Origin of the sequence: Pseudomonas sp. H9 (assembly GCF_004353925.1) — a bacterium.
GTDB lineage: Bacteria > Pseudomonadota > Gammaproteobacteria > Pseudomonadales > Pseudomonadaceae > Aquipseudomonas.
On sequence record NZ_SMOK01000003.1, the window covers coordinates 1 to 227,391 of the forward strand.

The window sequence follows — 227,391 nt, forward strand, 5'->3', positions numbered from 1 at the left end:
GCAGGCGCCGATGCTTTTTTCGACGCGCGCGGCTTTGCGGCTGTTGATGAACACATTGGGAGAGGCAGTGGTAATCGTCCCTGAGGGGGATGAGAACAGACTGCCTAGCGCCTCCCCTGCGGCGGTCAGCAAGCTGCCTCCGATGCCGGCCGCGAGACCGGCCAGCAAGGCCACGCCGAACCCGCAGGTGAACGTGGCGATGGCCACTGTAGCCACCAGCGCGATACCCAAGGCGGCTCCGATCAGGAAGCCGCCCAGCGCGCTGGTGTGCGATATGTCGTCGCCAAACCTGGCCGCTTCGAACATGAGGGATTACTCCTGTTCGCCAGGCTCGGCGTGGGTGTTGACCGGGGTGCGCGGGGTGAAGCTGGCCAGCAGGTTGTCCCAGTCCTGGTTCTGCTGGGGGCTGAAGTCGGCTTGTGCGGTGGTAGAGAAGATCAGCGCTCGTCCGGGGCTGATGATGAAAGCGGCCTGGCGTTGGTACAGCGGGCGGCCCTGGTTCATGTAGTACGCGTCGATCTGAACGCCAGCGATGGGCGCGCTGGCCGAGAGCGAGACCGCTTTGTTGCCCATTCGGGTATAGCCGCGCAACTTGGAGGCGAGCATTTTGACCTGGCGATCGACATAGGCTGGCAATGCTTCGTCAGGCAGCAAAACATCACGTGAGATGGTGATGCTCAACGGCGCAGGAACACTGGCACCCAAGACGAACATGTTGACCGTGCGATCCTCGAAACCTGGCGGCAGCGCAATTCCGCCTTCCTGCAACTCGTAGTCCATACGATGAAAATTCCTGATAGTAAAAATGTAAGGTGTCAGCGCAGCGCGAGGCCATCGAGCATGCGGTCAAATTCGGCGAGCCAGAGGCTCAAGCCTGGAATGGTCGGATCGATCACGCAGGAAATGTCCAGCCATTGCGGTGCATCGCAGCCTTCGACGGGCACCAGCGCTCCGACCAGGCGTCCGTGTCGGGGCTCATGACCGGCATTGAAGTGAAAATCCAGCGCCTTGGCCGCGCTGCCTGCCAGGTGGCAGTCACGCAGGCGAATCAGCCGCAGCTCAGGGTTCAATTCGCGCAACGCCTGAATCGCGGCTTCGAACAAATGCTCCAAGGGCTGCCGGGAGCGCACATCGCGCCGACGGACAGTGAGCGTAACGGGCTCCCCTTCGTGCTCGAGGGTGGTCTGGATATCGCGAAACCGAAAGCCAACCGGAAACTGCAGATTGAAGCCGCCGAAGGTAAAACCACTGGCAACGTCCTGTAGGGCGGCAGGCTCCGGCTCCGGCTCGGGCAGTGGGACAGGGACGCTAGCGGCTACTTCCAGCGTGGCCAAACGAGCGGCTTGCTGCTGGGCTTCGCGTTTGGCGGAGATGCGGTCGTAGATTGAGGGCCTGCTCATTGTCACCGGACTCAGTCGTTGATCCGCACGGCGGCGCCGGTGATCTGTGTCGTGTCAGTGCTGGTGGTGGTTATGACCTTGCTTTTGATCTCGATGCCTTCCGGGGTCAGTGTGATACTGCTCCCCCCCACCTGAAGGATGATGTGCTGCTTGGCGCTCACCTGAATGAACTGGTTGTCCACCTGCAAGGTGTACGAGCCTTCCTGCACATTGACCAGCGTGTCTTTCTTGATGATTTCCTGGTGTGCGCCACCGACCGTAATCGTCCGGTTGTTGCCCACGTCATGGGTCTCATCCAGCTCGATCTCGGTATCCATGTTGCGCTCGGCGTGCATGATGATCTGCTCGGCGCCGGACTTGTCTTCGAAGCGGAAAAAATTCGCGGTACCGCCGTCGCCTTTCATCGAGCGCGTCAAAAACCCACTCTGCGTCTTGTTCGCCGGCAGTGACCACGGCGGGGTGTTGCTGCTGTTGTACAGGCTGCCCATGATCAGAGGGCGGTCCGGGTTACCGTCGAGAAACACCACCACCACTTCATCGCCAACCCGCGGGATTTGGATGCTACCGAAGCCACCGCTGGCGCCGGACTGGGCCACGCGCACCCAGCATGAGCTGTGGTCGTTGAACTCGCCGTTGCGGTCCCAGTGGAACTGGATCTTCACTCGACCGAGTTCGTCGGTGTAGATCTCTTCGCCAGGTGGGCCGACGATGATGGCTGTTTGCGGGCCTGTGATGCCCGAGCGTGGCGTTCGTAGCGAAGGCCTGAACGGGATTTTTCGGCGAATGCAGGTAAAGCCGTTGCGGTAACCTGCTTCACCTTCGTTGCTGTAATTGTTCCGGCCCCAGTGGGTGACGGAGAGCAACAAAAACTGGCGATCATCCGCAGCGTCATTGTCGTGATCGTAGTGCTGGCTCAGTTCGAAGTAATGCCCCGGCTCCATGGCCCGGCAGTTACTCTCGCCGTTGAACGTCTTGCCGTTCACTTCCATTGCCTCTAGGCGATGGCGTGCTTTACGCATGCCTTCATCGGCGTCGGCATAACCGTACAAACCTTCGTACTCGAACACTTCGTACTGGCCGACCTCGCCCTGCTGGTTGACCGAATTAAGTTGCACCAGGTGCGGGTTGCTTGGCTGCTTGTAGTCGAACGATTTGAGCGTCAGGCGGGTTGGCTGAAAACGACGTACCGACGACCAGGCAGTAATCGAGTCAGCCGTTTCGGTGACTGAGGCGCTGTGGTAACGGATCAACGGCTGACGCTCTAGCTGGGGAAGCACGCTGCTGTCATCACTGATGATCATGCAATGGCCTTCCTGGCTGTGCTGGAACGTAAAAAACAGCCCTTCCTGCTCGAGCAGGCGCAACACGAAGTTCAAGTCCGACTCCTGGTACTGCGTGCAATAGCTGATCGGCTTGAGTGGCTTGCTCAGCCGGAACTCATGGTCGGCCAACGTCAGGTAGTAGGCGAAAACCTCCTTGACGATCTGCTCGGTGGTTTTGTCCTGGAAGACACGCGAATCGTTGCGGCGGCTGAGGATCCAGATCCACGGCACAAGCTCGGCGCTGTAGTTGGCAATACCGCCATCAGCTCCGGTGTGGACGAAATCCGAGACATGCGCGCTGATGTATTTGGTGCTGCCATCGGCCAGCGCGATTCCCATCGTGACCTTCTTGCCGATGAGCTTTTTGAGCTCGATGCGTGCATCCTGGGAGATGAGTTCTACCTGGAAACTGAACAGCTCCGACAGAGCCTCGCGGCCAGTGAAACTGAGCAACTGCAACTCTTGTTCGGGAGGTAGTGGGGAGTCGAAGGTGATCAGGCGTTGGTTCTGGGCCAACATCGAGCCGAGAGCGTCCATAAACATGTCAATGCATCCTGCATCAAGCTGAAATTTTTCCAATGAAAACGTGCTTGGCTGAGGCTGTCAAATGATGGCGATAAGCCAGATTCCATCACCACAAGACCAAGATGCCACTGCAACCTGCACCTATAGGGTTGTGAAGCAGTATGAATTTTTTTCAATTAATCACGTCGGAATATGTCCATCGGTTTGATCTGCTCAAGGTCTGAGGTGTAGGCTCCCTGCGCCAAGCCATGAGGCAGTGCACAGCGAATTTCAGGGAGAATCGCCATGAGCGTGAGTGAAAGCCAACTCAGCCAACTGGATCGAGAAATGGACCAGAATCACCGGGAAATGGTGATCATGTCGCTAGAGGATTTCCACGCCCAGGCCCAATACGGCCAGCAAACACAGGGCGCCACCCAGTCCCCCCAGGTGTGTGCACGCACTCAGGCCGACATGCTCACCGGCACCTGGCAGAACGTGAAGTCCACTTACAACGGTTTACCCCATACTTTCGTCAACACGACGTGGGGCGTACCCACGGCTATGGCTGCCTGGGATACGAGAAACACCGTCAGATTCATTCGCGACATGAACGGATTGGGTACGAAAGTGCGCCACATGGTGCGCAACGGTAAGCAGTACGTGATCCTGACTGGCTATCCCGGCCTGCGTAAAACACTCAATGCGCCGCGCTATGGCATTCAGAACGCCAAGCTAGTCAGCATGGGCATCGGCAAATACGGTGTGCGCGGCTCGTCAATCAAGGGTTTCAAGCTTTCCTGCTATGTGGCGGTCGCCATCGAAGTCGCAGAATGGGTGTTTGGCGACGAGCACATCATGAGCGACCTGTTTGGTGGTGTTGGCGTGGAATTGATCAAGGCCGGTATCGCTTCGGCGCTTGGCTACGCTGCGGCGCTGGCGGTCGGCTCACTGTTCACGGCAGCGGCCGCGCCGGTCATTGCCGGGGCACTGGTGGTATTTGCCGTAGGGCTGGGGCTCAATGCACTGGACAATCACTTCGGCATCAAGAACGCGGTGAAGGCCGGCCTGCGCTATGCCGTGGACCATATCGAAGCGATCCACAAAACGATCACCGAAATCAAGCCCGGCGACCTGCGCCGCTACGCGGAAGAAACCGCTGCCAACATCGCTGGCAGAATTGCCGACGAGCTTTACGATGAAACCAAGTCCTGGATCATTCGCAAACTGCGCCCTGACGGCATCGACTTGCCAAACTGGCCGAGCGCACCGCGGCTGCCATCGATGCCTTCATTGCCTTCGCTCCCCTCGTTCAACCTGCCTAAGTTCTGACCATGAATACACGCACTTCACAGCGTTCACCCGCGCTTTCGCCACTGAAGATCAGGCTGTTAGCTGTCAGCATGATCGTCACATTCCTGCTGGTAGGCGCTATCTCGGTTTACGCGTACATCCACTACCTGTTCCCGCTGTACGGCAGGTTGCTGCGCGGCGCCCCCGTCGTGGAAACCCCGTATCTCGCGTTCGGCCTGCTCATGGCACCGCCGGCACTGGCCATCCTGCTCGTTGGCAGTACGATTTGCGCCTGGACCGGAGAAAAATTCGACCCGCCCTCTGGCTCACGGCTGCACCGTTTCCAGACACTGATGTTTGGGGTTTCGTTGAAGATGCTGCTCTATGTAGTCCCTGCGGTGATGGTTTTAACTACTGTGGCATTGCTGGCCAGGGGATATTCGCCCTGCTCGAAACTGTTAATATCAGGTTCAGCCTGGCAGCTGTTCTGGGTCAACGATGAGCGGGTATGTTTCAAGCCGGACCATTACATCAACGACAACTGGCCATGCAAGGTAATCGATGGCAAGGACGTCTGCATTCAGGTCGACGGTCGTTGACAGCATCCGTGGTTGAAAAGCTAATGGACGTGCCTGTTAGACCAATGCCAGGTATGCCATGAAACCCACAACGCCCCTCGGCTATGTGCAGAAGGCTATCGATCTCACCGCAGATTTCAATTTGCCAAGGGTCTAACAATGACCACACAGCAACCCTATGAATTTCACGAGCGATCTCCACTTCTATTTCGCCTCGCGGCTCTCTTTACCTGCCTGTTCACCGCTACCCTAGGCTTACTTTCAGCCTACTGGCTCAAGAACGACGTACTGCCATTATTTAGCAGTCTTTTTAGAAATGTGCCCATCGTGATTACGCCCTATTTGGGTTTCATGCTTATCGCTATGTGCACAGTTAGCCCAATACTTGTCATTACCTCGGCATACGCATGCTGGCACGCCAAAAAATTTGATCCACCTTCCAACACCCGATTATATCGATTTCAGTACAACTCGTATAAATTGACACTATGGTCAATGATCTGCATAGCGCCGGTACTGGCGATACTAGTGACACTAGCCTTATGGGCCAAGGGATACACACCCTGTCAAAAGTTACTAATTTCCGGTTCAGCCTGGAAAGTGTATTGGGTCAACGATGAGCGGGTATGCTTCAAGCCAGACCATTACATCAACGACAACTGGCCATGCAAGGTGATCGATGGCAAGGACGTCTGCGTTCAGGTCGATGGCCGTTGACAACGTCGGTGGTTGAAAAACAAATAGTCGCGCCTGTTCGACAAATGCCAGGTAAGCCATGAAACCCACAACGCCCCTCGCCTATGTGCAGAAAGCTATCGATCTCAGCGCAGATCGGAACAGGGCTTGCCCTCGCAATCCACTCTACGGAATGCTGCTCAATCAACTCAACTATGTAAAAGCCGTATTCGAAGGGCGCGAGTCAGATAAATCCAATCTCCACCAACTCAGCATAGGCGCCATCGCATCGAAGGAGTTCGAGGAAAGTGATCCCGAACTTGCCCGAGCCTTGAAGGACGCCTACTACGTGGCCGTTCAGTCTGCTCGTGGCCTCAAGATCCAGCTCCCCGATTGATTGCCAACGCACAGATCCGGCCGCCCTATGAACACTGAACGCTTGAAACTCAAATCGCTGGCACTGCGGGCCATCCTCGATAACCTCAAGCTGCACATCCCAGCTGTCAGGCGGTTGGATGTCGAATTGGAACAACTTCTGGACCTGGCAGAACAGCAGATGATCCTGGCTCCCATGGAATGGCATGACATACCGGGCCCCTACCTATTCACCGAAGAAGGGCTGCAGCAGTACGCCGAGCTTGAACACGCTTTTGCGGAGTTTCGTATCGAGTTGACGGGCGGCGAGTCTCCTACCCTGCGCCGGCTAAAGGCGAGCATGGGTGAAAAGCCAACGGAGGGGTAACGGGCTACAGGTGAGAACCTTGTGTTGAAGCCTGGGCTAATGCCACGGGCCTGGATGAACTTGCTGCGACTCAGCGGCGCAACCTGCTAAAGCGCCACCCGCACCAGCGTTTGCTGGTAATCCGTGAGCCAAAAAGTAATTTCAAAATGAACAAAGTTAAAGCCGCAGAATTCCTGAAAGAACTAAAAGAAATATATAACCGAGAAGGCTGCTACAGTTTCGATAAAGGTATCGATTCCACTATCAAAGAGCTTTCAGATAGCATCATTCAAAACGATGCTCCTTGGCAGCGTGCAGCCTCCCTATACAGAACCATGGCCGGATCTAAGTCGGGCTTTTCAGATGTTTACGTTGACGCTGGCACTTCGCAGGAACGGGTTCAACCAACATCAAGCTGGACAGTATTCGGCAATACCTCTGGGATGCTTTCAAGAGGGTTTGATTGATAGTACTTTTGGCGGGAGCTGAAAATTCGACTACCCGCTAGTTAACAAGGCTTCAACCAAAGTGCTTAATAAATATGCAGACACTGAAAGCCACAGCTAAAGCGCTTAGAGAATACCTTGAGGCTCTTGAAGATAAAAACCCCGATGCCAAGGCCATGCTCAATATCCTTCGCGATCTCCTATTGAAAGCTGAAGGAGATGAAATTCAAACACCTATGGAGCCAAAAGGCATACCTGGTTATCGTTACCTACCGGAAACCAACTTACAGGATGATCGTGAGTTGAGTGAACTATTTGCCAGTTTTTACATGGCACTGATTGACGGGCAGGAGTGGAGTTTTTTTAAAAAATTCCAAGCCAAATACAAAAAATGCGAAACCCCGAATTTTGATAAATAGCATGACCTTCAGCGACACCTTTACCAGCCTCGAATTCCGCTTCTCCCTGGGCAACGAGACAAGCACCAACCGCCGTTATCTTTCCATCCCCGTCAGCAACGGCCTGGTCGATTACGAGGAGCACTATGCCATCGAGGATGCACATTTCGATGCCTGGATGCTTGAGCCTTCAGCGGCGCTGCCAATGGTCATCCGCTGCCGCCGCCGGCAGATGGATCATGCGTTGATGATTGCGCCGGGTGCCAACCGAGGGGCTTCGGGTGAGCGCGGTTTCAGCGTGGCGGAAATCGCGACGATCATGGAGCGAATTGCCGCATTGCTGCGTGATGGACATTGCCCCAGTTGGGCCGATGGCATCGAGGCGCAACGCGCACGGTTGTCGCACAGCAGTGATGAGGTACGCCGGAATATCTTGGGGATGTATGGCGGCATGGGTTCGATCTGCGACCTGGTTCTGTACAGCGACGGCGTGCTGTTGCGACAAGCCACCGATGAGCTTCACGAGCTGCTGGGCTGGCTGCATGAGTGGGGCTCAAGCCGCTGTAGGAGCGGGCTTGCCCCGCGATAGCGGTTTGTCTGATGCAGCGCAATCGCGGGGCAAGCCCGCCCCTACAGCGCGACGTATTTCGTCGCATTGCCATCACTGATTTGCCATTTGTCAATCCCCATTCCTAGCCTGCCACAGGACTAAAAATGAGACCCGCGTCACCTTTTGAAAAATAATTTCACAGCGTTTCTATCGGTCAATTTTCCCGCCCAAGCCCCCTGCCTTACGGGGCCTTCCTCTGATTTTTCGCGCCCTCAGCGACCATGCGATATCAATGCGACACCATTGCGTCGCTTCACAAAACAGGGAAAAAATCGCCGCCCTCGCCGGAACTAATTCCAGGGCGAGCTGCCCTACTCGGCATTGCTGGCAACACGATACTTATGTGCCAGTACCGTGCCTAAGGCTAACGCTGGCGGCGTTTCAGGACGAACACCACGCTTCATGGATGATGTACCGATGACACAGACGTTTGATGTCGAAGCACTGATCAGGCTGCGCGGCCAGACGCGAGCTATTTCCGATGCGCTCAAGGCGCAGGCGTCGGATTACCTCGCCACCGTGGCCCCACTGATCCGTCCGCAAACGCTGTTCGGCGAATACCTGCAGGGCGCGCAACGCAGCAGCGGGCGCGAAACCCAAGGCCATTTTCAGTCGCTCATCGAACTCTACGAACGCATCGGCTCAGCCGCACCGTTCCAACTGGTGAACGAGTTGGACGTGCCGCTCAACCTGATCAACACCACCCCCGAACTGTTCCCGCTGGAATACGACAAAGTGTTGGCCCAGAGCGCTCAGGTCATCCGCATCACCAGCCCGGTGCGTTGGGTGGTCGGCTTCCAGGGCTTCGAGCTGGCGCGCTTTCGCGCCGTCATCAACGACCCCAATCGCAGCAGCGCCGAGCTGTATCGCTTCGTGGTGCACTACCTGGTGCTGTTCTACTGCCTGAGCAAGTCGCCTGGTCTTGGCCGTCTGTTCGAAGGCCTGCGCTACGGCCTGAGCTTCGAGCGCCTCAAGGGCCTGGGCGACTTGCCTTTCTGCATCATCAGCGCACCGGTGCGTTCGGACCTGCCCGACGACTCGGTCATCCGCAGCAGCACGCAAATTGCCGGCAACACCAGCTTCGAAGAGCTGGTAGGCCGCGACAACATTCTGGAAATGAACGACGACATCCGTCAGCGCCTGCTGCTGACGATCGAAGGACTGTAACGCGCAGGGCCCTTCACTGGGCCGCGCAATGATTTCGTAGCGAATCGCTCGCACTGGAGAACACGATGGCGAAGAAGGAAAGCACCCAGCACAAACTCGACCGCGTTCGCGCGCCGCGGGTCCATATCACTTACGACGTGGACATCGGCGATGCCATCGAGAAAAAAGAGCTGCCCTTCGTTGTTGGCGTGCTGGGCGACTTCTCCGGCAACCCGCTGGAGCCGCTGCCCAAGCTCAAAGACCGCAAGTTCGTGTTCATCGACCGCGACAATTTCAACGGCGTACTCAAGGGCATCAAGCCGCGCCTGACCTACCGCGTCGACAACACCCTGGCCAAGAACGGCACACAGTTGGGCGTCGAGCTGAACTTCAACAGCATGGAAGACTTCGAGCCGCAGAACGTGGTCAAGCAGGTCGAGCCGCTGCGCAAGCTGCTGGAGGTGCGCAACAAGCTGGCCGACCTACGCAACAAGATGGGCGGCAACGACAAACTCGAAGAGCTGCTGATGGACGTGCTGCAGAACACCGAGAAGTTGAAAACCCTGGGCAAGGAATTCGGTCGCGAGGCCGCCGTCCCCGCCACCGGCGGCAACGAGTAAGCAGGAGCCAGACGATGACCGACAAACAAACACTGCCTCAACAGGCCGCCGAGCTGGTCGAAGTGGAAAACTTCGCGCCGCAGTCCTCGCTGCTCGACAGCATCATCTCGCAAAGCCGGGTGGCCCGCTCCGACACCGAGCGCAGCCGCACCCGTGACCTGATCGGCGAGCTGGTCAACCAGGTGCTCGAAGGCGAAATGACCCCGAGCAAAGACCTGATCGCCGTGCTCGACGCACGCATCGCTGAGATCGATTCGATGCTCTCCGAGCAGATGAACGAGATCATGCACGCCCGTGAATTCCAGCAACTGGAAGCGTCCTGGCGCGGCCTGAAGTACCAGGTCGACCAGACTGAGACCAGCACTACGCTGAAGATCCACCTACTCAACGCGTCGAAGAAAGACCTGGTGCGCGACCTCAAGGCCGCCAGCGAATTCGACCAGAGTGCGCTGTTCAAGAAAGTCTACGAAGAAGAATACGGCACCTTCGGTGGCGCGCCGTTCGGCATGCTGATCGGTGACTACGAGTTCAACCGCAATCCCGAAGACATGTACCTGCTCGAAGAGATCTCGCACGTGGCCGCTGCGGCCCATGCACCGTTCATTTCGGCCGCCTCGCCCGAGCTGTTCGGCTGGGATTCGTTTACCGATATGTCCGGCCCACGCGACCTGGCGAAAATCTTCGACACCGTCGAGTACGCAAAGTGGAAGTCGTTCCGCGCCTCGGAAGACTCGCGCTATGTCGGCCTGACCCTGCCGCACGTGCTCGGCCGCCTGCCCTATGGGCCAGATACCACGCCGGTGGAAGAATTCAACTTCGTCGAAAGCGTCGACGGCCGCGACCACAACAAGTACCTGTGGATGAACGCCGCCTACGCCCTGGGCACCCGCGTCACCGACGCCTTCTCGCGTTACGGCTGGTGCGTGGCGATCCGTGGCGTGGAAGGCGGTGGCCTGGTCGAAGGCCTGCCGACCCACACCTTCAAGACCGACGACGGCGAAATCGCGCTCAAGTGCCCGACCGAAATCGCCATCACCGACCGCCGTGAAAAAGAACTGTCAGACCTGGGCTTTATCCCACTGGTGCATTGCAAGGGCACCGACTACGCGGCGTTCTTCGGCACCCAGTCGGCGCAGAAACAGAAGCAGTACAACACCGACATCGCTAACGCCAACGCACGCCTGTCGGCGCAGCTGCAGTACATCTTTGCCACCTCGCGCATCGCTCACTACATGAAGGCGATCATGCGCGACAAGATCGGCAGCTTTGCCTCGCGCATGGATGTCGAGCGCTTCCTCAACCAATGGCTGGCCAGCTACGTGCTGCTCGACGACACCGCCAGCCAGGAGGCCAAAGCCAAGTTCCCGCTGCGTGAAGCGCGCGCCGAGGTGTTCGAGGTACCAGGCAAGCCCGGCGTGTACAAAGCCGTGACCTACCTGCGCCCGCACTACCAGCTCGACGAGCTGACTGCGTCGCTGCGCCTGGTTGCCGAGTTGCCGCAAGGCGCTCGCGGCTGATCAGACGCTGTGTACAGGGATGACACATGACTAACCAGGCCCGCCTGCTGCCCTCGCTGCTCGACCGACTGCTGGACGACCGTCCGTACCAGTTGGCAGAGCCGGCCATACAGCGCACCTGTTCGCTGGCCGACTACAAGGCGAGCATCGTCCGCGACCTGGAAGTGCTGGTGAACACCCGCCAGTCGCTGATCGCCGAGGAACTTGAAGGGTTCAGCCAGCTGGGCGGTTCCATCCTTGAATACGGCATGCCTGACTTCATCAGCCGCAGCGTACTCGACCCGCAAGATCGCCGGCTCATCCAGCAACAGCTGGAGCGGGCGATCAGCACTGGCGACCGGCGATTTCGCCGGGTTCGCGTACAGCTGTTGGCCCAGCAAAACGGCCACCGCATGTTGACCTTCCGTGTGGACGCGGTGCTGCGTCTGCAAGACATCAGCCGCCAGGTGTCATTCGACGCCGTGCTGCAGGTCAACACCCAGCAATACAAAGTGCAGAACCTCAACTGATGCTCGACGAACTGCTGCCCTACTACGAAAAGGAACTGTCGCACCTGCGCTTCCTCGGCCAGGAGTTTGCCGCGCAGTACCCGAAGATCGCTTCGCGGCTGCTGATCGAGGGCGACAACTGCGAAGACCCACACACCGAGCGTCTGATCGAGGCGTTCTCGTTCCTGTCGGCGCGGGTGCACAAAAAACTCGATGACGAGTTCCCGGAAATCGTCGAAGCGTTCCTTGAGGTGCTGTACCCGCACTACCTACGCCCTACCCCGTCAATGTCGATCGCTGAGCTGAGCCTAGGTAAGCACGAGAAGGTCACCGAGGCCTACCACGTGGCCCGTCATACCGAAATGCACGCCAACGCGGTCGAAGGCGTCGTGTGTAAATTCCGCACCTGCTACCCGGTACAGTTGTGGCCGATTGCCGTGCAACAGGCATCGTTCACCGAAATGGAGCGCTCGGCTTTCAACGGCCATAGCGCCGACCTGGTAGCACGCCTGCGGATTCGCCTGGAAGCCACCGGTGACGCCCTGTTCGGCCAGATGCAAATCGATCAACTGCGCTTCTTCCTCGACGGCGAAGCGACCCTGATGCTGCAACTGTACGAGCTCCTGTTCAACAACCTGGCCAAGGCCACCCTGAGCTTCCAGGACCAAGGCCGCCAGCGTGAAGTTGCGCTGCCGCGCGATGCCTTGAAGACCGTCGGTTATGCCCGCGACGAAGGCCTGGTTGACTATTCCGAGCGCTCGTTCCTGGGCTATCGCCTGCTGCACGAGTACTTCATCTTCCCCGACAAATTCATGTTCTTCGACCTCACAGGTTTTGCCCGCATCCTGCAAGGCAAGGCCGTTGAGCAGGTCGAGGTCAACTTCTACTTCAACGACTACGACCTCAGCGAGCGCCTGGCGCGGTTGACCCAAAATATCGGGCGCAACAATTTCAAGCTCAACTGCACACCGATCATCAACCTGTTCCGCCAGCAGGCCGAGCCGATCAAGCTCACTCACACCCAGCACGAATACCCGGTGACCCCGGATATCCGCCTGCACAACGCTGCCGAAGTGGTATCGATTGACCGCGTGCGGCGCGTACGCAAGCTCGGCGGCATCGACCAGGTCGGCACCTGCCAACCGTTCTTCGAGCCGCGCGGCGAGCACGACCCGCACAGCAGCTTCTGGATCGCCCGCCGACGCAACCAGGGCGATGCCACCGCCATGAGTATCCGCGTGGTCGACCGCGACCTGGAACTGATCGACGGCAACAGCGACACCCTGAGCATCAACCTCACCTGCAGTAACCGCGATGTGCCTCTGATGCTGCCATTCGGTGGCGAGCGCGGCGACTTCAACATCCCGGCCAATTCGGTGATCAAGGATATCCGCTGCCTGCGCAAGCCCACCGCTACAGTGCGTGTGCCACTGGGCAAGGGCTTGATCTGGCGGCTGATCGCCCACCTGTCGCTCAACCACCTGTCGTTGGTGAGCCAGGGCCGAGAAGTGCTGCTCGAACTGTTGTCGCTGTACAACTACCGCAATGCCTCCGCCACGCGCAAACAAATCAACGGCATTACGGCCATCAGCAGTGAACCGGTGGTCGCCCGTATCGGCCATCCACGACCGAGCTTCGTGCGTGGAGTGGGCATCACCCTGACTGTCGACGAAAACCAGTTCACCGGCAGCGGTGTGTTCCTGTTCGGCATGGTGCTGGATCACTTCTTTGGCCACTACTGCTCGATGAACAGCTTCACCCAACTGACCTTGCGCACCCAACAACGAGAAAAGAGAGTCGTCCAATGGCCAGCACGTACTGGCGATCAGCCCCTGGTCTGATCGATCAGGCCCGAGCCGAGCCGCACCGATTCGAATTCTTTCAATTGGTGCGCCTGCTCCGCCTGCACTACAGCCGCACCGGGCGCATGGATCTGGCGACCCGGCCGCACGAAGACCCACTGCGCTTTCGTACCCAGCTATCGTTGGCGTTCCCGGCCAGCGAGGTCAGCGACCTGCATTTCGAGCGTGAAGGCAAAGTATCACCAGCCGGGCTGCCCTTGTCGCAAGTGCAGGTCACCTTCATGGGCCTGGTCGGCCCCTCGGGCGTGCTGCCACGGCCATACACCGAGCTGTTGCTCGAACGCCACGTGCAGTACCGCGATGATGCCGCCCATGCATTCCTCGACATCTTTTCGCACCGCATGACCACGCTGTTCTACGAGGCCTGGCAGAAGTACAAATTCCATATCGAACACGAGCGTAACGGTACCTCGGCGTTCGATGCCTACCTGCTCAACCTGGTGGGCCTGGGCCCGCGTGCGCAAAGGCTCAAGTTCGAACAGCAACCGCCGGTGCTGCGCCGCGAGTTGTTCAGCTACTTTGCCGGGCTGCTCAGCCAGAAACCGCGCAACGCGCTCAACCTCGAACGCATGCTTGGCTTCTACTTCTCGTTGCCAATCAAGGTCAAGCAGTTCGCTGGGCGCTGGCTCAAGCTGCAAGCTGAGCAATGCACCCAGCTGGGGCGCAGAAACGCCCAGCTTGGCCACAGCGCCGTGGCCGGCAACCGAGTGTGGGACTACCAGTCGTGCATTCGCATCGAGCTGGGCCCGCTGACGCTGGCCGATTACCAGCGCTTCCAGCCGGGCACCGAAGACTACCGCAAGCTGGTTGAGCTGGTGCGCTTCTATATAGGCGCCGAGCTGGACTTCGAAATCGCTCCGCGCCTCAAGCGCGAAGCGGTGCCTCGCGCCCAACTGGGCCGCAGTGGCAACGTCGCCCTGGGCTGGCTGGGCTGGCTCAAACGCCCTGAGCGTGACGCAGAACCTTCGCGTTGCGCCGTCTTCCACATTCCTTACGATGGGGTCGCCTTGTGAACCTGAAGTCTCTGTTCGCCAAGCTCAACGAAACCAGCCGCACGGCCACTGAAAGCGCGGCGGCCCTGTGCCTGTCGGAGCAGCACTACGACGTTGAGGTGGAGCACCTGCTGCTGCAACTGCTCGACAACAGCGATAGCGACCTGACGCCGATCCTGCGCCACTACGACGTGCTCGCCGAACGCCTGCAGGCACAATTGCTCACCGCCCTGGGAAGCTTCAAGAAAGGCAACACCCGCACCCCGGCGCTGTCGCCGCACATCACCCGCATGATCGAGCAGGCCTGGTTACTCGCCTCGATCGAGTACGGTGTCGGCCAGGTGCGCAGCGGCCATCTGCTACAGGCCCTGCTCGACGACGCCGAGCTGCGCCGCGTGGTAATCGCTTCAGCTGCGGAACTGGAGAAGATCAACGCCGACGACCTGCGCCTGAACCTCGCCGCCCTGGTCGAAGGCAGCGCCGAGTCGAAGCTCGCCAGCCCCCTGGCCAGCCCTGCGGCACCCATCGTCAGCGCGGGCAAGGCCGGCGGCAAGACCCCGGCGCTGGATCAGTACACCGTCAACCTGACCCAGAGCGCCCGCGAAGGCCGCATTGACCCGGTGCTTGGGCGCGAATTCGAAGTGCGGCAGATGGTCGACATCCTCACCCGCCGCCGCCAGAACAATCCAATCCTCACCGGTGAGGCCGGCGTCGGCAAAACGGCCGTGGTCGAAGGCCTGGCCTTGCGCATTGCCCAAGGCGACGTGCCGGCGGTGCTCAAGGACGTGGCGCTGCACACCCTCGACCTGGGCCTGCTGCAGGCCGGAGCCGGGGTCAAGGGCGAGTTCGAAAACCGCCTCAAGGCCGTGATTGAAGAGGTCAAACGCAGCCTGCACCCGATCATCCTGTTCATCGACGAAGCTCATACCTTGATCGGCTCCGGTGGCCAGGCCGGGCAAAACGATGCCGCCAACCTGCTCAAGCCAGCCTTGGCCCGCGGCGAGCTGCGCACCATTGCCGCCACCACCTGGGCTGAATACAAGAAGTATTTCGAGAAAGACGCGGCCCTCGCCCGCCGCTTCCAAGTGGTCAAGGTCGAAGAACCCGACGAAGACAAGGCCATCTACATGCTGCGTGGCTTGCTCGGCAAGATGCGCGAACACCATAAAGTCGCAGTGATGGACGAAGCCCTGGTGCAAGCCGTGCGCCTGTCCAACCGCTACATCACCGGCCGCCAGTTGCCCGATAAAGCCGTCAGCGTGCTCGACACCGCTTGCGCGCGCATTGCTCTGGCGCAGTCGTCGCAACCTGGGGCGTTGGAAGACTGCCGTCGGCAAATCGACAACCTGCAAGCAGAAGTCGCCGTACTTGGCCACGAAGCCGGCAAAGGCCACGATCATACCCGCCGCCTCGCTGAACTGCAGTCAGCCCTGCGAGCCGCGCAGCAGCAGGAACAACACCTGAACGAGCAATGGCAACAAGAGCTGGCGTTGGTCGAGCAGCTCAAAGCCCTGGATGCCGCCAGTGACGCTGATGCCGCACAACTCAACGCGCTGCGTGCCGAGCTGGGCCGCGTACAAGGCGACCAGCCATTGGTCCACGCGCTGGTCGATGCCGGTGCCATCGCCCAGGTGATCAGCGGCTGGACAGGCATCCCACTAGGCAAGATGCTGCGTGACGAAATCGACACCGTGCAGCGTCTGCCGACCCTGCTCGGTGAGCGCGTGCTGGGCCAGGACCACGCCCTGCACGAGATTGGCAAGCGCATCAAGATTTCCCGTGCGCGCATGGAAGACCCAAACAAACCAATCGGCGTGTTCCTGCTGCTCGGCCCCAGCGGCGTCGGCAAGACCGAAACCGCCCTGGCCCTGGCCGACACTTTATATGGCGGCGAGCGCAACCTGATCACCATCAACATGTCCGAGTACCAGGAGGCCCACACCGTGTCGAGCCTCAAGGGCTCACCACCCGGTTACGTCGGCTATGGTGAAGGCGGCGTGCTGACCGAAGCGGTGCGTCGCAAGCCGTACAGCGTGGTATTGCTCGACGAAGTGGAAAAAGCCCACCCCGATGTGCTCGAACTGTTCTTCCAGGTGTTCGACAAGGGTGTACTGGACGACGGCGAAGGCCGCGAGATCAATTTCCGCAACACGGTGATCATCCTCACCTCCAACACCGGCACCGAGCGGATCATGCAACGCTGCCTGAACGCCGGGACACTGCCCAGCCCCGAGGCCATCGTCGAAGACCTGCGCGATGAGCTGAACCGAGTGTTCAAGCCAGCCTTCCTCGGGCGCCTGAACATCGTGCCGTTCTACCCGGTACAAGACCAGGTGCTCGAACGCATCGTCGCCCTCAAGCTCGAGCGCATTGCCAAGCGTTTCGCGCACAACCACCAAGCGGAGCTCAGTTACGACCCGGCGCTGATCAAGGCCATTGCCACACGTTGCACCGAAGTCGACAGCGGTGCGCGCAACATCGACAACATCCTGTCCCAAACCCTGATGCCCGAGCTTGCCCAGCATGTGCTCGAGCGCATGGCTCAAGACGCGCCGATCCAGCGTTTGACGATCGAACTGGGCAGCGATGGCGACTTCGCCTATCGCCTGACCTGACCCGTACCCGGAGGTTTAGCCGTCATGCAACACCAGCACACCGCCCTCAAGCACCTGACTGCCGCTGCCCTGCTGCTGGCGCTGGTCGGCTGCGGGGTCACCGACCGCATCGGCAAGCGCATGCAAGACAGTTGGGCAGCCGACATGCTCGCCGACAGCGAAAAGGTGATTCTCACCTCCGATGGTGGCAACCAGCTCAACCCTGATGCCGACGGCAAGCCATTGTCGGTGGTGATGCGCGTGTACCAGTTGAGCGACCTCGAACGGTTCGTCGCGGCTGACGCTGACACTCTCTGGGAGGCACCGGAAAAAGCCTTGGGCAACACCCTGGTGGAAGCCCGCGAGATCACCGTGCTGCCGGGTATCGGCCAGATCGACCAGTGGCCGCTGGCCAAAAGCGCCCGCTACGTCGGCGTGGCGGCTTTTTTCCGCGATGAACAGGATGCCCGCTGGAAGGTCGCCTTCGACGCCAACTCGCTGCGCAAGGACGGCATCTGGTTCTCCTCCGACGGCCTGCGGATTCTGGTGGACAACACCGAGATCACCGCAATGCGCGGTGTGGATGTGCTGAACAAACCGCCCACTGCCGAGCAATTGGCCGCCACGCAGCAAAAAACTGCACCGCTACCCCTCGTCGACAAGGTTCAGGACGCGGTGATCGACAAGGCCAGCGACGCCACCACCCAGTCGGCGCGCAACGCGATGGATTCAACCTTCAACTCTTTAGTGGATAGCGTCAAATGAGCAAGCAGAGCCGGGTGATGTGGTCGGAAGGCATGTTCTTGCTGCCCCAGCACTTTCAGTATCAGGATGAGTTCCACCAGCACCAGTTGGCCGAGGCGACCCTGCGCACTACGCCGTTCCACTGGGGTGTGCAAGCACTCCAGGTGGACGAGGACGCCCTGAGCAATGGGTCGCTGCAGCTCAAACGCCTGAAGCTGGTGTTCCCCGATGGCAGCCTGTACGACGCGCCGCAGCACGACCCTCTGCCCGCCGCGCGCGACCTCAAAGACCTGCTCAAGGCCAACGACCTGAAGGTTTATGCTGCGCTGAAACTGCCCGAAGCCTTCGGCCTCAACTACGTCGAAGACGGCCAGGAGCACAAGGCCGCGCGACGCTTTCGCAAGCAATTCGACACCCTGCCCGACCTCAACGAAGGTGAGCTGGAAAACGAAATCACCAGCCTGCGCCTGAATGTGGTGCTGCTGGTCGACGGTGACAGCCTCGATGGCTACAGCCACTGCCCGCTGGCCAAGTTGACGCGCAACAGCATGGGCGGTTTCAACCTCGACCCGCATTTCGTTCACCCGACCCTGCACCTGGGCAATCACGAAACCCTGGCGAGCATCGGCAAGCGCCTGCTCGGTGCCCTGCAGGCCAAGAGCAAGGCCCTGTCGGGGCGGCGCCGTGAGCGAGCCGATCAGATCGCCGAGTTCGGCGCCAGCGACGTCACCCTGTTCTGGTTGCTCAACACGGTCAACCGCGCCCACCCGCAGTTGGCTCATCTGCTGGCGCATCCGCGCCTGCACCCTGAGCGCCTGTACCTGTTCCTTGCCGACCTGGCCGGCGGCCTGCTGACCTTCACCCTGGACACCCAGCTCAGCGACATCCCCGAGTACGACCACCACGACCCGGCAGCCTCACTGGCCAAGCTCGACGAGATGATTCGGGTAATGCTCGACAACGTCGTGCCTAACCAGTGCATCGTCATCAACCTGACCCAGACCAAGCCGTCCTACTGGCAAGGCCAGTTGCGTGATCCGCGCCTGACCGAGGCAGATTTCTATATTTCGGTGCATGCCGACATGCCCGGCGCCAGCCTGCTGGAACTGGTGCCCAGAGCATTCAAGGTCGGCTCGCCGGAAGACATCGAAGTGGTGGTCAACAGCGCCATGCCTGGCGTCACCCTCAATCATGCCGCACGCCTGCCCAATGCAATCCCGGTGCGCCTGGACAACCAGTACTTCGCCATCGAGCCCCATGGCTCGGTCTATGAGCGGATGATGAACGCCCAGGCCATCAGCTTCTATGCGCCCAGCGCCTTTACCAACCTCAAGCTCGAACTGATGGCGGTGCTCAAATGACCGAAGCCGTACTGCAACAGGACGCCGTCGCGGCCGCCAACGACAGACCAACCCTCAAAGGCTTGGTCCAAGACTTCATCAGCATGGCACTGATTGTGCGCCGTGGGCGCCAGGTGACGTCGGTAGCGGCCTTTGAAAACAGCGTCGAGCGTTTTTTTGCCGACCTTGAGCGCAGTGCCCGTGCCGCCAATTACAGTGTCGAGCAGGTCAAAGATACCCAGTACGCGCTGTGCGCCTTCCTTGACGAAAGCGTGCTGCGCGCCGGAGACAGCGAACTGCGCCGGCACTTCGAATTGCAGCCGCTGCAGTTCCGCTACTTCGGCGTGCACCTGGCCGGTGAAGGTTTCTTCGAGAAGATCGAGGCGCTACGCGCCGACGTCAAACAGAACATCGACGTGCTCGAGGTCTACCACCTGTGCCTGGCGCTGGGTTTCGAAGGCAAATTCAGCCTCGGCCAGAAAGACCAACTGCGCTACCTGGCCAACACCCTGGGCCAGGACATCGCCCGCTACCGCAAGCCACCAAAGGCACTGTCGCCAGACTGGGCCCTGCCAGACCAGGTGTCGCAGATGCTGCGCCACGAGGTGCCGCTGTGGGTGTACCTGGCGTTGATCGCGCTGGTCTGCGCAGCGGTGTACCTGACGCTCGACTGGTTGCTGGACAAGGACGTCACCGCCCTTTCCGAACTCATCCACCAGTTGTTCAGTGCCTGAGCACCGTTCAGGTAATCGAGTCAGGAAGACATGAAAACACTATTGCGTCTGTTGAAGAGTTTCTGGATTCTCGTGCCACTGTTGTGGCTGGCGAGCCTGCTGATCTGTTGGTTGTTCGCGCCGCTGGTGCCGTGGCTGAACCAGCATGTGCCGGAGGCGCTGGCCATTGTCAGCGCCTGCTTCCTGTTGTTGATCGTGCTGCGCCAGTACCAGCGTATCCGCGCCGAGCACAACCTGGAGAACCTGCTGCAGATCGAGGTCGACCGCTCCTGGAACGCCACCGGCGAGTTCCGTGACCAACAGGTACTGCGCGAGCGCCTCAAGCATGCCATCGCCATGCTACGCACCGACCGCTCCGCCGGAGGCGGCGGCAAGGCGGCGCTATCTGACCTGCCCTGGTACCTGGTGGTCGGCATGTCGGCGGCAGGCAAAACGTCGCTGCTGACTCACTCAGGTCTGTCGGCCAGCATTGCCACAGCCCATGACAGTGAAAGCGGCACACAGCACTGTGATTGGTACTTCAGCCGCGATGCAGTAATGATCGACACCGCTGGCCGCTACCTGCGCGATGACCAGTCGGCCAGCGAGTTCTCGGCCTTTTTGCGGATGCTGCGCAAGCAACGCGGCAAGGCGGCGATCAATGGCCTGGTGCTGGTGGTCAGCCTGCCCGAGTTGCTGGCCGCCAACAGCGATGAGCGCGAAGCGCTGGCTGCGCAGCTGGTGGCGCGGGTAGAAGAATACGCCGAGTGCCTGGACGCCAACCCGCCGGTCTACCTGATGCTGAGCAAGACGGACCAACTGCCAGGCTTCAATCAGGCATTCGAAGGCCTCAACCTGCACGAGCGCCAACAACCACTGGGCATGACCTTCGGCCTGGCCGAAATCCGTGACCATGGCTTGCACACGGTACTCGAAACCCGTTTGAACAGCCTGCAGCGCCATATTCGTCAGCATGTAGACGCACAGATGATCGCCCTCGGCGCCGAGGCCGACAGCACCCTGCTGAACTTCCCGCAGTATTTCGCCGAACTCAGCGGCGTACTTGAGCCGTTCCTGAAGCACTTCACCCAAGGCAACCACACCACCTCCCCGTTGCTGCGCGGTCTGTACTTCACCAGTGCGCTGCAGACCGGCCAGCACCTGAGCCAAGTCTACGAAGACGCCATCGCCGAAGACTTCGCCTTGCAGGCCGCCTACGACGACGGTGCACAGGCTTCGGGCACGCCTCAGGGCAACCGCAGCTACTTCATCACCGATACCTTTCGCCAGGTGATTTTCCCCGATCGCGATCTCACGCTGTACCAGTCGGGCAAAGGCCGCCACAGCGCATTCAGCCCACTGCTGCTGGGCCTGGCCGTGGCAGCCGGGGGGCTGTTTATCGCCTGGCAGGGTCTGTCGTTTGCCAATAACCGCCAATGGCTGCAGGGCTTGCGCGAGCAATTGGTGCAGATCGAACAATCGAGTGATCGCGAGCAACTGCTGGCCGCTGGCAAAGGCCTGGAAGTGCTGCGCCAGCAAATGACGAACGTAGAGGCTCATCGCTTGCAAGGTGTGCCGCTGCGACTGGGGGCTGGTCTGTACCAGGGCGAGGTGATTCATCAGCTCACCGGTACGGCCTACCTGGCACAACTTCGCAGCCAGGCGCTGGAACCGATCACGCGTGACCTGCAGGTGCAGTTGCGCGCGTTCAATACCCTGACCAATCAGGTCAACCAGACGCTGGAGTTCACCCCGGCACCTACGCCAAAGCTGCGCAACGGCAAGGCCCTGCCACCGGCAGTGGCAACCAAGGTCAACCTGGCCACTGCCAGCGATGCCGCTGAGCTGTCAGCCACCACCGGCGGCCTGTCGCTCTCCGAAGAAATGCTCGGGCGCCTGGATGAGCAACAGGTGGCATCCATCATCGATGCCTACAACATCCTCAAGCTGTACCTGCTGTTGACTGAGCCGCAGGCACACCCGGACCCGGCCTTCATCACCGCCAGCCTGCCCCAGGCATGGGCCAGTGCAGGTGTTTCGGCGGAAAAAGGCGTGATCGACGAGAATGCCCCGCGGTATGTGCAACTGCTTGAACAAGGCCTGGCACCATCGCTGCCCCGCAACGAGCCATTGATCAGCGAAACCCGGCAGAACCTCAAGTCATTCATGATCGCCAGTTCGCTGGTAGATCGCGAATACCTGCGCCTGCAGCTCGAAGCCAGCCGCCAGTTTCCGGCCCTGAGCCTCAACGACCTGGTACCGCAGCCCGGTCGCGCACTGCTGTACGGCTCCGCCGGCGTACCGGCGATCTACACCCGCCAGGGCTGGGAGACCTTCGTCAAACCCGAGCTGATCAAGCTGGTGTCGGGCAACCTGCGCAACGAATCGGACTGGGTACTGGACGGTGAAGGCGGTGATGCCATCGTGCAGAAAGCCAATTTCGTGCGCGAGTTCATGGCCCGCTACAAACGTGATTACGCCCAAGCCTGGTACAAGATGGTCAGCAGTGTTGGCGTGCGCCACTTCGCCGACCTGGCTTCAGCAACACAACAGCTGGGGCTGCTCAGCGACGTACAAAACTCGCCGGTTAAAAACCTGCTGGCAGCGGTCAACGACAATACCCAGTGGGACCTGCCGGTCAAACGAGAAATCCCGAGCCCCGGCACAGCCCGCGATGACGGTTTCTGGAGCAAGGTCAGCGGCCTGTTCGAGCACAACGACACCTTGCCCGCCACCAGCGTCCCAGTGCTGCCGATGATCGACGATGGCAGCCTGGCCAAGCGCTTCGAACCGGTAGCGCGGGTATTCGCCGCAAACAATGCCGAAGGCGCCGATAGCACCATCATGGACCGCTACCTGGCGGCCCTGCGCAAACTCAAGGTGCGCATGAACAACATCCAGCGCTCGCAGGATGTGGGCAAAAGCAGCAAGCAGTTGATCAGCGAAACCCTGGAAGGCCAGCCGAGCGAAGTGACCACCGTGCGCAATTACGTGGAAACCAGCGTCGACACCAGCCAGGACGGCCTGTCGCGCTCACTTCAAGGGTTGTTCAGCCTGCCTGTTCAGTACGCCTGGGAAACCTTGCGCGACCCGGCAGGACAACAAATCGCCAAGGCCTGGGCGCAGCAGATCGCCAAGCCATGGGAACAGGTCATGGCACATCGTTACCCGATTGCCAGCGGTAGTCGCAACGAAGCCTCGGTCAAAGACCTGCAACGCTTTGTAGACCCCGACAATGGTCTGTTGCCGACCTTCAAGCGCAACGAAATCGGCAACCTCTCCGGTGGTGAAGGTCTCGGTCTGAGCGACGGCAAGGCAACGGCGCTGGTCAATCCAGCCATGCTCAGAAGCATCGACAAGGCTAGCTCCCTGGGCCAGGTGATCGCCAGCCTGTCGGACCGCGACAACGGCTTCGAGGTCATGCTCGAACCATCAGCCAACTTCACCGACATCGTGTTTACCCTCGATGGCCAGGAGCAGCACTACCGCAACGGCCGCAGCAGCTGGAACCGCTTCGCCTGGCCGGGAACCAGCAACGCACCAGGTGCACGCCTGGACGTGGTCACCCTGAGTGGCGCGCGGCTGACCGTCTTCGACTTCCCAGGGCGCTGGGGCCTGCTACGTATGAACGAAAGCGCTCGGGTCGACGACCTCGATGGCATCCAGCAACGCTTCAGCTGGAACACCGCCAACGGCCGGGTCAGCCTGGTGGTCCGTAATTTCGGTGGCGTCAAACTGACCGATCTGGGTGACGTAAAGGCCCTCAGCGCGCTCAACGATACCGGCAGGGGCGCACAATGATCGGTTGTTTCGGCAAGCTTCCGTCGAGCGCGGACTTCGTCAGCCTGCAGGGTGCGGCGCAAGAAGTCCGGGAGTTCGACGCCTGGCTGCAATCTTCGCTGGCGGCCATGCGCCACCAGGACGACTGGCAGGCGTTGTTCGACTCATTGCCGATGTGTTTTTTCAGTTACCGGGCGTGCAATGGCAACTGGCTGCTGGGCGGCCTTCTCAGCTCGCGCGATAGCAGCGAACGGCGCTACCCCTTTTTCATCTTCCAGCTACTCAAGGGCCAGGAAGGTGAAACGCTGCTCAACCCGTTCACCCTTGGCGAACTGTTCAGCGCCCAGATCAAGCCCCTGCTCCACCAGGCGGTGCATGGCAGCGAGCCCGCCACTTTGTTCGAGCAGATCAAGGCGCTGCGCCTGCTGCAAACCCAGGACCTGGACTTGTTCCGTCGTGTACATGCCAAGTTCCTGCATGATTTCAGCTTCAGCGACATCGCCCGTGCACTTCACGGCTCGTGGCCGACCTTTGACAGCGCCACGGCGCTGGCACGCCTGCAAATGATCAGAGCGTCGCTGCACAGCGACTTCGCAGGCGGCATTGAACTGCCCCTGCCGGCCGAGCGCGGCCTGAAAAACCCCACCGCCGACCTCTGGCTGACCTGGCTGACGCGAATGAGCGGGTGCCACCACGTGCCGGCAGTGAGCCTGTTGGCCGATGATTTCATGCTCCCACGGCTGTACTGCTTCCCATCGCGTCACACCAGCAGCGCCTATCGCCTGCTCAGTGGCAGCAGCGAAACACACCTGCATCTGGAGCTGCTCAGCCCAATGGCGCTGCCGCCCTGTGCACCGGATTACGACCGACCTCTTGAACACGTCATCGGCCAGTTCGTCGAGACGCTGGATGTGACGCCTGTATGAACAAGATCAAGTACTACTGCCTGCGCTACCAACCCTACCTGCTGGGTGTGGTATTCTTTCTGGCGATTTTTCTGGTCTGGGCTGCAGGCCGCGCCCTGGGCTTCGCCTCGCTGCATAGCCTACTGGCAGGTATCGGCGTATTCCTGCTGCTGTCGGCGGGCTATGTACTGTTGCTGTACCGCGGTGTCGGCCAGCACCACAACCTCGAAGGGTTACTGCGCGACGATGCCGATCAGGCGGTGCTCAACGCCACCCCGGCCGACCGTGAAGAGATCAGCCTGCTGCGTGAGCGACTGCTGCAGAGCCTCGAGCGCCTGCAGGGCAATAAACCACGCGGCACCCCGGCTAAAGACGCGTTGTATTCCCTGCCCTGGTACCTGGTGATCGGCCAGCCCGCCGCCGGTAAAAGCACCATGATCCTGCAGTCGGGGCTCAACTTTCCCTATGCCGAGCGCGAAGGCGTCCGAGTCGCAGGGCTGGGCGGTACGCGCAACTGCGACTGGTTCTTCAGCTCCGAAGCCGTGTTGCTTGACACTGCCGGCCGCTACATGAACAGCCCGGAAGAAGCCGGCAAATGGCGCGGGTTTCTGCAACTGTTACGTCAGCACCGACAACGCCGTCCGCTCAACGGCTTGATCGTCAGCGTCAGCATCGCCGACATCCTGCAGGGTTCAACCGAAGACCGGGAGCGTGTGGCCAAACGTCTGCGCGAACGCATCCAGGAAAGCGCAGCACTGCTCGAAGTGCGCCTGCCGATCTATCTGGTATTCACCAAATGCGATCTGATTCCCGGGTTCACCTCGTTCTACCGTCAGCTGGACGATGCCGCGCGCGGCGAGGTGATGGGCAAGACCTTTTCGCACAAGCATTACCAACAGGCAGATTGGGGCCAACGCTTCGGCGAAGCCATGGACGAGCTCACCGGCTACTGGCAGCAGGTAGCGAGCCAACAACTGGTCCAGCAAGACATCCAGGTTACCCGGCAAAACAACGCTACCTACCGCTTCCCCCTGGAGTTGGCCGCGCTCAAACCACGCCTGCAACAGTTCGCCGACAGCCTGCTGCGCGCCAATCCGTACCAGCACGCCGAATTGCTGCGCGGTTTCTACTTCACCGCGGCACTGGAAACCGACGAGGCCCTGTGGGGCAGCCATACCCAGCATGTTGCCGAGCGCTTCGCCCTTGAGCACGGCCAGGGGGGTGCCAATGCTGCCAGCCATCCGGCACCGCTGTTCATCAATAGCCTGTTCCGCAAGGTGATCATCCCCGACCAGCATTTGGTGGCGCTGTACACCAGCAACCAACGCGAACGCCGGCGCAAGGCCGCCTGGGTAGGTGCCGCCAGCCTCGCGGGCCTGATGCTCTGCAGCCTGTGGGGCTGGTCATACCTCAACAATCGCAACACCCTGGCCGCCATCACCGCCGAACTGACTCAGGCGAAGGCAGAGGACAGCAACGCCACCGACCAGTACACCGCCTGGCACAGCCTCGATCGCCTGCGCAGCTGGGCCGAGCACTACTATCAGCAGCACCAGCAGGGCGTGCCGCTGAGTATGCGTCTGGGGCTGTACCAGGGGTATGCCGTCGAGCCACTGCTGCGTAGCCGCTACTTCGCCACGCTGCAGAATGTGATGCTCAAGCCCACAGCAGACAACCTCACGCGTACCCTGTACCTGCTGACTACGCTCAAGGTCTACCAGCGCACTACCCACACCCTGCAGCCGGTGAGCGGTGTCGACAGCGTCGAGGCAGAAGCCCTGCCGCATGACAACCGCGCGCAGTCGATTGCCGATTTCGGCAAGGCAACCCTGGACACCTACGTGATGCTCTCGCCGGCCCAGCGCAAAACGGCCGACCCGGCGTTCCTCAAGGCACATCTGCCGGATTACTGGTACCCGGCCATTGCCCGCGATACCGGCAAGCGCATGGCCGTTGCCGCCAGTGCTGATGACAGCCACGAGGACTACCTGTACGCCAGCCGCCAGATCACCTTCTACAGCGATCAGATCCACGAAACAGACGTGCCGCGCATCCTCGACAACGCCTTCCTGATATCCAGTTCGCGCAACTACATCAACAGCCTGCAGGCCCAGTCACTGCGCGCCATCGAGACCATCACGCTGGAGTCCGACACCCTCTTCGCCTTTGGCCGCGCCGACTTCCAGAGCCTGCGCAACGAAGGGCAAAACCCGCTCAGTGCTATCGCCAGCAAACTGCTGAATACCCCCAATGTCGGCAAGATCATCATTACCGGCCACGCCGACCAGCTCGGCGACCCACAAGGCAACCTGCAGGTCTCGAAGCAACGGGCACAGACCATCCGCACCTACCTGGTCGGCAAGGGCGTGCCCGCCGACCTGCTGGTTGCGCGTGGCGAGGGCAGTCGAAAACCACTGGTCAACTGCGACATGCAGCAACCGCGGACGCAACTGATCAAGTGCCTGGAGCCCAACCGGCGGGTGGAAATCGAAGTGCGTGGCCTCAACTGAGGCCTACGCAAGAACCGGTCACCCGGGCCTCACAGGAGGAGGCCGGGGTAACGGCAAGCTACCTCTGCTGAAGCGTTCAGAGAGGTCAAACCAAGGGACGCATGAGCGACCCTACATGTGATGTTAATGGAGAGTTTCACAATGGCATTTGACGCGTACATCCAAATCGACGGCATCCCAGGCGAAGTACTGGATGAAAAACACAAGGACTGGATCGAAGTGCTGGGCTACGAGTACGGCGCCACCCAGGCCACCTCGGCAACCGCCAGCTCCTCGGGCGGCGCGTCTTCCGAGCGCGTGGCACTGAGCGATTTCAAAATCCGCAAAGCTGTCGACAAGGCCTCGGCCAAGCTGTTCGAGCACTGCTGCACCGGCAAGCACATTGCCAAGCTGAAGCTGAACGTCAACCGCGCCGGTGGCGACAAGGTCACCTACCTGACTATCGACATGGAAGAAGTCGTGGTGTCGTCGGTCAACTTCATCGCTGGTGGCAACCAGGGTGGTGAAGACAAGGCCGTCAGCGACCTGCCGATCGAAGAAATCAGCTTCAACTTCGCCCGCATCAAAACCACCTACACCCAACAGAACCGTACCGACGGCCAAGCTGGCGGCAACATCGTTGGCGGCTGGGATCGCACCGCAAACAAAGTCTTCGCTTAAGCATTGGCTTGTCATGGGCCGTGCAAACGGCCCGTAACCCGCAGCGTGCCGGCCTGGCCGGCGCGCTTCCCTTCCCCTGACCAGAGTGATTTATGCCTGAATTCCTCAACGGCCTTTCGCTGACTGAGCTGACCGCGCCGATCGATGGTGGCAGCGGAGAAGACTTGAGCTTCTCCGCCTTGTTCGACCAGATCAAGGAGGCACGCCGGGCAGACCCTGAATACCTGACCCAAGGCGACTGGCAAACCGACCTGAAGACTGCCGACTGGGAAAAAGCCATCAACCTCTCGGCCCAAGGGCTTACACAACAAAGCAAAGACCTGATGCTGGTGGCCTGGCTCAGCGAAGGCCTGGCCCAACGCGAACATTTTCAGGGAATCACGTTCGGTCTCGATCTGACCGAACAGATACTGGAAGCCTACTGGGATACCGCCTACCCCTCGCTTGAAGACGGTCTGGACGAACGCGCGGCGCGATTGTCCTGGCTGAAAACCACCCTCACTGACATTGCCGGTACCTTGCCGATTACCCAAGGGCAGCATTTTGGCGTGCTGCGTTATGACGAATCACGCCATGTCGAGAACCTTGCCTTGCAAAATGCCAAAGCGATGCAAACGGCATTGGACGAAGGCAAGATCAACGCCGAAATCTTCCAGCGTTCGGTGGCTCTGAGCGACACAGAACACCTGCGCAGCAAGGCCCTGCAGGTTGCCGACAGCCTTCAGGCCTGCCATCGTCTGCAAGCCACCTGCGAGCGCCTGTTCGGCAACGAAGCACCGAGCTTCTCTGGCCTTGCCGATATGCTGTTGCGGGCCAACCAACTGGCGGAAAAACTGCTCAAGGACCGCGGAGTGGAACTGCACCCCGTCGCAGCGCCTGTGTCTGAGCCCAGTGCCGCGAATACCCCTGCCACCGAACCTGGTGATCCGATGACGACACCTGCTCAACCCGCTGCACCTGCGGCCATGCGTACCACACCCCTGACCCGTGACGAAGCTTTCACCATGCTTGCGGGTATTGCTCAGTTCTTCAAACAGAGCGAGCCACAAAGCCCGGTCCCCTACCTGATCGAACGCGCCATCAAATGGGGCAACATGCCACTGGAAGGCTGGCTGAGTGATGTGATCAAAGACAGCAACGTGGTGGACAACATTCGCGATGTGTTGGGCACACGCGAGCAGCGATGAAGGCTGAAGCTACAAGCTTCAAGCTTCAAGCTTCAAGCTTCAAGCTTCAAGCTTCAAGCTTCAAGCTTCAAGCTTCAAGCTTCAAGCTTTGGTATCAATAATGGGGCTGCGCCCTGCCAGCGGACGCCAAGAAGCTGCACGCGTTGCCGATCTCACCGACAGCGAACGACATGCAGATTCGAACTGAGCGATCAAAGCCCGGGGAAGGACGCACGCAGGATTGCCTCGCGCGCCTGCAAAGCACGCTCTGCAATCACATCCCTGGATGCCGGAAAGGCAATCGCATCCATCAACGAAGACCACTTCAAGTAAGCATGGCTGACGGTAAGGTACCCTGCGGGCGGTTTCTTGCTTGAGGTGTAGTAGTTGTCGAAGTAGTAACTGTCTACGATGGATGTCGACTGTTTGCTACAGCCAATTGCAGACGTGTCGGCACGCTTATCCAGACACCGTTCCAGCGACTTCGACATCAGCTGCACCACATTCTGCTCTACTGAGCGATTGGGGCTGATCTGACCGCTGAGCCATTCTTCATAGCTGGGATGCTTGGCCCGGTCTTTGGCCCATAGCGCTTCGGCAAACGCTCGCTGCTGTTCAGCTTCCTCCTCTGTCATCGGTTTCCATTTTGGCTGGCAAGCCGAGATCGCCATTGCCAAGAGCACAAGCACAGCAGAACGTTTGAGCATTTGAACTTCCATGAACAAGAGAACGCCGCATAGCGTAATGCTGAAAGGTCAAAGCATCGAGAGCGATTGTCCGGAAACACAGTGCTTAATGCGTAAAGTTTGCATTGGCGTAAGGCGGCAAGCGCATCTGCGTGTAGAGCACGTCGCCTGAAGCGAATGAATGATCACTGATGCCGATGGTCGGATGGACGAATGACTCACCCGACTTTTCCCGAGTTGCTTAGGCGTAGATTGCCGTTAAGTCGGTGATCATGGGAATCGGACGCGTCACCCTGCTGGCTTCCAGCCACCCCCTGGTCCGAACTACATCAAGCCTCTGCTGATTGACGGACAGCAGCCGCTCTAGCGTTCCAGAAAGTCGGTAGTGCCCGCAGCCATCGCTACACCGGAGCTCAGTCCAGTCTCCAAGTATTGGAAGTTTTTCTGATTCAGCACTGCATACGAAGCATTCCATCATCAGCCCTCCTTTTGTAGGTCAAATGACTTTAGCCGCAATTTGCCGAGCTATCCCCATGCCCCCAGCAAATCGATCAGCCACACCGAACGACTGAGCATTGTGCTGGAAATGAATGGCGTGAAAAAAAGGCTGGATACAGCGCCATTGCAAATGCTGTCAAAGGCTGAAGTTTTGGAACTTCATCCTAAAAGTTTCGGAACTGCTGCCTTTTCCAGCCCCAAACGAAAAACCCCGCAGACGTTAATCTGCGGGGCTTTCAATAATGGAGGCCGAGGTCGGAATCGAACCGGCGTAGACGGATTTGCAATCCGGAGCATAACCACTTTGCTACTCGGCCTCAAATGCCCAAGACCCTCAAAAACAGCGATCTCAAACATATACAACTCTTTAAGGAAACAACTCGATAACGCTGCTATCTCCTTGAAAACGCTGGGCTTTTCAGCTGCCTCGTTTTCGATGGACGCAATTATGGACTCATTCGTTTGAGCTGGCAACCCCTTGAATTCAAAAAGTTTATTTTTTTCTTCAAGGACAGCGTAGGCCCCTTTATTACGGGGTTCGAACGCAAGGTTCGGGATGCCCCACCCAGCGTAAAGCGCCTTATCATACAGGCCATCACACTTACCCGCACTGCAACCTGCCGCCGATGATGCAAACCGAGCTGGATCTGTTCGCTCCCCACGACCCTCCCCAACCGTATCGGGTCGGCACGCAAGCAATGGTTTTGCCAGGCTTCGCTTTGCCCCAAGTGCAAGCGCTGCTGCCGATGCTGCGCGAAGTGATTGCCCAGGCGCCGTTTCGACACATGTACACACCCGGTGGTCTGAAGATGGCCGTGGCGCTGACCAACTGCGGTGCCTTGGGTTGGGTCAGTGATCGTCAGGGTTACCGCTACAGCGGCATCGATCCGTTGACTCAGCGGCCATGGCCCGTGATTCCCGAGGCGCTTGTGCTGCTTGCCAATCACGCTGCAAGCCTGGCCGGGTTCAGCGATTTTCAGCCCGATGCCTGTCTGGTCAACTGTTATCGGCCCGGCACTCGCCTGAGCCTGCATCAGGATCGCGACGAACGCGATTTCTCCCAACCGATCGTGTCGGTGTCGCTGGGGCTGCCTGCGGTATTTCTGTTCGGCGGGCATACCCGCAATGCGTCGACTCAACGTATCCCCCTGCACCATGGTGATGTACTGGTCTGGGGAGGCGAGGACCGGTTGCGCTTCCACGGCGTGCTGCCGCTCAAGCCAGGTGTTCATCCGCAGATGGGCGAGTTGCGTATCAACCTGACGCTGCGCAAGGCCGGTTAGCCTTTGCCCTTGACCACCACGGAGGCGCCACTCCATGCTCTAGCCCCTCCCCCGTGTCTCAAGGAACGATTGCATGAAGCTGGAAACCCTGGCCATCCACGCGGGCTTTAGCCCCGACCCGACCACCAAGGCTGTCGCGGTCCCCATCTACCAGACCACGTCGTTCGCCTTCGACGACACCCAGCACGGTGCCGACCTGTTCGACCTGAAAGTCGCCGGCAACATCTACAGCCGAATCATGAACCCGACCAACGATGTGCTGGAGCAGCGCATGGCTGCGCTTGAGGGCGGCGTGGGCGCGCTGGCGGTGGCTTCAGGAATGGCCGCCATTACCTATGCGATTCAGACCGTGGCCGAAGCGGGCGATAATATTGTCTCGGTGGCCAAATTGTACGGCGGTACCTACAACCTGCTCGCACACACCTTGCCGCGTTTCGGCATTCAAACCCGCTTCGCCGCACACGATGACATCCCAGCCCTGGAAGCGTTGATCGACAGCCGCACCAAGGCGGTGTTCTGCGAGTCGATCGGCAACCCGGCCGGTAATATTGTCGACCTTCAGGCGTTGGCCGACGCCGCTCACCGCCACGGTGTGCCACTGATCGTCGACAACACGGTGGCCACGCCGATCCTCTGCCGCCCGTTCGAACACGGTGCCGACATCGTCGTGCACTCGCTGACCAAGTACATCGGTGGCCACGGCACCAGCATAGGCGGCATCGTCATCGATTCCGGCAAGTTCCCCTGGGCTGAGCACAAGGAACGCTTCTCGCTGCTCAACACCCCCGACCCGTCTTACCACGGTGTGACTTACACCGAAGCCTTCGGACCGGCAGCCTTTATCGGACGCTGCCGAGTGGTGCCGCTGCGCAACACCGGTGCTGCGTTATCACCCTTTAACGCCTTCCTGATCCTGCAGGGTCTGGAAACGCTGGCCCTGCGTATGGAGCGTCATACCGAAAACGCCTTGAAGGTTGCCCATTACCTGCAAAATCACGAGCAGGTTGCCTGGGTCGCTTATGCCGGCCTGCCCGATCACCCGGAACATGCGTTGGCCCTGCGTTACACCGAAGGCAAGCCGGCATCGATTCTGTCGTTCGGGATCAAAGGTGGCCAAGAGGCCGGTGCACGTTTTATCGACGCCCTGCAGTTAGTGGTACGCCTGGTCAACATTGGCGACGCCAAGTCTCTCGCCTGCCATCCAGCCTCCACCACCCACCGCCAGCTCAATGATGAAGAACTGCAGCGTGCGGGTGTGCCGCGGGACATGGTGCGCCTGTCGATCGGTATCGAGCACAGCGATGACATCATTGCCGACCTGAGCCAGGCGCTGGAGGCCAGCCGCCTGTAAGGGGTGCAGTTTAGTTGCACCAACGCGGAGCAGGCCGGCAACATAAAGCTGTACATCCATACAGATAAAACTTGCCAGGCCTGCCCCGTATGCGCATCCTATGGCCATTTCCAGCCAAAGATTGTTCGGCATGCGCCTGTTCCTCTGCGAAAAGCCTTCCCAGGCCAAAGACATCGCCAAAGTCCTCGGCGCCAACCGTCGTGGCGATGGTTGCTGGGTGGGTACTGACGTGACCGTCACCTGGTGCATCGGCCACCTGCTCGAAACCGCACCGCCCGACAGCTACGACGCCCGCTATAAACGTTGGGTGCTGGCCGACCTGCCGATCATCCCCGCGCAATGGAAAATGCTGGTCAAGCCGAAAACCGCCAGCCAGTTCAAGGCGGTCAAGCGCCTGCTGGGCGAAGCCCGGGAACTGGTGATCGCCACCGACGCCGACCGCGAAGGCGAAATGATCGCCCGCGAACTGGTCGAACATTGCCGCTACCGTGGGCCGATCCGTCGCCTGTGGTTATCCGCCCTGGATGACGCCTCCATCCGCAAGGCCCTGGCCGCACTCAAACCCGGCAGCGAAACCTTCAGCCTGTACCATTCCGCCCTCGGCCGCTCACGCGCCGACTGGCTGATCGGCATGAACATGAGCCGCCTGTTTACGCTGCTCGGGCGCCAGTCTGGCTATCAGGGCGTGCTGCCGGTCGGCCGGGTGCAAACGCCGACCCTGCGCCTGGTGGTGGATCGCGACCGTAGCATTGCCAACTTCGTGCCGGTGCCGTTCTGGGCCATCGATGTGCTGCTGGAAAGTGCGGGCACACGTTTCAATGCACAATGGCGTGCCCCTGAAGACACCTGCGACGAACAGGGCCGCTGCCTCAACCAGGCCCTGGCCCAACAGGCGGCCGCCGCCATCAGTCAGGCCAGCAGCGCACAGGTGGTCAAGGTAAAAACCGAGCGCGTTCGTGAAGCGGCGCCGCTGCCCTTCGACCTCGGCACCCTGCAGGAACTGTGTTCGAAGAAGCTCGGGCTCGGCGCCCAGGAAACCCTCGATATCGCGCAGGCGCTGTACGAAACCAACAAGCTCATTACCTACCCACGCAGTGACTGTGGCTACCTGCCGCTGAGCCAACACACTGAGGCCCCGGCCATCCTTGCAGCATTGCTGCGCGCCGACGCCAGCCTGGCCCCGTTGCAGCCGCACCTGCAGGCCCAACGCCGCTCGCGGGCCTGGAACGATGCCAAGGTCAGTGCCCACCACGGCATCATCCCCACCGCCGCGGCCAGCGACCCGTCGCGCCTGCCGCCCAAGCACAAAGCGGTGTACACCTTGATACGCGCCCGTTATCTGGCGCAGTTTCTCCCAGAGCATGAATACGACCGTACCCAGGCAGACTTCGACTGCGCCGGCCAGGCCTTGCGCGCCGTCGGCAAACAGATCGTCGAGCCAGGCTGGCGCCGGGCCCTGCCAGAAGCGCTGACGCCGGCCAAAGGCCGTGAGGCGCCTGTCGCCCAGGTGCTGCCCGCCCTGCAGCAAGGCCAGGCGTGCGCGGTGGCCGAGGTCAACCTCAAAGACCTGTGGACCCAACCCCCCAAGCCGTTCACCGAAGGCGACCTGATCAAGGCCATGAAGAACGTCGCCAAACTGGTGGACGACCCGCGCCTCAAGCAGAAACTCAAGGACACCACCGGCATCGGCACCGAAGCAACCCGCGCCGGGATCATCCAGGGCCTGCTCGACCGTGGCTACCTGGTCAAAAATGGCAAAGCACTGAGCGCCACACCTGCGGCTTTCAGCCTGATCGACGCCGTACCCCGCGCCATCGCTGACCCCGGCACCACCGCAATTTGGGAGCAGGCGCTGGACATGGTGCAAAGCGGTGAAATGAGCCTGGAAGACTTTGTCGCCAAGCAATCGGCGTGGATGAGCAAGCAAGTTGAACGTTGCGCGGGGCTGAGCTTGAGCATCAGCGGGCCGCCAATCGCCAAGGCGCCATGGAAAAACAAACGTAAACGTTCGGCAGCGGGTAAGCCGGCACGCAAACCGCGGGCGAAGACACAGCAAGGCTGAACCGGCGCACCGCGATTTGTCGTTAGCGCTGCTTCACCGCTTGCAAGGTGTAACTCAGGGGCAGCCGCCAACGGTCCTTGTCCAACGACCACTCGCCGTCTTCGTTCAAAACCATCTGCCCGGGCAAGGCCTCCCAGGGAATGCTGTCGTGCTCCACCAGCGCAGTGATTTGCAAACCATGCTCAAGCAAGGCGCTGATCACCTCACCCAGGCCATGATTCCACTCATGGGTGACGGTTTCGGTCAGCGACACCGGGGTCTCGACATAGGTCTGGTCACTGTCCCATACCGTGGGCGCCTCACGCTCAAAATAGGGGTACTCGATCACCAGTTTGTCTTGATGGTCTTCGTTGACTGCCAGCAACATCGGGTGGCCTTCACGCAGGAACAGGCGCCCGCCCGGTTTAAGCAACGCGGCCACTGTGCGTGCCCAACGCTCGATGCTGGGCAGCCAGATCAACGCCCCGATTCCGGTATACACCAGATCGAAACTGCCCGGCGTCAGCACCTTGTCAGCCGCGTAGACATCCGCTTCGACATAGTCGATTGACTCACCGCCCTTTTGCGCCAACGCACGGGCTTGAACCAGCGACTGCGAAGAAAAATCCAGGCCGCTCATCTGCGCGCCCAGGCGGGCCAGTGACAGCGTGTCGGTACCGATGTGGCACTGCAGATGAACCGCGCGCAAACCGCGGATATTCCCCAGTCGCGGCAGGTCGAAACGAACCACTTCGGACAGGTGCGCGGGGTCGGCGATAAACCTGTCCACTTCATAATCACTGGACGCCGCATGCAGCGGCGCCCGTTCATCCCAGTTGCGGCGATTGAGCTCAATCGAGTCGTTCATTATCCGGCCCTCCTATGGCCAACGCAGAAGCGCTGGACTATAGCCGGTTCACAGCGCCATTCTCAATCGGGCCACCTGCTAAGCATGGGCGCGCAGCCCTGTTCCGAGTCACGATAAAATACGAATTCAATCGCAAGGAGTGGAGTGTCTTTACCTTAAGCGAGCAGTAATCTGCCTGAGCACCAAAAGGCCGTTGCAGCAGAACCTCCACAAACCGCACTTTTCCTGGGCTTTGCAGACAATTGAAATGACTATCCTTGCCGACACGTCGCCTGAAGCCTATGTACGCGCTGAACGTTTTTTGCAGTCACTGGACGATGACTGGGCACGCCACGTTTCAGCCACTGGCACTTGCCGGCATGAAACCAAACCCGGCCGGGAGCCTTATGAGGCGCTTATTCGGGCAATTGCGTATCAACAGCTGCACACCAAAGCTGGCGATGCGATCCTGTCTCGTCTTCTCGCGCTGTATCCCGAGCAGGCGTTTCCGGGCCCACAACAACTATTGGATACCGCTCCTGAACTGCAGAGAGCGTGTGGATTTTCCGCGACGAAGCTGGCGACTCTGCGCGGTATTGCCCAGGCTCGCCTGGATGACGTGGTACCGACCCTGGTCGAGGCGAAGTCGATGAGCGACGCGGCGCTTATCGAGCGGCTGGTTTCGTTGCGCGGTGTGGGGCGCTGGACAGTTGAGATGTTTCTGATCTACAGCCTGGAGCGTTCGGACATCTTGCCAGTGGATGACTTTGGTGTGCGGGAAGGCTACCGCCGCTTGAAGGGATTGGAGAAGGCACCGACGCCACGGCAAATGCGCGACATCGGTGAACAATGGAAACCGTACCGCACCATCGCCGCTTGGTATCTGTGGCGCGTTCCCACCCGTTGAGTGTGCGCATGGCTTGCCCTTCGCATTGAGAGTTGAATATGGTCAACGCACGCGTCTGGATGCTGATGGGGAGTGACGCAAAGCGTTTCCCCAGCGCACAACCCGGCAAATTCGGTGGTCACTGCCGCAGCAAGGTATATGGAACGCTTGATTGCCGCGCGGCACTTAAGGCCATCGCACGCGGCGGTTATGTAAAACACCGCGTGTTCTTTCTCGACGAGCCATCCGCTATCGCAGCGGGGTATCGGCCTTGTGCCGTGTGCATGCCTGACGCGTATCGGCAGTGGAAGATGAAAGCTTCAAGCTGTTACTGCGGCTTACCCCGGTAGGAGCGGGCTTGCCCCGCGATTGCGGTCATTCAGTCACATCGCATCGCGGGGCAAGCCCGCTCCCACAGCAAGTTCCATCAAGAACCGACACAGGCGCTGCTCAAACCACCCCTCAGGCATGCACCCAACGCCGATGCAGGCCGCGCGCCAGAGCGTCGAGCATGTAGCCCAGCACGCCGATCAACAACACCATGGCCATCAACTCCGAATAGGCCAGGCGGTCACGGGTGTCGAGAATGAAATACCCCAGCCCGGCGCTGACCCCGAGCATTTCGCACGGCACCAGCACGATCCACAAGATGCCGATTGCCAGGCGCACCCCGGTCAGCACATGGCCGATCACACCTGGGAGGATCACCTTGCACAGTGTCTCCCAGCGGGTGGCACTGAGGCTGCGGCTCAGCTGCAACCAGCGTGGGTCGAGCTGGCGTACACCGGCCGCCGTGTTGAGCAAAATCGGCCACAGTGCAGCGAAGGCCAACAGGAAATAGATCGGCTGGTCACCTACGCCCATCAGCATCACGACCACCGGCATCCATGACAACGGCGAGATCATGCGCAAGAACTGGAAGGCCGGCGTGGTCGCCGACTCCAGATGGCGATAGCTACCCACCAACAACCCCAGCGGCACACCGATCACCAACGCCAGCAGCAGGCCGACCAGGATGCGCTTGAGGCTAACCCACACATGCTCATACACCTCGCCCTGCCCCAGCAGCTCGACCAGGCTGGCCAGTGTGGCCTGCGGCGAGAATCGCGCCGACAAGCCCTCTGCCTCACCGAACAGGTGCACACCTACCCACCACAGCAACAACAAACCGAGCAGCCCGGCGGCACCGAGTGCGCCATGCACTACATGTTTACCCATCAGATCGCGAACTCCTCACTGCGCTCAAAGCTGTCTGGCAGCCCAAAGGCCTTGAGCCCTCCTACCGCTTCAATGCTCTTGCGTACGAAACGATCATCCACCAAGTCTCGGGCCGTCTGTTGCGGATCGAGGCTGGCGAGGAAACCCTGTTCACCTTCAATCAAGGTGTTTTGTAAGCGCCGCACCAATTCCTCGGTGTAACTGGGGAATGGATAGGGCTGGAAGTCGATGCGCTTTTCATCCCACTGCGCATGTTGGATGGCACCACTGGCGATGTAGGCTGCGCGGGCGTCGGCAGTCGGCGCCAGCACCTGACTGAGCACCTGTGGCGTGTGCGGGGTATAGCGGTTAGGGCCGGACTTGGACAGCAACGCGGCGGCTTCGGCGCGGTGCTCGCGGGTCCATAGCTGGGCTTTGACAATGGCGTTGACCACCTTCTGCGACCACTCCGGGCGGTTGTTCAGGTCGTGCTCATGCATGAACACCACACAGCAGGCATGGTTGCGCCAGACATCACCGGTAAAGCGCTGCACCCGGCCAACCTTGAGGTCTTCGGCCAGGGCATTGAACGGCTCGGCGACGATGTAGCCGGCAATCCGCTTGCTGGCCAGGGCCGGTGGCATGTCAGACGGCGGCAACACCACCAGGTTGACTTCATTGGCCGCTAACTGGGCAGTGGTCGCCTTGGACACGGGCGTCAGGCCATGGTCACGGAACAACTGTTGCACCACCACGTTGTGAATCGAGTACCAGAACGGGATCGCAACACTCTGCCCACCCAACTGTTTGACCTCGGTGATACCCGGGGCCACGGTCAGGCCGGAGCCACCCACATGGTTCCAGGCCACCACTTTGGCCGGCACCTTGCTGCCATAACGTGCCCAGACCGTCATCGGCGACAGCAAGTGAATGACGTTGACCTGACCGGAGATGAACGCCTCGATCACCTGCGCCCAACTGCGCAGCAGCACTGGTCGTTCGGCCTTGATGCCTTCAGCCTCGAACAGGCCATTGTTGTGCGCAACAAGCAAGGGGGTGGCATCGGTGATCGGCAAGTAGCCTATGCGTACCGGTGCATCCGGATCGCTGGCAGCACGCGCCTGCAGGCTGCTCAGCAGCGGCATGGCGCCACCGGCAGTCAGCAAAGCGCTGAGTTTGATGAAGTCACGACGCGTGTGAGTGAAGTCGTCCAGGCACATGGGCAGTCTCCGGCGGCAAAGGTTCAGACATAGATTCAGGGGTGCGGCTGGCCCGCCGAAGGGTTTTGAGAATGTCGATACGCAGGGCGCCCAGTTCCTCGACCCGTTGCCCGCGAGGGTGCGGCAGGTCGATATGCCATTGACCAAGGGTGCGCGCCGGGTGGTTGCCCAGTAGCAGCACGCGATCAGACAACAGCAGCGCTTCGTCGATATCGTGGGTGATCAGGATCGCCGCCGTGTTGTGCTGGGCGATCAGTTGCAACAGCAGCTGCTGCATGTCGGCGCGGGTGACTTCGTCCAGCGCACCGAACGGTTCATCAAGCAACAGTACTTGTGGCTGGCGCGCCAGGCAGCGAGCGAGCGCGGTACGCTGCGCCATGCCACCAGACAGCTGGGCCGGATACTGCTCACGCGCATGCTGCAGGCCGACGGCCTCGATGGCATGGTCGATCCGGACGCGGCGTTCGCTGGCGGCAAGTTTCGGTTGCCGGGCAAAGTCCAGGCCGAAAGCGACGTTGCTTTCCAGGCTCAGCCACGGCAACAGGCTGGGATCCTGAAACGCGACAGCCAGGCGCGGATGCGGCCCCTGCAACGGCTCACCCCGCAGGCTGACACTACCGCTGCGAGCCTGTTGCAGCCCGGCCAGCACCCTCAGCAAGCTTGACTTACCAACACCACTGGGCCCGAGAAGGGTGATGACCTCCCCTGGCGCCAGTTGCAGATCAAAGTCTTCCAGCACACTGTGCCAGCCTTGCTCACGCGGATAGCCAAGGCAGACCCCACGGGCTTCAAGCAACACGTCGCTCATACGGCCGACGCCTGCCGTTGCAACTCGGCGCGTAACTGCACCAGGCTTGGGGTGACAATCGGAACGAAGGCCGACTCGCGCCAGCGCCGGGCAAAGCCTGCGCCATGGGCACTGAGGTAGGCTTTACCACCACTGGCCTGCAACTCCAGTTGCACAGCTTCGGCAGCAGTCTCGGCCAAGGTGATGCGCAGCTTGAACAAGGCGGCAGGCTGGCTGAGAAAACGCCCGTCCAATAGGCCCGCTTTCAATTCGTCGACGGTGTTTTCCAGGCGTTCGCGCAAAACACTCAACGTCTCGCCGAGGAAGGTCCGCATGCCTTGCAGATGGCCCTCTACCTCACGCAACGAGCGCCGCGCAAGGCCGATGGCCATGCCGCACTGCAAGCCAAGGAACGAAGGCCGTACCGCCGGCAAGAACTGCTTGGCGTTGTCATGCAGCAACCAGTCGCGGCTGATTGCGACCTGCGCCAGGTTCAAGGCCGCGGTGTTGCTCGATTGCAGGCCCATCAGTTGCAGATCGTCCGAGCGGGTAAGCCCATTGGCATGGTCAGGAATCGCCAGCACAAACGGCGAAGCGCCCTCTTCCTCAATCGCTGCGGCCACGACGAAACCGCCTTTGCGCAGGTTGGTAACCCAGTGCAAGCGCCCGTCGAGGGTCCAGCCCTGGGCATCGGCCAGGCCTCGGACCTGCAGCGTTTCAATACCCGACAGGTATTTCATGGCGTTGGACAGTCCGGTAGCACCAGCCAGCTCACCGTTGAGCAATTTCGGCAACAAGCGCTCGCGCAGGCCTGCGTTAGGGCTGTGCAACAAGTACTCAATAAAGGCACGCTGGCCCCAGAACACAAAGGCTGCCGCCAGTGAATGGCTGGCGACATTGGCAACCGTTTCCACTGCGTCAGCAACGCTACCACCGCTGCCGCCCTGGGCTGCATCGATGCCAACGCGCAACACCTGCGCCGCCGCCAACTGCCCCAGCACCGCCTGTGGGTCGCAATGGCCCAGATCGAGGGCTTCGGCCTCGCTATCGAGCCACGTGACCAATGCGGGATCGAGCATGTCGTTTACTCCTTTAAAAAAGCGCCAGCCTGCGCCGGCGCCAGGGGATCATTAAACCGAAGGCTGCCAGCGGTACTTGCTCAGCTCGTCATTGAGCGGGGTCTGGGCAAATACGTTAGCAAAGTTGCACAGGGTCGCGAGGCTGACGCCGAGGATCACTTCCAGCGCATGGCCTTCGCTGTATCCGGCTTCGCGGAAGGCGCCGTAGCCGGTTTCACTGACGTTGCCACGGGTGGCGATCACTTCACGGGTGAAGGCGGCCAGGGCTTCGAGCTTTTCCTGCGGCAATTCACCGCGGGCACGCAATGCATCGACCACCTCTTGCGGCAGTTTGGCTTTGTTCAATGCCACGGCGGTATGGCCGGCCACGCAGAAGTCGCAGCCATGGTTGGTAGCAGCCACCAGTTGCACCACCTCGCGCTCGGCCAGGCTCAGGTCGGCTTTGCCGTTGAGGGCAGAAACAGTGACGTAGGTTTCCAGCGCTGCCGGGGCGTTGGCCAGAACGCCAAGCAGGTTAGGAATGAAGCCCGAGTTTTTCTGGGCGTTTTCCAGGAAAGGACGAGCGGCCTCAGGGGCGCTTTGCAGAGTGTGTAAGGTAACGCGCGACATGGAGTGGACTCCTGCATACTAGGGTGTCACACAAGTCTGTTGGTTATAAGAAATACCTTCCATATTCTAGAGTCGTTATTACTTGCTCCTGAGTCTTTCCCTTAGATGATTTCCTCCAGCCCCCTTGTCGATTGGTTATTAGAAGGCCTTGAACTGGACGCCAGCCTGTTCCATGTCGGGCGTTATTGCGGTGGTTGGCATGCCAGTACCCAAGGCCTGGCACGGGCCAGTTTTCACCTGGTGGTACAGGGCCATTGCTGGTTGCACATTGCCGGTCAGCCCCAGGCCATTGTGTTGGAAGCAGGTGACGCGGTGTTCCTGTTGCGTGACCTTGAGTACCGATTATCGGGCACTGCCGATAGTGAACTTGCCCAGCAACAACCGCGCATGAGCATGTTGCCGCTCGACAGTGAGGCCAGCGACGGCGTCGGCCTGGTCTGTGGGTTCTTCCACTTTCAGCCGGGACTGTCGTCACTGGTCATCGACAGCCTGCCCGACTGGTTGATTCTGCGTGCCGGTGACCCGGCCCTGAGTGCTGCGACTGCACTGTTCGACCTGATCCTTGCCGAATGCCAGCGTCTGCCCGCGCCCTCCTCAGCGTTGCTTGAGCGCCTCAGCCATTTGCTGTTTCTGTATGTTCTGCGTCAGCAGGTACAAGTCGACCTGCCCATGACCGGCCTGGTGTGCCTGGCACGCCATCCGCAATTCGCCACGCTGGTCGAACAGTTGATCGAACACCCCGAGCAACCCTGGCCCCTGGAAACCATGGCCGCCTGCACCGGGCTGTCGCGTTCGGCCTTCTTCAAGCGTTTCAGCGAACTGGCCGGGCAATCACCCGGGCAAGTGTTACTGGCCTTGCGCATGCGCCACGCCTGCCAGTTGCTCAAAGCCCATAACACAGTCGAACAAGTGGGCGCCGCCGTCGGCTACCAGTCCGTGGCAGCCTTTACCCGTGCCTTCAGCAAGGCCATGGGTGTGCAGCCCGGCGCCTATCGACGGCAACATGAAGGGCGTTGAGGCAAACAACGTTCGGTAATCGAACACAAGCGTGATTCGCCCCTCAAGTCCAACTGAGCAAGCTCCGATAGCAGTCCACCCGCTGCCGATTCTTCGGTGGAGCGTGGTGCTTATAACAATTAAAAGGAGTCTTGCCCGCATGTTCGCCGACCTGAAGATTCGCACCGGGATGTTCTGGGTGTTGATGCTGTTCAGCCTGACCCTGCTGTTCTCCACTGTCAGCGCCTGGCGCGCAGCGGTGGGCAGCAATCAGCAGATCACTGAGTTGGATTTCACCGCGCGCCAATCGGATCGTTTGAACAACGCCTTGCTGATGTCTATCCGTGCCAGTGCCAATGTCTCCTCAGGTTTCGTCGAGCAGAGTGGTGGCTTTCAGGACAGCTCGAACAAACGCATGGCACTGTCAGCGCAATTGATCGACAACAGTCGCGTGCTGTTCGATGAGTTGGTTAACAACAGCCAGGAACCGGCCCTCAAAGCATTGTCTGCGCAGCTGCAGAACACCTTCACCACCTACGCCAATGCCGTGACCGCGCAACGCGAAGCCACCCGGCAGAATGACCTGCAGCGCTATTTCGTTGCCAACACCGATGCCGGCAATGCTATGGCCAAGATGCAGACCCTGCGTCAGCAATTAGTGGCTGCGTTGAACGAGCGCAGTGAGCAGATCATGCGCGAATCCGGGCAACGCTTGAACTCGGCCACCACCCTGAGCTTGGCGCTGGGCCTGTTTACCCTAGTGTTGGCGGTGCTGTGCTGGGGCTTTATCGTTCGTCGCGTCCTGCGCCCGTTGCTCGAAGCCAGCCAGCACTTCAAGCGGTTTGGCCAGGACGACTTGAGCGTCACCGTGCAGGTGCACAGCCGCGACGAAATCGGCCAGCTGTTTGCCGATCTCGCCCACATGCAGAAAAGTCAGCGCGCTACCCTGGCCCAGTTCACCGCCTATGCCACGCAAGTGGCGCAAGCCGCCGAGGTACTGCACGGCGTCACCGAACACAGCGCCAACAGCCTGCGCCAGCAAGACCAGGAGCTGGAGCAGGCCGCCACCGCCGTAACGGAAATGACCACCGCTGTAGAAGAAGTCGCACGCAACGCCGTGAGCACTTCGCAAGCGGCCCATGACTCCAACCAATTGGCAGAGCAAAGCCGCCAACAGGTCAGCGATAACCTCGATGGCACTCAGGCAATGGCCAGCGAAGTGCAAACCAGCAGTGAGCGTTTGCAACAACTGGCCGGGCAGATTCGCGACATCGGCCAGGTGCTGGATGTGATCCGTTCGGTGTCGGAGCAAACCAACCTGCTCGCGCTCAATGCCGCCATTGAGGCGGCCCGTGCTGGTGAGGCCGGTCGTGGTTTTGCCGTGGTTGCCGATGAAGTGCGCACCCTCGCCTACCGCACCCAGCAATCGACTCAGGAGATCGAGCAGATGATCGCCGGCGTGCAGCAAGGTACTGAGGCCGCAGTCGCCTCGATGCAGGCCAGCACTCAACGCGCGCAGTCGACCCTGGGCATCACCCAGGCCACCGGCCAGGTACTTGAAGGGATCTACGCGGCGATCAGTCAGATCAACGAACGTAACCTGGTGATCGCCAGTGCGGCCGAAGAGCAGGCTCAGGTGGCCCGCGAGGTTGACCGCAATCTGCTGAACATCCGCGAGCTGTCGACACGCTCGGCAGAAGGCGCGCAGCAAACGCGCTCGGCCAGTCAGGGGTTGTCGGCATTGGCGGAGGAACTGACTGCGTTAGTTGGGCGGTTCAAGGTGTAAAGCGTCGCGGGGCAAGCCCGCTCCCACAGGTTCACTGCGGTGGGAGCGGGCTTGCCCCGCGATCAATCTACCTACACATCCACCAGAATATTGAACCCACCAAAAATCAACCGTTGCCCATCAAACGGCATGGGGTTCTGGTCGGGCTGTAACCGCGGATCTTCCATCATCTTTTTCATCCCGGCATCCCGCACCTCGCGCGAAGGCCAAAGGATCCAGGAAAACACCACCGTTTCGTCCGGCTTGCATTTCACCGCCATGGGAAACGAGGTCACTTTGCCGTCCGGCACATCATCGCCCCAGCACTCAATGACCCGCTGGGCACCACACTCCTTGAACACCACCGCGGCCTCCTCGGCATGCTGCTTGAACTTCTCACGGTTGGCGGTAGGTACGGCAAGCACAAAACCATCGACATAAGACATGACGTTGACTCCTGCACAGTGATTGAAGCGATCAGGTCGATCTGTGCATTAGTCGATTTCAGCAGTGTGGGATTCGACACAGCACAACAGCGTCCGACAAACGGTCGGCCACGGCAGCATGCACTCCGCCCAAGCCCGCTCTTCCCGAGTCGGTGCTACGCTTGGATGCGGGGTAAACCACAGATTGGGCGTTCCCTGCAAAAAGAGGGCGCAAGATGCGAAACAGGCCTTTGCCCATTAACTTGCGCGGGTTGATCTTCTTCGTCGTTCTACTGTCTGTGCTGGCTACCCTTGCCAACGGTTTGATCGTTGCGTATCGCGTTCAGCGAGACGCGTTGATCCACTCGGCATTGGAAGCCAATGGCGCTTATGCGGCCAAGGTGGCTTCCAGCATCAATGACTTTCTGACGGCAGCGCAAAGCCGCTTGAAGTACAGCGCAGATGTATTGGCCGCGCGCTGGAACGATCCCTCAACCCTGCGCGCCGAGGCCATGCGTTTGCAAGGTCAGGACGCCGACTTCAATTCCATCGTAATTGTCGATGCCCAAGGAACGCTGCTTCAGGCATACCCGGACACCCTGCAAATCGTCGGAGCCACGGTACGTCCCGATGACATCAAACTCATCCTTGCTCAACGTCGCCCGTTAATCAGCGCTGCCTACCCGTCGGTCGCCGGCAATCTGGTGGTGGCAATTTCTCAACCGATTTTCAATGCATCCGGACAGTTCCTGGGGGCGATTGGTGGTTCGGTGTACTTGCTCAAGCGAAGCGCGCTCAACAGCGTCATCAGCAACCACTTTCATCAAGAGGGCACGCTGGCGTTGGTGACCGACAGCAACCGACTCCTGCTGTATCACCCAGACCAGAACCGAATTGGCGCCGTGCTGGAGCACAATCAAGCCGTAGACGCAGCATTGAGTGGCCAGAGTGATTCAATGCAGTTGCGCAGCCCCGCGAACGATTTGATGTTGGCTGGCTACGCCCCGGTTCGGGCAACCCGTTGGGCCGTGGTGGTGCAGTCGCCCGCTGATCGCGCGCTTTCCACACTGCGCCAACTGCTCAAAGAAGTGCTCCAGGGCATGATTCCGGCAGGCATTATCGGTCTCGGTTTGATATTCGCAGCCACAGCACAGATCGCACGCCCCTTGCGTCAGCTGTCGTCGATTGCACACCAACTGGCAGGCGCGGAAACCGCTACACAGCTCCAGCGGGTTCATGCCTGGTACCGTGAGGCGTCAGCCATTCGCCAGGCAATGTTGACCGGCGTGCGCTTATTGCAGCAAAAACTAGGGCAATTGACTCAAGAGGCCCACAGCGACCCACTCACCAGCCTGGCCAATCGCCGGGCGATGACCGACCTCCTGGATTTGCTCGATCAAGCCGAGTCGCCATTTTCAGTGCTTGCGCTGGATATCGATCACTTCAAACAGATTAATGACGCCTTCGGGCATGACGTCGGCGACGCCGCCCTCATCTACATCGCAAACATACTCAAGCGCAACTCCAGAACCGGTGATCTGGCGTGCCGTAGTGGCGGTGAAGAATTTGCCCTGGTGTTGCCGGATACCACGCTGAAGGTGGCAATCACCATAGCCGAACGGATTCGAGAGAACGTGGCCAGCAGCGAGATTCCAGGTATAGGAACGCTTACGCTCTCCGTCGGTGTGGCCTGTCGTGATGTCGACGCCGCGACACCTGAAGCCGTGCTGAAGCTGGCCGACGAGCGCCTCTATCAAGCCAAGGCTGAAGGCCGAAATCGGGTGGTTGCTTGAACGATCAGGCACAGCCGCTGCCCTGGTGAAACACTGGATCGCAATCGGTGTCAGGCAGCAAGTCGAGTGATACCGAGAAAAGCGCGGTCAGTATCCTGGCTCCATGATATTGAAACGATATCATTGTAATAGTATGTTTCTAAAACCTTTCTGATTGCCCCACCCCCACAAGGAAGACTGCATGTCGCTCAAAGGAACGCTGATTTCGGGCTACCTCGTCATAGGCTTGATTTACACCTTGTATTCCTGGTTGTTCAGCGCCTACTCCCACGCCAGTTTCGCCTACAACCTTGGTCGAGGCCTGATCTGGCCGGCCGCCATGTTTCCTGCATTTGGCGCGTTTCTCGGCGTCATTGTCTTACTCGTGGTCATCGGCGCGATTCATTTGAATCGCCGTTAAGCCACCTGCACCCGCACACTGATCAAGGACAAAAGCTCATGAGTATGAAAAAGCTGACACTGGCTGCGTTGTTCGCTGCGGCACTGGCAGGCTGTGGCGGTAGCAAAGACAAGGCTGAGGAGCTGATTGAAGTCAGCGACCTGGGCAAGCATTACGGCACCATCGTGGAAATCGCATCGGCCGGTTACGCTCGCCAGTACCCGATGCTGGATCGCGAGCAGATTCGCAATGTCATTCGCGACAAGGTCGATCAAGACGATTTGAAAAACCAGATGGCCGAGATCTACGCCGATCACTTCGACGACGATGAACTCGACCTAATGATCCAGGCCAACAAGCACCCCGAACAAACCATGGCCATCATTCTCGGTTCAAAAGAAGGTCGCGCCCTGGCTGAGAAAGTGATGGAAGTGCAGACCACTGTTGCCCAAGACATGCAAGAGGCGATGGCGGACAGTGAAGCCGACATTATCGACGCCCTGGATGACCTGAAGGACGAACTCAAAGGTTAATCACCTTGCCCCGCGATGCGATGTGATCGGCAAATCGCTATCGCGGGGCAAGCCCGCTCCTACCATAGTTTCGGGTTTTGAGCGTTGCACGCAAGAATGCCAGTGCCCGAGAAAACACCGGGTGACAATCAGCATCCGGCAACGGGTCGAGCGCAGCCCAGAAAAATTCGAACGTGTGACCATGATCATCGAGCGTTTGATGCACCCAGTGTTCAGGCAACGGCTCGCTCACCTGACACAGGTGAAATGACCAGACCTGACCGAGATAGCCCGCGTCCCAGCACCCCAGGTCATCGACAACAGTGGCGGTTGCAATGCCAGACTCTTCCTTCAGTTCTCGCAGCGCCGCTTGCGCGGGTGTTTCGCCGTGCTCTATCGAGCCCTTGACCAATTGCACCCCGGCAAGTGGATGACGAAACAAGAGAATAGTGGGAGCTCGTGCAGGTGAGAGCACAACGGCACAAGCCTTGTTTGGGTGCATGGCGATGTCCTTATCGGTAGTGAAGGCTTAACATCATACGCTGCCGAACGGGCCGGTACCTTCTGCTCCCACTGACCACGGACCTCCAGGATGGAGCTAGCCGCGAGGCTCGATGAGCTGACCGCTTACGTCACCTTGGAGGCCTGATCATTTGCAGGCCGCACGCCATCATGTGCCTTGGCCCTGGTGAGCGCGGGTATAATGCTCGATCGCGATCCACACAACGCCGGAGCAGGCATCGAGATCCTGCGCCAGGCCGGGATTGAAGTCACCGTCGGCCTGCTCGAAGCACAGGCCCGCCAGGACCTTCACCCCCACCTGAGGGAGCGGGCTTGCCCCGCGACAGGTTACTAGGCAAAAAAGGGCAGACGGGTTAACCCGGCCACCCTACCCGCAGCGTATTACTACGCGCTGTTGTTCTGCTTCGCCTTCAGGCGGGCCAGAACATCACTACCGGTATTGGGCTTTGCAGCCGCCGTAAAACAGTTGTTCTCAGGGCAACTGACACACCGAGGCAGTTGGATTTGCTGTCGCTTCGCGTCAGATCGCAGGGCAAGCCAGCTCCCACCGGGGCTGGCTGCTTGGACAAGGGTCGCTGCGGGCAAAGCCCTACAAGACGGTACCTCCCACAATTCAGAATCGCGCGCGCAGCGCCAAATTGAAATTGCGCGGTTCGCCGTAGAAGTTCCAATAGTTGGGGTTACCCAACGTCTGGTAGTACTTCTTGTTGAACACGTTATCCAGGTTGTACTGGAGGTCGAGGTGCTTGTTGATCTCGTAGATCGCGTGCAGATTGGTCAGGTGGTAAGCATCCTGGCTGATTTTGTAGTCCTCGCCGACCTCAGTCTGGGTCATCTTGCTCTGGGCATAGAAACTGCCCCCCACGCGTAGGTTATTGAGTGCGCCCGGCAGGCGGTAATCGGTGGCAACCTTGAACAGGTGACGCGGTGATGCGCCGTTGAAGTCATCGCCCTTCTGCTGGCCACCAATGTACTTGGACTGCGTGTAGGTGTAGCCCGCCGACAGGTTCCAGTCCGGCAGGATCTCGCCATTGAGCTCCAGCTCAATACCCTTGTTGCGGACCTTGTCGGAGGCACGGTAGCAACCGTCGGGGCAGCCATCCGAGGTAATCAGCTCTGCGCGCCCGGTCTGATCGGCCTGGAAGATGGCCATCGACGTCTGCAAGCGCTTGTCGAAGAACTCGCCTTTAAGGCCGATTTCATAGTTGCTGCCGGTCATCGGCTTGAGAATACCGGTGTCGGGGTTGCGCACGTCCTGCGGTTTGAAGATCTCGGTGTAGCTGACGTACGCCGACCAGTGTTCATCCAGATCCTGCACCAGCCCGGCATATGGGGTTATCTCGCCACTCTTGGAGTAATGAAAGCGATCAGCCGGTGTACGAATGCCGTTGGTGTCGTCCAGCGTGTCGTAATTGACCCAACTCACACGGCTGCCGAGGATGAAGCGGGTGCTGTCGGTCAGGCTGAAACGGCTGGCCACATACACGCCCTTCTGCTCCTGCGAGCGGTTGTACTGCCACTGGTTGACGTTCAGGCCGGTGGGCTTGGGTGGATCGAATGCATCCAGGTTGTTCATGTCGACGATGTAGCGGTAACCGGCATCCCGGCCGCCATGGTAATCGAAGTCGTCCTTGCGCCAGTTACCGCCGACAATCAAGTCATGCTGACGGCCCAACAACTGAAACGGGCCAGTCAGGTAGCCATCGATGCTGGTCTGGGTGTCGTCATAGCGGAACAGGCGTGGGTTCAGGGTGAACAGGTCCGTGCCACCACCGGGAAAGGTGTAGTTGCCAAGGAAGTCCGACTTGGCCCAGATCTGGTTGACCGCTACCACTGCTTTCCAGTCGTTGCCGAAGCTGTGCTGAATATCGGCGAATACCGTAGTGTTGCGTTTGTCGAGGTGGTTCCAGTCACCGGTCAATGAAGTGCTGCGCGACACTGGGTAGAACGCGCCGCTTTCCTGGGTTGGCAGGCCCGACCAGTCGTAGCCTGAGTTACGCTCCTTCTGATAACTGAAGCCGAAGGTAACCATGGTCGCGTCGCTCAGGTCCGCTTCGAGGATGCCGTAAAACAGTTGGTTTTCTTTCTGCGCAGTGTCCAGGTAGCTATTGGCATTGTTGTACGAAATTACCGAACGGCCACGCAGGGTACCGGCTTCGTTCAAGGGCGATGACAGATCGACCATGGTTTTGTAGTCGTCCCAGGAACCCACCGAGGTCTCGACCAAGGCCTGTGGTTCAACGGTGGGGCGCTTGCGAATCAGGTTGATCGAGGCCGACGGGTTGCCCGCGCCTTCCATCAACCCGGTAGCGCCACGGACAATTTCGACGCGGTCGTAGATGTCGGTGTTGGGCTTGGAGATGGCGTCCATCGAGTAGGCGTTGCTGATGTTGGTCGGCACACCGTCGATCTGCAGGTTGTCCACCAGCTGGCCGCGCGCCTGGTACAGGGAGCGTTCGCCACCGTTCTTGACGATGGTGATACCCGTGGCGTTGTGCATCACGTCGTCGAGAGTCTTCATGTTCTGGTCGTCCATGCGCTGACGCGTGACCACCGTCACCGACTGTGGCGTTTCGCGCAGCGACATCGGCATCTTGAGCGCGGTGGTCGAGCGACCGGTGGCGTACGACCCGGTGCCTTCGGTCACTTCACCCAGGCCTTGGCCGCTGATGGTGGTGCTGCCCAGGGTCAGCGCGTTCGCCGCGTCATCAGCCTGACGGACCAACTGGAACTCACGCTCGCCAGTGCGCACGGCCTCAATACCACTGCCCGCCAGCATCTGTGCCAGTGCCTGCTCCGCGCTCGTGGCGTGCACCGCCCGGCTCTGTTTGTTGGCCGTCAGGGTGGCATCACCGCCGATCAGCAGGCCTGCCTGACTCGCCAACAGGTTCAACTGACGGGCCAGCGGGCCAGCTGGGATGTTGAAGGTCTGGCTCTGTGCTGCAGCAGGGGGGCCGTCGGTCTCGGCAATGGCAGCAGGGCTGGCAAGGGCCATGAGGACGGCCAGGGCAAGCGGATGACGGCGCGAGAAAGCGGTGTCGCAAGCAAGCATGAGTGAATCCTTACCGGGGTCGGATGAAGTAGCGTCATCCCACCAAGCGAGCGAGCGTCGCAAAACCAGAAAAAGAAATTCAGTTTTTTTCAACGCGCCTCGACGGCGACCCACCAAGGCAGGGTGCGCACCACGCGGATGGGCAGCGCGCGTTCAAGCATCGCCAGCGCCCGGTCAGTGTCGAGCAGCGGGTAGGTACCGACGACACGCAGGTTGTTAAGCGCAGGATCGATACCCAGATGGCCGCGACGATAGTCCCGCAGGATCTCCAACACCTGCCCCAACGGCATGTCCTCAGCCACCAGCACGCCGCGGCTCCAGTCCTGCCGCTGGGCATGCGCCGCTAGCAGCGCCCTGCCCTGCTGCGCATCGAACACCGTCATCTGCCCTGCCCCCACGGTGATCTGCCGACCGGTGTCGGCGCAGGTTGCCTGGACTGCGCCGGCAAATACGCTCAAGTTCGTCTGCAACCCTTGGTCTCGTACGCTGAAGCGTGTGCCTAACGGTTGCATCCGGCCTGCCCGCGTCATCACGTGCAGCGGGCGGGCATCGCTTGCTGTCTCAATCAGGACTTCACCGCGATACAGGCGCAACTGCCGCAGTTGCTCATCGAACGTCACGTCCAGCGCTGTCTCGCTGTTCAGCCACACCTGACTGCCATCGGCAAGCGTCAACGACTGCACCTCGCCCAGGCCGGTGCGGTAAGTGGCAAACAACGCCCGGGGCGAATCGACCCAGCCCTGCCGCCAGCTGCCCCACCCCAATAGCCCACCAGCGCCCGCCACACACAGGCTGCCGAGCAGCGCCCGGCGCGAATGGCGATCACGGCGCACCGTACTCAACACCTGATGCGCCTGCTCCGCGCTGCCGTTGTGGTAGAGGTTGCCGAAGCGCTGATTGATCCCTTCGACATACCCCCAAGCCAGGCGGTGCCGGGCATCCTCTGCCAGCCAGGCGCTCCACTTCGCCTGAATGAGCGTGTCGTCCGGCGCAGCATGCAGGCGTGCGAACCAGGCCGCTGCCGCTTGCAGCACGGCGTGGTCAAGGGCCGCCTTACTCATTTCAGCGCCCCGTCCAGCTCGACTTCCAGCAGCAGGCACTGGTACATCGCCTGCGCCAGATAGCTGTTCACGCTGCGCTCACTGACCTTCAGGTGCTCGGCAATCTCCCGCTGCTTCATGCCCTGCAATTGCGCCAGACAGAACGCCTCGGCTACCCGCTTCGGCATGCGCTCAAGCATCGCCTGCAACTGCCCTAGCGTCTCCAGGATGATTGCCTGGTGCTCCAGTGACGGCACCTGATGTTCTGGCTGGGCTGCCAGCACATCCAGATAAGCCTGTTCGAGCTGTCGTCGCCGCCAGAAATCCACGCAGGCATTGCGCGACATCCGCCCCAGGTACGCGCGGGCATGCTCGGCATCGTTGAACACACGGGGTTTGCTCAGCAAGCGGACAAATACGTCCTGGGCCAGGTCGGCCGCATCGCTGGCATTACCCAGCTTGCGTTGTAGCCACTGGCGGATCCAACCGTGGTGGGCACGGTAGAGATTCTCCAAGTCCGAGCCAAGGGCAGGCGCATCGTGCGGAACATTCATGGGGAACGAGTCTTGTATGCTAATACGAATGATTAGCAACTATACCGTTGATACTTATCGCCGGGCAATTGCACGCTCACAGGATTGGCCTATGGAGCAGGCACAAAAAAGCCGATACCCGCAACGGGTATCGGCTTTGGGGATTAGCCGTCAGGAAGCGGCGTTCAGCTCAGCTTGTTGCGCCTTGGCAGCGGAACGGCTGCGCAGCCAGCTGAAGGCAATGGCGAGAATCAGCGCAAAGCCGACGTAGCCCAGCAGCGGGTATACAGTGCCGACCAGCTTGCTGAAACCACCCAGGCTCAGGCCCAGACCGACGCATACCGTCACCGCGCTGACCAGCTTGAAGCGGCGCGTGTCCGGCTTGGCAAAGCGGGCGCTGAAGGCGAAGAACATGCCTACTGCGGTGCTGTAGATCATGCATACCAGGGCAACCGACATCACCACCGTCAGCAGTGGCGAGATACGCCCGGCAAGCGCCAGCGACGGCATTTCGATGCCTTGCAGTTGGTTGATGTTGGCGAACAAGCCGATGTTCAGCAGCAGGATCAACGCGCCCAGGCCCAAGCCACCGAGGATACCGCCGACGGCAGCAGCCTTGGGTTGTTTGGTCAAACCACCGATAACAGCCAGCATCGGGAAACCGACAGCAATGTTGAACGATGCGTACAGCAAGGCGCCGACAAACCAGTTGCCGGTGACTGTTTCGTTGTTTTCGCGAGCAACGGCGTCGAGGGTCTCAACCGAGGCGTTGTAGTTGAAGATCGAGTAAGTGGTAATGATCAGGACCATGGCCAGCAGGAACGGCATCACCGCGCTGATCAGGTTGATGATGCGGGTAACGTTCAGGCAGAGGGTGGCAACCACCAGCACGGTCATCAGAATGCCGCCAAACAACGGAGGCAGGTTGTACTCCTGGGAGAAGATCGAACCGCTGCCGGCCAGCATCACCACACCGACGCCGTACAGGAAGAACGACAGCACCACGTCGACGACCAAGCCGACACGAGTGCCGAACAATCGGTAGAGAACTTCCTTGTGTGAGTTCGCTTGCATCTGCGAACTCATCCGAGCGATCTGCATGCCGAGGAAGGCAAACAACACACCGCTCACCAGAGTGCCAACAATGCCGATAAGCCCATAGCCGGTGAAGAATTGCAGCACCTCCTGTCCTGAGGCAAAGCCGCCGCCGATAACTACAGACATGTAAGCAAGCGCAATCTGGATAGATTGTTTATTCATTACACTTCATCTCGTTCTTAGACTTATTAGTTGCATGGAAAAGAGAGGCAAATCCTGTCCTCTTTTTCCGCATCGCGAACGTCTGCCTGGCTACACGGCAAGGCTCTGGCCTGCGGGTTCGTGCAGGTAGGCAGACGCAAGGCGCAGTATAGGAAGAGTGCGCCAGTTGTTTTGACTGAATATGCAGCAAAAACCGGCGGAAAATACCGCAGAAAGAAACTTTGCACTACAAGTTTCTCGAAACAAGTAAAAGTAACCGCAAATTTTTCTACATTTTGTTACAACTTAATTGCGTAAACGCCAGGTAATAGCCATTGCAATCGCGAATACCAAACTCTCTTGAGCCGTAGGGCATGTCTTGCAGCGGCCAGGCAATAACGGCTTTTTCTTTGACAGACTCAAAGTAGCGATCGACCTGTGGGATCGCACAATAAATGGTGCCCGTACACCCGACAGCGCTGCCCCACAGGTCATCCCGGGTGAAGATCAGGCGGCAATCCTCCAGTTGCACCGTCAGCGTTGCATCCTGTGAGTCGCTGACCGTGAAGCCGAGCGTGTCACGGTAGTAGACGCGGGTGCTTTGCAGGTCTGTGCTGCGCAGCAGCAAGGTGATTGGCATGTTGATCTCCGGCGGTGCTAAGTTTGCTCGACCCTGGTGAGTAGGAGCGGGCTTGCCCCGCGATACAGGGTATCTGACAAATCGCTATCGCGGGGCAAGCCCGCTCCTACTGCAAGGTGGCAGTGACTGTGGATAGATTTCAGGAAATGAAAGTGCTGCTGGCCGTGGCCGAAGCCGAAAGCTTTGCTGGTGGTGCAAAGCTGCTGGGCATGTCGCCCCCCAGTGTGACCCGGGTCATTGCCGGCCTGGAAAATCGCCTCGGCACCCTGTTGCTGGCACGAACCACACGCAGCCTGCGCATGACGGAGGCCGGCCGACGGTATGTGGAGGACTGCAAGCGCATCCTGCTGGACCTGCAAGAAGCCGAGGAGTTGGCCAGCGGCAGCAGCGTTCGCGCACGAGGCAACCTGACGGTCACCGCCCCGGTGATGTTCGGCGAGCTGTACATGATTCCCTTGATCACCGAGTACCTGGCCGACCACCCGCAGGTGTCGATCAACGCCATGCTGGTGGACCGCCTGGTGAGTATGGTCGATGAAGGCCTGGACGTTGCCATCCGCATTGGCCCCTTGGCCGATACCGGCCTGCACGCGGTGAAGGTCGGGCAGATCCGTCCAGTCATTTGCGCTGCTCCGAGCTTTCTCGATCGGGTCGGCAGGCCGCAAACACCCAAGGACGTGATGGCCGCCCCGGTGGTGATGTCTTCGGCCAGCAGCCTGCTGACCGACTGGCAGTTTCAGGTGAACGGCGACACGCTGACGCTGCACCCCGAACCGCGCTTGCTGGTCAGTTCCAATCAAGCCGCGATCAATGCCGCACGCATGGGCTGGGGGTTCACCCGCGTACTGTCGTATCAAGCTGCCGATGCGGTGACCAAAGGCGAGCTGGAAATCGTCCTTGAGACCTACGAGACCCGCGCAATACCCGTGCACATCTTGTATCAAGGCGGCAAACGCGTTCCTGCCAAGGTACGCACCTTCGTCGACCATTGCGCCAGGCACTTCTTGCAAGACCCGGCGCTGCAAGCGCCCACAGCATGAATCGCTTCCGTGAACTGCAAACCTTTGCAGCCGTGGTACAAACCGGTAGCCTGGCCGCCGCCGCGCGGCAGCTTGAAGTGTCACCCGCGACCGTTATGCGCACCCTGGCGTCTCTGGAGGCGCGGCTGAACAATCGGCTGTTGATACGCGGGCCTCGTGGTGTTGAGCTGAGCCCCGCCGGCGAGCAGTTTGCCCAGAGCTGTCGCTACATTCTGGAGCAAACCGAAGTGGCCGAACGCTCGGCTGCCGGGGTACATGCCTGCCCCGGCGGGAAGCTGACTGTCTCGTTACCCTTGCTGATGGAGCATCAGATACTCACGCCCATCGCCGTTGCTTACCTGGCCGCTTACCCCGACGTATACCTCGCCACCCAGGCAGGTGAAGGTGTGCCCAAGCTGCTGGAGGAAGGCATTGATGTCGCATTGGTCGTCGGCCAACTGCCAAGTTCCTCTGAATTCGCCCTGCCGCTGGGGGTGGTCCGGCCGATGGTCTGCGCCGCCCCCGACTACTTGGCCCGCTGGGGACGACCGGCCACACCCGACGCCCTCAAGCACCACCGCACGGTGCTGACAACTTCGCCAGGCTATGAAGCGCACTGGCGCTTTACCTGCGACGGCACCCCTCGCCTGGTCAAACCTGTACCGACACTGACCTGCACAACCCAAGGCGCAGCGATCAAAGCCGCCACCCTTGGGCTTGGCCTGATTCGCTGCATGAACTATGAAGCTCATGATGAACTGCAGCGTGGCCTGCTTGAGCCGGTGCTGCAGGACGTTGCCGGCCCGGCCCTCCCCGTGCAGTTGATTTACCGCCATGGCCGCCGGGCCGAGGCGCGCGTGCGAAGCTTCATCGACTTCGCCACCCCCAGGCTGCGTGCCCACCCGGCTTTTAGCGCCTGATACCACTGTTTCAGAAAACGAAATTATGGATTGCTCGGCATGGTGATTCTGCTGGGTTGCGCATAGGCGCAACATGGCGCTACCCGCACAGCGTTGCGCGGGCCACCCACTCTGTTACGGAGCATGACCATGCCACAGCCGATCAAACTGTATCGTCACCCGTTGTCCGGCCACGCCCATCGCGTCGAGCTCATGCTTTCACTGCTGCAACTGCCTGGCGAGCTGGTGTTTGTCGACCTGGCCAATGCCGCGCATAAATCGCCTGAGTTCCTCGCCATCAACGCCTTCGGCCAGATACCGGTGATCGACGACAACGGCACCCTGATCAGCGACTCCAACGCGATCCTGGTCTACCTGGCGAAGCAGTATGGCAATGGCCGTTGGTATGCCGACGATGCGCTGAGCGCCGCACACATTCAGCGCTGGCTGTCGGTGGCTGCAGGCCAGGTGGCTTTCGGCCCGGCAGCAGCCCGGCTGATCACGGTGTTCGGTGCAACGTTCAATGCCGAAGAAGTCATCAACCGCGCCCACGCCCTGCTCAAGGTGATGGACAGCGAACTGGCCATGCGCCCTTTCCTCGTTGGCACTGAGCCCAGCATTGCCGATGTTGCCAACTACAGCTACATCGCCCACGCCCCGGAAGGCAACGTGTCGCTGGAGGCCTACCCGAATGTGCGTGCCTGGTTGCAGCGGGTCGAAGCGCTGCCTGGCTTCGTACCCATGCAGCGCACAGCAGCCGGGCTACAGGCCAGCTAAGTCCAGGCTGCCGGATGCCCCGGCAGCCCTCTCGAGGAGCACACCCCTTGAACGCTCTTCCCAAGCACCGTCACTCGCCTTGGCATGCCGGTGAAAAAACACTGCAAGCTGCCTTTAATGTCGCGGAGCAAATGGAGGTCATCGGCCAGAAGGTCATCCGCAATTACATGCCCGATCAGCATCGTGAGTTCTATCAGCAGTTGCCGTTTATGGTGGTCGGCGCGGTAGATGCCCAACAGCGACCGTGGGCCACGATACTCGAGGGGCCCGAAGGTTTTGTCAGCTCCCCGGACCCACAGCACCTGCTGGTAGCTACTCAGGCCACTGCACAAGACCCGGCTGCGACGGGGCTTCGCACCGGCCAGGCCATCGGCATGCTGGGTATCGAGCTGCACACCCGTCGGCGCAACCGCATCAACGGTGTGATCCGCAACGCCTGCGGGCAAGGTTTCGAAGTTGAGGTCGAGCACTCCTACGGTAACTGCCCCAAGTACATTCAGACGCGCAGTTTCACCCGCTCCCTGCAACCGGAACCTGCTAGCGCACCTCGGCAGGATTTCACCGAACTGGATGAGCGCAGCACGGCGCTGATCCGCACAGCCGACACTTTTTTTGTCGCCAGCTACGTCGATCATGACCCGCACCATCGCGCTGTGGACGTCTCCCATCGCGGAGGACGCGCGGGCTTCGTTAACGTGCAAGGCAATCGCCTGACCATTCCAGACTATGCCGGCAACCTGTTCTTCAATACCTTGGGTAATCTGTTGTCCAATCCGGTTGCCGGGCTGCTCTTCATCGACTTCAACAGCGGCGACTTACTGCAACTGACCGGGCGCACCGAACTGATTCTGGACGACCCGTTGATCAAGGCCTTTGAAGGCGCCCAAAGGCTGTGGGCATTCGAGGTCGAACAGGCGGTCTTGCGCCCCGCCGCCTTCTCCCTGCGCTGGCAGTTTCACGACTATGCACCCACCAGCCTGGAGACCGGCACTTGGGCACAAGCCGAAGAACGTCTGCGTCAGAGCGAGCAGCGTCGGCAGTGGCACGCATGGCGAGTGACGCGCGTTCAGCAGGAAAGTAGCGATATCCGCTCGTTTTACCTGGAGCCGCAAGACAACAGCGAGATCACATTCATTGCTGGCCAACATCTGCCGATCCGCATTCTGACCGCCGATGCAGAAACCCTGATTCGCACCTACAGCGTCTCCAGCGCGCCCTCCGACGGGCATGTGCGCATCAGCGTCAAACAGCAAGGCAAGGCCTCACAGCACCTGCACACCCAGGTGCAAGTGGGCGATGTGCTGCAAGTGCGACCACCGTTGGGCAATTTCATGCTCACCGATGACACCGAACGTCCGGTGGTACTGATTGGCGCGGGCGTCGGTATCACGCCGATGATGTCGATGGTCAGAGCGCTGGTCGCGCAAATCCAGCAACAGCAAAGAACATGTCCGATTCATATGTTCCAAAGCGCCAGAACCCTGGGCGACCTGCCCTTTCAAGCAGAACTTCAAGCGTTACTGCAACACGCTGCCGGGCTGCTGCACATTCATCGCACCTTGAGTCGCCCCGACGCAGACGCGGTACTTGAGCGCGACTACCAACTGGCCGGTCGTTTGAGTTTTGCCCAGGTCAAAGCCCGACTCCCGCTGGATGACTACGACTTCTACCTCTGTGGCCCGGCGGGCTTTCTTCAGGACATGTATGACGGCCTGCGTGGCGTGAACATCCCCGACGCGCGCATCCACGCCGAGACCTTCGGCCCCTCGGCGTTGCACCGCGTGGAAACAACACCGTCAACGACACAAGCGGCCACGGCGCCGGTACCGGTTTACTTCGCCAACTCAGCGACCGAGGCACGCTGGAAGCCCGACAGCGGTAGCCTGCTGGAGCTCGCCGAGAGCCGCGGCCTGAACCCCGAATTCAGCTGTCGTGGTGGCTCCTGCGGAACCTGCGCCACGCGCTTGATCAGTGGCAACGTGCACTACAGCAACCCACCGGCTGAGCTGCCTGCGGCTGGCAACGTGTTGATCTGCTGTGCAGTCCCTGCGCAACCGCAAGATACTACTGAGCCGCTGGTCCTCGATCTTTAGTCTTGTAAGCTGCAAGCTGCAAGCTGCAAGCTGCAAGCTGCAAACTTTGGCGCGCTAGTGCAGGCAACGCGGTTTGCGATTTCAGTAGGTCGGGCCTGTTCCATCATTACGGGCGCCAAGACGCGATACTTACATCGCATCGCGGGGCAAGCCCGCTCCTACCGACGCGTTCAAGCGGCAATAGCCCCAGAGCGTCACCAGCAGCACGGCGACACCAGCGCACAGCGCAACGTTGAAAGCGGCCTTGGTGCCGAGAACATCAAGCACTTGGCCCGACACCGCAGCACCGCCGGCAACACCAACATTCAAGCCTGCCAGCAACCAGGTCACCCCTTCGGTCAGCCGGTTTTCCGGGATCACACGCTCCACCAGCGACATCGCCACAATCATCGTCGGCGCGAAAAACAGCCCCGCCACCAACACCGCCACTGACAGGCTGAGGATGTTGCCGGCAAATGCCAGTGGCAAAGTAGTCGCTGCCGTTGCCAGCCCGCCCAGCAACAGCAAGACGTGTAGCGGTGTACGCAGCTTCAACGCGCCGAACAGCAATCCGGCAACGCAGGAGCCAAGGGCGTAACACGACAGTACGAGGCTGGCCGCTGCCGGTACCCCTCTTTGCTCGGCGAAAGCCACGCTGACGATTTCTACCGTGCCAACGATGATGCCCATGGCCACCATCAGTACCGTCAGCAGGCGCATCTCGGCAAGCCGCAACAACGACACACTTTGGCGCGCAGCCTCAGCGTCACGCTGTAATGGTGGTTCGCTGCCTACCTGAGCAACCAGCGCACACACGCCCATGGCCAGTAACACCGCAGCAGTCAGCGGGCCCGCCTGTGGCATCACAGCCACACACAGCCCTATGGCCAGAGGTGGGCCAGCAATAAAGGTGACTTCGTCGAGCACGGTTTCCAGCGAATAGGCTGTCTGCAATAGCGGTGTACCACGGTAGATCGCGCTCCAGCGGGCACGCACCATTGCCGACATACTGGGCATGAATCCAGCTAATACAGCGCTGATAAACAGCAACCAGTCAGGGCCTTGCCAATAGCTGCACAGCAACAGCAAGCAACTGCCCGACACACTCAGCGCAGTGAACACCGGCAGCACCCGGCGCTGGCCAAAGCGATCTACCAGCCGAGAAATCTGGGGTGACATCAACGCATAGGTGAGCACGAACGTCGCCGACACGGCCCCGGCCAGGGCGAAACCACCGCGCAGCTGCGAAAGCATGGTGATGATGCCGATCCCGGTCATGGGCAACGGCAAACGGGCCAGCAACCCGGCAAAGGCAAACCCCAGGGTTCCTGGGGCCTGAAACAACGCTCGGTATGGATTGTTCATGCTGCACGCTCCTTGTCAAAAAATACATACGCTGCGTATGTTTAAAATCTTTTATCATACGAACTGAATGTAAATCCACCTCTGCACAGGAGAGCCCGATGGCCAGACGCACCCGCGCCGACATGGAACAGACACGCGCCACCTTGCTCGAAACTGCACGTTTGGTCTTTAGCGAGCGCGGCTATGCCGACACTTCAATGGACGATCTGACCGCCCAGGCCAACCTCACCCGAGGTGCGCTTTATCACCATTTTGGTGACAAAAAAGGGTTGCTCGCCGCAGTGGTGGCCCAGATCGACAGCGAGATGGATGCGCGCCTGCAAGCTCTCTCCGATGCCCACTGCGACCCGTGGCTCGGCTTCACCAGCCGCTGTCGTGCTTACCTGGAAATGGCCCGTGAGCCAGAAATTCAACGCATTGTCTTACGTGATGCACGCGCGGTACTGGGAACGCCTTCACCCCAAGCGCAAATGCATTGCGTGCAATCGCTGAAACAACTACTGGAACAGCTGATGGCGCTGGGCCTGGTGATTCAGGTGGATCCCCAGGCGCTGGCGTCGATGATTTCCGGAGGCCTGACAGAGACAGCGTTCTGGATCGCCGAGGGCGACAAGGCCAACGACCGGCTACCTCAGGCCTTGATTGCCATGGAGCGATTGCTCAACGGCATTCGGCTGTGAGCGGGCTCGCCCCGCGACTGCGATTGAGCTGTCACATCGCATCGCGGGGCAAGCCCGCTTCTACCGCAGGGCAATCACTCAATGGCTCACCGGCTTGTTCAGCCAGCTTCAACCGGTCCGCTTTACTGATGTATTTAGGCTTGCTCTTCGGTGCCCGTTTGGCATTGGCCTTCTTGGCGTGGGCTTCTAACAACTGCTTGATTTTTTTACGACGATTCATAAGTTTTCACACGTTCTGTCAAAGCTGAAGACGCACTTCAGCGTGCCCTACAGGGTGGAGGCTTGCAGGCTGGATGTCTACAGAACGTTGAATGAAATCCCGCTCTCCCCCGACCCGCAGGGAGAGCAGAATCAGGGGCTTCAGGCGACCTGCATCAAACGACTGAAGGCATTCAGATGATGGTCATCATCACCGAACTGGCGGGCAACCATCAGCAGGTGCTTGGCGTGGTGCGACAGCACGTACTCCCAGGTCAGGCCGATACCGCCATGCAACTGAATGCCGTTGTCGGCGATGAAGCGGGCGGCGCGGCAGGTCACGACTTTGGCAGCAGCGATGGCACGGCTGCGTTCGTCACTGTCTGGGTCGTCGGCCACGCAGGCGGCCAGCACCGCCATGGACGTGGCTTGGTCCAGCTCCATGCGCATCTCCACCATACGGTGTTGCAATGCCTGGAACGTGCCGATCGCCACGCCGAACTGCTTGCGGGTTTTCAGGTAATCGAGGGTCAGCTCGCAGGCCGCTTCCATGCTGCCAACCGCTTCTGCGCACTGTGCAGCGAGGGCGCGACCTTGCTGGTAGCGCAGTGCGCCCAACGCCTTGCCCGGCTCGCCGAGCAGTACGCCCACGGCATTCTCCAGAAACAGGTCACACGCCTTGCGCCCATCGATAGTGTGGTAGCTGCTGCGGGTTGCACCCACGCCTTGCGGATCGACCAGGAACAGGCTGATACCTTCCTCGTCACGCTCGGCACCGCTGGTGCGGGCAGACACCAGGATCAAGCCGGCACTCTGCCCGCCCACCACCACTGATTTACGACCGCGCAGCGTCCAGCCCCCTTCGCAAGCGGTTGCGCAGGTCTGTACGTCGTTGAGCGCGTAATGGCTTTGTGGCTCGTCTACCGCCACCGCCAGTTGCAACTGAGCACTGGCCACCTGCGGCAGCAGCTCAGCCTTTTGCTGAGCGCTGCCGAGTTGCTCGATGAGGCCGCCAGCAAAAATTACCGAGTGCAGGTAGGGCTCCAGACACAGGCCTCGGCCCAGCTCCTTCATGACCAGCAAGGTTTCCACGCCACTGCCGCCGAAGCCGCCGAACGCCTCGTTGAACGGCACGGCAGTCAGGCCAAGCTCACCGAACTGCTGCCAGTGTTCCGAACTGAAGCCCTGGGTGCTCTGGCGGAAGTGCTCGCGCTGCTCAAAGCCATAGGTGTCACGCACCAGACGGGCAACGGTCTGCTGGAGCATCTGCTGCTCTTCATTAAGAGTGAAGTTCATGGTTCTGGCCCCTTACAGTTCGAGAACGGTCTTGGCGATGATGTTTTTCTGGATTTCGTTAGAGCCGCCGAACACCGACGATTTGCGCATATCCAAGTACTGGGTGGTGGCCGTGCTGGTGTAGTCGGTGTGAAGCAACGCCTCGACGCTGTCATAACCCAGCTCATCTTCGAGGAACGCCATGCTGTAAGGGCCTACCGCCTTGCTCATCAAATAAGTGATGGCCTGGCGAATTTCCGTACCGCGGATCTTCAGCATCGAGCTTTCTCCACCCGACGCGGCACCGCCGACTGCCGCCGACAAGGCGCGCAGATTGCACATTTCCAACGCCATCAGCTGGATCTCGACATCGGCGATCTGTGCACGGAACTGCGCGTCTTCAAGCAGCGGTTTACCTTCACGCAGTTCCTGGCTGGCAATCTGCTTGAGCCGCGTCAACTTCGCCTTGCACTCGCCGATGCCAGCAAGCGCGGTTCGTTCGTGGGTCAGCAAATACTTGGCACACGTCCAGCCTTCGTTCTCGCCGCCTACCAGGTTTTCCACCGGCACCCGCACGTTGTCGAAGAACACTTCATTGACCGAATGTTGACCATCGAGGGTAATGATCGGGCGCACGGTGATGCCCGGCGTGTTCATGTCGATCAGCAGGAAGCTGATGCCACGTTGCGGCTTGGCTTGAGGATCGGTACGTACCAGGCAGAAGATCCAGTTGGCATACTGCACGTAGGAGGTCCAGGTCTTCTGACCATTGACCACATAGTGATCCCCCTCGCGTACCGCCCGTGTTTTAACGGCAGCCAAGTCGGAACCCGCACCCGGTTCAGAGTAACCCTGGGCCCACCAGTCTTCGCAGTTGAGGATACGCGGTAGAAAACGTGCTTTCTGCACCTCGGTCCCGAACTTGATCAACACCGGCGCCAGCATCTTCACCCCGAACGCAACCACCCTTGGAGCACCTGCGATCGCGCACTCATCCTCGAAAATGAGCTTCTGCACCGGCGACCAGCCCGCACCACCGTACTCGACCGGCCAACTGGGTGCCAGCCAGCCCCGCTCGCTGAGCAGGCGCATCCACACGTTATAGTCTTCGTTGTTGAAGTACTTGCCATTGCGTCCGCGCTCAACGATTGCCGGCGGGAGCTTGTCGCGCAGGAAGCCCCGCACTTCCTCGCGAAAGGCCAGATCTTCAGGGGTGAAATGAATGTTCATCGAAGCAATCCCTGTGGTTTCTTATTGATTCGGCGTGTTCAACTTTCCCCGCCGAAACTATCAACCCAGGACGCTCGAATGACATCCCCCGAGACGGGGGGTGAGTTGGTTTTCTGCCGCAGGTAGGAGCGGGCTTGACCCGCGATGCGATATGACAGACAGACCGCAGTCGCGGGGCAAGCCCGCTCCTACCGGGCCACTTTGCTGGTGTACCTAGGTTTGTTCTTCGGTGCCAAATTGGCTTGAGCCTCTAACAGCACCGCGCTCATTGAACTCACTGCAGCGCCCGAGGTGTCAGTGCCTTTGGCCAGTTTCTATCTGAAAACCCCTCCAGGCAAAGGGTAAAGTCGTGTTCAATCCAACACACATAACACCCACCCGTTGCCAGTAAGGGATCGCTGATTTTCTTGCTGATTTCCCTTGAGCTGCCAACCGTTCCACTCGGCAATTTGCAGTTAATGATTGAATAAAAACCTACCGTGGTGAGCTCACGCGCTTGCACCACGAAGTTTTCGATATCAACGCATAGCTTCGCCAGACCAGGCTCATCATCAAACAAGTATTTCAACGCTTGAAGTTCGACCTCTTCAAGCCGCACCCCCACTTCAACACTCACGGATTACCCGAGATATCATACTGAAAATATTTCTTCCGAATCGCGTCATAAGTGCCGTCGTCATGAATGGCTTGCAATGCCTGATTCAACTCACTGGCCAGGGGATCTTTCTTGCGTACAGCAATACCCGCACCGGTGCCAAAATATTTCTCTTCGGTAAAAGGTTCGCCTACAAAGTGATAGTCTGAACCGCCTGCGACTTTAAACAGCCCCTCTTCAATGGCAACCGAGCCCGCCAATGCTGCATCGAGTCGCCCGGACAGGAGATCCAGAAAGACTTCGTTCTGGCTGCCGTACTTGACGATCTGCGCGCCCGAAGAGGCGAAGCGCTCCGTGGCGTAACGGTCGAAATTGGTGGCGCGCTGCACACCGATGCGCTTTCCTGCCAAATCGCCAGGTACGTTGCCGATGCCACTGTCTTTACGGGTAACAACCCGAGCAGGCAGACGGTAATAGCTGGAGGTGAAATCGACCGATTTCAAACGCTCTTCGGTAATGGAAACCGACGAGATGGCGGCATCTATTTTTCGAACTTTCAGTGATGGAATCAAACCATCAAACTCGATTTCGATCCACTTGCACTTCGCCTGAAGCTTGGCGCACAACGCTTCGCCAATATCATAATCAAAGCCCACCAACTGGTTGTCAGGGGTTTTATAGGCAAACGGCGGATACGCGGCTTCAACACCAATACGAAGCGTACGTTCACTGGCCTGCACATGACTGAACAGTGCAACCGCAGACATCAATGCCAGCGCTGAAAATCCAGACTTCAATTTCATACATTGCTCCAGAAGTAGTTATTGTTAGCAGCAAGATTAAAAATTGGAATGCATTGACTCTGTTTACTGAGCCGCAACGGCGACAAGTTCGATGCGGATGTTCTCGTCATCAAACGAAACGCCAGCCGTTGCACGCGCGGGTTCGGCTTCAGGAGCAACCCACTGGCTCCACTCGCTGTTCATCCCGTCGAAATCGCCAACCATGTCTTTCAGCCAGATTTGTACATTCAGCAGTCGGGATTTCGACGTCCCGGCTTTTTCCAGAAGCTCGTCCAGGCGTGCCAACACTTGCCGGGTCTGCCCTGCAATGTCTTCATTGAAATCCGTCGCGACAATCCCGCTCAGCCACACCAGGCCATTGTGAGTGACAGCCCTGCTCAGGCGCGGGGTTCTTTCCAGACGTTCGATTTTGCTCATGACAACTCCTGATCAGCCAAGGGTGGTTTCACTGGCCAGTTGACCGAGGGTCACTGGCTTGATCGGCGGCCGAATGCGGTAGTAGCCGACACTCGCCACCGGCACATTGCGTTGCTCGGCAATCACTTGCGTCACCGTCAGGCCACAGAGCCGACCTTGACAGGGCCCCATGCCGCAGCGGCCAAATGCTTTGGTTTGATTCGGTCCCTGACACCCCAGGTCGACATAGCGGCGCACGTCGCCAGCCGTCACTTCCTCGCAGCGACAGACAATGACCTCGTCGGCAGGAATGCGTGTTTGCGCAAGGGGTCGGTACATCGCATCAATCAATGGCCGCGCAGCCAGATGACGTTTCAAGGCTTTCATCAACGGACGTGCCTGGCGCTTGAATTGATCGCCATCGATGCGCTGCAACTGATGCACGACGGCGAGTGCAGCCAGTCGCCCCTGCACCGACGCCGCCCCAGCACCTGCAATGGCACCGCCATCACCGGCGATGAACACACCGGGCAGGCTGGTTTCGCCCCACGCATCGCGCGTGGCCTGCCAACACAATTGTGCGTCGTTCCACTGGTGGTCCAAACGCAAAGACCAACTGATCTGTGTGTTAGGCACCACGCCTTGGTGAAGCAGAATCAGCGGCGCAGCAATGCGCTGCTCGCCTTCGGCACTCACAAACGACAACGCTTCAGCCTGTGCTTGCCCTTCAACCCGCAGTGAGTGTGCGCCGCGATAATGTTTGACGCCGGCACGACGCAGGGTGTTGAGCAGCGCCAGCCCTTTGCCCAAGTCGCGCCAGCCTTTTAGTGCACGCGGCACGTGAGCCCAGGCGCGCAGCATATCGGCGGTTGTCGAGGTGTCGACCAACGCTGCCACCTTGGCGCCGGCATTGAGGTACTGAACCGCAAGCAGATACAGCAGAGGCCCACAGCCGGCCAACAGCACCGGTTGAGCCGGCACCAGCGCAGCGTTTTTAATCAGGATCTGCCCCGCCCCGGCCGTCATCACGCCGGGCAATGTCCAGCCCGGAACAGGCATAGGTCGCTCATAAGCCCCGGTAGCAATCAGCAAGCGGCGAGGTTTGATCACGTAGGCCTGGCCATCGCGCAAATAGTGGGTTTGCTTTTCCTCATCAATCAACCAGACCGAGGTGCCACAGAGGTAGCGTGCGCCCGATGCCAGAAACGCATCGACCAGGCGCAAGCCGCTCTGATAGTCAGGCCCAAGCACCGCGCGCTGTGCCGCATCGGCGTGCTGCACGTTGCGGTAGATCTGACCACCCGGTGCAGGTTGCTCATCGAGCACCGTCACCGACAGCCCCTTGCCCGTCGCTTCCACGGCCGCACTCATCCCGGCAGGACCGGCGCCAATGATCAACAGGTCGACGGTTTCAACACGCATCAAAGCGGCCTCCACTCGTTGCACAGGGCGCCACAGCACGCGCACCGTGCTGGCTCATGACACGCATGCCGTTGCGAACGGTGATCAGGCAGGCCTGACAATTTGGCACCCCATCCACCTCGACCAGGCATTCGAAACACACCCCCATCAGGCAATACGGCGCACGCGAGCTGCCACTGACCGGCGTGCGCCGGCAACTTCTGACACCACTGTGCAGCAGTGCAGCCGCCAACGAGACGCCAACAGGTACCGACAAACGCTGCCCATCAAACTCGATGACACTCATCCCCTGCTCGCATGGCAGCTGGGTAAAAAGGCTTTCAGCTGACATGCACGACGTCCTCTGCAGGGGAAAAGCGACTGAGCGAGAACGCATTGACTTGCGCAAGGTGCTCGCTCCCGGCAATCCAGTGAGCTAGTTTCAAGGCATGGGCTGCCGCCAGCGTCACGCCACTGTGGCAGGCGACCACGAAGCAACCCGGCGCATTGCTCAGCGCTTCGTAGATCGGCGCGCCATCAGGACTGAGCACGCGCAACGCACCCCAGGCGCGGACCAGCCGCACATGCTCGAGCAACGGAAAACATGTCACTGCCCGCGCGGCAATCTGGGCCATGACCGAGGCGCTGGTGCGATCATCGAGCCCCACACGCTCGGCCGAGTCCCCCAATTGCACGGTGCCCTCATCCGTCTGACGGACATAGGTGGTCGGGTAATGAAGAAAGGGTTGCAGCCGTTCGGTAATCAAGATCTGACCACGGCTCGACTCAACCGGCACGTGGTGCCCAAGCATGGCGCCGAGCGACTTGTTGCCCAGCCCGGCCGCCAGCACTAAACGTGCGCTCATGACATGGCCCTGATTCGTGACAAGCGTGTAGCCAGTCGCGCTCTGGCGTATGTCTGTGACCGTGCGCCCATTGAGGATTTGTACGCCCCGGCGCTTGCACGCTGCGTGCAAGGCATGGAGAAGTTTCAGGGGGTTAACGTGGCCATCCATTGGCGAATAGCACGCACCGACCACGCCTGCCCCAACCCCCGGCAGGCGCTTTCTCAGCGCATCGCCCTCAAGCACTTCGAAGGGGTAGTCGCCATCCTGGGCGTCCTTGATCACGCGCAGCATATGCACTTCATCCGCCAGTTCCGAAGCGGACAGGCACAATTGGAAACCGCCCGGTTGCTTGAGATGAACCTCGATACCCGTGTCGGCCAGCAACAGGGCCGCCAGTTCCGGCCACAACGCCACGGACGCACGGGTCCAGCGGGTGTAAGGCGCCATTTTGTAGCCTTTGCCCTGAACCCAGAGCAACCCGAAGTTGCCCCGCGACGCCCTGAACGCCGTGTCGCCTTCATCCAGTACCTGAACGCTCAGGCCCTGCCTGGAAAGGCCGTAGGCGATGGCCATACCTACAAGGCCAGCGCCGACAACAGTGAAATCACATTTCTGCATAATGCCTGTTTCCTCAGTTTTCGAGCGCACATGGGCTTGCAGTGGCTGAAAAGCGGGACCGAAGATTGTTTTTCAGATGCTAGGGCGCTTATGCTTCGCTGAAAAATGCTTTATTTTTGGTGGGCCATGTCTTTTTGTTATGGAGTCGATGAGTGAACCTTCGCCAGCTGGAAGCCTTTCGTGCGGTGATGCAGGGCCAGACCGTGACACGGGCGGCAGAGATGCTGCACATCTCGCAGCCCGCCGCCACGCGACTGATCCTGTCACTGGAAGAAAACATTGGCTTCGCCCTGTTCGAACGCAGCAAAGGCCGCTTGCAACCCACGCCAGAAGCCTTGGTGCTGTATGAGGAAGTACAGCGTTCGCTGCTCGGTGTTGAGCGCATCGCACGCACCGCGCGCGAGATCGGCAACCTCACCCGTGGCTCACTGCAGATTGCATGCGTGCCGGCCTTGGGCCTGTCGTTCATGCCACGCGCCATCAATGCGTTTTTGCAAACCCATGAACAGGCGCAAGTCAGCCTGGTGGTGCAGTCTTCACGCGAAGTCGTAGATGCCATCGTCGGCGAGCGCTGCGATGTGGGCTTCATCGCCCAGCCAAATGCCTACGCCAGCCCGTGGGGTGAAAAGCTCATCACCTCTTACTTGCTGTGCGCGCTGCCGGCATCGCATCGACTGGCTGGCAAAGCGCTGATCGTGCCAGAGGACCTGCAAGGCGAAGCGTTCATCTCATTCCCGCAAACCGTGGCGTCCCGGCAACACATCGACGCCATCTTTGCCGCTCATGGCGTAGAGCGGCAGTTGAATGTGGAAACGCAGCTGTCCATGGCAATGTGCAAGTTTGTCGAGCAAGGTGCAGGGGTTGCCTTGGTGGATGTCATCAGTGCTCAGGAATACCAAGGTCAAGGCATCGCCTTCCGGCGCTTTGAACCCGCCATTGAAATGGACTTCGCCCTGTTGCTGCCGCCGCAGAAGAAAATCTCGAAATTCCATGAAAGTTTTGTGCAGCACATCAGGGCATTCGCGGCAGACGAAACCCGCATCCACTGGTGAGCAGCGCAGGATTGAAGGCCCAGTGGGAGCGGGCTTGCCCCGCGATTAGCTGCCGCTTCGCGCCAGATCGCGGGGCAAGTCCCGCTCCCACCGAGGGGTGGCCTCATGGCCAGCGCTCATGTCGGGGCTGAGCCGAGCGGCTACTGCGACAAGCAGCTAACCAACTGACGTCCATGCGTGCTCAGGGATTCCCACCCTTTGATACACAGCCGCAGCTCAAGCGTCGCCCAAGGCTCTTCCAGCAACACCATTCGCACGGGCAGTTCCTGCTCCATGCGCAACGCCGTGGTTTCCGGCAGCATGGCGATGCCGGCACGTTGGGCCACCAGTTGCGCGATGGCTTCGAAGCTCGGTGCGCGCACGCGTATCTGCAAGGGCATGGCCAGTTTCATCGCTCGCTCTTCCACAAAGCGTTGCATGGCCCGTTCAGCTGGCATGCCAATGAAAGGGAAACCCAAGGCATCGCGCAGGCGCGTGTGCTCCTGTTCTGCCAACGGATGCCCGGTCGGCACCAGCATCACCAGGCGTTCACTGCGAAACGGTAGCGACAACACACCGTCGCTGATGACGCTACCGTCATACACGCCAATTTCGCATTCGCCGGTGAGCACCGCGCGCATGACACCTGTGCTGCGGTACTCCGTGAGTTGCAAGTCCACTTCTGGATAATCGGCCAGAAACGCGCCAAGCACAGCCGGCAACAAGCTGCTGGAGGTTACCGTGGTAGCGGCCAGACGCAGGGTGATCCGCCGTTGGCCCGTCAATTCTTTGAGGGTGTCTTGCATCTTCTGTGCTTCACCCAGCACGTTACTGGCCGCTTCCAGCACCAGGCGGCCAGCGGGTGTCAGTTGCATGCCGCCAGCGTTGCGGGTGAACACCGCGACGCCGCAGCGTTCCTCGAACAAGCGCAGGCGCGTGCTGGCGGCGGAGACGGCCACCGGGATGCTGGCGGCCGCTTTGCTCAGGCTGCCGGAGGTGGCAATGGCGACCAGCAGACGTAAATCGGAGAGGTCGAAGTGCACAGGGCTTTCTCTTTTGGCGAAGGCTACGTTCTGATAAATGCGATTCTGCGCCATTGGCCTTCACTTTAGAATAATGCTCACCTGTTCTTCTCTGTTGAGCCGCTGATGAATACATTCCGTGGGTTGCTCCAGCGCTGCGTGCAAAACGGCAGCCTGTTTGCGGTGCTGTCGGCACTGGGTTTCAGCTTCAAGGCGATTTTCGTCAAGCTGTCGTACCAGGCCAGTCAGGTGGATGCAATTACGCTGCTGGCCATGCGTATGGGCCTGGCCTTGCCGTTGTTTGCCTGGCTGGTATGGGCCAGCCGCGGGCCGAGCAATAGCCCGTTGGGCTTCGGGGATGGCCTGCGGGTCATGCTGTTGGGGTTGTTCGGTTACTACCTGGCGAGCCTGTTCGATTTCTATGGGCTGCAGTACATCAGCGCCGGGCTTGAACGGTTGATTCTGTTCACCTACCCAACCCTGGTGCTGGTGTTCCAGGCGATTGCCCTGCGTGAACGTCCGACCCTGCGCACCCTGGCGGCCATGGGCTTGTGCTACCTGGGCCTGGGCATCGCCTTTGTGCATGACGTCAGCGTCGCCGGGCTGGGCGGGCAAGTGATGTTGGGCGCCGCCTGGGTGTTCGCCAGTGCGGTCACCTACGCGCTGTATTACTCAGGCACTGGCGTGATGCTCAAGCGCATGAGTTCCATGCGCCTGGCCGGGCTGGCAGGTGGTGCTTCGTCGCTGATGGTGCTGACGCACTATGGGCTGGTGGCCGACACCGCGCAGGTCTGGCAATTGCCTGCCGTCGTCTGGTGGTATGCCGCGCTGATGGCAGTGTTCTCGACCGTGCTGCCCATCTACTGGGTGGCGCTGGCGATTCAACGCATGGGCGCAACCCATACTGCAGCGGTCGGTAACCTTGGGCCGGTGCTCACGGTGCTGGCGTCATGGGCGATTCTTAGCGAGGAGGTTTCGGTCTACCAGATGATCGGCCTGGCGCTGGTGTTGTTCGGGGTTTCACGCTTGAAACCTGCGCAGGCAAAGGCCAAGGCACAAGCGCCTGAGCAACCGGTCAGCGCGGCGCAAAAAACATAGCGATACAGGTCTACTAGACTTCAAGGTCCCGGTGCTGCGAGCTGATCAAAGCACCGGTTTCCCAACAGCAGTTACGCCAACCGAGTTGACCTGAGTACACACCATCATGTGTAAATCATGTGATTCAACTTCCTCTTCAAACACAACCAATCGTCGTCGTTTTCTGCAGATAGCCGGGCTGAGTGCCAGTGCCCTGCTAGTGGCCGGTGCGCTGCCTGACAAGCTAGCCCTGGCCGAGGAGAAAACTTCAGCGCCCCCTAAACCTCAAAATGCAATCAACCCCGACCAGGCGTTGCAACGCTTGCTTGCAGGCAATGAGCGGTACGTGAGCGGTAATTCCGATACTCACGATTTCAAGGATGAGCGCGAAGCATTGGTCTCCGGCCAGAACCCGTTCGTGGCGGTGCTCAGCTGCTCTGACTCTCGGATCGCCCCGGAGTATGCGTTCGACACCGCGCGCGGTGATCTTTTTGCCGTTCGCGTCGCGGGTAACTTCGTCACCGACGAAGGCCTGGCCAGTCTTGAATATGCCGTTGCTGTGCTCGGCGCACCGTTGATTCTGGTACTGGGCCATGAAAGCTGTGGCGCGCTCGATGCCGGGATCAAAGCGCTGAAAGATCAAACCGTGTTCCCCGGGCACATCCCAAAACTGACTGAGGCGCTTAAATCTTCTATCCAGAAGGTGATCGAGCAACCCGGCAATCTGCTGGAAAATGCCACCGCACAAAATGTCAAAGACTCGGTGCAACGCCTTAAAGGAGCCACACCGCTCATCACCGATGCACTCGACAAAGGCAAACTGAAAATAGTCGGCGGTGTCTATCGTCTGGCTACCGGCAAAGTCGATATGGTTGTCTGAACCTGAACACGGGCAAGGAAGCCCGCCTGCCGGTGCGACTACACTGATGGGCCAAGCCCGCTTCAGGAGACCGAGTATGACCAGCAAGAACACCATTTGCCTGTGGTTTGAAGGCGACGCGCTGGACGCCGCAACCTTCTACGCCCAAACCTTCCCGGACAGCGCCGTGGTGGCCGTCCATCACGCCCCTGGCGATTACCCTTCCGGCAAGCAAGGCGACGTCCTGACCGTGGAGTTCACGGTTATGGGCATTCCCTGCCTGGGCCTCAACGGCGGCCCCGTATTCAAGCACAGCGAAGCCTTCTCCTTTCAGGTTGCAACGGACGATCAAGCCGAAACGGATCGCTTATGGAACGCGATTGTCGGCAACGGCGGCGAGGAAAGTGTCTGTGGTTGGTGCAAGGACAAGTGGGGCCTATCATGGCAGATCACCCCACGGGCACTGACGGCAGCGATCACCCATCCTGATACAGCAGCAGCCAAGCGCGCATTCGAAGCGATGATGGACATGGGCAAGATCGACATCGCCGGGATTGAAGCTGCATTAAAGGGGTGAGGGTTGTATTGGGTAGCCACCACAGGAGAGATTTCACATGGACGTACCGCTGACCGCTGAAGAACTGCTCAGCATTGCCATGACGAACCCGGTAAACGCTGAAATTACGGCCCGCCTACCCGAATTGCGGGTGGATCAGTGCATGCTTACGGCTGGCTGTCTGTTCCAGGCTGTGTGGAATCATCAGGCACAATTGCCTGCAGCGTGGGGCATCAAGGATTACGACGTTTTCTACTTTGACCCTGAACTGTCCTGGGAGGCCGAGAACGAGGTGATCCAGGCCGCTCAACACCTGTTTCAAGACCTCGAAGTGAATGTCGAGGTGAAGAATCAGGCGCGCGTTCACCTGTGGTACGAAGAACGCTTTGGCCGACACTACCCTCAATTGCGGTGTGCCAAAGACGGCGTCGATCGTTACCTGGTTGCCGGTACCTGTATCGGGCTGGAAATTGAAAGTGGCGAGTTATACGCACCCTATGGCCTGGGCGACATTGAACAGGGGCTGCTACGAATCAACCCGAAAAACGCCCAACCTGATTTGTTTGAGCAGAAAGCGAAAAGCTACCAAGCGCGTTGGCCGTGGCTGAGGGTGATATGAAACCTGTAGGAGCGGGCTTGCCCCGCGATTGAGGGGGTACCTGACAGATCGCTATCGCGGGGCAAGCCCGCTCCTACCGGTGTTATGTTTCAGGCAAGCTGTAACGCTCGGCAAAGTACTGCCGGAAGAACTCCACCGCCACCCGCACCTTGGCCGAACTGGCCAGGGGTGAGGTATACACCGCCCAGATATCGGCCGGTTGATGGTAGTCGCTCAGCACTTGCACCAGCCGCCCATCGGCCAGGCTGTCATGCACATCCCACCACGATCGCAGCAAAATCCCGCGTCCGTCCAGGCACCACTGGTGCGCCACTTCACCATGGTTGCTCGACAGGCTGCCGGTGACGCGCACGCTCTCCTCGCCATTGGGCCCCTCCAGTTCCCAAATACCAAAGGGATGGTCGCGCTCTTTGATCACCAGGCAATCATGGCTGGCAAGCTCAGCCAGTGCTTTAGGCATACCGCGCCGCGCCAGGTACGCCGGCGAGGCACACAGCACCCGGCGGTTCCTGGCCAGCGGCTTGGCAATCAGGTTGGAGGCAATCACGTTACCCACGCGGATGTCGAGGTCGACGCCCTCCTCGATCAGGTCAACCAATCGGTCATGCACATCCAAGCGAATGTCCAGGCGCGGGTAACGCTCGGCCAATTCCGACAAGGCCGGCGCTACGAAGCGCCGGCCCAGGCCCAGGCTGCTGGCAATACGCAGTTGCCCCGCCGGCTCCCGATGCTGGGCACTGATGTCATCGCCCATGCGCTGCACCGCGTCGAAGATCTGCTGCGCCCACTGATACACGCGCTCGCCCTCTTCGCTGACGGTCACCCGTCGGGTGGTGCGGTGCAGCAAGCGCACTTCCAGGGTCTGCTCCAGCACGCGAATGCGTTTACTGATAAACGCTGCCGACATGCCCAGTTCCTCGGCCACAGCCGCAAAGCTGGCGCGCTTGGCCACCTGTAGAAAAATATTGAGGTCGTCGAGGCTCGGAAAATTATTCACGTTTCGTGCACTAAGAATCTATGAATGGCGAGATTATCTCTGAATGAAGCCCTTATAGCATGAGCCGCATCTGTTCCCTAGACAACGAGTGCGCCCCTCATGAGCAAGACATTCAAAATCGCTGCGATCCCTGGCGACGGCATCGGCATCGAAGTTCTCCCTGAAGGTATCCGCGTAGTCGAGGCCGCTGCCCGCAAGCATGGCTTGGACATCAGCTTTGAATTCTTCGAATGGGCCAGCTGCGACTACTACCTGGCCCACGGCAAAATGATGCCAGACGACTGGTTCGAGCAGCTCAAAGACTTCGACGCCCTGTACTTCGGCGCTGTCGGCTGGCCAGACAAAGTCCCGGACCACATCTCCCTGTGGGGTTCGCTGCTCAAGTTCCGCCGCGACTTCGACCAGTACGTCAACATCCGCCCCGTGCGCCTGTTCCCTGGCGTACCGTGCCCGCTGGCAGGCCGTGAGCCGGGCGATATCGATTTCGTGGTGATCCGTGAGAACACCGAAGGCGAGTATTCGTCGCTGGGCGGCCGCATGTTCGAAGGCACCGAGAACGAATTCGTCTTGCAGGAATCGGTGTTCACCCGCCGCGGTGTCGACCGCATCCTCAAGTACGCCTTCGACGTGGCGCAAACCCGCGAACGCAAGCACGTTACCTCGGCCACCAAGTCCAACGGCATGGCCGTGAGCATGCCCTACTGGGACGAGCGCACCGCAGCCATGGCCGCCAATTATCCGGACATCAGCTGGGACAAGCAGCACATCGATATTCTCTGCGCCCGCTTCGTGCTGCAACCAGACCGTTTCGACGTGGTGGTCGCGTCGAACCTGTTCGGCGACATCCTGTCTGACCTCGGCCCGGCCTGCGCAGGCACTATCGGTATTGCGCCTTCGGCCAACCTCAACCCTGAGCGTAAGTTCCCGTCGCTGTTCGAACCGGTACACGGTTCGGCCCCGGACATCTTCGGCAAGAACATCGCCAACCCGATTGCGATGATCTGGTCCGGCGCGCTGATGCTCGACTTCCTCGGTAACGACGGCAGCGACCCACGCTACCGCGCCGCCCACGACGACATCCTCAAGGCCATCGAGCAGGTCATTGCTGCCGGTGATACCACCCGCGACATGGGCGGCAGCAAATCGACCCAGGACGTGGGCAAGGCCATCACCGCACTGATCGAAGCGTGATGAACAGGGGCCGATTGTCAGAATTGTCTGACAAATCGGCCCCTTCCCTCTTGCGAGCGGCACTGATTGAATGCAGAATCTGTTAACCAAAAGATGCATGTTAACTATTAGTTAACGAACCATGGAAGGAGCCACACCGCAACACCCCGGAATGCCTGCCGGGTATAGATAAGTACGCCAACGTCCAGGAGACGATGATGTCGCACAAAAATAAAAAGATTGATGTGTTCCTGATTACTGTGAGTTTGATAGCCGTGCTGCTCACTGTAATTGGCCTTGCTGCATTCCCGAGCGAAGCTGAAAGCGCCGCAAACCAGCTGTTCGAACTGTCCACCCGTACCTTTGGTACCAGTGTTCAGGTGCTGGTGTTCGGCAGTTCTCTGGCCGTGCTGTACCTGGCCTTCAGCAAATACGGCAATATCCGCCTGGGCAGTGGTAAACCCGAGTACGCGACAGCGACTTGGGTATTCATGTTCATTTGCGCCGGTATGGGTTCCTCGACCCTCTACTGGGGTGTAATGGAATGGGCTTACTACTACCAGACCCCCGGCCTGAACATCGCCGCGGCCACACCCAAAGCGCTTGAGTACAGCATCAGCTACTCGTTCTTCCACTGGGGTGTCAGCGCCTGGTCGATCTACGCCCTGGCGTCGCTGGCCATGGCCTATCACTTCCACGTTCGCAAGAAGAGCGGCCTGAACCTGGCGTCGATCGTTGAAGCGGTGACCGGTTTCAAGGCCACCGGCCCGGTCGGCCGTAGCGTCGACCTGATCTTCCTGCTGACCATGATGGGTGCCCTGACCGTCTCGCTGGCCCTCACCGCCTCGACCCTGACCCGTGGCTTGCATGACCTGGCCGGTACCCCCGACACCTTCACCGTACAACTGATGGTGATCGGCGCGGTGGCGATCCTGTTCTCGCTCAGCTCCTATATCGGTATCGATGGCGGCCTGCAACGCTTGAGCAAAATGGTGTGCATCGGCGCCCTGGTGTTTGCAGCGGTGGTGCTGCTGGTCGGCCCGACCCAGTTCACCATCAACAACACCGCCAACGCCGTAGGCCTGATGATTCAGAACTACGTGCACATGAGCCTGTTCACCGACCCGGCTGGCGACGGCGCCTTTACCCGCAACTGGACCGTGTTCTACTGGCTCTGGTGGGTGTCCTACGCCCCAGGCGTGGCCATGTTCGTGACCCGCGTATCGCGCGGCCGCCAGATCAAGGAAGTGGTCTTTGCCCTGCTGCTTGGTGGTAGCTTCGGTTGCTGGTTCTTCTTCGGCGCCCTGGAAAGCTACAGCATGCACCAGTTCATCAGCGGTGCTGTGGACGTGCCGAAAATGCTCAGCGAACAAGGCGGTGAGTCGGCTGTGACCCACCTGCTGCTCGCCCTGCCATGGGGCCAAGTGTTCCTCGGCGTGTACCTGTTCATCATGGCGATCTTCTGCGCCTCGCACATGGACGCTGCTGCCTATGCCGTTGCGGCCACCAGCACCCGTAACCTGTCTGAAGGTGACGACCCGACGCCGACCCACCGCCTGTTCTGGTGTGTTGTGCTGACCCTGGTGCCACTGGCCATGCTGTTCGCCAAGGCCTCGTTGTCGACCATGAAAACCGCCGTGGTGCTGACCGCGATCCCGTTCATGGTGATCCTGCTGGTGAAGATCTACGGCTTCTTCAAATGGATGATCCACGACTACGGCCAGGTACCGGCTTACCGCATCGAGGAAGAAGCGGCCCGCATGGCTGGTGAAGAACCGCAACACCAGGCCCCACGCAGCGCTGCTGCCGTGCACTGACAAAACCCTGTAGGAGCGGCGGTGCGGCGATCCGACTTGCCCCGCGATCGCGGTGTGTCAACCATGACGCATCGCGGGGCAAGCCCGCTCCCACAGTGATCGCACCAAATTTTTTTGCCCTGATTGTTAACTGATAGATACGCGTTAACTGATAACTAAAATACCGAGCTTGTGAGGCCCCATCATGAATGACTTCAAACGCCTGCCCGCCGATTTCTGCGCCAACGCCGACGAGGCGTTCACCATCCCTGCCAGCTTCTACACCCAGGCGGCAGTGTTCGAGCACGAAAAAGAAGCCATCTTCGCCCGCAGCTGGATCTGCGTCGGCCACCGCAGTGAAGTCGCGGAAAACAACGCCTATATCACCCGTGAAGTGATCGGCGAAAGCATCATCGTCGTACGCGGTCGCGACAGCGTGTTGCGCGCCTTCTACAACGTCTGCCCGCACCGTGGCCACCAACTGCTGAGCGGCAGCGGCAAGGCCAAGAACGTCATCACCTGCCCTTACCACGCCTGGACCTTCAAGCTCGACGGCGACCTAGCCCACGCGCGTAACTGCGACAACGTAGTGAACTTCGACAAAGAGAACTCGTCGCTGGTGCAGCTGCGCGTCGAAGAGTACGCAGGCTTCATCTTCATCAATATGGACATGGACGCAGGCTCAGTCGAAGACCAACTGCCAGGCTTGCAAAAACGCATGCGTGAAGCCTGTGCTGTGATCGACGACCTGCACCTGGCCGCGCGCTTTGTCAGCGACACCCCAGCCAACTGGAAATCGATCGTCGACAACTACCTCGAGTGCTACCACTGCGCCCCGGCCCACCCAGGCTTCTCCGACTCGGTTGACGTTGGCCAGTACAGCCACACCACCTATGGCAACTGGACCTTGCAGTACGGCCTGGCCAAGCCATCGGAGCAGTCGTTCAAGTTCGACGAAGACGTCAAGGATCCTTCCTTCGCCGGTTTCTGGGCCTGGCCGTGCACCATGTTCAACGTGCCGCCAGGAGCGAACTTCATGACCGTGATCTACGAGTTCCCGGTTGACGCTGAAACCACCCTGCAGCACTACGACATCTACTTCCTCAACAAGGACATCACCGAAGAGCAGCAGAAGCTGATCGACTGGTACCGCGAAGTGTTCCGTCCAGAAGACCTGCGCCTGGTTGAAAGCGTGCAGAAGGGCCTCAAGTCCCGCGGCTACCGTGGCCAGGGCCGGATCATGGCCGACCGCGAGCGCAGCGGCATGAGCGAGCACGGCATCGCCCACTTCCACAACCTGATCGCTGTTGCCCATCTCGACGACTGATAACCACCGCCGCAGGCTTCACCGCCTGCGGCGGCTTTCGGAGTGCCTTGCGTGAAACTCAATGACAATAAGCTGTTCCGCCAGCAAGCCTATATCAACGGGCGCTGGTGCGACGCCGATGATGGCCGCAGCCTGCCGGTCACCGACCCCGCCAACGGCGAACTGCTCGGCAGCGTGCCACTGATGGCAGGCAACGAAGCCGTGCGCGCCATCGAAGCCGCTGAAGCTGCCTTGGGCGACTGGCGTGCCCGCACCGCCAAAGAGCGTGCGCAGATCCTGCGCCGCTGGTTCGAATTGCTGCTGGAACACGAGCAAGACCTGGCCCGCCTGATGACCTTCGAACAGGGCAAACCCCTGCATGAAGCCCTGGGCGAAATTCGCTATGCCGCCTCGTTCGTCGAATGGTTCGCCGAAGAAGGCAAACGTATCTACGGCGACGTGATCCCGAGCCCGGCCAACGACAAGCGCCTGCTGGTAATCAAGCAAGGCATCGGCGTGTGTGCGGCCATCACCCCGTGGAACTTCCCGGCGGCGATGATCACCCGCAAAGTCGCCCCTGCCCTGGCAGCCGGCTGCACCATCGTGGTCAAACCGGCCAACGAAACCCCGTACTGCGCCCTGGCCCTGGCTGAGCTGGCCGAGCGCGCCGGCATTCCCGCTGGCGTGTTCAGCGTCGTCACCGGTGATGCACCGGCGATTGGCGCGCAGTTCACCGGTCACCCATCGGTGCGCAAGCTGAGCTTCACGGGTTCCACCCCAGTGGGCCGTTTGCTAATGGGCCAATGCGCCGAAACCATCAAGAAAGTCAGCCTGGAGCTGGGCGGCAACGCACCGTTCATTGTCTTTGAAGACGCCGACATCGACGCCGCCGTCGAAGGTGCCTTGATTGCCAAGTACCGCAACGCCGGGCAGACCTGCGTTTGCGTCAACCGCTTCTATATCCATGACAGCGTCTACGCCCAGTTCAGCCAACGCTTCATCGAGCGCGTGCAGCAACTGGGAGTCGGCCACGGCAGCGCCGAAGGTACGCAGATCGGCCCGCTGATCAGCGACAAGGCCGTGGCCAAGGTCCGCAGCCTGATCGACGACGCCGTCGGCAAAGGCGCCGAACTGGTGCTGGGTGGCAAGGCCCACGCCCTGGGTGGCAACTTCTTCGAACCCACCGTGCTGAGCAATGTCGGTCCGGGCATGGAGCTGCTGGAAGAAGAAATCTTCGGCCCGGTGGCAGCGCTGGTGCGCTTTACCAGCGACGCCGAAGTCATCGCCTTGGCCAACGCTACGCAATACGGCCTGGCCGCTTACTTCTACAGCCGCGATATCGCCCGGGTGTTCAATGTGGCCGAGCAGCTGGAGTACGGCATGGTCGGCGTCAACACCGGACTGATCTCCAACGAGGTCGCGCCGTTCGGTGGCATCAAACAATCGGGCCTGGGCCGCGAAGGCTCCAAGTACGGCATCGAAGATTATCTGGAAATCAAATACCTGTGCCTCGCCGTCTGAGCGAGCGCGGGTTCCGGGACGCGGCAGGGCCTGCCGCGCGCCCTTGCAGTCGAGGTGAATCATGGCCAACAAATACGAAATGTTCAGCGTACACGTGACCGAAGTCGAACAGGCCACCCCGCAGATCAAGCGCTTCACCCTGGCCCGCGAAGACGGCGCGCCGATGCCCGCTTTCACCGGTGGCAGCCATGTCATCGTACAGATGCAGGGCGCTGACGGTAGCCAGTTCAGCAATGCTTACTCGTTGATGAGCGACCCGCGCGACACCCGCAGCTACCAGATTGGCGTGCGCCTGGAAGAGCAATCCAAAGGCGGCTCGGCGTTCATGCACCAGCAGGTGCAGGTCGGTACCCGCCTGACCATCTCCTCGCCCAACAACCTGTTCGCCCTCGACCCAAGCGCCGGTCGCCATGTGTTGATCGCAGGCGGTATCGGCATCACCCCGTTTCTGGCGCAACTGCATGAACTCGAAGGCAGCAGCACCGGCTACGAACTGCATTACGCCTTCCGCGCGCCGGAACACGGTGCCTTCCAGGAACAACTGGCCAGCGGCCCGCATGCCGACAACACCCACTTCTACATCGACAGCCTGGATCGCAAGCTCGACCTGAACGCACTGTGCGCAGGCCTGAGCGAAGAAGCGCACCTGTATGTGTGCGGCCCGAAGCCGTTGATCGATGCGGTCATTGCCACAGCGGCCAAGGCCGGAATTGCCGAACACCGCGTACATTGGGAACAGTTCGCCGCCGCACCGGTGACTGGCGCCGCCTTCACCGTGGTACTGGCGCAATCGGGCGTCGAGCTGCAGGTCGAAGAAGGCATGACCATTCTGCAAGCCATCGAAAAATCCAAGGCCGCCAAAGTTGAGTGCCTGTGCCGTGAAGGCGTGTGTGGCACCTGCGAGACCGCCATTCTCGAAGGCGAAGCCGAGCACTTCGACCAGTACCTGAGCGATGACGAAAAAGCCGCGCAGCAAAGCATCATGCTCTGCGTCTCGCGGGCCCGCTCGGCGCGTCTGGTGCTGGACCTTTAACCCTTGGTAGGAGCGGGCTTGCCCCGCGAAGCAATGCCACTGAAAAACCGCCATCGCGGGACAAGCCCGCTCCCACAGCCCACGCCCGTAGGAGCGGGCTCGCCCCGCGATACGATGGGACTGAAAAACCGCAATCGCGGGACAAGCCTGCTCCCACAGCGCACACCCGTAGGAGCGGGCTTGCCCCGCGATACGATGGGACTGAAAAACCGCCATCGCGGGGCAAGCCCGCTCCTACCTGGATGAAAGCCGTCAACCCAAAGTTGACAGCTTAGGTATACTTGCAGGCTCTTGGCTCACGATCAGGACACCCTGCCCATGATGGAAAACAGTTTCGCCTTTCGGCTCAAGGAGTTGCTTGAGCATCAGAAGTTGACCCTGCAAGCCGTGGGCACGGCCCTGGGAATCTCGCGCACTGCGGTACACAAATGGACCCGTGGCGGCGAAATCGACTACGACAACCTGCGCAAGCTGGCGGACTTTCTCAAGGTCAACTGGATCTGGCTGCGCTACGGCGAAGAAGCTCTGCAGAACATTCAGCAGCCGCAAGTTGTAGAGCTGCCAATGACCGACCTGCGCCGACGCTACACCGCCGAGATCATGGAAAGCGAAACGCGCATGAAGCTGGCCCAGGAAGGTGCGCGCATCGTCACTTGGGAATGGAACCTGATCAGCGACGAGGTCACCTACTCCCCCAACGTCGAGCAGGTGTATGGCTGGCCGGTTAACCGCAACGAAGACTTCTGGATTCACCTGCCCGCCGAAGACGTCACGCGTATGCAGGCCATGTACGCCCAGGCGGTGGCCGACGGCAGCGGCTGCGAATGCGATTTCCGCATTACCCGACCTGATGGCGAACTGCGCTGGATTTCATCCCGGGCCACGGTAGTGCGCGACAGCGCCGGTCGTTCGGTGAAGATGGTCGGCATCAGCATGGACAACACCGAGCGCCAAGTCGCCGAACAGGCACTGCGCAAAAGTGAAGAACGTTTTCGCGCGATCTTCGAACTGGCCTGGGGTGCCCTCGCCTACATTGCCCCCGATGGCACCTGGCAGCGGGTCAACAGCAGCCTGTGCGAACTGCTCGGTTACCGCGCTGAAGAGCTCTACAGCATGACCTTCCAACAGATCACCCACCCAGACGATCTGGACGCTAATCTGCAATTACTGCAGCGCATGCTGGCCGGTGAAACCGAGCGTTACGAGGTAGAAAAGCGCGTCCGCCACAAGAGCGGTGACTACATCTGGGTACGCGCCCGCACCTCGTTGCAGCGCCGCGACGACGGTGAACCGGAACACCTGATCAGCGTGTTCGAAGACATCGGTGCCAAGCGTCGCGAATACGAACGGCTGCACGCCCACATCGCTGGGCTTGAAGCGAGGCTGGCGCAGCGCGCCTGAATCTCACCACCTTTGGGAGCGCAAGGGATGCTGCCAGGTTATTCATACGCATCAGCGCGGTCATTGCGCATTGCCAGGCTGCGCGGCAAGGTCGGCCTGTATTTTGTTGCCGCCCTGTCAGTGTTGGCCGGCATGACTGATGCCATCGGCTTTATGGCCACTGGCGATTTCGTCTCGTTCATGAGCGGCAACACCACGCGCCTGGCGGTGTCACTGGGCACTGGCGAAATGGGCCTGGCACTGCGCATCGGCGCGCTGCTGCTGGCCTTCGTACTGGGCAATGCCCTGGGCGTGATCATTGCCCGCATCACCGGTCGCAGGCCCTTGCCCCTGTTATCCATCATTGCCGCGCTGCTCGCCCTGGCGGGGTTGCTACCCGCGAGCTGGCAGTTGCCTGCATTGGTCGCGGCGGTCATCGCCATGGGCATGATCAATGCCGTGGTCGAAGAAGTGAACGGGATGCCAGTGGGCCTGACCTACGTCACCGGTGCGCTGTCGCGCTTTGGCCGCGGGCTGGGGCGCAGGCTGCTGGGCGAACGCCGGCAAGGCTGGCGAGTGCAACTGATTCCCTGGGGCGGGATGTTTGTGGGCGCCGTTATCGGCGTGTTGCTGGAACAGGCCTTCGACCTGGCGGCGCTGCTGTTCAGCGCAGTGCTGGCTGCCGCGCTCGGGCTGATTTCGCTGAAAATCCCCCGGCGCTGGCAGCTCGGCTATATGCCCCGCTAGCGGCTTACAGGCAGGTGGCCAATGCGGCCATACGGCGCAAGGCGACGCTGTCGTCCTTCTTGGCGTAATAGCTGACCGCCGTATTGCCACCTTGCACCAGGATGTCGGCAAACGACTCCGCCTCACGGGTGTACACGGTAAAGCCGCCTTGCTTGTTCGGCTCCAGGTAACCGCTGGCATCGACACCAAACACGTCTTCGTCCTGCCAGCCAAACTGGATGCACTGAGCCACACGGTCAGCCGGCTTGGTCGAGGTGAAGCTTTTGGTAGGCGCCTGGTTGCGCGCGGCCTCCATGGCCGAAGAGGCACAACCGGCCAACAATGCTGCAGCCACCACCGCCAATACTCCCCGCATGACACACCCTCGTCGAAAAAAAGCCGACTGTACCATTGCCTGCGCGCCAACACCCGCACCGCTTAACGTCACGGCGCGACTATAGTTAGATGTTGATCGCCTCACAGCGCCACCCTCTTCAACGCAGGCTACGCGAATGTGTGGAAGACTCAGTCAATACCGTGGCATTCATGACTTCGTTGACGCCCTGAGCATGCCCGACGCCTTGACCAATGACGTCGGTGACCAGCCCCTGGCGCACTACAACGTCGCGCCCAGTACGTCAGTGGCCGTCTTCACCCCTGGTTACGCCCGCTGGCTGCGTTGGGGCTGGCGCCCGCACTGGGCCCAAGACCGCGCACCGCCGATCAATGCGCGGCTGGAAAAAGTCGCACACTCACCCTTCTATCGAGCGATCTGGGGGCAGCGCTTGCTCGTGCCGATCGATGGCTGGTTCGAATGGGTCGATGAAGGTGAGGCGAAAAAGCAGCCTTACTACATCCACCGCCGGGATGGCCTGCCAACCTTTTGCGCCGGTATTGGCCAATGGCGCGGTGCCGAGGACGACGGTTTTGTCATCATCACCGCAGACAGCGTGGGCGGCATGGTCGATATCCACGACCGCCGCCCTGTCGCACTGGCACCCGAGCTGGCCCGCGCCTGGCTGAACCCCGACGCCGACAAGACCCAAGCCGAGCAGATGCTGCTCAACCTTGGTGAGCCGGCCGAGGCGTTCCACTGGTACCGGGTCGATAAAGCCGTCGGCAATGTGCGTAACCAGGGTGCCGCCTTGCTGCGGCCGATTGAGCCAATGAGCTAAACCGCTACACATCAACAAACCCCACACAATTTTCTGCCAAACTTCCACCCCTCACGGATCAGGAAGATTGCATGAACGACGAATTGCTCTGGGTGCTTGGCTTGCTGTTGACCAGCGTAGTCTTGTTCATCGCCAACCGGCCACGGATGGATGTGGTTGCACTGCTGGTGATTGTGGCCCTGCCCCTGACCGGCATTCTCACGGTTCAGGAGGCCCTGGCCGGGTTCAGTGACCCCAACGTGGTGTTGATCGCCGCGCTGTTTGTGATCGGCGAGGGCTTGGTGCGTACCGGTATCGCCTATCGCATTGGCGAATGGATGGCCAATCGTGCCGGCAACAGTGAGGTACGCCTGCTGGTATTGTTGATGCTCTGCGTGGCCGGGCTGGGTTCGGTGATGAGCTCGACCGGGGTGGTGGCCATCTTCATTCCGGTGGTGTTGAGCATTGCCGCGCGCATGAAAGTGTCGCCCAGCCGGCTGATGATGCCGTTGAGCTTTGCCGGTTTGATCAGCGGCATGCTCAGCCTGGTGGCCACACCACCGAACGTGGTGGTGCACAGTGAACTGGTGCGCCACGGTGAAAGCGGTTTTCACTTTTTCAGCTTTACCCCGTTCGGTCTGGTGATTCTGGTACTGGGCATCGGCTACATGCTGCTGACCCGGAACTGGCTCAGCGGTGAGGTACGCAAAGACGGTACGCCGCAAACCCGCCGCACCCTGCTCGACCTGATCATCGACTACAAGCTGGCCGGCCGCGAACGGCGCCTGCGGGTGCGCCCCGACTCGCCGCTGATTGGCCACAGCCTCAGTGAGTTGAAACTGCGCACGGTGCACGGCGCCAACGTCGTCGGTATCGAACGCCAGCACAAGTTCACTACCCGGGTCATCAGCCCCGACTCCAGCACCACGGTGCATGAGGGCGATGTATTGCTGCTCGATCTGTTTGCACCACGTGATGATTTGCGCAGCCTGTGCCAGACCATGAAGCTCGAACCGCTGCACTTCAAGGGCGCCTACTTTATCGACCAGTCCCATGCCGTGGGCATGGCTGAAGTAGCAGTGGTGCCCGGTTCGCAATTGATCGGTAAAAGCGTGCTGGACCTGAATTTCCGGACGCGCTGGGACCTCAACGTGGTGGGGCTTCGACGTGGTCAGAGCGCCATTGAAGAACAACTGGTGGAAGAAAAACTCAAGCTGGGCGACACCCTGTTGGTGATCGGCCCGTGGAAGTCGGTGCGCCAGCTGCAGGCCCAACCCAGGGACTTTCTGGTGTTGAGCCTGCCCGCCGAAATCGACAATGTCGCCCCGGCGCTGAACCAGGCGCCCTATGCCCTGATCAGCCTGATGGTGATGGTCGGCCTGATGATCAGTGGCGTAGTGCCGAACGTTATCGCTGCGCTGATCGCCTGCCTGCTGATGGGTGCCGGGCGCTGCATCGACATGAACAGCGCTTATCGCGCGATCCACTGGCAGAGCCTGATTCTGATTGTCGGCATGCTGCCGTTCGCCCTGGCGTTGCAGAAAACCGGCGGCATCGCCATGGCGGTGAACCTGCTGGTGCAGGTGCTGGGCGAGGCCGGGCCGTACATGATCCTCGCCTGCTTGTTCACCATCACGGCATTGATCGGCTTGTTCATTTCCAACACGGCCACCGCGGTACTGATGGCGCCCGTGGCGATCAGCACCGCCGAACAGTTAGGCGCTTCGCCCTACCCGTTTGCGATGATTGTCGCCCTGGCGGCGTCGGCAGCGTTCATGACGCCGGTGTCATCACCGGTCAACACCTTGGTGCTCGGGCCTGGCCAGTACCGCTTTGCCGACTTCGTCAAAGTCGGCGTGCCGTTCACCGTGCTGGTGATGATCGTCAGCGTGTTTATGGTGCCGTGGATTTTTGCCCTGTGAAGGCCGCGACGTTCTGCTGTTTGAGGGTAACGGCAGCATCGCGCCAGTCCTGGGCCCAGCCATCCAGCACCACCTTGAGGTTGTCGGCGGTCATCACCTGATCGTCGTTCTCCAGCGGCAGGCCGGTGCCCTTGCGCACCACTTCGGCGACCACGGCGCGCGTGCCACCATCGAGGAACGCAGCTTCGGTGGCGATCACACTGTCCAGGTCGCGAATACCGACGGCGCTGCTGACCCCAGCCGCCACCAGGGTGACCGGCAGGTATTCATAAAAATGCAGTGACTGGGTATGAGCGCCCACCGAAGTGATCGCCGGGCGCACGATCAAGGTATTGGGCCCAGGTTGGTCGACCAGGCTCAGCACCTTGCCCAGTTCCCGCTTGAGCGCCACATCGTAGTACGCGGTGACCGCCTTTAACGTCGAATCGGGGATCTGCGCGCTGGCTTGCGGTTGCGGGTAGAACTGGCTCGGCGCGATGTACACCTGGGTGTAGCGCTCCACCCGCAGCGTCGGGCTGATCCAGCGCAGCACCGACTCGCCCGAGGCGGTCTTGTGTTCGCTCAACTGGTCGTAATTACGCAAGAAGCCGGAATACTCTTTAGGCGACACCCGGGTCTGGCTGCAACCGACCATCAGCAGTGACAAGCACAGCGCCGGGGCAAACAATTGCTTACGCATGGCATGCGCTCCCGCTTTGCTGGCTGGTTGCCCGGGGCGCCGTACCGGAGCGGTCTACCTGCAACTGCCCATTGGCCATGATCCAGTGCACCAGTTCCGTCAGCGGCACTTTGTAGCTGTACTCCATCCATTGGTTGCTGCTGGGGCTGTAGCGCTCAAAGTAATGGCTGAGGATCGCGTGTGTGCCTTCACTGCACAGGCCCAGGCGCGAATCCTGATAGCTGAGCAGTGCGTTGCGCCACAAATCCTGGGTACGCAGGTCGAGGGTCAGCGATTGGCTACAGTCAAGGCCGTCGATCGGGGGTTGTGCCTGCATGAAAAATTCCCTTGGTTTGAACTGCCGACAGCATCGCCCAGGGCCTTTGCTGGCAGATGTCTGCTTTGTGTCTGGGCTGCATTTTTATTGCACGATTGAAATATATGACCGACGCCGCAGAATGGTTTTAGATACACACTTTTTACGCCCCACTGGACCTGAACGTGAGCAGACTGCTGATCGTCGATGACGATGTGGAAATTTGTGCCCTGCTGAAGAAGTTCTTTGTCATGCATGGCTACGAAGTCGACCTGGCCGCCAATGGCACAGCAATGTGGGCGGCCATTGAACAACAGCGCCCGGACACCATCATTCTCGACCTGATGCTGCCCGGTGAAAGTGGCCTGAACCTGTGCCAGAAACTGCGCACCAGCACCGGCATCCCGATCATCATGCTCACGGCCATGGACGAGCTGAGCGACCGTATTGTCGGCCTGGAACTGGGCGCCGATGATTACCTGGGCAAACCCTTCGACGCCCGTGAACTGCTGGCACGTTTGCGCGCCGTGCAGCGCCGCGCGGGCGAGCAACTGCGCCCCAGTGGCGAAGAAACCCGGCCAGTGATCCGCTTCGACGACTGGCAGCTGGATGTCACCCGCCGGGAATTGCGCACCCCGCAAGGGGTAATGGTGCCGCTGTCGGCTGGCGAGTTCGACTTGCTGCTGGTGTTTCTCGAACACCCGCAGCGCATCCTCACCCGCGAGCAGTTGATCGACCTCGCCCGCGGCCAGGGCCACGAGGCATATGACCGCAGCATCGATGTGCAGGTCAGCCGCCTGCGCCGCAAGATCGAACCCGACAGCAAGCGCCCGGCACTGATTCGCACAGTACGTAACGGCGGTTACTTGTTCGACGCCAAGGTCAGCCGCACATGATCCGCCTTGGCCTGCAGCACGACGGCATCAGCCGCCGCATTGCCTTGACCATCATCGCCGCCATGCTGATTTCCGTGGCGCTGAACATCCTGTTCGTGCAGGTGGCCGGTGTCTGGGCGCGACCGCCGCTGGAGAAAACCGGGCTGCTTGAACAGATCAACGTCGCCGCCCGCGTACTGGAAGCGGCGCCGGTCAGCCAGCGTGCGCAACTGGCGGAAGCGGCGAGCAGCCCGATGCTGCACGTGCAATGGAGTGCGCAACGTGATGCGCTCGGCTTACCCGGCCCCGGTGAGGAGATCAATCCGCAGACGGTGCCAATGTTGTCTCAGCTGCCGGCCAACACGCCGCTGAGGATTGAAACTTTCCAGCCCGACCACTGGCCAGCGGGCGATCCCAACGCCCACTACAAGTTGGTCATGCAACTGGCCGACCACAGCTGGCTGGCGTTTACCCCGCCCTACCGCAGTTGGGGCCTGAGCTCAGGCATGCGCTTTACCATCATCGGCTTGCTGGCCTTGGTTGCCGCATTGTTGGTTGCCTGGATCGGCACCCGCCAATTGGCTGGCCCACTGCAGCGTTTCGCCCGCGCCGCCCGGCGTTTTGGCAGCGACCTGCGCGCACCGCCCATCCGCGTCGAAGGCCCGCATGAGCTGCGTCAGGCGATTACCGCGTTCAACACCATGCAGGCGCAGATCCAGCACTTCGTCGCAGAGCGCACGCAAATGCTCGCGGCCATTTCCCATGACCTGCGCGCACCGCTGACACGCATGCGCCTGCGCGGTGAGTTCATTGAAGACGCCGAACAACAGCGCAAGCTGTTTCGCGATGTAGATGAAATGCAGAGCATGATCAACGCGGCACTGAGCTTCTTTCGCGACGAAACCCGCTTGGAGACCACCACGCCGTTCGACCTGGCCGAACTGTTGCACACCCTGGTCGACGATTACCGCGACCAGCAGATTGCCGTGGGCTTCGAAGGCCCGGCGAACCTGGTCTACCTCGGTCGCCCCCTGGGTTTGAAACGCGCGGTAACAAACCTGATCGACAACGCGGTCAAATATGCTCAGCCGCCGACGATTCGCTTGAGCAGCAACGCCCACAGCCTGTTCATCGAAGTGCGTGATCACGGCCCGGGTATTCCGGAGGCTGCGCTGGAAGAGGTGTTTGTTCCTTTCTTTCGCCTGGAAAGCTCGCGCAATCGCAACACCGGTGGCGTTGGCCTGGGCTTGCCGTCGGCACGCACGGCAATTCGTGAACAAGGGGGTGAGTTGACCCTGCGCAATGCACCGGGTGGTGGATTGCTGGCGTGTATCGAGTTGCCACGGGTCAGCAAATGAGTGCTTACAGCGTTAACGTCCACTTAACGGCAGAGCCCTAGATTAGGGTTTCTTCCCTTCAGAACGTCGTTTTTGGCTCACCTTGTGTGAGCCTTTTTTTTGCGCAACATCCGGTAGGAGCGGGCTTGCCCCGCGATAGCGGTCTTTCAGTCACATCGCATCGCGGGGCAAGCCCGCTCCTACACGGAAACCAAAATCCGAATAGAAGGTCTGAGCCTGTACCTCCCAACCGCTGTGCGGATCAAGGAACCACAGTGCTGAAACATCTGACCCGCTTCGCCGTGATCACCACGATCCTGGCCACGTCCGGCTGCTACTACCACGACTACGACCGTGATGATCATCGCTGGGATCGCGACCATCGCTATTCCCGTGACTGGGACGACGACCGCGATGATCGCGATCACCGCCAGTACAACAAACGCTATCGCGACGACGACCGCTACCGTTACTACGACAACGACCGCCGCCGCGACCGGGATGATGACGACGACGATGATGATTGATCATCGGTAGGAGCGGGCTTGCCCCGCGATGGCGGTGTTTCAGACAGTCCGCCATCGCGGGGCAAGCCCGCTCCTACTGGTGGGGTTAGATTTCCCAGATCACGTTGACGGCTGCGTAGCGCCCAGGCTGGGTCAAACGGCCCAAACTGGCGGCGTCTTCATCGCGACCCTGTACGTCACCCCAGTTCCAGTACTTCTTGTCAGTGACGTTGAACAAGCCGCCATTGATCGCCACCTGATCGGTGACCTGCCACCAGGCATTGAGGTCAAGCACGCCATAACCCGGGGTTTCGAACTGGCGGTCAATGAGCAGTTCAGCATCGCCGGTGTGGTCGACACGGTCTTTGGCCTGCACCAGGGTCCAGGTCAGCTGTCCACCATAAACCCCGCTCGGCGCATCGTAACCCAGGCCGATCACAGCCTTGAGCGGATCGATGGTGTTGAGCGCCTGGCCGGTCTCTTCATCCTTGCCACGGGCATAGGCAATCGAACCCAGCGCACGGGTACCGGCAGGCATGAACGCGTCCAGTTTGATGTCACCCTTGGCTTCAGCACCACGGATGGTGACTTTGCTGACGTTGAGTGGCTGGAAGGTCAGCAAGCCGGTGCCGTTTGGATCAGGCACGGTTTCGGTAGAGATGAAGTCTTTGTACTTGTTGTAGAACAGCGCGACACCAAAACTGCCCAGGTCGTAGCGACCGCGCAAGCCGATTTCGTAGCTGTCGCTGGTTTCCGGCTTCAGGTCCGGGTTACCAATTTGCTGATAGCCAAATTGCGGGTTGCTGAACGCGCCGTACATGTTCACCGGGCTCGGTGCACGGAAGCCTGCGGCGTATTGCCCGTACACACTTTCATGCTCGGTCAGCTGATAAGTGACGGCGAACTTGGGCGAGAAGTGGTCATCAGTGATCCGCGACGGGTCGGTCTCAGTTGGCAAGCCGTTGAGGAATTCGTCGGTGACGTGTGGAGTCTGGCGGTAGTAGTCGTAACGCAGGCCTGGCAGTAAGGTCCAGCGGCCAATCTCGATACTGTCCTGCACGAACAGGCCCAGCGATTCGCTGGTCGGATCCGGGAAATCACTGACCGGGAAGTTCTCGGTCGCTGGTACGGTCGCACCGGTGTCCAGACGCACTTCACTGCCCTTGCGCAGGTTGCTGGCTTCGATGCGTTTGACTTCGCCGCCGTAGATCATGTGGTGACGGGTATCACCGACGGCGAACTGTTTGTCCAGTTGGGTGTTCAGGCTCCACAGGCGCTCATCGTACTGCGAATCGCGGGAGCGAATGCGGTTGACCCCGGTAGCGGTCTGACGCTGTTGCAAGGTCTTTTGATTGTTGCTGCTTTCTTGATAGTTGAGCTGCCACTTCAGCTGGTCGGCCAGCAGGCTGTCCAGGCTCAGGGTGTGCTCAAGGCTGTAGCGGTCACGGTCGATGCTGTCTTTGGCTTGCGAGCCGAGAATCGCCGGGGTAGTGAAGGTCGCCCGGGTGTTGATGTCGCTGAGCAGGTTGCTGTTGGCGTCGTCTTGATAGCGCTCGTAGGTGAACTGCAGGCGGTCGCCGTCAGCGTAGTTCCAACCCAGTTTGGCCAGCAGGTTTTCGGTGGTGTAGTCGAGCGGGTTGGCTTCTTCACGCGAACTGCCGACACCCCCATTGCCACCCCAGGTATCCGTGGACTGGCCATCGCGACGCCCCAGGTGCAACAAGCCATCCACCGTTCCCGTCCGGCCAGCGAAGGTGGCGCTGCGCTGCCAGCTGTCATCACTGCCGTCGTAACCGGTCTTGAAGCGAGCGTAGACGTCATCGCCCTCTTCGAGGTAATCCGCAGCGTCCTTGGTCAGGAAGCTGACGGCACCGCCAATTGCGTCGCTACCGTACAGCGAAGACGCCGGGCCACGAATGATCTCAACCTGTTTGATCGTATCGAGGTCAACGTAATTGCTGCGCACGTCCTGGAACGGGCTGAAGAAGTTGCTTTGTGGTACCCGCACACCATCGACCTGGGTCAGCACGCGGTTGCTATCGATACCGCGGATGTTGGCACCGGCATAGCCAAAGCGGCTGCCGGTACCACTGACCGAAACCCCCGGCTCGTAGCGCACCAGGTCCTTGAGGTCCTTGTCGTTGTGCTGATCGATTTCACGTTCGGTGTGTACCGACACTGTGCTGGGCACCTGCAGCAGTGTCTGCTCAGTACGCGTTGCCGTCACGCTGACCGTATCGAACTGGGTAACGGGCTCGGCAGCCAGGGCCAGCGATGGCGACAGCAGCAGCAAGGCAAGCCAGGAACGCTGGGGAAATGGCGGGCGGATCGACATCTAACTTAACTCCTGAGGGTCAGGCCCGGCGCGATAACCGTCGGGCTTGGCGGGATGTGTTGGATTTGTTCTGGGTTCAGCAATGGCCCCTTTCTGTGAAGGGTTTCTGATAACAATTCTCAATATCAGCGGCGGCGACAATAGCCAGCTTGACTTACAAATGCAAATTATTACCATGTGCATTCTTATTTCCTGCGGCGTGAGCATGCATGAAGCATCCCTGGGGCTACCTGCTACTGTCTGTAGCGCTGCATGTCAGCGCCGGCTGGCTGCTGCATGCGTTACGGCCTGCGCCCGAGCCGTTGGCCTTTCAGCCGCCGATGGCGATTCAGTTGGTGAGCCTGGCGCCCGCTGCACAACCGCTGCCGGCAGCACCTGCACGCCCGCAGCCGATGCCGCGTCCGGTGCAAGCCCCTGCTCAACCCAAAGCGGCAACGCCTGCCAAGCCTGCCCCCACCTTGGCCAAGGCCGTGCCCATCAAATCACCAGCAGTACCGGTCAAATCAGCGCCGCCGCGCAGCGAAACGCGCCCGAGCCCGAGCCCAAGCGCTGTGGCCGCCGCTGCCGCTCAACCCACGCCAAGCCCATCGGCCCCCGCACGCATCGCCAGCGCACCCGCACCTGTTGCAGCGCCAGCTACACCGGTAGTCAGCCTGCGCCCGAGCTTCATCAGCCCGCCCCCGCCACCTCGCTACCCGTCGCAGGCCCGTCGCCGCAACCAGCAAGGCATCGTTCGCGTCGAGGTGTGCCTGGATGAGCGCGGCCAGCAACTCAAACTCACCCTGGTCCGCTCCTCGGGCGTGGCCAGCCTTGATCAGGCGGCACTTGAAGCCGTGACCACGTGGCGTTTTCGCCCCGAAATCGTCGATGGCCGGGCCGTGCCCAGCCGCGTTGAAATACCAATAGAATTCGCCCTGACGGCGAACCGATGACCCTGAAGGAGTTCACCATGACTGCCCCGACTCGCGCCCTGACCACTGGCCCTGCGCTGTATCAGCAGTGGCAACAACTGCGCGCCGAACAAACCGGCCTGCGCGCCCGCGACGCTGCGGCCAAACTGGGCGTCAGCGAAGCCGAGCTGACCGCCAGCCGCCTGGGCGTCGATACCGTGCGCCTGCGCCCAGAGTGGGCGACGCTGCTGCCTGCGCTCGGCGAGCTGGGCTACATCATGGCGCTGACCCGTAACGAGCATTGCGTCCACGAGCGCAAAGGCGTCTATCACGAAGTAACCATCATGGGCAGCGGCCAGATGGGCATGGTGCTGTCGCCGGACATCGACCTGCGCCTGTTCCTCAGCGGTTGGGCCAGCGTGTTTGCCGTCGATGAAAGCACCACTCGCGGGCCGCAGCGCAGCATCCAGATCTTCGACCGCCAGGGCACTGCGGTGCACAAGGTGTTCCTCACCGCCACCAGCGAAGAATCCGCCTGGGCGCCGCTGGTTGAGCGCTTCCGTGCCGAGGCGCAAAGCGCTGAGCTCGACCTGCAACCGATGCCGGCCGCCAAGGTTGCGCGCCCGGATGCCGAGGTCGATGCCCAGACCCTGCGCACCCAGTGGTCGCAGCTGCAAGACACCCATGACTTCTTCGCCCTGCTCAAGCGCAATGACGTGGTGCGTACCCAGGCCCTGCGCCTGGCCGGCCCGCAGTGGGCCGAGCCGCTGGCTACGGTCGAGCTGACTAACCTGATCGAAGAAGCCGGCAAGCGCGAAGTACCGATCATGGTCTTCGTCGGCAACCAGCACTGCATTCAGATCCACTCAGGCCCAGTCAGCAACCTGCGCTGGATGGACACCTGGTTCAACGTGCTCGACCCGGCCTTCAACCTGCACCTGAAGACCACCGGCGTCACCGAACTGTGGCGTGTACGCAAGCCGAGCGTCGATGGTATCGTCACCAGCTACGAGGGCTTCGACGCCGACGGCGAACTGGTCATCCAGCTGTTCGGCGTGCGCAAACCGGGCGTGCCGGAGCGTGACGACTGGCGTGCACTGGCCGAATCCGCGACCGCGATGACCGCCTGAGGGAACCCCTAGATGCGTAAAAAAATCCTCCTGGCCTGCGCTGGCTTGCTGTTCAGCCAGCTGGCCAGCGCCAGCGACACCCTGCCCCAGCGCTGGGTCAGCGCCGGTGGTGCCTTCAGTGAATGGGTGGTCGCCCTGGGTGGCGAGAGCAAGCTGGTCGGTGTCGACAGCACCAGCCAGCACCCAAGCTCGTTGCATGGTCTGCCCAGCATCGGTTATCAGCGCCAGCTGGCAGCCGAGGGCATTCTCGCCCTGCGCCCGGACATTCTGGTCGGCAGCAATGAAATGGGGCCGCCACCGGTGCTGGAACAACTCAAGGCGGCCGGTGTGCGCATTGAGTTGTTGTCGGCCAAAGCCGAAGTGCCCGCACTGCAGCACAACCTGACCACCCTGGGCCGCTTGCTCGGCCAACAAGCCCAGGCGCAAGCGTTGATCAACGACTATCAGCAACGCCTGCAACAGCAAGCCGCAGCGGTCAAACAAGCTCAGCAGCAGTCTCCCGCGCCTCGGGTGCTGATGCTGCTCAGCCACTCTGGTGGCAACCTGCAGGTCGCCGGCAAAGACACCCTGGCCGCGTGGATGATCAACCAGGCCGGTGGTAACAGCCTGGGCGATCACATTGGCTACAAGCCAGTGTCCAGCGAAGCCATGCTGGCGCTTAACCCGCAAGTGATCGTCTTCGCCAGCAGCCGTCTGCAAGGCGATGCCGCACGTGCCACGTTGCTTGAGCAGAACCCGGTACTGGCGCAAACCCAAGCCGGTCGTGACGGTCGCATCCTGGTGATTGACCCGACTCTGCTGGTTGGTGGCCTGGGGCCGCGGGTGCCGCAAGCGCTGGAAACGCTGACAGCCGCGTTCTATCCAAAAGCCACGGCACTGAGCGCTGAGGCTGGCCAATGACGGCGATTGTCCGACCGCGGCCAATGCTCATGGTGCTGGGGCTGTCGCTGGTGTTGATCGTCTGGTTGTCGCTGGCCCTCGGGCCAGTCAGCCTGCCGCTGGGCGAGACGCTCAAGGCCGGCCTGCGCCTGCTTGGCGTGACGCTGGACGGCGAAACCACACAACAGGCCGACCTGATTCTCGGGCAAATCCGCATGCCGCGGACCCTGCTCGGGATTACCGTCGGTGCGGTGCTGGCGTTGTCTGGGGTGGCGATGCAGGGCTTGTTTCGCAACCCCTTGGCCGACCCGGGCCTGGTCGGTGTTTCCGGCGGCGCGGCGCTGGGCGCAGCGATTGCCATTGTCGGCGGCAGCCTGATGGGTGGGCTGCCCCCGGCCATCGAGCCGTATGTGCTGTCTGTCTGCGCGTTCACTGGTGGCCTGATCGTCACCGCCGTTGTCTATCGCTTTGGCCGCAGCAACGGGCAAACCAACGTCGCCACCATGCTGCTGGCGGGCGTGGCGATGACTGCCATGGCCGGGGCCGGTGTTGGCCTGTTCACTTACCTCGCCGATGACGCCACCCTGCGCACCCTGACGTTCTGGAACCTGGGCAGCCTCAACGGAGCCAGCTACGAGCGCTTGTGGCCGCTGTTGATTGTCGCCGTGGGCGTCGCCTTGTGGTTGCCGCGCCGCGCCGCAGCGCTCAATGCCCTGTTGCTCGGCGAGTCGGAAGCACGTCACCTGGGCTTCGATGTCGAGCGGATCAAGCTGGAGCTGGTGGTGTGTACCGCCTTGGGCGTGGGTGCCGCTGTTGCAGCGGCGGGCCTGATCGGCTTTATCGGCCTGGTGGTACCGCACCTGATGCGCCTGCTGGTCGGCCCTGATCATCGCGTGTTGCTGCCTGCATCATTGCTGGCCGGTGCCGGGCTGTTGCTGTTGGCCGACCTGATCGCCCGCTTGCTGTTGGCACCGGCGGAATTGCCGATCGGCATCGTCACCGCCTTGATCGGTGCGCCATTCTTCCTGTTCTTGCTGGTTAAGGGGCGCGCCTGATGCTCGAAGCTGACAACCTGCTGGTACGTCGCGGCCAACGCACGGTACTGGCCAATATCAGTGTGCAGTTACGCCCCGGTGAAGTGCTCGGTGTGCTCGGGCCTAACGGCGCGGGCAAAAGCACCTTGCTGGCGGCCTTGTGCGGCGAGCTGGCGCTCAGCGAAGGCACGGTCAGCCTGGAGCAGCGCCCGCTGGCCGACTGGCCTGGCCAGGCGCGGGCCAAGCGTCTGGCGGTGCTGCCGCAAAGCTCCAGCCTGAACTTCGCGTTTTCGGTCAATGAAGTGGTCAGCATGGGGCGCCTGCCCCACGCCAGTGGCCGCGTGCGTGATGCCGAAATCGTCAGCGAAGCACTCAAGGCGGCCGATGCCCTGCACCTGGCCGAGCGCAGTTACCTGGCGCTGTCGGGTGGTGAGCGGCAACGGGTGCACCTGGCCCGGGTTCTGGCCCAGCTGTGGCCAGGCGCCGATGGACAAACACTGCTGCTCGACGAGCCAACCTCGATGCTCGACCCGCTGCACCAGCACACTATTCTGCAAGCGGTGCGCGACTTCGCCGAACGCGGCGCGGCTGTGATGGTGATTCTCCACGACCTCAACCTCGCCGCGCGTTACTGCGATCATCTAATGTTGTTGCAAGACGGCCTGCCCCACGCTTATGGCCCACCGGCCGAGGTGCTGACCGCCGAGGCACTGGCGTCGGTGTATGGGCTGCAAGTGCTGATTCACCAGCACCCGGAACGCGGCCACCCGTTGATCATCGCGCGCTGAAACCGCCCCCTCGGCACACCGTGATCGAGGGGCAATTACTTAGCAAGGAACTCCGATGCGCCTTCTGATGCTCTGCCTGGTCAGCCTGCTGGCGGCCTGCCAATCCCACAGCGTAATGCCGCCGCCGGCACCGATTGCACCCGAGGGGCGTGACCATGCCGAACTGGGCGTGATCCGCGAACTGGCCACAGGCCAGACCCTGACCCCGCAACAATTGGTCGAACGCCTGGCCAAGGCGCCACGCGTGCTGGTCGGTGAGCAGCACGACAATCCCGACCACCACGCCGTGCAACTGTGGCTGCTGCGCGCATTGGCCAGCCAACGCCCACAGGGCAGCCTGCTGATGGAAATGCTCAACCCGGACCAACAAGCCAAAGTCGATGCCGCGCAAGCGGCCAGCCGTGCTGGCAATCCACCCAGCGATGCGTTCCAGGCCCTGGCCTGGCAAGCCAACTGGGACTGGAGCGTTTACGGGGCAATCGTGACCTATGCCCTGCGCCAGCCCTACCCGTTGCTGTCGGCCAACCTGAACCGCGCGCAGATCATGCAGATCTACAAACAGCGCCCAGTGCTGGAAGGTGCGGCGTCAACCCGCCCTGAAGTACAAGCCACCCTGCTGGACGACATCCGCGAGTCGCATTGTGGCTTGTTACCGGAATCGCAGATGCCGGCCATGCTGGCGGTGCAACAGCAACGTGACCGGCGCATGGCCGAAAGCCTGCTCGCCGCCCCGACCCCTGCTGTGTTGCTGGCCGGAGCCTTCCATGTGCGCAAGGATCTGGGCGTGCCGCTGCACTTGAACGACCTGGGTGCTGCTGAAGGTAACCAGGTGTTGATTCTGGCCGAGGTGGGCAAAGCGGTGAGCGCCGAAAGCGCTGACTATGTGTGGTACACCGCCGCACAACCGACGCAGGATCACTGCGCCAAACTGCGTCGCTAAAACACCCCTGGTAGGAGCGGGCTTGCCCCGCGATAGCGATTTGTCAGTTACATCGCATCGCGGGGCAAGCCCGCTCCCACAGAAGCCCGCTCCTACCGTTTCAACCCAGCAGTGTCCGCGGCCAGCCCAGTACTTGTTTGGGCCGTGGTGGCGCGTAGGTGCGCACTTTCGAGGTACTCAACTTCAAGCGCACCAGCGACTCGGCCAACGCCACCGCCGCCGTCACACCATCGACCACCGGCACACCAGTACGCGCCTGAATCCGTTCATCCAACCCGACCATGCCGCCGCAACCCAGGCAGATCACCTCGGCCTTGTCATGGCGTACGGCTTCCTCCGCCTGCCCCACCACCGCTTCAATGGCGCGCTCGGGATCTTCCTCAAGCTCCAGTACCGCCAGGCCACTGGCGCGCACCGAGGCACAACGACTATCCAGCCCGGCCAACTTCAGCCGGTCTTCGATCAGCGGCACGGTGCGATCCAGCGTGGTCACCACCGAGTAACGGTGCCCCAGCAACATGGCGACACTGGCCGCCGCTTCAGTGATGTCCACCACCGGCACGTTGAGCAGCTCCTGCAAGCCTTCGCGACCATGTTCGCCGTAGCCCGCCTGAATTACCGCGTCGTACGGCTGGTCGTAGCTGAGCACCCGCTCCATCACCGCAATGGCCGCCAGGTAACTCTCAAAGTTGCCCTCTACAGACTCGGCACCAAAGCGTGGCGTCAGGCCGACGATTTCAGTGCCCGGCGACGCGACGCTACGCGCCTGGCGGGCAATCGCCTCGGTGATCGACTCAGTGGTGTTGACGTTGACTACCAGAATTCTCATGCGTCAGTTCCTTGTACCTAGTGCTCAGTGCTGGGCGCTGTCGACGGCAAAGTGCTCGCCGGAACAGTCCACATAGTGTTTTTTACGGTCCGAAATCAGGTAGTACACGCCACCAGCAATGGTCGCGCCGAACAGCCAGGAGAACGGCGTCAGGTCGCTGAACGCCGGCACCAGCGCCAGCACCACCGCAGCAATGGCCGAGGGCACCAGGGCGGCGATGGCCTTGAAGTTGACTCCACGGGTGTAGTGATAGGTACCGCTGACCGCCTCGCTGTAGAGGTCGGGCACATGCACCTGGGCTTTGCGGATCAGCCAGTAGTCAACCATGATGATCCCGTACAGCGGGCCCAGCAGCGCGCCGAGGCCAGAGAGGAAGTACACGATCACCAACGGGCTGTTGTAGAGGTTCCAGGGCAGGATCAACACGGCCAAGGTGGCACTGATCAGGCCGGCACGGCGAAAGTTCAGACGGCTCGGCGCCAGGCTTGAGAGCACAAAGGCCGGGGCAACAAAGTTAGCCATGATGTTCACCGCCACGGTGACGATCAGAAACGCAAGGCAACCCAGCACCAGGAAGGTCTTGTCGGGAATCGCCGCGATGATCTGGGTCGGGCTGTCGATGACCGTGCCATCGATGCTGAACTGCGCGCCGGACAGCACAAAGCTGATCACCGCAAACACCAGGATGTTCACTGGCAGGCCCCAGAAGTTACCGACGCGGATGGTCTTGCGGCACGGCGAAGAGCGGGCGAAGTCGCAGAAGTTGAGGATCAACGTGCCGTAGATGGCCAACCACAGCGCGCCACCGGCAAACACCTGGGTCCACATCTTCGCACCCGTCAAAGGCTCACCCACCGACCAGGCCAGGTTGCCATCGACCCGCAGGTACATCCACACCGCCAGCACCAGCACAGTCGAGAGAATCACCGGGCCGGCAAACGATTCGTACTTGCGCACCATCTCCATGCCGAAAGTGAGAATCACCAGCTGCACAAACCAGATCGCCACAAAACTGGCCCAGCCCAGGCTGGACAGCCCGAGGATGGCGTTGTGGTCGTAGCTTGCCAACTGCGGCCAGATCGCCACCAGCAACACCCGCAGCACCACCGAAGCGAGGTACGTCTGAATGCCGAACCAGGCAATGGCGATGACCGCACGAATGACGGCGGGTATCTGTGCGCCGTAGATGCCAAAGCTCATGCGGCTGATCACCGGGAACGGCACCCCGGTTTTTTGCCCCATGTAGCCCGACAGGTTCATGAAGAAGTACACCAGCACCGCACCGACGGCCAGGGCCGCGAGCATCTGCCAGCCTGACAGCCCGAGCGCGAACAGGCCCATGGCAAAGGAATAGTTGGCGATGTTGTGCACATCGTTGGTCCACAAGGCAAAGATGCTGTAGCCGCCCCAACGTCGACCGGCCGCTTTGGTCGGTGCCAGGTCGGCGTTGTGCAGTTTCGGGCTTAAGCTGGCATGCCCCGACAGCGGCGCAGACAGCGCAGGGTCGGGAGACAGGTACGCGCTATCCAGAGGTTTGGAAGTATCCAATTGCATGTTCCCCGGGCTCTTGCTGCAGCGCCTGAGGCGCTGCAACACATTATTGTTGGACTTGAAGAGTTGGGACCGCTGTCGGCGCCTGGACGCCATCGCATACAAAAATTGTATGCAATCTTTGTATTACGATTTTCGAGGAACAATTTGTGTGCCAAAGAGGGATGAAATGTAGGAAACGCACACGCTACGTTTAGAGTTAAATTATTGATTTATATAATTTTAATTTTTAAGCAAGGCTCAGCCTTGAACCGATTAATCTGATCGAATGGTCAATAGTGTAAACAAAGTGTTTGGGCATAGAAGTAACAACAACGGGTAACATGCATACAGTTATCGGTACAAATGTACACACTTACACCTTCTGGTAGGAGCGGGCTTGCCCCGCGATCACATTTGCCTGACAGACCGCAATCGCGGGGCAAGCCCGCTCCTACTCACTGTCAATTTCACCCTGAAACTTTTGGTTGGCGCACATTTGCGGCATGCTTGTCCGGTCAAGGAACATCGGAGCTGGCAATGACGGAAAAACTCCCCGCATCGACCGTAGAACGCGTCTACCAGGGGGTCCATGAGGCCATTAGAAAGCGCACCCTGCGCCCCGGCATGAAACTGGGTGAGTCATCGCTTGCGGAGCTGTTCAAGGTCAGTCGCACCTCGGTGCGCGCCGCACTCAAGCAACTGGAAGGCGACGGCCTGGTCTCCACCGAACTGAACAAGGGTGCCTGGGTGTCGCTGCCCAGCGATGAAGACATCCGCTCGGTGTTCGAAACCCGGCGCCTGATTGAAATCGGCATTGTCACCGAGCTGTGCCGCCGCGCCGATAAAAGCCTGCTGCAACCCCTGCGCCTGCACGTGGCCGAAGAAGAAGCCGCCGCCGATGCTGGCGATCATGCGCGCTACGTTCACCTGCTGGGCGAATTTCACCTGCGCCTGGCCGAAGTGCTGGACAACCCGGTACTGCTTGACTGGTTCCGCAAACTGATCGAACGCGGCTCGCTGTACGCCTCGACCCTCGATGACGAACGCCATGAAGCCTGCCGTGGCAACGAGCACCTGCGCTTGATCGAGTTCCTCGAAGCCGGTGATCAAACCGCCGCCATCGACCTGGTGTGCACGCACCTGAGCGGTATCGAAGAGGCGATCCTCAAGGCGACCCATAACTTGAAAGCCGACTACCACCCGCTCAAACACCTGATCGGTGGCTAACCCCTTGGGCATTCACGAAGCCACTGCTATCGATCCCGATATTTAATTGGCCGATACCCGGCAACTTTTATAGGGTGTGCGGCCTCCCCCAAGAGGTCGTGAAATGTTTGATCGTGTGTTCGTGAATGCCGTCGCTGCCGACGGCAGTCCACTGTCTCTGGCTGTTGCCAACGGCCGTATCGTCCGCCTGGGTAGCGACACTGCTGCCATCGCTGGTGTCGAGTGCATCGACCTGGGCGGCAACCTGGTGCTGCCGGGCTTTGTCGACGGTCATATCCACCTGGACAAAAGCTTTGTCGGCGATCGCTGGCACCCGCACCAGCCAGCCGCCAGCCTGCGCGAGCGCCTGGCAATCGAGAAACGTGAACTGGCGCTGGCACCCTCCATGGTCGAGCGCGCCGACGCCCTGATCGCCCAGGCTGCCGCATTCGGCACCGTGGCCATGCGCAGCCATGTCGATGTCGATGCCACCACCGGCTTGAACAACCTGCATGCGGTGATGCAAGCGCGCGAGCAATGGCGCGGCGTTGTCGACATCGAGCTGGTGGCCTTTCCTCAGGCCGGGGTCATGTCGTGCCCGGGCACTGCCGATGTGCTGGAAGCCGCCATCCGCGACGGCGTCGAGGTAATCGGCGGTATCGACCCGACTACCCTCGATGGTGATGCCGAAGGTCAACTGAATGTAGTGTTCGGCATTGCCGAACGTCATGGCGTGAAAGTCGATATCCACCTGCACGAGCCCGGCTTGCAAGGCATCGAGCAATTGCAACGGATCGCTGCGCGCACCTGCGCCGCCGGCCTGCAGGGGCGCGTGAGTGTCAGCCATGCCTATGCACTGGGTCAGGTGCCTGACGACGTGCTTGAGCGAATTGCCGCCACCCTTGCCGAGGCCAGAGTATCGATCCTGACCAACGCCCCCGGCGATCACCCCTTCCCGCCGATTCTGCGTTTGCGTGCCGCAGGTGTGAACGTATTTGCCGGCAACGACAATATCCGCGATGCCTGGTGGCCCTACGGCAATGCCGACATGCTCCAGCGCGCCATGCTGATCGGCTACCGCTCAGGGTTCTACAGCGATGAAGACCTGAACGTTGCCTTGACCATGGCCACCTCAGCCGGTGCAGCGGTAATGGAGAAAAGCGACTACGGCCTGAAGGTTGGCAATGAAGCGACCTTTATCGTGATCAAAGCGCCCAATGCCGCAGCCGCCGTTGCCGCAGCGCCCGCCGAACGGCGCATCGTCCGCCGCGGCGAACTGCAAGCCGCAGCGCCCGGCCTGCACATCTGATACTCAACCTGTAGGAGCGGGCTTGCTGTGGGAGCGGGCTTGCCCCGCGATTGCGATTTATCAGTCACATCGCATCGCGGGGCAAGCCCGCTCCTACCCCTGCTCGCGCACCAACCAGTCCAGCAGCCATAAACCCGCCGGCCCCGGCGGGCTGAGCCGTGACCAGGCCGCATCCACGGCAATCGGTCGTGGCCAGCCGGGCAATGTCAGCTCAACCAGCTGCCCATGACCATACTGCTGCACCAGGCCGTGAGGCAGTTCAGCCCAGCCAAAGCCTTGTTCGGTCATTTCCAGCAGCAACAGGTAATCCGGCGCCGACCAGACCCGCCCTTGCGGCTTGTTTTCGCTGTCGGCGTAGGTATTGAGGTACAGCTGACGATGGCTTGCCAGGTGCGCGTGCGTCAGTTGTTGCAGCGATGCCAGCGGATGGCCGCGCGCGACAAAAATCCCCATCTGCGCCTGCTTCGGGATTCTGCGCACGGCGATGTCAGGCGGGTAATTCGTTTGCGCGGCCAGCAGCCCAAGGTGCGCGCGCCCGCTTTGTAGCAGGCCGAGCACATCGCCGCCTTCGGCAATCATGCATTCCAGTTCGATGTCCTGGTAACGCTGCTCGAACTGACGCATGACCTGATTGTCCGGGGTGAGCTGGTACATATCGGAGAGGACCAGGGTCAGGCGTGGCTCCACCTTGTCGGCCAGGCGAATGCTCAACTGGTCAAGCCGCTCGCTGGCGGCGAGGATTTCCTGAACATGCCCCAGCACCTTGCGCCCGGCTTCGGTCAACACCGGGTGACGGGCCTGGCGGTCGAACAAGCTGACGCCCAGGTCCGCCTCCAGGTTGGCGATGGCGGCACTGACGGTCGACTGGCTTTTGCGCAGTTTGCGTGCGGCCGCTGAGAACGACCCCAGGGCCACGGCTTCGACAAAGGCATGCAGAGCTTCGGGGGAATAACGCATAGGTGTATCGCTTTTATCGATGGAACCTATTTTTAACATAGGCAAAAAAACGATGACAATCGCTCCATCGAAACCAATCGTTCAGGTGATGTCATGCGTGCTTCCAACAAATCCTTCGTCGAGCGTATCGTCCACGCCGTCGGCTTCGAGGTGATCGCTGTGCTGATCTGCGCCCCCATCGGCGCCTGGTTGCTCAATCGCTCGATGCTCGAAGTCGGCACCCTGGCGGTGGTGCTGTCGACGGTGGCAATGCTCTGGAACATGCTCTACAACGCGGTGTTCGACCGGCTCTGGCCTGCCGACCGGGTGCAACGCAGCGTCAAGGTGCGGGCCCTGCACGCCGCCGGCTTCGAGACTGGCTTCGTAGTGATCGGTGTGCCAATTGCCGCACTGATGCTCAACCTGTCGCTGGTGCAGGCGTTCATGCTGGAGATCGGCTTCTTCGCCTTTATGCTGCCGTACACCATGGCCTACAACTGGGGCTACGACTTGCTGCGTCAGCGCCTGATCAGCGCCCGCAGCGAACGGCTGGAAGTGCAACAAGCGTTGCGCCGTTAAATTCACAGATTCCCGGTAGGAGCGGGCTTGCCCCGCGATTTGCGGAGTGTCAGGTAAACCGCAAATCGCGGGGCAAGCCCGCTCCTACCAGAAGGGGGGGTTGGACTCGTGAAATTTATCTGGTAGTTTTTCATGAAAATATACCAATAAAAATTCACGAGACTCCGCCATGTTCAAGCAATCCGCCCAGCATGTCGCCAGCTACTACGCCCGCAGCTACCCCGGTGCGATCCCGTTGCGCCCTACTCTGCATGAACGCCTGGATACCGAGGTGTTGATCATCGGTGCCGGGTTCAGTGGCTTGCACACTGCCCTGCGCTTGGCACTGGCGGGTAAGCGCGTGACGTTGCTGGAGGCCAGTCGCGTGGCCTGGGCAGCTTCCGGGCGCAATGGCGGGCAGGCGCTGCTGGGATGGTCGTGTGACATGCCGCCACTGGAAAAAGCGCTGGGCCAGGAAGGCGCCCGACGTCTGTGGGACAGCATGTGCTGGGCCGCCAGTGAAATGCGCGCACTGCCCGAGCGTCATGGCTTCGACATCGATTACCGCCCCGGCAGCCTGTGGACTGCCGTGTTGCCACGCCGGGTCAAGCTGCTGCGCGACGCGCAACGTGAGGCCAGCGAAAAGTGGGGCTACCACAAACTACAGCTGATCGAACGTGAGGCCATGCCTGAATGGATCGACAGCCCGCGCTACCAGGCCGCACTCTACGACCCGGAAGGCGCGCACCTGAACCCGCTGAAACTGGCCCAAGGCCTGGCAGCCACGATCGAAGAAGCCGGCGGACGCCTGTACGAGCAGACCCGCGTACTCAATTACCGCGAGACAGCGAACGGTTTCATCGCCCGCACCGAACACGGCGAAGTGCGCAGTGATGTACTGGTGCTGGCCTGCAATGCCTACATCGACAAGCTCGACCGTCAGTTATCACGTCGCCTGCTGCCCGTGGGCTCCTACCAGGTCGCCACCGCACCGCTGGACCCAGCCCTGGCTCGCTCGCTACTACCGCGCAACAGCTGCGTGATCGACAATCAGTTCGTCCCCGACTACTTCCGCCTGACCCCGGATCACCGCCTGTTGTTCGGCGGCGGCTGCACCTACCTCGGTGGCCTTCCCGCCGATGTCGCCGCAGCTACCCGCCCGGTGTTGGAGCGCGCCTTCCCGCAACTGCGCGGCGTGGCCATCGAGCATGCCTGGGGCGGGCACCTGGATTGCAGCCTGCGACGTACCCCCGACATCGGCTGCAGCGGCCAGCGCTACTGGTTGCAGGGCTTTTCCGGGCATGGCGTACTGCCGACCCTGGCCGGCGCCCGTGCGGTCAGCGATGCCATTCTCGGCGACACCGATTTGCTGGCGTTGTACCAAGCCATCGACAACGGCCGTTTCCCCGGCGGCGACTTGCTCGCCGCGCCGCTGGAAGCCGCCGCCAAGGCCTGGTACCGCTTGCGCGACACTATTTGAGAGGACAACCCATGGACATGCAGGACGAAATCGAAGGCCTGGCGATCCTGATCCGCGACTTGCGCAAACACCGCAACCTGACCCTGGGCGAACTGGCCCAGCGCATCGATCGCTCGGTCGGTTTCCTCTCCCAGGTCGAGCGCGGCCTCTCGCGCCCCACCGTGGCCGACCTGACCGCCATCAGCGAAACCCTCGATGTGCCGACCACCTACTTCTACAACCTGAGCAAACCGCGCGAAGTGGACTGGGTCACCCGGCCGGGTGAACGGCGCACGCTGTACTACGCCGGCGGCATCACTGACGTGCTGGTCTCGCCCAAACTCACCGGTAGTTTTTCCATGCTCGAAAGCCATTTGGCACCCGGCGCCACCAGCGGCGAAGGCCACTTGAACGACAGCTCGGAACAAGGCGGATTCGTCCTCGAAGGGCAACTGAGCCTATGGCTCGATGACAGTGAAGCACCGGTCACCCTCGGCCCTAACGACAGCTTTCAGCTACCGCCACACAGCCAGTTTCGCTACGCCAACCTCACCGAGCAGCCAACACGGGTGCTCTGGGTATTCCGTTGAACCACGCTGCAGGATTGCAATCGATGACAACAACAAAAAGCTTTCCCGATCTGCTCACTGAAGTTCGTGACTTTCGCACTCGCTTCCCCGAGGTGCGCTATGTCGATTTGATCAGCCTGGACATCCCCGGGCACTTCTACGGCAAACGCTACCCCATCGACATGCTCGAAAAAGTCGCCGCCGGCAGCCCCCTGAAACTGCCGCAGAACTGTGTGTTGCTGGGTGTCCAGGGCGGGCTGTTCCCGATTGGTGACTATTGCTTCCATGACGGCGACCCGGATGCACCTCGGCGCCTGATCCCCGGCACCCTCAAACCGGTGCGTTGGGAAAACCAGCCGCTGGGGCAAATGCTGATCAGCTCCGACGGCACCGAGGCGCCCATCGAATTCGAACCCCGCGAAGTGCTCGCCCAGGTACTGCAACGCCTGGAGCGTCGCGGCATTCGCCCGGTGGTGGCGTTCGAGCTGGAGTTCTACCTGTTCGACCGTGCCCTCAAGGAAGGCCTGCCGCAGTTCCCCCGCGACCCGTTCAGTGACGACGCCGACGACCAACCGAACATGCACATCGAGCGCCTGTCGCGTTACTCCGACGTGCTGCGCGACATGGTCGAGGCCGCCAATGAACAAGGCGTGGATGCCAACGTCATCACCGCCGAACTGGGCCCCGGGCAATTCGAGATCAACTTTGGCCACTGCGACGACGGCCTGCGCGCGGCCGACTGGGCGGCGCTGTTCTGCCGCAGCACCCGTGGCGTTGCGCTCAAACACGGCATGCGCGCCAGTTTCATGAGCAAACCGTACCTGGAGGCACCGGGCAGCGGCATGCACGTGCATGTCAGCCTGTACGACCGCGATGGCAACAACCTGCTCGCCGCCGATGAACAGCGACCGTTGCGCCATGCCGTGGCCGGCTGCCTGGAACTGCTGCCGCACTGCATGCCGATCTTCGCTGCCAACCACAACGCCATGCGTCGCTATGGCGCCATGGTCAATGCCGCCAGCCGCGCCAGTTGGGGGTTCGAAGACCGTGATGCATGCATCCGCATCCCCGAATCCGACCCGCGCAACCTGCGCATCGAACACCGCCTGGCCGGTGCTGACGCCAACCCGTATCTGGTGCTGGCGGCGATTCTCAGCGGCATGGAGCACGGCCTTGATGCTGCCCGAGAACCCATTGCCCCGCTCAACGAAGACCGCAGCAGCGGCATCGACTTCCCCAAAGACATGCTCACTGCGGTCAGCGCCATGCGCCATCACCCGGTAGTCAACCAGCAGTTGGGCAGTGAATTTGTCATGGTCTACTGCGAAAACAAACGCCAAGACCACCTGGCCTTTATGCAAGACATCAGCGCCCGGGAGTACCGCTGGTTCCTCTAACACAACACCGGTAGGAGCGGGCTTGCCCCGCGACAGCGATTCCCCAGACACATCGCTATCGCGGGGCAAGCCCGCTCCCACCGAATGGAGTAGGCTTTGCGTCTACCACTCTTTTGCGTAGACAAGGAGACATGCTCACTGCAGTCAACGCCATGCGCCTTCACCCGGTAGTCAACCAGCAGTTGGGCAGTGAATTTGTCATGGTCTACTGCGAGAACAAACGCCAAGACCACCTGGCCTTCCTGCAAGACATCAGTGGGAGCGGGCTTGCCCCGCGACAGCGATTCCCCAGACACATCGCTATCGCGGGGCAAGCCCGCTCCTACCGAATGGAGTAGGCTTTGCGTCTACCACTCTTTTGCGTAGACAAGGAGACATGCTCACTACAGTCAGCGCCATGCGCCATCACCCGGTAGTCAACCAGCAGCTGGGCAGTGATTTTGTCATGGTCTACTGTGAGAACAAACGCCAAGACCACCTGGCCTTCCTGCAAGACATCAGTGGGAGCGGGCTTGCCCCGCGACAGCGATTCCCCAGACACATCGCTATCGCGGGGCAAGCCCGCTCCTACCGAATGGAGTAGGCTTTGCGTCTACCACTCTTTTGCGTAGACAAGGAGATTCGCCGCATGAGCAAAGCCCCCTACACACCGCCCAAGGTCTGGACCCACGACGCCCCCTCCGGTGGTGAATTCGCCAACATCAACCGCCCGGTAGCCGGCCCCACCCACGACAAAGTGCTGCCGGTCGGCAAACACCCGTTGCAGCTGTATTCCCTGGCCACCCCCAATGGTGTGAAGGTCACCGTGCTGCTCGAAGAGTTGCTGGCACTCGGTGTGACCGGCGCTGAATACGACGCCTGGCTGATCCGCATTGGCGAGGGCGACCAGTTCTCCAGCGGCTTCGTCGACATCAACCCCAACTCGAAGATTCCGGCGTTACTCGACCGCAGCGTAGAACCAGCCATTCGCGTGTTCGAATCCGGCTCGATCCTGCTGTACCTGGCAGAGAAATTCGGCCACTTCCTGCCCACCGATCCCGCCGGGCGCACAGAAACCTTGAACTGGCTGTTCTGGCAAATGGGATCAGCGCCGTATCTGGGCGGTGGTTTCGGGCATTTCTATGCTTACGCGCCAGAAAAGTTCGAATACCCAATCAACCGCTTCACCATGGAAGCAAAACGCCAACTCGATGTGCTCGACCGCCGTCTCAGCGAAAGCCCGTACCTGGCCGGCGACAACTACACCATCGCCGACATCGCCGTTTGGCCCTGGTACGGCCAATTGGTACTGGGCAACCTGTATTCGGCAGGTGAGTTCCTCAACGTGCAGCAATACACCCATGTACAGCGCTGGGCACAAACCATCGCCAAACGGCCTGCCGTCTTGCGTGGGCAGCGGGTCAACCGTACCTGGGGAGAGGAAGCCAATCAGGTACCGGAGCGGCATCAGGCGTCGGATCTGGACTGACGCCAAGGCGGGTTCGGGGAACGGTTCGCCCATCACCAATGATGGGGGACTGCCCCCACTCGCCGGCTACACCGGCCTTTCGGCCGTCTCGAAAGCCTTCAGCAAACCATTGAAAATCTGCAGCTTTTCCCTTTAGCGCACTCGTTTCTCGAGGTTGGTGCGGTTTTTGCCCCATGCCATCACAGAATGGCAAATTGATATTTATTTGGGCACAACCGAAGCCACCGAACAGGCAGGAATGAGGTAAACGCTATGTACACACACACTGCGCAGCGCCGATCGACCCTCCACCTTTTCCAGCTTTCAGGTGTTGCGTCTGCACTGCTGGTGGCCTTCAGCATTGGCAACGCCAGTGCTGCACCGATAGACGACACCACTCCGCCGTCTCCAACCGACCCCTCAGCCTTCACCCCTCACCCCAACGACCCGCTGGCGCAGCAGCAAGCACTGGATGCCTTGAAGCTGCTGCCCGAGGGCAACCACGGGGCACTCGCCCTGCCCAACGGCACCTACGGTGATCGCACCACACCGCGTACGGAGAACGTTCTGCAGCCTGCTCAGCAGACGTCCTTCAACTACCCCACCAATGGCCTGGCCAGCCCGTTGTTTGGTGCCCAGCCGTTCACGCAGCAAATGCTGCTGTACGAAGAATTCGGCCCGGAAAAACTCGACCCCACGGTTGAAGCAGGCACGCTGCCTTTCCCTGTACCCACCATCGGCCCGGCCCCCGAGCAAGACCCCACCAGCGTTGCTCGCAGCGGCCCCACCGGCGCCGCGCTGGAAACCTTTCTGCGCCAACCCGGGCTGTTGCCGTTCCCGACCCAGTACGCCAACGTCCTCGACCGCAACCCGTGGAAAGCGCAAATCGAAACGTTCCTCAACCGCCAACCGGTGGGTTCACCGGCCGAGGGGCGGCCACCGGGAAAAGGCTGGTCGCATCAACGCTGGAACGAGTTCTACCCACAGGCGGCGATCAAAACCGCGCAGGCCGGTGCGCGGGTCAATCAGGGCCTGCGTGACAACCGACAAATGCATGGCTATGCCAAAGGCGAGTTCGGCCCCGGCGGCCTGTACCACAACACCGCCGGTATCCCTGCCACGGAAGGTACGGCCAAAGGCATCGGTATTCGTTTTCACCCGAACATGCCGATCCAGAACCACAACTCGTTGTGGACCTTCGACGGTACGCTGCCACCGAAATTGCTGATGGCCCGCTACGGCCAGCCAATGCTGATGCGCCATTACAACGCCCTGCCCATCGACCCGGCAGCCAATGGCGGTTTTGGCCTGCACACCCTCAGCACCCACGAACACAACGGCCATAACCCGGCAGAAAGTGACGGCTACACCAACGCCTTCTTCTTCCCCGGTCAGTACTACGACTACCGCTGGCCGATACAACTGGCTGGCTACGACTCGATCAACACCAAAGCCGAAGACCCGAGGGCCGCCTTTCCCTGCGCCGAGGGGGAAACCCTGTGGGTCAACGACGCCACCCCCGGGCTCAAGACCTGCCAGAACGGCAGCATCAAAGTGCGCGGTGACTGGCGCGAGACCATGAGCACCCACTGGTTCCACGACCATATGCTCGATTTCACCGCGCACAACGTCTACAAGGGCAACGCGGCGATGATGAACTATTACAGCGCCCTCGACCGCGGCAACGAAGCCCTCGAAGACGGTGTCAACCTGCGCTTGCCCAGCGGCTCGGCGTTGCCGTGGGGCAACCGCGACTACGACGTCAACCTGACCTTTGCCGACAAGGCCTGGGATCAGAGCGGCCAGCTGTGGTTCAACCCGTTCAACATCGATGGCTTCATCGGTGACCAGATGATGGTCAACTGGTTGTACAAACCCTACTTCGACGTGCGCGCCCGCAGCTATCGCCTGCGTATCCTCAATGGCTCGGTGTCGCGCTACATGAAGATCGCCGTGGTGCGCGAAGTGCGCGGCACGGGTGGGGAGTTCCGTGGCCCGCAAGGTTCCGGGGTGTCGTACAACCGCGTACCGTTCCACATGATCGGCAACGACGGCAACATCATGGAACACGCCATCCCCTTCGATGGCAGCATGGACCTCAACGGCAACGGCGACCTCAAGGACGACAACGGCATCATGCCCACCCTGGCCATCGCCGAGCGCTACGACATCATCATCAACTTCGCCAAACACGGGATTCAACCCGGCGACAAGATCTTCTTCGTCAACCTCATGGAGCACGACACCGGCAAAGGCCCGAGCGAAGAGGCCGTGTCACTGGCCGATGTGCTGTCGGAGAATTACAAAGCGGTCATCGACCAGACCAGCAAAGGCCCCCGCTGGCGCGATGGCGACCCGGTGGTCGGCAAGTTCCTGCAGTTCAACGTCAAGCCTTACAGCGGTACCGATCAGAGCATGGACCCGGTGGCCTATGAACCGGCCAAACCGGGTAAAGCCGCCGGCAAGAAAATGATCCCGCTGACCATCGACCGTAACGATCAGGCCATGCTGGCCAAGCTCAAGCAGGTACGCCACCGCAGCTTCGAATTCGGCCGCTCCGACGGCACCGACACCGCACCCTGGACCATCAAAACCGACGGGGGTTTCGGCTACTCCATGGACCCACGGCGGATCACCGCCGCACCGCAACTGGCCACCGGCCCGACCGACGCCGGATACGCCGGTGACGGCACCCTCGAAGTGTGGAAGATCAAAAACGGCGGCAATGGCTGGAGCCACCCAGTGCATGTGCACTTCGAAGAAGGGGTCATCCTCAACCGCGACGGCAAGGCCCCGCCGGAATGGGAAAAATGGGCGCGTAAAGACCTCTACCGTGTAGGGCCGGAAGTGGACAGTTCCGAAGAAGTGGAAATGGCAATCCGCTTCCGCGAATTCGCCGGTACCTTCATGGAGCACTGTCACAACACCCAGCACGAAGACAACTCCATGCTGCTGCGTTTCGACCTTGAGCATCCGGGCCAGTTCGAGCTGATGCCTTCACCGATGCCCACCTGGGACGGCGTGACCTACATCAGCTCTGCCGCGCTGCCAGGCTTCCGTGATGAAAACGCTGGAGGGCCGGATGACGGTGACGACGAGGACAACCAACTGCCAGTGGCCAGAGACGACAGCGGCGCGACCAAAGCCGGCGTGCCGATCACCCTCAACGTACTGGCCAACGACAGCGACCCTGATGGAGACGTACCGCTGAGCGTGGTCAGCCTCGGGCAGCCGGACTCCGGCCAGGGCAGCGTCAGCAGCAACGGCACCCAGGTGACCTTCATCCCGCCCGCGACGGTCAACGAAGCCTACAGCGCGAACTTTGAATACAAGGTCAAAGATGCGCGCGGCGCTGTGTCGAAACTGGCAGCCAACGTCAGCGTAGCCGTGACGCCAACGGCGGTGGAGGTTGATCAGAACCTGAAGGTCACCAGCGCCACCGTCACCGTGCGCAGCAACAGCCGCTATGCCTGGGAGCTTTCGGGCACCAGTGCGCTGAAAGTCGGCGACACCCTGACGGTCACGGCCACAGGCAGCAACGGCACGCTGAACCTGGGCACCGCAACGGTGATGTCCGGTGGCAACTGGCGGTTGTCGGCCACCACCACCGGCAGCGGCCCTGCACCAAGCCCGACGGTGACCATCAAACCGGCCAATGGCAAGGCGATCACCGTGCCTTTAACCGTGCGCTGAAACCATGAACAAAGCGGTTCAGGAGGTCAATCACATGGGCTGGAAAACCTGGATGGCACTTGGCCAAGCGCTGCTCTTGAGTTGCGAGGTGGCGCTGGCAGCCGTGGGCGAAAACCAACCGGCGCAACCTTGGGGGCAGGACTACTTTCCCAACACGCCGCTGATCAACCAGGAGGGTCAGACGCTGCGTTTTTTCGATGACCTGATCAAAGACAAGGTGGTGGCGATCAACTTCATCTTCACCACCTGTACCGACTCCTGCCCCCTGGAAACCGCGCGCCTGCGCCAAGTGCAGAAACTGCTGGGCGATCGAGTCGGCCGCGATGTGTTTTTCTATTCCATCAGCATCGACCCGCAAACCGATACCCCAGAGGCGCTCAAACACTATGCAGAGAAGTTCAAGATCGGCCCCGGTTGGCAGTTTCTGACCGGCAACAAAGACGACATTACCGAGTTGCGGCAAAAACTCGGCCTGTTCATCAAGGGCGTCGATGACGGCCAGACCAAAGACCATAACCTGAGCCTGATCATCGGCAATCAAAGCACCGGCCGCTGGATGAAAGCCTCGCCCATGGAAAACCCTTATGTGCTGGCTGACCGCCTGGGCCAAAGCCTGCACAACTGGAAACTGGCCAGCGCCAACACCAACGATTACGCCAGCGCACCGACCGTGCGTCAGCCCAGCGTGGGTGAACAGATCTACCGCACCCGCTGCGCCTCCTGCCACACCCTGGGCGACACCGAACACGCCGGGATGCGCAACATCGGCCCGGATTTACTCGGCGTCACCCGGCAACGCGACCGCGCCTGGCTGACGCGCTGGATCAAAGAGCCCAACGTCATGCTGGAAGAAAAGGACCCACTGGCCCTGCAGCTGTATGAACAATACAACCGCCTGGCCATGCCCAACCTGCGCTTGGGCGAGGTCGAGATATCAGCCTTGCTGAGCTACCTCGACGAAGAGACCGAGCGCTTGCAGCAGCAAGTGCCGATCACCACGTCACAAACCGGCAGCTAATGAAGGAGTTCACCTCATGATTGCTCGATACCTGGCGTTAAGCGCCCTGCTCGCCTGCAGCACTGCAAGCCTGGCCGATGAATACCAGGTCGGTGAACTGCTGATCAGCCAGCCGTGGTCACGTGAGCTGCCGGCTGAACTGCCGGGCGGCTCGGCCTATTTCAGCGTGCACAATCAGGGCAACCAGGCCGATCGGCTGATTGCCGTCAGCAGCCCGCGCGCGAAGAAGTCCACACTGCATACCCAGGCTGTCAGCGACGGCATGCTGCGCATGCAGCACCTGACGGCCATGGACATTCCGGCCCACAGCGTAGTGACGTTCAAACCCGGCGCCGACCACGTGATGCTGTCGGGCATGGAGCAACCGCTTAAAGCCGGTGAACAGTTCCCGCTGACCCTGCAGTTCGAAAAGGCTGGCACCGTTGAAGTGCTGGTCAGTGTGCAGCCGGTCGATGCACAGTCCAGTAACGCCAGCGCGCATATGCACTGATTGCTCGGTGCCCCGTAAGCGGGGCATTACATTCCCAACAGGCAAGCAGCCCAATACACACCAATCACCAACTGCACTGCGAACGCGGCGAACCTGCAGAACACAGCGATAACGCTTTGCGAGGCCAGGTGAATACACGACTGAAGCAACCGTGCCGCGAGAAAGGCATAGGCTAACGGATCGGTGACGGCGCTTTGATCGGTCAGCAAGGCAAGCGCCAGCAAGCCGCCGAAAATCGGCAGCCCTTCCACGCAATTAGCGTGAGCCCGCGCCAGGCGCTGCATGAAGGGCGACAGATTGGCATTATCCGGGGTGAACTGATTGGCCGGCATGCCCTTGAACATCACGAGATACCCGCGCAGCAGTTCCATCAGTACCAGCAGCGCCAAGGCCCAGGCGATAAAGCCGGCCAATGTGATTGCACTTGGACTGGTCATCTGACACCCCTCCCTCAACCTCATCACTGCCGGTCGCGCCAGTGATCCGAGTCGTAGACATAACTGTCGCCAAGAATACTGTCGTAACGAATCAATAGACGTAGCCGCGCCTTGGCAATAGCCATGATCACCGCAGGCTCATGGTTCTCGGGCACAAAGGTGATGGTAGTGAACTTTTTTCCCGGCGGAATGAATTCGCCGACGATAAACAACTCGGCGCGTTGCTCGTAAGGCATATCGCCGAGCAACATTTTGCTGGCCGCTTCCAACAGGTCCGGCCCCTCGCCCGGCACGTGCTGACCATCGACCCAGAGGTTGACCTCTCGAATGATGGCTGGCCCCAGACCATTGTTTTCCAGGGTGTAGCAATAGGAGCGTGCCTTCACATCAGTGCTGTTCCACGCCGACAGATGCGGCGTCGCCATACGCCGGTTGTGCAGTTCGTGCAGTTTGATCTGCCGTGCGCTGAAACGCACAGCGATACAGGCCACCAACACCGAGGCAAACGCAGCGAAAGCCGTCAACAGCGTTGACAGCTCGGACAGCCAGCCTTCCTGGGCCGTTACGACGTACACCACATAATCCTGTAAAGGTTCCATGTGGGTCATCCCGGCGCTTCAATACCGCCATTGGTTAGAACTGTAGCGAGCTTGTGACACGCTCCATCATTGGCCGCCAGGTCGCATCGCTGTCGGCACTCCACGACATCGTCACATGCACTGAACGATCGGCCAGCGGAATCTGTAACTGCACAACCTCCCAGTTTTCCCCTGCTCCGTCAGCGCCAGCACGCAAATAGCCAAGCCTTAGTGCCGGATGGCCGGAAACCGATACCACAGCCGGTTCACGCATGCTGACAACATTCGGCCCTTTCTCTTTTTCAACTGACTTCATGCCCTGAAAAAACGCGTCGTTGAGTTTCGCCAGCGCCTCGGGTTTCAGGGTTTGCAGGCGGGCGGGCGTCAGCTTCGACACAGGCCCGAGCCTGAGACGAAGAAGCGCGCCTTTGGGGACTGAATGCCCGATCAGCAGCGTGGCGCGTTTACTCGCCGCCTCGGCGACGGAAAAACCTGGGCCTTGGTCGGGAGTCTGCACTGACCACTGCGCCGGGACTTGCAACGAAATTCCGCTGGGAAGTTTCAGTCGCTTGAACTCCTCGGCAACGCTCACAGTTGAAACAGCTGCCAAAGCAGAGGCAAAGAAGACAACGGCCGATAGCCGCTTGCACTGGTTCAATTCAATCATGCCCCTTGCCTCCACCTGCCTGAAGAGGATGCAGTGCAGTGTAGACAAACCACCTAGCGGATGCGGGTTTGCTGTAGGAGCGGGCTTGCCCCGCGATGCGATGTGGCTGACAACCTGCAATCGCGGGGCAAGCCCGCTCCCACCGCTGAACTTGTTTTTTTTGATTAAACAACTTGATTTAAATCTACATTGCAGTCTACATTGCACACAAAACGAAGACGCACTGGAGATTCAAATGGGCTCTGTACAATTCATTCACGGTGACGATGGCGAAGCGGTATTTGCAGTTCTGCCAATCAGTATGTATCGCGCACTGATGGCTGGCGGCGTGCGGTCAGAGGCTTCGGCCTCATCACATCCGCTTCTGAATGAGGATCAGACCATGATCAAACTGCCGTACGGTGGCCCTAACGCTTATCTCCATGTGCCGGACCTGCTCGCTTACCTGAAAGCGCACGGCATCAAACACCTGGCAATCAACCAGCGCGCACAAACGTTGGATAAGTTTGCCAAGGAGCAATTGATGACGCTCGATCCGATCATCCGTCGCGAGTTTCTTGGCGACCTTCGCTACAAAAACACCATGCAAGCCACCACCGAAGTCGTCGATGCGCTGGTCGCGACCGGTCACTTCCGCCGCATCAAACAGCGCTACGAAGGCCTGTTCATCCGAGCGGTCAATGCGCTTGAAGTAGTCGAGTAAACACCTGCAGGCCTCCCCTGGGAGGCCTGCACCCGGTAGGAGCGGGCTTGCCCCGCGATCACCAGCAGCATCAACAAAACAGCGACTGGCTGAACCGCTCAGCCAAGGTCCAGAACAGCAAATTCGCCGCGCAGAACCGCGATAACGTGATCAATGGATGGGCCTTGTATCGCCGGTGGATCAAGACGCTCACAAAACTCCCGCCAGACAAACAGCGTCAGTTCTGCACCATCGGTCTGCGCCAGGCTCGTGTCGGGTGCGCCAAAGGCTTGCAGCACTCTGTACCTATCATCGTTCCAGAACATTGCCTCGACCCAAGGGTAAATCGGGATGAAATGGAAATGGATGGAGTACCCGGCTTCATGACCGAAACGGCCAATGTACAGCCGCTTGGGTTGCAGGTGCACTTCGATGGCTGCCTGGATCCTCGCTTGCAGCACACCCAACTGCGCCAGTGCTTCGTCAGGCAGCGCCGTCAAAGCGTTTGTCATCACTTTGGAACTGAGCATCAGATAACCGGGCAGCGCACTGTTCATTCGGTGGTTGACCACCCAATGGGTGGTTTCATGAATGATGAAGCGAGGCGATATGTCCATATTGCAGCCTTGAGTGAAGTCGGCCAGAGGGTAACACTTAAGGCCAGATGGCATGTTGGCTTGCCCTGCGATCTGGTGCGAAGCGGCAGCAATTCAGTCGCTTCGGTATGTCAGCTGCCTTGCAAGCAGCTGTTTTTACGGCCGCTGCGCAGCCGATCGCGGGGCAAGCCCGCTCCCACTGTAGCGCGTCGAAATCCTCTGCCTCTTGAGTTCCACCCCGAACTACGCCAACCAGCCCATCGGCGCTATGTGCGAGTGCCGCTGGGCTGGTGGTGGTGGTGCTGTTCAGGCAACTTTAAATTGTCATGTAGTATGCCCCCTCTTCCAACTCTCTTTGAATGTGAAACATGGATCTGCACTCAGTTTTGGCTTTTACCCTGGTTGCAGCGATCGCCATCGCCAGCCCGGGCCCTGCTACCGTGGTGGCAATCAACAACAGCCTGGCCTACGGCCCGCGTTACGCCGTTTGGTCATCCTTTGGTAATGCGTGTGGGCTGTTTTGCTTGTCCGCCGCGGCGATGTCGGGCATGGGCGCCTTACTTGCCAGTTCCGAGTGGATGTTCAATGCGGTGAAAATTCTGGGCGCGGGATATCTGTTTTATCTGGGTGCAAAGCAGTTGTTCAGCAAAGGCTCTTTCCTCGCGCAGGACGCGCAGCCAGATGGAACAACGGCCGTCGCACCGTCACGGATGAAACTCTACAAGTCAGCATTTCTGACGGCTGTCACCAATCCCAAGGCGACGATGTTCTTTACCGCCCTGTTCCCGCAGTTCATTGACCAGGGTGCGGCCCTGCTGCCGCAGTTCCTGATACTCACGTCGATCTTCATGGGGTTGTCGTTGACGTCATTGAGCCTGTATGCCGCTGCTGCGAGCCAGGTCAAAGGCCTGCTCAGACGTCCGGCATTTTCGCTGTGGGTCAGCAGACTGGTGGGTTCGACCTTCATTTGCTTCGGCGCGGCAATTCTCGCGATGCGCCGGCCAGCGGTTTGAGATGATCCGCAGGGCTTGAGTTAAAAATCAGCTCATACCGAATACACCTGAAAGGGCTGCCACATGGCAGCCCTTTCAGGTGTTGGTAATCACTGAGGCGCAACCCGGTCAGGCGCTACCCTTGGCCTGTTGTTCCAGGTGCACCTGCAATGTCGGATCGATTTGCAGTGCGCTGGCCAGTTCGTCCAGATAGGCCCGTTCTGCATCTTGCTGATCATCCACCAGCATCACGCTGGCCAGGTACATTTCCGCAGCCATGGCCGGGTCTTGGGCCGACTGAGCCACCTCGGCAGCATCGAGTGGTTTGCTGACCTCTTCATCCAGCCATTGTTGCAGTTGTGGATCGTTGGTTTGACGTTTGATTTCAGCGTAGATCAACTGTTCTTCTTGCTTGTCGATGCGACCGTCAGCCTTGGCCGCCGCAATCAGCGCGCTCAGGATGGCATGGCTGTGATCCTCGGCCTCGGGGCCGGACAATTGGTCGACAGTACGCACCGCTTGTTGCGGGGCTGCCGCCTGGCTGCGCTGCCAGCTTTGATAGGCCTGGAACGCCATCATGCCCAACGACGCCAGCGCCGCATAATTAGTGCCACCGGCGGAGCGCCCCTGGGTATAGCCGCCAGCGCTGCCACCACCGCCGCCACCCAACAGGCCGCCGAGTAAACCGCCAAGGCCAGCACCGCCACCTGCTGCACTGCCGCCGCCAAGCAGGCCACCCAACAAGCCGCCCAAACCGCCCAGGCCGTCTTGCGATGACATGCCGCTGCTCCCTTGTTGCGCTTGCGAGCCCTGCCCGGCCCGAAGTAACTGCTCGAGTAAATCACTGGTATTCATGGCACCGCCCTCGTCGGTAATCGTTGCCCAGACACGCAACGATAGCCCCCTCAAGGCGATCCGCCATGACCGTCTGGCAGACGGGAAATCCCAGGCTTACCCGGCAGGCAGGTTTATGTAAGCATACCCACCCTGCCCTGCCCCCTAAGAGGCTGTATGTCGATTTTCACCAAAAGAACCCTGACACTGACCCTGGCCGTCGTCGGCCTGTTGGGCCTGTCGAATCTGCATGCTGCCAGTAAACCCACAGCCACGCCGAAACCTGAAGTCAAGGTCGCGGTGCTCGGCGGCAAGTTCAGCTTCAGCCTGCCGGCAGGCTTCATCGCCAGCCCTCTGAGCGCCGATGAACAGAGCAACGAAGGTGCCGACGCCGTGGGTACCCTGTATGCCAATGCGCAGGAAAAACGCGTGGTCATGGTGGTCGAAAAGCCGCTACCCGAAGCTTCTCGCCCCGGCGACAACGACGATGCCTTCCTTGACGGCGCCGTCAGTGGATTTGTCGACCGCCAGAGCGCCGGGCTGCCGGACTTTCGACAAACCGGCGAATCGCGCCTTAGCCGCAACGGCCTTGGCGTGCGACAAATCGACAGTACGGCGACCCTGGGCGGCGGCAAAACGTTGAACAGTACCTTTATCGCAGGCTCCGGCGATCGCATGGCCGTCATCCAGATCATTTCCCGCGCCGACGACGCCAGTGGTCATGCTGCGTTGGTTAAGCGCATCGCGGGTGAATCCTCAATGCCGATTTCGGAAACGCCCAAAAAACACGGTAAATAGCATCCAGGCCCCTGCGGGCTGCCGCAGCTTTTCGGTCAGCTGCTGCTCCAACCTGTCGCCATCAATCGTGCTGACGAAACTCAGTTGGTGCCATTTCATACCATCGACGAAACGCTCGCACGAAACTGGACTGATCGTGGTACCCGAGATGATCCGCAACCTCTGCGATCGTCAGTGTTTCGTCCTTGAGCAGGTCTATCGCCAGGTAACGGCGATGGGTTTCGACAATGGAACTGAAACTCCACCCCTCGCGTGACAGCGAGCGATGAAGGGTACGCGGGGTGATGTGCAAACGCTCGGCCACCGTCTCAAGTGTCAGCTCGCCTCGCAAGCCGGTGAGCACTGAGGCGGCCACCTGCTCAAGGTGGGTCGTGGGAAGATCACGCTCGCAATAGTCTTGCAATGCTCGCATCAGCGCCGCGCGCACTGCCGGAACACCTGCTTCACGTGGTGTTCGCAACGCTTCGACATCCAGGACCAACAGGTCCCGAGCGCTTTCAAAGTGCACCGGCATTCGCGCCATTTGCAGCCAGGGTTGCGGATCGGACGGGCGCTGCCTGCGCAAATGCACCTCGCACAGTGCTGGCGGAGCGCCAGGCAGGCTGCGCAGATACTGGATGTGTTGCGCTACCCAGTAATCTGCTTCTTCTGCTGCCGGACGCAAGCCGAAGCTCGGCAGTATTTCGATTTGCAGCAGTCCATCAGACGCAGAAAAATGCAACGCCATATGCCCCGCAATCACCGGCCAGAACCGCTGCATGCACTCAAGCGCCTCCAGGCGGCTGGGCAGCAGTTGCATCAGATAGCTGAGGCCTTGCATTTGGGCCGGGCCACCTTGCTTGCCCACCTCCAGACCGATTGCCTCGTCATTGCTCAGCGCGGATACGACTTCCCAGAATCGCCGGGCAAGAAACGCAGGCAACCGCAGATTCGGCTGGCGCAGCCGGACAAGACTGACGCCCCACTCCGTTTCCAGGCGCGCCATGTCCATGCCAAGGCAATCCAGCGTCTGAACCCAAGTCGAGAAGATTGAGGCGCACAGCGATGCGGTGTGCCGATCTGACTCAACGGCGGCTTCCTGCCCTCGAATGACGCTTTGCATACCGTTCTCCACAATTTCCTTCGTGAAAGGCAACCATACAGTCGGATCGAAAATGGTAAGGTCAGCGGTACCTAGGCACCGGACTGACAATAATGAACCGGCCCAAGCTACCGATCGACTCAATTCAGATTGAAGCGTCGGCTTTCAACACGCATTCTCCTACTTACAATCATGATCTTGCGCGCCTAGATGATAACGCCTTCCTCTCTCCCGCCTACGACGCTGGCAACCGTAGCCCGGACTATTGCAACGACCCTGCAACAATCCTATGGCGTGGATCCGTTACCTGTTCTCAAAAGCGTCGGCATCGATCCTGCGGTGATTCATGACAGCGGCTTGCGGTTATCCATAACCACGCTCGGTCCCCTGTGGCGTCATTGCGTAGCGATCACAGGCGATGAAGCTTTTGGGCTGCGCGTTGCCCGCTATCTGAAACCAGCCAGCTTGTATGGCGTCGATCTTGCTCTGTTCGTTTGTACAACGCTTGAAGAAGCGGCAGAGCGACTCGTGCAGTTGTTGAACGTACTCAGTACTGTCAGCCAACCGGTATTGGTCGAGGACCAGGCCGGCGATTGGCGACTGGAGTTCCACCTTAATGAGGGCATTCGACCGGAAGCGGCAGCGAGCGATTGTTTCATTTATGCCCAGATCCTCCTGTTCGAGCGCCTCTGTGGAAAACAGCCCGACCAGTTTCTTCGCCAGGTGGAAATGCGCAGAGCGCCCCCGCAGGATGCGACAAAGTGGCAAGTGATGGGATCGAAGGTTTTGTTCGCCCAACCTATCGGCGCGCTGGTATTTCGCCGAGAAGCCTTCGCCTTTCTGCTACCGGGTACCAATCCAAATCTACAGGCGCAGATTGAGCAACCCATCCTGCAGTACCTGATTCAAAATGGAATGCCGCTGCCACTTGGAAGCCTGCGTGCCCAACTCGCGGGAATGCTCATGAACAATCCCACACTTGCAGGGCTCGCAGCTTACCTTGGCCTGTCCGATCGACAACTACAGGGCATGCTGCGCAAACAGCAGATGACCTTTAGCACCTTGCTTGATCAAACGCGCGAAGCCCAAGTGCTTGTGATGCTGAGCATTCCTGAGCTGTCCTTGAAAGAGATTGCCCAGCGCGTCGGTTTCAGCAAAGCCGACCACCTGATTCGCGCCTTCCGTCGCTGGCAAGGCATGCCTCCGCAGAAATACCGCCAACAACTCTCCTCCCCCTCGAATAACCTGTAGGCGACGTATCCCTGGCACGGTGTCGGCGGATTCGAATTGAAACCAGCAAAGCCCCGACCACCCAGGCCGGGGCGTGAAGGCTCAGAGGCCGCTGGCGATTCAGGCGCGTACAACCTTCGGGCCTGGCCAGGTCATCGCGGCGAATCGCCCTTTGGGCTCATAGCCTCGCAGGATCATCATGAACGGTTTGCCGGCCTGAGTCGGCAGCCAGTTCGCACTTTTCTCTCCACCCGGATCGGTCGCCTGTAGATAGAGGGTTAACGATCCGTCTGCATCCTTGCGCAAGTCCGAACGATTACCAACCGAGTAACGGTCGATCGGGTTGGGGATGACCGTATAGCCTTCGTAGCGATACAGGTGGATCGACCAGAACGCTTCGGCTTCCGGCAGTTTCCCGTCAGGAAATGTCACGGTATAGCGAGCGTTTCCATCCAGAAGCTGCCCGGTCTGGTCTTTTTGATAGACCAGGTAAATATTTTCCGTTATCGGCAAGACCACAGTGCCCAGCAGGATTGTACTGGCGCGGTACAGGTAGTCATCGCCGTAGATGCCGGCGTTCTTCTGCGGATACACCCAGCCATTGCTCGACTGCTGTCCGGGCAATGCCTTGGCGGCTGCAATGACCTTGGTCCGTCCGTCCGCTTCAGCCCGCATCAGGCCACGTCGAGTTTCAGCATCCAGGGCACTGAAATCCAACGGCTGCGTGGCACCCAGCCCGATATTCGCGAAGCTGCCCACCAGGCTTGCCTCAGACGCAGGTGGGGGGCATTCGCGCAACATCAACTGCAAGGTTTTGAAGTCAGCAAGCGGGTCGACCTGCACATCCAGCGGCTGGAACACACTGGACTCAGGCGCGACCCAAGCCGTTTGGCCATAGGCACTGAGCGGGTATGCCTGGAATTCGTCTTGCAGCGCGATGACATTCTGCCGGTCAGCATCGTTATCGAAGTACAACCGCAGTACGGTGTACAGCAGCGGCGAGGGTGCCCGGTAGACCTTGGCGACCTCGTTTGGCAGCGTGCCTTTCCAATTCGGCCCGACCAATGCAATCAGGGCCCCGCCGCCTGGCAAGTCACGACGGTTCGCCACCCCGAAGGTCACACCGAACAGGTCGTTCAGATGCAGGCTCCAGTAGCGTGACGCAATGGGAGGAATGCGCACCAGCATCGGCTCATTGCGCAGGTCCGCCCAGAGGTTGGAATACAATGTATCGGTTTGCGGCATCCCCGGCACCGTCGGCGTAACCGTATTGCGCCGGTGGAGGAATGCGCCATAGCGATGCCTTTGGCCGGTCATCGGATCGCCTTTGCTCATGCGCTGGTAGCGCATTCGCGCAAAGTAAATCAGCGGATAGCCATACACATAGGCGGCCATGCCCAACTGATAAGCCTGCTCTTCACGATTGCCGGCAGCCAGCAGTTGGGCTCCCGGGAACAGAGCGCCAAGACCGCCCACCAAGCCTGCAGCGGCGAACCCCTTGAGCAAGCGGCGGCGTTGTTCGAACAGATTGCCCGTATTCAGTGAATCGAACATGAGAACTCCTTTCAGGTGGTCCAGGCCGCAGGGCGGATGCATGCAACCCGCCTTGCGGATATCGACGTGGTTATTTGAGAGAAAGCGCTTGTACCGGTGGCGGCGCCCAACGGCGCTGCTGGATGGCTTCGCCTGGAACGTATGCGCGGAAGGTGGTCGCAAAGCGCTGGGGCGGGATCGGCAGCCAGTTCGAACGCTTTTGCACGCCTGGGTCGTCGGTTTGCAGGTAAAGGGTCAGGCCACCGTCGGGATCTTTGACCAGCCCGGGTGTACGGTCGCCAATGGAATAGCGATCGATCGGATTCTCGGCGAAGTTGAACGTCGCGTCGTAAATGCTCATGGACCAGAACGCCTTGACGTCGGGCAGCGCATCCGGGGCAAAGCGCACTACATAGCGGTTTTTGCCGCCATCTAGCGGCTGGCCTTCAGCGTCAAAACGGGCGCTGATGTAGGAAGCCTCTTCGACTTCGTTGGCAATGATGCCACCCAGCGACTGAAGTGCTGCACGGCCCAGCCACTTGTCGTGCAGGCCGAGACGGCCATAGTGCTCCGGGCCGATTCCCCATCCATTGATGAACGTGCGACTGTAGCCAGCGACCACCGCATCCTGCAGCAACTTGCGGCCATCCACCGCCGCTCGTGCCAGCCCCCGTCGGGTCGCATCATCCAGCGTCTCGACGTTCTGCCCCGGGCCGACACCAATGCTGGCGAACTGGCGAAGCAGAGGCTCCAGGCGCGCCTGCGGGGGGTTCTCGGTCATTGCGCGATTGATCGTGCGCCACTCATTGAGCGGATCGGCCTTGCGGTCATAAGGCTTCCACACGTCACGCTGCTCGGCGCCAGTGATCTGCGGCTTGCCCCAGCGGCTCAAGGGCGTAAGCCGGTACTGTTCCTGCAGCTTGTGCACCTCGGGCAGGTCGGCGCTGCCATCCACCAGGGTACGACCGATGATGAGCGCAACGTTGCTGCGCGATGCCGGCAGTTGCTTAACGCCTGCGGGCAGCTCGCCTTTCCAGTCCGGGCCGGCAATCAGGTAGTTGCCCGCCTTGGGACCGGTCGAGCGAGAGCCGACATAGGCGAAGTTGTCCGAGTCCATCGAAGCCATTTCCATCACGTAGTAGCGATCACCGGCATCTGGCACTGAAAGAATCATGGGCTCCGGCTTGAGGTCGAGCCAGGCGATGGAATAGAGCGTGTCATTGTTCGGCGTACCGCCATTGCGGTACTTGGCATTCGCCAGGTGACGCGCATGCCAGAACTGATTTTGCGGGGCATAGGGGATGTAGGTTGGATCGACCGGCTGGGTGACCCACAACCAGCGCAGCTCAGCGTTATAACTCCAGGGGAAGGCGAAGATGTATGCCTGCACACCGAGCGTGTAGGCGTAGTTTTCGCGCCAGTCGGCGGTCGCTTTCGCGACCTGTGGTACCTGTGGTGCTTCGCTTGCCTGCGTAGGGGCAATGGAAGCCATTGCCAGCCCCAACATCAGGCCGACACTCAGGACTCGAGTGGTCTGCATGGTGTTGCTCCAGTTCTTGTTGTTATCGGGAAACTGCTGTCTGCAATGGATGGAGCCCGGGCTGCGGGCTCCATCGCAGGGTTCACTTACCCAGTCGCTTGAGTTGCGCCGGTGTGAATTCGTTTAGGCTGCTGACGAAGCCGGTTTCAATGGGCTTCTGAATTTCGTTGGTCAGATAGTTGGCCGCGTAACGACCGGAGATCAGGTCGTAAGTCACTTCCGCTGCGGTCATCGGCAACTCGCGGTCGTGCAGCATGGTCAGGTGCGACTCGTAGTTGCGCCACAGCTCGCCGCGGCTGTCATAGATGTCCGAAGCCATGATCTGCCAGGAGTCTTCGTCGACATAGAAGCGACGCTTGGCATAGACATGGCGTGCGCCAGGCTTGACGGTGGCCTCTATCACCCACACCCGGTGTTTCTCGTAACGCGCCAGGTCGGGGTTGAGGTAGTTGCCCTTGAGCAGGTCGGCATACTTAACGTCTTTGCTGGCCAGCTGGAAGGCGTTGTAGCCAACCAGCAGCTCCTGTTTGCCAAGCAGTTTCCAGTCGTAGCGGTCGGGCGCGCCGTTGAAGCCATCGACGCTGTCAGAGACCACCTGGCCATAGCTGTAGCGCGCACTGTTGTCATAAGCGACCGTTGGCGCACGACGCACGCGACGCTGGCCGGGGATGTACTGCCATGCCGCACGCGGGCTGACGACCTGATTGATCGGATCATGAATCAAGGTAACTTCACCGGCGTAGCGCGAAGGGCTGAGCGTGGCTACGCGGGTGAATATCAGGGCGTTTTCATCGGGTGGCAGATCGCTGATTTTCTCGCGCATCACGTTGCGCGCGTCATAGGTCACCACGGTGAAGTCGCCCTCCCCCTGCACGGTAGCGGAACTGAACTCGCGATGGATCGAACCGCCACGGTAGCGAGTCAGGTGGTTCCACAGCACCTCCAGCGCTTGGGTCGGTTGCGGGAAGGCAACACCGTATTGGTAGCCCGTGAGGCCGTAACCGCTATCGGCAAGGCTCACTTTGGCCAGGTTGGCGCGGCTTTCATCCACATACTGCTGCGGCATACGCACACTGCGGTGGCTGGGGAAAACGCGCATCCGGTAGGCGGGGAATCGAACAAACATCGCTTGCTGCCCGGGGCTGAGCACGTTCTTGTATTGCGCCAGATTGCTGCTGTCGATGACATACAGGGGCTTCTCGCCGGCGAATGGGTCTGCGTAGTTGCCATTGGCACTGACCGCAGCCGCCCCGCTCTTCATACCACCGGTCCAGGCAGGGATGCTGCCATCGCTGTTCGCTGCACGTTCGCTGCCCATCGGGGTCAGCGGGCCATCGAGTTTGCTGGCATCGGTTTCTTTAGCCTGCGCAAGGGTGCATGCGGCCAACAGGGTCAGAGCAAGCGGAATGTGTTTCAACATAGGGTTCATTAGAAGCTCACCTTGAGGGTTACCGACGCGAAGTCGCGGTCATCGATGGTGGAATACGTGTTGGTGCCGAAGAAGTCGTTGTAGGCAAGCTCCAACGAATAGTTGTTGCGGTAGTCGAACGTCAGAGAAGCGCCCGCTGCCATTTGGCCTTCCTGGAAGTTCGGGCCGTAACCCTCGACGTCATGACGGAAGTTCAGTGCCGGGGTAACCACCATCGCAGGAATAAGCGCCTCATAGGCAAGGGCAGCCCGCAACCGATAGCCCCAGGAGAAAGCGGTGTAATAGCCATGCGTGTTGCAGAAATCGGCATTGTTCTGGGCAGCTTGCGCGGCGCTCATGCCACCGGCGGCAGGCCTGAAGCAGACCGCACCGCTATCCTGAACGCGGCCAAATAGCGAAGCGCGACCATAGCGCTCGTCATGCGGATCAAGGCTGCCGATCCAGTTGGCACCTGCCTCTACCGCCCAGTTGAGCTTCTGTGCTCCCAGCACGTTGCTGAAACTGTCGGTGGCGCCGAGGCTGTACTGCCAGACTTCCTTGCGTTTGTACCCATTGACGCTGCTGCCAAGTGGCGGGCTGACGCCGTCGAATATCGGCGTACTGGCCCCCTGACCGGCAACGACTGCCACTGTGTCCGAGCTGTTGAAGCTCAGTGGCTGGTTCGGCCGGTAGCTCAGCTCACTGAAAACTGCGGTACTGCCGACGACGCCGCTGAGGCTCAGGCCGAACATCCGGATATCTTCCGGATAAACCGAGTTGTACAAGCCAGTAGGCAGCGTGCCTGCCGCCAGGCTGGTACGTACCTGGCCATCGAAGGTTGGCGTGCGACTGTGGTAGTTGGCGTAGTAGATACCCAGCTCCGCATCGTTCAGCGCTTCGATCGTCTTGTGCAGTGCCAGGCCGTACTGGCCTGTGTCGCTCGGCCAGTCGGTGGCAGAGCGCGTTTCGAATGCGTGTGCAGCGATGACCTGCTGGGTTGTCAGGTTGCCGGCAGGGTTCACCAGCAGCTTATTGAACTGGCAACCTTCCTGAATATTGTCACCGGTCGAGAAGAACGTACCGCAGCCGTCGAGAACGGTGGGCCGGAAGTTGTACTGGTAGAAACCTTCCAGGCTCAGGGTGTCGGTGAGGTCGTAGTTGAAGCTGAGCATCTCGACCGGCAACTGGCCTTCCTTGAGCTCCACCCCAGGGCGGTTGAACGCAGAGGCATCCAGCGGGTTGATCGCATTGATGCCGTTCTGCAGGAACAGTGCCTCACCCCAGGAAAGCACTTGTTTACCCAGCTTGGCATTGAGCTGGCGACCATTGAGTTCAACGTTCTTCCAGACGTAGAGATCGAGCACCTCAAAGCCCTTGAACTTGGCCATGTCCTGCCAGCCGCTGTCATCGAACGTTGTGAAATCGCCGTTGCCAGTCTCGTAGGCGTGGTCGTACCAGTACTTGAAGCGCACGAACGCGCCCTGGTCGCCATCGTTCAGATCAAAATCGGTCAGGCCCTTGAAGATCTGCGAGATGGTGTCGCCCTTGTCGAAGTTGAGCTTGCCGTCATCTGCGTTGTAGTTGACACCCGTGCCGTGCTTGCCGATCGAACGCGCATCGGCGACGGTCAACTGGAAGGGGTCGGCATTGCGCAGTGCCCAACTGCTCCCCAGGCTCAGGGTGGTGTTACTGGTCAGCGTCCAGTCGTCGTTGAGCTGCCAGGTAGTAGCGTGGGTTGGTGGACTGCTGAACGCGACAAAGGCGCCTGCATAAGCCAAAAGGCCGACTCGCAGGCGCGGTACGACTGCCGCGCGGTGGCGTGGGGATTGCTTCATGCTCCAGATCACCTTGTTGTTATTGTCTTGGTGAGCGCCGCACAGCGCAGACGTCGGCTGTTGACTGGGTATTTCCCAGCACTTCATGCCTCGTGCCCGGCTGAGCGGCGATTGCGGAGCCAACAATCTATGGAAATACAGGTGGGCGGTTAGCCCTGGACGGACAAAAAACTCCCCCAGTCTCTGGATAAAGCGTCGTTATAGGCCGCCATTCACGGCTGAATGGGACGGGCCATCACAGGGCAAACCCGCTTGTGTCGTGAGGTAAGGCTTAATGCCCTAGGCTGGCCAGCCAGTTTCTCCACCCACCGAACCCGGTGATGTCGAGCGCACCGTCGATGGCGTACGGCTCGCAGATAAAGCCGGTCTCCCAACTTCCATCTGCAAGCTCAACCTTGCCAAGCCCCAACGGCGCCGGAATGCCGGTGAGAAACGAACCCAACTCCGCGCTGGGAAGCTCCCATACTTCCACGGCAATGCGCGCCCCGCCTTCGCCGACGCGCATCATGCCTGGCCGTTTCAGCGGGCCACCTGCCAAGGCGTATAAGCGATAGGACGGAGCACTGTAGGTTGCCTGCAGCAAACGTGCGCCGCGCTGGGTCAATTGCCAGTTCAGTGCCAGACCGTTCAGGTGAGCGCCACAGACCACCAGCCGGGCACGGTCATTGCGCGCAGGCTGCTCAGGCGCTTGAAGGCCCTGGTAGGCGTTGGCCAGGCTTAGCAGGTACTGGTCGGTGAATGCGCGACCGAACAGGGTCACGCCCCACGGCAAGCCGTTGGCCATTTCGGCGCTGGGTACCGCCACTGCTGCGTAATCCAGCAGGTTCATGAAGTTGGTGTAATAGCCCAGCTCGGCGTTACGCAGCACTGGCTCTTCAGCCAACTGCGCGAGCGTCACTGGCCGGCCAATGGTCGGGGTGAGTACGCAGTCCAGACCCTCCATGACTTGGTCGCAGATGGCCTTGAGGGTTTGCAATCGATACTGCGCGCGGAAGGTGTGTACTCCGTCGATGGCAGGTGCTTTGGCCAGCACGGTATGGATGACTGGCAGCACCGAGTCAGGGCTGTTCGTCGCCAACTCGCCAACAACGCTATAGCGCTCAGCCACCCACGGCCCCTCATACAACAAGCGCGCAGCTTCCAGAAAGGGGGAGAGATCGAGCGTATGTGGCTGTCCACCCAGCTGGATCAGGCGCTCGACCGCTGCGTTGAAAAGTGCTGGGCCTTCATCACAGCCGAAAAACTCAAGATCCTGCGGGCGAGGCACGCCAAAGCGAAATGGCCTGACAGTCCCGAAGGCCGACTGATCGTTCCAGCCGGGATTGCTACGGCTGTACTCATCACGGGGATCGTGCTGCGCGGTCAAGGCCAACAGCTGACTCGCCTCGGCCGCCGTCGCGGTAAACGTGGTGACGCAGTCCAGCGTGCGGCAAGCCGGTACGACACCTGCCGTGGAGAGCAGCCCCTTGCTCGCTTTCATGCCGACAAGGTTGTTGAGTGCAGCGGGAACGCGGCCTGAGCCGGCTGTGTCAGTGCCCAGCGCAAAGCTGGACAGCCCCAGGGCTACCGTCAGCGCAGAGCCAGAGCTGGAGCCTCCCGACGGGTACTCGGCCAGTGCGCTGTTGCGACAGGCCCCGTACGGCGAGCGCGTGCCGTTGAGGCCAGTGGCGAACTGGTCAAGGTTGGTTTTTCCCAACGGAATAGCGCCAAGGTCGATCAGCTGTTGTACCAGGGTCGCCGATTGCGCTGGGGTGTAGGCAAAATCCGGGCAGCCAGCGGTGGTCGGTATGCCGGCCAGGTCGATGTTGTCCTTGATGGCAAACGGCACGCCATACAACGGCAAGTGGGCAATGTCGGAAGCCTCCAGCGCCGCCAGATACGGCTCCAGCTCCGCTACCGTGAGCAGATGAATGAACATCCTGAACTCAGGGTTGAGTTCTGCGGCGCGCGCGCGCAGCGACAAAATCAGGCGGCGCGGTGACAGCTCGCCACTCAGGTAAGCAGTGCGCAATGCATCAAGCTTCAGGCTGTGGTTCATGCAGATTCTCCTTCGATTGCCAGTGGGTCGAGTACGACGATGCGTTGCCCTGCACGTACCGGTGAACCCGGTGCCGCGCGCACTTCACGAACGACGCCGGCACAAGGTGCCAACACCGGTATTTCCATCTTCATCGACTCCAGCACCACCAGTGTTGCGCCCGCCTCGACCGTGGCGCCCTCCTCGACCAGCACTTGCCAAAGATTCCCGGCGATGGGGCTTTCAACCCCGGTTTGACCCAGCGCCAGTACGGCCTCATCGGGCACTTCGGTCAGCGTTTCGGTGCTTTCGAAATGGGCCTGGCCGCTGTCGATCCAGCGTTGCCGTTCGGCAAAAAAAGCAGTTTGCTGCTGGTCACGGAAAGCCTGAATGTCAGTGGCTTGGTCGGCCAGAAATTGCTGGTAGTCGGCCAGGCGCAATTGCGCGGGTTCAATGTTCAAGTCGAATCGACCCAACGGGAAATCGCGACGAATCTGTAACAACTCGTCAGCGCTCACCGGGTAGAAACGGATCTGATCGAAAAAACGCAGCAACCAGGGTTTGCCGTTGAAAGCTTCGACGTCGCGGTAGCGGTTCCACATCTGCAAGGTCCGGCCCACGAACTGGTAACCGCCCGGGCCTTCCATGCCGTACACGCACATGTAGGCGCCACCGATGCCGACGGAGTTTTCCGCCGTCCAGGTGCGTGCAGGGTTGTATTTGGTGGTGACCAGGCGATGACGCGGGTCAAGCGGTGTCGCCACTGGCGCACCAAGGTAGACATCACCCAGCCCCATCACCAGGTAACTGGCGTCGAACACGGTTCGCTGCACGGAATCCAGGTCGGGCAGGTCATTGATGCGGCGGATAAACTCAAGGTTGCTCGGGCACCACGGCGCGTCCTTGCGCACGGTGGTCATGTACTTTTCGATGGCCAGTTGGCAGGCCGGATCATCCCAGGACAGCGGCAGGTGAACGATCCGCGACGGTACCTCAAGGTCTCCCGTCGCGCAGACTGCAGCCCATTCATCGTTGAGGGTGGCGAGCAACGAGGCCAGCGGCAGTTGTTCGGGTTGGTAGTGCACTTGCAGCGAGCGGATGCCGGGCGTCAGGTCGATGACCCCGTGCAGCGCCTTGGCCTCCAGCGCTTGCATCAGAGCGTGGGCCCGGAAACGCAGCACCAGGTCCAGCTCTGCTGCACCGATCTCCAGCAACAGGTGGGTATCCCCTGCCAGCCGTGCAACCAGGCGGGTGTCATGCTCGCCGATATCCATTACGACGGGGGTAGCCCACTCGGCGGTTGCCGGTAGTGCGACCGGCGCCAATGGCATCAGCACCGACTCGGCGACCAGCGCGCGCGCCTGCCGCACACTGACTGGCACAAAGCGCACTTTGTCTCCGGCTTTGAGTTGCCCCAACTGCCACAAGTCGGCCTCGATCACCGTCACCGGGCACACGAAGCCGCCCAGGCTCGGGCCGTCCGGGCCGAGGATGACCGGCATGTCGCCGGTGAAATCGACGGCACCGATTGCATAAGGGTTATCGTGGATGTTCGACGGATGCAGCCCCGCTTCGCCACCGTCGCTGCGCACCCATTCAGGCTTCGGCCCGATCAGCCGCACACCGGTGCGACTGGAGTTGAAGTGCACTTCCCAATCGGTGGCGAAGAAGGTGTTGATGTAGTTTTCGGTGAAATATTCCGGCGCACCGTGAGGGCCGTAAATCACCCGAATCCGCCGTTGCTCACCCAGCGGGGTTTGTTCAGGTAAACGCGCACCGCTGGCGTGATCCTGCAACGGTGCAAGGTGCAATACATCGCCGGCACGCAACGCCCGACCACCATGCCCACCAAACTGGCCCAAGGTGAACGTGCTTTTGCTGCCAAGGTAGTCAGGCACTTGCACGCCGCCACGCACGCAGAGGTAACTGCGTGCACCGTGGCCACCGATACTGCCCAAGCTCAGCAGCGAGCCTGCAGTTACCACCAGCGCAGTGTTCATCGCAACGGGCGCACCGTTCAGGCTGACCGGCAAATCGGCGCCTGTCACCGCGACCACTGCATCGGTGTTAAAGCGCAGGCTGGGGCCGCTCATGGTGATTTCCAGTGCAGCACTGCCTTCGGCATTGCCGAGCAGCAGATTGCCCTGGCGCAGCGCGCGGCTGTCCATCGGGCCGGAAGGCGGAACGCCAACGGCCCAATAGCCTTGACGGCCTGGATAATCCTGAATCGTGGTTTGTGTGCCGCCACTCAACACTTCAAAGGTGTCCGCCTGGTACACCAGGCCTTCAAGGCATCGGGTCCAGGGGCTACCGCTGGCAAACGGTGTGTCGAGCAGAATCTGGCGCAAGTAACTGCGGTTGGTTTCGACCCCGTACAACTGGGTGTCGCCCAACGCCTGGTGCAACTGCTGGCACGCTTGCTCGCGATCAGGCGCCCAAGCGATGAGCTTGGCGATCATCGGGTCGAAATACGCGGGGATGTCGCAGCCAGCCTCAACCCAGGTATCAATACGCAACTGACGACCATCGGCCGGTGGAAACTGCACAGCAGTCAGCAAGCCCGGGCTGGGCTGAAAGTCTTTACCCGGATCTTCGGCATACAGGCGCGCTTGAATGGCATGACCACGGGGTGTCAGTTGCTCACGCAGTTGCTCGAGCGGCGCCAGCTCGCCCGCTGCGAGCTGGATCATCCAGCGCACCAGGTCAACGCCCCACACTTGTTCGGTAACGCCGTGCTCGACTTGCAGGCGGGTGTTCACTTCAAGGAAGTAGAACTGCCGGGCGTCGCTGTCGAATACAAACTCCACGGTACCGGCACTGCGGTAGTTGACCGCTTTGGCCAATTGCACCGCCGCCGCGCACAGGGCCTCTGCCATGCCGGTGGGCAGATTGGGGGCCGGGGTTTCCTCCAGCACCTTTTGATTACGCCGCTGTACCGAGCAATCGCGAACCCCCAGGGCAATCACTTCGCCCTGCCCGTCCCCGAACACTTGCACTTCCAGATGGCGGGCGCGTTCGATGTACTTCTCGATGAACACACCTGCGTCGCTGAAGTTGTTCTGGCCAAGCCGTTTTACCGCCTCGAAAGCGTCGCCGAGTTCCTGAGCGTTGCGGCACACGCGCATGCCGATGCCGCCACCGCCCGCCGTGCTTTTCAGCATCACCGGATAGCCGACGCCCATTGCCGCGGCCAACGCCTGTTCAACACTGTCGAGCAGATCAGTGCCTTCGAGCATCGGCACACCCCGAGCCTTGGCCAAGGCCCGCGCAGTGTGCTTCAAGCCGAACACCCGCAGCTGTTCCGGGGTTGGCCCGACGAAGGCAATGCCAGCGGCTTCGCAGGCCTCTGCAAAGGCGGCGTTTTCAGAAAGAAACCCATAGCCGGGGTGAATCGCCTTGGCACCGCTGGCCTGCGCCGCCGCCAGAATTTTTTCGACATCCAGGTACGTGGACGCAGCAGCGCCCTCGCCCAGGCTCAAGGCCTGTTCAGCTTCAAGGATGTGGCGGCTGGCGATGTCGGCTTCGGCGTAAACCGCCACGCCTTTGACCTTCAGCTCACGCAGGGTCCGCAGGATGCGGCAAGCGATTGCGCCACGGTTGGCGATCAGTAGTTTTTCGAACATGAGTAGCCCCCAGAGGCGCTTTTGCATCGCCTCGATGGAGTGCGGGCCGTCCCGCAGTTTGCGAGCAGGCTCGGAGCCGTCTCCGAGCTGGAATTTATTTGGTCAACTTGCGACCACAAGAAACCTGTCCCGCGCGGCTTTGGCAAAGGCGCCAGAGCCATGGGCGGGCTTTGTTCCACAAGGCTTTCAGTCCCATATCAGCAGCTCCGCAGGGGTTGGGTTGTAGCCATTGCACGGGTTGTTCAGTTGCGGGCAGTTGGAGATCAGCACGATCACGTCCATGTGCGCGCGCAACTGCACGTATTTGCCAGCGCCGGAAATACCGTCTTCGAAGGTCAAACCGCCCTCGGCGGTAACCGGCACGTTCATGAAGAAGTTGATGTTCGGGCTGATGTCGCGCTTGCCGAGACGGCCGTCGTGGCAGCAGGCGCGCAGGTAGTTGTCACGGCAGCTGTGCATGTGCCGCTTGTTCAGCGCGTAACGCACGCTGTTGCTTTCCTGGGCACAGGCGCCGCCGAGGGTGTCGTGGCGGCCGCAGGTGTCTTCAACAAGGGTCAGCATCGGCTTGCCGAGGTTGGAATACAGCACCGAGCCCTTCCCCAGGTACACATTGTTCTGTTTGCGTAGCGTGCGCTGCACGTCGTAACGCTCACGTGGGTTGGCCGCGCTGTAGAACAGGGTGTCGATGGCCTGGTTGCCTTCGACGTCGAGAATCCGCAGGGTCTGGCCGGCTTTCACTTCGGTGAGCCAGGGTTCACCAGCCGGCACCGTCGCCCGGTAAACAGCCGCTTCGGGGTGCAGTTGCATCGTCATGAGCCAATCCTCAGGCAAACAGGCGTTCAGTGTTGATAAAGGCGCGTTGGTTTTCCGGGCGCGAGGTGCGGCAGTGCTCGGCCACACTGGCGGGGGCCTGCATGAATGTCAGCTGTACGGGCTTGGGGCAATACGCTGGGTCTGGGTCCATCGGGTGCTGGAGCGCGGTGATGACGAACAAGGTGTCCATCGGCGCATACAGCTCGATGTAGTCACCGGCTTTGGCGTTGTTGTGCACGAAGTGCATGTCACCTTGATCGCTGACATCGACACGGCTGAACAGGTTGAGCGTCATCGAAAGGTCGGTAAGGCCAAGGCCCCACTTGCCCATTTCCACCAACAAGTTGTCCGCGCCGTTGCGATAGAAACCGTTGCGCAGTTCTTGATAGCGGCCCTGGCCATATTTTTCTGCGACCTCTTGTGCACACAGCACACCCCCCAGGCTGTCACTCCAGCCACAAGTGTCATGGGTGATGGCGGCCAGTACCCGGCCCATGTCGGAGTAGAGGCAATGCCCGGCCGTAAGTTTGGCGGTGTGCTGGCCCTTGAGGCTGTCGGGCAGGTTCAGCCGCTCGGTTTTCTCGTGGGCGTTGAACAACATCACGCTAACGTTGGCACCGCCCTGAAGGTCCGTCAGGCGCAGCAGCTGGCCGCGCTTGAGCACGAACGAAAGGTGGCCGCCTCCGGGCAGGATTTCATCAGCGATTACGGGAAAGTCAGTCATTATCGAGCATCCATCAGAGGGGATTCAGGTGCGCCAGCAACGGCACCGTCAGGGCTTCACGCCCCTTCGAGCGGTTTTCGTTGAGCGGCAAGTCGTAGGTGATTCGCGCGCCATAGGCGCTGGGTGCATGGGGGTCGTGGCGAATCTTGTCGAACACCATCAGGCGCGTCCCCAGGCTGAAGCCCTCGTTGAGGTCGTGGGTCACCATGAACACCGTGAGATGGGTTTCCTCCCAGAGTTCCAGGAGCAAGGCATGCATGTCTTTGCGAATACCGGGATCGAGTGCACCGAACGGTTCATCCAGCAGCAGTACGCGCGGTTTCATCACCAGCGCCTGAGCGATGGCCAAGCGTTGTTGCATGCCCCCGGACAATTGACTGGGATACTTCGCCAGCGCATGCCCCAGCCCTACGCGTTTGAGCAGCATCGCGGCCTGCTCACGCGCCTCGCGCCTGGCCTTGCCGAACAGCCGCCCGAACACTGGCGAATGCGGCAATTCAAGGCCCAGGGCAACGTTGTCCAGCACGCTCAGGTGCGGGAACACCGAGTAGCGCTGGAACACCACGCCACGGCTTGCGTCGGGCTCACTGCGCAACGGCTTGCCGTTCAGCAGAATCTGGCCTTTGCTCGGGCTCTCCTGCCCCAGCAACAAGCGAAGGAACGTGGATTTGCCACATCCGGAAGTACCGACCAGGGTGCAGAACTCGCCTTCGTTGACGCTCAACGTCAGCCCTTCCAGCACCACCTGATCACCGTATTGCTGCCATACGTTTTGCACGTCGATAAAGCTCATGCCCGTGCCCCCTCGTACCAAGGAAAGGCAACCTGCGCCAGGCGTTTCAGCGCGCGGTCCATCAGCCAAGCCAGCAAGGTGATCCACCCCACGTACGGCAATATCACGTCCATCGCCAGGTAGCGGCGGACCAGGAAAATCCGATAGCCCAGCCCGTCGGTAGAGGCGATAGCTTCGGCAGCGATCAGGAACAACCAGGCCGCCCCCAGCACCAGACGCAGGCTGATCAGCAAGCGCGGCAGCATCTGCGGCAAGATCACTCTGACGATCAGGGTCCAGCTGGACGCGCCCAAGGTTTGCGCCTTGATCAACAGTTCAACGGGAATTTCCCGGGCACGCTGCTCAAGGTCACGCGCCAGCAGCGGTGTAATACCGATGACGATCAGCATCACTTTCGACAACTCACCCAAGCCGAAGACGATGAACAGAATCGGCAGGATGGCCAGCGGCGGCACCATCGACAACACGGTTAGCAGTGGCGACAGCGGCGCGCCCAACAGTGGGATCGCCCCTGCGGCTATGCCCAGGCACAGGCCAACGGCGGCGCTGATCGCCAGGCCCAGCGCCAGCCGTTGCACGCTGGCTGCGGTGTCTTTCCACAGCAGGTAGTCGCCGCTGCGTTTGTCCGCTTCGAAGGCCATGCGCTTTACCGCGTCGGTCATCTGCGCGGCGCTGGGCAATAGCTTGTCGTTGGGGTTTTCCGCCAAGCGGCTGGCAGAGCCCAGAAAGTAAAAGCCCAGCAGCAACGCAAACGGCAGAATCACAAGCAGCAGCCGACTGGAGCGATCGGGGTGGCGATTAATCAGGCGCATGGAAGGTCTCCCGATCACAACGTGCCATCGGCGGCCAGTTGCACGAAGGTCGGGTCAAAGCGCAGTTTGACGTTGCGGGGGTCACCCACTGCCGCGCCCGCCGGGAAACTCATGCCAATCGCATCGGGATCACGCGCGCCCTCACCGAGCAGACCGTGGTTGAAGGAGAACCGGGCAATCTTTTGCATGGTGGCGGGCAGCGTTGGCTGGCTGACAAACGCCAGGTTTTCTTGCGGGGTGTAGAACAGTCGGGTTTCGGCGAGCTGGGCTTTGTAGCCGGCCAGGTCCGTGCCGGACGCCTTGGCCATGTGCTCAAGCACCGCGCCGTTGTCTTTTTCGGCCATCAGCGCCAGCACTTCGAACCAGGCGCCGGTCAGTACTTTACCCAGCGCCGGGTTGTCTTTGAGGGTTGCTGAATTGACCACCATCAAATCGAGGATTTCGCCGGGAATCTTGCTGGAGTCGAACACTTCAGTGGTGTTCGGCCTGGCACTGATGGCGTTGAGCATCGGATTCCAGGTGGTCACTGCCTGAACATCGGCAGTGTCAAAGGCCGCGGCGATATCGGCATCCGAGGTGTTGACCACCTTCAGGTCTTTCTCCGACAGGCCAACGCTTTCCAGGCCACGCGCCAGCAGGTAATGCGACACCGACAATTCAACCAGATTGACGTCCATGCCTTTAAGGTCGTGAAGGGTTTTGCCCTGCCCCTTGAGCACGATGCCGTCGTTGCCGTTGGAGTAATCGCCAACGATCAGCGCGGTGCTGTCCACACCGCCTGCCGCAGGAATGGTCAAGGCGTCCATGTTGGTCATGCTGCAGCCATCGAACTGGCCGGCGGTGTACTGATTGATCGACTCGATGTAATCGTTAAGCTGCACCAGCTCTACCGAGATGCCGTACTTCTTCGCCCACTTGTCGACGATGCCTTGGCTATTGGCGTATTCCCACGGCATCCAGCCTGCATAGATCGTCCAACACACTTTGAAGTCGGTTTTGGCGGCGTGCGAGGAAAGGCTGAGGCAGAGCGCTAAGCCAGCGGCGAGCAATGCGAACAAACGGGGCTTGTGCATTGTGGTTCTCCAGTTGATAAAAGGACGGACAGGAGCAACACGACACCAAAGGTGTTCTGTCTCCCGGGCTTTTGTCCCGCCGTGTAACCTCAACTGGAGGTCGCCAACTCTCGGACCAGTCACTCGTTGCAATCACGAGCCGGAACCCTAGTGGGCTATTTGCAAATTGTGGTGCCGCGATATCAGTAAGACTCCTGCACGAAACTCCTACAGCAAGTTGTGGGCCAAGCTGCTGGTTGCGCTTGTGAAGCCTATAAATCGCGGTATTGGGCGCTTTGGGTGCCGCGTGTGCGAGGGGCGTGATGAGACTTTTTGGTGCGCGAGCGCCATAACGGAGCATGTGTTGATGCTAGCGGCCATCGCGGGGCAAGCCCGCTCCTACTGCGGGTGGTTTTGGGCAGGAAACAGTTCAGTGGCAGAATCACCGGAATTCGATCGTTTGGGAGACCACCATGCTGGGTGCATTTGAACGCAAGCTCGACCCCTTTCCTCCTGACGAGGTACCACCACCCCCCGAGGGTCTGGCGCGGTTTCTGTGGGCCTGCACACGGGGCGCCCGGGGCTATATTCTTGCGTTTGCACTGCTCAGTGCTGCTGTGTCGATCTACGAAGCCTGGTTGTTTGCGTTCCTCGGCCAGGTGGTGGATCTGCTCTCGACCTGGCAAGCAGGTGGTGAGGCGGCGGCACAAGAACGTCGGGTGTTGTGGGGCATCGGCATCCTGATGGTGTCCAGCATTGGCCTGGTGGCTTTGCGGACCATGGTGCAGCACCAGATATTGGCGATAAACCTGCCCTTGCGCCTGCGCTGGGACTTCCACCGTTTGATGCTGCGGCAAAGCCTTTCATTCTTCTCCGATGAGTTTTCCGGCCGCGTCACCACCAAGGTCATGCAAACGGCGCTGGCCGTGCGCGACCTGCTGTTCACCCTGATCGAGATCGTCCCCGGGATCGGCGTGTATTTTGTTGCGATCATCGCCCTGGCTGGCGGTTTCGCGCTGAAACTGATGCTGCCGTTCGTTGCCTGGGTCGTGTTGTTCGGCCTGGCCATGCTGTACTTCGTGCCGCGCCTGGGGAAAGTCGGCCAGGAACAGGCCAATGCGCGGTCGTTAATGACCGGGCGTGTCTCGGATGCCTACACAAACATCACCACGGTGAAACTGTTCTCCCACTCCAATCGTGAAGCGCACTTCGCCCGTGCCGCGATGGAAGACTTCAAGCACACCGGCTTTCGCCAAATGCGCCTGGTCAGCCAGTTCGAGATCGTCAACCAGGCGTTGGTGGTGGTGTTGATCATGGCTGCCGGTGGTTATGCCTTGTGGCTGTGGCACCTGGGTGAAGTCGGCGCAGGCGCTGTAGCGGCAATCACCGCCATGGCGCTGCGCATCAATGGCATGTCGCATTGGATCATGTGGCAAATGACTTCGCTGTTCGAGAGCATCGGCACCGTGCAGGATGGCATGGCCACCCTGACCCGCTGCCCGAAAGTGACGGATGCACCGGATGCCAGTGTGCTGGTGACCTCAGGCGGGGCGGTAACCTTCGACAAGGTGAGCTTCAACTACAATGGCGAGCGTCAGGTGCTCGATGGCCTGAGCCTGAGTGTTCGCGCCGGGGAAAAAATCGGCCTGGTCGGGCGCTCTGGTGCGGGCAAATCCACGCTGATCAACTTGCTGCTGCGCTTCTATGATGTCGACAGCGGGCAGATCCGCATTGATGGCCAAGACATTGCCCATGTGACGCAAGACAGCCTGCGCAGCGCAATCGGCATGGTCACTCAGGATACATCGCTGCTGCACCGCTCTATTCGCGACAACATCGCTTACGGCCGCCCCGATGCCAGCGACGCTCAAATCCGCCGAGCTGCGGCCAATGCCCAGGCCGATGAGTTCATCAGCCAGCTCAGCGACCGGCAAGGCAATACCGGCTACGACACCCTGGTAGGTGAGCGTGGCATCAAGCTCTCAGGGGGGCAGCGCCAGCGCGTCGCAATAGCCCGTGTGATGCTCAAGAACGCCCCGATCCTGCTGCTTGACGAAGCAACCAGCGCACTGGATTCCGAAGTCGAAGTGGCCATTCAAGAAAGCCTCGACGAAATGATGGAAGGCAAAACCGTGATTGCCATCGCCCATCGACTGTCGACGATTGCGGCCATGGATCGGCTGATCGTCATGGATGAAGGACGCATTGTCGAACAAGGCACCCACAGCGAACTGCTGGCGAAAAACGGCATTTATGCACACCTGTGGCACCACCAGAGTGGAGGGTTTCTGGGTGAAGATCGGGGAGTGCCTGAGGTGATGGATCAAGAGTGAACCGGTGGGAGCGAGGCTTGCCCCGCGATTGCCTGAATCGCTTGACCAACAGCAGTGTGTCGGCGCAACTGGCCATCGCGGGGCAAGCCCGCTCCCACAAGCGGCCGGCGGTGGGAGCGAGGCTTGCCCCGCGAGTGTGTGAATCGCTTGGCCAACAACGGTGTGTCGGGGCAACTGGTTATCGCGGGGCAAGCCCGCTCCCACAAGCGGCCGGCGGTGGGAGCGAGGCTTGCCCCGCGATTGTGTGAATCGCATGGCCAACAACGGTGTGTCGGGGCAACTGGTTATCGCGGTGCAAGCCCGCTCCCACAAGCGGGGCGGCGGTGGGAGCGAGGCTTGCCCCGCGAGTGTGTGAATCGCTTGGCCAACAACGGTGTGTCGGGGCAACTGGTTATCGCGGGGCAAGCCCGCTCCTACAAACGGGGATCAGGCAAGTGAAGTGCTCAAGCCATACAACTGAGGCCGGCGGTCGCGGTGCAGGTCATTACGCTCGCTGATGCGCTTGTTACGCGCCTGCTCAAGGTTGAGCGATGCCAATAGAATCTGCTCGCTACCCTGCTCTGCCGGCCCGGCCATGGGGTAGCCGTCGGCGTTGACGATCACCGAGCCTTGCACCCAGTTCACCCCGCGTTCGTGGCCGTAGCGGTCACAAGCGGCGATGAACATCCGGTTCACCGAGGCGTTGGCCTGCACGCGCAAGACTTCCGCCGGGCGTTCGGTCGGTGGCCGTGGGCCGTCGGGCCAGTTGACCGGGGCGCAAAGTAAGTCGGCACCGGCCAGCGCCGGAAGGCGCACCCACTCAGGGAACTCCAGGTCGTAGCAAATCAGCATGCCGATACGCCCGAACGCTGTTTCGATCACCGGTGGCGCGGCGTCACCGGCGCTGAAGATGTCTTTTTCCGCATCCCACAGATGCACCTTGCGGTATACCGCGCGCAGCCCCTGTGCATCGAACATTGCCGCGCTGTTGCCCAGGGCATCGCCAGGCAGGCGCTCGCAGAATCCACCGACCACAACAAGGTTCAGCTCCCGGGCCAAGGCCTGCCATAAGCTCAACGTCGGGCCTTCAGGGGTTTCGGCCAGGGTCAGGGCCTCGTCACGGTCGCTGAACAGGTAGCCGCTCTGCACCAGCTCGGGCAAGACCACAACCTGAGCACCCTGCAACGCCGCCGAGCGAATCGCCCGCTCGGTCAGCGCACGGTTGTAGGCAAGGTCGCCGATGCGTGGCGCCAACTGGCAGCAGGCGACCACTGTATTCATTGCAATGTTCAACGCCCAGCCTCCGAGGGTTGTTCAGTCATGGCGAGCATGTCGCGCTCGCTCAAGGTGTCGATGACTCGCCGCTCGGCTGCCAGGTCGATGGAACGGCTGAGCAGGTAATAGCTCAGCCCCGACACCACCAGGCCCACCAGCCAGGCGATGTCCACGCCTTCGAGCAGTCGCGCCAGCGGGCCGACAAAAACCTCTTGGTTGGCAGCGGCATCGAAGATGTAGAAAAACGGCACCATGGCAGCAAATCCCAGCAGGTAGGCAACAATGCCACGCAGTTGCCAGGCACCGTAGATGCCCTTCGGGGTGAAGAAGTGCGGGATCGCGTAACGGCCTTTGCGCACGAAGAAGTAGTCGACCAGATTGACCGCAGTCCACGGTACGAGGAAGTACAGGAGCAGCACCAGGAAAGTGTTCAACAGGGCAATGCCATCGCCTTTGAGCGACAGTACACAGGTCAACAGGACTGTGCTGATCACCCCAATCGACAGCACGCGGGCGCGCGGGGTCGGGGTGATTTTCTTGATCGAGTCGACACCGGTCAGCAAGGTCAGCATGGCGCTGTAGGTGTTAAGCGCGATGATCGGCAGAAAACCCAGCACCGACACCACCACCAACAAGTTGCCCAGCCCTGGCAGCAGCGACGAGCCAACCTGATTCAGCGCCACCAGGGCATCGGCTGCACGCAGCTCCTGCGCCAGCCAGGCACCGAGGCCGATCATCCAGCTGCCCGACAACGACGCACCGATGAACACGGCAGCGATCAACTTCCAGCGGCTAGTGTTTTTCGGCAGGTAGCGGGAATAGTCAGACACATAAGGCGCATAGGAAATGTTGTAGCTGGCGCCAATGGCAAACAATGTGGCGAAAGCAATCCAGCTGAACCCCAGGTCGCTCGCCGGCGCAGCGCCGTCACGGCCAGCACCGAACATCAAGGCGACCGTCACCAGCGTATACAACGGCAAGGTCGCCAGCAGCGCCCACTTGAAGGCTTTGTGCATCAGGTCGTGGCCGTAGATCGCCAGCAACGCACCGATCATCACCACCGTCACCGCAACAAGGGTCGGGTCGATGCCAAACACATGCTCCAGACCGTTCATGATCAATGAGGTGTTCACCACGTTGAAGCCGACAAACACAAACATCGTCGCCATCAACGCCAGGATCACCCCGCGATAGCCGAACTGGGCACGGGACTGGATCATCTGCGGCAAGCCCATTTCCGGCCCTTGCGAACCGTGGAAGGCCATGAACAAGGTGCCGAACATAATGCCCAGCGCGCCGGCCAGCAGGGTCCACAACGCAGACAAGCCCAGGCTGGGGCCGACAAAGCCGATGGAGATGGTGAAGAAATGAAAGTTGCCAAGAAACCAGAACGGCCCCTGGCTGCTGAGTTTGGCGTGGCGTTCGTTTTCCGGGATGTAATCGATCGAGTGGCCTTCGATGGCCAATCCGCTGCCCGCCTCCACGGCGTGGGCAGAAAGGGGGGACACTGACATACGATAATTCCTATGCAGCTGAGTTTTTGTTGTTGTGGGTACAGCGCTCGGTTCGGCATCCTGACCGAGAAATTCTCCATAAAACCTGACAAAGAGGCTGGTTTCCCGGCAATGTAGGGCGTTGGTCAGGGTTGTAAAATATCGCAGGCACACTGTTTATATAGATCCTTATCTATGTAAGCCGAGCTCAAGGGGCATACATGCAGGGCACTGTTTCGGAACTGGATCTGCGTTTGATCCGGGTGTTTCTGGCCGTGGTTGAAGCGGGAGGGATTTCCGCAGCACAAACCGCGCTCAACACCACGCAACCGACCATCAGCGCACAACTGGCAACGCTGGAAGCACGGGTGGGGTTTCGCCTCTGCGAACGCGGGCGTGGCGGTTTTTCGGTAACGCCCAAAGGCAGCCAGTTTATCGAAGCCGCCAGGCGATTGCTGGCAGCAACCGAAGGCTTTCGGGTTGAAGTGCAGCACATCAATCGCAAGGTCTCGGGCACCCTCAATATCGGCTTGCTCGGCCAGATCGACCCGGTGGCGAACAAGAAAATCGGCCAGGCCATCGCCCGTTTACGCGCCAGGCATGAGGGCTTGTACTTCCACTTCACCGAGCTGTCGTCGTCGCTGTTGGAAGAGAAGATCATCAACAACCATATCGATCTGGCCATCGGTTATTTCTGGCACCGCTTGCCCAGCATCGATTACTTCCCATTGTTCGAGGAAACCCAGATCGCCTATTGCGCCCCGTCACACCCGCTGTTCGGGCAGGTCGGCGCGTTGACCCGGGAAGACGTCAGCCACTATGACTGGGTGTGGCCGAGCCACCCATTACCGGAGATGCCAACCCCCACCTCACTGGAACGCTTGAGCGTACTGACCGACAGCATGGACGGTGCGGCGCTGCTGATTCTCTCGGGCCAACACCTGGGCTTTCTGCCTAAGCACTACGCCGCCCGGCATGAACAGCTCGGGCAACTGCACCCGCTCAATCCTGAGCTGTTGCGCTACGAAGTCAGTTTTCATGCGGCGGTACGCCATTCGGCGCGGCGGCGCGAGTTGGTGAGTGCCTTTCTGAACGAACTGATCGAGATATTCGAGCCGGCGTGAAGAGGCTGGAGCCCGGGCAGCGGGTCATGGTAAATAACAACGCGGCCATGCTGGCGGCCTAGGCTCTGTACGAAAAGTTTTGAGACGAAGGTCAGGCAAGGCGAAAACAGCCGAGGAAGCGGAGTTTACGGGTTGTAAATGAGCATTCCGAGGCTGTTTTCAACGCAGCATCACCGAGTATCAAGGCTTTTCGTACAGAGCCTAGCAGCAATCAGGAGCAACATTGATGCGCATACAGGATGCCGATCTGAAGTCATTGCGGATCTTCGAAACGGTTGTGCAGTGTGGCGGCTTTTCCGCGGCCCAGTCGGCGCTCAATACCAGCGTTTCGGTGATCAGTGAGCAGATGAGCCTGCTGGAAACCCGCCTCGGCGTCAGGTTGTGCGACCGTGGCCGTTCGGGCTTTCGCCTGACTGACGAAGGCGCAGTGCTGTACGAAGCCGCGCAGCGCATGCTGGCAGCGGTCGAGACTTTCTCGATGGAAGCCGCCACCCTGCGTCAGCAGTTGAGTGGCATCTTGCGCATCGGGGTGATCGACGCCACCCTCACCGACCCCGGCAGCCCGCTGACCCTGGCCATTCGCCGCTTTGGCGAGCTGGCGCCACAGGTTCATCTGCAAATCCATATCGATACTCCTAGCGCCCTCGAACAACGGGTGATGGATGGCCGCTTGCACCTGGCTGTCGGGCCGTTTCCTTCGCGCCTGCCAGGGCTGGATTACACACCGTTGTACAAAGAAACCCACGGCCTGTTCTGCTCGCGCAGCAATCCACTGTTCGAACAGGATGACGCTAGCATCACCCCGCAGTTGCTGAGCCAGGCCAGGGTCGCGGCGCGCACCTTCCTCGGCCGCTTCGACCTCGACCAATTGCAGGCAGAACGAGCGGCGGGCAGTGTCGATAACGTCGAGGCGCGGGCGATGATGATTGTCTCCGGTCAGTACATCGGCTTTTTGCCGCTGCACTACGCACAGCCTTGGGTCGACAAGGGCGAACTGCGCAGGCTGTGCCCCGAGCAATATGCCCCGCAACTGAGCTTCGACATCATCCGCCATCGCGGTGTCAGCCCACCGCGCACGGTCGTGGCTTTCCATCAGCAAGTGCTCGACTGCACCGCCGCGCAGGGTTGAGCGAACCGGGAGGCTGAACTTGCTTCGGGATTTGCCGAAGTCAACTTCACGAACCGGCTATTCTTCCGAAGTATCGGCTTCACTAGAGTCTAGGGCGAGACAATCAAGCCAACCTGATGCTTGCCCTGCCGCCCCGCCCTGCTCTGTGGGCCCCGGCCGGGCAACGGGAGCAATGCCATGTCCGACCTCACCACCGTGATGCCGCTCTCCCCGTTAGTGCCCCTGCAACCCTTCCGCTACCGACGTCTTGGCGAACAGGTGTTCGTCGGTGGTGTTCTGCCGCTCGATGCCACCGGCACCTTGATCGGTGCAGGCGATATCGAAGCCCAGACCCATGCGGTGTTTGCCAACCTGAAAGCAGCCCTGGAGGCAGCCGGCCTGCAACTGGCCGACTTGGTTCGCCTCAATACCTATTACGTCTTCGAGGGTGAAGAAGCCGAAGCCACGGTGTACTGGGAAAAAATGACCCGGGTTCGCCTGCAGTACTTCCCCGACCCTGGCCCCGCTGCCACGGCGGTGCGCGTACAGGGTATGGGCTGCCGTGGCGCCATGATCCAACTGGAAGCCGAAGCACTGGCTGTGCCCTGCGCGCAGCGGCAACGGATCATGCCGGTCAAGAGCTGGGACTGGAGCATTCCGGTGCCGTTGTCACAAGGCTGGCGATCCGGCAGCCAGATCTGGGTCGGTGGCCAGGTGTCCGCCGATCGGGCAGGCAAGGCGATCAGCCTGGGTGATCTGGCCGGGCAAACCGCCAACGTGCTGGAGCACATCCGCCATGTCTTGCTTGACGGTGGCGCCACCTTCAGCGACCTGACCCAGTTGAAAATCTGCTACCTGCACGAAGGCGACAGCAATGCCGCCGAAGCGCGCCTGCAAGACATTCTCGACGTGGTGCGAGCGACCTGCGGCGAACCGCTGCCACCGGTCACCGCCTTTGGCGTCAACCTGCTCTATGAGGGATTGCTGCTGGAGATCGACGCCACCGCCCAGGTCGGCGTTGCCCAACAAACGGTGCTGGCCAAAGCGGGCAATCACAACTGGACGGCCGGTGTGCAAGTCCAACGTGACGATTCAAACATCCAGGTGGCCGGGCAAAGCGTAACCTCGACAACGCTTGAACACGCCTGCAGCGAAGTGCTGCGGCGCATTGCCGAGCAGTTGCGCAGCATTGGCGCCGGCCCCGAAGCCCTCGCCCACCTGCATGTACTGATTGCTGGAAACGAGGCCAATGGCGAGCCGGAACGTGCCACCTCGTTGTTTAGCCAGGCACTGCAGGTGTTGTGTGGCGACGCCTTGCCGCCGTTCACCGTGGTCAGGGTGAGCGGTTTGCCGGGGAACGCATCGCTGCAAGTGGATGCGGTTGCCGTTGACCTTGATTCGAGGTCGGTATGAACCCATTCGATGAAGCACTCGAGCTGACCCGCCAACTGTTGCGGTTCGACACCACCAACCCACCGGGTAATGAACAACCGTGTGCCGAGTTTCTGGCCGGGCTGCTGGCCGATGCGGGCTTCACCACCACCTTGCATGAGCTGGCGCCCGGCCGCGCCAGCCTGGTGGCCTATCTGGGCAACGGCCAGGGGCGGCCACTGTGTTTCACCGGGCACTTGGACACCGTGCCACTTGGCAAGACGACGTGGTCAGTCGACCCGTTCGCCGGCGAAATTCACGACGGTCGCCTGTTTGGCCGCGGCAGCAGCGACATGAAAGCCGGGGTCGCCACGTTCATCACCGCGGCACTGCAGGAACGCCAGCTGATCGCCGACAGCCCCGGCGTTGTGCTGGTGCTGACCGCCAGCGAAGAAACCGGCTGCCAGGGTGCCGCAGCGCTGCTACGAGACGGCGTCAACCAGTACCACGCCGGTGCAATCATTGTCGGTGAGATGACCGCCAACTACCCGCTGATCGGCCACAAGGGCGCCCTGTGGCTCAAGCTTGAAGCACGCGGCAAAAGCGCCCACGGCTCGATGCCCGAGCGCGGCGACAATGCGCTGTACAAAGCCGCACGTGCACTGACCATGATTGAGCACTACCAGGTACCCGCGCCACGCCACCCGGTGTTGGGCGGCACCAGCATCAGTGCAGGCACCTTGCACGCCGGTAGCAGCATCAATGTCGTGCCGGACCTGGCCGAGCTGTGCGTGGATATCCGCAGCCTGCCCGGCATGTCGCACGACGACACTCGCGAAACCTTGCTCGCCGCGTTGCAGCCTGACATCTGCGCGGCACAGGCGGTGCTCGACCTGCCTGCGGTGTTCACCGACAGCGCCGACCCGTGGATAGCAACGGTGTATCGCATCACCCAAGAGGAAACCGGAGTCCGCCCCGAACCCAGAGGCGCCAGCTACTTCACCGACGCCTGCGCGCTACAGCACGCCCACCCTGGTGTGCCCATCGTGATTCTTGGGCCCGGTACACCGGAGATGGCGCACCAGACCGACGAGTACTGTGAAATCGCCCGTATCGACGAAGCCGTGCGCGTGTATCGGCGATTGATCAGCGATTGGTGCTCGTGAGCCACCTGATACCCCTTCACGCACTTCTATAGCGGTTCCAGCGGGCGCTCCTGCCCCCGGAACCGGGCAAAACAACAAAACCAATACAGCCAGTAATAGAAAGGTATCCCATGAAAATATCCACCCCAGCGAATCCGGCCCTGCCGGAGGCTCAAACAGTCCGCACCAGCAAGGATTACTTGCTGATTGTGGTCAGCGTGGTGTCCATCTTCCTCACCGTGTTTGCCCTGGCAGCCTTTCCGGCACGCTCCGAGCAAGTCGCCAGTCAGTTGTTCCAGAGTGCCACCGATCTACTGGTCGCCCCGGTGCTGGTGATCTTCCTCGCCTTCGTCGCCGGTTCACTGTTCATCATCTTCAGCAAGTACGGCAACATTCGCCTGGGTGACGGTAAGCCGCAGTTCAAAACGCTGCCGTGGATCTTCATGTTCATCTGCGCCGGGCTAAGTTCCGCGACCCTGTACTGGGGCTTGGTAGAGTGGGCCTATTACTACAACACCCCAGGCCTGAACATTCCGGCGCGCAGCCCCGAAGCATTGGACATGAGCATCGCCTATGCCTTCTTCCACTGGGGCTTCGGCACCTGGGCCTGTTACGCGGTCGGCGGCATGGCCATGGCCTACTACTACCATGTGCGCAAGCACACCAAACTGAGCCTGGCCGGCATCATCGAAGCGATCACCGGCATCAAGGCCGGCGGCCCGTTCGGGCGGTTGATCGACATCATCTTCCTGATTGGCACCTTCGGCGGCCTGACCGTCACCATGGTGGTGACCACCCAGACCTTCTCCAACGCCCTCTCCAACCTCACCGGCCTGCCCAACACCTTTGTCATGCAGGCAGGCATCGTGCTGCTGATCACCAGCATCTTTTCCTTGAGTTCTTACATCGGCCTGGAAGGCGGCATGCAGCGCCTGGCCAGCATGGTTTGCTGGGGCGCGCTGTTCTGCGCCTTGGCGGTGCTGGTGGTGGGGCCGACGGGGTTCATCGTCAAGAATACGGTGAACGGCGTTGGCCTGATGTTCTCCAACTTCCTGCACATGAGCCTGTTCACCGACCCCGCCGGCGACGGTGAATTCACCCGCAACTGGACGGTGTTCTACTGGTTCTGGGCCATCTCCTACACCCCGGCGGTGTCGATCTTCGTAGCCCGCGTGTCCCGTGGCCGCACCTTGAAAGAAGTGTCTGCCGCGCTGTTGCTCGGCGGTAGCGTCAGTTGCTGGGCGATCTTCGGCAGCCTCAGCGGCTATGGCATCGACCAGTTGCTCCGTGGCATTCTCGATGTCCCTGCAGTGGTCGCCAGCCAGGGTGGCGAGGTGGCGATTACGCAACTGTTGAACGGCTTTCCGCTGTCGGCGCTGGCCACTGCCTTCTACCTGTTCGTGATGGTGATTTTCCTCGCCTCCCACGTCGATGCCTCGGCCTACACCGTAGCTGCTGCCACCACCCGCAACCTGCCGGAAGGCCGTGACCCGTCACCGTTTCTGCGCCTGTTCTGGTGCGTGATGCTGGCCTTGGTGCCACTGACCATGATCGCCAACCACCTGTCGTTGAAGACGGTGAAAACCTCAGTGATCCTCACCTCGATTCCGTTCTTCTTTTTGCTGGTGGTGATGGCGGTTGGATTTGCGCGTTGGTTGTACCGTGATTACCGTCATCGCAGCGCGCAAGACATCGAGGCTGAAGCCCGGCTTACAGAAGCAGCAGCCCTGCCGGAGCCAGAGGGAGCCCCGTCACGGTGGAAGGATGAAGTGGCGGTTTAGCCTTCAATAACCCCCAGTATGAAGCTGCGCCCATCCCGTCAATGAGATGGGCGCAGCTTCATGCTGTCAGTGGCTAACGCTGAAACACAGACAAACACGCGTACCTTCCTGCTCGCGGCTGCTTAAGCTCACCGCCCCGCCGAAGCGTTCCATGATCTGCCTGACCATGATCAAGCCGATCCCCAAGCCGCCTGAGCGGGTGGTGTAAATCGACTTGAAGGCCAGCATCTCCTGTTGCCGGGTCAGGCCTTTGCCGGTGTCGTTTACCGTCAGGAACAGCTGCTGACCATCGTCAGACAGGTGGGTGCCAATCGCTAGCCGACCGCCCTCCGGCATCGCCTCGATGGCGTTCGCAATCACACTGTTGAGCACCTGCGCGAGCAACAAGTGGTGGCTGACCACTAAGGGGGCAGGCCCGGCATCCACCTCCACATTGATTTTCGAGTAGGCCAACTGCTGCTTGAACGCGCTCAAGGTGACTTGCACCGCGCCGATCAGATCAACCGGCTCTGACTCCCCGCGCAGCGGCCGCAAGCACATCAGCAAGTCCCTTACCCAGATCGACATGCGATCGACCTGGCTGATGATATCGGCAATATTCCGTGCGGCAGGCTGCCCCTCGACACTCTGCGCCAGCTCAGCGCTGCTACGGATGCTGGCCAACGGGTTACGCATGCTATGTGCCACCGCGGTCGACATTTCGACCAGGCCACCGTAGGTCTTGTTGGCTACCAACTGATCCTGCTGAGAGTTCAACAGCTTCGACGCTCGCCACACCAACCAGAACAGCCCGAAATAAATGGCCAGGCCACCCAGTGCGGTCGCCACCCAGATCAACCGAAAGCCGCGATTAACCCGCTCGATCAGGTCGACCGGCTCTTTGTAGATTTCCACCATCGCCAGCGCATTGCCCTGCTCGTCAGTCAGTGGAATGTAATTTTCAATAAAGAACTCTTGCGGCGGATGCAGGAACTGTTGCTCGACCCGCCCGGCCTGAACCTCGTTATATCGCGCCGAGACCCGCCCTTGGGTTTTGAAGGCCTTATCCAGTGCCTCATCACCTTCAACCTTGCGCCCGACCAGGGCGGGGTTGGTTGACCACAGCACCACCTTGTCGGGTGAATAAATGGTCGCCAGTAAAATGTCTGGCAAGTGCGCAAGGTGATCGAGAAACTCAGAGCGTGCCCGCACGCGGTTACGCACTGTCTCTTCGGTGAGCATGCCGAATACGGATGGGGTCAGCACAGTCCCCATCTGCATGCCTGAAAGATCGTGATGACGAATTTCACCAATGGCCACGGCCTGAATGAACTGGGCCGACAACAACGCATCACGCTCAAGGCTTTCATTCATCAAAAAGCGGGTCGACAGCGTGCCCAAACCAAGGGCCACCACACCAATGATGAGAAAACTGATGATCGAGAACCAATGCAGCAGATCGAATGGCTCAGTGGAGCCGACTGCGAGCGTGTTTTTCCAGAAACGAAAGCGGGACAAGAATTGCGCTGCATTCATAGGCAAGACTCGGCAGATGTGAACAGCAATGAGAGCATCGTCCTTGGTAATCAGCGCCGAGACAGTCACACCCTCTCTACTACCTAAACTCTAGCTGGACATTACCGACCGGTGGGAGCGGGCTTGCCCCGCGATTGAGCTGATAGCCATGACTGCCGAGTCGATGCCACTGACTATCGCGGGGCAAGCCCGCTCCCACCGTCGCCTGTTCACAACGCTTTCATTTCGGCGATATCGCGCACCACCTGATCTGCCGAGCTGTCGAACATCGCCTGTTCCTGCGCATCCAGAGGCAACTCGATCACCCGTGCAATCCCCCCCTCTGCCAGCACACAGGGGACACCCATGGCCATATCGGTTCGCCCATACTCGCCCTCAAGAATCGCGACCGCCGGCAAAATGCGGTTTCGGCGGTTGGCAATGGCATCCACCATCTGCGCAATGGCCACGCCCGGTGCATCGCAGGCGCTCCCCAGCTTCTTCAAACCCAGAATCTCGCCGCCACCCTTGCGGGTACGCTCGACAATCCGTTCGATTTGCTCATTGGACAGAAAGTGAGACAGCGGCACCGAACCGACCGCACAGTAACGCATCAGCGGCACCATGCTATCGCCGTGCCCACCCAGCACCAGCGCGGTGATATCCCGAGCAGAAAACCCGGTCTCCTCGGCGATAAAACACTTCATGCGCGCGGTATCCAGCACCCCTGCCTGCCCGAACACCCGGTTGCGCCCCAGTTTGCTCAGCGACCAGGCCCGGTACGTCAGCACGTCGACCGGGTTCGACACCACCAGCACCGTCGCCGCCGGCGCATAACGGTTAATATCGGCCATGATGCCGTCGAGAATCGGTAGGTTGATACTCAGTACATCCTGCCGCGACTGGCCCGGCTTGCGCGGCACACCCGCGGTAATCACCACCAGGTCAGAGTCTTGCAGCAATTGGCCGTCGGACCCACCGTACACCCGGGTATCAGACCCAGACTCAACGGCGGCCTGCCAAACGTCCAGCGCCTTGCCCTTGGCCAAATCACCCTGCACATCGATCAGCATCAACTCACGACAGAACTCATCCCGGGCGATGATCTGAGCAGTCGCTTCACCCACGATACCGGCACCCACAATGGATAGCTTGTTCACCTGACACCTCCTCGCGGCCCGTGCCCCCTAACACGCCCGCCTGTACACAGAAGTATTGCTCGACACTGCTAAAAGACTAGCTAATGCTCTTGTTTTGGTCGGGGTGGAAGATACCGTCTTGCACCAGAGAATCTGTGCAGTCCCGGTGGGAGCGGGCTTGCCCCGCGATCTGATCCATAGCCATTGCTGTTGTATTGATGTTGCTGCCCATCGCGGGGCAAGCCCGCTCCCACCACTGATGCCGCAATTTTCCAAGGCCAGTGCCCCTTGAAACCCATCCATAACCTCGTTAACCTCCGTGGGTCGCTGCACATTCAGCGACTCGGGCTTGGCGGCCCGAGACGAAGGCGCAAAGCGCCCCATGCTCACCTTCGCAGGCGCTTTTTTTGTGCCCGCGAAGATGCTTTATGGCGGGCTGCGTATGGACTTCTTCGGAAGTGCCGGGGCCTTCGTACCGGTCCGCCAACTTTGCGCAGTCCGTCACCATTCCTTGCTTGGTGGCAGTCGGTGGCAGATCGAGCCTCGGCGAAGGAATAGCCGCAGGTGAGATCAGGGCCGCCGATGCGGCCCGTCGAAGCTTTATTTGTTCTTCTCTAACGAAGAAAACGGAATCGACTTTCCGCGCTGGATCGACAGGCCTTGAAGCGAATTTCCAACCGCGTCCGGCACGACCGAAGCCAACAACATATCAACCTACGCCCAAATCTCATTGACTCGCGGCGCTCCCCTCACCCTCACCGACCGTAGCTGACGGTACCGATGGCGGAGGTGAAGTGTCATAAGAGGCACCGTTAATATATTGCAGCTCAGCTTTGATCAGCTCAAACGCTTTTTCCCGAAGTTCGCGCTTCTGTTGGACATACTCTTGGGGCGAAATGAAGCCATTGAACCGATCAATACAGAGATCTGAAAGTCCATCACGGTGAAACTGAACACCTTGCGTGCGCCTGAAGAGCTGCTTCATTGAAACGGCCAATTCTGTTTGAAGCTTAGCGCTGACTGGGCTCTCAATGGGGCCGGACTTCATCGCTGCTGCTAATGACGATGCGAACTGACCAGCCACATCAGGGGACGGCTCAGGGCAAATAGGCGAGCCCGGTTTGATCTGAACATACACAACCCTGTAGTCCGCAGCGGTCGCTAAAACTCCGGTTGACTCTGAGAAAGGTGCTCCCATTTTTCTTTCCATGATGGGAGGTCGCGGAGTCATGTAGTAGGCGCAACCAGAAACGAACGAGCACAAACATAGCAGAGCCAATATGCGCATCTTTCTGCCCCTCATTAAGCTTCTACTTCGGGTATAGCAGAAGAATTAATGAATCAAAGCCAACAGCTGGTTACCCCCCAAAAACTACATTCGCATGCGGCCACGGAGGGCGGCGCAGGTATGTAGAAAGCCATTAGCAATAGCGAAGCCCACAGCAGACAACGCCGCAACTGCCTGCTGCCTTCCCCCAAGGATTGGCCTGAATCAAACCTCAATCCTACTTAGCTTTTTGCTGATCCTCCGGGGGGCTATACCCCGATCGAATCTCGCTTAATCGGTGAAAAGGCGACCGTTTTATCCATGGGAGCGCGCGATGGAAAGCAATCAACTGAAGAGCCCAGGAGACAAGGCAGAAGATCGATCCTTCGTCCTTGCTCAAAGGAAGTTCAAAAGCAATTGCCACCACCGCGAACATGATGCTGACAAAGAAAAAGCCAGTGGCCAGTGCATTGACGAAGTAATTTAGCCTGCGCCAATCATCTGGAATTAGCTCCAGTGGCCCCATGGCAATCAGCGCTATTGCGAACGGCACGGAATACATAACCAATGACACAGATGGCTCTGCGTACCGCAGGAAAACTATCCAAATCGCGAGCCCTGCGAATGATGCAACGCGTGTTTTCGTCACCGCTATTCGTGAGCCAAACGCGCTGACTGTTTCCCACAGCCCCATTGAAACTCTCCCTGTCCGCTTCGCGGCGAAGCATAACATCCCTATTCAACGCCCGCCCTACAGGCTGCCACAATGCTCCAAGGCCAACGCCCCTTGAAACCCGCCCCCAACCTCGATACCCTCCCTGAGTCGCTGCCAATTCAGTGACCGGGCGTCGCGGCCCGCAAGGCAAAAGGCGCTACAGCGCCACACCACCACAATTGCAGGCGCTTTTTTTGTGCCCGCTTTCTGTGCAATGGCGGCTGTGCGTGGGAGACTTTCGAGTCTGCCGGGTTTCCTTTTGCCTCGGTCCGCGAACCCGCGCACAGCTGCCACCCAAATCGTTTCGCGGCGATGGTTGGCAGTTCCACCGCAAAAGGAGCTGCACCATGACAAAGATAGTCCCCGATCCACCCCCCTCCACCACCCAAACCAGCACCACCTTTGGCACCTGCAACGGCAGTCACGATCCCCTGTTCGCCGTGCGCACAGGTGTCTCCTCCGAAGATGCCCTGGTGCATGCCTGCGTCTTGCTCAAAAGCGCCTATCACACCACCGCCCACGCCTGCGACATGGTCGATACCGAGGCGCGCGGGTTGTTATGGGCGACGGAGCAATCGCTGGAAATGAGCCTGGCGCTGGTCGAGGCCGTGCTGGATGAAGTGGAAGCCCGCTCAGCGACGTTGGCGGTACTACGCCGCGCTGCGCAGGCAGATCGAGCCTCGGCGAAGGAATAGCCGCAGGTGAGATCAGGGCCGCCGATGCGGCCCGTCGAAAGCATGGCTCGGCCTGCGCCTTAGAGCGTTAAGTAACGCGGTGTAAAGGAAGAGGTGCCTTATAAAACCCAATACCGTTTTTACAGCGCCTCTCTTTAGCTAAAAATCAACTAATTGATCCGACCAACTGTAAAACAGATTACCCACAGCAAGCGTCATAGTATGCGCCTTTTACATTGAGCACGCTCAGCAGCCGTTTTCGAACATACAGCGGCTTATAGCGCCGTGTTGCCGCCAGATAAAAACTGTACTCAGGCACAGGAAGACGCTCATGCACACTATTCGCAACACGTTAGTCGTAGTGGATGCTCAACAGCCCGGCGAAATGATCCTGCACCGAGCCAAGATGATTGCCAGCGCCACACGATCACACCTGCATCTGTTGGCCTGCAACAAAGGCAATCATCACTCCCCCTACCTGCACGACCTGCAAACTTCCCTGCAACAACAAGGCTATAGCGTCAGTACACAACAGGCTTGGCATGGCAGTGAACACAGAACCATCATCACCGTTCAGCAAGCCAAAGAATGCGGCCTGGTGATCAAACAACACTTCACCGACAACCCAGTGAAAAAAGCGTTTCTCACCCCCGAGGACTGGAAGCTACTGCGCTACTGCCCCAGCCCGGTGCTCATGGTGAAAACCGAAAGACCCTGGACCGACGGCACCATTCTCGCTGCGGTCGACATCGGCAACAGTGATGTTGAACATCGCGTCCTGCATTCAGGCATCGTCAGCCACGGCTATGACATCGCCAAACTGGCTGGCGGCACGCTTCACATGATGAGCGCCCATCCTTACCCAATGCTGTCAGCGAGCGACCCCATTTTCCAACTCAAGGAAAGCATCCAGGCGTTCTATCGCGACCAATGCAAACGGTTCCAAGCCGAGTTTCATATCAGCGACGAACGCCTGCATATAGTCGAAGGCCCTCCAGAAGTGCTGATTCCGTATCATGTGCACAAGCTAGAAGCAGCACTCACTGTAGTAGGCAGCGTCGCCCGAACCGGATTGAACGGCGCCTTGATCGGCAACACCGCCGAAATGCTGCTGGACACATTGGACAGCGACATACTGGTACTCAAGCCGAACGATGTCATCCTTCACCTGGAAGAACTTGCAGCTCCACCTGCGAGCCCGTCGGTTGATACCGCGATCATCTCCTGGCCTTACAGCCACCACAGCCATCGGGTGGAACCTGAAGTGAGCCATCAGATAAGCAGGCTTAGTGCTCAGCGAGCTAAAGTTCGGCGGTGAGGGTTGGTTTTGTGTGGATTGGCTGTGTTCCGGCATGTCGTGGGGAGGGATGACATGGAGGTGATTCAAACGGAGTGCAAGCGATGGCTTTCGGGGCAGCTTGCGGCTGTGAATTTTCGCGCCCCCTAGAATGCAAAAAGCCCTGAATAATCAGGGTTTTGAAAGTGGCGGAAGCGTAGAGATTCGAACTCAACGTAAAGCGCTCTTCCGGGCTGGAGGCCTTGATTTACGCGGGCTCCAGAGTGCGATTGTCAGCGATTTTGTTCCCAGAGTGTTCCCATCGTGGTTGTGTGCGTCACCTCGAAGGACAGCTCTCTTAGGGGGGAACGCCGTTTCATGTTGACCCATCAAAAAGAGGTAATTTTGGTAATTTTATTTTTTATCCTCAATAAAACCCTTACTAATCAATACGTTGAGAGTTTTTGTAAAAGGTAATTTTAGGGTAATTGAAAGGTAATCGACTTACCTTCAAACACGGTAGACGGCATTAAAAATAAAATCCTTTTAAATCAGCAGCTTAGTAAAAAATTACCTTGCCAATTACCATAAATTACCTTCCGCGGTAATCGCTGAAAGCCTTGCAGTTCAAGGCCTAGAGGATAGTTGGAATCCCCCCCTGACCAAAATTACCCCTTTTTGATGGCCATCCTGAAAATGACCAAGGCCATCCCGTCCGCTACCTATAATCCGAAAACGAGAAAAGGAGGTCTCATGGCCAGAATCAGCAGAAAGCAGTTGCAAGAACTAATGGATCAAGGTGAACCGCTAATGAACCAAGCGGTGGATGCGCTTCGTCGGTACAACGAAGCGAAAGGACAGCTACCTCCCAAACAAGTCGAGCAGCTACGTCTTGAGGCCGAGGCGCTGTTCCAGGCGGTTCAAGCATATCAGCTGAGATCGCTGGGAGGCGCTGCCCCTACCCTTCATTAACTGTCTAGTCGCAGGGAATTGCAGGGAAACTCTATCCCTGAAACACCGCTGTGGCGCCGGAGCTGGGCCTGTACCAATACTCTGCAGGGGTGAAGAAAAATCGACACATTTAGACCGGGGGCGTGGCGGGGGGACGAGTGCGCGCGCCAAGTATAGATCGGGTTGCCGGCCGCAGCCAGGCTGGGCAAACTGCTCAGCGCAGACCCCCATCACGGACAAGACTTTGTAAGGAACTCGCTGATGACCATACCTGTGCTGTTTGAGTTTGAAGCGCTGCCGGTACGAGTTATGACCGGAGAGGATGGGGAGTATTGGTTCTGCGCCAAGGACGTCTGCGCGGTTCTGGGCTACATCAACTCAAGGCAGTCAATTGCTGACCACTGTCGCGAGAAAGGTGTATCGAAACGATACACCCTCACGGATCAAGGTAAGCAGGAGCTGCAGTTCATTGATGAGGGTAATCTCTATCGACTCATCATCAGGAGCAAGAAGGAAGAGGCCAAGCGATTCGAGTCGTGGGTATGTGATGAACTATTGCCAGCTTTGCGCAAAACCGGCAGTTACCAATTGGAAAACCGATCGACAGCCGCCGCCCGCATCGCTAACCACCGACTTCGCCTAGCCTTAGGCAAAGAGCTCTACCACACCCGTGCCCCGGCGCTGCGTATGCTCATTCATCAGCAACTGGCTGATGTGTCCAATGCATTGGGCCTACCTACCCCAGAGATCGACAGTCTAGGTCGCACCGCGCCCGACGCGCCGGACATCCTCAAGTCTTTCTGGGAGGCCTTGGCTTATCTCGACGGCAAAGGAGTGGACTATAACCATACCAGCCGCTCCAACGTTCTGGCGGTCAATTTGCGAGAGCTCACCCACTTACTCAGAGAGAATGGCCAGTCGCTTCGATTCGACACTGCCCTACGCGAGGCCATGTGGCAAAGTCACTCGCCCCGCTGTCTGCACAAAAACCACGCGGTTCATAGCCGACTAACCGGAAATACCATCAAATGCTGGGTATTTGAACGACTGACAGAATGAAAATGGGTGCGGAAAATTCGACACATTTAGCCTGCAGGCGTGGAGGGGGAACGAGTGCGCGCGCCAGGTGTATATCGAGTTGCCGACCGTCGCCAGGCTGGGCAAACTGCTCAACACAGAGTCCACCTAGGGCAAGATTTCGCAAGGAACGCGTAGATGACCATACCCGTGCTATTTGAGTTTGAAGCGCTGCCGGTGCGCGTGTTGACAGAAGCAGATGGCGAGTATTGGTTCTGCGCCAAAGATGTCTGTTCTGTGCTCGGCTATCGAAATGACACTGACTCAGTCAAGGCGCATTGTCGGGAGGCTGGGGTAGCGAAACGCGACCTCAGCTCAAGCGGACAGAGACGAGAGCTGACCTTCATTAACGAAGGCAACCTTTACCGCCTGATAGTCAAAAGCCGAAAAGAAGAAGCCCAATGCTTCGAGTCGTGGGTATGCAATGAAGTATTGCCAGCTTTGCGCAGGACCGGCAGTTATCAATTGGGTAACCGCACGACAGCAGCCACCCGCATCGCTAACCACTGGCTTCGCCTCGCTTTAGGCAAAGAGCTCTATCGCGCCCGAGACCCAGTGCTAAGCACGCTGATACATCAGCAACTGGCTGAAGTATCCGATACATTGGGCCTCCCTACCCCGGAGATTGATAGTTTAGGTCGCACCGCACCCGTCGTACCGGACGTTCTTAAGACCTTTTGGGAGACTTTGACTTTTCTCGATGGCAAAGGAGTGGAGTACAACCACAGCACTCGCTCAAACATCTTAGCGGTCAATCTGCGTGAGATAGCCCACCTGCTCAGCGAAAATGGTCAATCACTGCTGTTCGACACTGCTCTGCGCCAGGCGATGTGGCAAAGCCATTTGCCTCGCTGCCTGCACAAAAACCATGCGATTCACAGTGGACTAACCGGAAAGATTATCAAGTGCTGGATATTTGAGCTGACCACCAAATAAACTTGGCGCAACTCAGAACACTCAACTTACAACAAGACTTAGAAAAATTAACCTTTAGCTATAGTCCTTATTAAAAATATCACCACCCAACAAAACCAAACACTCCAATGAAAACTTCAAGCACACCATCAGTAGAAGTAAATAAAATTCTGCAGCACGCTGTGGACTCAATAAAATTAGGGGTTCTAGACTACAAATTAAGCACAGAAACCCCTGAGAACTCCACTAGATGCATTTCAGCAGCTCGGAATTTATTTGCTGGCGTACTCATACTGTTTAAATTTAAAATTGCTTCTCTAGCCAGCACCCCCGAACAAGCAGCCGAACTAATATACAAGACAAAAGAGATCACCCCAACACTGAATGAAAAAGGGGAAATCGAGTGGAAACCCGTCATCTATAATGATACAACCATCGACACCGAAACCATAAAGTCAAGACTGATCAGTTTAAAAATATGGCATGACTGGGGTGCAGTAAAGAAACTTAAAGACTGCAGAAACAATCTTGAGCACCTTCACCCAAAGCATCCAGTAAGCGAAATTCAAAAATTCATCGCAGACTTATTCCCGTTACTACGCGATTTTATCAAGAACGAAATGACTGAACCTCCAGGAGCTTTACTAGGTGATGCTTGGGATACAATGCTTGAAACCCATAGTTTTTTTGAAAACAACAAGTCAGAAATCAGAGAGCTTTGGAGGCCTATCCAACTCTCCGAAAACGCAAAAAAAATATTCAAACAATGCAAATGTGAAAACTGTGAATCACAACTTCTAGCTCCACACCCAGACGATGTATTAAATGAAGTTTCTACTGATGATCGAGACTTTCGCTATGAATGCGTGGCATGCCACTACTCAGCATCATTAATCGAGCTTATACAGGAAAAATTTTCTGAACTGCATGAAACACCATTTGATCCGGACCCAATCGTTGAGGAATGCGCACGATGCTTTGTTGTTTTGTATCATTCATACCACGGAATTTGTCATTGGTGTGATTTTAAGCCCGAAGTTAAATACTGTGCATGCGGGGCCATTCTTCAGGATCACGAAATAGAGAACGGTGATAAATGCGATCACTGCGAAGAATTAGAAGATAAATTTGACGAATACGAAGCACATATTCGTTAAATACCAAAACGACGACCAAGGACCACCAGCAAAATGAACCAAATACACCCTGGGCGCCGCTCACTATTTAAATACACAACACCCAAAACCGCACTAACAATTCTTCAAAACAAAACAGTCAGATACTCGTCCCCCTTAACATTCAACGACCCATTCGACATTCAAACCGGCCTACACTTCGACTTCAAGCTAGATGAGCTTGCTGAAAAAATTGTTGACCATATTGGGAGATTTGCGAGCGCCTCAGTTCCTCCTCCGGTTGATGAGGAACACCCTTGGGGACAAATGGCCTTAATAGCAAGGAGAAAGTTCCCAACTTGCGGCTTTGACAAGGCTTTCTGGCTCAATATGATAAAGCCATCCTTCGACACTGACATAGTTCCGATCATCACGGAAACACAAGCAAACTTCCGTAAATATTGGGATAACTCTTTACCAGCAATGCGTGTATTCTGCGTATCAGAAGAAAGAGACAATCTATTGATGTGGGCACACTACGCAGAAAATCATACGGGAGCAGTCTTTGAGTTTCTATCACTTCCCGAAAAAGACAATGTCCTGTCCATCGCCCAAAAAGTAGATTACGTTTCTAATCCTCCAACTTTCTTCAGTGAACAGGAGTGGTTAAATGATTTTATATCCATAAAGCCACTCGACACCTCGTTACTTCACAGACGATACGTACTCCAAAAAAGTAAAGATTGGCACTATGAAAAAGAATGGCGAGTTTGGTACCCAGATTCTCAGCAAGTGGGTCATCACGATTATATTCCTGTCGCAAATTGCGAGTTACCTGCAATATACATTGGTTGCAGGGCAGAAAGTACGTTCGTGACACAATTAATTTCGCAAGCTCGTATGAGCTTCCCCAATACCAGAATATTCCAAGCGAAACGTCACACGGCCTCCTACTCTCTTGAATACGCTGAAATTAAATAGACGATATTTCCCAATCTGGATGCGCAGGAATTTTCACGCCTGCGCTGGAACCTCATACGGACGGAACCGCATCACCTCCTCCCCCAACCAATCGTTGATCTGCGACAGTCTAGCTTGCTCTGGTTCCAGCTCATTAACCGCCCATACCTGAGCAGCCTCACGGACCGAACCAAATCCCCCGGCGTTCTGCGGGACTACCCCCATCAACTGAGGTGGAATGCGTAACATGGCCAACTGGTCGTCGCGGCTGATGTTCTTGATCGCGCCGAAGTCATCCTTCGCCGCCACCTCACTGATCGGGATCAACTGCAGACCATCCTTCTTGCCACCAGGTGCGTACATGAACAGGTTGCGGAAGTTGCCTGGCCCCTTGCTGTTCTTCATCGCCGTGCGTAGGTCGTTGACGAAGTCCTCATTCTGGGCTGCGTCGGTCATATACATGATGAAGCCCGCATGACTGCCGTTCTGGTAATACTTACGACGAAACAGCGTGGCGCTCTCGTTGAGTAGGGCACTCTGCAAGGCCGGGAGCCACTCGGGTAAGCCGTAGACCTCCTGGTTGATATCCGCCACACGCAAGTGGCACACGCTCCCTGCCTTAAATTCGTGCTCGTCCTTCCAGCCGCGCACCTGGTAGTAGGTGACCAGGTCAGTACCTCGCCGTATGTACTTGGCCAGGCAAGGCTGCAGGCCGATCGCCTGACGCAGCATGTTGTCGCGCTTCTCCAGGTAGAGATTGCCCGACCAGCCCCAGTCCATGACGATTTGCTCGAAGGCCTGCCGACTCAGCAACCGGTGCGGTATGAACGTGCGGGCCAACGCGTTGCGCTTGAAGATCAGACCCGACTGCAGGTAAACACTTGCCTTCGACGACTTAGCCAGGCCGTCCAGCGAAACCGGCGGCTCAAACCATCGGCCATTGGACCAGCACTCCAGGTAGTCGAGGATCTCCCGACCATCGAGCACCGGTACCGGATCGCCGAAAGTGAACGCCATCGACTGCCCGCCGCCAGTCTGCGCAAGAAGCTCACCTTCGGTGGATTGCGGCACGGCGGCCAGTTCCTGGGGAATGTTCATCAATAGATCTCCATGATGCCGGTGTTAGCCACGGTCTGGCCCTCCAGCGGCTCGTTGTGCAGTGCGTGAAAGAGTGCCCACGCCAGATCGGCGTGGCCGGTGTTGTCGGTGCGCCCGGCGGTGTAGGTGAACTGCCGTCCACCTGGGGTGACGGTTTTACGGATTGCCATCAGGGACTGAACCAGGTCAGTCCAGCCGGCGTCGAACTCCAGCCGCCTCTTGCTTATCACGTCCCAAGCCTTCATCACCAGGCGTGTCTTAACCTCGGGGTTATAGGAAAACGTGCGCAGCGCCGGGAAGAACTGGCGTACCAGTTGCGCAACGGCGCTGCCCAGCCCGGTAGTGTCGATACCGATGTAGGTGACCCAGTAACGCCGCGTGACCTGCCGAATGGTCTCGGCCTGTGCGGTGAAGTCCATCCCACGGAACTGGTGCCGCTCCAACACACGAAACTTGCCACCCGGTACCAATGGCGGAGCCACAACAATCAGCCCGGCAGAGTCTCCACTCTCAGCCGGGTCATACCCGACCCACACCTGACGCTCGGCAAATGGTCGGGCAGTAAACGGCTTGTAGTCCTCCCAGATCGACCAGCTGTCCACCATGCAAGGCTGCAGCATGTTCAGCGGGAAGATGCTCGCGCCGTCGTCAACGAACTGGCACATCAATAGGTTCTGGAATGCCGCGGCATCGTACTCAAGCCGCAGCTCATCAATGTCGAACAGGTCGCAGCCCCGCTCCTCGGCGTCCAGGATGGTGACGATCTGGCGCCAGATCCTGTCGTCGCAGAGCTTGCCCTGCTGAAGGGCACTATGGCTGACGTCCAGTTTCAGGTGCTGTGCGGAGGGTTTGCCCTTGTTGAAGCGCTCACCCGTCCAGAAGGTGTACGCCTCGTGCGCCATCGAACTGGGTGTCGAAAAGTAGGTCCGGCGGTATTGCTTCTGCATCGCCATGCCCGAGGCGACTTTGTTCAGCTCGTTGAACTTGAAGGTCCAGAAGAATTCGTCGAAGTAGAAGTTGCCGTGATAACCCTGGGCAGTCCGTGCGTTGGTGCCGAGGAAATGCATCTCGGCGCCGTTCGGCAAGATGATCGGATCGCCGGTTAGCTCAACCCCAACCGTTTCGCGGGCGAATGCCTGGATGTAGGCCTTGAAAATGTGGGCCTGCGCCTTGCTGGCCGACAGGAAAATCTGGTTGCGCCCGGTGGTCAGCGCGTCGATCAGGGCTTCCCGGGCGAAGTAGTAGGTCGCTCCGATCTGCCGACTCTTCAAGATGGCACGGGTACGTTGATTGCCCGCGCGGTACCAGTCTTTCTGGTAATCGAAACAACCCTCAACAAACGCCTCGACCAACTTCTCGACGTGTTCCTCTGGGATATCGTTGCGCTTGGGTTTACGCTTTTCCCCAGCGTTTCGCTTGGCCAGTTCGGGGTTGAGGTCAGTCTCCGTACCGCCATCCTGGTAACGCTGAATCCGGGCCTGCCGTTCCAGTTGCCGGCCCAGCAGGTCAATTTCCTTGAAGTCCGTACCGGACTTAGAGTCCTTGAGTAGAAGCTGTACCAAGCGGGCCTCAGTGGCCGCCTGAATACGCTCCAGCGGCGTGGCCCGGTCCCATTCGTCGCGGGCCTTCCAGCTGTGAAGGGTCTTTTCCTTCTCGCCAATCAGCTCGGCGATCTCACACACACGGTAGCCCTGCCAATACAGGTGCTTGGCATGGCGGCGGTGATCGGTGGGTAGGTCGACGATAGCGTTCATGCCGCAGATGCTGCCGTTCGCGCGCGCGCGGCCCTATCACCGGGCCCTGTAGGCCACTCCGCTACAACTCCCCCACGTTGCCGCGCCATCGCGCGATGCCGACCATGCCCTCATCGCCAGGCACAACGCCACCGCAATGAGGACTCCCAGCATGGCCGGCAAAACCGACACACCAGCCAAGAAGTACCGCTCCAAATGGACTCGCATCGCCGTTGAAGGCGCCACCACTGACGGTCGCACCATCGAGCGCAGCTGGATAGAGGACATGGCCAGCACCTACAGCCCAAACACCTACGGCGCGCGGATCAACTGCGAGCACATCAAGAGTTACTTGCCTGCGGGTGAGTTCGGCTCCTACGGCGACGTGTTGGCATTGAAAGCCGAAGAGGTCGAGATTGCTGGCGTGAAGAAGCTGGCCCTGTTCGGTCAGCTGGAGCCCAATGCCGCCCTGCTTGCCCTGAACAAAGCCGGTCAGAAGATTTACACCTCGATTGAGGTACAGCCAAAGTTCGCCGACAGCGGCAAGGCTTATCTGGTCGGCCTCGCCATCACCGACACACCGGCCAGCCTCGGCACTGAAGCACTGTCCTTTAGTGCTCAACACGGCACCTTTGCCAACCGCAAAAAGGACAAGGACAACCTGTTCACCGTTGCGGAAGAAACCCCTCTTGAATTCGAAGAAGTCACCGACACGCCCAGCATGTTCGCAGCGCTGAAGGACAAAGTTGGTGAGCTGCTCGGCAAGGGCAAGGAAAAAGAGGGCAAGGACGCCGCCAGCTTCGCCGCCCTGGGCGAACTGATCGAAAGCCTGGCCACCCACAGCAGCGAGCAAGCCATCGCCTTCGCTGCCGAGCAGAAAGCCCGCCAAGACCTGCAAACCAAGTTCGAAAAACTCGAAACCTCGTTCGCCGATCTGGTCAAGCGCCTCGGCACTACCGAGGACCTCAGTCAGCCGCACCGTCCGCCACTGTCCGGTGGCAACGGACAAGCCCTTGCTGACTACTGATCCCCAAGCCGCAGCCTAATCCCAGTTCGGAGAGCACCATGCGTAAAGAAACCCGTATCGCCTTCAACGGCTACCTGGCCCAACAGGCCAAAATCAACGGCGTCGACTCGGTGGAAGTGAAGTTCACCGTAGCGCCGACGCCGCAACAGAAGCTGGAAACTGCCATTCAGGAGTCCAGCGGCTTCCTGAAAAAAATCAACATCATTCCCGTCGATGAAGCCGAGGGGGAAGCGATCCTTCTAGGCGTGAATGGCCCGACCGCTGGCCGCACCAACACCAGTGCGAACAATCCACGTCAGCCACGTGATGTCAGTGGTCTGAGCAAAGACACCTACAGCTGCAAGAAAACCAACTTCGACACCGCCTTCCCTTATGCCAAGCTCGACACCTGGGCTAAGTTCAAGGACTTTCAGCCACGTCTGTCTGCGTCGATCGCCGAACGCCAAGGGCTTGACCGGATCATGATCGGCTTCAACGGCACCAGTGTGGCTGTCGACACCAACCTGGCCACCAACCCTCTGCTGCAGGACGTCAACGTTGGCTGGTTGCAGAAGATCCGTATCGCGGTACCGGAGCGCGTGCTGGACGAGGGTGCCACGCCTGGCAAGGTCACCATCGGCGCTACCGGCGATTACAAGACCCTCGACGGCCTGGTCTTCGATGCGGTCGAGATGCTCGACCCTTGGCACCGTAAACGTCCTGACTTGGTGGTTATCGTGGACCGAGCATTGCTGCACGAGAAACAGCTCAAGGCAGTAGAAAAAGGTGCAGCTTCCAACCAGGAGGAAAATGCCGCCGACGAAATCGTCAGCAAAGCTCGCCTCGGCGGTCTGCCTATCGAAGATGCACCGTTCTTCATCGCGGGTGGTGTGTTCATTACCACGCTGAGCAACCTGTCTATCTATTACCTGGACAGCGCCCGTCGTCGTCACCTGAAGGACGAGCCTGAATACGACCGCGTCGCCGACTACCAGTCCTCCAACGAGGCCTACGTCGTCGAAGACCTCGGCCTCGTCGCCCTGGTCGAAAACATCGAGCGGGTGTAGACCATGGCCCTGACCCTTGCCCAACGCAACCAACTGCGCAAACGCGCAGCCCAGGAGGCGGCAGCCGCAGCCCCTGCTGCCCTGATGGAAGGCGCCACAGGCTACGAGGTAATGCTCGCCAAGCTGCAGCAGGACCAATTCCGCCTGAAACAAGTGCAGTCCCAAGAGGGTAAGGCGAAGCTCAAAGCCGAAATCCTGCCGGAGTACGTGCCCTACGTTGATGGTGTGCTGTTGGCTGGCCAGGGTGCCCAGGACGATGTGCTCACCACCCTGATGGTCTGGCGCTTCGACGCTGGTGACTTCACGGGTGGGCTGCAGGTTGCTGAGTACGTCTTGAAACACGGCCTGCTGATGCCGGACCGCTTCAGCCGCACCACCGGCTGTCTGGTGGCAGAGGAAGTCGCGACAGCTGCACTCAAGGCACAGAAGGCTGGCGGCACCTTCCCGTTGGAGATCCTCACCGCGACTGCCGTGCTGACCGAAGACCAGGATATGCCGGACGAGGCGCGCGCCAAGCTGATCCTGGCTCTCGGCCGCGCCACCTTGGAAGGCATCAGCGACGAACAGCCTGGCCAGCCGGGCAAGTTGCAAGCCGGTATCGACCTGCTCAAACGGGCGATCGAGCTGCACAGCAGCTGCGGTGGCAAGAAAGACCTGGAGCGTGCCGAGCGCCTCCTCAAAAAACACGCCGGCACTGCTGGCTAACCGAGCGTCCCCACGCACCCGGCGGCTCGGGACGGATCAGCGGGTTATCTCCTTGGCCTTGCAGTGAAGTCCCGACCACCGCCGACCTATTCGAGCGATCAGCATGAGCGGATTCATTGCCGGTGGTATTCCAAGTACCGCATTCCCGATCAGCAATGGTGATTTTTGGCCGGAGATCAACGGCCAGCACCTTCGCGCCGCCATGCGCATCACCGATGCCGTCACCGACGACCGGCTGGAAGTCGCCGCCGTCAACGCCATGATCGAGGCCAATCGGGAGCTTGCCGGCTTCCGTGATGCCGAGATCGCCCAGGGCTTCAACAGCCTGGTTGACGTACCGGCGGAGAAGATCAAAGGCGAAAGCCCACAGTTGCACCTCTATCGCCGCGTCATTTACTGCAACGCGCTGGCCGAACTGGTGGAGCGCTACAGCAGCTTCGACACCACCAACAGTGGCGAGAAGAAGGTAACCGAGGAGGAAACCAGCGCCGACCAACTGCGCCGCGATGCTCGCAAGGCTCTGCGCTCGCTGCTCGGTATCAGCCACACCACAGTGGAGCTTCTGTGATGTCCACCGTCATTGCCAACCAGGGCGACACCGTTGATGCCATCTGTTGGCGCTACTACGGCCGCACCGCAGGCGTCACCGAAACCGTCCTCGACGCCAACCCCGGCTTGGCCGACTACGGCCCCATCATTCCGCACGGCACACAGGTCACCCTGCCCGATGCTGTGCCACGAGTTGAACAACGCCAGGTGGTGAACCTATGGGACTAACCGCCGCCAATCAAAGGACCCCGAGCCATGGCTGATCCGACTTCCAGCTCCATTACCGGCCTGCTGATGGGCCTCGGCCTGGCCACCGCCGTGCCGCTGATCGATGGTGAAGCGCTGTTCGGCGCCATCCTCGGTGCCTGGCTGGTAACCAGTATCAAGCGCGACCTCAAGGCCTGGCAGCGGCTGGGTTCGCTGTTGCTATCGGCCGGCGTGGGCTACTTGTTTGCACCGGTGGCATTGAAGCTCGCACCGATCATCAACAGCGGCGGTGCCGCTTTTGCCTGCGCGCTGGTCGTCATCCCGATCAGCATCAAAGCCATGCTCTGGGTCGAGCAGGCCGACCTGTTCGAGATCCTGCGCCGTATTCGAGGGGGGAGCTGAAATGTCCATCATCACCCTGGTCATTCCGCTGATCACCGCCAGCGCCTACTTGCTCGGCGCGCTGCGGCTGGCCTGCTACTGCCGAGGCAGTGCCCGGTACCGGCGCGGGATTTCCCTGCTGGCCAGCCTGTTCGGCGCGGCGCTGTGCATGTGCGGCCTTGAGCTGCTGCTGTACCGCCCTCCAGTCAGCCTGTGGCAAGCCGTGACCGCCGTACTGCTTTGCACCCTGATTTATCGATCACGCGGCAACGTTGCCGCCCTGTTGAGGCCAAGCGTATGACCCCTACCCTCCGCCATGGTGACCGCGGTCAGGCCGTTAGCCAGTTGCAAAAGCAGCTTAACCAGGCCGGTGCCAAACCTGTCCTGGTCGTCGATGGTGACTTCGGTGACGCCACCGAAAAGGCCGTGCGCGCCTTCCAAGCCAGGGTTGGCTTGGTCGATGACGGCATTGCCGGGGAGAAGACCCAATCCGCACTGCTCGGCGGCGACTGCCAGCTGCTCTTGGGCAATGCCTCGTTGCTGGCCGGAGCCAAGCGTTTGGGTGTTGAGCTCGCTTCGATCTATGCCGTGAACGAGGTGGAGAGTCAGGGCAAGGGCTTCTTGGCCAATGGCAAACCGAAGATCCTCTTCGAGCGACACGTCATGTACAGCCGTCTGGTGATGCCTCGGCACGAGGGCGACAACGTGACCGAGCTGCAGCGTCACGCCGATGAATTGGCCGCCTTGTATCCGCAACTGGTCAACCCCCGATATGGCGGCTACATCGGTGGCCCTGGCGAACACCAACGCTTGGCGCAGGCTCGCATGCTCGATAGCCAGTGCGCCGACGAATCCGCCAGCTGGGGAGCGTTTCAGATCATGGGCTACCACTGGCAGCGCCTGGGTTACGCAAGCGCGGCTGACTTCGTCGCCCGGATGTCCCAGAACGAAAATGAGCAGTTCGAAGCTTTCGTCCGCTTCATTGAGACCGACGTCGCACTGCACAAAGCCCTCAAGGGTAAAAAATGGGCCCAGTTCGCCAAGCTCTACAACGGCCCCGCCTATGCCCGAAACCTCTACGACGTAAAGCTTGAGCGCGCCTATGAACGGCACGCCGACTGCTGCAGCAAAGAGGCTGCATGAGTGCCTTGCGCCAGGCGTTTCTGGCAATCGCCGCAGTAATTGCCTTGGCCCTACTGTTCTGGGGACAGCACCAGCGCCTTCAGGTGGAGAAAGCCCGATCCACCAAGGCCGAAGAACGCCTGCAGGCGCTCCAGGAACAGAGCGAGCGCCAAGCCGCCACCATCGTTCGCCTGGGTGGCGAAGTGCAGGCCGAGCGTGCCGCCCAAACCTCCCTGCGACTCACCCAGAACCAGCTGCGCCAGGAGCTGGCCAACAGCCTCAACCAGATCCAGGAGCTCGAACATGAAAACGCTGTACTTGCCGATTGGTCTCGCCAGCCTCTGCCTGTTGCTGCTCGCCGGTTGCGCGAGCGCCCCGCCATTACCGGCGCCGCAGGTTATCGTCAGTGGCTGTCCAGTCGTCGTGCCGTGCAGCCTGCCAGCAGCGAAACCGACCGCTAACGGCGAACTGCTGCGCGACGTGGAAGTGGTAGAGGCTGCATGGGCCGACTGCGCTGCCCAGGTGGATACGGTTTACCAGGCCCAACAGGAAGCCCAGCAGCCATGAACAAGCCCGACTCCCTGCGCAACCATCTGCTCGCTGCCGTGCCGGAGCTGCGCGTTGACCCCGACCGCCTGCTAGTGTTCATCGATAACGGTACAGTCCGCAGCACGGCGGCGGTGGGCTTGTCATTCGAGTACGCCTACACCCTCAACGTGATACTGACCGACTTCGCCGGGCACCCGGACGCCCTGATGATCCCGCTGCTGGCCTGGCTGCTGGTCAACCAGCATGAACTGCTCGCCAACCAGGAAAAAGGCAAGGAAGCGATCAAGTTTGAGGCCGACATCCTCGACAACAGCAAGGTCGACCTGTCGATCGCGCTGCCCCTCACTGAGCGGGTAATAGTCAAGAAACAAGACGACGGCACACTGCAGGTCCGCCACCCCGACGAGCCCCAGCTTGAACCCTACCTGCCGGCCGGGGAATGGCAGCTCTACGCCGGTGACTCACTGCTCGCCGCCTGGCAGAGCACCACCCAGGACGGCGGCGATATCGCCAGCCCGCACCCACGCCGTCATGACTGACAACCTCCACGCACTGGAAGACTGGGCTGCGGCCTTGCTCGCCCAGCTGGAACCTGGTGCTCGCCGTAAACTCAACCAGGAGATCGCCCGAGACCTGCGTCGCAGCCAGCAACAGCGTATCGCGGCGCAACGCAATCCGGATGGCACGCCCTATGCCACGCGCAAGCCACGTCAACTGCGCGGCAAGGCCGGGCGAATCAAGCGACAGATGTTCACCAAGCTGCGCCAGGCCAAGCACCTGAAGCTGCAGAGCACGCCCAACTCAATCGCCATCGGCTTCCTGGCGCGCACTGCACGAATTGCCCGCGTTCACCAGGAGGGCCTGCGAGATCGCCCCGGCAAGGGCATGAGCGATGTTCAATATGAGCGCCGTGAGCTGCTGGGCTTTAGCGATCAGGATCTCGAACTGATCCGCGATCGCCTGCTCGAACACCTCACCCGCTGACCCTACCGCTGTAACGAGCCTCCATACAAACCGCGCGCCGTGCGCTACACGCGCGCGCATCGCAGCATCAGCGGCATGAACATCGCCGACCTCGCTCGCCTCATCGAAAACCTTGTCCGCTTCGGTACCGTCGAAGCGGTCCAGGTGCAGCCGCCCCGCGTAAAGGTGAAAAGCGGCAACATCGTCACTGCTTGGCGTCCGTGGCTGAGCCTGCGCGCCGGGGCTGATCGGGAATGGGACCCGCCCACAGTGGGTGAACAGGTCGTGCTGTTGAGCCCATCGGGACTACTCGCCCAGGGCGTCGTGATCACCGGTCTATTCAGCGACCTGATCACCGCCAATGGCGACCGCGAAGGCCTGCACCGGCGCACCTACCGCGATGGTGCCGTGATCGAGTACGACAGCATCGCCCATCGACTGCGTGCCATCCTGCCCGAGGGCGGTGTCACTGATCTGACCAGCACCGGTGGCATCAACATCGTCGGCCCGATCCATCACACCGGGGATTACACCCAGCAGGGCAACCAAACCGTGACCGGCAAGGTCACGGTGTCCGAAGACGTGGTCGCCGGTGCCAACGGCATCAGCCTCGTCAAGCACCGCACTTCGGGCGTTATGTCGGGGCCGGGTACCTCTGGAGCGCCTGTCCCATGATCGGCATGAACGCCAACACCGGCCGCACCATCGCCGATCGCCAGCACCTGGTGCAGTCCATTGCCGACATCCTGACCACACCGCTGGGTAGCCGCGTCATGCGCCGGGAATACGGTAGCCAGTTGGCTGACCTGATCGATTGGCCACTGAACAGCGCCACGCGCCTGCAGGCCTACGCCGCCACCGCGACCGCGCTGATGCGCTGGGAACCGCGTATCCGCCTGAGCCGCGTCCAGCTGAGCCTGGGCGAAATCCCCGGCCAGGCCATTCTTGATGTGGAAGGCGCCCTCGCCGACTCAAACGAGCCCTTTAGCCTGCGCGTTCCGCTCACTTTGGGGGCTACAGCATGACCACGATTTTCACGCCCATCGACCTGTCTCAGTTGCCGCAACCCGCCGTGGTCGAGCAGATCGACTACGAGCAGCTTCTCGCCGAACGCAAGGCTCATGCCGTCACCCTCTGGCCAGAAGAACAACAGGCCGCAATTGCCGCCACCCTGGAGCTGGAGTCCGAACCGCTGACCAAGCTGCTGCAGGAAAGCGCCTATCGCGAGACGGTGTGGCGTCAGCGGGTTAACGAGGCTTCGCTCGCGGTGATGCTCAGCTCGGCCCGTGGCAATGACCTCGACCAGGTGGCGGCCAATTTCAACGTAAAACGCCTGGTGATTCGCCTGGCCAAGCCAACAGCTGTGCCGCCGATCCCGGAAGAAAAGGAAAGTGACGATGCCCTGCGCGAACGCGCACAGATGGCATTCGAGGGCTTGAGTACCGCCGGGCCACGTAATTCCTACATCTTCCATGCGCGCGGCGCTGACGGACGTGTTGCCGATGCTTCCGCCGACAGCCCATCACCAGCAGTCGCAGTGGTAACGGTCCAATCAGTTACAGACGACGGTACCGCTAGCCCCGCCCTGCTCGACGTGGTCCGCACCTACCTGAATGATGAAGACCGCCGACCGGTCGCCGATCGCCTGACCGTCCAGGGCGCTGAGATCTTGCCGTACCAGGTCAACGCCCGACTGTTCCTGAAGACCCAAGGCCCGGAAGCCGAGCCGATTCTCGCCGCAGCGGAACAGAGGTTACTGGCCTACGTCCATCAACGGCGGCGCCTTGGTATGCAGGTGTCAGAGTCGGCTATCCATGCCGCCTTGCATGTTGAAGGTGTGCGCAAAGTCGAACTCGACAACTGGATAGACCTGAATGCCACCAGCGCCCAGGCGCCCTACTGCATCGGCGTCACACTCACCCAAGGCGCCGCGCCATGAACCTGCTGCCCGGCAATGCCACACAGCTGGAGCGCTTGGCAGCGCAGGCGCTGGCCCAGATTCAGCGGGTACCGATCCCGCTGCGGGACCTGGTCAACCCTGACCGTTGCCCCGTCGCCCTGTTGCCGTACTTGGCCTGGGCATTTTCAGTCGATCGCTGGGACAGCCGCTGGCCTGAGGCGGCCAAACGCTCGGCCATCCGCTCATCGTTCTTCGTCCATTCGCGCAAAGGCACCATCGGCGCCTTGCGCCGGGTCGTCGAACCCCTCGGCTACCTGATTGAGGTCGTTGAATGGTTTCAGACCGTGCCCGAAGGCGTGCCAGGGACCTTTGCCCTGAAGATCGGTGTACTGGATACCGGCATCACCGAAGAGATGTACCAGGAGCTTACCTGGCTAATCGACGACGCCCGACCACTTACCCGCCACTTGACCGGCCTCGCCATTACCCTCGCCACCCACGGGTATATGCGCCTGGCCGTTGGCCTGTACGAGGGCGACGAGATCGACGTTTACCCCCCTCTTCTTCGAGACATTGAAGTGACAGGCACTTTTGGCCCAGCGGGCCGAGAACATACCATCGAAACCCTGGACGTCTATTCATGACTGATCAAAACAGCCAGTTCTTTGCGATCCTCACTGCAATTGGCGAAGCCAAGCAAGCCAACGCCGATGCCTTGGGCGTCCCCTGGACCTTTTCCCAAATGGGCGTCGGCGATGCCAACGGCGCCGATCCCGTTCCGTCGCGTACGCAAACCAGCCTGATCAATGAGCGCCGTCGCGCACCCTTGAACCAGCTCAAGGTTGATCCCGAAAACCTGAACATCATTATCGCCGAGCAAGTCATTCCCCCTGACGTCGGCGGCTGGTGGATTCGGGAAATTGGTCTCTATGACACTGATGGAGATCTGGTCGCAGTGGCTAACTGTGCGCCGAGCTTCAAGCCGCTACTGAGCCAAGGCACAGGCAAGACACAGGTCGTGCGGCTGAACATCATCGTGACCAGTACAGCCAATGTGCAGTTGAAAATTGACCCCAGTGTGGTTTTAGCGACCCGCGAATGGGTTACCGAAGAGCTCGCAAAACAGGACTTCAAGCATTCGGTGCTAGCCGCAACGACCGCAGCGATTACCCTGAGCGGCGTGCAGACGATCGATGGGATTGTACTGACAGCTGGGGCCCGAGTGCTGGTAAAAAACCAGGCTGCGGCCAAGGATAATGGCCTTTACCAAGTAGTCGCTGGTGGTCTCTGGACGCGCTGTGCCGATGCGGACACCACTGCCAAAGTCACACCAGGCATGCTGGTGTTGGTGGAGAAAGGAACGCTCAATGGTGACAGCGCCTGGCAGCTGGTAACCGATAGCCCGATTACCCTGGGCACGTCAGGATTGAGCTTTGAAATGGCTTTTGGCCGCACTGGGGTGGCGGCGAGTACCTATCGCAGTGTCACTGTAGACAAATACGGTCGTGTGGTTTCCGCAGCCAATCCGACCACCGCAGCAGGCTACGGCCTTACAGATGTCTACACGATGGTACAAATCGACACCGCCATGGCCCTCAAAGCACCGTTAGCGAGTCCTACGTTTACCGGCATTCCTGCCGGTCCGACCGCAGCGGCGGGAACCAACACTACACAACTAGCCACCACCGCCTTTGTCGCTGCGCTTGGTGCACTCAAAGCGAACTTAGCGAGCCCCACGTTTACCGGTGTCCCTGCCTGCCCGACAGCAGCGCCAGGAAGTAATACCGCACAACTGGCTAATACAGCCTTTGTACAAGCAGCCATCGCGGCTTTAGTGGCGTCCTCACCTGCAGCGCTGGATACCCTGAATGAATTAGCAGCAGCGTTGGGGAATGATCCCAACTTTGCGACGACCATAACCAATCTGCTGGCTCTAAAGGCACCTTTGGAATCGCCCATTTTTACGGGAAGCCCCCAGACGCCAACACCGCAGCAGTTTGACGCTGATACTTCAATTGCTACCACAGAATTTGTGCAGCGAGCATTGGGCAGCCTGCCAGGCGATCCGATTCTGGTCTCGGCCAACATCACACTTGTGAATGCACAGGCAGGCAATCTGTTTCTGAACACAGATACCTGGCAAATAACTCTACCGTCGTTGGCCGTAACACCTAACGGTTCGGCATTCCATTTTTTGTTCATGAAGGAAGGTGGTTCGTTAAAAGGTAGCGGCACAGAAACTATTCAAGGCATCAGCGCCGCGAACTCATATACCGCTTACCGAGGTGAAAAAGTCACAGTAGTTAAGCGAAACAATGCTTGGTATCTGGGAGGCGGTGGGCTAGGAGCAGAAGCCTTCCTTGCCAACATCGGCACAAATGGTTACCAGAAGCTAGCGAGCGGCCTGATTGTTCAGTGGGGTAGAGCACTCGTTCCTCTTTCAGTGGCCACGGCCAACATGGATACCGTATTCCCAATGCTGTTTCCCAATGCGTGCCTAAGTGTTGTTGCGAGTACTGGTCTAAATACCAGTAACTACGACAACAACGCCAACTTCCGTACGGACAAACAAAGCGTCAGCATAGGAACCCCTAGTGCGTCAGGGTTCGACGCGCAGGTTTTCATCGAAAACAATGTTAATGATCAACGAGTTATGAATTGGCACGCCGTTGGGTATTAAGGGGCTAGATATGAAAATTTACGCATGCTCTCGGTTGGGAACTTTTTTAATGGAAGGTACCCATTCCGATATCCCAGCAGATGCGGTAGAAATTAGCAGCGAACTTTACGGACAGCTGCTTGACGGACAGTCGAGTGGCCAAGCGATTGACTTCAGCATCAGCCCTCCCGCGTTGAAAGCACGCGTGGTTCAGGGTACCGCCGCGATGGAGCGCGCTTTGCGAGATAGCTTGCTGGATTCCACAGAGTGGCTATCAACCCGCCACCGCGACGAGCTAGACATGCAGCGGCCGACCACCCTCACCGCTGAGCAGTTCTCTGAGCTGCTGACCTACCGCCAGGCCTTGCGTGACTGGCCACAATCGGAAGCCTTTCCCGATGGCCTGCAGCGCCCGATCGCACCGTTCTGGATCGCCGAGCAAAATCAATAACACTCCCTGGGCTTGTAGATTGTCACGCTACAAGCCTCATCGCTCGCCCATCCGCCACGCGCGCGGCAGCCTGTGCAGTGTCATTTAACTGCACAGGCACACTCCCATGGCCACCGATTACCATCACGGTGTACGCGTCCTCGAAATCAACGAGGGCACCCGCCCCATTCGCACCGTCGCCACTGCCGTGGTGGGCATGGTCTGCACTGCGCAGGATGCCGACGCCACCGTCTTCCCACTGAACAAGCCCGTCTTGCTGACCGATGTGCTCACCGCGTCCGGCAAGGCCGGTGAAGCGGGTACCCTGGCCAAGAGCCTGGACGCAATCGCCGATCAGGCCAGCCCGGTCACCGTCGTGGTCCGGGTCGCCGAAGGCGAAACCGAAGCAGAAACCACCACCAACATCATCGGCGGCGTCACGCCTACCGGACAGTACACCGGTCTCAAGGCACTGCTGGCTGCCGAAGCCCAGCTCGGCGTTAAGCCGCGCATCCTCGGCGTACCAGGTCTCGACAACCTGGACGTGACTACCGAACTGGTGGCCATTGCACAGAAGCTACGGGGCTTCGCTTACGCCAACTGCTTCGGCTGTGAGACCGTCTCCGAAGCCCTGGCCTACCGCGCAGGCTTTGGCGCCCGTGAACTGATGCTGATCTGGCCCGACTTTATCAACTGGGACACCGTCACTAGCAGCGCCCAACCGGCCGCCGCCGTGGCCCGAGCCCTGGGCCTGCGCGCCAAGCTCGATGAGCAGGTGGGCTGGCACAAGACCCTGTCCAACGTGCCGGTTAACGGCGTGTCGGGCCTTTCCAAGGACATCTTCTTCGACCTGCAGAACCCTGCCACCGACGCCGGTCTGCTGAACGCCGATGAGGTCACTACCCTGATCCGCCGCGATGGCTTCCGCTTCTGGGGCTCGCGTACCTGCTCGGAAGACCCGCTGTTCGCCTTCGAGAACTACACCCGTTCAGCGCAGGTACTGGCCGACACCATGGCCGAGGCGCACTTCTGGGCAGTCGACAAGCCAATGCACCCGAGCCTGGTCCGCGACATTGTCGAGGGCATCAACGCCAAGATGCGCGAACTGACGCGCAACGGTTATCTGCTGGGTGGTGAGTGCTGGTACGACGAGGCCGCCAACGACAAGGACACCCTCAAGGCCGGCAAGCTGTACCTGGACTACGACTACACCCCGGTACCGCCGCTGGAGAACCTGCTGCTGCGCCAGCGCATCACTGACCGCCACCTGGTGCAGTTCGCTGCCGCCGTCAACGCCTGATCCCATTTGTCCGCGCGGCCTCGGTCGCGCCGTAGGAGAGCCCGAGCATGGCCCTGCCCAAGAAACTCAAGCACCTCAACCTGTTCAACGACGGCAACAGCTACCTGGGCGTGGCCAAGTCGCTCACCCTGCCCACCCTCGGCCGCAAGTTCGAAGCCTACCGGGGCGGCGGCATGGAGGGCCCGGTCAAGGTCGACCTCGGCCACAGTGACGACGGTCTGCAGATTGAATGGACCCTCGGCGGCTGGGACCTGATCGCCCTGCGCCAGTTCGGCACGGTACGTGTGGACGGAGTGCAATTGCGCTTCGCAGCGTCCGTCCAGCGTGACGACACCGCCGAAGTCAGTGCTGTGGAGATCGTCATGCGTGGCCGTCATGAAGAAGTCGACTTCGGCGATGCCGAGCCTGGTGAAGACACCGAGCACAAGATCACCACCGCCCTCACCTACTACAAGCTCACCGTCGACGGCGAAGAGCTCGTCGAGATCGATTTGCTCAACTTCATCTACGTGGTGAACGGCAAGGATCTGCTCGAAGAGCACCGCAAAGCCATTGGCATCTAACACCCCACTTCAGACCCAAGGAGCACGCCCATGAAAGCCACCGAACAAGCCCAACCGGCCAAAAATTTCAACGAAGAGACCATCGCCCTGGACACGCCGATCATTCGCGGCGAGACGACCATCACCACCCTCACCTTGCGCAAGCCCGCCAGCGGCGAATTGCGCGGTGTCAGCCTGATCGACCTGGCCCAGATGGACGTACTGACACTGCGCAAGGTGCTGCCACGTATCACTACCCCAACCCTGACTGACATCGAGATCGGCCGCATGGACCCCGCTGACCTGCTCCAGTGTGGCGTGGCAGTCGGCAGTTTTTTGCTGAAGAAGTCGGACAGGGAAGCTGCCCTCGTTGCGTAGATGACGCGATGGCTGACCTGGCCATCGTCTTTCACTGGGGCCCTGCGGACATGGATCCGCTGCCCCTTTCCGAATTGATGGATTGGCGCGAGCGAGCCATAACGCGCTGGGAGCAAACCCATGGCAAATGACCTGAAGATGGAAGTCGTGCTCCAGGCCATCGACCGCGCCACCCGCCCCATTCGAGCCGTCACCCAGAGCAGCATTGGTCTTGGCCAGGCACTGAAGCAATCGCGTGACAGCCTCAAGCAGCTGCAGGCCACCCAGGCGGATGTGACCAGCTTCCGCCAGGCCAAGGCTGCCAGCATTGAGCAAGCCGCCGCCCTGAAGGCCAGCCAAGACCGTGTGAACCAACTGTCCGGCGCACTGAAAGCCCATGAGCAGGCTGTCCGCCCGCTGCAGACCAGCTATGACCAACTGAAGGCAGAAACAACAGCCCTCGATACTCGGCACAAGGCCCTCACCCAGCAACTGCGCGAGACCCGCGAACAGTCCCGAGCCGCCAACCAGGTCTGGCAGGAGAACCGCAAACGCATCCGCGAACTGGGTCAGCAGATTGGTAACACCGCCGAGCCGACGCAAAAATTACGTGACGAATACGCCGCGCTGGTTACCAAGCAGCAAGCCCAACTTGAGCTGGTGCGTCGGCTTAGTGGCAGCCAGAAGGAACTTCAGCAACAACACCGAGCCAGCTCCAGCAGCGCCCGCGAACAGCGGGAACGTCTGGCAGACCTTTCCGGCCAGCTCCAGGAAGCCCGTGCCCCGATGCAAGGGCTCAACCAGGAGTTCCGCACCGCTGTACGCGAATCTCAAACACTGAAGACTAAGCACAGCGCACAGGGGCAGGTACTCCAGGGCTTGCGCGACAAGCTCCGTGCTGCCGGCATCAGCACCAAGAGCCTCAGCGAAGGTGAGCGGCAGCTGCGTACGGCCATCGCCAGTACCACCCAGACCATCGGCCAGCAGGAAGCACGGTTCAAGCGCCTGGCGGCCCAGCAGCGTCAGTTGGCAGCGGCCAAGCAAGGCCTTGAGAAGTCACAGGCTCTGGCAGGCAGCATGGCCGCAAACGGTGCAGGTGCAGCCGCAGCAGGGGCCGCCATGGGAGCGCCTGTGCTGGGTGCAGTGAAAAGCTACATGAGCTTCGAGGATGCCATGCTCGGTGTAGCCAAACAGGTGGAAGGTGCGCGCGACGACAACGGCAACCTCACCGCCACCTACTACGAGATGGGCGACGCCATCAAAGCCATGGCGGAACGCATCCCAATGGCCACCACCGACATCGCGGCCCTTGTTGAAGGCGCTGCGCGCATGGGCGTCCAGGGCAAAGAAAACCTGCTCAGTTTTGCTGAAGTCGCGGCCAACGCCGCCACCGCCTTCGAGCTGCCTGCTGATGCGATCGGCGAGAACCTGGCGCGGATTGCCGACCTGTACAAGATCCCGATCGAGAACGTCAGCCAGCTTGGCGATGCCATCAACTTTCTGGACGACAACGCCAAGTCCAAGGGCGCGGACATCATCGACGTGCTGCAGCGCACCGCCGGTGTCACGGCTTCGGTAGGCATGAGCTACAAGGATGCCGCCGCCCTCGGTTCGACCTTCCTCACCCTGGGCGCCACCGCTGAAACTGCAGGCACCGCGACCAACGCCATGATCCGTGAGCTCGCGATTGCCACCCAGCAGCCCAAGCGTTTTCAGAGTGGACTGAAAGCCCTGGGCATGGAAGCTAAGGCCTTGCAGGAAGGCATGACGACTGACTCCACAGGCACCATCCTCAACGTCCTGGACGCCATCAACCGCCTGCCCAAAAAGGAACAGTTAGGTGTGGCCACCGAGCTGTTCGGCAAAGAGTTCGGCGATGACGCCTCCAAATTGGCACAGAACATCGGCGAGTACCGCCGTCAGCTGGAGCTGGCCAGCTCGGCCGAAGGTGATGGCTCGATGCAACGGGAAGCGGATATCCGTGCGGCGGCAATGTCCGCGAAAATGGATATGGCCAAGAACCGGGCTTTCAACCTTGCCGCCACCCTGGGCGAAACGCTGCGCCCCACGTTGGTGAACCTGGTGGAAAGCTTCAACAGCGTAATCAGCGGGGTGACTGGATGGGTCAAAGCTAACCCGGCCCTCACCGGTCAGATCATCAGAGTGGTGGCAGGTGTGGCGGTGCTGGCCACCGGTTTTGGTGCCGTCGCTTTGGCAATGGCCTCACTGCTGGGTCCGTTTGCCATGGTGCGCTATGCGCTGACCTTGTTCGGCATCAAAAGCCTCGGTGCGGTCACTGCCTTCAAAAGCCTCGGCACGGCCCTGCTGTGGGTCGGCAAAGCCGTCCTGTTCATCGGGCGCGCGCTGCTGATGAACCCCATTGGCCTGGCTGTCGCGGCGATCGCGGGCGCAGCGTATCTCATCTACAAGAACTGGGAGCCGATCAAGGCGTTCTTCCTCGGCCTGTGGACCCAGATTCAGACCGGATTCAACTCAGGACTGTCCGGCATTCTCGGATTGATCGCCAACTTCAGCCCGATCGGCCTGTTCTACAGTGCCTTCGCGGCGGTGATGAATTACTTCGGCGTCGATCTGCCGGCGCAATTCACCGGCTTCGGCAGCATGCTTATCGACGGCTTGGTCAACGGCATCACCAACAAGCTCGGCGCGGTGAAGGAAGCCATCACCGGCGCCGGGGAATCCACCATCGGCTGGTTCAAGGAAAAGCTCGGCATTCACTCTCCCTCTCGCGTATTCGCAGAACTGGGGGGCTTCACGATGGCCGGCCTTGAGCAGGGTTTGGCGGGCAACCAGAGCGGCCCACTCGGCGCTGTCACCAACCTGAGCAAGCAGCTCACCGATGCCGGCGCATTCGCTATCGGCGCCGGCGCCCAAGGTATGGACATTGATAACCGTCCACCTTTGTCTGCAGCTCCGCCTGCCGGCCAAAATGCGGGGGCAAGCTCTTCGCTACCGCCGATGGTATTCAACATCCACCCATCTGCCGGAATGGATGAGCAGGCCTTGGCAAAACTGGTCGCAGCCGAAGTGGCCAAAATTCAACGTTCCAACCAAGCGCGCAGCCGTAGTGCGCTGTCTGATGGAGAGTAACCCGCCATGATGCTGGCCCTCGGCATGTTCGTGTTCAGCCTGGAAACCCTCGCGTACCAGGAGTTTCAACGCCAGACCGACTGGCGCCACGGCAGCACCTCACGTATCGGCACCAACCCGGCACGTCAGTTTCTGGGCCGTGGCGATGACAGCATCACCCTTCCCGGCGTGCTGCTGCCCGCCCTGGCCGGTAGTCCGCTCAGCCTCGACACCCTGCGGATGATGGCCGACATGGGCAAGGCATGGCCTTTGGTGGAAGGCACCGGGAAGATCTACGGGCTGTGGGTGATCGAATCGCTCAGTGACACACGTACCCTGTTTTTCCGCGACGGCGCCGCCCGCCGGATCGAGTTCACCCTCAAGCTGACCCGGATTGATGACGGACGTGTTGACCAACTGGGTATCCTGACGGGTGCCGTCGGTGGCCTGCTGCGAGGTGTGCTGTGAGTCTCCTGGAGCAAGCGGGAGATCTGCTCCAGGACACCGCCAGCCGGTACCGCAAGGCAACGGCCTACCCGCAACCCATCTGCCGTGTGATGGTCAATGGCCAGGACATCACCCACTCGATCGAGAAACGCCTGATCAGCATCGAGCTGACCGACAACCGCGGCATGGAAGCCGACCAGCTCGACATCAACCTCAGCGACCATGACGGCCTGCTGGCCATCCCGCCACGCGGTGCCACCGTTCGGCTGTGGCTGGGTTGGAGCGACACCGGTCTGGTCGACAAGGGCAGCTTCACCGTTGACGAGACCGAGCACAGCGGCGCCCCGGACACCCTCAGCATTCGTGCCCGCAGTGCGGATCTGCGCGGCGGCCTCAAAACCAAGCGGGAACGTAGCTGGAGCAGCACCGCCCTGGGCACAGTGATTGGTGCCATTGCTGCCGCCCACGGCCTGGCACCGGTGATCAGTCCACTACTCGCTGCCATCGAACTGCTGCATCTCGACCAGGCCAATGAAAGCGACGCCAACCTGCTGACTCGCCTGGGTCAGGAGTACGACGCGATATCAGCCGTGAAGGCTGGCCGACTACTGTTCATGCCGGCGGGCAACAGCACCACTGCCAGCGGTTCGGCTCTACCACACGTGGTACTGACCAGGACTGACGGCGACCAACACCGGTTTCTGCAGGCTGACCGCGATAGCTACACCGGCGTAAAGGCGTACTACTACGAGGTCAACAGTGCTGAGAAAAAGGAAGCGATTGCCGGCGCCGGTGACAACTTCAAGGAGTTGCGCCACAGCTACACCGATCAAGCCAGCGCATTGCAGGCCGCCCGGGCAGAGTGGAAACGTCTGCAGCGCGGTACTGCGACGCTGAGTTACAGCCTGGCCAAAGGCCGGCCGGAGCTTACCCCCGATCAGACCTACAGCCTCTTTGGGGTCAAGACCGAAATCGACGCCATCATCTGGTTAGGCGGCAATCTGCGTCACAGCTTCACCCCTGACAGTTTCACCACCAGCCTGGATCTGGAATCCAAGCTGCCTGACCAGGACGGTGTTGAAGATCTGGTCGAGAAGAGTGTCGAGTACACGGGCGTCACCGCGACTTACCGTGATGAAAAAGACGGCAAGCAAAAGCCGGTCACGGCAGGAGCTCAAACCAATGCGAAGCGGCTTCCCCATCTCTACGCCGGCAAGGGCAGTGCGCAGCGTGCGGTGGATCGGGAATGGAAGCATCTGCAAGCCACCAAAGCTGGCCGTAGTCTAGCGAGCACAAATTAAAAGGGCGCCATCTTGGCGCCCTTACTTGATACTATGTCACTCCTCTAAGACCAGGCCCTGTTGGGTAAAGTCTTGATTCGCCGTTGCAAGCTTTAACATAGTATTCGTGTATTTTTCGCGAATACCTTCCTTGATTTCCTCCGGAATATGCTTGTCCTCCAGAATTTTTTTCTGATGAACGAGATCTTTATTAAGTCGTGCCTTGTACTGAGTGAGGCCTTCTGGCTCATCAATTGCTGAAAACCACTTTGCTATGAAATAGCCAATTACTGGAACAATTAATGTAGCTGCACCAACCCAGTACTGAGCGTCTGCAGGCGGTATAAATTTCATGCAACTGGCCGTAGCAAAAGTACCAAGACCTGCGGTTATCGAAGCTTGCAAACTCTGAGGTGCTATTTTCTGACCTTCAGCCATCAAGCACCTCCTTGCAGGCTTTTAAGTTGATCAACCACATAGCCTGTAGTTTTTATCTTTTCTACACTTACAACAACACCACCTCGCTTATACGTGACGACTATCTCAGCGTCTGACACGTAGCGATTAAGAAGGTACCTGGTCAAAACGCGAGACAACTTGTAAAGAACAGGAGCCAATATTATTAGAGACAGATAAAAAAGCGCCTCAACAAACGTAGCATCCACACTCATGAGCGCACCTCACACAAGTCTCCGCCCTTTATCGGCAAAGTGCTTAGTAACTTCAAGCACTGTGTAGTTATATGTCGACCTAGTCTGCCTATAAATAGCTTTGGTTTCAATAACCACCTCAAACAAATCTTCCTTAGAGAAAGTCTGCTGATTCTGGTTAACCTTATCCATAAATTTTTCGTCAGCCAAAGTCACTGCATGCTCAGTGCCATCAGCCAACTTTACACGCCAGCCATTATTCGACTCAAAGTTAACCTGAACAAAGTAGGCCGTCTTAGCCTCCTTAGTAACCTCTTCACTTTCTAGAGATTTACGGGGAAGCGGAGAATAGTCATGCGCTACCTCTTCATCTATTTCCAACACCGAATCATCTTTCTCGTCCAAAACTTTAAACTTAGCCCCCTCACGCCCCGCAATCGGAGCTTGGATGACATTATGAAGAGCATCTCGGACTTTTTTGTCTACAGCCAATCTAGCGACATTTTTATCGCACTCGACGATCTCGCCATCTACTTCAATTTTGGCTATCTCAGAGTCCGCTTCAATGACAACATTAGCAACCCGTCGATTCCTTAGCTTTTTTACCACTTCGACCAAAGACCCACCGGCTATTGCCGTACCTGCAGCAGTGAAACCCAAGTATTTCAATACTGCCAAGGCTTGAGGAGAGCTTGCCAACAGGAGATATTCAATTATGACAGAGCCTTCTTTCGCCGGCGCGGTGACTTTCAGCTTAACCTCTGCACCTTTATTTATCAGTGCATTAGCCTCAGCAACCATGTCATAGACACCTTGAATAGAGCGACTAAGAACAAGCGCGTCTATTTCGTGGTTCTTATAGTCCCCCGACTCAGCATCGTAGGATATCGAAAATTTTTCCTTGGCAGCCTCAGCCATTTCATTCCCCAGGTTTCTATCAGTATTTTCCAATTAGTAAAAAACCCCGGTAGGTAACCGGGGTTTTTACTTGTCATCCTTACTCTGGCAACTGCTTGAACGCCTCCATGATGCGCATCAAATCTTGCTGCTGCTGATTACTCAGCCGACGCAGCAGGTTGATGAAATCGCGCTCCAATTGGGTAAGGTTTTCCATCTTGCGCACTCCGTTTCCATGAAGCGGTCGCCTGGTGCCGACGGCACCAACAAGACGACCGGGAGTTCCGCATTGTCAGCACACGTCCATGTGCCACCAGCCCCTCAAAACTATTTATTTCATCCATTTCGGCCCTGCTGCCTTTGCCAACGCATAGGCAGTACGACTCAGCACGTTCTTGTCGCTTTCTGAGACCAGCCGATAAAACTCAAGAAAATCCGCTTCATCAGCAGTAATGCTATCGACCCGTTGTGGCCGCCGTTCACCGGTGACCACGTACAACACGTCCACCCCCTTCTCTGCAGCAGCAGCCAGGTAGTTCGCATCCGGGCTTCGCTCACCCTTTTCATATGCCAGCTGCGTGTTTTTGGTCACCCCACACTGCCCCGCCATATCGGTCTGGTTTAAGCCGATTAGCTGGCGTTCTTCCTTCAGGCGCTCGCCTATGGTCATAAAAGTTGTACCCTTGGCGTTGACATTCCCTATTTATGGGACCAATATCGCCATGCGTTCACACGAAATCACACGAATCGAGACTATGCCGAACACATACCCCACCGAGCAAGCATGTCAGGAAGCTCGGGCTCGCCTTGCGCTACAAGGAATTTCAGCAAAAGAGTGGGCCGAAAAGCACGACCTCTCCCCCTCCACTGTGTACGCGGTCCTCAACGGGCAGAAAAAATGCCTTCGAGGGGAATCCCATCGGGCAGCGGTACTACTCGGCATTAAAGACGGCGAAGCCGAAAACTAACCCCCTGGCTCATGGAGGAAAACCAGAACATGAAGCGCCCAGTTCTAGAAACCCTACGCCAGGTGGTCAGTGCCGTAGTCTGCGCCTTTCCAGGTGGCCGTGAATGTGCCGCCACCCGCCTCGGCTACGAGCTCAAGCGGTTCGACAACCATGTTTACGAGAACGCTGGCAGCCGCCCGCTGAGCTACGACCAGATTCACCTGCTGGAGCGCGATGCCGACACAACGTTTCTTCCAGAGTTCATTGCCAACCTCTACGGCGGCATGTACGTGCCGCTGGTGGCACCTGAAACTCTGGATAACGTCGAGCTGTATACCCGTTCGGTGAACACCGCCGCCAAACGTGGCGTTGTCGACCAGATCATCGAAAAGGCCCTTTCCGATGGCGTCATAGAAAAGGACGAGGCTAAAGCCATCCTGCAAGCTCACAGCCGCTACCAAGCTGCTCGCCACGCCGAGGTGATCGCCACCATCCAACTGCACAGTGAAGGGGGTGAACAGTGAGCACCTACAAGCTCGTTTGCCCTCACTGCAGCCAGCGTATGCGCATTCGTACCAGCGAAGGCACACACATCTTCCTGCGCGTGGCCTACCTGCAATGCACCAACGAAGCCTGCGGCTGGTCGGTACGCGCCCAGTTCGAAATGACCCACGAAATGAGCCCAAGCGGCATGGCCAACCCGGCTGTGCGTTTGCCGATTGCCCCTACAGTGATGCGTCGTCAGGCGATGAAGTCCGCCGACGATCAACCCGATTTGCTGGACCAACTGGACATGGAGGTAGCCATCGCATGAACGCCATAGCGCTGACCGTGAACCCCGAGACCGACTACCGCGCTGCAATGCAGCAGGCTGCCGTGGCCTTCTTGTTCCGCCGGGAAGGACTGCATCTCGCCGGCGACCATCAGGTGCTGGAAAACTGCACCCATTACCTCTGCCAGTCGCTTGAGGTTCCTGATCACCTGGTGCAGCGCATTGCCGAGTTGGCAGTTGCCGAGTTCGAAAGCAAGACCACCGGGCGCTTACGGCTGTTGGGCGTGTGTCCCACCAGCGGGATCTTCAGGGCACGACTGATCCTGCTGGATACCGCCACCCAAAAACGGCACCAGGTTCCCGCGCGCTACCTACCTCGGCGCCTGCAGCACCACCGCGACACCTCGAAGTAAACCCGAACCAACTCCTTCCCGATGCCCCGTTCCGCGTGGGTAAGGGGAAACTGCACTCCACTGGTGGCCGAAATGAGCAACATCACCATCCAATTGAAGCTCGATGAGCAACAGGCAAAGCAATACCTGCGTTGGCTGAACAGCCAATACGACAACACCATGGCTGAAGTTTGGTACTCCGACCGGTACCGGCATGTACCCAGCGGCCAACGCGGGCCCCAGGTATTGCTGGACTTGCCCCACCTTGCTGGCATCTGCCGTACCCGCAGCGAGCTGAAAAAGCAGCTCGATGAATTTGCAACGGAGCGTGCCAAGTGAACATCAAGCCAATGGAGCAGCAGTTGCGCAGTGAAGTGTTGCGCCGCCTGCAGGACCAATACGGACTGAAGCCCAGGACCGGCACGCAGTATCTGCGCCAAGGCACCTGCCCCAGTTGCGGTAAGAAAGAACTTTACTCACGGCAGGATGAGCCCTGGTTTATCAAGTGCGGCCGCGAGAGCAAGTGTGGCGAGCAGTGGCACGTCAAAGAGCTGTTCGATGACCTGTTCGACGATTACAGCAAGCGCTACCCGACCACGCAGGAAGCCCCCCGCGCTTCGGCTGACGCCTACCTGCAGTTCGCCCGCGGCTTCGACCTGGGGTTGGTCAAAGGTTGGTACACCCAGGAGCACTACTGGGATCGCGAGCTGAACATCGGCAGCGCGACCGTTCGGTTTGCCCTGGAGAAAGGTGGGTTTTGGGAGCGACTGATTGACCAGCCGCACCGGTTCGGCAAGAAGAAAGCCCGATTCGCTCCGGGCCAATCCCCGAAAGGCTATTGGTGGTGCCCGCCATCCGTAGACCTGCTGGAGGTGCAGGAGCTGTGGATCGTTGAGGGCATCTTCGACGCCATTGCTTTATTGCACAACGGCCTTGATGCGGTAGCAGCGATGAGCTCCGGGGCATTCCCTTTTGAATCGCTCAAGACCCTGGCCAAGCAACGCACCGATGCGGGGAAAAAGCTGCCCACGCTGGTGTGGGGGCTGGACAACGAGCCCGGCGCCCATCGCTTCACCCGCAAGCATGCGGCCATGGCGCGCGAACTCGGCTACAGCTGCGAAGCTGCACAGATTCCACAGCGTGGCCGCAAGGTTGACTGGAACGATCTGCATCAACGTTGGGCGTTCGTCGACGATTCCGTCAAGCGACTGGACCAGGTCGAGCGCGATATCCGCGAAGCGCGCTACCACGGCAGCCTGCTGTTGGCAGAGTCTGCAGCGGAGAAAGGCGTGTTGATGTACGACTGGCGTGAGCGCTATGAATTTCACTTCTCATTCGAGAACCGTCTCTACTGGTTCAAGATGGACACGGAGAAACTGACAAAGACTACCCAACAGCTGAAAGACTCCGACAGCCAAGAAAATGCGCTGCTGAACGATCGCCAGCTCCGCGACAAGGCCATGCGCCAGTGCGGGATGGTGATTGAAATCGCCAACTGCAACCCGCAGGCGCTGTACTTCCAGCGCAATGAAGTGACGGACGAGTCCTGGTACTACTTCCGTGTTGACTTCCCCCATGACGAACCCAGCGTCCTGAACACCTTCACCGGTGGTCAAGTCGCAGCGGCCAGCGAATTCAAGAAGCGCTTGCTCGGCATGGCGGCAGGTGCCGTGTTCACCGGTTCCGGTTCTCAGCTCGATCGCATCATGCAAAACCAGCTGTTCGGCCTGAAAACCGTGAAGACCATCGATTACGTCGGCTACAGCAAAGAGCACGGTTGCTACGTGTTCGGTGACCTGGCCGTGCGCGGCGGCATTCTGGAAAAGGCCAACGCGGAGGATTACTTCGAGTTCAAGGGCCTGCGCCTCAAGACCCTTCAGAAGTCCATCAAGATGGAGCTCAACCCAGATGCCTCGGGGTACCGAGACGAATGGTTCAAGTGGTTGTGGACGTGCTTCAACACCCAAGGCGTGATCGCCCTCGCCTTCTGGTTCGGCTCGCTGTTCGCCGAGCAGATCCGTGCTGAGTTCCAGTCCTTCCCGTTCCTAGAGGTGACCGGCGAGGCCGGCGCCGGTAAGTCTACGTTGTTGATGTTCCTGTGGAAGCTCTTGGGTCGTCCGGACGAAGAAGGAGACGACCCGGTCAAGATGACCAAGGCAGGCCTGCGCCGCTGGCTGAGCCAAACCTCGAACATGCCAAATGTGATGCTTGAGGCTGACCGCAGCGATACCGAGACAGGGGCGGCGAAGTCCTTCGACTTCGACCAGTTTAAGCCGCTGTACAACGGTCGTGGCCTGGGCCTGACCGGCGTGAAGAACGGCGGTAATGACACCAACGCGCCACCCTTCCGGGCGAGCCTGGTGTTCAGCCAGAACGCCACCGTAGCGGCATCCGAGGCGATCCTCACTCGCATCGTCAAACTTCACTTTGTTCGACCTGACGTCACAAGCGACAGCCGAGCCGCAGCCGACAACCTGAACCACCTGCAGGCCAGCGAAGTCAGCCACTTCCTGCTCATGGCTGCGAAGGCCGACCAGAAAATCATGGAGACCTTCCGCGCCCAGGTGAAGGTGCACGAGCAGGCCCTACGCGAAATGCGGGAGATCCGCATCGAACGGATCATCAAAAACCACGCACAGATGATGGCTCTGGTCGATGCCCTGCGAACTCTCGTACCTATGACCGATCGCCAGCATGACGGCGTACTGCGCGAGCTGACCTGCATGGCCATCGCCCGACAGCACGACGTGAATGCTGATCCGAAGGAAGTCGCCGAGTTCTGGGAGGTGTACGAGTACCTGGAGTCCCTCAGTGATGACGCCGTGGTCAACCACAGCAAGAAAGACGACCTGATCGCCATCAACCTCAACGACTTCTGCGAGCGCGCCGCCGAGCACAAACAAAAGCTGGCCGACGCCTCCACCTTGCGCAGCCTGCTGCGCAACAGCCGGTCGCGGCCATTCGTCGACGCCAATCGTGCGGTCGACAGCGCCGTGCGTGCTGCCTTTAACAATCGAAACAACGCTGCGAATCAGCGCAGCACCACAGTGAAGTGCTGGACCTTCAAGGCCAGCTAACCCACCAGGGCGCGGCAACGCCCAGGTATCAATCCGTAGGAGAAGCACCATGCGCAATGAAGACCATGACGAGCTGTACCACCCCACTCGACACGAATCGCTATCCACGCTGGCAGCTAGCGGACTGACGCTGGCCCTGTTGATCGCGGTTGGCTACGCCTTCCCCGACTTGCTGACCACCCTGCTCCGTTGATCTTGCGAGGAGAAGCACGATGAAAGATCAACCCGCTGAGAATCTGGAACTGCTGTTCGCCTTCGAAGACTGGGCCAAGCCACGCGGCTACGACCTGTCACGAGGGACCGGCGAGTTTCAGAACCTGGAAACACGCAACGCCTGGCTCGGCTTTGAGGCTGCACACGGCCCAGACGGTTGCCGCCCGATCGGGCAACAGTTGTATGCCCTGATCAAGAAAAGCAGCGAATACGCCCATCAGACCGACAAGTTGTTCCCAGTTGTGGTCGGCAAACCACCCTACGACGACTTCTTCGTCCACGGCGGACCAGGTGGCCTGTACCGCTTGCGAGATGTGGATTTCTACGTGATCGAGGACGGCAAGCAGTACCGCCTCAGCTGACACCGGCCAGGCCGGTAAAAGAAGGTGCTGAGGAGCGGCAACTCCCCAGCACCTGACCAACCCCAAGGAGAAGCACCATGCAAGTACAAACCCCCAAGGTCAGCGCGGCACAGGCTAACACATCGCCTACGACTCGCCCCCGTCTGGCTTCCTCACAACTGGACCTGCCGAGCATCTGCGACGTCTGCGGCAAAGCTCGCTCAACTCGCAAGCACCAGCGCTGCAGTCAGATTCGCCAACAACGAAAGTCAATTGAATGGGCAACCTACATGGCCAACGTTGAAGCCAAGCGCGCGCTGGGAGGTCGCCGCTATGTCCGCTGAATGCATCATCATCGTCCGACAAACCACCGGCACCTACATTGCCAGAGCCTTGGACCACAAACCGACGGCCAGCTGCACCACTGGCCCAGAGCAGGCGGCTGAAGCGCTGGCTGCGAAACTAGGCCTCATCCCCAATGCCCTCCAGCAGCAAAGAAGCACATTGCCCTATGGCTATTCGTGCTTCTCACACCCAGGCACGAAGCACCTTGCCACCAAGAACTGACGTCACGATCTTCTAGGCCTACCAGTAGGCCACCTTCTAACAACGGCCCATACACTGGGCCGTTTCTTTGTTTTGAGTGCAATTCAATGGCAGATGGCGTTGAGGTACGCGGCAACCATGTCCGCGTGTATTTCCGTTACCAGGGTGAACTGTGCCGGGAAACGCTCCCCGGCGATGCGTCAGCCGCAAGCGTGGCCAACGCTGAACGTCTGGTCGGCATCATCAATTACGAAATTCAGGCCGGCACGTTCAACTATGCCCGCCATTTCCCCGATTCCCCCAGGGTAAAGACCAACAGCTTGGGTCACTTCATTGATATCTGGCTCGATATCAAACGAAACCAAATGGCCACAAGCGGCTTCGTTATGTACCGAAGCAGGGCGGAAAAGCACATTCGTCCGCGCTGGGGTCACCTGCAGGCCGACAGCATCGACCACCTGGATATCCAGGATTGGGTGCAGAACACCCTCATGCCCAAGCTACACAACAAATCGGTACGCGAGATTGTCAGCCACCTGCGGCAGATTTTCCGTCTGTACCGCACTCGCAACCGTAGTGCTCACGATCCCACAGACGGAATCACTATCACCCTCCCCGACGCCGATGATCCTGATCCATTCAGCCGAGAAGAGATCGAGGCCATCCTCGGTACCGAAACTGATCGACAGCAGGAAATCAATCTGACTGAGTTCATGATCTGGAGCGGACCGCGTGTAAGCGAGGCGATGGCATTGGCCTGGGAGGATGTGGACCTGGACGCTGGTATCGCATTGTTTCGCCGCGCTCGGGTCAGCGGGCATTACAAGGTGACCAAGACGCGTCGATCGACACGCCAGGTGAAACTACTGGCACCGGCACTGCGTGCACTGCAAGCGCAAGCAAGGTTCACCATGCATCTGAAGCCTGAACAGATCGAGATCACCGACCGGGATAACCGGACGAAGAAAGTGCAGCGCGTACGGTTTGTGTTTCACAACTCAGCCACCGGTGAGCCATACCGGACTTCGGACGCCTTGCGCCACGGTTGGTGGATTCATCATCTGAAAAACGCGGGTGTGCGCCAGAGAGGACCGAATACCTGCCGTCACACATTCGCCAGCCAGATGCTGAGTAGTGGGATAGCCACGCCAGAGTGGATTGCAGATCAGATGGGGCACACGTCCACCGCGATGATTTTCAAGCACTACGCGAAGTGGATCAGCAAAGACGGCCCGGATGTGGTGGGGTTGTTGAATCAGGCGCTCAGGTTGACCTGAAAACAATAAAAAAGGGGCCTCAAGGGGCCCCTTCTTTGCGTCTGTATTCCCAAAGTGTTCCCAAAACGCTCCCATTTGGAGTCGTTACGTTGAGAAAACCCTTTAAAAACAAGACCTTATATGGCGGAAGCGTAGAGATTCGAACTCTAGGATAGTTGCCCATCGACGGTTTTCAAGACCGTTGCCTTAAACCACTCGGCCACGCTTCCTCGTATTGCGGGCGCCATAATACCGAAATGAAACAAGCTGTCAAACTCTGTGTGTAGCTGGTTTGCATGGCTCTGTTATGATCTTTGCATCTGAACGTTTCAAACCCACAGGAGTGTCGCCATGCGCGAACAGGATTACGCCGTCAATCACGGCTCGCAGGTCGAGCAGCAGGAGGTCAGCAAAGTCCTGCGCAATACGTACGGTCTGCTGGCTATTACCCTCGCCTTCAGTGGCCTTATGGCCTTTGTGGCTCAACAAATGCGCGTCGGTTACCCGAACATTTTCGTGGTGCTGATCGGTTTCTATGGTCTTTTCTTCCTCACCAACAAGCTGCGTGACTCGGCCTGGGGCCTGGTTTCCACTTTCGCACTCACCGGCTTCATGGGCTTTATCCTCGGCCCTATCCTCAACCGTTACCTGGGCATGGCCGGTGGCGCTGAGGTGGTGAGCTCGGCCTTTGCCATGACGGCGCTGGTGTTTGGTGGTCTGTCGGCTTATGTGTTGATCACCCGTAAGGACATGAGCTTCCTCGGTGGTTTTATCACTGCCGGTTTCTTTGTTCTGATGGGCGCGGTGCTGGCTAGTCTGTTCTTCCAGATCAGCGGCCTGCAGCTGGCTATTAGCGCTGGCTTCGTGCTGTTCTCGTCGGTCTGCATTCTGTTCCAGACCAGCGCGATCATTCACGGTGGTGAGCGTAACTACATCATGGCCACTATCAGCCTGTATGTGTCGATCTACAACCTGTTCGTCAGCCTGCTGCAACTGTTTGGCTTGATGGGTCGGGATGACTGATCTTGAGCTTGGTTAGTGTGTGAGAAAGCCCGCTTCGGCGGGCTTTTTTGTGGGTTAGGTATAAGGGAGCAACAGTTTTCGTTCGGTGGGCGGGTTTATCGACTGGGCGAATCGCCGCGAATATGGGAGAAACACGTGCCGTACCCTGCGGAGTTTGCTTTGCGGCGGTTCGACGTTTCGATACACCCCGCCTAAAGGGGCCGTGAAATTGCGATTGAGTGGGCTTGGCTCAGTTGCGGTCTTTCAGTTATATCGCTTCGCGGGGCAAACCCGCTCCTACCGAGCCGGTACACTTGGCCGGTGATTGCACGTAGAATGCGCTCCTTTTTTCTTCCGGGGCAGCACTCCCATGAGTTCAATCGAGCAAGGACCCGGCGCACCCGCGCAGGCCAATGAACTGGTCCTCGGCCTTGAAGACCGGCCGCGGCCGCTGATCGCGATGCTGGCAGCATTGCAGCATTTGTTGGCGATTATCGTGCCGATCGTGACGCCGGGCCTGTTGATTTGTCAGGCATTGGGGGTTTCGGCGCGGGACACTAACCTGATTGTGTCGATGTCGTTGGTGATTTCCGGTATCGCTACCTTTGTGCAGTGCCGCCGCTTTGGCCCGTTCGGTGCCGGGCTGCTGATTGTGCAAGGCACCAGTTTCAACTTTGTCGGGCCGTTGATCGCCGGTGGTGCGTTGATGGTCAAGCAAGGCACGCCGGTGGAAGCGGTGATGGCGGCGATTTTCGGTGTGGTGATTGCCGGTTCGTTCGTGGAAATGGGTATTTCGCGGATTTTGCCGTTCGTTAAGCGCCTGATCACGCCATTGGTTACCGGTATCGTGGTGCTGATGATCGGCCTGACCTTGATCAAAGTCGGCCTTATCAGCATGGGCGGTGGTTTTGCTGCAATGAGCAACGGCACCTTTGCCAATGGCGAAAACCTGCTGCTGTCGGGTGTGGTGCTGGCAATTATTGTGGTGCTTAACCGTATTCCGGTGGTGTGGATGCGCAGTTGCGCGATTGTCATTGCGCTGGCCGTGGGCTACGCCTTGGCGGGCTATCTGGGGCGTCTGGATTTCACTGGCATGCACGAAGCCGAGCTGTTCCAAGTGCCGATGCCACTGCATTTTGGCCTGGGCTTTTCCTGGGCGCTGTTCATTCCGATGCTGGTGATTTACCTGGTGACCTCGCTGGAAGCCATTGGTGATGTTACCGCTACCAGTAAGGTGTCGCGCCAGCCGGTCGAAGGCCCGCTGTGGATGCAGCGAATCAAGGGCGGTGTGCTGGTGAACGGTGCCAACTCGCTGCTGGCGGGTGTGTTCAACACCTTCCCGAGTTCGATCTTTGCCCAGAACAACGGTGTGATTCAGCTGACCGGCATCGCCAGCCGCCATATTGGTGTGTGGATTGCGGTAATGCTGGTGATTCTTGGCCTGTTCCCAAGCGTTGCCGGTGTGATCCAGGCCGTGCCGGAGCCGGTGCTGGGTGGTGCGGCGATGGTGATGTTCGGTGCGGTTGCCGCTTCGGGTATCAATATTCTCGCCAGCATCAGCCTGGACCGTCGTGCGCTGCTGATTATTGCCGTGTCGCTGGCGCTGGGCCTGGGCGTGGCGCAGGTTCCGGAGTTTCTGGCGCATATGCCGTCGGCGCTGCGTAACGTGCTGGAGTCGGGTGTGGCGACCGGGGGCATCTGTGCGCTGGTGCTGAACTGGTTCTTGCCGGAGCATAAAGAGAAGGCTTGATTTAGCGGGGAGCGGGCTTTCGCGGGGCAAGCCCGCTCCTACGATTTGCTTTATGATTGGCACAGTTTTGCTGAATGAGCCTTCCATGAAGTTCGCCATTGCGGTTTTTTCCCCAGCCCACGCCCCCTCCTCGCGCCGCGCCTTGAAGTTTGCTCAGGCTGCGCTGGCCAGCGGGCATGACATTGTCCGGCTGTTCTTCTATCAGGACGGCGTACACAGCGCTTCTGCCAACGTCGTCACCCCGCAGGATGAGCTGGATGTCGCGGCCCAGTGGCGCTCGTTTATCAGTGAGCATCAACTCGATGCGGTGGTGTGCATTGCTGCTGCATTGCGCCGCGGCGTGCTCAATGCCGAGGAAGCTCAGCGCTATCAACGTCCGGCGGTGAACTTGCCTGCGCCTTGGGAGTTGTCGGGCCTGGGGCAGTTGCATGAAGGTGCCCAAATCGCCGACCGTTTGATCTGCTTTGGAGGTGATTGAGATGGCCAAGTCGTTGCTGATTATCAGCCGTCAAGCGCCTTGGACCGGTCCATCGGCGCGCGAAGCGCTGGATATTGCCTTGGCCGGTGGCGCCTTCGATCTGCCGTTGGCCATGCTGTTTCTCGATGACGGGGTGTTTCAGCTCGCGCCCGGGCAGCAACCTGCTCAGTTGGAGCAGAAAAACCTTGCCGCCAACTTGCAGGCACTGCCGATGTTTGGTGTTGAAGAACTCTTTGTAGCCAGCAGCAGCTTGCAGGAACGCGGCCTGGCCGACGCTGCCCTGAGCTTGCCGGTGCAGGCGCTGGATGACGCCGCACTGGCCGTGTTGATCGACCGTTTCGACCAGGTGGTAACCCTCTGATGAGCACCTTGCATGTAATTTCTCACTCACCCTTCGGTGACAATCGCCTGAGCAGCTGCCTGCGCCTGCTGGGCAGTAACGATGGTTTGTTGCTCTGCGGCGATGCGGTGTATGCCCTGCAACCGGGGAGCGCGCCGCTGGTCAATCTGCAGGCGAGCAACTTGCAGGGCCGTCTGTTCGCGCTGGAAGAAGACTTGCAAGCACGTGGCATCAACGTTGACGACAACCTTCAGGCCATCGACTACCCGGCCTTTGTTGCGCTGTCGCTGAACTACGACAAGGTCAACAGTTGGCTATGAGTACCCTGACCGTAGGTGAACGCGCCATTGCCCTGGACAAGGACGGCTATCTGGTCGACCTGGCCGACTGGTCTGATGACGTAGCCCAGGCGCTGGCCGCTCAAGAACAGCTGGAACTGACCGCCGAGCATTGGGAGGTGCTGACACTGCTACGCGCCTTCTATCAAGAGTTCGAGCTGTCGCCGGCCACGCGCCCGCTGATCAAGTACACCGCACTGAAGCTGGGCCCGGAAAAGGGCAACAGCATGCACTTGAACCGCCTGTTCAAAGGCACTCCCGCTAAACTCGCCGCAAAACTTGCGGGCCTGCCGAAGCCAACCAATTGCATATGACCACCCCTCGCCCGCTGCTTACTGAAACCCCGGCCGAACATCCCTTTGCCCAGTTCGTGCGCATCCTTGGCAAAGGCAAGCGTGGCGCCCGCGGCCTGACACGCGAAGAAGCCCGCGAGGCTATGGGCATGCTGCTCGATGGCAAGGTCGAAGAAACCCAACTGGGTGCCTTCCTGATGCTGCTGCGTCATAAGGAAGAAAGCCCTGAGGAGTTGGCCGGGTTCACTGAAGCCCTGCGCCAACGCCTGGACGCACCGAAAATCGCTGTCGACTTGGACTGGCCCAGCTACGCCGGCAAAAAACGCCATCTGCCGTGGTTCTTGCTGGCGGCCAAGTGCCTGGCCGCCAACGGTGTCCGTATCTTGCTGCACGGCGGTGGTGCCCACACGGCCGGGCGTTTGTACACCGAGCAATTGCTGACGCTACTGCAGACCCCCCTGTGCCGCGACTGGCAGGCCGTCGCCCAAGCCCTGGACGAGCAGCAACTGGCATTCGCGCCACTGCAAGACTGGGCGCCGCAGCTGCAGCGCATGATCGATTTGCGTAACACCCTCGGCCTGCGCTCGCCGATCCATTCCCTGGCCCGGGTGCTCAACCCACTGGGCGCACGCTGTGGGCTGCAAAGTATCTTCCATCCGGGCTATCAAGCCGTACACCGCGAAGCCAGCCGCTTACTGGGTGACACTGCCATCGTGGTCAAGGGCGATGGCGGCGAGATCGAGATCAACCCGGACACCACCAGTCACCTGTATGGCACCGCGCAGGGCATTGACTGGGACGAAGAATGGCCGGCTCTGGCCGCCCAGCGCCATGTCAAACCGGCAAGCCTGGAGCCTGAGCATTTACTGAATGTATGGCATGGCAAAGCCCGTGACAGTTACGGCGAACTGGCCGTGGTGGCGAGCATGGCCCTCGCCTTGCGCGGCCTGGGCCACACCCGTGACGACGCTTTTGCGACCGCACAGCGTTATTGGGATCAGCGTCAGGCCTGAAGCGACCGATCAACAAAGTCGATCAAACAGGCGCAGACTTTGCGCTATTCGCTCGAACGTAAGCTCGTACACTGAGTTCTATATTCGAACGAATCGCCAAGGAGCTCACCATGGGCCTGTTGATCGACGGACGCTGGCATGACCAGTGGTATCAAAGCAGCAAAGACGGCTCTTTTCAGCGCGAAACCTCGCAGCGCCGCAATCAATTGCCTGCAGCCGAAGCCGGGCGCTACCACCTGTATGTGTCGCTGGCCTGTCCGTGGGCACATCGCACCCTGATCTTTCGCAAGCTCAAGGGATTGGAGAACTTGATCGATGTGTCGGTGGTGAGCTGGCTGATGGGTGAACACGGCTGGACCTTCGACCAGAGCCAAGGCTCCACCGGCGACAAGGTCGACCACGTAGATTTTCTGCATCAGCGCTACACCCACGATGACCCTCACTACACGGGGCGCGTCACCGTTCCGGTACTGTGGGACAAACAGCAACAGCGCATCGTCAACAACGAGTCGGCAGAGATCATCCGGATCTTCAACCATGCCTTCGATGACTTGACCGGCAACCGTCTGGATCTTTACCCCGAACCCCTTCGAGGCGAAATCGACGCGCTCAACCAGCGCATCTACCCCGCCATCAACAACGGTGTGTACCGAGCAGGTTTCGCTACTTCACAGCAGGCCTACGAGCAGGCCTTTGATGAGGTGTTTGCCGAACTGGACTGCCTGGAGCAGCACCTGGACACCCATCGCTACCTGGCGGGGGAATACCTGACCGAGGCCGATTGGCGCTTGTTCACCACCCTGGTTCGTTTCGACGCGGTGTACCACGGGCACTTCAAGTGCAACCTGCGACGCCTGGCCGACTACCCCAACCTGTCTAACTGGCTAAGAGAGCTGTATCAGTGGCCGGGGGTGGCCGAGACGGTGAATTTCGAGCACATCCAGAAGCACTATTACATGAGCCACAAAACCATCAACCCGAACGGGATTGTGCCTAAGGGGCCGTTGCAGGATTTTACCCAGGCGCATGATCGGCAACGGTTGACTGGGCGGGGGATTTGGAACAGGTAAGCGGGGATAAATCGCGGGGCAAGCCCGCTCCTACCGACCGTAGGAGCGGGCTTGCCCCGCGATGGCTATTCAGCCCTGAGAACCTTCAAACCAGGCCAGCTTTTCGCGCAACTGAACCACTTCACCCACGATCACCAAGGTCGGTGCGTGAACTTCGTGCTCAGCTACCAGTGCTGGCAAGTCGGCCAAGGTGCCGGTGAACACCCGCTGGTTCGGCGTTGTACCCTGCTGCACCAACGCCGCTGGCGTATCAGCAGCACGGCCGTGGCGAATCAGTTCGGCACAGATGGTCGGCAGGCCAACCAGGCCCATGTAGAACACCAGGGTTTGCGCCGGTGCCACCAGGTCGTCCCACGGCAAGTTGCTGGTACCGTCCTTGAGGTGGCCGGTGACAAAGCGCACCGACTGCGCGTAATCACGGTGAGTCAGCGGAATCCCGGCATAGGCCGAGCAACCACTGGCCGCCGTAATGCCCGGCACCACTTGGAACGGAATGCCCTGCTCGGCCAGCTCTTCGATCTCTTCACCACCACGGCCGAAGATGAACGGATCACCGCCCTTGAGCCGCAGCACACGCTTGCCTTGGCGCGCCAGCTTCACCAGCAACTGGTTGATCTGATCCTGAGGCACGGCATGGTCTGCACGACGCTTGCCAACGTATATACGCTCGGCATCACGGCGGCACAGCTCGATGATCGCCGGGGCAACGAGGCGGTCATAAAGCACCACGTCGGCCTGTTGCATCAGGCGCAAGGCGCGGAAGGTCAGCAAGTCGGGATCGCCCGGGCCTGCGCCTACCAGGTACACCTCACCGGGCGGCTGATAACTGGCGCCGTCGATCTTGGCTTGCAGCAAACGCTCGGCTTCAGCGCCCTGCCCGGCCAATTGCCGCTCGGCGATTGGGCCCTGGAAAACATCTTCCCAGAAGCCACGGCGCTGATTGACGTCCGGATAGAGTGCTTTGACCTTGTCGCGAAAACGCGCACCCAGCCCAGCCAACTCGCCATAGGCAGCGGGAATCCAGGTTTCCAGCTTGGCCCGGATCAAGCGCGCCAGCACCGGCGCATCGCCGCCGCTGGACACCGCGACCACCAAAGGCGAGCGGTCGACAATGGCCGGGAAAATCACCGAGCACAAAGCTGGCGCATCCACGACATTGACTGGCACGCAGCGCTGACGGGCATCAGCTGAAACCTGGGCATTGAGCGCCTGATCGTCGGTGGCTGCAATAATCAGCTGGCAACCGTCTAGATCGCCCGTCTGATAACCACGACTGAGGATTTCACCACCGCTGTGCCGAACGAGTTCGGCCAGTTGCGCTTCGATCTCGGGTGCAACCACCCGCAGCACCGCACCGGCATCGGCCAGCAGGCGCGATTTGCGCAAGGCAATTTCGCCCCCACCGACAACCAGCACACGGCTGCCACGCAGTTTGTGGAACAGCGGCAGGAATTCCATTTAGCCGATGACCTCCAGGCCACCCATGTAAGGCTTCAACACCTCCGGCACACGGATCGAACCATCAGCCTGCTGGTAGTTCTCCAGCACCGCGACCAGGGTACGGCCCACGGCCAGGCCAGAACCGTTCAGGGTGTGCACCAGTTCTGGTTTGCCGGTTTCCGGGTTGCGCCAGCGCGCCTGCATGCGGCGCGCCTGGAAGTCACCACAGTTCGAGCACGAGGAGATTTCACGGTATTTGTCCTGGCTCGGCACCCAGACTTCCAGGTCGTAGGTTTTGACCGCGCTGAAGCCCATGTCGCCGGTGCACAGAGCCAGTACACGGTACGGCAGCTCCAGTGCCTGCAGCACGCGCTCGGCGTTGGCAGTCAGGCCTTCCAGCGCTTCCATCGACTTGCTTGGCTCAACGATCTGTACCATCTCGACCTTGTCGAACTGATGCTGACGGATCATGCCACGGGTATCACGCCCGGAAGCACCAGCCTCGCTGCGGAAGCATGGGGTGTGCGCAACGAACTTGATCGGCAGCTGTTTGGCATCGATGATTTCGCCGGCCACGATATTGGTCAGCGACACTTCGGCCGTCGGGATCAGGTAGAAGTCAGCTTCACCTTCGCGGCTGATCTTGAACAGATCTTCCTCGAACTTCGGCAACTGGCCGGTACCTTGCAGCGCCGGGGCTTGCACCAGGTACGGGGTGTAGGCTTCTTCGTAGCCGTGCTCGCTGGTGTGCAGGTTGATCATGAACTGCGCCAGGGCACGGTGCAGGCGTGCGATCGGGCCGCGCAACAGGGCAAAACGGGCACCCGACAGCTTGGCTGCGGTTTCGAAATCCAGGCCGCCGCTCAACTCACCCAGGGCCACGTGGTCTTTGATTTCGAAGTCGAACGCGCGAGGCGTGCCCCAACGGCGTACTTCGACGTTGTGATCTTCATCGGCACCGACCGGTACGCTTTCGTCCGGCAGGTTGGGAATGCCCAGCACAATGGCGTCCAGTTCGGCCTGAATGGTATCCAGCTCGGTTTTGCCGCTGGCCAGCTCATTGGCCATACGCTCTACATCGGCCATCAGCGGGGCGATGTCTTCACCGCGGGCTTTAGCCTGGCCGATGGACTTGGAACGGGCGTTACGCTCGGCCTGCAGTTGTTCAGTGCGGGTCTGCACCACCTTGCGGCGTTCTTCCAGTGCCTCGATGCGCGCGACATCCAGGCTGAAGCCACGGGAGGCCAGGCGGTCCGCCACTTCCTGAAGTTGGCCGCGTAACAGTTTGGAATCGAGCATGTCGTTCTCTCGTTGGTTCAGAATTTGGTCAAAGACAGGCCAGCCCAGGTTGCGAGCAGCCCGCCGAATACGCTGATTCCGGCATAACCGAAGGCCAGCGGCGCCTGCCCGCTTTCAAGCAGGCGCACGGTATCCAGTGAAAAAGATGAAAAGGTTGTCAGACCGCCGAGAAACCCGACGATCAGGCCCGCACGCAGCTCGACCGGCACCAGCGGGCGATGCAAAAACAGCCCGTAAAGTACGCCGATCAGCAAGCAGCCAATCAGATTGACCGCCAGCGTACCGAGATAGAAGTGGCGTGGCCAGTGGGCATTGACCCAATTGGCGGTGGCAAAGCGCAATAGCGTCCCGGCAATACCGCCTGCGCTAACCGCAGCGATCACTGCAATCATGGTTTTCTCCGCTGCCGCGGGCTGTTGCGGTCGAGTTCAGCCAGGTTTTCGCCGATCTTCAGTTCCAGGCCGCGAGGCACCGGTTGATAGTAATGGCGCGGCTCCAGTGCGTCAGGGAAGTAATCTTCACCAGCAGCGTAAGCATCGGGCTCGTCATGGGCATAGCGGTACTCGTCGCCATAGCCCAATTGCTTCATCAGCTTGGTCGGTGCGTTGCGCAAATGCAGTGGTACTTCCAGCGAGCCGTGCTCACCGGCCTCGCGCAAAGCGGCCTTGAAGCCCATGTACACCGCATTGCTCTTCGGCGCACAAGCCAGGTACGTAATGGCCTGGGCCACGGCCAACTCACCTTCAGGGCTGCCCAGGCGCTCTTGCACATCCCAGGCTGCCAGGCACAGGCTCAGGGCCCGCGGGTCGGCGTTGCCGATGTCTTCGCTGGCCATACGCACTACGCGCCGGGCGATGTACAAGGGATCGCAGCCGCCATCAAGCATGCGTGCAAACCAGTACAGGGCGCCGTCGGGATTGGAGCCGCGCACCGATTTGTGCAGCGCCGAGATCTGGTCGTAAAACGCTTCACCACCTTTGTCGAAGCGACGGCGGCTGTCACCGAGCAGGCTTTGCAGCAGCTCGACACCGATTTCGCTGCCATCTTCGGCAAGGTCCGAGGCGTTTTCCAGCAGGTTGAGCATGCGTCGGCCATCGCCGTCAGCAGCGGCCATGAGCATGCTGAAGGCTTCATCACCCAGGCTCAGCTGTCGTTTGCCCAGGCCGCGCTCTTCGGTCAGCGCTCGCTGCACCAGCTTGCGCAGTGCCGGTTCATCCAGGCTCTTGAGCACATAGACCCGCGCGCGCGACAGCAAGGCGTTGTTCAGTTCGAACGACGGGTTCTCGGTGGTCGCACCGATGAAAATCAGCGTGCCGTCTTCTACATACGGCAGAAAGGCGTCTTGCTGGGACTTGTTGAAGCGGTGCACTTCATCAACGAACAGGATGGTGCGGCGGCCGTACTGGCCAGCCTGCTGCTTGGCGATTTCCACCGCCTGGCGAATTTCCTTGACCCCGGCGAGCACCGCCGAGACGGTCTCGAAATGCGCATCACAAAACTGCGCCAGCAAGCGCGCCAGGGTGGTCTTGCCGACCCCAGGCGGGCCCCAGAAAATCATCGAGTGCAGCGCGCCCTGTTCCAGTGCTTCGCGCAGCGGCTTGCCACGCGCCAGCAGGTGCTCCTGGCCGACATACTCGTCCAGATTGGCCGGGCGCAAACGCGCGGCCAATGGCTGGGCTACAGGCTCACTACGAAACAGGTCCATGGACGGCGCTACTACCTCGTGTTACTCCGAAATGACGTCAGCGCCTTTCGGGATATCGAACTTGAATTTGCTCGCCGGAACTGGCTCGTTGGCCTTGACCGCGGTGAACAGGATGTTGGTGCGCTGGCCGACACTGTCGATCAGTTGCATATCGTTGACCAAGCCTTTACGGAACGATAGACGCAAGGAGTCGAACAACGTGTCTTTGGTTTTCGGCTTGAGGGTGAAGTCCACGACATCGCCCTGCTCTTTGGAGGCAATATCAAAGCTCTGGCTGATCTTCGATACATCACCGGAAAGCAGCAGCGCTGGCGTTTCGGTCAGGCGCTGGTCGAGCTTCTTGATAGTTGCCTGCTCCAGGTCCGGGTCCCACAGGGTGACCGTCTTGCCGTCAGACACCACCACTTGCTCCTGCGGTGCATCCGTGTGCCAGTAGAACAGCCCCGGACGCTGCACCGCCATCTGCCCTGCGGTTTCCTGCAGGCTGGTGCCACTGGCATCCAGGGTCAATTGCGAGAAGCGTGCCTCGATCGTCTTGGACTTTTCCAGCAACTGGGTCAGGCGCGCCACATCCTGCTCACCGGCAAATACCGAAGCGCTGGACACGGCCAAAGCGGAAACCAACATCATGCGAATCAGGCGCATGGCAATCCTCGTTGCAGTAAGAAAGGGCCTGTGACCGCTTGGGTCACAGGCCAGGTGATTCATCAATCGCGGGACGGCCCGGGGGCGATGACTTCGCGCGAGCCGTTGGTGTTCATGGCGGTGACCACACCGGCCATTTCCATCGCTTCGATCATCCGCGCAGCACGGTTGTAGCCGATCTTCAGCTTGCGCTGTACAGCGGAGATGGACGCACGGCGGCTTTCCAGCACGAATTGTACGGCTTCATCGTACAGCGCGTCAGTTTCGGCATCGTCGCCGTCACCACCACCGCCGCCACCGTCAAAACCGCTACCGGCTTCTTCGACGCCATTGAGGATGTCGTCGTTGTAGTCCGGTGCGCCGCGCAGCTTCCACGCCTCGACCACACGGTGGACTTCGTCGTCAGACACAAAGGCACCGTGGACACGAATCGGCAGGCTGGTGCCCGGCGGCATGTAGAGCATGTCACCATGACCGAGCAGTTGCTCGGCACCGCCCTGGTCGATAATGGTCCGCGAGTCGATCTTGCTCGACACCTGGAACGCCATCCGGGTCGGGATGTTGGCCTTGATCAGGCCGGTGATCACGTCCACCGACGGCCGCTGAGTCGCGAGAATCAGGTGGATACCAGCCGCCCGCGCTTTCTGGGCGATCCGGGCGATCAGCTCTTCGACCTTTTTGCCGACGATCATCATCATGTCGGCGAACTCATCGACCACCACCACGATAGTCGGCAAGGTTTTCAGCAGCGGCGGCACGTCGTCCATGCTTTCGCGCTTGAACATCGGGTCGTAGATCGGCTCACCCGCCTCTTCGGCGTCTTTGATCTTGCGGTTGAAGCCAGCCAGGTTACGTACGCCCATGGCAGCCATCAGTTTATAACGGCGCTCCATCTCGGCCACGCTCCAACGCAGGGCGTTGGCGGCATCTTTCATGTCGGTGACGACCGGGCACAGCAGGTGCGGAATGCCTTCGTAGATCGACAGCTCAAGCATTTTCGGGTCGATCATGATCAGCTTGGCGTCTTCCGGGCCCGACTTGAACAGGATCGACAGGATCATGGCGTTCACACCCACCGACTTACCGGAACCGGTGGTACCCGCTACCAGCAAGTGCGGCATCTTGGCGAGGTCGGTGATGACCGGCTTGCCACCGATATCGTGCCCCAACGCCATGGTGACCGGCGACTTGGCTTCATCGTATTGCGGCGACGACAGCACTTCGGAGAAGCGCACAATCTGGCGGTCTTCGTTGGGAATCTCGATACCAACAGTGGTTTTGCCCGGAATCACTTCAACCACCCGCACACTGGTCACGGCCAGCGAGCGCGCCAGGTCTTTGGCCAGGTTGGCGATACGGCTGACTTTCACACCGGCCGCGGGCTGAATTTCGTAACGGGTAATCACCGGGCCTGGGTGAATGGAGTCCACCGAGACTTCAACACCGAATTCCTTGAGCTTGATCTCCAGCAGGTGGCCGACACCGGCCAGGGACTCAGGCGAATAATTGACCTGTTTCTTCTCGGCAGGATCAAGGATCGAGATCGACGGCAAGGTGCCTTCAATGGCGCTATCGACAAACAGCGGTGCCTGTTTTTCCTTCTGCACGCGTTTGCTCGGCTCGGGCGCCTTGGCAGGTGCCGGCATGATCACTGGCGCCGGTTGTTGCGCGCGTTCGGCCACATGTTTAGTCAGGGCCTGGTCGCGCTCGATGATGCGCTCCTTGGCTTTTGCCTGTTCGCGGCGATCCGGCACCACCGGGGCCACCACGTCCTGAACCTGTTCATCGACTTCACGCAACTGTGCCACCAGGCGCTTGCGCTCGTTGCGCGCAGCCCACCAACGGTTGGCAGCGCCCTGGAACAGCTCAAACAAGTCGAGGGTGATCTTGCCGGTGACATCCATGACCTTGAACCACGACAGATCGGTAAACACCGTCAGGCCGAACAGGAACAGGGCAATGAACATCAGGGTGCTGCCCTGTACGTTCAGGGCGTTTTTGGCCAGATCGCCCAGGCTTTCACCCAATGCGCCGCCAGCAGAAGCAGGCAGACTGGCCGCTGAATGGAAGTGAATATGCGCCAGGGCCGCGCCCGACAGCACCAGAAACACCAGGCCAATCAAGCGCCAGGAGAACAGCCAACCGCTCCACTGCCAGGGCTGATGACGCTCACGGAAGATCTGCCAGGTCTTGATCGCCAGCAACAGCGGAAAGATGTAGGCGAAATAGCCGAGCACCATGAACAGCACGTCGGCGAAGTAGGCACCGGCACGCCCGGCGGCATTCTGCACCTGTTCGACGTTGCTGGTATGGCTGAAACCCGGATCGGACTGGTCGTAGGTCAGCAGCGCCATCCACAAATACAGGCACAGCGCCCCCATGGCGATTAGCGCGCCTTCCTTGAGGCGATAATGCAACTGCTGGCGCCAAAGCGGCACAGGCAAGGGATTCGGTGTTGCGGTGGATTTCTTCAAAACGCGTCTATTCCTGCGCTCAATGCGCGTCCAACAGTGATTGACCTAATTGAACAGTCAACAAACCACTACTTTTAACATTACTGCCCGCCTACCGCTATGGCGGCACGCCAGAAACCAGCGTAAACGGGGGCCAATTTCCTATATCGCAATTTGAGCACGCATTTTCTTTTGTGACAAAGGCTTATGCGGTGTTTTTACTCAGGTGTGACAACAAAGGGCCGTGCAAGTTGCTTTAACAGCATCGCGGGGCAGGCCCGCTCCCACCGAACCTGTAGGAGCGGGCTTGCCCCGCGATGCCCTTTCAGGCAATGCTGCCCTACCCTCCCCTGCACGTAGACCACAATGCTGACCTGGCTGAACCGTGACTCCCTGACCTTCCCGCCACTGGAAAAAGCCCTGCGCGACCCCAACGGCTTGTTGGCTGCCGGTGGCGACCTCAGCGCCGAGCGGCTGGTACAGGCTTACCGCCACGGCTGCTTCCCCTGGTATCAGGATGGCCAACCGATCCTGTGGTGGTCGCCCGATCCGCGTACTGTGCTGTTCCCCGACGAGCTGCACGTTTCACGCTCGCTGCGCAAATTCATCCGCCAGGGCCACTACCAGGTGAGCTTCGACCAGGACTTTGCCGCAGTGATCAAAGCCTGCGCCGCGCCGCGCGACTACGCCGACGGCACCTGGATCACCGACAGCATGCAGAAGGCCTATCTCACACTGCATCAACAAGGTTTTGCCCACTCCGTTGAAGTGCGCCGGAACGGTGAACTGGTCGGCGGCCTGTACGGCCTGGCCATGGGCCGGCTGTTTTTCGGCGAGTCGATGTTCAGCCGCGCCGACAACGCCTCCAAAGTTGGCTTCGTGCACCTGGTCGAGCACTTGCAGCAAGCCGGCTTCGTGCTGATCGACTGCCAAATGCCGACCGACCACCTGCACAGCCTGGGCGCCCGCGCCATTGCCCGGGCAACGTTTGCCGAATACTTGCAACGCTACTTGGACCAACCCAACAGCGCCACCTGGGTTTGTTAGGCGAGTTTTCCCAGCTGGCTTACACTTAAATCTAAAGCACCTCCCGAGGGGTTGATCATGACAGAGTTGGCGCGGTTGAAGTTCTATGCCACTCAGCCCCATTCCTGCAGCTACCTGCCAGACGAGCAAGCCACCACGCTGTTCCTCGATCCGAGCCAGCCAATGGACGTGAAAGTCTACGCAGACCTGTCGGAAATGGGCTTCCGGCGCAGCGGCGACCACCTGTACCGCCCGCACTGCCAGAACTGCAACGCTTGCGTACCGGCGCGAATCCCGGCTGGTCGCTTCCTGCCCAATCGCCAGCAAAAACGCATCATCAAGCGCAACGCCGATTTGAGCGTCAGCGCCGCGCGCCCGGCGTTCAAGGAAGAATACTTCGAGCTTTATCGGCGCTACATCGAACAACGCCACGCTGACGGCGATATGTACCCACCCAGCCGCGACCAGTTCTCCACCTTCCTGGTCCGCGACCTGCCGTTCTCACGCTTCTACGAGTTCCGCCTGGGCGGCCGCCTGCTTGCTGTCGCCGTCACCGACTTGCTGCCCAATGGTCTTTCAGCGGTGTACACCTTCTACGACCCCGATGAAGAGCGACGCAGCCTGGGGCGCTATGCCATTCTCTGGCAGATTGCCGAAACCCTCCACCTGGGCCTGGATGCGGTGTATCTCGGTTACTGGATCAAGAACTGCAAAAAGATGAATTACAAGACTCAGTATCGCCCCATCGAGCTGCTGATCAATCAACGCTGGGTAACGTTGAACTGAAATCCTTGGCTTGAAGGCCATTTTTCGGGCACAATGCACGCCACTTTTTTTGCCTGGCGCAGTTGTGCACCGGGCCATTAACTGGATACCGAGGGCTTTACTGCATGTCGAAAGAAGACAGCTTCGAAATGGAAGGCACTGTCGTCGACACCCTGCCCAACACCATGTTCCGTGTGGAGTTGGAAAACGGGCACGTCGTTACCGCGCATATCTCTGGCAAAATGCGCAAGAACTACATTCGTATTCTGACCGGTGACAAGGTCCGCGTCGAACTGACGCCTTATGACCTGAGCAAAGGGCGCATCACCTACCGCGCTCGCTAAGCTGCACCAACAAAAACGCCCGGCATTTGCCGGGCGTTTTTGTTTAGCCTTGAAAAGTATCGCGGGGCAAGCCCGCTCCCACAGAGTGACCACTGTGGGAGCGGGCTTGCCCCGCGAAGGCTATTACGCCATCTCAGCCGTCGTCTCGAAGTCGAACACCAGCTCGCCATCACGAATGTCGATGTGCACCACGCCACCGTGCTCGGCCAGCTCACCAAACAAGATCTCTTCAGCCAGTGGCCGCTTGATCTTGTCCTGGATCAGCCGTGCCATTGGCCGTGCGCCCATCTGAGCATCGTAGCCACCGGCTGCCAGCCAACTGCGCGCCGCATCGCTGACTTCCAGCAGTACGCGCTTGTCTTCCAGCTGTGCCTGCAGCTCGATGAGGAACTTGTCCACCACGCTCTTGATCGTCTCGTGGCTGAGGCGACCAAACTGGATGATGGTGTCCAGACGGTTACGGAACTCCGGCGTGAAGCTCTTCTTGATCACTTCCATGGCATCGGAAGAGTGATCTTGCTGGGTAAAGCCGATCGAGGCTCGCGCAGCGGTTTCAGCACCGGCGTTGGTGGTCATAATGACAATGACGTTGCGGAAATCCGCCTTGCGCCCGTTGTTGTCGGTCAGGGTACCGTGATCCATAACCTGCAGCAGCAGGTTGAAGACTTCCGGGTGGGCCTTCTCAATCTCGTCGAGCAGCAATACGCAATGCGGTTGCTTGGTGATGGCCTCAGTGAGCAAACCTCCCTGGTCGAAACCGACATAACCTGGAGGTGCACCGATCAAACGCGACACGGTGTGACGCTCCATGTACTCAGACATGTCGAAGCGCACCAACTCGACCCCCAGGGCCTTGGCCAACTGGCGGGCCGCTTCGGTTTTACCGACACCGGTAGGCCCGGCGAACAGGAATGAACCGACGGGCTTGTCAGGCGATTTCAGGCCAGCACGCGATAGCTTGATGGCTGTCGCCAGCGAGTCGATGGCGGCATCCTGACCGAACACCGTCAGCTTCAGATCACGCTCAAGGTTACGCAACAGCTCCTTGTCGGAACTGGTGACGTGCTTTGGCGGAATCCGCGCAATTTTCGCGACGATGTCTTCAACTTGCGCAACATCGATACGCTTGACGCGCATCTCCACCGGCTGGAGGCGCTGATAGGCACCAGCTTCGTCGATCACATCGATGGCCTTGTCCGGCATGTGGCGGTCGTTGATGTAACGCGCCGCCAGCTCGGCAGCGGCACGCAGGGCCTCATCACTGTATTCGATATTGTGATGCGACTCGAAACGGCCCTTGAGCCCGCGCAGGATCCCCACGGTGTCTTCCACCGATGGCTCGCTGACATCCACCTTCTGGAAGCGCCGCGCCAAGGCACGATCCTTCTCGAAAATGCCGCGAAATTCCTGGAAGGTCGTCGAGCCGATGCAACGGATTTCACCCGACGACAGCAGCGGCTTGAGCAGGTTGGAGGCATCCATCACGCCACCGGACGCCGCACCGGCACCGATGATGGTATGAATCTCATCGATGAACAGGATTGCCTGCGGGCGTTTGCGTAGTTCATTGAGCAGCGCCTTGAAGCGCTTCTCGAAATCACCCCGGTATTTAGTACCGGCCAGCAGTGCCCCCAGGTCCAGGGAGTAGACCACGCTCTGCGCCAGCAGATCGGGGACTTGCCCATCGACGATACGCTTGGCCAGCCCCTCGGCAATGGCGGTTTTGCCGACACCGGCCTCACCGACCAGCAGCGGATTGTTTTTGCGCCGACGCGCGAGAATCTGCGCTACGCGCTCAACTTCGAGCTCACGCCCCACCAGCGGGTCGATACGCCCTTGACGGGCCTGCTCGTTGAGGTTGCTGGCATAGGCGTCCAGCGGATTGCCAGACGAGGAGGTTTCGCCTCCATCTTCGTCCTGCATGTCCTGCTCGCCTTCGGAGTGCTCACCATGGCCCGGCACCTTGGAGATACCGTGGGCGATGTAGTTGACCACATCGATGCGTGCCACGCTCTGCTGCTTGAGCAGAAACACCGCCTGGCTTTCCTGTTCGCTGAAAATCGCTACCAGTACATTGGCGCCAGTGACTTCGCGTTTGCCCGAGCTCTGGACATGGAAGACTGCGCGCTGCAATACACGCTGGAAGCCCAGGGTTGGCTGGGTTTCACGGTCCTCGTCATGCACGGGGATCAACGGCGTGGTGGAGTCAATGAACTCCTGCAGGTCGTGTTTGAGTTTGTCGAGGTTCGCGCCGCAGGCGCGCAAAACGGTCGCGGCGGCCTCATTATCCAATAGCGCCAGCAGCAGGTGCTCGACGGTCATGAACTCATGACGTTTCGAGCGCGCCTCCTTGAAGGCCAGATTGAGGGTGACTTCGAGCTCGCGGTTTAACATAGCTTCACCTCATACCCAAGTGGTCGGCGATTAACCGTCCTTCTCGATTTCACAGAGTAGCGGATGCTGGCTTTCCCTTGCGTATTGGTTGACCTGCATGGCCTTGGTCTCGGCAATGTCACGGGTAAACAATCCGCATACTGCCCGTCCTTCGGTATGGACGGCTAGCATGACCTTGGTCGCCAGCTCGCGATTCAGGTTAAAAAACACCTCGAGCACTTCGACGACGAAATCCATCGGTGTGTAGTCATCGTTAAACAAAACCACCTTATACATTGGTGGCGCCTGCAGGGCCGGCTTGGCCTCCTGTACCGCCAGGCCAGAACCATCGTCCTCATGCGATTGCGGGCGATCCTGATTGAATGTTAGTCGAATCTGGCTATGTGCATGCATGGAAAGAATTTCATCATTTCGACAGGTTGGATTATGGATTGACTGCACAGGCGACGCAGAACAGCCGACACCTCACCTTGACTATCGGCAAAACGGTGTTACAACCAATAAGAACCCACCGTGTTGGATAAAGATCCGCGCAGTCAACCAGAATTTTCGCAGGTTCATATGCGGATGGAGTGGATGATACTCCAGTGATGGAGTCCTTTGCAGAGGGATATGAGGATGGCAAGCGGTAAAGTCAAGTGGTTCAACAATGTCAAGGGCTATGGATTCATCATTGAAGACGGGAAAGACGAGGATTTGTTCGCTCACTTCTCAGCCATCCAGATGGACGGCTATAAAACCCTGAAAGCCGGTCAAGCCGTCAGCTTTGACATTATCCAGGGCCCGAAAGGCCTACACGCCATCGCAATCGTCCCTACAATCGCTCAATCTACCACCACCCCAAGCACCACTGCTGAAACTGTTCGAGCCTGACCTTCAAGGCAAAAAAAACCGGCCAGCCCGCAAGGGTTGGCCGGTTTTTTTTGTGCGGCTTACATGTGTTTGATCAGCGCCTCGCCGAAACCGGAACTGCCGACCAGGGTGGCGCCATCCATCAGACGCTCGAAGTCGTAGGTTACGGTCTTGGCGGCGATCGCGCCGTTGGTGCCCTTGATGATCAGGTCTGCCGCCTCGGTCCAGCCCAGATGGCGCAGCATCATTTCTGCCGAGAGAATCACTGAGCCTGGGTTGACCTGGTCTTTGCCGGCGTACTTCGGCGCAGTACCGTGGGTCGCTTCGAACATGGCCACGGTATCCGACAGGTTGGCACCTGGCGCAATACCAATACCACCCACTTCCGCCGCCAGAGCATCGGAGAGGTAGTCACCATTGAGGTTGAGGGTGGCGATCACGTCGTATTCAGCCGGACGCAGCAGGATCTGCTGGAGCATGGCGTCGGCGATGGCATCCTTGACGATGACTTCGCGACCGGTTTTCGGGTTTTTGAACTTCATCCACGGGCCGCCATCAAGCAGCTCAGCGCCGAATTCGTTCTTGGCCACTTCGTAGCCCCAGTCTTTGAAGGCACCTTCGGTGAACTTCATGATGTTGCCCTTGTGCACGATGGTCAGCGACTTGCGATCATTGTCCACCACGTACTGCAAGGCTTTGCGCACCAGGCGCTGAGTACCTTCTTTCGAAACAGGCTTGATGCCGATACCGCAATCCTGATCAAAACGGATCTTGGTTACACCCATTTCCTCTTTCAGGAACTTGATGACCTTGGCGGCTTCCGGAGAACCGGCCTTCCACTCGATACCGGCGTAAATGTCTTCGGAGTTTTCGCGGAAAATCACCATGTCGACGTCACCCGGTTTTTTCACCGGGCTGGGCACACCCTGGAACCACACCACAGGACGCAGGCAGACATACAGGTCCAACTGCTGGCGCAGGGCAACGTTGAGCGAGCGGATACCACCACCCACTGGCGTGGTCAGTGGGCCTTTGATCGAGACGACGTAATCTTTGACTGCATCCAGGGTTTCCTGTGGCAGCCAGGTATCCTGGTCGTACACCTGGGTGGCTTTTTCACCGGCGTAGACTTCCATCCAGGAAATCTTGCGCTTGCCCCCATAGGCTTTTTCTACAGCAGCATCGACCACTTTGATCATGACGGGACTGACGTCTACGCCAATGCCGTCGCCTTCGATGAACGGGATGATCGGATTATCAGGAACATTGAGAGAATGGTCCGCGTTGACGGTGATTTTGTCGCCGACTGCCGGAACCTTGATTTTCTGGTATCCCATGCTGCACTCCGTTTTTTTTGGTGTGGTACGTCATCTGGATCCCCAGAGCGTAACCCAGTTGCACGGCAACGGGAACCATGCAGGCGAATGCCCTGTAATGGGGCAGGATCATCTACATCTTTGGTCTAAAAAACACGCTTCGACGTGTTGATCTTGATCAATACGACCAAGGGTTTGGTATACTCCGCCGGTGACCAAAGGGTCACTTGGGGCGAACCGTCTGGAACGAGACCTGCAGGCCCCGACAAGACTGGGCTGTTACCGCAGTTCAGCCGTTTGACACTCGACTGATGCAATCCACCATCACCGCACAGAATCCTCGACCTTCTGCTCATAGATGTGTCTGAGCGAAGCGCCTACCCTGCGCACCTTCGAGATTCTGCGCACGCTCAGCAAAACAGAGAGTTAACCCGAATATGCCCACCCGATCCAAGATCATCTACACCTTCACCGACGAAGCCCCTGCCCTCGCCACCTATTCACTGCTCCCCATCGTCGAAGCCTTTACCGCTTGCGCCGACATCGCCGTAGAAACCCGGGACATCTCTCTGGCCGGCCGCATCCTTTCTGCCTTCCCTGAACAGCTCGGCGCCGACAAGCAAGTGGCCGACCACCTGGCAGAACTGGGCCAACTGGCAACCACGCCAGAAGCCAACATCATCAAATTGCCGAACATCAGCGCCTCGGTTCCACAACTGAAGGCCGCGATCAAGGAACTGCAAGCCAAGGGCTTCAACGTTCCTGATTACCCTGAAGCTGCCGCTACCGACGCCGAGAAAGAAGCCAAGGCGCGCTACGACCGCATCAAGGGCAGCGCTGTAAACCCTGTGCTGCGTGAAGGTAACTCCGACCGCCGTGCACCGCTGTCGGTCAAAAACTACGCTCGCAAGCACCCGCACAAAATGGGCGCCTGGGCTGCTGACTCCAAGTCCCACGTCGCTCACATGAGCAACGGCGACTTCTACGGCAGCGAGAAAGCCGCACTGATCGAAGCTGACGACAGCCTGCGCATCGAACTGCTGGACAAGAACGGCAACACCACCGTTCTGAAAGAAAAAACTGCGGTCAAGGCCGGCGAGATCATCGACTGCGCCGTGATGAGCACCAAGGCGCTGCGCGCGTTCATCGCCGCCGAGATCGAAGACGCCAAGGCCAACGGCGTACTGCTGTCGGTACACCTGAAAGCCACCATGATGAAAGTCTCCGACCCGATCATGTTCGGCCAGATTGTTGCCGAGTACTACAAGGACGCGCTGGCCAAGCACGCTGAGGTACTGGAGCAAATCGGCTTCAACCTGAACAACGGTATCGGCGACCTGTACGCCCGCATCAAATCGCTGCCTGCTGAACAGCAAGCGCAGATCGAAGCCGACGTCAAAGCCGTCTACGACGTGCGTCCGGCGCTGGCCATGGTCAACTCCGACAAGGGCATCACCAACCTGCACGTACCGAGCGACGTTATCGTCGACGCTTCGATGCCAGCGATGATCCGTGACTCGGGCAAGATGTGGAACACCGAAGGCCAGCTGCAAGACACCAAGGCTGTTATCCCGGATCGTTGCTACGCCACCATCTACCAGGTCGTTATCGAAGACTGCAAGCAACACGGCGCCTTCGATCCGACCACCATGGGCAGCGTGCCAAACGTTGGCCTGATGGCGCAGAAAGCTGAAGAGTACGGCTCGCACGACAAAACCTTCCAGGCCAAAGTCGACGGCGTGATCCGTGTAGTGGACGGCAAAGGCAACCTGCTGCTGTCCCAGGACGTCGAAGCAGGCGACATCTTCCGCATGTGCCAGACCAAAGACGCACCGATCCAGGACTGGGTCAAACTGGCTGTGAACCGTGCCCGCGCCAGCAACACCCCGGCAGTATTCTGGCTCGACCCACAACGCGCTCACGACGGCGTGCTGATCGAAAAAGTCCAGCAGTACCTGAAAGACCACGACACCACCGGCCTGGACATCCGCGTCCTGTCGCCTGTCGAGGCCATGAAGGTTTCCCTGCAGCGCATCCGCGCAGGCCAGGACACCATCTCGGTCACCGGTAACGTACTGCGCGACTACCTGACCGACCTGTTCCCGATCATGGAGCTGGGCACCAGCGCCAAGATGCTGTCGATCGTTCCGCTGATGAACAACGGCGGCCTGTTCGAAACCGGCGCTGGCGGTTCGGCACCGAAGCACGTACAGCAACTGGTCGAAGAGAACTTCCTGCGCTGGGATTCCCTGGGCGAGTTCCTGGCCCTGGCCGCTTCCCTGGAGCACCTGGGCACTGCCTATGCCAACCCGAAAGCCAAGGTACTGGCGGCGACCCTGGATCAGGCCACCGGCCAGTTCCTGGACACCAACAAGTCCCCTGCGCGCAAGGTCGGCGGTATCGACAACCGTGGCAGCCACTTCTACCTGACCCTGTACTGGGCCCAGGCCCTGGCTGCACAGAACGACGACGCTGCCCTGCAGGCACGCTTCGCCCCACTGGCCAAAGCCCTGAGCGAGAACGAAGCGACCATCGTCGCCGAGCTCAACGCCGTTCAAGGCAAGCCGGCTGAAATCGGTGGTTACTACTACCCGGATGTCGAGCTGACCAGCAAAGTGATGCGCCCAAGCCAGACCCTTAACAGCGCGATTGCCGCACTGTAAGGCCTGAAGCAAACAAAAAACCCCGGCCACGCACCGGGGTTTTTTAGCTTTAGGCTGCAAGCTGCAAGCTGCAAGCTGCAAGCTGCAAGCTGCAAGCCAGAGCATTACACGCTCGGCTTTTACTTGTGGCTTGCAGCTTTAAACTTACAACTTAGGGAGAGAATCGACCGTGCGACCCCACATCACTGTCGCCACCATCGTCGAAGACCAAGGCCGCTTCCTCATGGTCGAGGAATTCAAGGCCGGCAAGCACGTCTTCAACCAACCCGCCGGCCATCTGGAAGCCAACGAAAGCCTGCTGGACGCCGCCCGCCGCGAAACCCTCGAAGAAACTGCCTGGGAGGTCGAACTGACCGGCGTGGTCGGCATTTACCTTTACACCGCCCCCAGCAACGGCGTGACCTACCAGCGCATCTGCTTTGCCGCACGCCCGCTCAAGCACCATGCCGAGCGAGCACTGGACAGCGATATCGTCCGCGCCGTGTGGCTGAGCCGCGAAGAACTGCTCAGTGACCCGCAACGCTGGCGCAGCGAACTGGTACCACGCTGCATCGACGACTACCTGGCCGGCCCGTTGCACAGCCTGGCGCTGATTCGCAACTGACAGCAACGATGCCTTGACGGCCACAGCCTGATAGAATTGATGTCTTTTTCCAGATACACAGCCGGTACCTATGACCAGTCCAGCACTTTACGAACCCGAAAAGACACGCGTTATCGTCGGTATGTCCGGCGGCGTGGACTCTTCCGTCTCCGCCCTCCTGCTGATGGAGCAGGGCTACCAGGTGGAAGGCCTGTTCATGAAGAACTGGGAAGAGGATGACGGCACCGAATACTGCACCGCCCGCGAAGACCTCGCCGACGCACAAGCGGTCTGCGACCGCATTGGCATCAAGCTGCACACGGCCAACTTCGCCGCCGAATACTGGGACAACGTGTTCGAGCACTTCCTGGCCGAATACAAGGCCGGACGCACGCCGAACCCCGACATCCTGTGCAACCGTGAAATCAAGTTCAAGGCGTTCCTCGACTACGCCCTGATGCTCGGCGCCGACCTGATCGCCACCGGCCACTACGTGCGCCGCCGCGACACCGACGGCCGCACCGAGCTGCTCAAGGGCCTGGACCCGAACAAAGACCAAAGCTATTTCCTGCATGCCGTCGGCGGCAAGGAAATCGCCCGCACCCTGTTCCCGGTCGGCGAGCTGGAAAAACCCGAAGTGCGCGCCATCGCCGAAAAGCACGGCCTGGCCACCGCCAAAAAGAAAGACTCCACCGGTATTTGCTTCATTGGCGAACGCCGCTTCAGCGACTTCCTCAAGCAATACCTGCCTGCCCAGCCAGGCGAGATTCAGACCACCGACGGTGAAGTCATCGGCCGCCATCACGGCCTGATGTACCACACCATCGGCCAGCGCCAGGGCCTGGGCATTGGCGGCCTCAAGGATGCCGGTGACGAGCCGTGGTACGTGCTGGAAAAAGACCTCAGCCGTAACGTGCTGGTGGTCGGCCAGGGCAACGAGCACCCATGGCTGTTCTCCCGCGCGCTGCTGGCTTCGGAGATTTTCTGGGTCAACCCGATCGACCTGTCCAGCCCGCGCCAACTGACCGCCAAAGTCCGCTACCGCCAGAGCGACCAGAGCTGCACCCTGGAGCGCACTGAAAACGGCTACCGCGCAGTCTTCGACGAACCACAACGGGCGGTGACACCCGGCCAGTCGGTGGTGTTCTATGACGGGGAAATTTGCCTGGGTGGCGGCGTGATCGAAACGGCCGAGCCGTGGAGCGCACGCCAATGAGCTCGATTCAGGAGCAATTGATTGCCTTGGGCGGGGTGTTTCAGGCCGCCGTCCTGGTTGACCGCATTGCCCGTACCGGCCAGGCCAGCGAAGCGAACCTGGGCTGCATGCTTGGCAGCCTGCTGGTGCGCGACCCACAAAATACCCTCGAGGTCTTTGGTGGCGACGACCTGAACCTACGCGACGGCTACCGCGCCCTGGCCAGCGCCCTGGAGCGCGACCCGGGCAGCCTGCAGCGCGAACCGTTGCGCTATGCCCTGTCGATGCTGGGCCTGGAGCGGCAACTGGCCAAACGTGGCGACATGCTCGACATGATCGGCAACCGCCTGCCCCAGATCCAGTCCCAGGCCGAGCATTTTGGCCTGGTGCACGAAAACGTCATCGCCTCCAGCGGCGCCCTGTACCAGGACACCCTGAGCACCCTGCGCCAGCGCATCCAGGTGCACGGCGACATGCGCCACCTGCAGCAACCGAGCAACGCCTCCAAAATCCGCGCACTGCTGCTCGCCGGCATTCGTGCCGCACGCCTGTGGCGACAACTGGGCGGGCACCGCTGGCAGCTGGTGATCAGCCGGCGCAAACTGCTTAAAGAGTTGTACCCGATGTTGCGTGGTTAATAGCCCTATCGCGGGGCAAGCCCGCTCCCACAGTGGGAGCGGGCTTGCCCCGCGATGAAAAATTACCGGCAGACCATTGGTCAGCCACCCGACTCAGGCGCATTTTTCATGTATGATATGCGCCCTCTCAAAAGCCTGACTGTCCGAGAACACCCCATGCAGCTTTCCTCGCTCACTGCGGTTTCCCCTGTTGACGGCCGTTACGCCGGCAAAACCCAGGCCCTGCGCCCTATTTTCAGCGAATACGGCCTGATCCGTTTCCGCGCCCTGGTTGAGGTTCGCTGGTTGCAGCGCCTGGCCGCCCACCCGCAAATCGCCGAGGTTCCAGCGTTCTCCGCTGAAGCCAACGCCCTGCTCAACGGCCTGGCCGATGAGTTCGCCCTCGAGCACGCCGAGCGTGTAAAAGAAATCGAGCGCACCACCAACCACGACGTCAAGGCAATCGAGTACCTGCTCAAAGAGCAGGCGGCCAAACTGCCGGAACTGGCCAAGGTCAGCGAGTTCATCCACTTCGCCTGCACCAGTGAAGACATCAACAACCTGTCGCACGCCCTGATGTTGCGCGCTGGCCGTGACGAAGTGCTGCTGCCTCTGATGCGCCAGATCGCCCAGGCCATCCGTGAACTGGCCCACCGCTTCGCCGACGTGCCGATGCTGTCGCGCACCCACGGTCAACCGGCTTCGCCAACCACCCTGGGTAAAGAGCTGGCCAACGTCGTCTACCGCCTGGAGCGCCAGATCGCTCAGGTCGCCGCTGTGCCGCTGCTGGGCAAAATCAACGGTGCCGTCGGCAACTACAACGCCCACCTGTCGGCCTACCCGCAGATCGACTGGGAAGCCAACGCCCGCGCCTTCATCGAAGACGAGCTGGGCCTGGTGTTCAACCCGTACACCACGCAGATCGAGCCGCACGACTACATTGCCGAGCTGTTCGACGCCATTGCCCGCTTCAACACCATCCTGATCGACTTCGACCGCGATGTCTGGGGCTACATCTCCCTGGGCTACTTCAAGCAACGCACCATCGCTGGCGAAATCGGCTCCTCGACCATGCCGCACAAGGTCAACCCGATCGACTTCGAAAACTCCGAAGGCAACCTGGGTATCGCCAACGCGCTGTTCCAGCACCTGGCCAGCAAGCTGCCGATCTCGCGCTGGCAGCGCGACCTGACCGACTCCACCGTGCTGCGTAACCTGGGTGTTGGTTTCGCTCACAGCGTGATCGCTTACGAAGCCAGCCTCAAAGGCATCAGCAAGCTGGAAATCAACGAAGCCCGCATCGCCGAAGACCTGGACGCCTGCTGGGAAGTTCTGGCTGAGCCGATCCAGACCGTCATGCGCCGCTACAACATCGAGAACCCCTACGAGAAGCTCAAAGAGCTGACCCGTGGCAAAGGCATCAGCCCTGAAGCACTGCTGACCTTCATCGATGGCCTGGACATGCCGGCTGAAGCCCGTGAAGAACTGAAGAAGCTGACCCCAGCCTCTTACATCGGTAACGCTGTCGCTCAAGCCAAACGCATCTGATCTGCGCCTTGCGCGTAAACGCCCGGCTCAGCCGGGCGTTTTTATTGCCGAAAGAAATTTACTTTTTTTCAATAGGTTACACATGAATCCTGATACTCCACTGCAGCTGCTGGGCGGCCTCACTGCCCGCGAATTCATGCGCGACTACTGGCAGAAAAAACCTCTGCTGGTACGCCAGGCCTTTGCCGACTTCGAAAGCCCGATCGATGCCGACGAACTGGCCGGCCTGGCCTTGGAAGAAGAAGTTGAATCGCGCCTGATCATCGAGCACGGTGAGCGCCCCTGGGAGCTGCGTCGCGGCCCCTTCGAAGAAGACACCTTCAGCACCCTGCCCGAGCGTGACTGGACCTTGCTGGTACAAGCAGTGGACCAGTTCGTACCAGAGGTCAACGAGCTGCTGGAGCACTTCCGCTTCCTGCCAAGCTGGCGCATCGACGACGTGATGATCAGCTTCGCCGCCCCAGGTGGCAGCGTTGGCCCACATTTCGACAATTACGACGTGTTCCTGCTGCAAGGCGAAGGCAAGCGCAACTGGAAGATCGGCCAGATGTGTGACAGCGACAGCCCACTGCTGGAGCATGCCGACCTGCGCATCCTCGCCGACTTCGAGCAAAGCGATGAGTGGACCCTGGAACCGGGCGACATGCTCTACCTGCCACCACGCCTGGCCCATTTCGGCATCGCCGAAGACAACTGCCTGACTTATTCGGTTGGTTTCCGCGCACCGAGCGCCGCTGAAGTGCTGACCCACTTCACCGATTTCCTCAGCCAGTTCCTGCCTGACGAAGAGCGCTACAGCGACGCCGACGCACAGCCGGTCAGCGACCCACACCAAATCCAGCACGACGCACTCGCCCGCCTGAAGAACCTGCTGACTGAGCACATGGGTGACGAGCGCCTGCTGCTGACCTGGTTCGGCCAGTTCATGACCGAACCGCGCTACCCGGAAATGGTCAGCGGCGAACCGCTGGACGAAGCCGAGCTGATCGAAAGCCTGGCCCAGGGCGCCATCCTGATTCGCAATCCAAGCGCGCGACTGGCCTGGTCGGAAGTCGACGACAACCTGCTGCTGTTCGCCAGCGGCCAGAGCCGTCTGCTGCCGGGCGAGCTGCGAGAGCTGCTGAAGCTGATCTGCGCCGCCGACGCGTTGCACATTGAAAACCTTGAGCAGTGGCTTGAAAACGATCAAGGCCTTACATTGATCTGCGAACTGGTCAAACAAGGAAGCCTGGGGTTTGCCAATGAATAAGATTCGCGTCCGCCTTGCCGACTGGCACAAAGACAACGCTGATATCCGCCGCATCCGTGAAGCCGTGTTTATCGCCGAGCAATGCGTACCGCCTGAGCTTGAGTGGGACGCAGACGACGACAGCGCCGTACACTTCCTCGCAATGGAAGGCGACTACGCCATCGGCACAGCTCGCCTGCTGGCCGACGGCCAGATCGGCCGCGTATCGGTTCTCAAGGACTGGCGTGGCTTGAAAGTCGGTGATGCGCTGATGCAGGCGATTATCGTCGAAGCGCAGAACCGCGACCTCAAACAGCAGATGCTCAGCGCTCAAGTGCAAGCTACGCCGTTCTATGAACGCCTTGGCTTCAAGGTCGTCAGCGAAGAGTTCCTCGAAGCGGGCATTCCGCACGTCGACATGGTTCGCGAGTCGCGCGAACTGGCTTGATCAAAAATCGCGGGGCAAGCCCGCTCCCACACAGGCTTGTGGGAGCGGGCTTGCCCCGCGATAGAGCCAGCAAAACCCCTACAAATTTGCCATCATGTCCACTCCACCCGCGGAGATCATGGACATGCCGCTACGCCCCCTGCTCACCTCCCTGCTTCTGTCGTTCAGCCTGAGCTCGCTGGCCGCCACTGAAGTCCTGCCGCTGAACCACCGTACCAGCGCCGAATTACTCCCCACCGCACAATCCTTCCTCGGCAAAGAAGGCAGCGTCAGCGCCTTTGAAAACAAACTGATCGTCAACGCCGATCCACAACGCATCGACGACCTGCGCACGCTACTGCAACAGCTGGACACAGCACCGCGGCGCTTGATGATCAGCGTCGATAACAACGACAGTAATTACCAGGACAACCGCGGCAACGCCCGCATCATCCACTACGGCACAGCCAACCGCGAAGGCGGCCTGCAACAGGTCCAGGCCACCGAAGGTAACCCCGCACTGATTCAGGTCGGCCAGAGCATTCCGATCACCAGCACCAGCACCGATGGCTATGGCCGCATCCAGAGCGACACCGAATACCGCAACGTCACCCAGGGCTTCTACGTGACTGCAAAGGTCAACGGTGAAAACGTCAACCTGAGCATCAGCACCAACAATGACCGGATGAGCCAGGAGCGTCCCGATGTAGTGAAGGTTCAAAGTACCGACACAACCGTCAGTGGCAAGCTGGGGGAATGGATCACGGTGGCCGGTATCAACCAACAGAGCCAGTCCGAGCGCAGCGCTTCCAGCCTCACCTACAGCACCCAACGCGGTGAAAACATGACTTTACGGGTAAAAGTCGATGCACTGGACTGAACCCAGAGAAATCAAGGCCTCGACCAAAGGCCTCGGAACTGACTGATGAGTCTTGTTAGACCAAAGATGTAGTGGAATGAAAAAAGCACTACAAAACATTTGACGACCTCATTTGGCCAAGGCATGATGGCCCCGCTCCCGCTAATCAGAGGCCCTGACAAGGGCCTTCGAGCCGCGCTCTAACTTACCCACCTGAGCCGACTCGTGTCTGTACAGCCCACAAGGCAGTTTGACGAGATTGCGACTGGAACGAGGTTGTCCTGAGGGACGGAAGCGCATCAAGAGGCACCCGGCAGTACTGTTCACTGTAGTTCGGCAACCACGAGCCACCCTGCATTGATCACCTCGCCTACGCCTGCTCACTTCCCCCTTCGAGCCCCATCGTTCGACCGTCGCAACTTCGCTGAACATGACTGACGCCAGGCTTCTGATCTGCGCAGTGTGAGCGAGAATTTTTACCCAAGACCGATGCGACGAGGTTTATTTCCATGGCACTGACACGCGAACAGCAAATTGCAGCCCTCGAAAAAGACTGGGCCGAAAACCCGCGCTGGAAAGGCGTGACCCGTACCTACACCGCCGCTGATGTCGTTCGTCTGCGTGGCTCGGTCCAACCTGAGCACACCCTGGCCCGTATGGGTGCTGAAAAGCTGTGGAAACTGGTTACCCAAGGTGCACACCCAGCCTTCCGCCCTGAAAAAGATTTCGTCAACTGCATGGGCGCCCTGACCGGCGGCCAGGCTGTTCAACAGGTCAAGGCCGGCATCCAGGCCATCTACCTGTCCGGCTGGCAAGTGGCTGCCGATAACAACTCGGCCGAGTCCATGTACCCAGACCAGTCGCTGTACCCAGTCGACTCCGTACCGACCGTGGTCAAGCGCATCAACAACTCGTTCCGTCGCGCCGACCAGATCCAGTGGAAAGCCGGCAAGAACCCAGGTGACGAAGGCTACGTCGACTACTTCGCACCAATCGTGGCTGACGCCGAAGCCGGTTTCGGCGGCGTACTGAACGCCTACGAACTGATGAAGAACATGATCGAAGCAGGCGCCGCCGGCGTTCACTTCGAAGACCAGCTGGCCTCGGTGAAAAAATGTGGCCACATGGGCGGTAAAGTACTGGTTCCAACCCAGGAAGCCGTACAAAAGCTGACCGCCGCCCGTCTGGCTGCTGACGTTGCCGGTGTACCGACCATCATCCTGGCCCGTACCGACGCCAACGCCGCTGACCTGCTGACCAGCGACTGCGACCCGTACGACCAGCCATTCGTGGTCGGCGACCGCACCCCAGAAGGCTTCTACAAAGTTCGCGCCGGCCTGGATCAAGCCATTGCCCGCGGCCTGGCCTACGCACCTTACGCCGACCTGATCTGGTGTGAGACTGCCAAGCCAGACCTGGACGAGGCCCGTCGTTTCGCCGAAGCGATCAAGAAGGAATACCCAGACCAGATCCTGTCGTACAACTGCTCGCCTTCCTTCAACTGGAAGAAGAACCTGGACGATGCCACCATCGCCAAGTTCCAGCGCGAACTGTCGGCCATGGGTTACAAGCACCAGTTCATCACCTTGGCCGGTATCCACAACATGTGGCACGGCATGTTCAACCTGGCGCACGACTACGCCCGCAACGACATGACCGCCTACGTGAAACTGCAAGAGCAAGAGTTCGCTGACGCATCGAAAGGCTACACCTTCGTAGCGCACCAGCAAGAAGTCGGCACCGGCTACTTCGACGACATGACCACCGTTATTCAGGGTGGCAAGTCTTCGGTTACCGCACTGACCGGCTCGACCGAAGAAGAGCAGTTCCACTGATCACTGATCAGTAGCTGATATTCGGGTAACACTCAAAACCCGGGGCTTGTGATGGGGCCCCGGGTTTTGTTTTTCCGATAGGCTGGCTTGCGGTGGGAGCGGGCTTGCCCGGCGATACGACACTCCTGACAGACCGCAATCGCGGGGCAAGCCCGCTCCCACCGCAACGCATTCCAAAGTAGGTTCTGCGCCGACCGCCATGCGATCTGGCGGATTCGGCACTTTCCTATAAATGCTCAATGGCTATCCTAGGCGCACAACAACACCAAGGATCGGCCATGTCTCGCCCGCTCACCCTTATCGCTCTGGCGCTGATTGGCGCAGCTCTCTATTTATATGCACTGGCCAGTCAACAGGCCCTGCTCGGCCTGGCGGTGAAACCGATCCCGGTACTGGCCCTGATCGTCTGGCTCAATGCCGCCGAGCCTTCCCGCTATCGGCGCTGGATTACTGTGGGCTTGTGGTTCTCGCTGCTGGGCGACATCTTGCTGGCGGTACCTGGCGACCTGTTCGTATTCGGCCTGGCTGCGTTTCTCTGCGCCCACCTGGCCTACCTGCGCGGCTACCTGACCGAAAGTCGTCAACCAGCGGCATGGGCACTGTTGATTTCGGCGAGTGTCGGCGGGGCATTTCTGACCGTGCTGATCAGCCACGGCCTGGGCGAGATGCTGATCCCGGTCACGGTGTATGCCCTGGCCATCAGTGCAATGCTCTGGCGCGCACTGGCCTGTGGCGGCCTGGCGGCGCTGGGCGCGATTGCCTTTGTGTTCTCTGACAGCCTGATCGGCATCGATCGCTTCGTCAGTCAGTTCCAGGCTGTGCCCTACCTGATCATCCTCGCCTACTGGCTGGGACAGTGGGGAATCGCCGCCTCGGTATACACCAGGCGATTTCCGCAAACCTTGATCCAGAGCGCGGCAAACCCGAAAAAACTCAGTTAAAACACAAGGCGTGGAAACTTGCAGGTGTTGCCTATGCCAGCCAACTTTATAATTGACCGTATCAGTGGGTGATCTGTACTTCCTTAAATGATATTAATTATCATTACGAAATTACAACTTCATTACGCTTTGAAAGAAACATAATTAACAAAACCCGGGACAATGCCCGTCCCATGCGGGCTGCAGCGTGTTACGAAAGATTTTTGTTCTTAATCCTACGAATAAATTTGCTGCAGAAATTTTACTTGCACCGGGTTTACCCATAAAATCAGCACGATAGATTCCGCTGCGACATATCGTCACTGCTTTACTACTTTCCAAGCCGCAGAGACTGGTCTCTGTATAAGGATTTTCAGCATGCCCGATTCGACAGGACTCATCGCCCACAACTGGGGCTTTGCCATTTTCCTTTTGGGTGTCGTTGGCCTCTGTGCCTTCATGCTCGGTCTGTCCGCCCTGCTCGGTAGCAAGGCTTGGGGCCGGAGCAAGAACGAACCCTTTGAGTCCGGCATGTTGCCTACCGGCGGCGCCCGTTTGCGCCTGTCGGCCAAATTCTATCTGGTCGCGATGCTGTTCGTGATCTTCGATATCGAAGCCCTCTTTCTCTTTGCATGGTCTGTGTCCGTCCGCGAAAGCGGCTGGACCGGATTCGTCGAAGCTCTCGTTTTCATAGCAATTCTGTTGGCAGGTCTTGTCTACCTTTGGCGCGTCGGTGCTCTTGATTGGGCTCCCGAAGGTCGTCGTAAGCGGCAAGCGAAGCTGAAACAATGAGGCTTTGGCAATGCAATACAATCTCACCAGAATCGACCCGGATGCTCCCAACGAGCAATATCCAATCGGAGAGCGGGAAACCGTCTCCGATTCGCTGCTAGAGGACCAGGTCCACAAGAACATCTTCATGGGCAAACTTGAAGATGTGCTCAGTGGCGCGGTCAACTGGGGGCGTAAGAACTCCCTGTGGCCCTACAACTTCGGCCTCTCCTGCTGCTACGTGGAAATGACCACGGCCTTCACGGCGCCTCACGACATCGCCCGCTTCGGTGCGGAAGTCATCCGGGCATCACCGCGTCAGGCCGACTTCATGGTCATCGCTGGCACCTGCTTCATCAAAATGGCGCCGATCATTCAGCGCCTGTACGAGCAGATGCTTGAGCCCAAGTGGGTCATCTCCATGGGTTCGTGCGCCAACTCCGGTGGCATGTACGACATTTACTCGGTCGTTCAGGGGGTCGACAAGTTCCTCCCCGTGGATGTCTATGTGCCCGGCTGCCCGCCTCGCCCTGAAGCTTTTCTGCAAGGCCTGATGCTGTTGCAGGAGTCGATTGGCCAGGAGCGTCGTCCTCTTTCCTGGGTTGTCGGTGATCAAGGCATTTACCGTGCCGAGATGCCGTCGCAGAAAGAGCAACGCCGTGAACAGCGCATCCAGGTCACCAACCTGCGCAGCCCCGACGAAGTCTGATCCAGCGACCTGTTGCCTGCGCATGCGCGACAGGCAGCCTGGCTTCATTCTCTACGTTGACCGAAAGCGACCGAGACCATGACAGCGGACACCGCTATTTATATCCCGCCTTACAAGGCTGACGACCAGGATGTGGTTGTCGAACTGAACAACAAATTTGGCCCCGAGGCGTTCGTCGCCCAGGAAACCCGCACCGGCATGCCGGTGCTGTGGGTTACCCGCGCCAAACTCAAAGACGTGCTGACCTTCCTGCGCAACGTCGCCAAGCCGTACAGCATGCTCTACGACCTGCACGGTGTGGACGAGCGTCTGCGCACTCAGCGCCGCGGCCTGCCGGGCGCCGACTTCAGCGTTTTCTACCACCTGCTTTCGGTAGAGCGCAACAGCGACGTGATGATCAAGGTAGCCTTGAGCGAAGGCGACCTGAACCTGCCGACCGTCACCGGTATCTGGCCAAACGCCAACTGGTACGAGCGTGAAGTCTGGGACATGTTCGGCATCGACTTTGCCGGCCACCCGCACTTGACTCGTATCATGATGCCACCGACCTGGGAAGGTCACCCGCTGCGCAAGGACTACCCTGCCCGCGCCACCGAATTCGATCCGTACAGCCTGACCCTGGCCAAGCAGCAGCTTGAAGAAGAAGCCGCGCGCTTCAACCCTGAAGCCTGGGGCATGAAACGTCACGGTGCCAACGAGGACTACATGTTCCTCAACCTGGGCCCGAACCACCCATCGGCGCACGGTGCCTTCCGTATCGTGCTGCAACTGGACGGTGAAGAAATCGTCGACTGCGTCCCGGACATCGGTTACCACCACCGTGGTGCCGAGAAGATGGCCGAGCGTCAGTCCTGGCACAGCTTCATTCCCTACACCGACCGTATCGACTACCTCGGCGGGGTAATGAACAACCTGCCGTACGTGCTCGCGGTCGAGAAGCTGGCCGGCATCCAGGTGCC

The 227,391-nt window shown here is 59.8% G+C and carries 219 protein-coding genes, 2 tRNA genes, 3 pseudogenes and 1 riboswitch (1 of these 225 only partly in view); of the genes and pseudogenes, 148 read left to right on the forward strand and 76 right to left on the reverse strand.

The genetic code is table 11. The annotated features are described in order from the left end of the window. The 4 genes from E1573_RS00820 to tssI form a co-directional block, all read right to left on the reverse strand. Positions 1-306, reverse strand: a 306-nt coding sequence (locus tag E1573_RS00820) for a hypothetical protein (RefSeq protein WP_133209656.1), incomplete at its 3' end; no start/stop codon positions are given. Positions 307-312: 6 nt separating this feature from the next. Beyond that, complete coding sequence (locus tag E1573_RS00825) at positions 313-780, reverse strand: DcrB-related protein (protein WP_133209658.1); 468 nt, start codon at positions 778-780, stop codon at positions 313-315. Positions 781-815: 35 nt separating this feature from the next. After that, the gene (locus E1573_RS00830; RefSeq protein ID WP_133209660.1) at positions 816-1,400 is read right to left on the reverse strand and encodes a hypothetical protein; all 585 of its coding nucleotides are present in this window, start codon (positions 1,398-1,400) and stop codon (positions 816-818) included. 11 nt (positions 1,401-1,411) lie between these two features. Continuing rightward, the gene (tssI, locus tag E1573_RS00835) at positions 1,412-3,265 is read right to left on the reverse strand and encodes a type VI secretion system tip protein TssI/VgrG (protein WP_133209662.1); all 1,854 of its coding nucleotides are present in this window, start codon (positions 3,263-3,265) and stop codon (positions 1,412-1,414) included. A 267-nt stretch (positions 3,266-3,532) separates the two neighbouring features. Here tssI and E1573_RS00840 point away from each other — a divergent pair, with 267 nt between their 5' ends. From E1573_RS00840 to tssA, 22 genes are all read left to right on the forward strand, one after another. Further along, positions 3,533-4,558, forward strand: a complete 1,026-nt coding sequence (locus tag E1573_RS00840; RefSeq protein ID WP_133209664.1) for a hypothetical protein — start codon at positions 3,533-3,535, stop codon at positions 4,556-4,558. 50 nt (positions 4,559-4,608) lie between these two features. Continuing rightward, entirely contained in the window at positions 4,609-5,118 is a 510-nt protein-coding gene (locus tag E1573_RS00845; RefSeq protein WP_133210240.1) for a hypothetical protein, read from the forward strand. A 754-nt stretch (positions 5,119-5,872) separates the two neighbouring features. Continuing rightward, entirely contained in the window at positions 5,873-6,169 is a 297-nt protein-coding gene (locus E1573_RS00855; RefSeq protein WP_133209668.1) for an immunity protein Tsi6 family protein, read from the forward strand. A 27-nt stretch (positions 6,170-6,196) separates the two neighbouring features. Next, positions 6,197-6,514, forward strand: coding sequence for a hypothetical protein (locus tag E1573_RS00860; RefSeq protein WP_133209670.1), 318 nt, complete (start codon positions 6,197-6,199; stop codon positions 6,512-6,514). Between the two features lie 146 nt (positions 6,515-6,660). Beyond that, on the forward strand, positions 6,661-6,960 hold the full coding sequence (locus tag E1573_RS00865; protein ID WP_256659445.1) for a hypothetical protein: 300 nt from the start codon (positions 6,661-6,663) through the stop codon (positions 6,958-6,960). Between the two features lie 74 nt (positions 6,961-7,034). Next, the gene (locus tag E1573_RS00870) at positions 7,035-7,358 is read left to right on the forward strand and encodes a hypothetical protein (protein ID WP_256659446.1); all 324 of its coding nucleotides are present in this window, start codon (positions 7,035-7,037) and stop codon (positions 7,356-7,358) included. 1 nt (position 7,359) lies between these two features. Then, on the forward strand, positions 7,360-7,926 hold the full coding sequence (locus tag E1573_RS00875; RefSeq protein WP_133209674.1) for a hypothetical protein: 567 nt from the start codon (positions 7,360-7,362) through the stop codon (positions 7,924-7,926). 438 nt (positions 7,927-8,364) lie between these two features. Then, entirely contained in the window at positions 8,365-9,114 is a 750-nt protein-coding gene (locus E1573_RS00880) for a hypothetical protein (protein WP_133209676.1), read from the forward strand. Between the two features lie 65 nt (positions 9,115-9,179). Next, complete coding sequence (gene tssB, locus E1573_RS00885; protein WP_133209678.1) at positions 9,180-9,713, forward strand: type VI secretion system contractile sheath small subunit; 534 nt, start codon at positions 9,180-9,182, stop codon at positions 9,711-9,713. A gap of 14 nt (positions 9,714-9,727) precedes the next feature. Next, positions 9,728-11,230: a type VI secretion system contractile sheath large subunit gene (tssC, locus tag E1573_RS00890; RefSeq protein WP_133209680.1), complete on the forward strand. Its 1,503-nt coding sequence runs from the start codon at positions 9,728-9,730 to the stop codon at positions 11,228-11,230. A gap of 26 nt (positions 11,231-11,256) precedes the next feature. After that, the gene (gene tssE, locus E1573_RS00895) at positions 11,257-11,739 is read left to right on the forward strand and encodes a type VI secretion system baseplate subunit TssE (RefSeq protein WP_133209682.1); all 483 of its coding nucleotides are present in this window, start codon (positions 11,257-11,259) and stop codon (positions 11,737-11,739) included. Next, positions 11,739-13,559, forward strand: coding sequence for a type VI secretion system baseplate subunit TssF (tssF, locus tag E1573_RS00900; protein ID WP_133209684.1), 1,821 nt, complete (start codon positions 11,739-11,741; stop codon positions 13,557-13,559). Before tssE ends, tssF begins: the two co-directional genes overlap by 1 nt. Then, positions 13,523-14,593: a type VI secretion system baseplate subunit TssG gene (tssG, locus tag E1573_RS00905; RefSeq protein ID WP_133209686.1), complete on the forward strand. Its 1,071-nt coding sequence runs from the start codon at positions 13,523-13,525 to the stop codon at positions 14,591-14,593. The genes tssF and tssG overlap by 37 nt, the downstream gene beginning before the upstream one ends. Continuing rightward, positions 14,590-17,187 carry a type VI secretion system ATPase TssH gene (gene tssH, locus E1573_RS00910; protein WP_133209688.1) on the forward strand — a complete coding sequence of 866 codons (2,598 nt, stop codon included), beginning with the start codon at positions 14,590-14,592 and terminating at the stop codon, positions 17,185-17,187. Before tssG ends, tssH begins: the two co-directional genes overlap by 4 nt. Before the next feature lie 24 nt (positions 17,188-17,211). Continuing rightward, on the forward strand, positions 17,212-17,931 hold the full coding sequence (gene tssJ / locus E1573_RS00915) for a type VI secretion system lipoprotein TssJ (RefSeq protein ID WP_133209690.1): 720 nt from the start codon (positions 17,212-17,214) through the stop codon (positions 17,929-17,931). Further along, on the forward strand, positions 17,928-19,271 hold the full coding sequence (gene tssK, locus E1573_RS00920) for a type VI secretion system baseplate subunit TssK (RefSeq protein WP_133209692.1): 1,344 nt from the start codon (positions 17,928-17,930) through the stop codon (positions 19,269-19,271). Before tssJ ends, tssK begins: the two co-directional genes overlap by 4 nt. After that, positions 19,268-19,984: a type IVB secretion system protein IcmH/DotU gene (gene icmH / locus E1573_RS00925; RefSeq protein WP_133209694.1), complete on the forward strand. Its 717-nt coding sequence runs from the start codon at positions 19,268-19,270 to the stop codon at positions 19,982-19,984. The genes tssK and icmH overlap by 4 nt, the downstream gene beginning before the upstream one ends. A 30-nt stretch (positions 19,985-20,014) precedes the next feature. Then, complete coding sequence (locus E1573_RS00930; protein WP_133209696.1) at positions 20,015-23,764, forward strand: type VI secretion protein IcmF/TssM N-terminal domain-containing protein; 3,750 nt, start codon at positions 20,015-20,017, stop codon at positions 23,762-23,764. After that, entirely contained in the window at positions 23,761-24,669 is a 909-nt protein-coding gene (tagF, locus tag E1573_RS00935) for a type VI secretion system-associated protein TagF (RefSeq protein ID WP_133209698.1), read from the forward strand. The genes E1573_RS00930 and tagF overlap by 4 nt, the downstream gene beginning before the upstream one ends. Next, the gene (tssM, locus tag E1573_RS00940; RefSeq protein ID WP_133209700.1) at positions 24,666-27,158 is read left to right on the forward strand and encodes a type VI secretion system membrane subunit TssM; all 2,493 of its coding nucleotides are present in this window, start codon (positions 24,666-24,668) and stop codon (positions 27,156-27,158) included. Before tagF ends, tssM begins: the two co-directional genes overlap by 4 nt. Positions 27,159-27,299: 141 nt before the next feature. Further along, positions 27,300-27,818 carry a type VI secretion system tube protein Hcp gene (locus E1573_RS00945; RefSeq protein ID WP_133209702.1) on the forward strand — a complete coding sequence of 173 codons (519 nt, stop codon included), beginning with the start codon at positions 27,300-27,302 and terminating at the stop codon, positions 27,816-27,818. 92 nt (positions 27,819-27,910) lie between these two features. Beyond that, positions 27,911-29,005 carry a type VI secretion system protein TssA gene (gene tssA, locus E1573_RS00950; RefSeq protein ID WP_133209704.1) on the forward strand — a complete coding sequence of 365 codons (1,095 nt, stop codon included), beginning with the start codon at positions 27,911-27,913 and terminating at the stop codon, positions 29,003-29,005. Positions 29,006-29,196: 191 nt separating this feature from the next. On the opposite strand, the gene E1573_RS00955 is transcribed toward tssA, so the two are convergent. Both E1573_RS00955 and E1573_RS00960 read right to left on the reverse strand, forming a co-directional pair. Continuing rightward, positions 29,197-29,691 (reverse strand): hypothetical protein, encoded by a 495-nt coding sequence (locus E1573_RS00955; RefSeq protein WP_133209706.1) that lies wholly within the window; start codon positions 29,689-29,691, stop codon positions 29,197-29,199. A 720-nt stretch (positions 29,692-30,411) separates the two neighbouring features. After that, positions 30,412-30,485, reverse strand: a tRNA-Cys gene (locus E1573_RS00960). Positions 30,486-30,794: 309 nt separating this feature from the next. Between E1573_RS00960 and alkB the strand changes: the two genes are divergently transcribed. The 3 genes from alkB to E1573_RS00975 all read left to right on the forward strand — a co-directional run bounded on the left by alkB (position 30,795) and on the right by E1573_RS00975 (position 34,864). After that, positions 30,795-31,451, forward strand: a complete 657-nt coding sequence (gene alkB, locus E1573_RS00965) for a DNA oxidative demethylase AlkB (RefSeq protein ID WP_133209708.1) — start codon at positions 30,795-30,797, stop codon at positions 31,449-31,451. A 73-nt stretch (positions 31,452-31,524) separates the two neighbouring features. After that, a complete protein-coding gene (locus E1573_RS00970; RefSeq protein WP_133209710.1) occupies positions 31,525-32,802 on the forward strand; it encodes a bifunctional O-acetylhomoserine aminocarboxypropyltransferase/cysteine synthase in 1,278 nt (425 codons plus the stop codon). A gap of 130 nt (positions 32,803-32,932) precedes the next feature. Beyond that, positions 32,933-34,864, forward strand: a complete 1,932-nt coding sequence (locus tag E1573_RS00975; protein WP_133210242.1) for a DNA topoisomerase III — start codon at positions 32,933-32,935, stop codon at positions 34,862-34,864. Positions 34,865-34,886: 22 nt separating this feature from the next. Here the strand turns inward: E1573_RS00975 and E1573_RS00980 are convergent, their stop codons facing one another. Beyond that, entirely contained in the window at positions 34,887-35,711 is an 825-nt protein-coding gene (locus E1573_RS00980) for a bifunctional 2-polyprenyl-6-hydroxyphenol methylase/3-demethylubiquinol 3-O-methyltransferase UbiG (protein WP_133209712.1), read from the reverse strand. A 247-nt stretch (positions 35,712-35,958) separates the two neighbouring features. On the opposite strand from E1573_RS00980, the gene E1573_RS00985 reads away from it, so the two are divergent. Then, positions 35,959-36,597 carry a DNA-3-methyladenine glycosylase gene (locus tag E1573_RS00985; protein ID WP_133210244.1) on the forward strand — a complete coding sequence of 213 codons (639 nt, stop codon included), beginning with the start codon at positions 35,959-35,961 and terminating at the stop codon, positions 36,595-36,597. Positions 36,598-37,038: 441 nt separating this feature from the next. Here E1573_RS00985 and E1573_RS00995 read toward each other — a convergent pair whose 3' ends face one another. Genes E1573_RS00995 through E1573_RS01015 form a run of 5 tightly spaced genes read right to left on the reverse strand, consistent with a single transcriptional unit; the run spans position 37,039 to position 41,468 of the window. Then, on the reverse strand, positions 37,039-37,794 hold the full coding sequence (locus tag E1573_RS00995) for an ABC transporter permease (RefSeq protein WP_133209716.1): 756 nt from the start codon (positions 37,792-37,794) through the stop codon (positions 37,039-37,041). Continuing rightward, positions 37,794-38,993, reverse strand: coding sequence for an ABC transporter substrate-binding protein (locus tag E1573_RS01000; RefSeq protein WP_133209718.1), 1,200 nt, complete (start codon positions 38,991-38,993; stop codon positions 37,794-37,796). The genes E1573_RS00995 and E1573_RS01000 overlap by 1 nt, the downstream gene beginning before the upstream one ends. Further along, positions 38,959-39,801, reverse strand: coding sequence for an ABC transporter ATP-binding protein (locus E1573_RS01005; RefSeq protein ID WP_133209720.1), 843 nt, complete (start codon positions 39,799-39,801; stop codon positions 38,959-38,961). Before E1573_RS01005 ends, E1573_RS01000 begins: the two co-directional genes overlap by 35 nt. Further along, positions 39,798-40,859 carry an acyl-CoA/acyl-ACP dehydrogenase gene (locus tag E1573_RS01010; protein WP_133209722.1) on the reverse strand — a complete coding sequence of 354 codons (1,062 nt, stop codon included), beginning with the start codon at positions 40,857-40,859 and terminating at the stop codon, positions 39,798-39,800. The genes E1573_RS01005 and E1573_RS01010 overlap by 4 nt, the downstream gene beginning before the upstream one ends. A gap of 51 nt (positions 40,860-40,910) precedes the next feature. Beyond that, complete coding sequence (locus E1573_RS01015; RefSeq protein ID WP_133209724.1) at positions 40,911-41,468, reverse strand: carboxymuconolactone decarboxylase family protein; 558 nt, start codon at positions 41,466-41,468, stop codon at positions 40,911-40,913. A 105-nt stretch (positions 41,469-41,573) separates the two neighbouring features. Here E1573_RS01015 and E1573_RS01020 point away from each other — a divergent pair, with 105 nt between their 5' ends. Together E1573_RS01020 and E1573_RS01025 are read left to right on the forward strand one after the other, a co-directional pair. Further along, positions 41,574-42,485 (forward strand): AraC family transcriptional regulator, encoded by a 912-nt coding sequence (locus E1573_RS01020; protein WP_133209726.1) that lies wholly within the window; start codon positions 41,574-41,576, stop codon positions 42,483-42,485. Between the two features lie 139 nt (positions 42,486-42,624). Then, positions 42,625-44,250 (forward strand): methyl-accepting chemotaxis protein, encoded by a 1,626-nt coding sequence (locus E1573_RS01025; protein WP_133209728.1) that lies wholly within the window; start codon positions 42,625-42,627, stop codon positions 44,248-44,250. Between the two features lie 71 nt (positions 44,251-44,321). Here E1573_RS01025 and E1573_RS01030 read toward each other — a convergent pair whose 3' ends face one another. Further along, positions 44,322-44,675, reverse strand: coding sequence for a DUF1428 domain-containing protein (locus tag E1573_RS01030; RefSeq protein ID WP_133209730.1), 354 nt, complete (start codon positions 44,673-44,675; stop codon positions 44,322-44,324). A gap of 215 nt (positions 44,676-44,890) precedes the next feature. Here E1573_RS01030 and E1573_RS01035 point away from each other — a divergent pair, with 215 nt between their 5' ends. The 3 genes from E1573_RS01035 to E1573_RS01045 all read left to right on the forward strand — a co-directional run bounded on the left by E1573_RS01035 (position 44,891) and on the right by E1573_RS01045 (position 47,359). Further along, the gene (locus tag E1573_RS01035; protein ID WP_133209732.1) at positions 44,891-46,447 is read left to right on the forward strand and encodes a diguanylate cyclase; all 1,557 of its coding nucleotides are present in this window, start codon (positions 44,891-44,893) and stop codon (positions 46,445-46,447) included. Positions 46,448-46,628: 181 nt separating this feature from the next. Next, positions 46,629-46,847 (forward strand): hypothetical protein, encoded by a 219-nt coding sequence (locus E1573_RS01040; protein WP_133209734.1) that lies wholly within the window; start codon positions 46,629-46,631, stop codon positions 46,845-46,847. 38 nt (positions 46,848-46,885) lie between these two features. Further along, positions 46,886-47,359, forward strand: coding sequence for a hypothetical protein (locus E1573_RS01045; RefSeq protein WP_133209736.1), 474 nt, complete (start codon positions 46,886-46,888; stop codon positions 47,357-47,359). A 37-nt stretch (positions 47,360-47,396) separates the two neighbouring features. On the opposite strand, the gene E1573_RS01050 is transcribed toward E1573_RS01045, so the two are convergent. From E1573_RS01050 to E1573_RS01080, 6 genes are all read right to left on the reverse strand, one after another. After that, complete coding sequence (locus E1573_RS01050) at positions 47,397-47,840, reverse strand: NUDIX domain-containing protein (protein WP_133209738.1); 444 nt, start codon at positions 47,838-47,840, stop codon at positions 47,397-47,399. 633 nt (positions 47,841-48,473) lie between these two features. Then, entirely contained in the window at positions 48,474-50,912 is a 2,439-nt protein-coding gene (locus tag E1573_RS01060; RefSeq protein WP_133209740.1) for a TonB-dependent receptor, read from the reverse strand. Between the two features lie 89 nt (positions 50,913-51,001). Continuing rightward, complete coding sequence (locus E1573_RS01065; protein WP_133209742.1) at positions 51,002-51,973, reverse strand: FecR domain-containing protein; 972 nt, start codon at positions 51,971-51,973, stop codon at positions 51,002-51,004. Further along, positions 51,970-52,506 (reverse strand): sigma-70 family RNA polymerase sigma factor, encoded by a 537-nt coding sequence (locus E1573_RS01070; RefSeq protein ID WP_133209744.1) that lies wholly within the window; start codon positions 52,504-52,506, stop codon positions 51,970-51,972. The genes E1573_RS01065 and E1573_RS01070 overlap by 4 nt, the downstream gene beginning before the upstream one ends. A 150-nt stretch (positions 52,507-52,656) precedes the next feature. Next, positions 52,657-53,745, reverse strand: a complete 1,089-nt coding sequence (locus E1573_RS01075) for a hypothetical protein (RefSeq protein WP_133209746.1) — start codon at positions 53,743-53,745, stop codon at positions 52,657-52,659. Positions 53,746-54,013: 268 nt separating this feature from the next. Continuing rightward, on the reverse strand, positions 54,014-54,364 hold the full coding sequence (locus tag E1573_RS01080; RefSeq protein WP_133209748.1) for a VOC family protein: 351 nt from the start codon (positions 54,362-54,364) through the stop codon (positions 54,014-54,016). A gap of 128 nt (positions 54,365-54,492) precedes the next feature. Between E1573_RS01080 and E1573_RS01085 the strand changes: the two genes are divergently transcribed. The 4 genes from E1573_RS01085 (at position 54,493) to E1573_RS01100 (ending at position 59,152) form a co-directional block, all read left to right on the forward strand. After that, positions 54,493-55,404: a LysR family transcriptional regulator gene (locus E1573_RS01085; protein WP_133209750.1), complete on the forward strand. Its 912-nt coding sequence runs from the start codon at positions 54,493-54,495 to the stop codon at positions 55,402-55,404. Next, the gene (locus E1573_RS01090) at positions 55,401-56,303 is read left to right on the forward strand and encodes a LysR family transcriptional regulator (protein WP_133209752.1); all 903 of its coding nucleotides are present in this window, start codon (positions 55,401-55,403) and stop codon (positions 56,301-56,303) included. The genes E1573_RS01085 and E1573_RS01090 overlap by 4 nt, the downstream gene beginning before the upstream one ends. Before the next feature lie 129 nt (positions 56,304-56,432). Continuing rightward, positions 56,433-57,059 (forward strand): glutathione S-transferase family protein, encoded by a 627-nt coding sequence (locus tag E1573_RS01095; protein WP_133209754.1) that lies wholly within the window; start codon positions 56,433-56,435, stop codon positions 57,057-57,059. 47 nt (positions 57,060-57,106) lie between these two features. After that, positions 57,107-59,152, forward strand: coding sequence for a pyridoxamine 5'-phosphate oxidase family protein (locus tag E1573_RS01100; protein WP_133209756.1), 2,046 nt, complete (start codon positions 57,107-57,109; stop codon positions 59,150-59,152). A 129-nt stretch (positions 59,153-59,281) separates the two neighbouring features. Here E1573_RS01100 and E1573_RS01105 read toward each other — a convergent pair whose 3' ends face one another. Further along, positions 59,282-60,496, reverse strand: coding sequence for an MFS transporter (locus E1573_RS01105; RefSeq protein ID WP_133209758.1), 1,215 nt, complete (start codon positions 60,494-60,496; stop codon positions 59,282-59,284). Positions 60,497-60,594: 98 nt separating this feature from the next. On the opposite strand from E1573_RS01105, the gene E1573_RS01110 reads away from it, so the two are divergent. Further along, positions 60,595-61,176 (forward strand): TetR/AcrR family transcriptional regulator, encoded by a 582-nt coding sequence (locus E1573_RS01110; protein WP_133209760.1) that lies wholly within the window; start codon positions 60,595-60,597, stop codon positions 61,174-61,176. Positions 61,177-61,207: 31 nt separating this feature from the next. Here E1573_RS01110 and E1573_RS01115 read toward each other — a convergent pair whose 3' ends face one another. The 9 genes from E1573_RS01115 to E1573_RS01155 all read right to left on the reverse strand — a co-directional run bounded on the left by E1573_RS01115 (position 61,208) and on the right by E1573_RS01155 (position 68,540). Continuing rightward, positions 61,208-61,396 (reverse strand): DUF2986 domain-containing protein, encoded by a 189-nt coding sequence (locus E1573_RS01115; RefSeq protein WP_133209762.1) that lies wholly within the window; start codon positions 61,394-61,396, stop codon positions 61,208-61,210. Positions 61,397-61,536: 140 nt separating this feature from the next. Then, positions 61,537-62,670 carry an acyl-CoA dehydrogenase family protein gene (locus E1573_RS01120; protein WP_133209764.1) on the reverse strand — a complete coding sequence of 378 codons (1,134 nt, stop codon included), beginning with the start codon at positions 62,668-62,670 and terminating at the stop codon, positions 61,537-61,539. 12 nt (positions 62,671-62,682) lie between these two features. Further along, positions 62,683-63,879: an acyl-CoA dehydrogenase family protein gene (locus tag E1573_RS01125; RefSeq protein WP_133209766.1), complete on the reverse strand. Its 1,197-nt coding sequence runs from the start codon at positions 63,877-63,879 to the stop codon at positions 62,683-62,685. A 274-nt stretch (positions 63,880-64,153) separates the two neighbouring features. Beyond that, on the reverse strand, positions 64,154-64,495 hold the full coding sequence (locus E1573_RS01130) for a hypothetical protein (protein ID WP_133209768.1): 342 nt from the start codon (positions 64,493-64,495) through the stop codon (positions 64,154-64,156). Next, on the reverse strand, positions 64,492-65,277 hold the full coding sequence (locus tag E1573_RS01135; RefSeq protein ID WP_133209770.1) for a transporter substrate-binding domain-containing protein: 786 nt from the start codon (positions 65,275-65,277) through the stop codon (positions 64,492-64,494). The genes E1573_RS01130 and E1573_RS01135 overlap by 4 nt, the downstream gene beginning before the upstream one ends. A 63-nt stretch (positions 65,278-65,340) precedes the next feature. Beyond that, on the reverse strand, positions 65,341-65,694 hold the full coding sequence (locus E1573_RS01140) for a RidA family protein (protein ID WP_133209772.1): 354 nt from the start codon (positions 65,692-65,694) through the stop codon (positions 65,341-65,343). 12 nt (positions 65,695-65,706) lie between these two features. Beyond that, positions 65,707-67,095 carry an FAD/NAD(P)-binding oxidoreductase gene (locus E1573_RS01145; RefSeq protein WP_133209774.1) on the reverse strand — a complete coding sequence of 463 codons (1,389 nt, stop codon included), beginning with the start codon at positions 67,093-67,095 and terminating at the stop codon, positions 65,707-65,709. Next, positions 67,085-67,426 carry a (2Fe-2S)-binding protein gene (locus E1573_RS01150; protein WP_133209776.1) on the reverse strand — a complete coding sequence of 114 codons (342 nt, stop codon included), beginning with the start codon at positions 67,424-67,426 and terminating at the stop codon, positions 67,085-67,087. The genes E1573_RS01145 and E1573_RS01150 overlap by 11 nt, the downstream gene beginning before the upstream one ends. Beyond that, positions 67,416-68,540 (reverse strand): FAD-binding oxidoreductase, encoded by a 1,125-nt coding sequence (locus tag E1573_RS01155; RefSeq protein ID WP_133209778.1) that lies wholly within the window; start codon positions 68,538-68,540, stop codon positions 67,416-67,418. Before E1573_RS01155 ends, E1573_RS01150 begins: the two co-directional genes overlap by 11 nt. A gap of 152 nt (positions 68,541-68,692) precedes the next feature. Here E1573_RS01155 and E1573_RS01160 point away from each other — a divergent pair, with 152 nt between their 5' ends. Next, entirely contained in the window at positions 68,693-69,592 is a 900-nt protein-coding gene (locus E1573_RS01160; protein ID WP_133209780.1) for a LysR substrate-binding domain-containing protein, read from the forward strand. Between the two features lie 140 nt (positions 69,593-69,732). Here the strand turns inward: E1573_RS01160 and E1573_RS01165 are convergent, their stop codons facing one another. After that, positions 69,733-70,668: a LysR substrate-binding domain-containing protein gene (locus tag E1573_RS01165; RefSeq protein WP_256659448.1), complete on the reverse strand. Its 936-nt coding sequence runs from the start codon at positions 70,666-70,668 to the stop codon at positions 69,733-69,735. Between the two features lie 51 nt (positions 70,669-70,719). Between E1573_RS01165 and E1573_RS01170 the strand changes: the two genes are divergently transcribed. The 4 genes from E1573_RS01170 (at position 70,720) to E1573_RS01185 (ending at position 73,704) form a co-directional block, all read left to right on the forward strand. Further along, positions 70,720-71,691, forward strand: a complete 972-nt coding sequence (locus tag E1573_RS01170) for a DMT family transporter (protein ID WP_133209782.1) — start codon at positions 70,720-70,722, stop codon at positions 71,689-71,691. Positions 71,692-71,797: 106 nt separating this feature from the next. Then, positions 71,798-72,550 carry a carbonic anhydrase gene (locus E1573_RS01175; protein ID WP_133209784.1) on the forward strand — a complete coding sequence of 251 codons (753 nt, stop codon included), beginning with the start codon at positions 71,798-71,800 and terminating at the stop codon, positions 72,548-72,550. Between the two features lie 76 nt (positions 72,551-72,626). Continuing rightward, the gene (locus E1573_RS01180; RefSeq protein ID WP_133209787.1) at positions 72,627-73,106 is read left to right on the forward strand and encodes a VOC family protein; all 480 of its coding nucleotides are present in this window, start codon (positions 72,627-72,629) and stop codon (positions 73,104-73,106) included. Positions 73,107-73,143: 37 nt separating this feature from the next. Next, a complete protein-coding gene (locus E1573_RS01185; protein ID WP_133209789.1) occupies positions 73,144-73,704 on the forward strand; it encodes a nucleotidyltransferase family protein in 561 nt (186 codons plus the stop codon). A gap of 82 nt (positions 73,705-73,786) precedes the next feature. On the opposite strand, the gene E1573_RS01190 is transcribed toward E1573_RS01185, so the two are convergent. Then, the gene (locus E1573_RS01190) at positions 73,787-74,701 is read right to left on the reverse strand and encodes a LysR substrate-binding domain-containing protein (RefSeq protein ID WP_133209791.1); all 915 of its coding nucleotides are present in this window, start codon (positions 74,699-74,701) and stop codon (positions 73,787-73,789) included. A gap of 99 nt (positions 74,702-74,800) precedes the next feature. Here E1573_RS01190 and E1573_RS01195 point away from each other — a divergent pair, with 99 nt between their 5' ends. The 7 genes from E1573_RS01195 to E1573_RS01225 all read left to right on the forward strand — a co-directional run bounded on the left by E1573_RS01195 (position 74,801) and on the right by E1573_RS01225 (position 83,654). Next, positions 74,801-75,892 carry a tartrate dehydrogenase gene (locus E1573_RS01195; RefSeq protein ID WP_133209793.1) on the forward strand — a complete coding sequence of 364 codons (1,092 nt, stop codon included), beginning with the start codon at positions 74,801-74,803 and terminating at the stop codon, positions 75,890-75,892. Between the two features lie 197 nt (positions 75,893-76,089). Further along, positions 76,090-77,688, forward strand: coding sequence for a BCCT family transporter (locus E1573_RS01200; RefSeq protein WP_133209795.1), 1,599 nt, complete (start codon positions 76,090-76,092; stop codon positions 77,686-77,688). A gap of 184 nt (positions 77,689-77,872) precedes the next feature. Beyond that, positions 77,873-78,994 carry an aromatic ring-hydroxylating dioxygenase subunit alpha gene (locus tag E1573_RS01205; protein WP_133209797.1) on the forward strand — a complete coding sequence of 374 codons (1,122 nt, stop codon included), beginning with the start codon at positions 77,873-77,875 and terminating at the stop codon, positions 78,992-78,994. Positions 78,995-79,045: 51 nt separating this feature from the next. After that, positions 79,046-80,494 carry an NAD-dependent succinate-semialdehyde dehydrogenase gene (locus E1573_RS01210; protein ID WP_133209799.1) on the forward strand — a complete coding sequence of 483 codons (1,449 nt, stop codon included), beginning with the start codon at positions 79,046-79,048 and terminating at the stop codon, positions 80,492-80,494. 61 nt (positions 80,495-80,555) lie between these two features. Further along, positions 80,556-81,527, forward strand: a complete 972-nt coding sequence (locus tag E1573_RS01215; RefSeq protein WP_133209801.1) for a PDR/VanB family oxidoreductase — start codon at positions 80,556-80,558, stop codon at positions 81,525-81,527. A gap of 318 nt (positions 81,528-81,845) precedes the next feature. Next, on the forward strand, positions 81,846-82,928 hold the full coding sequence (locus tag E1573_RS01220; protein ID WP_133209803.1) for a helix-turn-helix transcriptional regulator: 1,083 nt from the start codon (positions 81,846-81,848) through the stop codon (positions 82,926-82,928). A gap of 27 nt (positions 82,929-82,955) precedes the next feature. Then, positions 82,956-83,654 carry a YoaK family protein gene (locus E1573_RS01225; protein ID WP_133209805.1) on the forward strand — a complete coding sequence of 233 codons (699 nt, stop codon included), beginning with the start codon at positions 82,956-82,958 and terminating at the stop codon, positions 83,652-83,654. 4 nt (positions 83,655-83,658) lie between these two features. On the opposite strand, the gene E1573_RS01230 is transcribed toward E1573_RS01225, so the two are convergent. After that, positions 83,659-84,009: a hypothetical protein gene (locus E1573_RS01230; protein ID WP_133209807.1), complete on the reverse strand. Its 351-nt coding sequence runs from the start codon at positions 84,007-84,009 to the stop codon at positions 83,659-83,661. 136 nt (positions 84,010-84,145) lie between these two features. On the opposite strand from E1573_RS01230, the gene E1573_RS01235 reads away from it, so the two are divergent. Together E1573_RS01235 and E1573_RS01240 are read left to right on the forward strand one after the other, a co-directional pair. Further along, positions 84,146-84,808: an SOS response-associated peptidase gene (locus tag E1573_RS01235; protein WP_133209809.1), complete on the forward strand. Its 663-nt coding sequence runs from the start codon at positions 84,146-84,148 to the stop codon at positions 84,806-84,808. A gap of 71 nt (positions 84,809-84,879) precedes the next feature. Next, on the forward strand, positions 84,880-86,709 hold the full coding sequence (locus E1573_RS01240; protein WP_133209811.1) for an SLC13 family permease: 1,830 nt from the start codon (positions 84,880-84,882) through the stop codon (positions 86,707-86,709). Here the strand turns inward: E1573_RS01240 and E1573_RS01245 are convergent. After that, the gene (locus E1573_RS01245; RefSeq protein ID WP_133209813.1) at positions 86,681-87,388 is read right to left on the reverse strand and encodes a DUF3313 domain-containing protein; all 708 of its coding nucleotides are present in this window, start codon (positions 87,386-87,388) and stop codon (positions 86,681-86,683) included. The two genes, E1573_RS01240 and E1573_RS01245, sit on opposite strands and share 29 nt — an antisense overlap. Further along, the gene (locus tag E1573_RS01250; protein WP_133209815.1) at positions 87,381-87,704 is read right to left on the reverse strand and encodes a hypothetical protein; all 324 of its coding nucleotides are present in this window, start codon (positions 87,702-87,704) and stop codon (positions 87,381-87,383) included. The genes E1573_RS01245 and E1573_RS01250 overlap by 8 nt, the downstream gene beginning before the upstream one ends. A 164-nt stretch (positions 87,705-87,868) precedes the next feature. Between E1573_RS01250 and E1573_RS01255 the strand changes: the two genes are divergently transcribed. From E1573_RS01255 to E1573_RS01265, 3 genes are all read left to right on the forward strand, one after another. After that, positions 87,869-88,579 carry a response regulator gene (locus tag E1573_RS01255; protein WP_256659450.1) on the forward strand — a complete coding sequence of 237 codons (711 nt, stop codon included), beginning with the start codon at positions 87,869-87,871 and terminating at the stop codon, positions 88,577-88,579. Further along, a complete protein-coding gene (locus E1573_RS01260) occupies positions 88,576-89,916 on the forward strand; it encodes a HAMP domain-containing sensor histidine kinase (RefSeq protein WP_133209819.1) in 1,341 nt (446 codons plus the stop codon). The genes E1573_RS01255 and E1573_RS01260 overlap by 4 nt, the downstream gene beginning before the upstream one ends. A 254-nt stretch (positions 89,917-90,170) precedes the next feature. Then, positions 90,171-90,422 (forward strand): hypothetical protein, encoded by a 252-nt coding sequence (locus E1573_RS01265; protein WP_177494555.1) that lies wholly within the window; start codon positions 90,171-90,173, stop codon positions 90,420-90,422. 85 nt (positions 90,423-90,507) lie between these two features. On the opposite strand, the gene E1573_RS01270 is transcribed toward E1573_RS01265, so the two are convergent. Then, positions 90,508-92,736, reverse strand: coding sequence for a TonB-dependent hemoglobin/transferrin/lactoferrin family receptor (locus E1573_RS01270; protein ID WP_133209821.1), 2,229 nt, complete (start codon positions 92,734-92,736; stop codon positions 90,508-90,510). 209 nt (positions 92,737-92,945) lie between these two features. Here E1573_RS01270 and E1573_RS01275 point away from each other — a divergent pair, with 209 nt between their 5' ends. Genes E1573_RS01275 through E1573_RS01300 form a run of 6 tightly spaced genes read left to right on the forward strand, consistent with a single transcriptional unit; the run spans position 92,946 to position 98,397 of the window. Next, positions 92,946-93,668, forward strand: coding sequence for an energy transducer TonB (locus E1573_RS01275; protein ID WP_133209824.1), 723 nt, complete (start codon positions 92,946-92,948; stop codon positions 93,666-93,668). A 17-nt stretch (positions 93,669-93,685) separates the two neighbouring features. Further along, on the forward strand, positions 93,686-94,756 hold the full coding sequence (locus E1573_RS01280; protein WP_133209826.1) for a hemin-degrading factor: 1,071 nt from the start codon (positions 93,686-93,688) through the stop codon (positions 94,754-94,756). A gap of 12 nt (positions 94,757-94,768) precedes the next feature. Then, positions 94,769-95,656 carry a hemin ABC transporter substrate-binding protein gene (locus E1573_RS01285; RefSeq protein ID WP_133209829.1) on the forward strand — a complete coding sequence of 296 codons (888 nt, stop codon included), beginning with the start codon at positions 94,769-94,771 and terminating at the stop codon, positions 95,654-95,656. 50 nt (positions 95,657-95,706) lie between these two features. Beyond that, the gene (locus E1573_RS01290; protein ID WP_165957283.1) at positions 95,707-96,690 is read left to right on the forward strand and encodes an iron ABC transporter permease; all 984 of its coding nucleotides are present in this window, start codon (positions 95,707-95,709) and stop codon (positions 96,688-96,690) included. Further along, positions 96,690-97,457 carry a heme ABC transporter ATP-binding protein gene (locus tag E1573_RS01295; protein WP_133209833.1) on the forward strand — a complete coding sequence of 256 codons (768 nt, stop codon included), beginning with the start codon at positions 96,690-96,692 and terminating at the stop codon, positions 97,455-97,457. The genes E1573_RS01290 and E1573_RS01295 overlap by 1 nt, the downstream gene beginning before the upstream one ends. A 55-nt stretch (positions 97,458-97,512) precedes the next feature. Next, a complete protein-coding gene (locus E1573_RS01300; RefSeq protein ID WP_133209836.1) occupies positions 97,513-98,397 on the forward strand; it encodes a ChaN family lipoprotein in 885 nt (294 codons plus the stop codon). 100 nt (positions 98,398-98,497) lie between these two features. Here the strand turns inward: E1573_RS01300 and E1573_RS01305 are convergent, their stop codons facing one another. Together E1573_RS01305 and E1573_RS01310 are read right to left on the reverse strand one after the other, a co-directional pair. Continuing rightward, complete coding sequence (locus E1573_RS01305; protein WP_133209838.1) at positions 98,498-99,226, reverse strand: aspartate/glutamate racemase family protein; 729 nt, start codon at positions 99,224-99,226, stop codon at positions 98,498-98,500. A gap of 24 nt (positions 99,227-99,250) precedes the next feature. Further along, complete coding sequence (locus tag E1573_RS01310; protein WP_133209841.1) at positions 99,251-100,780, reverse strand: NCS1 family nucleobase:cation symporter-1; 1,530 nt, start codon at positions 100,778-100,780, stop codon at positions 99,251-99,253. A gap of 516 nt (positions 100,781-101,296) precedes the next feature. Between E1573_RS01310 and E1573_RS01315 the strand changes: the two genes are divergently transcribed. Together E1573_RS01315 and E1573_RS01320 are read left to right on the forward strand one after the other, a co-directional pair. Beyond that, positions 101,297-101,986 (forward strand): GntR family transcriptional regulator, encoded by a 690-nt coding sequence (locus E1573_RS01315; RefSeq protein ID WP_133209843.1) that lies wholly within the window; start codon positions 101,297-101,299, stop codon positions 101,984-101,986. A gap of 103 nt (positions 101,987-102,089) precedes the next feature. Further along, entirely contained in the window at positions 102,090-103,274 is a 1,185-nt protein-coding gene (locus E1573_RS01320) for an amidohydrolase family protein (protein WP_133209846.1), read from the forward strand. Positions 103,275-103,367: 93 nt separating this feature from the next. Here E1573_RS01320 and E1573_RS01325 read toward each other — a convergent pair whose 3' ends face one another. Then, entirely contained in the window at positions 103,368-104,231 is an 864-nt protein-coding gene (locus E1573_RS01325) for a LysR family transcriptional regulator (RefSeq protein ID WP_133209849.1), read from the reverse strand. Positions 104,232-104,324: 93 nt separating this feature from the next. Between E1573_RS01325 and E1573_RS01330 the strand changes: the two genes are divergently transcribed. The 10 genes and pseudogenes from E1573_RS01330 (at position 104,325) to E1573_RS01375 (ending at position 114,841) form a co-directional block, all read left to right on the forward strand. Further along, positions 104,325-104,789, forward strand: a complete 465-nt coding sequence (locus tag E1573_RS01330; RefSeq protein ID WP_133209852.1) for a multidrug/biocide efflux PACE transporter — start codon at positions 104,325-104,327, stop codon at positions 104,787-104,789. Between the two features lie 169 nt (positions 104,790-104,958). After that, positions 104,959-106,248, forward strand: coding sequence for an FAD-binding oxidoreductase (locus E1573_RS01335; protein WP_133209854.1), 1,290 nt, complete (start codon positions 104,959-104,961; stop codon positions 106,246-106,248). Between the two features lie 11 nt (positions 106,249-106,259). Beyond that, positions 106,260-106,817 (forward strand): helix-turn-helix domain-containing protein, encoded by a 558-nt coding sequence (locus E1573_RS01340; protein ID WP_133209856.1) that lies wholly within the window; start codon positions 106,260-106,262, stop codon positions 106,815-106,817. 23 nt (positions 106,818-106,840) lie between these two features. Further along, complete coding sequence (locus E1573_RS01345) at positions 106,841-108,193, forward strand: glutamine synthetase family protein (RefSeq protein WP_133209859.1); 1,353 nt, start codon at positions 106,841-106,843, stop codon at positions 108,191-108,193. An 87-nt stretch (positions 108,194-108,280) separates the two neighbouring features. Continuing rightward, positions 108,281-108,531 (forward strand): annotated as a pseudogene (locus tag E1573_RS01350) (hypothetical protein); the annotation flags it as partial. A gap of 35 nt (positions 108,532-108,566) precedes the next feature. Continuing rightward, positions 108,567-108,776, forward strand: a pseudogene (locus E1573_RS01355) (hypothetical protein); the annotation flags it as partial. 45 nt (positions 108,777-108,821) lie between these two features. Further along, positions 108,822-109,661, forward strand: coding sequence for a glutathione-dependent disulfide-bond oxidoreductase (gene yghU / locus E1573_RS01360; protein ID WP_133209866.1), 840 nt, complete (start codon positions 108,822-108,824; stop codon positions 109,659-109,661). Positions 109,662-109,913: 252 nt separating this feature from the next. Then, positions 109,914-113,333 carry an Ig-like domain-containing protein gene (locus tag E1573_RS01365; RefSeq protein ID WP_133209868.1) on the forward strand — a complete coding sequence of 1,140 codons (3,420 nt, stop codon included), beginning with the start codon at positions 109,914-109,916 and terminating at the stop codon, positions 113,331-113,333. Positions 113,334-113,337: 4 nt separating this feature from the next. Continuing rightward, on the forward strand, positions 113,338-114,351 hold the full coding sequence (locus tag E1573_RS01370; protein ID WP_256659452.1) for an SCO family protein: 1,014 nt from the start codon (positions 113,338-113,340) through the stop codon (positions 114,349-114,351). A gap of 16 nt (positions 114,352-114,367) precedes the next feature. After that, on the forward strand, positions 114,368-114,841 hold the full coding sequence (locus tag E1573_RS01375; protein WP_133209871.1) for a copper chaperone PCu(A)C: 474 nt from the start codon (positions 114,368-114,370) through the stop codon (positions 114,839-114,841). A 26-nt stretch (positions 114,842-114,867) separates the two neighbouring features. Here E1573_RS01375 and E1573_RS01380 read toward each other — a convergent pair whose 3' ends face one another. Genes E1573_RS01380 through E1573_RS01390 form a run of 3 tightly spaced genes read right to left on the reverse strand, consistent with a single transcriptional unit; the run spans position 114,868 to position 116,523 of the window. Further along, positions 114,868-115,278 carry an MAPEG family protein gene (locus tag E1573_RS01380; protein WP_133209874.1) on the reverse strand — a complete coding sequence of 137 codons (411 nt, stop codon included), beginning with the start codon at positions 115,276-115,278 and terminating at the stop codon, positions 114,868-114,870. Between the two features lie 23 nt (positions 115,279-115,301). Then, on the reverse strand, positions 115,302-115,877 hold the full coding sequence (locus E1573_RS01385) for a hypothetical protein (RefSeq protein WP_133209876.1): 576 nt from the start codon (positions 115,875-115,877) through the stop codon (positions 115,302-115,304). A 34-nt stretch (positions 115,878-115,911) separates the two neighbouring features. Then, complete coding sequence (locus tag E1573_RS01390) at positions 115,912-116,523, reverse strand: hypothetical protein (RefSeq protein ID WP_133209879.1); 612 nt, start codon at positions 116,521-116,523, stop codon at positions 115,912-115,914. 85 nt (positions 116,524-116,608) lie between these two features. Between E1573_RS01390 and E1573_RS01395 the strand changes: the two genes are divergently transcribed. After that, positions 116,609-117,226: a hypothetical protein gene (locus E1573_RS01395; protein WP_256659453.1), complete on the forward strand. Its 618-nt coding sequence runs from the start codon at positions 116,609-116,611 to the stop codon at positions 117,224-117,226. Positions 117,227-117,324: 98 nt separating this feature from the next. On the opposite strand, the gene E1573_RS01400 is transcribed toward E1573_RS01395, so the two are convergent. Next, positions 117,325-117,822, reverse strand: a complete 498-nt coding sequence (locus E1573_RS01400) for an HIT family protein (RefSeq protein ID WP_133209882.1) — start codon at positions 117,820-117,822, stop codon at positions 117,325-117,327. Between the two features lie 347 nt (positions 117,823-118,169). Between E1573_RS01400 and E1573_RS01405 the strand changes: the two genes are divergently transcribed. Beyond that, entirely contained in the window at positions 118,170-118,814 is a 645-nt protein-coding gene (locus E1573_RS01405) for a LysE family translocator (protein WP_133209885.1), read from the forward strand. A 108-nt stretch (positions 118,815-118,922) separates the two neighbouring features. On the opposite strand, the gene E1573_RS01410 is transcribed toward E1573_RS01405, so the two are convergent. Beyond that, entirely contained in the window at positions 118,923-119,648 is a 726-nt protein-coding gene (locus tag E1573_RS01410; RefSeq protein WP_133209887.1) for a tellurite resistance TerB family protein, read from the reverse strand. A gap of 156 nt (positions 119,649-119,804) precedes the next feature. On the opposite strand from E1573_RS01410, the gene E1573_RS01415 reads away from it, so the two are divergent. Continuing rightward, positions 119,805-120,425, forward strand: coding sequence for a hypothetical protein (locus tag E1573_RS01415; protein WP_133209890.1), 621 nt, complete (start codon positions 119,805-119,807; stop codon positions 120,423-120,425). 61 nt (positions 120,426-120,486) lie between these two features. Here the strand turns inward: E1573_RS01415 and E1573_RS01420 are convergent, their stop codons facing one another. After that, entirely contained in the window at positions 120,487-121,527 is a 1,041-nt protein-coding gene (locus E1573_RS01420) for an AraC family transcriptional regulator (RefSeq protein ID WP_133209892.1), read from the reverse strand. Positions 121,528-121,716: 189 nt separating this feature from the next. Between E1573_RS01420 and E1573_RS01425 the strand changes: the two genes are divergently transcribed. Further along, positions 121,717-122,757 carry an AraC family transcriptional regulator gene (locus E1573_RS01425; RefSeq protein WP_133209895.1) on the forward strand — a complete coding sequence of 347 codons (1,041 nt, stop codon included), beginning with the start codon at positions 121,717-121,719 and terminating at the stop codon, positions 122,755-122,757. 99 nt (positions 122,758-122,856) lie between these two features. On the opposite strand, the gene E1573_RS01430 is transcribed toward E1573_RS01425, so the two are convergent. The 11 genes from E1573_RS01430 to E1573_RS01480 all read right to left on the reverse strand — a co-directional run bounded on the left by E1573_RS01430 (position 122,857) and on the right by E1573_RS01480 (position 138,907). Continuing rightward, positions 122,857-124,290, reverse strand: a complete 1,434-nt coding sequence (locus tag E1573_RS01430) for a DUF1254 domain-containing protein (protein WP_165957278.1) — start codon at positions 124,288-124,290, stop codon at positions 122,857-122,859. A gap of 70 nt (positions 124,291-124,360) precedes the next feature. Next, positions 124,361-125,809 carry a DUF1254 domain-containing protein gene (locus tag E1573_RS01435; protein ID WP_133209901.1) on the reverse strand — a complete coding sequence of 483 codons (1,449 nt, stop codon included), beginning with the start codon at positions 125,807-125,809 and terminating at the stop codon, positions 124,361-124,363. 82 nt (positions 125,810-125,891) lie between these two features. Continuing rightward, complete coding sequence (locus tag E1573_RS01440) at positions 125,892-127,238, reverse strand: DUF1329 domain-containing protein (protein ID WP_133209903.1); 1,347 nt, start codon at positions 127,236-127,238, stop codon at positions 125,892-125,894. Further along, positions 127,238-129,052, reverse strand: a complete 1,815-nt coding sequence (locus E1573_RS01445; RefSeq protein ID WP_133209906.1) for a DUF1302 domain-containing protein — start codon at positions 129,050-129,052, stop codon at positions 127,238-127,240. The genes E1573_RS01440 and E1573_RS01445 overlap by 1 nt, the downstream gene beginning before the upstream one ends. Positions 129,053-129,323: 271 nt before the next feature. Further along, positions 129,324-131,090, reverse strand: coding sequence for an allophanate hydrolase (gene atzF / locus E1573_RS01450; RefSeq protein WP_133209909.1), 1,767 nt, complete (start codon positions 131,088-131,090; stop codon positions 129,324-129,326). Then, positions 131,087-134,692, reverse strand: coding sequence for an urea carboxylase (uca, locus tag E1573_RS01455; RefSeq protein WP_133209911.1), 3,606 nt, complete (start codon positions 134,690-134,692; stop codon positions 131,087-131,089). Before uca ends, atzF begins: the two co-directional genes overlap by 4 nt. Before the next feature lie 186 nt (positions 134,693-134,878). Next, positions 134,879-135,505, reverse strand: a complete 627-nt coding sequence (locus E1573_RS01460) for an urea amidolyase associated protein UAAP2 (protein WP_133209914.1) — start codon at positions 135,503-135,505, stop codon at positions 134,879-134,881. A 10-nt stretch (positions 135,506-135,515) separates the two neighbouring features. Beyond that, positions 135,516-136,229, reverse strand: a complete 714-nt coding sequence (locus tag E1573_RS01465) for an urea amidolyase associated protein UAAP1 (RefSeq protein WP_133209917.1) — start codon at positions 136,227-136,229, stop codon at positions 135,516-135,518. 13 nt (positions 136,230-136,242) lie between these two features. After that, complete coding sequence (locus tag E1573_RS01470; protein WP_133209919.1) at positions 136,243-137,022, reverse strand: ABC transporter ATP-binding protein; 780 nt, start codon at positions 137,020-137,022, stop codon at positions 136,243-136,245. After that, positions 137,019-137,834, reverse strand: a complete 816-nt coding sequence (locus E1573_RS01475; protein WP_133209922.1) for an ABC transporter permease — start codon at positions 137,832-137,834, stop codon at positions 137,019-137,021. Before E1573_RS01475 ends, E1573_RS01470 begins: the two co-directional genes overlap by 4 nt. Positions 137,835-137,848: 14 nt before the next feature. Beyond that, positions 137,849-138,907 (reverse strand): putative urea ABC transporter substrate-binding protein, encoded by a 1,059-nt coding sequence (locus E1573_RS01480; RefSeq protein ID WP_133209925.1) that lies wholly within the window; start codon positions 138,905-138,907, stop codon positions 137,849-137,851. Between the two features lie 58 nt (positions 138,908-138,965). Continuing rightward, a riboswitch (guanidine-I (ykkC/yxkD leader) is annotated at positions 138,966-139,069 on the reverse strand. Between the two features lie 290 nt (positions 139,070-139,359). Between E1573_RS01480 and E1573_RS01485 the strand changes: the two genes are divergently transcribed. Further along, the gene (locus E1573_RS01485; protein WP_133209928.1) at positions 139,360-141,219 is read left to right on the forward strand and encodes an ABC transporter ATP-binding protein; all 1,860 of its coding nucleotides are present in this window, start codon (positions 139,360-139,362) and stop codon (positions 141,217-141,219) included. A gap of 426 nt (positions 141,220-141,645) precedes the next feature. Here the strand turns inward: E1573_RS01485 and E1573_RS01490 are convergent, their stop codons facing one another. After that, complete coding sequence (locus E1573_RS01490) at positions 141,646-142,491, reverse strand: nitrilase family protein (RefSeq protein ID WP_133209931.1); 846 nt, start codon at positions 142,489-142,491, stop codon at positions 141,646-141,648. Then, complete coding sequence (locus E1573_RS01495) at positions 142,488-143,987, reverse strand: cytosine permease (RefSeq protein WP_133209934.1); 1,500 nt, start codon at positions 143,985-143,987, stop codon at positions 142,488-142,490. The genes E1573_RS01490 and E1573_RS01495 overlap by 4 nt, the downstream gene beginning before the upstream one ends. 200 nt (positions 143,988-144,187) lie before the next feature. Between E1573_RS01495 and E1573_RS01500 the strand changes: the two genes are divergently transcribed. The 5 genes from E1573_RS01500 to E1573_RS01525 all read left to right on the forward strand — a co-directional run bounded on the left by E1573_RS01500 (position 144,188) and on the right by E1573_RS01525 (position 150,495). Beyond that, entirely contained in the window at positions 144,188-145,090 is a 903-nt protein-coding gene (locus E1573_RS01500; RefSeq protein ID WP_133209937.1) for a LysR family transcriptional regulator, read from the forward strand. Between the two features lie 226 nt (positions 145,091-145,316). After that, positions 145,317-146,219 (forward strand): LysR family transcriptional regulator, encoded by a 903-nt coding sequence (locus E1573_RS01510; RefSeq protein ID WP_133209939.1) that lies wholly within the window; start codon positions 145,317-145,319, stop codon positions 146,217-146,219. A gap of 177 nt (positions 146,220-146,396) precedes the next feature. Continuing rightward, positions 146,397-147,611 carry a RidA family protein gene (locus tag E1573_RS01515; protein WP_133209942.1) on the forward strand — a complete coding sequence of 405 codons (1,215 nt, stop codon included), beginning with the start codon at positions 146,397-146,399 and terminating at the stop codon, positions 147,609-147,611. Further along, a complete protein-coding gene (locus E1573_RS01520) occupies positions 147,608-148,735 on the forward strand; it encodes a M20 family metallopeptidase (RefSeq protein ID WP_133209945.1) in 1,128 nt (375 codons plus the stop codon). Before E1573_RS01515 ends, E1573_RS01520 begins: the two co-directional genes overlap by 4 nt. Before the next feature lie 110 nt (positions 148,736-148,845). After that, a complete protein-coding gene (locus tag E1573_RS01525; protein ID WP_133209948.1) occupies positions 148,846-150,495 on the forward strand; it encodes a BCCT family transporter in 1,650 nt (549 codons plus the stop codon). Positions 150,496-150,561: 66 nt separating this feature from the next. Here the strand turns inward: E1573_RS01525 and E1573_RS01530 are convergent, their stop codons facing one another. The 4 genes from E1573_RS01530 to E1573_RS01545 form a co-directional block, all read right to left on the reverse strand. Then, positions 150,562-151,992, reverse strand: a complete 1,431-nt coding sequence (locus tag E1573_RS01530; protein ID WP_256659455.1) for a HAMP domain-containing sensor histidine kinase — start codon at positions 151,990-151,992, stop codon at positions 150,562-150,564. 227 nt (positions 151,993-152,219) lie between these two features. After that, complete coding sequence (locus tag E1573_RS01535; RefSeq protein WP_133209953.1) at positions 152,220-153,149, reverse strand: malate dehydrogenase; 930 nt, start codon at positions 153,147-153,149, stop codon at positions 152,220-152,222. Positions 153,150-153,855: 706 nt separating this feature from the next. Further along, positions 153,856-154,326 carry a hypothetical protein gene (locus tag E1573_RS01540; RefSeq protein WP_133209956.1) on the reverse strand — a complete coding sequence of 157 codons (471 nt, stop codon included), beginning with the start codon at positions 154,324-154,326 and terminating at the stop codon, positions 153,856-153,858. Between the two features lie 307 nt (positions 154,327-154,633). Continuing rightward, entirely contained in the window at positions 154,634-155,089 is a 456-nt protein-coding gene (locus E1573_RS01545) for a hypothetical protein (protein WP_133209959.1), read from the reverse strand. 368 nt (positions 155,090-155,457) lie between these two features. Between E1573_RS01545 and E1573_RS01550 the strand changes: the two genes are divergently transcribed. From E1573_RS01550 to E1573_RS01580, 7 genes are all read left to right on the forward strand, one after another. Continuing rightward, positions 155,458-155,805, forward strand: a complete 348-nt coding sequence (locus E1573_RS01550; RefSeq protein WP_133209962.1) for a DUF6124 family protein — start codon at positions 155,458-155,460, stop codon at positions 155,803-155,805. Between the two features lie 310 nt (positions 155,806-156,115). After that, positions 156,116-157,102 (forward strand): universal stress protein, encoded by a 987-nt coding sequence (locus tag E1573_RS01555; RefSeq protein ID WP_133209964.1) that lies wholly within the window; start codon positions 156,116-156,118, stop codon positions 157,100-157,102. A 711-nt stretch (positions 157,103-157,813) separates the two neighbouring features. After that, complete coding sequence (locus tag E1573_RS01560) at positions 157,814-158,032, forward strand: hypothetical protein (RefSeq protein ID WP_133209967.1); 219 nt, start codon at positions 157,814-157,816, stop codon at positions 158,030-158,032. Positions 158,033-158,272: 240 nt separating this feature from the next. After that, the gene (locus E1573_RS01565; protein WP_133209970.1) at positions 158,273-159,070 is read left to right on the forward strand and encodes a BRO family protein; all 798 of its coding nucleotides are present in this window, start codon (positions 158,273-158,275) and stop codon (positions 159,068-159,070) included. Positions 159,071-159,226: 156 nt separating this feature from the next. Next, positions 159,227-160,024, forward strand: coding sequence for a BRO family protein (locus E1573_RS01570; protein WP_133209973.1), 798 nt, complete (start codon positions 159,227-159,229; stop codon positions 160,022-160,024). A gap of 107 nt (positions 160,025-160,131) precedes the next feature. Further along, entirely contained in the window at positions 160,132-161,160 is a 1,029-nt protein-coding gene (locus E1573_RS01575; protein ID WP_133209976.1) for a hypothetical protein, read from the forward strand. A 33-nt stretch (positions 161,161-161,193) separates the two neighbouring features. Further along, positions 161,194-162,099, forward strand: coding sequence for a DUF2971 domain-containing protein (locus E1573_RS01580; protein ID WP_133209979.1), 906 nt, complete (start codon positions 161,194-161,196; stop codon positions 162,097-162,099). A 33-nt stretch (positions 162,100-162,132) separates the two neighbouring features. Here the strand turns inward: E1573_RS01580 and E1573_RS01585 are convergent, their stop codons facing one another. Together E1573_RS01585 and E1573_RS01590 are read right to left on the reverse strand one after the other, a co-directional pair. Next, complete coding sequence (locus E1573_RS01585; protein ID WP_133209982.1) at positions 162,133-163,176, reverse strand: phage portal protein; 1,044 nt, start codon at positions 163,174-163,176, stop codon at positions 162,133-162,135. Next, complete coding sequence (locus E1573_RS01590; RefSeq protein WP_133209984.1) at positions 163,176-164,930, reverse strand: terminase ATPase subunit family protein; 1,755 nt, start codon at positions 164,928-164,930, stop codon at positions 163,176-163,178. Before E1573_RS01590 ends, E1573_RS01585 begins: the two co-directional genes overlap by 1 nt. A gap of 151 nt (positions 164,931-165,081) precedes the next feature. Here E1573_RS01590 and E1573_RS01595 point away from each other — a divergent pair, with 151 nt between their 5' ends. The 25 genes and pseudogenes from E1573_RS01595 to E1573_RS01710 all read left to right on the forward strand — a co-directional run bounded on the left by E1573_RS01595 (position 165,082) and on the right by E1573_RS01710 (position 183,484). Further along, complete coding sequence (locus E1573_RS01595) at positions 165,082-165,936, forward strand: GPO family capsid scaffolding protein (RefSeq protein WP_133209987.1); 855 nt, start codon at positions 165,082-165,084, stop codon at positions 165,934-165,936. Between the two features lie 38 nt (positions 165,937-165,974). Beyond that, positions 165,975-166,982: a phage major capsid protein, P2 family gene (locus E1573_RS01600; RefSeq protein WP_133209990.1), complete on the forward strand. Its 1,008-nt coding sequence runs from the start codon at positions 165,975-165,977 to the stop codon at positions 166,980-166,982. Positions 166,983-166,985: 3 nt separating this feature from the next. Continuing rightward, entirely contained in the window at positions 166,986-167,687 is a 702-nt protein-coding gene (gene gpM, locus E1573_RS01605; protein ID WP_133209993.1) for a phage terminase small subunit, read from the forward strand. A gap of 103 nt (positions 167,688-167,790) precedes the next feature. Continuing rightward, positions 167,791-168,255 (forward strand): head completion/stabilization protein, encoded by a 465-nt coding sequence (locus E1573_RS01610; protein ID WP_133209996.1) that lies wholly within the window; start codon positions 167,791-167,793, stop codon positions 168,253-168,255. Next, positions 168,255-168,464 (forward strand): tail protein X, encoded by a 210-nt coding sequence (locus E1573_RS01615; protein WP_133209998.1) that lies wholly within the window; start codon positions 168,255-168,257, stop codon positions 168,462-168,464. Before E1573_RS01610 ends, E1573_RS01615 begins: the two co-directional genes overlap by 1 nt. 27 nt (positions 168,465-168,491) lie before the next feature. Then, positions 168,492-168,845, forward strand: a complete 354-nt coding sequence (locus tag E1573_RS01620) for a putative holin (protein WP_133210001.1) — start codon at positions 168,492-168,494, stop codon at positions 168,843-168,845. A 1-nt stretch (position 168,846) separates the two neighbouring features. Beyond that, entirely contained in the window at positions 168,847-169,125 is a 279-nt protein-coding gene (locus tag E1573_RS01625) for a phage holin family protein (RefSeq protein ID WP_133210004.1), read from the forward strand. Next, a complete protein-coding gene (locus tag E1573_RS01630) occupies positions 169,122-169,967 on the forward strand; it encodes an N-acetylmuramidase domain-containing protein (protein WP_133210007.1) in 846 nt (281 codons plus the stop codon). Before E1573_RS01625 ends, E1573_RS01630 begins: the two co-directional genes overlap by 4 nt. Then, positions 169,964-170,326: pseudogene (locus tag E1573_RS26915) on the forward strand (DUF2570 domain-containing protein); the annotation flags it as partial. The gene E1573_RS01630 and the pseudogene E1573_RS26915, both read left to right, overlap by 4 nt. Next, a complete protein-coding gene (gene lysC, locus E1573_RS26865) occupies positions 170,250-170,513 on the forward strand; it encodes an Rz1-like lysis system protein LysC (protein ID WP_218568355.1) in 264 nt (87 codons plus the stop codon). The pseudogene E1573_RS26915 and the gene lysC, both read left to right, overlap by 77 nt. Further along, positions 170,510-171,034, forward strand: a complete 525-nt coding sequence (locus E1573_RS01640) for a phage tail protein (protein WP_133210012.1) — start codon at positions 170,510-170,512, stop codon at positions 171,032-171,034. Before lysC ends, E1573_RS01640 begins: the two co-directional genes overlap by 4 nt. Continuing rightward, positions 171,027-171,479 carry a phage virion morphogenesis protein gene (locus E1573_RS01645; RefSeq protein ID WP_133210014.1) on the forward strand — a complete coding sequence of 151 codons (453 nt, stop codon included), beginning with the start codon at positions 171,027-171,029 and terminating at the stop codon, positions 171,477-171,479. The genes E1573_RS01640 and E1573_RS01645 overlap by 8 nt, the downstream gene beginning before the upstream one ends. Positions 171,480-171,554: 75 nt before the next feature. Then, complete coding sequence (locus E1573_RS01650) at positions 171,555-172,133, forward strand: phage baseplate assembly protein V (RefSeq protein ID WP_133210254.1); 579 nt, start codon at positions 171,555-171,557, stop codon at positions 172,131-172,133. Next, complete coding sequence (locus tag E1573_RS01655) at positions 172,130-172,483, forward strand: GPW/gp25 family protein (RefSeq protein ID WP_133210017.1); 354 nt, start codon at positions 172,130-172,132, stop codon at positions 172,481-172,483. Before E1573_RS01650 ends, E1573_RS01655 begins: the two co-directional genes overlap by 4 nt. After that, positions 172,480-173,397, forward strand: coding sequence for a baseplate J/gp47 family protein (locus E1573_RS01660; RefSeq protein WP_133210019.1), 918 nt, complete (start codon positions 172,480-172,482; stop codon positions 173,395-173,397). Before E1573_RS01655 ends, E1573_RS01660 begins: the two co-directional genes overlap by 4 nt. Then, positions 173,394-174,002 (forward strand): phage tail protein I, encoded by a 609-nt coding sequence (locus tag E1573_RS01665; RefSeq protein ID WP_133210021.1) that lies wholly within the window; start codon positions 173,394-173,396, stop codon positions 174,000-174,002. Before E1573_RS01660 ends, E1573_RS01665 begins: the two co-directional genes overlap by 4 nt. Beyond that, on the forward strand, positions 173,999-176,038 hold the full coding sequence (locus E1573_RS27140) for a phage tail protein (protein WP_133210023.1): 2,040 nt from the start codon (positions 173,999-174,001) through the stop codon (positions 176,036-176,038). Before E1573_RS01665 ends, E1573_RS27140 begins: the two co-directional genes overlap by 4 nt. A gap of 10 nt (positions 176,039-176,048) precedes the next feature. Next, positions 176,049-176,468, forward strand: a complete 420-nt coding sequence (locus tag E1573_RS01675) for a phage tail assembly chaperone (protein WP_256659456.1) — start codon at positions 176,049-176,051, stop codon at positions 176,466-176,468. Positions 176,469-176,574: 106 nt separating this feature from the next. After that, the gene (locus tag E1573_RS01680; RefSeq protein ID WP_133210025.1) at positions 176,575-177,747 is read left to right on the forward strand and encodes a phage tail sheath protein; all 1,173 of its coding nucleotides are present in this window, start codon (positions 176,575-176,577) and stop codon (positions 177,745-177,747) included. A gap of 47 nt (positions 177,748-177,794) precedes the next feature. After that, positions 177,795-178,310: a phage major tail tube protein gene (locus E1573_RS01685; RefSeq protein ID WP_133210027.1), complete on the forward strand. Its 516-nt coding sequence runs from the start codon at positions 177,795-177,797 to the stop codon at positions 178,308-178,310. A gap of 30 nt (positions 178,311-178,340) precedes the next feature. After that, positions 178,341-178,667: a phage tail assembly protein gene (locus tag E1573_RS01690; RefSeq protein WP_133210029.1), complete on the forward strand. Its 327-nt coding sequence runs from the start codon at positions 178,341-178,343 to the stop codon at positions 178,665-178,667. Between the two features lie 8 nt (positions 178,668-178,675). After that, positions 178,676-178,798 (forward strand): GpE family phage tail protein, encoded by a 123-nt coding sequence (locus E1573_RS01695; protein ID WP_133210031.1) that lies wholly within the window; start codon positions 178,676-178,678, stop codon positions 178,796-178,798. Further along, a complete protein-coding gene (locus tag E1573_RS01700; RefSeq protein ID WP_256659457.1) occupies positions 178,788-181,757 on the forward strand; it encodes a phage tail tape measure protein in 2,970 nt (989 codons plus the stop codon). The genes E1573_RS01695 and E1573_RS01700 overlap by 11 nt, the downstream gene beginning before the upstream one ends. Before the next feature lie 6 nt (positions 181,758-181,763). After that, complete coding sequence (locus tag E1573_RS01705; protein WP_133210033.1) at positions 181,764-182,204, forward strand: phage tail protein; 441 nt, start codon at positions 181,764-181,766, stop codon at positions 182,202-182,204. Continuing rightward, a complete protein-coding gene (locus tag E1573_RS01710; RefSeq protein ID WP_177494556.1) occupies positions 182,201-183,484 on the forward strand; it encodes a phage late control D family protein in 1,284 nt (427 codons plus the stop codon). Before E1573_RS01705 ends, E1573_RS01710 begins: the two co-directional genes overlap by 4 nt. A 36-nt stretch (positions 183,485-183,520) precedes the next feature. On the opposite strand, the gene E1573_RS01715 is transcribed toward E1573_RS01710, so the two are convergent. From E1573_RS01715 to E1573_RS01725, 3 genes are all read right to left on the reverse strand, one after another. Further along, the gene (locus E1573_RS01715; protein ID WP_133210035.1) at positions 183,521-183,901 is read right to left on the reverse strand and encodes a hypothetical protein; all 381 of its coding nucleotides are present in this window, start codon (positions 183,899-183,901) and stop codon (positions 183,521-183,523) included. Between the two features lie 242 nt (positions 183,902-184,143). Further along, complete coding sequence (locus E1573_RS01720) at positions 184,144-185,031, reverse strand: hypothetical protein (protein ID WP_133210037.1); 888 nt, start codon at positions 185,029-185,031, stop codon at positions 184,144-184,146. A 310-nt stretch (positions 185,032-185,341) separates the two neighbouring features. After that, the gene (locus E1573_RS01725; protein ID WP_133210039.1) at positions 185,342-185,680 is read right to left on the reverse strand and encodes a helix-turn-helix domain-containing protein; all 339 of its coding nucleotides are present in this window, start codon (positions 185,678-185,680) and stop codon (positions 185,342-185,344) included. A gap of 85 nt (positions 185,681-185,765) precedes the next feature. On the opposite strand from E1573_RS01725, the gene E1573_RS01730 reads away from it, so the two are divergent. The 10 genes from E1573_RS01730 to E1573_RS01770 all read left to right on the forward strand — a co-directional run bounded on the left by E1573_RS01730 (position 185,766) and on the right by E1573_RS01770 (position 192,575). Then, positions 185,766-185,978 (forward strand): DNA-binding protein, encoded by a 213-nt coding sequence (locus tag E1573_RS01730; RefSeq protein WP_133210262.1) that lies wholly within the window; start codon positions 185,766-185,768, stop codon positions 185,976-185,978. A 29-nt stretch (positions 185,979-186,007) separates the two neighbouring features. Beyond that, a complete protein-coding gene (locus E1573_RS01735; protein WP_133210041.1) occupies positions 186,008-186,481 on the forward strand; it encodes a YmfL family putative regulatory protein in 474 nt (157 codons plus the stop codon). Next, on the forward strand, positions 186,478-186,771 hold the full coding sequence (locus E1573_RS01740; RefSeq protein WP_133210043.1) for an ogr/Delta-like zinc finger family protein: 294 nt from the start codon (positions 186,478-186,480) through the stop codon (positions 186,769-186,771). The genes E1573_RS01735 and E1573_RS01740 overlap by 4 nt, the downstream gene beginning before the upstream one ends. Further along, positions 186,768-187,142 carry a hypothetical protein gene (locus tag E1573_RS01745; RefSeq protein WP_133210045.1) on the forward strand — a complete coding sequence of 125 codons (375 nt, stop codon included), beginning with the start codon at positions 186,768-186,770 and terminating at the stop codon, positions 187,140-187,142. The genes E1573_RS01740 and E1573_RS01745 overlap by 4 nt, the downstream gene beginning before the upstream one ends. 72 nt (positions 187,143-187,214) lie before the next feature. Further along, the gene (locus E1573_RS01750) at positions 187,215-187,460 is read left to right on the forward strand and encodes a hypothetical protein (RefSeq protein ID WP_133210047.1); all 246 of its coding nucleotides are present in this window, start codon (positions 187,215-187,217) and stop codon (positions 187,458-187,460) included. An 11-nt stretch (positions 187,461-187,471) separates the two neighbouring features. Beyond that, positions 187,472-190,198, forward strand: a complete 2,727-nt coding sequence (locus E1573_RS01755; protein ID WP_133210264.1) for a toprim domain-containing protein — start codon at positions 187,472-187,474, stop codon at positions 190,196-190,198. Between the two features lie 49 nt (positions 190,199-190,247). Beyond that, on the forward strand, positions 190,248-190,391 hold the full coding sequence (locus E1573_RS26680) for a hypothetical protein (protein WP_165957279.1): 144 nt from the start codon (positions 190,248-190,250) through the stop codon (positions 190,389-190,391). Positions 190,392-190,410: 19 nt separating this feature from the next. Beyond that, positions 190,411-190,773, forward strand: a complete 363-nt coding sequence (locus tag E1573_RS01760; RefSeq protein ID WP_133210049.1) for a hypothetical protein — start codon at positions 190,411-190,413, stop codon at positions 190,771-190,773. A gap of 77 nt (positions 190,774-190,850) precedes the next feature. Continuing rightward, positions 190,851-191,096, forward strand: a complete 246-nt coding sequence (locus tag E1573_RS01765) for a hypothetical protein (RefSeq protein ID WP_133210051.1) — start codon at positions 190,851-190,853, stop codon at positions 191,094-191,096. A gap of 309 nt (positions 191,097-191,405) precedes the next feature. Continuing rightward, the gene (locus tag E1573_RS01770; protein WP_133210053.1) at positions 191,406-192,575 is read left to right on the forward strand and encodes an Arm DNA-binding domain-containing protein; all 1,170 of its coding nucleotides are present in this window, start codon (positions 191,406-191,408) and stop codon (positions 192,573-192,575) included. Between the two features lie 121 nt (positions 192,576-192,696). On the opposite strand, the gene E1573_RS01775 is transcribed toward E1573_RS01770, so the two are convergent. Continuing rightward, positions 192,697-192,784 (reverse strand) — tRNA-Ser (locus E1573_RS01775). Positions 192,785-192,905: 121 nt separating this feature from the next. On the opposite strand from E1573_RS01775, the gene E1573_RS01780 reads away from it, so the two are divergent. The 8 genes from E1573_RS01780 (at position 192,906) to E1573_RS01815 (ending at position 198,838) form a co-directional block, all read left to right on the forward strand. After that, positions 192,906-193,577 (forward strand): Bax inhibitor-1/YccA family protein, encoded by a 672-nt coding sequence (locus E1573_RS01780; protein ID WP_133210055.1) that lies wholly within the window; start codon positions 192,906-192,908, stop codon positions 193,575-193,577. A gap of 349 nt (positions 193,578-193,926) precedes the next feature. After that, the gene (locus E1573_RS01785; protein WP_133210057.1) at positions 193,927-195,306 is read left to right on the forward strand and encodes a nucleobase:cation symporter-2 family protein; all 1,380 of its coding nucleotides are present in this window, start codon (positions 193,927-193,929) and stop codon (positions 195,304-195,306) included. Between the two features lie 85 nt (positions 195,307-195,391). Next, positions 195,392-195,784, forward strand: a complete 393-nt coding sequence (gene tusD / locus E1573_RS01790) for a sulfurtransferase complex subunit TusD (protein ID WP_133210059.1) — start codon at positions 195,392-195,394, stop codon at positions 195,782-195,784. A 1-nt stretch (position 195,785) separates the two neighbouring features. Then, a complete protein-coding gene (gene tusC, locus E1573_RS01795; protein WP_133210061.1) occupies positions 195,786-196,145 on the forward strand; it encodes a sulfurtransferase complex subunit TusC in 360 nt (119 codons plus the stop codon). Continuing rightward, positions 196,145-196,444, forward strand: coding sequence for a sulfurtransferase complex subunit TusB (gene tusB, locus E1573_RS01800; RefSeq protein WP_133210063.1), 300 nt, complete (start codon positions 196,145-196,147; stop codon positions 196,442-196,444). Before tusC ends, tusB begins: the two co-directional genes overlap by 1 nt. After that, the gene (locus E1573_RS01805; RefSeq protein ID WP_133210065.1) at positions 196,441-196,776 is read left to right on the forward strand and encodes a TusE/DsrC/DsvC family sulfur relay protein; all 336 of its coding nucleotides are present in this window, start codon (positions 196,441-196,443) and stop codon (positions 196,774-196,776) included. The genes tusB and E1573_RS01805 overlap by 4 nt, the downstream gene beginning before the upstream one ends. After that, entirely contained in the window at positions 196,773-197,768 is a 996-nt protein-coding gene (locus tag E1573_RS01810; RefSeq protein WP_133210067.1) for a glycosyl transferase family protein, read from the forward strand. The genes E1573_RS01805 and E1573_RS01810 overlap by 4 nt, the downstream gene beginning before the upstream one ends. 110 nt (positions 197,769-197,878) lie before the next feature. Beyond that, positions 197,879-198,838: a glutathione S-transferase family protein gene (locus tag E1573_RS01815; protein ID WP_133210069.1), complete on the forward strand. Its 960-nt coding sequence runs from the start codon at positions 197,879-197,881 to the stop codon at positions 198,836-198,838. A 69-nt stretch (positions 198,839-198,907) separates the two neighbouring features. Here the strand turns inward: E1573_RS01815 and cysG are convergent, their stop codons facing one another. From cysG to ftsK, 6 genes are all read right to left on the reverse strand, one after another. Further along, a complete protein-coding gene (gene cysG, locus E1573_RS01820) occupies positions 198,908-200,296 on the reverse strand; it encodes a siroheme synthase CysG (RefSeq protein ID WP_133210071.1) in 1,389 nt (462 codons plus the stop codon). Beyond that, positions 200,297-201,577 (reverse strand): serine--tRNA ligase, encoded by a 1,281-nt coding sequence (gene serS, locus E1573_RS01825; RefSeq protein WP_133210073.1) that lies wholly within the window; start codon positions 201,575-201,577, stop codon positions 200,297-200,299. It lies immediately after the preceding gene. 17 nt (positions 201,578-201,594) lie between these two features. Beyond that, positions 201,595-201,969, reverse strand: coding sequence for a fluoride efflux transporter CrcB (crcB, locus tag E1573_RS01830; protein ID WP_133210075.1), 375 nt, complete (start codon positions 201,967-201,969; stop codon positions 201,595-201,597). After that, on the reverse strand, positions 201,966-203,282 hold the full coding sequence (locus E1573_RS01835; protein ID WP_133210077.1) for a replication-associated recombination protein A: 1,317 nt from the start codon (positions 203,280-203,282) through the stop codon (positions 201,966-201,968). The genes crcB and E1573_RS01835 overlap by 4 nt, the downstream gene beginning before the upstream one ends. A gap of 21 nt (positions 203,283-203,303) precedes the next feature. Beyond that, positions 203,304-203,927, reverse strand: a complete 624-nt coding sequence (gene lolA, locus E1573_RS01840; RefSeq protein ID WP_133210079.1) for an outer membrane lipoprotein chaperone LolA — start codon at positions 203,925-203,927, stop codon at positions 203,304-203,306. 62 nt (positions 203,928-203,989) lie between these two features. Continuing rightward, a complete protein-coding gene (ftsK, locus tag E1573_RS01845; RefSeq protein ID WP_371925120.1) occupies positions 203,990-206,425 on the reverse strand; it encodes a DNA translocase FtsK in 2,436 nt (811 codons plus the stop codon). Between the two features lie 321 nt (positions 206,426-206,746). On the opposite strand from ftsK, the gene aat reads away from it, so the two are divergent. From aat to infA, 3 genes are all read left to right on the forward strand, one after another. Next, positions 206,747-207,427, forward strand: a complete 681-nt coding sequence (aat, locus tag E1573_RS01850; protein WP_133210083.1) for a leucyl/phenylalanyl-tRNA--protein transferase — start codon at positions 206,747-206,749, stop codon at positions 207,425-207,427. 57 nt (positions 207,428-207,484) lie between these two features. Next, entirely contained in the window at positions 207,485-208,192 is a 708-nt protein-coding gene (locus tag E1573_RS01855) for an arginyltransferase (protein ID WP_133210085.1), read from the forward strand. Positions 208,193-208,296: 104 nt separating this feature from the next. Further along, positions 208,297-208,515, forward strand: coding sequence for a translation initiation factor IF-1 (gene infA / locus E1573_RS01860; RefSeq protein ID WP_002553999.1), 219 nt, complete (start codon positions 208,297-208,299; stop codon positions 208,513-208,515). Positions 208,516-208,638: 123 nt separating this feature from the next. On the opposite strand, the gene clpA is transcribed toward infA, so the two are convergent. Both clpA and clpS read right to left on the reverse strand, forming a co-directional pair. Next, the gene (clpA, locus tag E1573_RS01865) at positions 208,639-210,909 is read right to left on the reverse strand and encodes an ATP-dependent Clp protease ATP-binding subunit ClpA (RefSeq protein ID WP_133210087.1); all 2,271 of its coding nucleotides are present in this window, start codon (positions 210,907-210,909) and stop codon (positions 208,639-208,641) included. 30 nt (positions 210,910-210,939) lie between these two features. Continuing rightward, positions 210,940-211,302: an ATP-dependent Clp protease adapter ClpS gene (gene clpS, locus E1573_RS01870; RefSeq protein WP_009400967.1), complete on the reverse strand. Its 363-nt coding sequence runs from the start codon at positions 211,300-211,302 to the stop codon at positions 210,940-210,942. 225 nt (positions 211,303-211,527) lie between these two features. On the opposite strand from clpS, the gene cspD reads away from it, so the two are divergent. Beyond that, complete coding sequence (cspD, locus tag E1573_RS01875) at positions 211,528-211,782, forward strand: cold shock domain-containing protein CspD (protein WP_133210089.1); 255 nt, start codon at positions 211,528-211,530, stop codon at positions 211,780-211,782. Between the two features lie 59 nt (positions 211,783-211,841). Here the strand turns inward: cspD and icd are convergent, their stop codons facing one another. Beyond that, complete coding sequence (gene icd / locus E1573_RS01880) at positions 211,842-213,098, reverse strand: NADP-dependent isocitrate dehydrogenase (protein ID WP_133210091.1); 1,257 nt, start codon at positions 213,096-213,098, stop codon at positions 211,842-211,844. 416 nt (positions 213,099-213,514) lie between these two features. Between icd and E1573_RS01885 the strand changes: the two genes are divergently transcribed. From E1573_RS01885 to nuoC, 13 genes are all read left to right on the forward strand, one after another. Beyond that, positions 213,515-215,740 (forward strand): NADP-dependent isocitrate dehydrogenase, encoded by a 2,226-nt coding sequence (locus E1573_RS01885; protein WP_133210093.1) that lies wholly within the window; start codon positions 213,515-213,517, stop codon positions 215,738-215,740. Positions 215,741-215,909: 169 nt separating this feature from the next. Beyond that, the gene (locus E1573_RS01890; RefSeq protein ID WP_133210095.1) at positions 215,910-216,344 is read left to right on the forward strand and encodes an NUDIX hydrolase; all 435 of its coding nucleotides are present in this window, start codon (positions 215,910-215,912) and stop codon (positions 216,342-216,344) included. A 70-nt stretch (positions 216,345-216,414) separates the two neighbouring features. Continuing rightward, complete coding sequence (gene mnmA / locus E1573_RS01895) at positions 216,415-217,539, forward strand: tRNA 2-thiouridine(34) synthase MnmA (RefSeq protein WP_133210097.1); 1,125 nt, start codon at positions 216,415-216,417, stop codon at positions 217,537-217,539. Then, positions 217,536-218,156 carry a high frequency lysogenization protein HflD gene (hflD, locus tag E1573_RS01900; RefSeq protein WP_133210099.1) on the forward strand — a complete coding sequence of 207 codons (621 nt, stop codon included), beginning with the start codon at positions 217,536-217,538 and terminating at the stop codon, positions 218,154-218,156. The genes mnmA and hflD overlap by 4 nt, the downstream gene beginning before the upstream one ends. Before the next feature lie 156 nt (positions 218,157-218,312). Then, on the forward strand, positions 218,313-219,683 hold the full coding sequence (gene purB, locus E1573_RS01905) for an adenylosuccinate lyase (protein WP_133210101.1): 1,371 nt from the start codon (positions 218,313-218,315) through the stop codon (positions 219,681-219,683). An 82-nt stretch (positions 219,684-219,765) separates the two neighbouring features. Beyond that, on the forward strand, positions 219,766-220,932 hold the full coding sequence (locus E1573_RS01910; protein ID WP_133210103.1) for a cupin domain-containing protein: 1,167 nt from the start codon (positions 219,766-219,768) through the stop codon (positions 220,930-220,932). Further along, the gene (locus tag E1573_RS01915) at positions 220,925-221,359 is read left to right on the forward strand and encodes a GNAT family N-acetyltransferase (protein ID WP_133210105.1); all 435 of its coding nucleotides are present in this window, start codon (positions 220,925-220,927) and stop codon (positions 221,357-221,359) included. Before E1573_RS01910 ends, E1573_RS01915 begins: the two co-directional genes overlap by 8 nt. 124 nt (positions 221,360-221,483) lie before the next feature. Beyond that, positions 221,484-222,218 (forward strand): secretin N-terminal domain-containing protein, encoded by a 735-nt coding sequence (locus E1573_RS01920; protein ID WP_256659460.1) that lies wholly within the window; start codon positions 221,484-221,486, stop codon positions 222,216-222,218. Positions 222,219-222,706: 488 nt separating this feature from the next. Continuing rightward, positions 222,707-224,032 carry an isocitrate lyase gene (aceA, locus tag E1573_RS01925; RefSeq protein ID WP_133210109.1) on the forward strand — a complete coding sequence of 442 codons (1,326 nt, stop codon included), beginning with the start codon at positions 222,707-222,709 and terminating at the stop codon, positions 224,030-224,032. Positions 224,033-224,310: 278 nt separating this feature from the next. Further along, positions 224,311-224,973, forward strand: coding sequence for a lysoplasmalogenase (locus E1573_RS01930; protein WP_133210111.1), 663 nt, complete (start codon positions 224,311-224,313; stop codon positions 224,971-224,973). 357 nt (positions 224,974-225,330) lie between these two features. Next, complete coding sequence (locus E1573_RS01935; protein WP_010220397.1) at positions 225,331-225,744, forward strand: NADH-quinone oxidoreductase subunit A; 414 nt, start codon at positions 225,331-225,333, stop codon at positions 225,742-225,744. Between the two features lie 10 nt (positions 225,745-225,754). Next, entirely contained in the window at positions 225,755-226,432 is a 678-nt protein-coding gene (locus E1573_RS01940) for an NADH-quinone oxidoreductase subunit B (RefSeq protein WP_010220398.1), read from the forward strand. A 78-nt stretch (positions 226,433-226,510) separates the two neighbouring features. After that, a protein-coding gene (gene nuoC / locus E1573_RS01945; RefSeq protein ID WP_128324643.1) for an NADH-quinone oxidoreductase subunit C/D crosses the window boundary here: on the forward strand, positions 226,511-227,391 show its start. The gene runs 901 nt beyond the window's last position; 881 of the gene's 1,782 nt are visible here — the first part of the coding sequence; the start codon lies at positions 226,511-226,513; the stop codon falls past the right edge of the window.

Excerpts from the sequence above, each read along its gene's own strand:
- E1573_RS00825 (WP_133209658.1), bottom strand. The coding sequence starts at position 780 with ATGGACTACGAGTTGCAGGAAGGCGGAATTGCGCTGCCGCCAGGTTTC.
- E1573_RS00830 (WP_133209660.1), bottom strand. The coding sequence starts at position 1,400 with ATGAGCAGGCCCTCAATCTACGACCGCATCTCCGCCAAACGCGAAGCC.
- tssI (WP_133209662.1), bottom strand. The coding sequence starts at position 3,265 with ATGTTTATGGACGCTCTCGGCTCGATGTTGGCCCAGAACCAACGCCTG.
- E1573_RS00840 (WP_133209664.1), top strand. The coding sequence starts at position 3,533 with ATGAGCGTGAGTGAAAGCCAACTCAGCCAACTGGATCGAGAAATGGAC.
- E1573_RS00855 (WP_133209668.1), top strand. The coding sequence starts at position 5,873 with ATGAAACCCACAACGCCCCTCGCCTATGTGCAGAAAGCTATCGATCTC.
- E1573_RS00860 (WP_133209670.1), top strand. The coding sequence starts at position 6,197 with ATGAACACTGAACGCTTGAAACTCAAATCGCTGGCACTGCGGGCCATC.
- E1573_RS00865 (WP_256659445.1), top strand. The coding sequence starts at position 6,661 with ATGAACAAAGTTAAAGCCGCAGAATTCCTGAAAGAACTAAAAGAAATA.
- E1573_RS00870 (WP_256659446.1), top strand. The coding sequence starts at position 7,035 with ATGCAGACACTGAAAGCCACAGCTAAAGCGCTTAGAGAATACCTTGAG.
- E1573_RS00875 (WP_133209674.1), top strand. The coding sequence starts at position 7,360 with ATGACCTTCAGCGACACCTTTACCAGCCTCGAATTCCGCTTCTCCCTG.
- E1573_RS00880 (WP_133209676.1), top strand. The coding sequence starts at position 8,365 with ATGACACAGACGTTTGATGTCGAAGCACTGATCAGGCTGCGCGGCCAG.
- tssB (WP_133209678.1), top strand. The coding sequence starts at position 9,180 with ATGGCGAAGAAGGAAAGCACCCAGCACAAACTCGACCGCGTTCGCGCG.
- tssC (WP_133209680.1), top strand. The coding sequence starts at position 9,728 with ATGACCGACAAACAAACACTGCCTCAACAGGCCGCCGAGCTGGTCGAA.
- tssE (WP_133209682.1), top strand. The coding sequence starts at position 11,257 with ATGACTAACCAGGCCCGCCTGCTGCCCTCGCTGCTCGACCGACTGCTG.
- tssF (WP_133209684.1), top strand. The coding sequence starts at position 11,739 with ATGCTCGACGAACTGCTGCCCTACTACGAAAAGGAACTGTCGCACCTG.
- tssG (WP_133209686.1), top strand. The coding sequence starts at position 13,523 with ATGGCCAGCACGTACTGGCGATCAGCCCCTGGTCTGATCGATCAGGCC.
- tssJ (WP_133209690.1), top strand. The coding sequence starts at position 17,212 with ATGCAACACCAGCACACCGCCCTCAAGCACCTGACTGCCGCTGCCCTG.
- tssK (WP_133209692.1), top strand. The coding sequence starts at position 17,928 with ATGAGCAAGCAGAGCCGGGTGATGTGGTCGGAAGGCATGTTCTTGCTG.
- icmH (WP_133209694.1), top strand. The coding sequence starts at position 19,268 with ATGACCGAAGCCGTACTGCAACAGGACGCCGTCGCGGCCGCCAACGAC.
- E1573_RS00930 (WP_133209696.1), top strand. The coding sequence starts at position 20,015 with ATGAAAACACTATTGCGTCTGTTGAAGAGTTTCTGGATTCTCGTGCCA.
- tagF (WP_133209698.1), top strand. The coding sequence starts at position 23,761 with ATGATCGGTTGTTTCGGCAAGCTTCCGTCGAGCGCGGACTTCGTCAGC.
- tssM (WP_133209700.1), top strand. The coding sequence starts at position 24,666 with ATGAACAAGATCAAGTACTACTGCCTGCGCTACCAACCCTACCTGCTG.
- E1573_RS00945 (WP_133209702.1), top strand. The coding sequence starts at position 27,300 with ATGGCATTTGACGCGTACATCCAAATCGACGGCATCCCAGGCGAAGTA.
- tssA (WP_133209704.1), top strand. The coding sequence starts at position 27,911 with ATGCCTGAATTCCTCAACGGCCTTTCGCTGACTGAGCTGACCGCGCCG.
- E1573_RS00955 (WP_133209706.1), bottom strand. The coding sequence starts at position 29,691 with ATGCTCAAACGTTCTGCTGTGCTTGTGCTCTTGGCAATGGCGATCTCG.
- alkB (WP_133209708.1), top strand. The coding sequence starts at position 30,795 with ATGATGCAAACCGAGCTGGATCTGTTCGCTCCCCACGACCCTCCCCAA.
- E1573_RS00970 (WP_133209710.1), top strand. The coding sequence starts at position 31,525 with ATGAAGCTGGAAACCCTGGCCATCCACGCGGGCTTTAGCCCCGACCCG.
- E1573_RS00975 (WP_133210242.1), top strand. The coding sequence starts at position 32,933 with ATGCGCCTGTTCCTCTGCGAAAAGCCTTCCCAGGCCAAAGACATCGCC.
- E1573_RS00980 (WP_133209712.1), bottom strand. The coding sequence starts at position 35,711 with ATGAACGACTCGATTGAGCTCAATCGCCGCAACTGGGATGAACGGGCG.
- E1573_RS00985 (WP_133210244.1), top strand. The coding sequence starts at position 35,959 with ATGACTATCCTTGCCGACACGTCGCCTGAAGCCTATGTACGCGCTGAA.
- E1573_RS00995 (WP_133209716.1), bottom strand. The coding sequence starts at position 37,794 with ATGGGTAAACATGTAGTGCATGGCGCACTCGGTGCCGCCGGGCTGCTC.
- E1573_RS01000 (WP_133209718.1), bottom strand. The coding sequence starts at position 38,993 with ATGTGCCTGGACGACTTCACTCACACGCGTCGTGACTTCATCAAACTC.
- E1573_RS01005 (WP_133209720.1), bottom strand. The coding sequence starts at position 39,801 with ATGAGCGACGTGTTGCTTGAAGCCCGTGGGGTCTGCCTTGGCTATCCG.
- E1573_RS01010 (WP_133209722.1), bottom strand. The coding sequence starts at position 40,859 with ATGCTCGATCCCGCATTGGTCACGTGGCTCGATAGCGAGGCCGAAGCC.
- E1573_RS01015 (WP_133209724.1), bottom strand. The coding sequence starts at position 41,468 with ATGTCGCGCGTTACCTTACACACTCTGCAAAGCGCCCCTGAGGCCGCT.
- E1573_RS01020 (WP_133209726.1), top strand. The coding sequence starts at position 41,574 with ATGATTTCCTCCAGCCCCCTTGTCGATTGGTTATTAGAAGGCCTTGAA.
- E1573_RS01025 (WP_133209728.1), top strand. The coding sequence starts at position 42,625 with ATGTTCGCCGACCTGAAGATTCGCACCGGGATGTTCTGGGTGTTGATG.
- E1573_RS01030 (WP_133209730.1), bottom strand. The coding sequence starts at position 44,675 with ATGTCTTATGTCGATGGTTTTGTGCTTGCCGTACCTACCGCCAACCGT.
- E1573_RS01035 (WP_133209732.1), top strand. The coding sequence starts at position 44,891 with ATGCGAAACAGGCCTTTGCCCATTAACTTGCGCGGGTTGATCTTCTTC.
- E1573_RS01040 (WP_133209734.1), top strand. The coding sequence starts at position 46,629 with ATGTCGCTCAAAGGAACGCTGATTTCGGGCTACCTCGTCATAGGCTTG.
- E1573_RS01045 (WP_133209736.1), top strand. The coding sequence starts at position 46,886 with ATGAGTATGAAAAAGCTGACACTGGCTGCGTTGTTCGCTGCGGCACTG.
- E1573_RS01050 (WP_133209738.1), bottom strand. The coding sequence starts at position 47,840 with ATGCACCCAAACAAGGCTTGTGCCGTTGTGCTCTCACCTGCACGAGCT.
- E1573_RS01060 (WP_133209740.1), bottom strand. The coding sequence starts at position 50,912 with ATGCTTGCTTGCGACACCGCTTTCTCGCGCCGTCATCCGCTTGCCCTG.
- E1573_RS01065 (WP_133209742.1), bottom strand. The coding sequence starts at position 51,973 with ATGAGTAAGGCGGCCCTTGACCACGCCGTGCTGCAAGCGGCAGCGGCC.
- E1573_RS01070 (WP_133209744.1), bottom strand. The coding sequence starts at position 52,506 with ATGAATGTTCCGCACGATGCGCCTGCCCTTGGCTCGGACTTGGAGAAT.
- E1573_RS01075 (WP_133209746.1), bottom strand. The coding sequence starts at position 53,745 with ATGAATAAACAATCTATCCAGATTGCGCTTGCTTACATGTCTGTAGTT.
- E1573_RS01080 (WP_133209748.1), bottom strand. The coding sequence starts at position 54,364 with ATGCCAATCACCTTGCTGCTGCGCAGCACAGACCTGCAAAGCACCCGC.
- E1573_RS01090 (WP_133209752.1), top strand. The coding sequence starts at position 55,401 with ATGAATCGCTTCCGTGAACTGCAAACCTTTGCAGCCGTGGTACAAACC.
- E1573_RS01095 (WP_133209754.1), top strand. The coding sequence starts at position 56,433 with ATGCCACAGCCGATCAAACTGTATCGTCACCCGTTGTCCGGCCACGCC.
- E1573_RS01105 (WP_133209758.1), bottom strand. The coding sequence starts at position 60,496 with ATGAACAATCCATACCGAGCGTTGTTTCAGGCCCCAGGAACCCTGGGG.
- E1573_RS01110 (WP_133209760.1), top strand. The coding sequence starts at position 60,595 with ATGGCCAGACGCACCCGCGCCGACATGGAACAGACACGCGCCACCTTG.
- E1573_RS01115 (WP_133209762.1), bottom strand. The coding sequence starts at position 61,396 with ATGAATCGTCGTAAAAAAATCAAGCAGTTGTTAGAAGCCCACGCCAAG.
- E1573_RS01120 (WP_133209764.1), bottom strand. The coding sequence starts at position 62,670 with ATGAACTTCACTCTTAATGAAGAGCAGCAGATGCTCCAGCAGACCGTT.
- E1573_RS01125 (WP_133209766.1), bottom strand. The coding sequence starts at position 63,879 with ATGAACATTCATTTCACCCCTGAAGATCTGGCCTTTCGCGAGGAAGTG.
- E1573_RS01135 (WP_133209770.1), bottom strand. The coding sequence starts at position 65,277 with ATGAAATTGAAGTCTGGATTTTCAGCGCTGGCATTGATGTCTGCGGTT.
- E1573_RS01140 (WP_133209772.1), bottom strand. The coding sequence starts at position 65,694 with ATGAGCAAAATCGAACGTCTGGAAAGAACCCCGCGCCTGAGCAGGGCT.
- E1573_RS01145 (WP_133209774.1), bottom strand. The coding sequence starts at position 67,095 with ATGCGTGTTGAAACCGTCGACCTGTTGATCATTGGCGCCGGTCCTGCC.
- E1573_RS01150 (WP_133209776.1), bottom strand. The coding sequence starts at position 67,426 with ATGTCAGCTGAAAGCCTTTTTACCCAGCTGCCATGCGAGCAGGGGATG.
- E1573_RS01155 (WP_133209778.1), bottom strand. The coding sequence starts at position 68,540 with ATGCAGAAATGTGATTTCACTGTTGTCGGCGCTGGCCTTGTAGGTATG.
- E1573_RS01165 (WP_256659448.1), bottom strand. The coding sequence starts at position 70,668 with ATGGCGCAGAATCGCATTTATCAGAACGTAGCCTTCGCCAAAAGAGAA.
- E1573_RS01170 (WP_133209782.1), top strand. The coding sequence starts at position 70,720 with ATGAATACATTCCGTGGGTTGCTCCAGCGCTGCGTGCAAAACGGCAGC.
- E1573_RS01175 (WP_133209784.1), top strand. The coding sequence starts at position 71,798 with ATGTGTAAATCATGTGATTCAACTTCCTCTTCAAACACAACCAATCGT.
- E1573_RS01180 (WP_133209787.1), top strand. The coding sequence starts at position 72,627 with ATGACCAGCAAGAACACCATTTGCCTGTGGTTTGAAGGCGACGCGCTG.
- E1573_RS01185 (WP_133209789.1), top strand. The coding sequence starts at position 73,144 with ATGGACGTACCGCTGACCGCTGAAGAACTGCTCAGCATTGCCATGACG.
- E1573_RS01195 (WP_133209793.1), top strand. The coding sequence starts at position 74,801 with ATGAGCAAGACATTCAAAATCGCTGCGATCCCTGGCGACGGCATCGGC.
- E1573_RS01200 (WP_133209795.1), top strand. The coding sequence starts at position 76,090 with ATGTCGCACAAAAATAAAAAGATTGATGTGTTCCTGATTACTGTGAGT.
- E1573_RS01205 (WP_133209797.1), top strand. The coding sequence starts at position 77,873 with ATGAATGACTTCAAACGCCTGCCCGCCGATTTCTGCGCCAACGCCGAC.
- E1573_RS01215 (WP_133209801.1), top strand. The coding sequence starts at position 80,556 with ATGGCCAACAAATACGAAATGTTCAGCGTACACGTGACCGAAGTCGAA.
- E1573_RS01220 (WP_133209803.1), top strand. The coding sequence starts at position 81,846 with ATGATGGAAAACAGTTTCGCCTTTCGGCTCAAGGAGTTGCTTGAGCAT.
- E1573_RS01225 (WP_133209805.1), top strand. The coding sequence starts at position 82,956 with ATGCTGCCAGGTTATTCATACGCATCAGCGCGGTCATTGCGCATTGCC.
- E1573_RS01230 (WP_133209807.1), bottom strand. The coding sequence starts at position 84,009 with ATGCGGGGAGTATTGGCGGTGGTGGCTGCAGCATTGTTGGCCGGTTGT.
- E1573_RS01235 (WP_133209809.1), top strand. The coding sequence starts at position 84,146 with ATGTGTGGAAGACTCAGTCAATACCGTGGCATTCATGACTTCGTTGAC.
- E1573_RS01240 (WP_133209811.1), top strand. The coding sequence starts at position 84,880 with ATGAACGACGAATTGCTCTGGGTGCTTGGCTTGCTGTTGACCAGCGTA.
- E1573_RS01245 (WP_133209813.1), bottom strand. The coding sequence starts at position 87,388 with ATGCGTAAGCAATTGTTTGCCCCGGCGCTGTGCTTGTCACTGCTGATG.
- E1573_RS01250 (WP_133209815.1), bottom strand. The coding sequence starts at position 87,704 with ATGCAGGCACAACCCCCGATCGACGGCCTTGACTGTAGCCAATCGCTG.
- E1573_RS01260 (WP_133209819.1), top strand. The coding sequence starts at position 88,576 with ATGATCCGCCTTGGCCTGCAGCACGACGGCATCAGCCGCCGCATTGCC.
- E1573_RS01270 (WP_133209821.1), bottom strand. The coding sequence starts at position 92,736 with ATGTCGATCCGCCCGCCATTTCCCCAGCGTTCCTGGCTTGCCTTGCTG.
- E1573_RS01275 (WP_133209824.1), top strand. The coding sequence starts at position 92,946 with ATGAAGCATCCCTGGGGCTACCTGCTACTGTCTGTAGCGCTGCATGTC.
- E1573_RS01280 (WP_133209826.1), top strand. The coding sequence starts at position 93,686 with ATGACTGCCCCGACTCGCGCCCTGACCACTGGCCCTGCGCTGTATCAG.
- E1573_RS01285 (WP_133209829.1), top strand. The coding sequence starts at position 94,769 with ATGCGTAAAAAAATCCTCCTGGCCTGCGCTGGCTTGCTGTTCAGCCAG.
- E1573_RS01295 (WP_133209833.1), top strand. The coding sequence starts at position 96,690 with ATGCTCGAAGCTGACAACCTGCTGGTACGTCGCGGCCAACGCACGGTA.
- E1573_RS01300 (WP_133209836.1), top strand. The coding sequence starts at position 97,513 with ATGCGCCTTCTGATGCTCTGCCTGGTCAGCCTGCTGGCGGCCTGCCAA.
- E1573_RS01305 (WP_133209838.1), bottom strand. The coding sequence starts at position 99,226 with ATGAGAATTCTGGTAGTCAACGTCAACACCACTGAGTCGATCACCGAG.
- E1573_RS01310 (WP_133209841.1), bottom strand. The coding sequence starts at position 100,780 with ATGCAATTGGATACTTCCAAACCTCTGGATAGCGCGTACCTGTCTCCC.
- E1573_RS01315 (WP_133209843.1), top strand. The coding sequence starts at position 101,297 with ATGACGGAAAAACTCCCCGCATCGACCGTAGAACGCGTCTACCAGGGG.
- E1573_RS01320 (WP_133209846.1), top strand. The coding sequence starts at position 102,090 with ATGTTTGATCGTGTGTTCGTGAATGCCGTCGCTGCCGACGGCAGTCCA.
- E1573_RS01325 (WP_133209849.1), bottom strand. The coding sequence starts at position 104,231 with ATGCGTTATTCCCCCGAAGCTCTGCATGCCTTTGTCGAAGCCGTGGCC.
- E1573_RS01330 (WP_133209852.1), top strand. The coding sequence starts at position 104,325 with ATGCGTGCTTCCAACAAATCCTTCGTCGAGCGTATCGTCCACGCCGTC.
- E1573_RS01335 (WP_133209854.1), top strand. The coding sequence starts at position 104,959 with ATGTTCAAGCAATCCGCCCAGCATGTCGCCAGCTACTACGCCCGCAGC.
- E1573_RS01340 (WP_133209856.1), top strand. The coding sequence starts at position 106,260 with ATGGACATGCAGGACGAAATCGAAGGCCTGGCGATCCTGATCCGCGAC.
- E1573_RS01345 (WP_133209859.1), top strand. The coding sequence starts at position 106,841 with ATGACAACAACAAAAAGCTTTCCCGATCTGCTCACTGAAGTTCGTGAC.
- yghU (WP_133209866.1), top strand. The coding sequence starts at position 108,822 with ATGAGCAAAGCCCCCTACACACCGCCCAAGGTCTGGACCCACGACGCC.
- E1573_RS01365 (WP_133209868.1), top strand. The coding sequence starts at position 109,914 with ATGTACACACACACTGCGCAGCGCCGATCGACCCTCCACCTTTTCCAG.
- E1573_RS01370 (WP_256659452.1), top strand. The coding sequence starts at position 113,338 with ATGAACAAAGCGGTTCAGGAGGTCAATCACATGGGCTGGAAAACCTGG.
- E1573_RS01375 (WP_133209871.1), top strand. The coding sequence starts at position 114,368 with ATGATTGCTCGATACCTGGCGTTAAGCGCCCTGCTCGCCTGCAGCACT.
- E1573_RS01380 (WP_133209874.1), bottom strand. The coding sequence starts at position 115,278 with ATGACCAGTCCAAGTGCAATCACATTGGCCGGCTTTATCGCCTGGGCC.
- E1573_RS01385 (WP_133209876.1), bottom strand. The coding sequence starts at position 115,877 with ATGGAACCTTTACAGGATTATGTGGTGTACGTCGTAACGGCCCAGGAA.
- E1573_RS01390 (WP_133209879.1), bottom strand. The coding sequence starts at position 116,523 with ATGATTGAATTGAACCAGTGCAAGCGGCTATCGGCCGTTGTCTTCTTT.
- E1573_RS01400 (WP_133209882.1), bottom strand. The coding sequence starts at position 117,822 with ATGGACATATCGCCTCGCTTCATCATTCATGAAACCACCCATTGGGTG.
- E1573_RS01405 (WP_133209885.1), top strand. The coding sequence starts at position 118,170 with ATGGATCTGCACTCAGTTTTGGCTTTTACCCTGGTTGCAGCGATCGCC.
- E1573_RS01410 (WP_133209887.1), bottom strand. The coding sequence starts at position 119,648 with ATGAATACCAGTGATTTACTCGAGCAGTTACTTCGGGCCGGGCAGGGC.
- E1573_RS01415 (WP_133209890.1), top strand. The coding sequence starts at position 119,805 with ATGTCGATTTTCACCAAAAGAACCCTGACACTGACCCTGGCCGTCGTC.
- E1573_RS01420 (WP_133209892.1), bottom strand. The coding sequence starts at position 121,527 with ATGCAAAGCGTCATTCGAGGGCAGGAAGCCGCCGTTGAGTCAGATCGG.
- E1573_RS01425 (WP_133209895.1), top strand. The coding sequence starts at position 121,717 with ATGATAACGCCTTCCTCTCTCCCGCCTACGACGCTGGCAACCGTAGCC.
- E1573_RS01430 (WP_165957278.1), bottom strand. The coding sequence starts at position 124,290 with ATGTTCGATTCACTGAATACGGGCAATCTGTTCGAACAACGCCGCCGC.
- E1573_RS01435 (WP_133209901.1), bottom strand. The coding sequence starts at position 125,809 with ATGCAGACCACTCGAGTCCTGAGTGTCGGCCTGATGTTGGGGCTGGCA.
- E1573_RS01440 (WP_133209903.1), bottom strand. The coding sequence starts at position 127,238 with ATGAACCCTATGTTGAAACACATTCCGCTTGCTCTGACCCTGTTGGCC.
- E1573_RS01445 (WP_133209906.1), bottom strand. The coding sequence starts at position 129,052 with ATGAAGCAATCCCCACGCCACCGCGCGGCAGTCGTACCGCGCCTGCGA.
- atzF (WP_133209909.1), bottom strand. The coding sequence starts at position 131,090 with ATGAACCACAGCCTGAAGCTTGATGCATTGCGCACTGCTTACCTGAGT.
- uca (WP_133209911.1), bottom strand. The coding sequence starts at position 134,692 with ATGTTCGAAAAACTACTGATCGCCAACCGTGGCGCAATCGCTTGCCGC.
- E1573_RS01460 (WP_133209914.1), bottom strand. The coding sequence starts at position 135,505 with ATGACGATGCAACTGCACCCCGAAGCGGCTGTTTACCGGGCGACGGTG.
- E1573_RS01465 (WP_133209917.1), bottom strand. The coding sequence starts at position 136,229 with ATGACTGACTTTCCCGTAATCGCTGATGAAATCCTGCCCGGAGGCGGC.
- E1573_RS01470 (WP_133209919.1), bottom strand. The coding sequence starts at position 137,022 with ATGAGCTTTATCGACGTGCAAAACGTATGGCAGCAATACGGTGATCAG.
- E1573_RS01475 (WP_133209922.1), bottom strand. The coding sequence starts at position 137,834 with ATGCGCCTGATTAATCGCCACCCCGATCGCTCCAGTCGGCTGCTGCTT.
- E1573_RS01480 (WP_133209925.1), bottom strand. The coding sequence starts at position 138,907 with ATGCACAAGCCCCGTTTGTTCGCATTGCTCGCCGCTGGCTTAGCGCTC.
- E1573_RS01485 (WP_133209928.1), top strand. The coding sequence starts at position 139,360 with ATGCTGGGTGCATTTGAACGCAAGCTCGACCCCTTTCCTCCTGACGAG.
- E1573_RS01495 (WP_133209934.1), bottom strand. The coding sequence starts at position 143,987 with ATGTCAGTGTCCCCCCTTTCTGCCCACGCCGTGGAGGCGGGCAGCGGA.
- E1573_RS01500 (WP_133209937.1), top strand. The coding sequence starts at position 144,188 with ATGCAGGGCACTGTTTCGGAACTGGATCTGCGTTTGATCCGGGTGTTT.
- E1573_RS01510 (WP_133209939.1), top strand. The coding sequence starts at position 145,317 with ATGCGCATACAGGATGCCGATCTGAAGTCATTGCGGATCTTCGAAACG.
- E1573_RS01515 (WP_133209942.1), top strand. The coding sequence starts at position 146,397 with ATGTCCGACCTCACCACCGTGATGCCGCTCTCCCCGTTAGTGCCCCTG.
- E1573_RS01520 (WP_133209945.1), top strand. The coding sequence starts at position 147,608 with ATGAACCCATTCGATGAAGCACTCGAGCTGACCCGCCAACTGTTGCGG.
- E1573_RS01525 (WP_133209948.1), top strand. The coding sequence starts at position 148,846 with ATGAAAATATCCACCCCAGCGAATCCGGCCCTGCCGGAGGCTCAAACA.
- E1573_RS01540 (WP_133209956.1), bottom strand. The coding sequence starts at position 154,326 with ATGGGAGCACCTTTCTCAGAGTCAACCGGAGTTTTAGCGACCGCTGCG.
- E1573_RS01545 (WP_133209959.1), bottom strand. The coding sequence starts at position 155,089 with ATGGGGCTGTGGGAAACAGTCAGCGCGTTTGGCTCACGAATAGCGGTG.
- E1573_RS01550 (WP_133209962.1), top strand. The coding sequence starts at position 155,458 with ATGACAAAGATAGTCCCCGATCCACCCCCCTCCACCACCCAAACCAGC.
- E1573_RS01555 (WP_133209964.1), top strand. The coding sequence starts at position 156,116 with ATGCACACTATTCGCAACACGTTAGTCGTAGTGGATGCTCAACAGCCC.
- E1573_RS01560 (WP_133209967.1), top strand. The coding sequence starts at position 157,814 with ATGGCCAGAATCAGCAGAAAGCAGTTGCAAGAACTAATGGATCAAGGT.
- E1573_RS01565 (WP_133209970.1), top strand. The coding sequence starts at position 158,273 with ATGACCATACCTGTGCTGTTTGAGTTTGAAGCGCTGCCGGTACGAGTT.
- E1573_RS01570 (WP_133209973.1), top strand. The coding sequence starts at position 159,227 with ATGACCATACCCGTGCTATTTGAGTTTGAAGCGCTGCCGGTGCGCGTG.
- E1573_RS01575 (WP_133209976.1), top strand. The coding sequence starts at position 160,132 with ATGAAAACTTCAAGCACACCATCAGTAGAAGTAAATAAAATTCTGCAG.
- E1573_RS01580 (WP_133209979.1), top strand. The coding sequence starts at position 161,194 with ATGAACCAAATACACCCTGGGCGCCGCTCACTATTTAAATACACAACA.
- E1573_RS01585 (WP_133209982.1), bottom strand. The coding sequence starts at position 163,176 with ATGAACATTCCCCAGGAACTGGCCGCCGTGCCGCAATCCACCGAAGGT.
- E1573_RS01590 (WP_133209984.1), bottom strand. The coding sequence starts at position 164,930 with ATGAACGCTATCGTCGACCTACCCACCGATCACCGCCGCCATGCCAAG.
- E1573_RS01595 (WP_133209987.1), top strand. The coding sequence starts at position 165,082 with ATGGCCGGCAAAACCGACACACCAGCCAAGAAGTACCGCTCCAAATGG.
- E1573_RS01600 (WP_133209990.1), top strand. The coding sequence starts at position 165,975 with ATGCGTAAAGAAACCCGTATCGCCTTCAACGGCTACCTGGCCCAACAG.
- gpM (WP_133209993.1), top strand. The coding sequence starts at position 166,986 with ATGGCCCTGACCCTTGCCCAACGCAACCAACTGCGCAAACGCGCAGCC.
- E1573_RS01610 (WP_133209996.1), top strand. The coding sequence starts at position 167,791 with ATGAGCGGATTCATTGCCGGTGGTATTCCAAGTACCGCATTCCCGATC.
- E1573_RS01615 (WP_133209998.1), top strand. The coding sequence starts at position 168,255 with ATGTCCACCGTCATTGCCAACCAGGGCGACACCGTTGATGCCATCTGT.
- E1573_RS01620 (WP_133210001.1), top strand. The coding sequence starts at position 168,492 with ATGGCTGATCCGACTTCCAGCTCCATTACCGGCCTGCTGATGGGCCTC.
- E1573_RS01625 (WP_133210004.1), top strand. The coding sequence starts at position 168,847 with ATGTCCATCATCACCCTGGTCATTCCGCTGATCACCGCCAGCGCCTAC.
- E1573_RS01630 (WP_133210007.1), top strand. The coding sequence starts at position 169,122 with ATGACCCCTACCCTCCGCCATGGTGACCGCGGTCAGGCCGTTAGCCAG.
- lysC (WP_218568355.1), top strand. The coding sequence starts at position 170,250 with ATGAAAACGCTGTACTTGCCGATTGGTCTCGCCAGCCTCTGCCTGTTG.
- E1573_RS01640 (WP_133210012.1), top strand. The coding sequence starts at position 170,510 with ATGAACAAGCCCGACTCCCTGCGCAACCATCTGCTCGCTGCCGTGCCG.
- E1573_RS01645 (WP_133210014.1), top strand. The coding sequence starts at position 171,027 with ATGACTGACAACCTCCACGCACTGGAAGACTGGGCTGCGGCCTTGCTC.
- E1573_RS01650 (WP_133210254.1), top strand. The coding sequence starts at position 171,555 with ATGAACATCGCCGACCTCGCTCGCCTCATCGAAAACCTTGTCCGCTTC.
- E1573_RS01655 (WP_133210017.1), top strand. The coding sequence starts at position 172,130 with ATGATCGGCATGAACGCCAACACCGGCCGCACCATCGCCGATCGCCAG.
- E1573_RS01660 (WP_133210019.1), top strand. The coding sequence starts at position 172,480 with ATGACCACGATTTTCACGCCCATCGACCTGTCTCAGTTGCCGCAACCC.
- E1573_RS01665 (WP_133210021.1), top strand. The coding sequence starts at position 173,394 with ATGAACCTGCTGCCCGGCAATGCCACACAGCTGGAGCGCTTGGCAGCG.
- E1573_RS27140 (WP_133210023.1), top strand. The coding sequence starts at position 173,999 with ATGACTGATCAAAACAGCCAGTTCTTTGCGATCCTCACTGCAATTGGC.
- E1573_RS01675 (WP_256659456.1), top strand. The coding sequence starts at position 176,049 with ATGAAAATTTACGCATGCTCTCGGTTGGGAACTTTTTTAATGGAAGGT.
- E1573_RS01680 (WP_133210025.1), top strand. The coding sequence starts at position 176,575 with ATGGCCACCGATTACCATCACGGTGTACGCGTCCTCGAAATCAACGAG.
- E1573_RS01685 (WP_133210027.1), top strand. The coding sequence starts at position 177,795 with ATGGCCCTGCCCAAGAAACTCAAGCACCTCAACCTGTTCAACGACGGC.
- E1573_RS01690 (WP_133210029.1), top strand. The coding sequence starts at position 178,341 with ATGAAAGCCACCGAACAAGCCCAACCGGCCAAAAATTTCAACGAAGAG.
- E1573_RS01695 (WP_133210031.1), top strand. The coding sequence starts at position 178,676 with ATGGCTGACCTGGCCATCGTCTTTCACTGGGGCCCTGCGGACATGGAT.
- E1573_RS01700 (WP_256659457.1), top strand. The coding sequence starts at position 178,788 with ATGGCAAATGACCTGAAGATGGAAGTCGTGCTCCAGGCCATCGACCGC.
- E1573_RS01705 (WP_133210033.1), top strand. The coding sequence starts at position 181,764 with ATGATGCTGGCCCTCGGCATGTTCGTGTTCAGCCTGGAAACCCTCGCG.
- E1573_RS01715 (WP_133210035.1), bottom strand. The coding sequence starts at position 183,901 with ATGGCTGAAGGTCAGAAAATAGCACCTCAGAGTTTGCAAGCTTCGATA.
- E1573_RS01720 (WP_133210037.1), bottom strand. The coding sequence starts at position 185,031 with ATGGCTGAGGCTGCCAAGGAAAAATTTTCGATATCCTACGATGCTGAG.
- E1573_RS01725 (WP_133210039.1), bottom strand. The coding sequence starts at position 185,680 with ATGACCATAGGCGAGCGCCTGAAGGAAGAACGCCAGCTAATCGGCTTA.
- E1573_RS01730 (WP_133210262.1), top strand. The coding sequence starts at position 185,766 with ATGCCGAACACATACCCCACCGAGCAAGCATGTCAGGAAGCTCGGGCT.
- E1573_RS01735 (WP_133210041.1), top strand. The coding sequence starts at position 186,008 with ATGAAGCGCCCAGTTCTAGAAACCCTACGCCAGGTGGTCAGTGCCGTA.
- E1573_RS01745 (WP_133210045.1), top strand. The coding sequence starts at position 186,768 with ATGAACGCCATAGCGCTGACCGTGAACCCCGAGACCGACTACCGCGCT.
- E1573_RS01750 (WP_133210047.1), top strand. The coding sequence starts at position 187,215 with ATGAGCAACATCACCATCCAATTGAAGCTCGATGAGCAACAGGCAAAG.
- E1573_RS01755 (WP_133210264.1), top strand. The coding sequence starts at position 187,472 with ATGGAGCAGCAGTTGCGCAGTGAAGTGTTGCGCCGCCTGCAGGACCAA.
- E1573_RS26680 (WP_165957279.1), top strand. The coding sequence starts at position 190,248 with ATGCGCAATGAAGACCATGACGAGCTGTACCACCCCACTCGACACGAA.
- E1573_RS01760 (WP_133210049.1), top strand. The coding sequence starts at position 190,411 with ATGAAAGATCAACCCGCTGAGAATCTGGAACTGCTGTTCGCCTTCGAA.
- E1573_RS01765 (WP_133210051.1), top strand. The coding sequence starts at position 190,851 with ATGCAAGTACAAACCCCCAAGGTCAGCGCGGCACAGGCTAACACATCG.
- E1573_RS01770 (WP_133210053.1), top strand. The coding sequence starts at position 191,406 with ATGGCAGATGGCGTTGAGGTACGCGGCAACCATGTCCGCGTGTATTTC.
- E1573_RS01780 (WP_133210055.1), top strand. The coding sequence starts at position 192,906 with ATGCGCGAACAGGATTACGCCGTCAATCACGGCTCGCAGGTCGAGCAG.
- E1573_RS01785 (WP_133210057.1), top strand. The coding sequence starts at position 193,927 with ATGAGTTCAATCGAGCAAGGACCCGGCGCACCCGCGCAGGCCAATGAA.
- tusD (WP_133210059.1), top strand. The coding sequence starts at position 195,392 with ATGAAGTTCGCCATTGCGGTTTTTTCCCCAGCCCACGCCCCCTCCTCG.
- tusC (WP_133210061.1), top strand. The coding sequence starts at position 195,786 with ATGGCCAAGTCGTTGCTGATTATCAGCCGTCAAGCGCCTTGGACCGGT.
- tusB (WP_133210063.1), top strand. The coding sequence starts at position 196,145 with ATGAGCACCTTGCATGTAATTTCTCACTCACCCTTCGGTGACAATCGC.
- E1573_RS01805 (WP_133210065.1), top strand. The coding sequence starts at position 196,441 with ATGAGTACCCTGACCGTAGGTGAACGCGCCATTGCCCTGGACAAGGAC.
- E1573_RS01810 (WP_133210067.1), top strand. The coding sequence starts at position 196,773 with ATGACCACCCCTCGCCCGCTGCTTACTGAAACCCCGGCCGAACATCCC.
- E1573_RS01815 (WP_133210069.1), top strand. The coding sequence starts at position 197,879 with ATGGGCCTGTTGATCGACGGACGCTGGCATGACCAGTGGTATCAAAGC.
- cysG (WP_133210071.1), bottom strand. The coding sequence starts at position 200,296 with ATGGAATTCCTGCCGCTGTTCCACAAACTGCGTGGCAGCCGTGTGCTG.
- serS (WP_133210073.1), bottom strand. The coding sequence starts at position 201,577 with ATGCTCGATTCCAAACTGTTACGCGGCCAACTTCAGGAAGTGGCGGAC.
- crcB (WP_133210075.1), bottom strand. The coding sequence starts at position 201,969 with ATGATTGCAGTGATCGCTGCGGTTAGCGCAGGCGGTATTGCCGGGACG.
- E1573_RS01835 (WP_133210077.1), bottom strand. The coding sequence starts at position 203,282 with ATGGACCTGTTTCGTAGTGAGCCTGTAGCCCAGCCATTGGCCGCGCGT.
- lolA (WP_133210079.1), bottom strand. The coding sequence starts at position 203,927 with ATGCGCCTGATTCGCATGATGTTGGTTTCCGCTTTGGCCGTGTCCAGC.
- aat (WP_133210083.1), top strand. The coding sequence starts at position 206,747 with ATGCTGACCTGGCTGAACCGTGACTCCCTGACCTTCCCGCCACTGGAA.
- E1573_RS01855 (WP_133210085.1), top strand. The coding sequence starts at position 207,485 with ATGACAGAGTTGGCGCGGTTGAAGTTCTATGCCACTCAGCCCCATTCC.
- infA (WP_002553999.1), top strand. The coding sequence starts at position 208,297 with ATGTCGAAAGAAGACAGCTTCGAAATGGAAGGCACTGTCGTCGACACC.
- clpA (WP_133210087.1), bottom strand. The coding sequence starts at position 210,909 with ATGTTAAACCGCGAGCTCGAAGTCACCCTCAATCTGGCCTTCAAGGAG.
- clpS (WP_009400967.1), bottom strand. The coding sequence starts at position 211,302 with ATGCATGCACATAGCCAGATTCGACTAACATTCAATCAGGATCGCCCG.
- cspD (WP_133210089.1), top strand. The coding sequence starts at position 211,528 with ATGGCAAGCGGTAAAGTCAAGTGGTTCAACAATGTCAAGGGCTATGGA.
- icd (WP_133210091.1), bottom strand. The coding sequence starts at position 213,098 with ATGGGATACCAGAAAATCAAGGTTCCGGCAGTCGGCGACAAAATCACC.
- E1573_RS01885 (WP_133210093.1), top strand. The coding sequence starts at position 213,515 with ATGCCCACCCGATCCAAGATCATCTACACCTTCACCGACGAAGCCCCT.
- mnmA (WP_133210097.1), top strand. The coding sequence starts at position 216,415 with ATGACCAGTCCAGCACTTTACGAACCCGAAAAGACACGCGTTATCGTC.
- hflD (WP_133210099.1), top strand. The coding sequence starts at position 217,536 with ATGAGCTCGATTCAGGAGCAATTGATTGCCTTGGGCGGGGTGTTTCAG.
- purB (WP_133210101.1), top strand. The coding sequence starts at position 218,313 with ATGCAGCTTTCCTCGCTCACTGCGGTTTCCCCTGTTGACGGCCGTTAC.
- E1573_RS01910 (WP_133210103.1), top strand. The coding sequence starts at position 219,766 with ATGAATCCTGATACTCCACTGCAGCTGCTGGGCGGCCTCACTGCCCGC.
- E1573_RS01915 (WP_133210105.1), top strand. The coding sequence starts at position 220,925 with ATGAATAAGATTCGCGTCCGCCTTGCCGACTGGCACAAAGACAACGCT.
- E1573_RS01920 (WP_256659460.1), top strand. The coding sequence starts at position 221,484 with ATGCCGCTACGCCCCCTGCTCACCTCCCTGCTTCTGTCGTTCAGCCTG.
- aceA (WP_133210109.1), top strand. The coding sequence starts at position 222,707 with ATGGCACTGACACGCGAACAGCAAATTGCAGCCCTCGAAAAAGACTGG.
- E1573_RS01930 (WP_133210111.1), top strand. The coding sequence starts at position 224,311 with ATGTCTCGCCCGCTCACCCTTATCGCTCTGGCGCTGATTGGCGCAGCT.
- E1573_RS01935 (WP_010220397.1), top strand. The coding sequence starts at position 225,331 with ATGCCCGATTCGACAGGACTCATCGCCCACAACTGGGGCTTTGCCATT.
- E1573_RS01940 (WP_010220398.1), top strand. The coding sequence starts at position 225,755 with ATGCAATACAATCTCACCAGAATCGACCCGGATGCTCCCAACGAGCAA.